Below are 173,588 nucleotides of genomic sequence, written 5' to 3'. Positions count from 1 at the left end.
CCATTAAACTGCCTTTATCACCCCTAAAAGATCTTTAAGTGATGCTCTAACTGTGGGCGGATTTAAAATACACCGACGCTGCCCGAATCATTATTCCTTTGCTTCTTTTATGTTACCTTGAGTCCGTGTTGAACGAGTACTAAAACGAAAAAGATTCCGGTATTGATCTGGCTGCCGTCGCTCTCAGGCTTGCCGTTTTACAACATCAGACAATACACTGGACCTTACCAACACGCACGCCAATTTAGAAGACTACTTACACTTTATCTCAATAGGCAACCTTGGGCGCAAATCAAGAAGGTGTACATGTATGAACGCTTCACCTCCTAAAGCCATTTGCACTCTTTCAGCCTCTGCGGTCAAAAGAGACAACAACTCATCCGCTTTGATCATGCGCTTTTCATCTGGATGTTGCCATTGACGGTCTTTTGAAAGAGTGACTAGCAAAGCTCCAGCTTTACTAAATTCTGCTGCCATATATTTCCTAACAAGCTGATTTTCTATTGTATCTCGCAAGTCTGTCGCTGTCCGTCCATCACCAAGTTTTAGTTCGATCACCGCTTCGTGCTTCGAAAGAACAGATCGCAACCGTATATCAGTTTCCTTTTCGTCAGCTGTAACAGCCTCCTGGTCCACAGTATAAATCGAGTTTGCCGCATAACTCAGCTCGCGAGAAATCTCCCGACGCATGACCCTCTCGTCTGATATCCCTGCCCAAGCTTCTCTTGGTGACGTGTCACGGAGAAGAAGTTCGTTTAGGTCAGACAACCTATCCTTCAAAATGGCGAACATAGCTTCATTCGTTGAGGCAGGTGCTTCCCCACTTCGATCTAGCTTTTCTGCTTGAGCCTGATCAAATACCTCAGCATCAATCTCTTGCGCCCAACTCTCTTCTGCCACAGCCAAAATGCGGTCCTTGAAATGAGTGCACAAAGGATCTGCGGCCATCTCAAGCTTGGCAGCCAAGCCCTCCTCGCCTTTAGCGTTGAATAATGCCGTTACAATGCTATTGCGTGCCTGTTCCGCATGATCCCGAGTGTCCGGTGAATAGGACCCTTCGTGGTAAGCATCGTCTTTTATTCGAACGTGGCGATAGGCCAAACGAAAAAGTTTCAACAGTAGTTGCGGCGTGAACCGTTCGTCGTTCAAATCGACTCCGTCTTGACGATCACCAAAGAGGCAAGCCAGCCAAGTCACAGCTTCTGATAGCTTTGATGGTTCAACTACATCAATCTGCTCTGCTAGCTTTTCGACACCCGTCTGAGGATCAATTCGCATTAAGGCTGACAACCAAATAAGGCGAAGCGAAAACGGTAATTGTTGTTCCAATCTTTGTAGTGCTCGTTCTTGAAGTCTCTTAATTTCAGTCGCATCGCCGCTCTTCAAAATAATCCGTGTTACTTGTCGAACCCTTTCTGTTATTCCGGTAGTGCTATCAGCGTCACTAATCCAGTCTCCACTTTCATCAAACCAGGATTCGAGTCGTGGTAAAAATAAACGGGTAACCCTCTCAGGCGCATACTCAATTCCTTGAAGTAGGCTAGAATGTCCTCGTTCACCTGAAGGCAAGTTTAGCTCCCACGACAATTCATTTCCGAGCGTCTGATCTACAGCGTTTGGATGAGAGTCTACTAGTGCTTCTATCCACTTAGGCAAACCGTTCAGTTCAATCAGAGCGTATCGCGCAGCTAATTCGGCTTCGACATTGTCGAGTTTAGCTGACCAGTCGGGAGACTCCGCTTCGGCGTAGATCGCGGCCAGACCAAACTGCCAACGTACAAGATATGTATTTCGTTCGCCTTCTGGCCTTTCGCTGGGAAACGTTGGGCGATCATCACGCCATATCTTCATCATCACTCTGCGAAGCTTATCGGCCGTTTCTTGATTGAATTGCTCTTCAATGAATCGCCGGTTCCAACCTGACGATCGACTGTCTTCACCGTCATGACTCATGGTGCGCCACAAGTTCCAAGCAGTGTTCCAGCTTTGCTCCTTCGAAAATGCGTTTTCAGGCTGATTAGCAACCTCTCGCCAAAACAGAACCCAGCTCGCTCGGTTCTTGGCCTTTCGTCGCTCTTCCTGCAACTTTCTTTCAGCTTGCTGTTTTTCCCAACGACGAAGCTCTTTGTCATGTTTCGATGGCTTAAGACAGTCGTCAAGTCTTTGCACAAATAAGGGTTCATCCACTATGAGAGATCTAAGTCCTTCAATGTGTTTTTTCCGTGACTCATTTTCTGGTGAAAGACGGATAGCTGCCTCCAAGAGCATTGCGCGTTCCCTCATATTCCGAGTCGAATCACCAAGAGCTTCTTTAACCCATGACAGATCCCTGTCCGGTCTTAGTTGAATCGTTCTATCGTGAATAGTAATCTCTGCGAGCCGTGCCCAGGGATCTTTGATTTCATGGAGAGACTGCAACAAAGCGTCCTGAATCCAGAAAAGACGCTCATTGTCTGCTGCTTTCAGATTAATCAGCCGTTGATGAAGTGATTTGATCGGTTCATCGTCACAATGGTCTCGGTGGTGTAATCGCAATGCAATTACACCTCCATACAGCCACTGTTCGTCCAGGCCTACACCGAGGCCACGCTCACATGTTGCTGCAAGTGCTCCACTAAGGTGAGGACGTTCACTGACAATATGTGGCCACTCTTTTCGCCATTTTAGCCCCTCTGACACTAGCGTGATGAGACCATCACGAAGCTCCTCAAGGAAAGGGAATTCAAGGGGGGCTTCAGCTATCAGGCGTGGTAATTGCCAACTAAGATCGCCTACATTCCGCTTCTCTCGCTTTATCCAGCGAAGGGTTCGACAAAGTTGCTCAACCGACATGAATTTTGGGAAAAGGGTTAGTATGGCACTGCGTGCTACTCTGTCAGACCAGAGATCATTAGCATCAGCTATCGTGGCAGAAATTATTCCTATTCTCTCGTCAGCAAGGGCTACTAAAGCGTCGATAGCCATTATGCGCTCGACCTCAGGTACAGCAATGTCCTGTGTTATATGAAATACGATATCTGCACAAGCTTTTATGCGACCCGCCTCTATAAGGCTGATGAGGACTTGTCGTACATCTGGATTTTCTACTCCACTGTGCCAAATCCTGTCGATTTCTTCTGCCAAGTCGTTCGACGCAAATCGGTGGACTTGAATGTGAGGCACCTGAAGGCCTCTCCAACCACCAGGTCCATAACGCGTAGCATAGGCGCGAAGAGCTTGATTTCGCTGTTTCTGCGATAGCGACTCTGGATCGCCTTCATCCAGAAGAACAGCAGGCTCATTGTCCCGCAAAAGTTCAAATATACCGTCTTCTTGCAAGGCTAGCCAACCTGCCATTGGTCGCTTGGACGGGCGAACGATTGTGTTACCTTTTGTCTCCGCGAATAGAAGACGTTTGAGGGCTCGAAACGGCATGCCTTGCTTTCTAAGAGCTAATAGCCGTTCCGCAGCAAGATACTCGGTAACAGAGCGATGATGGAACCTCACTCGTCCGTAAGAAGCGAAGCCAAATAACGGACGCTCAAGCAGTGCTTTTCGTTCATTAGGCTGCCAATCTGATAGGATAATCGCAGGATCGAGAGCAGCCTCTTTGTCGATGGCGTCGGACGCTGCACTATGACGAATCGTTATACGGCGTGTCATCTGAACAGCAAGAGCGAGTCGGCTAGCACCTTCAATCGCCTTGTCAACAGATAACTCTGCCAGTTCAGGTCTGTCTTCGCGAGGAAGCAACTTCACACGAACATTAGTAGCAACCTGCTCACGATGAGTTCGGATGCGTTTATGCTCACGCCAGTCAGCACATAACTCAATAAGATCCTGAGGTCTACGAGCAAACTCTAGAGCATTGCGACGACGTAAGTCTTCAAAAAGATGATTAGGATCGCTCACTCCCTGATGTCGACAAAATTGGACGATCTGTTCGTCTGAAAAGGGCATTAAAGCTACAGTTTTCCAATCGGGCGATTGATTTTTGTTTCTGTTGTCGTGTTTATTGCGATGCTCACGCATTGCGATTTTAGCGAATACTTCTTCATCGGAATCTGAAGAGGACGCTGTTGGAACAGGTAGTAAATTTCGAACCAACTGTTCGTCGAAGGGGATTGGCCTTGTCGTGATCACAAAACGGGCCCGATGAAGCTGATCTCCGATACATTTTTTCAGTCGTTTGAGCGCCCGCTCAAATGAACCCATAGTCAATTTTAGTTCGTCAATCGAGTCCAGAAAAAATGTCGCCTCTTCAGACTGTGAAACAAGCCACCTATCCAAACGGCTTTCTTCATCTGCATCTAAAAGACTACGAAGGTCTTCTGTTGCCAACGCGGCCAATTCCAAAAAGAATGCTGGCTCTCCCTCAGCCCAGAGGCGCTCCGATTGTTTACGGCATTCGTAGGTTTTTCCTGCACCTGCCTCGGAAATTATCAGTATGCGTTTTGAACTTAATAAATCATTCCACCCATCTCCTCGTGACCAGCCTAGACTTACCAAAAAAGATTGTTGGTCGGCATCATTAACTTTTCCATCTGGAATATCGTTGAAGGTTCTGTCTATCATGATATCAATACCACCTATCAGACTGGCAATACACGGTCGTCTGTAACTTTCCATGTAAAGTTTGAAAGAGATGTGCTGTCACTTGTTTTAATTTGATCCATTAGATTCTCAATTAATTACTTGTATTTATTGCCACATTGGCATTTCAAGCCAATTATCAGGAAAGCCCATTTTTGAGGTATCAATATTGTGGTTATCTATTAAAGTTTTTAGTCTTGCTTTCCAATGATTATCTGGCGCTATTTTATCCATTAAATAGGCTATCATTGTGAAGGTGTTATATAGCTTGCGAAGGCGTCTGTCTCGATCCTCTAAGATATGTAACGAGCCTAAAAGAATATCTGTGCCTCGCCTAGGTAACATCATTGTTTTGGTAAAATCCCGATTCCATAGCCGTGCATGGTGAGCAGCATGGTTTCTTACCAAAGATAGGTGCTCGCAAAATGAGGTCATGACTTTTTCATCTAAACCATAGGTTCTGCTTATTGCCTGTCGATCACTGCGCTGTTTTACATTCGAAAACCATTTCGACAAATGCCCCATAGTCATTAATTCAACTACAGCCCAAATAGGTGGCATTAACTCTTCATATTTAGAAGTTAAATGCTTGATAAATTCTTCTTTGCTATTGCGAACATCGTTGGATAACTTACTAACGCTAATGCCGTAAATCACTGGATTGAAAAACAACTCCGGTTGAAGATGAGGGTGTGCTGTGCCGTAGTTATGACTTAAATGATAAGCAAGTTGAGTACGAAGCGACACCTCAATACGCTCTATTGCGTCAAGTAGAAGCAGCCTTAACTCCCGGTCAAATATATATATATTCAAGACATCATTGAAGGTAACACCGTCTCGAAATGTGTGTGCCGCATGGTCTTGCTCATAAGGCAGGAAATAGGCTGCGAGTCTGTAATAGTTTAATTGAGAAAGGTAAAACTCTGCTTGAGCGGAATCTTCAATAAAAAGTCCACGAGCTTGCAGCTGCTCCACTTGTACAGCGTAAGTCGTTGGGGGCTTATTATAGGGGACTTTGCGCTGACGGCTCATTTTTTAGAGCCCCAGAAACGAGTAACCCCTCGCGGTGCGCTGTTCCAATGTGAAGCGGGAGGGGTGTTGTTGATGCTGATTATAGCGTCTAATTTATTAGATTCAAGATCTAACAAAGCTAAATTTACTCGTTGTAATACATCTGAACATATAAAGCATTGCTCTAAATTAGTCATTTTGGTCTTATCTTCCTTGACTATATTTGTTTAGTATTAAGTCCTGCGGCCTTTAGTCTCGTGGTTAAATTTCGCATTTTACTGAACTCTGTGCCCAGACTTTGCTTTAACCCCATTTCCTCACAAAACTCTTTCGCCGTGATGTGCTTTAACTCATCAGCAAACTTGATCATTTGCAGGTGTAACTCAGCCGTATACTGATTACGAGGTGCATTAGACAAAGCCAGTTTTATTTGCTCAAAAATCGCTTTATTAGACATTAGTAAGGATTAGATTTTGACCGTTTAGCTAAATTAGCTAAATTAGCTAATTTAGCAACAATATGCAAAGACTATCATCAGAGGATCTAACTAGCGGTTATTTTATGATCGCGAATAGCTGAGTTTTTAGCAGCTCAACAACATATATGTTGTATTTTATGAAAAATGCGAAATTTTTTTACCTTTTAACCTACTGAGTTTTTAAGGAAATAAAATTAATTTCAACTAATACATATAGTTAACGACTTTCGCAAGATCCATTTAGATCCTTGTTTTGCTATAATTTGATCACGTAAAAACTGCTAATGATTCAAGGATTGAATCTGGTTTTACAGTTTCCGTTTAAATTTGGAGGTAAAGCGGATGACGAACAACTATGTTCAAAATACAAGGAAGTACCAAAAATGGATTAAAGAAGGTCGTGGGCAAGGTCAAAAAGAGACCTATAAGCCTTGGCTTACGGTTTTTGATGTGCCTTCAGAAGGAAGAAGCCACCGTATCCCATCATTCAAACTCAAGCGAGAAATTACCGCTTTTTCAAATCTTGAAGCCGCTAGAGTTTATCAACTTGAAAATGATTGCTCAGTCATTGATTACAACGAGCAATATCCTCTCAATCGCGATAAAACACTTGCTATTGCGAACCGACCTGAGTTTGCGTTTGCTCATTCCGGAATAAGAGATTTTCCTATTGTAATGACAACGGATTTTGTAGTTCATTAAGCAGACCGTATCGAAGCCGAGCAAATAAAGCCCACATCAAAGCTTGATAACGACAGAGTGTTAGAAAAGCTCAAAATTGAGCAAGCCTATTGGGAAGAGCAAGGCATTAGATTCCTTATTAAAACAGAGAAGGACTTTCCGCTTGATCTGAGAAAGAACCTGCAATGGCTTCATCAACCACAATGGTACCAAACACCTGATCATTTATTGCGTGCGTTTGCAGCAGAGTTTATGGAACTCTTCACGCGATACCCAAATGATCGGCTCGCCGATATTGCCGAGTACTTAGAGTTTAATACAAAACTGGCTAGGTTACAGGAAGGTAATGGCTTGATGCTTTTACGTCAGCTGTTTGCGAAGCACTATCTTACTTTTGATTTAATGGTCTACTTCACTCGACTCAAAGGTCGAGATATATCATTCAATACAGGCAAAGTTATGCAGGGACGAGTTAGCTAATGTTCCAGATTAATGATGTTTTTAAGATGGGTGACACGTTGTATCGAGTACTCGCTTTGCCTATCGATTATGTTGTCTTATTTAATATGGATGACAAAGGAGCAATGCCCGAAATACATAAACGGAATTGCTTGGAAGAAATGGCATATGATGCTGATTTAATTCGTGCTGAAGATCCATTCCTTGAACACATCACTGCGGCAGAGTTTGCTTCAGATAGCGATAAAGCTATTCGCGATCAAAGATTTAGTGTAATTCAGAATATTGTTGAAGATCCTGAGTTTTTTATTTCATCTCGCCGGAAAGAGTTGTTTAAAGACGCTAAGTCTAAATTTAATAAGCAAGCGAAATTCCTATGGCAGATCTGTCGTTTATATTGGCGAAAAGGTCTCGTGCCTAATGCGCTAATCGGTAAATACTGTAACAGCGGAGCAAGTGGTAAGACGAGAAATTGCAATAAACCACGAGTTTGGAGGGGGAAGGAAGGTACTGGTGATGAGAAGCCTATCGCAGCAGTGACACCTCGAACCCGAGAACATTTTGACACAGTTATAAAAAGGCACTATTTGGCGCAGCGGAAAACATTCGAGCAAACGCACTTAAAATTACAAGCGCTATACCAAACGCTTTACCGCGATATTGCTGACGAGGATATTCCTACAATTAATCAGCTTCGCCAGCACTATCAAATGACTTATATTGAAGTCGAAGTGCTCAAACAACGTATTGATAAGCACAAATATGAAAAGGATGTTAAAGCTAAACGTTCGACTGTTAACACTGAAGTTAACGGTCCAGCTGACATATTTGGTACCGATGCAACCAGAGCAAAAATTCACCTCGTTTCAAAAAAGGATCGTTCGTTAATTGTAGGTAAACCCACGCTCATCCTAGTAAAGGATGTTTTTTCTCGAATGGTAATGGGTTGGTATCTCGGATTTGAAAATCCATCTTATTATTCTAATGTGCTGGCGTTTGCATCAGCAATTTCCGATAAAACCAGTGAATATACCGAAGCAGGATTTGAAACGGTACCTGATGGTTTATTGCCTGTGGCCATATGCCAGAAAATTTCCGGTGATAAAGGGGAGCTTTATACTCACCGTGGAGAAACTTTAAGAAAAAATTTTGGAGTTACGTTCACCACGTCGAGAAGTTATGGCTCTGATGCGAATGGCATTATTGAAAGAGCATTACAAAGCGTCGAGAAAAGCTTTGAACATGATCTGCCTGGAATTGCTCAACCGCCAAAGGCTAAGAAACAAGGCGGAAAAGACAGTCGCTTAGTTGCAAACGTGACGATTGAAGAACTCAGAGAATATGTGCTTGAAGAGATCTTGCTTCACAATCAATTAGCGGATTTATCGAATAGCTATGACCGTGATGATGACATGCCAACAGGTTTACCACTTACGCCAATTTCGCTGTGGCGATGGGGTATAAAAAACCGCATGGGGACTGTGAGAACCGTCTCAAAGAAAAATTTCCTGTTGACTATGTTACCCCGTGGAATGGCTACTGCGTCAGTGAAGGGCTTTTGTTTTGAAGGTTTGTACTTTTGGAGCGAGCGTCTTGAAGAATTAGGATTCTTTGAAAAAAACCGCACAATTGCACCATACGACCAACTTGAGTGCATCTTTGATCCTTCCTCTATGAATAACCTTGTGGTGATTCTACCAGGTAAAAAGCCTGAATTTGTTCAGTGCTATTTATCTGATCGAAGTCGATATTATCGTGACTGTTCATTGCAAGAGGTTAAGGTTTTGCAGCGTGCCAACAGGAAAACCGACGAGAAAACCAAAAAGGAACACAATAACGCTCTCATTATTAGAGAAATACGCAAAGATGAATTTATCAAGGAATTGAAGCGGAAAAAACCGCACAGCCACCTTAAATCTGACGCTGAAAGGCTAAGAGACATTCCCGAAAATCGCAAAGCAGAACTCGCTGAAGAGCGTAGCGAAAGAATGCAAGGCGGTAGCATATTTGAGCCAGTTGAGGGCTCAAAACACCAAGAGCATCAGGATGATGCTTTATATAACCCAGAAGTAGCTGAGCTACTTAAAAACAAAAGGAATTGATGTTATGCACCAAACCGATTTAATACCCAATGTGGGCAGTCACTGGCAAGAGCTGCCAAAAGCCCAGTATCAAATGGACTTATTGCAAGTCTATCAAGGCAATGAGTTGATTGAAGCATTGCCTAAACTGACTAGTGTGTCGGACATGTTAGATCGTCTGATAGGTCCTGATAAGGACTATGGCTCATTTGAAAATCTATCAACGCATGAGCGAGCGCAGTATCTTGTGTCGATGTTGCAAGATTTTTTCTATCCAACAGAGCAACACTTTGAACTAGCTTACAAAATCGATTTGATGATTCGCCAAGGTTACCGCACGCGTAATATTTCAGATGTTCCCTGTATGGAGCAACGAAGTGGTAAAGCGAACCTGCTTTTCGTTAAAGGCTATGCTGGTGAGGGAAAAAGTAAAGCGCTGTCTAGGGTATTGCGTTTGTATGACCAAGTCGTCGTACATCAGAAACTTAATAAAGCGCAGGTCGTATATGTGGCCATGGATTGCCCAGTTGACCCTAGCTTGAAGTCGATATGTTATGCATTGTTCGAAAGTTTACAGCGTGTTAGTAAAACTGATGTTATGAGCAATGCATTTCGTAAGAGAAGTGAACCAGAGCTAAAGTTTGCAGCAAAGTCGGCCTTGGATCTCTTCCATGTGGGGTTAATTGTGATCGACAACATCGAGAATCTGTTCTTGTCGAAGAACGACCCACTCAAATTGATAAGCGAGATCATTTCGTTATCTGCAACTACAAGCGGTCCTATTTTACTATGTGGCAGTGCTGAGTCTGAAAACTTATTCAAGAGCCATGCGAAGGTTACCTTTGATGTGCTGGGAGCCGGCGTTATGGACTGGAAACTTTTGCCACTCACACATAGTGGGAGAGAAGGTAATGAAGTTTCATTTGAAAACTGGGACGCATTTGCTTCAGAGCTCTGGAAGTATCAGGTCGTTAATCAGCGAAAACACCAGATCCCCGATGACTTTAAAAACACGTTGTTTGAGCTTTCTCAGGGGATCCCAAAACTAGCAATTAGTTTGTTCATGGCGACACAGTTAACAGCCCTCTACACTCAGAAAGAAGCTGTAACGAAGGCACTTCTTGAACAGGTTGAGAAAAAAGAGTTTGGTTTGATACGGAGCCAAATACAAGCGTTGAAAAACAACGACGAAACAGCGTTGAGGTCTTTTGAAGGGTTACAGCTTCCTTCGGTCGCTTCTTTAATGTTTAAGTTACAGAAAGAAGCAGAAGTGAAAAAGCATAAAAATGATAACTCGAAGCGATCACAGCTATTCAATGCACTGCTAGAACAATCGGTTAAGACGGATATTGCTAGACAAGCTTCAAACGCTATTTTTAAACAGTTTCCTGATATTTCCGTTGGTGAGGCAGTGGAGAAAGCCGTTACTTGGTTGAATGACAATAAAGAGCAAGTCATTGAAGGGCGTGAGCTTAATCGGCAAATCACGAAGCGGAAAGTTGCTGATAATGATCGCAGTGAAATAGAAGCTGCATTGTCCGAAGCATCTAAAGGCCGCAATGATGTTGATGACAGCTGGTTTAACGAGTGGTAGACGGTAATGCTCAACTTCCCCTATCCATACGAAGATGAGCTAGTTTACAGTATCTTAGCGCGCGCAAGTGCGCACTTTTGTAGCTTCAGCCACAAAGGTTGGCTGGAGCTAACATTAAAAAACCGATGTGCAATTGCTACGATTGAATTCCCTTCTCATTTAGATGAATTGGCCAAACTGTTCTTTTTGGGCGAAATATCTACGACTCAGCTTATTTACCAAAACACATTGTTCCCGCTTTATGCCCCATTTATCCCTGAGGTTAAAAGAAATGCTTGTATTGAATGGATGAGGGGAAAAGCTAACGGAGGCCCTCATTTAGCCACTGGATGGGCTGCGAGCAGAATTCCAAAAATAAATACCATTCGGTATTGCCCAATGTGTCTTAACGAACAAAAAGAATCATACTGGCAGCGTAAACATCAAGTCGTTGGTTTATCTACGTGTGAAAAGCACAACTGCCAATTGGAGTCACTAGATCACTTCAATCATAAGCGGCATCGTCACGAGTTTTATCCGGCATCACGCCATCTACAGTCATTTGCAATCACGTTGGACCAAAATGCTATTGATGAGCGACTTGACTCAGTAATTCAAACGCTACTGGATAGACCGGAGTTACCATCCACTTCCTTCCAACAGTGGACTAATTTCTATCATCATCTCATAGAAGATTGTCGCTGCAATAAAGGTAAATATTGCTGCTATGAAGCGCTAAAGGAACGATTATTAGCCAAATGGCCAAAATCCTGGTTACTTGATAATAACTTGTTCGATTTTTCAAATGAGAATAGCTGGTTACATTGTATTTCTAGGAAGCATAGGAAGTCATTTTCATATCTCGAACACATCGTGTTACTGACCTCACTTTATGACCATCCATTGGATATTAACGAGGTGCTGCACGAAGTAAGTGAAGAGAGGGAAATTTCAAATTGCAGCCAGCCATCCCAAGCTGTTTTGCAGCCTTCAGAAGCGATTGATCGAGCCAAAAGTAATTGGTTAACAAGCGTTATTAAAATTGGCGCAAAGCTCTCGAGGAGGCGACTGGGTGGGCTTTATATGTGGCTATATCGCAATCACCACGATTGGCTAGTAAACGTAAATCAAAGGTACAAGCGAGACATAAATAACAAAACACACAGAGTGCGTTGGGATGCACGCGATTTATCAACTGTGAAGCAACTCATTAGCATTAGAAATGAAGCTGAACTCGATATCAATCTACCCCGCCAATCAAAGCTGTGGTTTATCCAGCAGTTAAACAACAAAGCAACCGTAGAGAAGAAACTAGCTAAATTACCGCTTACAAGTATGTTTTTGGAGCGGTACCAAGAAACCGTTGAGGAATACCAGATTCGCCGGCTCACTCGAACACTATTGGAATATAGCCCAAGGAAGCCAGCAGAATGGCGACTGCTTCGTGAATCTGGCTTAAGTGAAGAACGGATTACTGCTCAAGCAAAAGAATTTATTAAACGTATTTTGTGATGGAGTGTTGAACGTGAATGTATTTGAAATTGAATTAAGATTTTGTGTCGGGGAACGCTCAGTATCAATGGATGACATTGACGATAAGTTGTATGAAGCAGGATTCGGGGATGCATTGGTTGGTCATGGTGGCGAGGGGAAGGTAAGTATTACGTTAAGCCGCACGGCTGCTAGTGAAAGAGCATTAATCAGTAGTGTGCAATTGTTAATAAAGGAAATTTTTCCCAAAGCAACTTGGTTGTAGGAAGTACATACATAAACGAACGCTAAATTCATGGTAGGTTAAATATGAAGCATCAAAAAACTCAGCGTGAAAACACATTTAAAACGGCGCAGCTTAAGAATCCTGGTGTAGATAGGGCGACATCAAGATGTATAAGCAATAAAAAGCTACAAAACATCGACCAGATTTCATTGAGTGATGCGGTTGAGAATGACATTAAACACGAGCGGCTAGATGTTGATGCATTAGTGATTGAACCAGCCAATATTGATGTGCAAAGGCTTAGTGGTTTTGTAAATGTTCCTCAAAACAAGGAAGCGCTGCACCCTGCACGATATTTTGAGGGATTGTATTTGTCTAAGATAACAGGAAAGGGGCTGAGTATTCGAGATGTCATAGATAATCTAGATATATCTGATGAACATTTTTATGATTTTTTGAATGAGAAAGTGAGTGTTGATATAAGCTTCGCAAAGCAGCTGGAGCTCGTCACAGGTATGCCATTCGATTTCTGGTTACGCATTCAAAGCAAGTTTGATGATTCGAATAAAGTTCACAGCATAAAGTGAATTAGTTCATAAGCGATCATGCTGCCGACTATTAGTCACCAGTAGTTAAATATTCACAGAACTAATCATTGAATTTATATGACATAATACCCCAGCCTCCATTTTTCGACTGCTCGAATAACCATCATCTGCATGGCTCATAGGTCACCGAGTAAGAACTTGTTCAAAGTTCTTACAAAAAACACTCCGTTGGTAATATAATATTCGATTAAAAATCAGAAGTTTAACGCAAATTAAAAAGGACTGGGTATGAATAATCAGGGCTGGATTCATTATTGGCGTAATTCTCTTGCCGATGCTGATAGCGCGAAAGGTGTATTAAAAAAGCAAGATCTGAAGAATTATGTGCGTGCTACAACCGACGAGTTCAAAGAAGGTAAACTTAAACCTGATTCTACATTGCTAGAAGATCTGTTTCGCAATGAACCAGAAACCCTTACCGCTGTAGAAATTCATCATCGACCGGTTACCTATTATCTTCGGAAAGTTCATGGCAAAGATTACAGCGGTAATATGCCTAGTGTACTGACACCAATTGTCTGCACTTTATGGGTCAATCGTGAAGGTTTGCTATTTCCCCACACCACACCATTCATACCTCGTGATTTACTTAATCCTCAAGGAAATGACACGTTTACTGTCGCTAACGTCGATAAGCTCGATGAATTCCTGACATCAAATGAACTTCTAGCACAGCCTCCTGAAAGTATTCCAGCCAAATTCGAACAAGAAGAACAGTATCAGAGCCATCAAAAAGATTGGCACAACTACTATGGACTCACCCAAAAACTATTTGCCGATTACTGCGATAGAAACCGAATCGAGCAGTTCTATGAAGACATTGAAAGTGGGGGCTTAGTCAACAAAATTAGCGATTTCTTGGGAGCTTCAAGGCATATATTAAAATTGTACGATAACCTGAGTACTTCAAACACAACCTTGCCTCTGATTGATAGTTTCGCGACAAAAACAGTAACCAACCATGATGAATGTATTGATGTCTCTCAGACGGTGAATTCGCGTTTGGGCCACTCAAATAGTCAATTCCCGCTAGCTAAAGCACAATGTGATGCCTTGGCCCATACCTTAGCCATGCAAGAAGGCGACATTCTTGCAGTAAATGGTCCTCCTGGCACAGGTAAAACAACGTTTGTACTATCGGTAGTCGCGTCACTGTGGGTAGAATCTGCGCTAAAAGAGAGTCAGCCGCCGCTAATCATTGCGGCATCGACTAACAATCAAGCAGTCACCAACATAATTGATGCTTTTGGTAAAGACTTCGATGAAGGCGACGATGAACTATCAGGCCGATGGTTACCCGGCATTTTTAGTTATGGTGGCTACCTACCATCGGCGTATGGAGCATTAGAAGCTGCCAAAAATTATCAAACTAATCATTTCTATGAAAACGTCGAGCAGTTGGATTTTCTCGATCAAGCCCAAGCACATTATTTGGATAGAGCAAAGCAGGCATTTCCACAACAAAATTTTGCTGATGTAACACAAGTTAAAGCGTATCTCCTTGCAGAATTACGCCAACATAAAAACCAGTTAGATCACATCAAAAACAATTGGCATATTTACAACTGCCAATTGAATGACATCCATTCTCTGCTAGGGGATAATCCCCAACAAACATTGGCAGATCAACAACAAGCCGTATCCAATGCAGAAGCATTGAAAGATAACGCCCAAAACCACTTAACTGCTTGGCGAAGCTACCTCGGCAATGAATCTATTTGGTTAACTCTATTTAAGTGGTTGCCGCCAATCAAGAATAAACTTGAACTCCAGCGCAGGAGTTTCATGTTAAACCTTATTGAGCACGATGAAGATCAAATTGAGAATCTGTCATCAGACCAGTTTGAGAGCTTACTCAAGCAAGCATTTTCTAATAAAAGAGCGGATTTTGATGATCAGAAAAACCGTTATCAATCTTGGTTAGAGCATTATCAAGAGTTTGAGAGATCACAACTGAATTGGCTTGATGCTATCAGTGACTTTACTGAAGATTTTCCAGAGCAAACCATTCCACAAATGACCGAGATCGATTCGGTTCTAGATATCACGACCCGTTTTCGAATGTTCCGATTGGCTGTCCATTACTGGGAAGCTTGCTGGTTGCTCAGTTGCCGAAATTTGGGCCAAGATCTGAATAAGCAGGCTCAAAAAACAGGTTTAAAAACGGTTCGTCCTCGCTGGCAACGCCGAATGATGCTCACTCCTTGCATTGTATCAACGTTCCATTCTCTGCCTTCTCATATGACTTACCAGTCTCATGTTGGCAATAATGAATTTGAAACTGACTATCTACTCAATGAAATTGACCTGTTGATTGTTGATGAAGCAGGTCAAGTAGCGCCCGAAGTTGCCGCGGCCTCATTCTCACTAGCCAAAAAAGCATTGGTGATTGGCGATATTTATCAAATCCCGCCGATTAGAAATGTATGTTCATCAATTGACAGGGGTAATTTAAAGCAGCATAGAATTATCAGCTCTGATGATGAATACACAGTCATTCAAGAGGAAGGTCGAAGTGTAGTGACTGGCAGTGTTATGCATGTAGCACAACAAGCAAGCCGATATCACTATATGACGAAAGCTGAGCCTGGAATGTTTTTGCAAGAACATAGACGCTGCTACGATGAACTAATCTCATACTGCAATGACCTTTGTTATCAAGGTATCCTTATCCCTAAGCGAGGAAAAGCGACCGAAGATAGCCTCTACTCTCCTTTCAGTCATTTGCACGTCGACGGTATCGCGGAATCATTTAGCGGCAGTCGACGCAATAAGTTAGAAGCAGAAACTATCGCTGCATGGTTACATGCCAATAAGGTTGAAATAGAAAATTACTACGGCGAGCCACTAGCCAAGTGTGTGGGTGTCATTACTCCATTTTCAGCTCAAGTGAATCAGATCAAGGCCGCGTGTGGAGAGTTCGATATCAAAGCTGGCAAAGGGGAAGAGCAATTAACCGTCGGCACCGTTCACTCTCTTCAAGGTGCTGAACGCAAAATCATTATTTTTTCCCAGGTGTACACCAGACACAACGATGGCGGGTTTATCGATATGGATCCGTCAATGCTCAACGTCGCTGTCTCTAGAGCCAAAGATGCATTCTTGGTGTTTGGTGATTTGGATATCATTGAAGCTGCATCATCATCCTCTCCACGTGGATTACTCGCCAAGTATCTTTTCACTGACGAGCGAAATGAGCTTGAGTTTAGTATTGGTCAACGCCCAGATTTATTACAAATATGTGGTCATCCGAAACTGCTAACCAATGCCGAAGAGCACGATGCGTTCTTATCAAAACTGCTGAGTGAAGTACAACGAAAAATAGATATAGTCTCGCCTTGGTTACTGCTAGACAAACTGCAATCAACAGGGCAGTTAGAACTACTAAAAACAGCCCTGCACAAAGGTGTCCAGATAACCATACACACCGACAGACATTTCAATACCACGGTCGCAAATCACCCAGATAGCAATAAAGTAAAAGCGTTTCAACATTGCTGTGCAACCTTGGTACAGCTTGGTATCGTTATTAATGTGATAAATGGTGTTCATAGTAAGAGTGTTTTTGCTGATGATCGGTATATGGCCGTAGGGTCATTCAATTGGTTTAGTGCGAGCAGAAGCGGAAAATACGTCAATATCGAGACATCATTAATTTATGTCGGTGAGTTAGAGAAGGAGATCAAAACTCAACTAGACTTCTTAAATAGCCGAGGTAGTAACACAAACCAGCTGCCCGTGACGTAAACACAAAGTGTCACTCTTTTGTCCCGAAGTTACTCAAAATCATTTTCAGACAGTTAATTGCTAATTATTCTATTTTAATTAGCAATTATGAAGTAAGTGGCTGCCTCTAACATGAATTTTATTGGGGAAATTTGGAACTGGGAGAGCAAACGATTTTATGAGCAAAAAAGACTGAAAAGCAGTTGTTAAGTCGAACTCAGGTGGACGTTAGAACTTATTCGATTGAAGTTGTCTGATGTTGGATATCTCAACAGGGTTTTTGTTTCCAACTTTGATATATAAAAATTAGAGCCATTTTTGCTCACCCAAATGCTAGCGTTATTTTTGTTTCCGACTTTCCTCTAACCGAACTGTTCGTTACGAACCATAACTCAGGGTTCATAGACGATTTTCGTATCCAACTTTATTCAACATCTACATCTAGAAAAGCGTGAGCCTTCAACTCTTAATTTAATTTTTTATAGCTGGGCTCATATGCAAATGATTGAAAAGGCTTGATATCGATAATATGTCGAAATCAGGCCTTTTTGCTTTTCATGCTTAAGTTTGTATACGTCCTTTTAGCTTAGCTTTTTATCCTTTCGTCGCAATCGCTTCCCAATTCAGCTTACTTCACTTATGTAAATGGTTGTAAAGCAGCCGCTGGGTTCATATGTAACTCTTCTAAAGATTTAACACGTTAGCGAGGCACCATGGCTATTCCGTACTCACTGCTAGATTTAGCGCCTATTTCAGAAGGTTTTGGCGTAAAAGACGCATTAAATAACTCAACGCTGATGGCTAAGGAAGCTGAGCGTAGTGGTTATGAACGAGTGTGGTTAGCCGAGCACCACGGTATGCAAGGCGTAGCCAGTTCAGCGACCTCGGTAGTGTTAACGCATATTGCTAATGCTACCTCTACTATCAAAGTGGGTGCCGGTGGCATTATGCTGCCTAACCATGCGCCTTTGGTCATTGCTGAACAATTTGGCACCTTGGCTGAATTATTTCCCAATCGGATAGAGCTTGGACTAGGTCGCGCACCAGGTACTGATATGGCAACCGCACGAGCGCTTCGTCGTAACCTACAGAGCGATGTAGATAGCTATCCAGAAGATATTCGGGAACTTCAGCATTACCTTGGTACCCCGAAAGAAGGGCAGCCAATTGTTGCAGTGCCTGGGGCGAATACCCACGTACCTTTATGGTTACTTGGCTCAAGCTTGTACAGTGCACAGGTGGCGGCAAAAATGGGGCTGCCTTATTCATTTGCTTCCCACTTTGCGCCCGATGCCTTATTTGATGCTCTCCATGTGTACCGCAGTATGTTTCAACCTTCAGCGCAATTATCAACACCAAAAGCGATGGCGGGCGTAATGGTGGTGATTGCTGAAACTGACGAGGAGGCAGAATGGCTATTCACGTCGGTAAAACAGCAATTTATGAACATGCGACGTGGCCTTAACAAGCCGTTTGCCAAACCTATGCATAACTTCAACGAGTACTGCACGGCGACGGATGAAGCTATGCTATCAAGTGTATTGAGATATGCGTTAGTAGGCTCAAAGGAAACGGTAAAAACAAAGCTCAACAAGTTTATAGAAGCGACACAAATTGATGAAATTATTGTGTCTATACCAATTTACGACATAAATGCTCGATTGCTTAGCGTTAAGACTTTTGCGGAGTTAGCTGGCTAGGACGTGATATCACCAGTTCAGAACAATTGGCTATAACTTCTTCTATGCATTGCTGTCGAATAACCTTATGATACTACTTTAGTATTAATTTCTCGGGTAGTTATAGCAGGTCGTAGAGAATGACAAGGATCATAGCTTTCACTTTATATGCTTTTTTTTCATTGTCGCTGAGCACGGGCTTAGTAATGGCAAAAGAAGTTTATAACGTTGTTATAGTTGAGACTTTACCTGTTCCTATTGTTACCGAGTCACGCATTGAGTTTGAAAAAGAGTTGGCCCGTATTATGCCCAACCATGACATTAACGTGACGACCTACGACGCAGAGGGCTCCGAGCTTCGCGCAAGGGCAATACTCGCCGATTTAGCTAAAGAGCCTACCCCCGACTTAATGGTGTCGGTCGCTACGCTCGCTACCCGGGCGCTTAATGCGTCTAGCGAATTTCTTGAAGTACCAAAACTCTTTATGGCGGTTTCTTCACCTGTTGAAGAAGGTATTGTGCCGGCAATTGGCGCAAGCAGCGATCGCAATATAACAGGTGAGTCACACGTACTCGACGCAAAAGTAAAGCTGGATATGCTGGAGGGGGTGCTTAGAGCCTCTGATCAAAATAAGCCTTTAACCATTGGGCTAATTCACTCAATGTATCCATCTTCAAGCAACTTGGTAAATCAACTGCTTGCGCTTAACGGAAACTATAAGCACATTAATTTGGTCGCTGTCAGCACCCCTTATTTAGAGGGCGATGAAGGGCTCGTGGCGATGACCGATAATATTGTTGAAAAATTGCAGCAAAGCGAAGACAAATTAGACGGCTATTGGCTCTCTTCAGGGCCACTCGCTGAAGCAAATGGACTGGTGGCTAAAGTAAAAGAAAGAACAGGTTTATTCCCTTTATTTGCAGAGAGTATTTCATCTGTGAAAGAGGGGGCGCTCATTGGGGTCGTATCCGAGCCAGTTAGTATAGGGAAATCAGCGGCAAGAAAAGCAAAGTTAATACTTGAGAACAGTTCGGCGAAAGATATGCCTGTTGGAAAAATGGATACGTATACGGTGGCAGTAAATGTTTCTACAGCAATAAAACTACAGCTACCGATCCCTTCAAATTACCTCAAACTCGCGAAAAAACATGTATATCAGTAGGGTCAAATAAAAAGTTAATATGCGGATTAAAACGAAACTATTGATGATATACATTCCAATATTGCTAATTGGAATGGCAGTGACAGGCTACTGGGCTTACTTAACAGCCTATGATTCAGTTCGTGAACGAGAGTATCAGCTTCTTACTCAAACACTCACATTGAACGTAATGGAAATCATAAACGAACGACGTGAATTGCTTATTGAGTCAGGTCTTGAAAACGTGCCTGTGTTCAGGGATGCCTATCAAAAAGAGGTATTTGAAGAGCTAAAGTCCTTACAGCAGGCAACCAACCGACACTTTGCGATAAGTGATAGAAGTACCGAAACCCTTGTTTTTAGCACGATGAAGGCCCCTGTATCGCTAAATGTCGAGGGCGCCAGCATGGCCACCATTGCCAATCGCACCGTGGCGTTTGGAGAGTCTAACGTTAATGACATAGATGTACTTTTTGCGTGTTCAGAATTCAATCCGTGGAACTGGAAGGTGACGGTTTTACAGCCAGCTGAACCTTTGCAGTCTTCTTTGTTTACTATAGCGTGGCTCACTGTTCTCGTTACGCTGTTTGCCGTTGTCACTGTAAGCCTTCTTATGGGGCGCGTAACCCAGATTTTAGTTGTATCGCCCATTGAAAAAATTAAGTCGGCCGCTAGCCGAATTGCAGTAGACCATAAAAAGGTCACCATCGATTTACAGCAAAACGATGAACTCGGAGGCCTTGCGCGGGATGTTGAGGCAATGTCTGGTGAAATAGAGCAGTATGTCGCTCAAGCGCAGCAGGCGAATAGAGCAAAAACCGATTTTCTTGCTGTGATGAGTCACGAGATTCGTACTCCACTAAACGGCATTCAGGGGTTAGCAGCATTGCTGTTAGAAACGCCGCTTTCAGATAAGCAACATCAATATGCAAGTGATTTGAAGTCTTCGGCATCTATTCTTGCAACGGTCATAAACGATGTACTGGATTTGTCTAAAATTGAGTCTGGTATGTCGGAAGTGGACGTTACTGAGTTTGACCTCAATGTTATGCTTAACGAACTCATCACGTTACTTGGGACTAATGCCAGCAGTAACAATACCCGTTTGGTATATACAAGTAAGAACCTTGAGTCTGTGGCGGTAACGAGTGATATCACCAAGCTTCGTCAAATTATTATTAATCTTGTAAGTAATGCCATCAAGTTTACGCATAAAGGTACGGTGAGGATTACCGCAAAGCTTAAGCAGCCGTCAACGGAAACTGTGGGTGAGAACCGTTTGGTTATTGCGGTAAAAGATAGTGGTATTGGCATCGAGCCGGATAGGTTAGAACACATTTTTGATAAGTTCACACAATCTGATTCATCGATTACCCGAGAATACGGGGGGACAGGTCTTGGGCTTGCCATAGCAAGACAGCTTGCTCAGCTACTAGGTGGCGACATCAAAGTCGTAAGCAAGGTAGGCGAAGGCTCGTGTTTTACCGTTACAGCCAATGTACAGTCTCGCTTAAAAGTTGAGTCTTCAACTGATTCCGTGTTGGTAAAGAAGGCTCGTGATGCAAGCTTGCCATCGGGATTGAAAATCTTACTGGCAGAAGATAACGCGATCAATGCAGTAGTAGCACAAGCGCTTCTAGAGCAACTCAATTGTATTGTAGAGCACGTTGACAATGGGCTGAAAGCGGCTGCACGGGTTGAAGAAGGTGGCATTGACGTAGTCTTTATGGATATTCACATGCCAGTTATGGATGGGATAGAAGCCACGAAGCGCATTCGCAAATTAAATGGCGACTTGGGCAAAACGCCGGTGATAGGTTTGACTGCAGAAGCGTTCAAAGAGCGCCATATAGTATTTAAGCAGGCAGGAATGGACGATATTGTAACCAAACCTGTTACTGTTGAAGCGTTACAAGAAAGCTTGGTAAAACTGGCGATTAAGCAAGAAGTCACTGATAATAAGTAGAGTTACTGAGTGTCTTTGTAGATTCCATAAGTGAATGAACGCTTAATGAATAGAGCGCTTAGGTCTGCATTCAATCTTGATGCATAGGATGGCGTGTGCGTTTTAATAAACCAAGTGAATTGAGGCGTCTGCGAATTGCGCTCATAATCGGCGCTGTACTCGTGCTCGTCTTCATGGCCGCTGACTTGTTGTTATTGCCAAGCTCCATGTACCAATTGTACATTTTTGACCGTTTACTTATCCAATTTCCAATCATACTTACAGTCATAGCAATATCCTATTGGCGCAAGTTTATTCAACACAGGGCTATTGTCTTTGCAACGTTGCTTGTCGCTCTTTCATACAGCAATTATTGGCTCATTTGGGTATGTTGGACTGAGCATGATTTTATTTTTCCCTACGAGGGGACTATCTTATATGCCTTCTTTTGTGTTTTTGCGCTCGGTATTCCCTTTAAACTGGCGATAACCGTTAACCTCATTAATATCCTGGGTTTCCTTGGCCTAATGTGGGTAGCGCCTGTTTACGGCGATAGAGTGCCAATTTCTGCGGCATTCGTATCGGGGTCGCTATTTATTTGTGTATATGCTCGCTACCGTTTAGACCGAAGTGTGCAAATGCTAAAACAAACGAACGATAGACTGCTCAAGCTAAGTAAATACGACCCGCTCTCTGACTTACTGAATCGACGTGCTTTAAGAGAGCAAAGCGAAAAACTGTTGGCATTAAGTAAACGGCATAAGGTTTCAATGGCAGTATTGATGCTCGACTTGGACGATTTCAAAAAGTACAACGATGCTTTTGGCCATCAGCAGGGTGATGAAGCAATAAAAATACAGGCGCGCATCATGAAGCAGGTATTTAAGCGGGAAACCGATATACTGGGGCGATATGGCGGCGAAGAGTTTATTATCGTGCTAAGCGATATCAAAAAAGACCAAGTGGCGAAGCACTGTCAGGCGCTTTTAAATGAATGGGAAGAAGCAGCGTTGCAACACGCACAAGATGCGAAGCACCCGCTTGTAAGTTGTTCGATTGGTGTGGTGTTTGCGAAGTCTGTTAATAATTGCTCCATCGACTGGCTTATTGATGAAGCGGATAAAGCGCTTTATGACGCTAAGGAAAGAGGTAAAGCCCAGTTCGTGTTAAAAGAGGCCTAGTTTTACAGAATGAGGGGCGAAACGACGTGCGCCACGCCCACCAATTCTATTGCCCGTGCTTACTACAGTTTTACAATCATTTTGCCGGTATTTTTACCTTCAAAAAGCATGTTTAAGCCTTTCTCAGCATTTTCTAAACCTTCTATCGTATGTGCGCGGTACTTAATTTTACCTTGCTGTACGTAGGGCGTGAGCTTTTGTAATAGCTGAGGAATTTCACCCCAGTGATCAGGCATAGCAAACCCGCGAATATTGATACGTTTTTTAATTAATGGGATCCAGTTTGGACCCGGTGAAGGTTCTTCGGACTGATAATCAGCAATCATGCCGCACACAACAATACGGCCATGAGCGTTCATTCTGTTAAAGATGTGATGTTGAATAGGGCCGCCCGTGTTTTCAAAGAAAACATCAATTTTATCAGGAGTCAGTTCGGCTAGCTTTTCTTCCAGATCATCTTTCTTGTAGTTAACCGCGCCGTCAAAGCCTAACTCATTTACAATCCAGTCCGCTTTTTCATCACTACCGACTACACCTATAACACGTAAGCCGTCAGCTTTTGCAAGCTGTCCTACCATCGAACCAACCGAGCCTGCTGCTCCTGTAACTATAAGTGTTTCGCCTTCTTTAGGCTCGCCAAAATTATAAAGCCCTGTGGTGGCAGTTAAACCCGGCAATGCAAACACACATAGCGCCATTTCTTCTGTCACACCATCCTGTAGCTTATTGAATCCAGAACCGTCACTGAGTACATACTCGCTCCAGCCTGTCATACCCATAACTTTATCGCCAACAGAGAAATCAGAGTTTTTCGACTCTACAACTTCACCCACGCCGCTCGAACGCATTACATCGCCAAGTTCTACTGGAGGAATATAGCTTTCTCTGTCTTCGCTCATCCAACCAAGCATTGCGGGGTCTAACGACATGTGCGTTTGCTTTATCAGAATTTGCCCGTCCTTCACAGAAGGAACGTCTAACTCTTTGGTTTCAAAAAGGTGAGGGCCAATCTTCTGGTCGTTGGGACGTTGAACCAGCGTTATTGCTTTGTACGTTGACATTGTATCCTCCAGTAACAATTAAAAAGTGTCTGCCTTCTTGGCATGTTAAGTTACACCGCCGCAGTTTTTTGGCGCTATCACTTACTTAGTAAAAGGTGGGGCTTGCTGGAACTAACTCAACCGATCAAGCCACTTTTCTATGAATTTGAATTAAATATTAGATTAGTTCCAATGGTTGATAGTGATAATTGCAAAAAACTATTAACAATATTGTGATCTTGTATTAACTGTGAGTTTTCAATTTTGTTTATAAATGCGGCGAAAGTGTCGCTATAATTGTAAAAAATGCGATAAAAGTGCGTAAATAACGTTTACTTGCATTGAACAAAACTATCCAGATCCGTAGAATGCCTGCTGCAATTTTCCTCTATTACAATGAGTATCTTATGAAGCAACAGTTTTCTTTACGTGCCTCAGTTTGCCTAGCGCTTGCTACTTTAGCCTCTTCTTCAGCGCTGGCAGCTGGTTTCCAAGTCAATGAACACAGCGCAAACGGTCTAGGCCGCGCAATGGCTGGTCAGGCGGCAAAGCCAGAGAATGCATCGATTTTAGCGACCAACCCTGCGGCAATTGGTGTATTTAAAGAAGCTGAATTCAGTGCATCGGCAAGCTTTATCGACCCGAATGTAGATATCAATGGTGCGGTTACCTATAACCTCGGCGGCAACATCGTCGGCGGCGGTGCAGCGCAAGAAGACAACATCGCTGATACAGCAATTGTTCCTGGTTTCTTCTATGTCTCGCCTATCAACGATAAACTTTCTGCAGGTGTTGGAGTTTTCACTACTTATGGTCTTCGTTCAGATTACTCAGATGACTTCGGAGCCCTTCATTTTGCCGACACAGCAGAAGTGAAAACTGTAACGGTGAACCCAGCTGTTTCATATAAAGTAAACAAGCAACTTATGGTTGGCTTTGGTTTGAATATTACATATGCGGAAGCCGAAATTGGCTCTGGCGTTTCAAACACCCTTGTTGACACCTTGGTTGATTTAGCGCCAAGCGCTGAGGCACTTGGCGTTACCTTGCCACAACTTACGGCTGGTAATTCGTTGTTTAGCATGGAAGGTGATGATATTGGCTTCGGTTGGAACGCCGGTGTTTTCTGGCAGCCAACTGACATGACTAATATCGCGCTTTCATACCGTGCTGAAACAAAATTAGAGCTTGAAGGTGCAGTATCTTCAGAAACGCCTATTTTTCCTATTAATCTTAACCAGCCTGGTAGCCTTGACTTGAATCTTGCTGCTATTACTGAATTAGCGGTTGACCAGAAAATCGATAACCAATGGTCTGTGCAAGCGAGCTTAACGTTTACCGATTGGAGTACGTTCGAAAAGCTTGAAGCCAACCTAGAAGATGACGTTGACTTCTTAATAAAAGAAGAAAACTTCGATGACTCATGGCGCGCAGCGCTTGGTGTTACCTACATTCTAAACGATGAAATTACCCTTCGTGCTGGCTATGCTTACGACGATGGAGTGGTTTCGGTAGAGAACCGCTCGCTGAGTATTCCAGATACTGACCGTCACTGGTTCTCTGGTGGTATGACTTACACCATGAGTGAAGACACTTCAATTGATGTGGCTTACGTATTTATTGATGGCCGTGAAGCAAACATCAATAAAGACAGAACTATTTTGAGCAACGTTCTTCCTGGTACAGACTTCACCACTAACTTCACAGGTACACAGTCTGCGACTGCTCATATTCTTAGTGTTCAGCTTAATACACGTTTCTAATTAGAAACGTTGTTCATAAAAATGGCAGCTTGAACGCTGCCATTTTTGTTTGAGCTATCAGGCTAACCCTTGCAATAGCTTATCGAAGTAATTAAAACTGATGCTTAAATTTGCGCAAACAAGTCTTGTAGACAAGTAATTGCAGCACTGATTTTTGCAGGCATTAAATCTCGCTTTGGCGTTACTGCATACACCGTGTAATCAGGCAGCGTCCAATCAGCAAAGAGTTGTTTCATATCGCCAGATTTCAAAAGATGCCTCACTTCTGGTTCTGGCAGTACTGCATAACCTAATCCATCTTGAGTGAGCTTAATCAGCGTTTGCATCGAGTTTACATCAATACGCTGTGTATCGAGTTCATAGTCGCCATTGTCTTTGTGAACCATCACGTAATCTTCGATATGTCGATGAGCAATATAAGCGTGACTAACGAGTTGCTCAGGGTTTGAAAGATTAGTGTTCGCTAACGGATGCTCTGCAGATACGCATAAAATACGCTTCCACGTAGCTAGCTCTAAACTACTGAAATTAGTGTCAGAAACAGGGGCGAAGCAAAGAACTAGATCGGCGCTTGACGCAATAATATCTTTGGGTTCATCGGTGACGGTAAGCGAGATGGTTATTTTCGGAAATTCTTCGCAAAGCTTCTTCAGCGGCTCACTGAGCAGACCGCCACCAAAACCTTCTGGCGCAATAATATTGATTTTACCAGTAGGGTCGTCTTGAAGGCTTTCTATCTTTTGCTGGGCAAGTTCTGCGGTTTGCAGCATTTTCTTGCTAGTCTCGTAGTAGATGCGCCCCGCTTCGGTTAGGCTCAAACTTCGCGTATTTCTATTGAACAGGCTAAGGCCAATATCATGCTCTAGCTTTCTTAATTGCTGGCTAATTGCAGAGACCGTCATGTGAAGTTCTCGCGCGGCGACACTCATGCTTCCGCTGTCTGTTACTGCGGTAAATACCTGAAGGGAGCGAAGTAATTTAGTATTCATGGCGCAGTTTAATCCTTTCGATTGGCCGTAAACTTATGAGTGAACATTTGTAGCAAATTAACGATATAAGAGGGCGAATTCTATCTTATTTAATGGTTAATGATCGTTTTTACGTAAGTTTTTACTCAAAACTTACGTTTAAAACTTCAGCGCTTCACAGCGAAGTAAGCAATAACACTCCACATAACAAAGAGGCGGGTTCAGACAATAAACCCGCTTATCTGCCCGGCCTTTTACTTATTCTATAATCACCAGTTTTTAATTGTGGGCAGTAATATTATCGAATGGTCCTGACCATGTTAATAGTGTTTGTTGCTAGCTTTACTTCAACGAGGAAAACGATAAGTGCACTGATTAGAAACATCATTGCCAAAATGAACAAAACAATAACGGGTGTTTTAAGATCAACCACCCAAAGCGATCCTGAGAACAAGGCCATGATCACGGTGCACACTAAGAGCGCTGAAGCTACACAAAGGCCAATAGCCCAGTTAATGACTTTCACCCTGCGCCACAGTACTTTAATTTCTTTTTTAGAGCGGTCTACAATGTGTGGGTCTGACAGGGTATGAATTTGTCGCTCTGCCACTCTGACCCGGTCAGATATGCGCCCCAATCGCGAAGACATGACGTTAAGAAAACCCGCAATACCGGTAAGCAAAAACACAGGCGCCACGGCAAATTCGATAAGTTGTGAAAGGCTAGGTATAAGTGTGTCCAACAATTTCTCCAGTCAGCTAGGCAAATTAAAATTGATAAGAGTTAACAAACGTTTTTGCCTCTGCCCAATCGTAAAGTCATATGAAAGTTTCATTTCAATGCACTTGTTGAAGAACAGCTTATGTAGAGGCAAACCAATTATCGAAAATTAAAGTAAAAGCAAAGTGTAAGCCAATGCTTATACCAGATAACGGCTGCTAAACTTAACACTTTGCCTAAGTTTAGTGCTTTTTAACTCACTCACGGCTTGATTCACAGTAGAATAGTGTTTCTGACTTACGACACATCTCTTTTGCATAAGGATTCATAATGCGCGTTTTCCCTCTGTTTTCCCTGTCATTGTTAACTATTTCTCTCTTACCAATGTTAGCAGGGGCGCAGGAGATGTCAGATGTAGAAAGAATAGAAACCACGTCTTCTCGTATTCAAGGAAAAGTGAATGCCTCTGGTTACGCTGTTTCTTCAGTTTCAGAAGAAACATTATCACTGCTCTCTTTTCAGCACATCCAAGAGTCGCTTAACTACATTGCTGGTGCTGGCGTTCAGCGAGGAAATGGGCAAGAGTATTTACCTGCCCTTCGCTCGCCTGTTCTTACGGGTGCTGGCGCCTGCGGAGGAATATTAGCAGCAGAAGACGGAATACCCCTGCGTGCTGCGGGTTTTTGTAATATTAATGAACTGTTTGAAGCCCATGGCGAGATGGCACAGCGTATTGACGTCATCAAAGGGCCAGCTTCTGCGTTATATGGTTCAAATGCAATTCACGGAGTTATTAACGTCATCACCCCAGATACAACACAAGGTGATGGAATACTGGGGTTTGATTATGGCTCATACGGTTTTCATCGAGTTAAGCTTCAGGAAGGAAAGGATTTTGGCGGCAGTGGCGTAGGTATAGCGGCTAGCTTAACCCGTGATACGGGCTACAGAGATGACGAAGGTGTCGACCAGGAAAAAGTGTCTTTACGTCATAGATTAGAGTGGGATAACACCATTATCACCAGCGGGATGACATATACACACTTAGATCTGGAAACGGCGGGCTATATAGAGGGGTTTGAAAGCTATAAAGATACGCAGATAGCACGAAGTAATCCCAACCCCGAAGCGTTTAGAAACGCTCGAAGTTTTAGGCTATGGAGCAAATTCGATACAACGTTTGAGGGAGGTCATGCACTATCAGTGACCCCCTACATACGTAATCAAGATATGCGTTTTCGCATGCACTTTTTACCGGGAAAACCCCTTGAAGAGAACGCCCAAAAGGGCGTGGGCGTGTTGTCACAGTTTAACTATGTGGTAAACGACAGGATATCGTTAGATGTTGGCGTTGATGCTGAATACACAGAGGGGGAATTGACGCAATCTCAACAAGGCCCTACCGAAGGCTCGGCCTTTTTAGTTGAAACCATACCGGCCGGTAAACACTACGATTATGACGTTGATGCAACGTTGCTCGCGCCGTTTTTTGCGTTGAATTGGCAGGATGATAAGTGGGCTATTCAGTTAGGCGGACGCTTTGAAACTATGCGGTACGACTACGCCAATAACATGAACACAGGTCGTGTACGAGAAAATGGAACTGAATGTGGATTTGGTGGCTGCCGCTATTCTCGACCGGCAGACAGTGAAAATGATTATAACAATTTCAGCCCTAAGCTCTCATTGCGCTATCAGCTTAGCCCCCAAATTCAACTTTTCGGTGGGGTAGCCCGCGGCTATCGCGCGCCCCAAGCTACTGAACTCTATCGTTTACAGCGTGCTCAAACGGTGACCGAGCTTGAATCAGTCACGGCTGATAACGTTGAACTAGGTATTACGGGTTCATTACTTTCAGGTGGCTATACGCTGTCGTTTTATAGCTTGGAAAAAGATAATGTAATTTATCGCGATAGCGACTTTTTTAACGTTAGCAACGGAGAGACGTGGCACCGAGGTGTTGAACTCACTTTTGACCAGCAACTGAGTGACGTTTTACGCGTTGATTTTGCAGGCACTTATGCAAGGCATACTTACGAGCACAGTCAACTTTCAGGTGAGCTGGACATTAAGGGCAACGACATTGATACGGCACCTAAAGTTTTATTCAATACCCGTTTAAGCTATGACGTTACAGAGGAAATACAGGCTCAGTTGGAATGGCAACATGTGTCTAGCTACTATACCGACGCTGAAAATCTCAATGAGTATGATGGTCATGACTTGGTTCATGGTCGAATAAGCTGGGATGTAACAAATAGCATTACCCTATATGCGCGCATCAACAATATGCTAGATACTGAGTACGCCGAACGCGCTGACTACACGAGTTTTTCTGGCCCGCGTTACTTCCCTGGCAGACCCCGTAATTTTATGCTTTCCGCATCGTTTATTCTGTAAAGAAAATAAAAACTCCTGATAATTATCTATGCGGACTGGTATAACTATTAATCTTGAAAATACAGGCTATGGACGCGATTTGCTTGTGCATAATGGGCGACGGGCGTAGTCTGTAATAATCAGCATGGGTCGCAGTTACGCCATGTATAGCGCTTTTTCTCTTAACGAAGCAGGCGATATACGTGGAATGATTGTTAATAGGTATACCCATGCAAAAAATAGTAATTGTTGGTGGCGGTGCTGGTGGTCTTGAATTAGCCAGTCGCTTAAGCCGCACCCTCGGGAGAAAAAAGCAAGCCGAAATCACCCTCGTCGACCGAAGTCGAACCCATATTTGGAAGCCGCTACTTCATGAGGTAGCCGCCGGTGTTATAGATAAGCATTCAGACGGTGTGGACTATGCAATCCATGCTGCAGCTCATCATTACCGTTTTCAGCTTGGTGAAATGTGTTCACTTAATGCGAATGAAAAAACCATAACCTTGTTGCCATTGATTGACGAAGAGGGTACGCAGGTCCTACCTGAGCGTGAAATTCATTATGACCAGCTGGTACTGGCCATTGGAAGTGTAAGCAACGATTTTGGTACACCGGGCGTAGCAGACTACTGCTATTTTCTCGACTCTCTAAAGCAAGCCGAGCGCTTTCACCGCGCGCTGCTCAATCAGCTTATTCGCATAAACCAGCAAGAAGACAAAGATGCAAGAATTGATGTTGCCATTGTGGGAGCGGGTGCCACGGGGACTGAACTTGCTGCTCAACTTCACCATGTGGCTAACTTGTCGAAAGCCTATGGAATGCCTGATATGTCTGCATCACGATTGAAAATTACGATCGTAGAGGCCGGCGAGCGTATATTACCTGCATTGCCCGAGCGCATTGCTAATTCAGCCAGAAAAGCGCTACACAAGTTGGGTGTAGATATAAAAGAGCAAACCATGGTGGCTGAGGCAGATTCAAATGGATTAATCACCAAGGACGGCAGCCGTATTGATGCCGATCTAATGGTGTGGGCTGCGGGTGTTAAAGCACCAGACTTCATTACAAAATTAGATCTGTTTGAAACTAATCGCGCCAATCAAATTTTGGTTGATAAGCAACTGCGAAGCTCTACGCACAAAAATATATGGGTGCTAGGCGATTGCTGCGGCTTTCAGCAAGACAATGGTAAATGGGTGCCACCCCGTGCCCAGTCGGCACATCAAATGGCCGATATCGTCGCTCATAACATAACGTCGTTATTTAACCAGAAAGAGGCCAAAGATTTCACGTATCAAGATTATGGCTCGCTGGTTCATTTAAGTAAGTACAGTACGGTAGGAAGCTTAATGGGCTCGCTATCAAATAGTAGTATGTTTATTGAGGGGCGATTAGCCAAGCTAGTTTATGTCTCTTTGTATAACATGCATCAGTTTGCGGTTCACGGAAAAATGAAAGGGGCGCTTAAGCTAATTGTGAAAAAGTTGAGTCAGGCAATAAGCCCGAAACTGAAACTTCACTAGTCTCTATATAACGAAAAGCCCTTCAAATAAGACGCCTCCCAAAGACCGAATAGTTGAGGTCTTAGGGAGGCGCTTTGTAAACGGTTTTTCGTTTACGTCAAAAAATATCTGCACGCTCTATTACTGCTTCACACCTTCAACGTGAAGCTCGAGTTCCACGGTTTGAGACGCTGGCCCTAAGTCGTAATCGATACCATAGTCTTTAAGGGCAATTGTAGTAGTACCCATGAAGCCCGCGCGATAGCCTCCCCATGGATCTTTGCCTTCACCAATTTTCTTGGCTTCAATAGTAATTGGCTTAGTTACACCATGTAATGTGAAATCGCCCATCACATCCATCATGCCATTGCCTTTATCAACAATCTTTGTACTTACAAATTTTGCTTGGGGAAAATCGTCCACATTTAAAAAGTCATCGCTTTTCAGGTGCTTGTCACGTTCTGCATGGTTTGAATCGATACTGTCTGTATCAATGGTTACCATAATTTTTGCTGCACTTGGTGCGCTATCATCGTAGCTAAAGTTGCCTTTGAAATCGTTAAAGCGACCCGTTAGCCATGAGTAACCTAAATGCTGAATTTTAAAATTGATAGATGCATGTGCGCCCTTACTATCAATCACATAATCCGCGGCCTGAGCAGTGCTTAAAGATAGCGCAGCGGCTAGTGCAAGTGTTAACTTCTTCATAATTTCTCCTTTTCCTTAATGTCATCGAAGCCGTAACATCTGCTTCATTGTGTCGTCTTTGTTTATGAAATGGTGCTTTAAGGCTGCAAGCATGTGTATCACTGACATTGTTATCACTGACCATGCAATATAAAAATGTGCATCTCCGGCACGATCTTCTTGGTTGTTAAATAGCTCGCCAACGGCAGGAACTGCAAACCAGTTAAATACATCGATGGCTCTTCCGTCGGCGGTTGAAATCAAATAGCCACTGGCAAACAGCGCAATCATTAACGTGTATAGAAGCGTATGGCCAAGATGACTAAGCTTCTTTTCTGTGGCAGTGCCTAATGAAGGAGGACGTGAAGTAAAAGCCCGAGTAGCTAACCGAAGAACAGTAACCGCTAGCAACAGCAAGCCAACACTTTTATGCCAATGAGGAGCGGTTTTATACCAGTCGCTGTAATAAGTAAGGTCTACCATCCACAAGCCCGATGCAAACATGCCAATAACAGCAAATGCGGTTATCCAATGAAGAAACACAACAAGTCGGGGCCACCTAGATTTCATTTCGTTTCCATATAACGAGTGTTAACGCTAGTGTAATTTCAATTTCTTCGACCAAACATCACTTTTAATGAGAGCATTTGTTCTTTTTTATAGAATAAAGAATGGCGTAAGCGACCACAGCGACGGTTCATAATTTACTAAATTCAGATTATGTGTCGTTTAATGGAGGATAAAATGCGCCAAGTGCCTCTATTAAACGTGCAAAATACACTTATAGTTTAAATAGGGAGCCACAAAGGTGGCTGACCACCCAAAGAATTAGTCTTTACAGTTGAGGTTTCACGCTTTGCGCGTTTCATACGTTTTGTTGGCAGTCATATTGCCAGCGCTATTTTCATCACTGGTTACCGTCTCTGCATTGGGAGAGAGCCGAGGTGTGCAAAATAGTGCCAACGAGCTCAGCAAAACCACAGCACTAGCAACCCTTGCTGAAGAGTGGGAACGGTCAGTTCATGATGTTGATGACGACCTGGATGACGGTTTAGCGTCTCTCCACGTTAATGTTGGTGTAGAAAAGTATATTTTTTGCACTGGCAATATAGCTGAGGCAAAATCTTACGCTAAGCTGCGCGCTAATATCATCAGAGGACCACCTTCTTATACTTAATCACTTTAAAAACCATATTTTTTATTTTTGATTAGGAGAGAAGGTATGCACGCCTTAAATCTATATAAAACCGAAGCTATCGACACGTTGGCATGGCCGGTTGTTGAAAACACCATTACTCTAAACTCGTCTGCAATGGCGGTATTTACGGACTTCAAGCAACACTTGCCGCACGTTATCGATGCGCGTACCCCGGCAACAAAAGTTGAGTCTATTATGCGTCAATCTCATGTGCGAATGATGCTGGTGGTTAACAGTCATAATCGTTTCATTGGTATTGTTACAAGTCATGACGTTAGTGAGCAAAGCATTATCCAGCGTTTAAGTGAGCTTAAAATAAAGCGCGATGAATTGACTGTTTATGACTTTATGCGGCCGAAGACCTCTTTAATGTCTTTTGACTTTACCGAACTGACTCACTCATCGGTGGGTGATGTGATTGAAACGTTGAAAGACTACGGCCAGCATCACTGCCTTGTTATGGACAGAGATAGTCACGAAATCCGCGGCGTCATCAGCGTTAGTGACATTGCTAGAGAGCTGCGCGTTCCGCTTGATATTCAGGGGCGCCCGACCTTTGCAGAACTCATCACTATTCTCGCTGCTTAATTTTTAATTCCGCCAATTTTGAACCATACTTTTACTGCGCATTGTCATAAAGCAATGCGCAGTGAAAAGCTTACACAGGCGTATGCCTATGGATGATCTAAATATCGTTATAGAAGGCTAGATGGTTTTATGCAGTATGCTCACGGCGAATTTATTGTTACTCGATGTGGAAGCGCGATTGTTACGCAGGCTTATGGTCCTTGGAATAGAGAGTGCGTCACACTTTTCGCAAAGGAATATCGCGAGAAAGCTGAGAGCCTATTTGGTCAGACATGGTGTAATATCGTTTGCTTATCTGGGGAGTCCTTACTTGTTCCTGATGCCGAGGCTTCGTTGCGAGAGCGCACGGCTGCTATGCATCCACTCGGCCTTACTCACGTTGCTCTGGTGATGGGAGATTCCAGCGCTAAAGCGACCACCAAAGCTCAACTGAAGCGGGTTTATCGAGACCTTAATATCGACACAATTTTTGTAGATTTTATTGCTCAAGCTGTGGAATGGCTAACAGACAAAGGGTTTTCAATCGAACATGAGAATATGTCTGAACACTTGGAAAAAGTGGCATTAAAATGAAAGAGTAAAAGTGGTACGCATTTCGCAACTAGTTAACACATCAACGTAATATTGTGCATTGAAACGAGGCGATACCATGAACAGATCACTATTTCCAACCAGTGTTGTGACCAAAGCATTTACTTGGGCATACCAAGAACTGGGTTTAAGTATTAAGCAAGCCTCTGAAATATTAGGTATTTCCCCATCTTCTCTTGCTCAAACTACATTACTAGGGTTTGAAAGCGGAACCATAGAGTATCGGAAACAGCTTGCGTTCATTCGTATGTATCATTTACTCATCACGCTGTCAGAAGGGGATACTGACCAAATGCGGGTGTGGTTCACCAGCTACAATGTAAGCCTTGAGATGTCACCATTGAAGATGTGTAAAGAGTATGACGGTGTAGAACGAGTTGCTGACCAACTTCGCAAATTAAAGCAATCTTGTTCAGGACGCCAGAGTGCACTTGCTACCGTTGAATTTGCCCATCAAGAACGAAAAGTTAGAACAGGCGCAAGAGTTCACTAGATTTCCCGATATTTAAATGACATCGTTAGAATCGATATCGCAGATAAAATCTGCACAAGCCTGAACTTGAGTTATTGGGATCATGTGGCCCGCATTAGGAATAATATCGCTTTTAGCATTAGGGATTGCATTTGTAACGGCGTTCATATGGTCAGTAGGCTTTAATATCTCATCATTTTCACCATACAGTACGCCTACTGGGCAAGTGATTTCGCTGTATCTAGACTGTTGTCTGAACAAACTGCCCTGCGCAGATACTGTATCCCTACTACCTTCATAGAAGCTGCGTGAATGAAGCGCCAAAATACCTCCACCTTCTACTGAAAAAGAAGGCGGAACAGCCTCAGGATGGAATATTTGCGCAAGTTGCTTTCGGCCGAATCTTGCTCTTAGCGGGCTAGCGATGGTTTTTGAGACGCTCTTACGCACAAACTCGTTAGGTATGTAAAGCACGGACAATGGGCCTGCACCGCCTTTTAAAGGAGTAGTAAGCGGGCATAAAAGCGATATTGAAGCAATTTTTTCAGGCGCATCGATAGCCATTCGAAGCGCAATCCCTCCACCCATTGAATGTCCGGCAATACTAGCGTTTGTAATGTTTTCTTTCTCCATCCACTCTAAAATCATCTTACTTTGCTGTTCAAAACTTGCAGAGGTGCGTTTGTAACGTGTGGAGAATCCGCTTCCTGGCCGGTCAATAAAGTAAACCGTATAGCGGTGAGCAAGCGTTTTTGCTAACGCATTAAAATTGTTACTATTGCCTAGTAAACCGTGAATAAGTATCAGGGCAGGCCCATTACCTTGTTTTTGCCAATGAATAATTCCACCTGATACAGGAGTAAGTTTTCCCGCCGGTGTGAATGCTGATTCAATATTGTTGTCCATTTTTGAAGTAAACCAAATTAGTCCAACAATGATACAAATCAAGAGTACCAGAACAACAATCATCGAGCGCTTCCTATGTGGAGTGAAATTTAACCTAGCGGTTAACGCAATAATGGTCAAGTAAGCCTTGGTGATAATGATTTATAGCGTAGATGCATACGGTTGCACGTAGCTATATAAAGCGAGCGATAATTAGGAACTAAGATGGAATTACAAATAACGCGAAGTATCACAATAGATGATAGTGAAGCGGATTTACAGGCTATTCGAGCCCAAGGCAGTGGAGGGCAGAATGTCAATAAAGTGAGCAGTGCCATCCATTTACGATTTGATATTTACGGTTCTTCTTTACCTGAAAGATTGAAAGAGAAGTTACTTCAGTTAAACGACAAGCGTGTTACCAATGAGGGTGTGTTTGTATTAAAAGCTCAGAATTACCGCACACAGGAACAAAATAGAGAAGATGCGTTGGCGCGACTTGTCGCTTGGATAAAAGCAGCAACGATTGAGCAAAAGCCGCGTATAAAAACCAAGGTAAGCCGAGCGGCAAAAGCACGTCGGGTTGATGTAAAAAAACAACAGGGCGTTAAAAAATCTATGCGTAAGAAAGTGGAATTTTAATCAAAACTAATCTAAAGTATGAGGCTTATAAAAGGTCATTTCGCAAGACAACGGAAAATTCTTAAAACAACAAATGAATGTGTCTTGTGTTCATGCTAAATATTGGAACTTAGGGAAGCATAAAAAGTGACGCGTTCGAACGTAATTCCTATGGTGCTATTTGCAGCCATAGTGGTTTCGCTTGGGATTAACACACCGCAAGCCGCAAACGAGATCATCGCTCGTTTGTTCAATAAATCAATTTCAAATTCTGAACTTCAGCCATCACAGGCTGACGTCGATCGTTTTCAGTCTATTTTAACTGATAAGTCTGAAAAGGAAGTGCGGTCAATTCTCGCTCAGCGTGCATTGGGTAATAAAATTACAGAGTCTGTACTTTCTGACTTTGCTCATAAAAATGATATAGAGCCTGATGACGGAGAGGTTCAATCCGCTTATTCTGTTATCAAGCAGTGGACCGTTGAACTAGACGATAAAAGCGAGTTTAAAGGTGACGAACTTGAACGCTACCGTCTGGCCATGGCACACGGGATGGCGAAAAGCTGGAAAGTGTCCAAAGCATTGTATGACGCCTATGGCGGCGATGTAGTTTTTCAGCAAGATAACCCACTCACTCCGGTTGGGGCATACCAGCAGTTATTTGAACAGTATCGAGAAAAAGGTGAGTTTGTTATTTACGACCCAGCCTTTAAAGCGGCGTTTTGGAGTTCAGTTAAAATGAAATATGCCAAAACTTATGACCCGGAAAACATAGACTTCTCACTTCCTTGGTGGGAAAAGAGCATGACCGCTTCAGAAAAATAGTCAAAAAAGGCCCTGTTATTACAGGGCTTTTTTATTCTTTGCGAAAAAATAACTCCTCAGCGGAATAAAACCTTTCATCTAATCGTTATCTCAGTGTCCTTTATGAAAAACGGAGATAATCGGATGAAAAAGTTAAATATTGTAATTGCATTGGCTTTAGGTATCGCGTCAACGTCGGTGTTGGCTCAAGAAGCAACCTTTTCGGCTAATACTTCAGCTGATGCTTCAACGTCTACATCAGTTTCTCTAACAAACGGTGCAAACGCCCAAGCTGCAGCTCAATCAAGTATGCAGGCATCGGCACAGGGCGACACAGTCACTCAAAGCCAAATGTCTACCGAAAGTTCTGCTAATGCTAGTGGACAGCTATTGGCAAGCCAAACAGGCAATGACTTATCAAGCGGGCAAGAATTGAATCAAGCCCCTGAAGTCAATACCGAAGCCGATACCGAAGAAAGCACAGATCAAGCAGCGGCAAATGAAGTAGCACAAACGACTACTTTAAACGCTAACCTCTTCGCAAATAGCGCTCAACAGCTGTCTACAAACACAGCATCTTCACTGGTTTCTAATTCGCAGGCTTCCCTTGAAGGCGTTGTTTCAGCGACATCAGACACGGCGAATTCAATGACAGCATCGGTGGCAGGAACGCTTGCGGGTAATGTTTCTGGTTCAACTTCAGTTTTGTCGTCAGCATTAGGATCTGTTGAACCGAATACACAGCCAGAAGGTGAAGTGGAAAATTCTGCAGCAAGCACGGCTTCGGGAGCCGCTCAAAGTGCAGTAGAGGGAACCGTGGCCAACACAGTAACGGGTACGGTGACCAATACTGTAACTGGCACTGTTGCTATCGCCGTCGACGGGGTGATTGCTGCAACGGTAGCAAGCAATGTAGGCAGTACCGTCGAGAGCACGGTAGGAAATACGGTAGAGAGCACCGCGGAGAGCACGGTAGAGGCATCGGTTGCAAACACTGTGGAGAGCACAGTAAACGATAACGTTGCTTCAAATATCTCGGGTGCATTGGGCCTTTAACGTATGGACTTCAACGGTTAGGAGGAGGGAGAGCTCTCCCTCCTAACTTCCTCGCACAACCCATTCATAGTTGAAGACACCGATTTCACTTTCTCTGTAGTAGGTAGCAATAATGAAAACCCCACCATTTAAACGTTCACTCAAGAAAATTATTTTCGTCCAAGAGAGTCGCAAATACCTTGCTTTTGCTGCGGCTACCGCATTATTAGCAAGCAGTACAGCCTATGCAAGCAACAACAGTCAGTCAAAAGTAACTAATGATGCAAGAAGTACAGATGAAGAGAAGCAAGCGATCTCGTTTTCAGGTTCTGGTTACGTTGGCTATCGCCACGATAGTAACGTGAGTGTGAGTGAGCTCGACACAAATTCTAATGTGGACGACAGCGCCGTGCAGGCAGAAGCACAGTTAAGAGTTTCAGTGAAGCCAACGGATAATTGGAAAAACGAGCTCTCGATAAGTCAGGCAAATACTAAATATCAAACCCTCAACGAGTTTGATCTTGGCCTTACCACCTTTTCTGCAAGCACTAAGTATGCGTTAGACTTTGCAAAACTAGGTGCGCATTACTATCACGCCAGCGCTACGCTTGATGGGCGCGATTTTCTTACTTATCAACAATATGGTTTATCTGCGGGGAAACTGGTAGGACAGCGAGCTTATTTGCGCATTAGTAGCGACCTTATCGACAAGAAGTTTGAGAACAGGCCTGAGGACGCGCCAATTCGTGATAGTGAAGCTGTTGCCGTACGCAGTGACCTGTTTTACTTTTTTGAAGGGGAAGATTTTTTTCAAATTGCCCTTAAATACCAAAATGAAGATGCGCAGGGCAATGCGTTCGATTTTACAGGAAAGGGAATTGACCTTGCCTACACTTATCCATTTGCGGTGTTTAGTAAGCCGCTTGAGCTCAAGGTTGCTTACCAGCTAGATATGCGTGATTACGCTTCAGAACAAGATGGAGGTATAGGCAGGGAAGACGACAGGCACCTTGTCGAAATGAGCGTAGACTACGCCGTGTACGACCATGTAGATATAAGATTGTCTACCCAATACGGAGACTTTGCTTCTACAGTCGATGGAGCAAATTACCAAGAAACTATTGCCGAGTTAGGCATTAACGTTCATTTCTAGTGAACGTTAATGCCAATATGAATACGGCTGTATTTTAAGGCAGTACGCCGAAGCCGAACACCTTGTCCCGTCCGGGGCTACCAGCATCTAAAGCTATTTTCTGCATTTTTAATAAGGCGGCGTGTCTTTGCTGCTTTGTGCGGAAAAAGCAGGCGTACAGCGCAGTGGCACGAGGGGAGGCCATTGAGGTTCCTGTTTGCCTAACCGTTTTTCCATTAGGGTGTGCGGCATCAACCGATACGCCAAATGCAGCGAAATCCACATAGTCACCTTGGTTGGCCCACCTGTATATTGCATGTGATTTATCCACTGCGGTTATGCCAAGTGTCTCGGGGTAGGCTGCAGGGTATAAGGGTAAAGATGCTGGCCCTTCGTTACCTACAGCTGCAATGACTTGTATGCCGTTTGTGTCTAACTCTTGTATAACACGCGCTAAAATAGGATTGTCGGGCCCTGCAAGGCTCATGTTTATGGCATCAACCTGCTGTGATGCTAAATAGTTAAGGCCTTCAATTAACGACATCAGTGTTGCACCTTGGCTAACACTATTGCGCGAGTAAAATACACTAGCGTTAAATACCTGGCTTGATTCAGGTAGCGATGCCGCTATTAAGCTTGCTACTGCTGTGCCGTGATCTGAGGAAAAGGCTACGGTATTTTCTTGGGAAGTTGGCTGCCCTATAACTTTTCCATCACCCTCACTGCTCATATTGCTTTCTTGACCATTCTCACTCTTCTGACTTTGACCAACAATAAAAGAGGCTTGTTTTAGGCTAATGTGCGACAGCATCGGGTGAGTATGCACAACATGGGTATCAACCATCCCGATGCGCAAGGGTATCAAACAAGATTCAAATTTTTGCGATGATGCTTTTGACTTATGCTTAGTCTCTGGTTTGCTTGCGTTCGTAGCCACTTCGCTTTGCGATAAGTAAATATGATTACGTCCTAGTTGAGACTGTAGGTTTTTGGGTAAGATGTTGCGAATATGCGACACTTCATCCTTATCCCCCGTTACCTTTACTTTATAAAGCCACTGAGAGAGTGCGGGTAAAAACTGTTCCTCTTGTATTTCCATATTCTTACCATTGAAATATGCTTTATCGGCTTCTTCACCTATAAAAAGCCACTCTTTTTCAACGGCAAGAAAACCATTTTCCACACTAACTTCTTTGATAATTTTCTGACCCGATGCCGATAATATTGTTGTGGCTTTAGGGGCAACAAATTGGGGGGCGGGAACATTGCTAACTACACCTGAAGCCAATGTAGATAGGTCTCTAGCACCTTCGACAGACGTCTTCACCTTTCGTCTTGCCTCCTCTCGAATGCTCTTCAATTCAGAGGGCGCTCTATCAATTATCGGTCGCACCGGTGGGACCACTTGATTTAATGTGCCTGTAAGCTGGGCATGAGAGATAGATGCGGCAAACAAACCTACTATCCCCACAAAGAATGTGTACTTCATTTTACAACCTTACTATTTTTATGGGAGCGGTTCAGTGCCTTGAGAAGGAATGGCATAAATTGTGCCATGGTTATAAATAGAGTCTAAGTCACTGCTGCCATTTTATGTAGTGACGAATAGAAAGAAGAAAAATTCCGCTGAGTGTCGAAGAAGGGCTGCCAACCTAAAAACACAAAGCCCAAAATAAATTTTTTATTCAGCGGAATAAAAATACTCGTGGCTCGTTAATAGAGTATTGATAACGGAAATCTTCACGAAGGTACATGAAAATGAAAGATGAGTTGACCGAACTCGTCCCGTCATTGAGAAAGTTTGCATACTCATTGACGGGTAACATACATGATGCTGATGATTTGCTTCAGAACACGCTAGAACGATTATTGAGTAAACCCATTCCTGAGCAAGTTACACTAATGGCATGGGCATTTAGAGTGTGCCGAAATTGCTGGATAGACGAATACAGGGCGAAGAAAGTGAGAACTAACGCTAGCGATACCCTTTCATATGAAGTTCAATCAGCGAATGACCATGTAGATATGGATGAAACGGTAACCCACTCAATAACATTGAAGCAGGTTTCAAGCGCTATGGATGAACTGCCCTGTGAGCAAAGAGAAACTCTCTCTTTAGTAGCAGTGCAGGGAATGAGTTACGCCGACGCTTCTGAAGTTTTACAGGTGCCAGCAGGGACCATCATGAGCCGTCTTGCCAGAGCCAGAACAAAGATATCCAACTTACTGAACGGGCAAAATGAGGTGCTATCGTGATCTTATCTGACGAAAAACTCTCTGCTTTTTTAGATGGAGAGTTAGATGCTGTAGAAATGGATACGGTTCGCGATGCTATAGCACATGACGTAAATGTTTCTGACCGTCTTGCCGCACTTGCAGATGTAGACAGAGTAGTAAAAGTGGCTGCAGAAAAGGCGACTGCGGTTGCGCTCCCTAAAGAAATCGTCGCGCTTTTGAGTGATGAAAGTCGCTTAAGAGAGAAAAGCGTAGTACAGGATTGTAGTGAGCGTTTAAATGGGGAGAGTTCAGCAAACCCGTTCTCAGCAAATCCGAACTCAGCAAATCAAAACACAGCGGAAAATGTGAGGCCGTTTCCTCAAAAAGTGGATACCGCTGATGGCGAACGCGTTGAAAAAGCAAAGTGGAAAGGAGTTTCTTCAACTGCCGCCATAGCTGCAAGTGTGGCGGTTTTAGCCGGCTTGGTTTTCTTTAATCAACAAGGTGCAGATATCTCACAACCTTCTCATTGGGCTAATGTGTCGTCTGTGCTCGACAGTAATTTGAGTGGAGAGACTACCTCGTTTGAAACTAGCATAACAGTAACGCCTACACTGTCTTTTTTAAATACTGATCTTAACTTTTGCCGACAAGCTGAAGTGAAGTCTCAAGATGAGCTAAATGTGATGATTGCTTGTAAAGACAAGCATGGCGGCTGGCGACTTGCCGCCAGTAAACTGGATGAGTTAGGCGCAAATACAGGTCAATATCAGACTGCTACGAGTGCCAAATTGTTAGAAGATAAGTTAGATGTGATGATGGCGTCTGCGCCATTAAACCGAGAGCAAGAGAAAAACGCAATTGAAGCAACTTGGCTAGCTGAGAAAGCCGAAGGAGTAGATGATGAAAACTAAAATTATGTTAGTACTTGCGGTATTGATTATGGCGGGCTGTGCAAGTCAACCTGATTATAGACAAGCAGATAAAGGCGGTTTCGGTTACAACGAAAGTAAGTTAAGTGATACACAATACCGCGTACATTTTAAGGCAAAAGGAACCGATAAAGGCAAAGCCATGGATTATGCTATGTTGCGCGCTGCTGAGCTTACCCTACTGGAAGGTTATGACTGGTTTGTCGTTACCGACCGCGAAACCTTAGTAGACAAAGAAACGGTGCAGACCACGCCAACTGCCGGCTTTAGCCAGCGTTACGCACGAGTCACTGACTGCGGTGTACTTACTTGCCGTACGTCTTATCACCCCACTAGCCAATTTGAAACCGGAGTGTTCGTCGGGGGCTCTCAAAAAAGCGAAATCGAGAGTATATTAAGCATAGAGCTAGGTAAAGGCCCCCGTCCTACTTCGGCAACCAGTTTTGATTCAAGGGAAGTACGTGAAAATCTACAGCCGAAGGTAGAAGAGTAATGTTTTTCATTGGCTGTTCCTGAAATTCGGGTGATGATTAGGCGAAATTGCTCTCCTAGTACATCAGTGCTATATAGCAATGGGCTTAACCAACAAAAAGGGACGCAACGCAAAGTTTCGTCCCTTTTTAATTTTACATTTAGCAAATGATAACGCTTGCTAGAAAAGTACTCTCGCGTTAAAGCACTGTAGAATACCTAATATATTAATTGAAGTAAGCGTCTACTTCTTTTTCAGCTTCGTCACGGCTTTTGCCGTATTCTTTCTGAATTTTACCGACTAATTCTTCACGGCGACCATCAATTACGTCTAGGTCATCATCGGTAAGTTTACCCCATTTCTGTTGTACCTTACCTTTCATTTCTTTCCAATTACCTTCAATACGATCATTGTTCATGGTGCTCTCCTTAACTAAACAATTGGTTTTCAAACTGGACATAAAAACCGGCCAGTTAATTAAATAGGAGCAAAGGGCGTTCCAATGTGTAGGCTGCTGTAAAATAGAGGGTTATTCAGGTGTTAGTAAATTATGTCATGGGCTTTCATGCAGGATTTACAAGTCGTTGCAAACCCTACATGGGTAATAGTTAGTTTAAGGATTGGGCAAATGCTTCACTATCCTGTCTCTTTTCTATTTTATGCTGATCTTCGCTGCGACCTTTCTTCCAGTAGCTACTAATATAGATATTCTCGTGTGCTACGTTTTTTTCATCTTTCAGCCATGTCCTGATCGCTCGCATATCTGAAAATTCGCACGCTACCCAAACCGCGGGCGTACCCTCTTGCCAATTAAGCTGAGTAAGACGGTGTGGTAAGCTGTTTTCGAATTCCCATATCACCTCAATACCCTCAGGTTTTTTAAGTACCACCGCATCTTTTTCGTCTTCAACCCGGATTACGGCATAGCCCTTGGCATGGAAAGGAAGCTCTGTGAGGTGATTTCTAATGCTGGGTAGAGCAGTCATGTCGCCTGCCATCAGCACCCAATCATAATGTTCATTTAATCCTTTGCTAGAGCCAGGACCCGCAAGCGTAATGATATCACCAGGTTTAGTACTAATTGCCCATGCTGACGCGGGGCCCGTTTTACCGTTGTTGGCATGAATTACCATATCTAGCACTAACTCTGGTTTATGCGCATCGAATTGGGCTACCGTATAGGTGCGCATCGCCACTTGGCTCATGTCAGTGGGTTTTGAAAGCGGATTTCCGTTTTTATCGAACATTAGCTTTACGTAAGAACCGGCAGTTACGGTAGGAAAAGTGCGGAGATCGTCGCCACCTAAATAAACACGTTGCATAGTAGGGGTTATACGAACCGAGCGAGTAACAACGGCATGACGAGGTTGTGGTCTGGACATAAGCTTCTCCTAAAAAATTCGATAATCATCTTATATGATAATGATTCTCATTACTATTAGTTGTTTTGAAATGATCTGTCTTTTAGAATTCTATTTTTTAGGACGAGAAGTAGGGGCTTTAACAGCGTTGAGCAGGCTAGATAGATTTAACAGTCGAGAAAGAAAGAGTTTATATAACGCTGAAAAGTAGCGAGCAAAAGAAAAGGGGCTAAAAGCCCCTTAAAAAACCACAACATAACTTGGAAAACACATTTACACACCACAAAGACGCACACTCAACGACTTCATGTATAAAGTAAGATAGCCTAATTCACAAAAGGTTCCGCTTTTTTTAAAAATAAAACGTAAAAATTTAAATACCTTTTATTTGGCCTTTTTAAATGCCTTACTTCTGCTGTTTTACTCACGTGTTTTGGCCTGATTTTTTTAGCTGGTGAAGCGTTATAAAAATAATGCAGGTGGTGACAGCGAGGAGTGCTGATGCAGTCGCGAAAGGAAGGGCGATATCATATTGATAAATCGACGCGGCGAGCGGTGGCCCCACAATGTAGCCCATCGCTGTTGTTGCCGTGATAAGACCGGTAATAGATGGTTGCTGAGAAGGTGTGCAATAAGTTGTTGCGGCAGCGGCTAGAGAAGGATAAGCCATTCCCATACCTAGCCCCATTAGCGTCATTGCGATATATAACGTAAACAAAGACGCTTGCAGAAATAATAGCAGATAGGCCAACCCTAAGAGTGGTAACGCCATCATGATCATGGTCTCTTTACTAACGCGGCCTTTCTGAACCCATCCAAATTGAGCGGTGAGTGATGCGGCTGCACTCACCATCATTGCAAAGCCAACTTGTCTAGCAGCTTCCACGGGCGTGTAGTTGTAAAAATCAATAAAGAAAAAGCCTAGTGTTTGCTGCATCATCGCCATAGCGCAAAAAACACATATGCAAGCGCCAACAAAGATGTATGGTGATTTTGTTTTTGAATGCTTATCAGTATTCACGGATTGGGCGGCGTGTTGCTGAGCCGAAGGAGCGAGAATCGGCAGCTTTATGTACACCAGTGTTAAGGCCATTAAGGTTAGTATCACAACACTATAAAGCGGCGCGAGTAAGCCGAAGCCTACGAGCAAACCTGCGTAGGCAGGACCAATGATTTGGCCCACATTACTTGCCGATGTTACCTTGCTTATTGCGCTTACTCGTCCCTGCGGCGAACTTATCGCGACGGCATAACCTACCGCAGAAGGAGGTGTTGCTGACATAATCGTGGACTGCATACTGCGGCTAATCAGTAAGGCCAAGAATAAATTAGTTCCGCTAATTATACCGGAAAAGCCGGCCATCCAAGCGCTCGCAAAGGCAAAGGTTCCCACACTATAGCCTGCCAAGCCCACCATAAGAGTGCGTTTGAATCCAGCGTGCTTTGCTACTTTACTCCACACATTGGTACCTATCGCGAATATTAGCGCAGAGCTAGACATAATTGTCGCAATATGGAATTCAGAAAGGTTGGCCTGCCGCCCCATAGAGGGAAGTGTGGTGAGCATAACACTTTGACCAACCGACGTAGCAAGCAAGGCGCAGAAAAGTATTCTAAACACGGTGGTAGAAGCAGAAGACGTAAGCACAAGTTTGGCTCTTAAATGGGCAAAAAAGTCATTGGAATTTTAACACAAGTGGAGATAAAAAAATGCCCGCCAGAGGCGGGCCAAAATCAGAGGTATGTAAAGGCCGGGATGGGCCTTTGAGGGGAGAGGAATGTCGTCGGGTGACAACTCACTAATAACATCGACGACATTACCAGTGTCCTCACTATGGTTCTGTCGAAACGACACACATGTATTTCAACAAATCCAAAAAGGGTCAACAATCCCTTGCTGCACGAGACATCACTGTCAGTGCTTGCGATGTAGGTACTCGGTGCCTGCTTGCAATCCTTATGAAACAAGGCCTTTGCATCCTGCGAGTTTAATTAGGTTGTCTTTTTCCTAACCTCATCATCGACCAGCAATTTAACGAACCTTCTCCAGCTATCCTTCAATCTTAAATACTGATGCTTCCATTCATCCTTGGTGACTGATCCTTGTACATCCTGTGTCGTCACCTTCAGTATATTCAATCTACGCAGTTTGGCCTCTCCGTCGCTAAAGCTATCCTAGCTACAATCTGCGTTCTGGTGTTATCCGTTAGTCTAGATTATGCTTTAAATGTGCCAGTTAAGTTTTTGTTGCGTAATTTTATTTAAAGTATTTGATTTTTATAGATTATTTTTTATTTTTAGACCTAAAGTACGATGTCAGTCTTTTAGTGCTGAGAAATGGCAATGTAGTTTTTTCCCATTGGTATGTAGCAAATTACAAACATTTAAATATTACGGTTTGATCTCTTCCTGATTCCTTCGCTTCATAAAGTGCTTTATCCGCATCTTCCAAACAAGCGGTAGTAGTATGAGGTGAATTTATCTCTTTCAAGCCAGCAGAAAACGTCAAACTAATCTCTTCAGATAGCTGATCACATGCAGCCGTTTTTAGCAGCTTGCGAAAGTCATCGAGCAGTTCAACGCACTGGCGTTCGGTAGATTTATGAAATATGAACAAAAACTCCTCACCACCTAGCCTACCCATGTCAACGTGGTCCGGGAAGATTTGTCGTGCAATATATGAGAAAAGGCGTAGCGCATCATCTCCCATTTTGTGGCCATAGTTATCATTGATAGATTTGAAAAAGTCGATGTCTATCATTGCTATGCAAAATTCATTGGAAGAATTTTCGAAGGTTTCTAATTTCGCATTTAGCGATTCCAGAATTTTGGCTTTTAACAATTTTGCTCGTTGCTGCATTAAACTGCTAGCGTAAACATCATTTATACTGCTCTCTGCGAGCGACAAAGCCTCATCATACTCGCCCCGTTTTTCTTTCCCCAAGGCATAAAGGTATAACCATTCGTGACGTTTGGCCGCTGATTTATTTTCATCGAGCAGCGATTTCAATCTGGCCATTTCTTTTTCAGGAGATCGATGAAGGGCTTTGATGCCCGCTATAACGTCGTCATTTGGCGCTGCATTCAGCTGGTTGGTAGAGGGGAAAACGGGTCTTGATGTTAAAACGGTGGCAACAAAAATCGCGACTATCAATACGAGTTTAGACATTCAACTCTATATCCTTTGCAGAATAACTCCATTAGCAAAACTATAGTCGCTATTTACGAACTTCGACAATATTGAGTTAACTTCCTGCTGATGAAGTGCTCAATTAACAATGTGAGTAGATAAACGTAAAGCTTCGCCTCTTGTTTTACGATATGTTATAACGTGATTATTCAAAAATTTGGTGGGTCATTTTTGTGAAACTTTCTGCTACGCTTTCTAACGTTAAATTCGGTTTAATTGCGGCGCTACTGATTTCGTTTGGCGCGTTAAATCCAATTCTAGCTGCCGATTACGAAGAAATTGACTGGGTCGCGCTTATGCCCGAGGATGATTTGAGCGCGCTTTTAAATAGGCCTGAGTTTTTAAACGATATTGCCGATGGCTCTGCCGCAGACTCTGTCGATGACTTTGCTTCAAAGCAGCTAGAAGATGAACAAGCGCAGCGATACCAACAAGCGTTAGTGTCGACGCGAGTGATAGAGGCGTTTGACGGGAAGGCGATTCGCATCCCTGGATTTATTGTGCCTTTAGAACAAAACGATGAGCAAAAAGCGACGGCTTTTTTCGTCGTTCCTTATTTTGGGGCTTGCTTACACATGCCACCACCGCCGCCAAATCAAATTTTGTATGTTGAATACAAAGAAGGCATTGCAGTTGAGAACTTGTACGACCCTTATTGGTTTGAAGGCACGGTAAAAATAGACAACCACGAAAGCGCACTAGGTACATCTTCCTATTCGTTAGTGCTAGACAGCTTCGCGCTTTACGAGGAGTAACTGATATGAAAAAAACAGTCGTTGCAGCTACCGTTTTATCAAGTCTTATTTCATTTCATAGTACTGCGTGTGAACTACACGCAGGTATGGGAAACATGCAGTTTGGCTTTCAGCACCCCATGATGCAACAGCATTTAGCGGCAGCTAAGGAGCCACTTATTTCGCTCAATATCGACAGAAAGCGAGAAGTGGCTAAGCTTGAGGCGTCAGCCGTTCCGCTGCGATTTACCATTCCTTCGAACTACAAAGAAGTTAGCGTAGATGTGATGGCAAGTGATGGCGTAACGCTACTCTCGCCGCAGCGCTTTTCTCTGCCGTCTACAAAGGGCGAACAAGCCATTAGCTTTCAGGCACAAGAAGAAGGCACGCACGAACTTGTTCTAAAAGTCTATGCGCTTAAAAAGAATGTGCCGGTAACTTACACCCGCAAAGTCAAAATTTTAGCGAGCTAATTGCTAGGGGAAAGTATGAAGCGCAGCCACTTCATTTTACTGGCTTCTGTTATTGCTTTCACTGCATTGGGCGCGCTGGTGGGGCTCGGCCTGAGGGATAAGTTAGGCGGTAAGCTTGATAGCGTAATTGAGCGTTTTTTTGAGAATAACACGGCGATTTATCAAGACAGCCACAGATTAACTAGCGTTCAACAGTTCCAACCCTTATCGTGGGACGCGCTGTTACCCGATGCCGAAAAAGCGCTGTTGGGCAAGACCCAATCGACTCAAAATCCTCAGCAGAATTTACCCCTTCACGAACAGGTATTTCAGTCTATTCAACGCACATTTGACGATGAATACCAGCAAGCGCTAATCTCAGTGAATACGGTTGATACATTTAACGGCAAGTACGTCGAACTCAGCGGGTTTATTGTGCCTGTAGAAGCCAATGCACAGCGTGAAATAACGGCGTTCTTCATTGTGCCTTATTTCGGCGCGTGCATTCATTACCCACCACCGCCACCAAATCAAATTGTGTTTGTTTCGTTGAATAATGCCCACGAGCAAGGCGGTATTAGAGGAATAGACATCCAGCAGGCGTACACGTTCTCGGGTGAGTTTTCTACCGGGTTGTATGAAGACCCTCAGGGCACATCTGCTTACTTACTGGACGTGGTAGAAATAAAGCCCTATTCAGGTCTGGGAAATGGCATTAACAGTGACAACGCTAATTTAACGAACGGCGCGTTCCATATAGAAAGCGACATTCGTTGATTTTACTTTATCAATGGTCTACCAAGAACCGTACATGGGGTTTGGCAGAATAAAAATCTCTGTGCCCACTCGTGGCATGAGCAACTCAACGTTGGCAGATTCTTGGGTTACGCCGCCCACATCTTCGATGTTGTCGCCAATTTGCATGATAATAGTGTGAGGCACAGCCCACGTAGACGTCGCGTCTTTAGACGTATTTGAACATGCGATCTTGCCCTGGGTAAGCTGCATTCTGCGCAAGTCTTTGTCATTAACCATATCTTTCTGGCCTACCGCTTCTTTGTCTTCAGTAGTGCGGCCAACAACACAAGTATTACTCGTGGTAAGCGGCAAACCTTGCGCCAAAAGGTTATTCCACGTGTGACTATCAAGCGCTTTATTGCGATTCGTAATAAGCGCCACCTTGCCATTTCGTGCAACAACTTCATCGAGGAAAGCGGCTACACCAGGCACAAGTGTGGCTTCTTCACGTTTTACCCATTCGGCCCAGCTTTGTGAAGAATATCCCAAGCCAGCACTTTCCCGTTCTTTTTGATAGGTGCTATTGTCTAGCACGGTTTCATCAACATCCATTACTACAACATCGCCGTTAGCAAAACGCGTAGGTAGCGCTGAAATAGCTTGGCCATACACAAAACTTGAAAGAACAGGGTACTCTTTGCTGCTGGTTTGGTATATCACGGCATTTGACAGAGTGTGCGATTTTACACCAGCAAGCGGGGTTGATGGCGCAGACGAGCACGCCGCAATAACTGATACTGCAGCGCCTATGCACGCTGCTTTGCTGATGTAAGAGAGTTTGTTAAGAGATAACAATGTTATTTTCCTTTTAATGTTTCTTCTGCCTACCGGTTTCAACACCCAAATTGTGTCTGAATTTATCGATGAACTGGGCCTGATAATTCAGCAATGGCGTCGTGTGCATGCAGACTTTCTTGATGTTCTACTTTTACACGAAAATAGGTAGCTTGGTAATACGTACTTAACGCTTCATGCAGTCGCCTTACCGAATCTTCTACAAACATTAGGTTTTCAGCATTACGCTTGGCAAACGCCTGTTCATCTTCACGCTTAACTGCGGTTTGAAGTGGTGTGCCTAACGCGTTTTCTACCAAGTCTATAATGCCAACAAAATCGGGGATCTCGTTGTCGCTTAAATCTAGGGTTATATCGGCAAAGGAACGCTGTGCATGCGCCGTGGCGATGCTGGCTTGTTTAGAAGCGAGCCAAGCGCCCATTTCTTCTACAGATAAACCTGTTCCTTCGAATTGCTGCACAAATACTTCTGATAACGCCTTGCGAGAGAGGGAGGCCGAACAAGGACAAGTACTAGAGTACGGTACTCTTAACTTAAGCTGTGCCTCATAACGTTCAGGTGATCGTCTTACGCAAAGTGAAGCAGGGTACGATTGATATCCTGACATCCTACTTATAAGCGCCGGACGCGACACGGTGAGGTCAAAGTGTAAATTAAGCTGGGCGCTGTTGCTCAGCCCATCTTGAGACTCGATAAGCGCGTTCATTAACGACACAAGTGCCGACTTATGTAAGTCTTGGTTGCTCAAATATCGCTGCAGCAAGCTGTACAATCGAGACATGTGAATGCCTTTAGCATTGGGGTGATCTAAACTCACTGTTACATCGACTTTTGCTTGGCTGGCTAATCGCTCACCGCGCTTACCTATCACGTGCAGAGGAATTGCAATGCCCTGCATGCCTACACTATCAATAACAGGAAGTTGCGCAGTGGAATGCTCTGTAGTGACATCGGGAAGTACCGTGTCGGAATGATTGAAACTAGACAAAATAACCTCTGAATGAGACCTCAAAAACGGCTTACATCACTAATATTGCGAGCGTCGCTAGATAAGAATTACCCGCTTTTGAGGTTATGATGAAACTAATAGGGTTGTGATTGGGTGGTCTCGCGCTCTTCGCAAATAGGCTTCTGCACGGTCGACCTAAGCCTGTAGTTGATCAGGTGCGCACCAACGATAATAAACGACGCGATTACCGTGATTATCACTTCACCATGTTCACCTAGCACTTCGTGTCCTAAGCCTATCCACTCAACCAGCAGCGGACTACTTAAAAGCGTTAGTCCAAAAACGCCAGCAAATACTACCCACTTATTTTTGTGATGTAGGTAGCCTAGTGAAAGTGCAAAGACCCCAATGGGCAACACGAAGAACTGCAATATTTGATGGAAGGTTTCATCATTGAGAATTGACACACTTGCCAATGCAGGTATGGAAATTAATAAAATAGGCGTTAATAAACAATGTATTACGCAAAGGGATGAAAGGAGCATAGCGAGCCTGTCTGAAATGAACTGCACTTTTTGCATTGCGCTGCTTCCTTGAGATATCGAATTCATAGTATGTCCGAAAATTGTTATGGCGCACGCATAATAGGTGAAGCTTGCGCCTGAGAGAGTAAAAAATATAACTAGCTGCTTATCAGTAAGGTTGGCTGACTTGGAGTTATCTCTAGTGCGCCTTGTCCTTTGTTGGTTACCCAAATTGCATTAACATGCTGCAGGCTTGGCCAATGGGGAAACCCTGTCATCTCAATACGCTTTACGGGGCCTTGGCAACTAAGCAAATATGCGACACGAAAATCAGAATGCGTGTTGCGATGCGCATGGCCTTCGTGTTCACTTTCATGCTCGTCATGCTCGTCATGCTCGTCATGCTCGTCATGCTCGTCGGCGATCTCCCATGGGCTTTCAAGTGTGGTATCGAGTAATTCACACGTATTGCTTAGGGTAAAAATGTCGTCAAAGCGCTGAAAAACCTTTTGCGTTTCTTCATAACGTTTTTTCTCGCTAGCCGTGAATGGCGCGTATTCAAACCCAAGAACATCAGCAGCAGGCAGCTGCAGCACAAACTGCCACTCACTTCCCGCTTGTAGGATTTGTAGCTTGCCTTCGCCGTGAGTATGAGGCGCAGCATGAACAGCGTTGATACCCATCCCAGCCAAGTTTAGTCCGACAAAAGTACTTACCTTAAGAAAAGTTGAAGAGGCGCGTAGCGCTTTTTGTGAATTCTTCCACGTAATAGAAATGGTTTTCATTTTTACCTCTTGCGTAAGCGTTACAATATAACATACCATAAAAATAGATTTGATACATTATCACATTACACAAATTCAGAGGTTAGAATAATGAAACTGTCTCGATTGGCGTTAAGCTTATCGCTTTCAGCGCCTGCGTTGCTATTAGCATCTCCGTCAGTACTGGCACAAACACTTTCTGGCACGGTAACTAATGCAGCCGGAAAGCCGCTCGCCAATGCCACTGTTGAAATTGAGGCGCTAAAGCGTGTTACCAGCACTAACGAGCTGGGGGAGTTTACTTTCTCTGACGTAAAGGAGGGCGACTATACGCTTCACATATTCGCCTCTGGCTTCGCTCACTTACATGAGCACACGCAAGTTCAATCTGACAACGCGGATGGCGCTAACTTTGTCTTGGCGCGCAGTGCTATCGAGGTCATTGACGTGCACGCCACGCCTATGCATTTATCGGTGATGGAATCGGCCACACCAGTAAGCGTGTTATCTGGCGAAACCTTGCGTCGGCAACAAGCAGCCACGCTGGGCGATACGCTAGAAAAATTACCCGGCGTACAGTCTAACTTCCATGGCAATGTTGCGAGCACGCCAATTATTCGTGGACTTAGTGGGCCACGGGTACTGATTACTCAAAATGGCTTGGATGTGAGCGACGTTTCCCGTGTTGGTCCCGACCACGCAGTAGCAAGTGAAGCCTCAACCGCTAAACAAATTGAAGTGCTGCGTGGGCCAGCAACCCTGTTCTTCGGAAGCGGTGCGATAGGCGGTGTTGTGAACGTAGTGGACCAACGTGTGCCCACGTCCACTGAAACGCGCGGTGAATTTGTATTAGAAACGCAAACCGTTAACGACCAGAAGCTTGGAACGTTTAACGTGACTACTGGCGTGGACAACATGGCCTTCTATGCTGACGGTTTTTATCGCGATTCAAATGATTATGAAACACCTGTTGCCCCTGACATTGACGACTCGGATGGCGCCCATGTGGTTGAAAACAGTAACGAAGAATCGAGTGGGTTTACGTTAGGGACCAGCTACTTATTCGACCAAGGCTATGTTGGCGTAGCGGTTGAGCGGTTTGAGCGAGAGTATGGCGTGCCTGGGCACAGCCACGGCGGAGATACTTCGGTATTCGCTGATCTTGAGCAAACGAAGTATCAGCTTTTAGGTGAGTACAACTTTACCAATGACTTTTTGCAAAGTGTTCACTTTAAAGCGGGTTATACCGATTATGAACATGCTGAAGTTGAGGGCGGTTTAGTAGGTACCACTTTTAGTAATGAAACCGAAGAACTTCGCGTAGAGTTATTGCATAAACCCATGGCTGGCTGGCGCGGTGGTATCAGCCTTCATTACAAAGGGAGCGATGTATTTGCTCAAGGCGAAGAAGCCTTCACACCGCCTTCAAAAATGGAGATGTTTGCTGTAGCACTAATGGAAGAGCGTCACTTTGGTGATTTTCTGGTTCAATTAGGGGCGCGAGCTGAAAGCGTAACATTAGACGCATCAAGTGTGCTGTTGCCTGAGCTTGACGCTCACGAGCACGATGATGAACATGATCATGATGAGCATGCTCACGACGAACATGAACATGAAGGCAGCGAGTTCTTACGACAGTTTGAGGTAGAGCAAGAGTTTACACCTATAACGCTATCAGCGGGTGTGGTTTACACTATCAATGAAAGCTATAACGTAGGCGTTTCACTTTCCCGTTCAGAGCGTGCGCCTTCAGCGTCTGAGCTCCTTTCTTTTGGCCCGCATATTGGCACCCGTACCTATGAAGTTGGCGCGCTGTTTGATTTGTCAGAGGAAGACACATTTGTACTTTCTCAATCGCCTATTGATTTGGAGACTGCCAACAATATCGACCTAACCTTCAGAAAAACACAAGGTGATGTTGGTTTTGTATTTAATGCCTTTTATAACCAAGTAGATAACTATTATTTCCAAGAAGAAACTGGCCTATTCGCTGAAAGCGGTCATGACCATGCTCACGATGAAGAAAGCCATGGTGAGGAAGGGCACGATCATGAAAACCACAGCGAAGAAGGGCATGGCGAGCATAGTGACGAATTACCTGTCTACCTGTTTGGTTCGGCTGACGCCATCCTTCATGGTTTTGAGTTACAAGTTGCGTGGCAAACCACTGACAACCTAAAACTCGATTTCTTCGCCGACTACGTTAAAGCTCGTCTTAAAGACGGCGGCGCACTGCCGCGCACTTCGCCCATGCGATTGGGCTCACACGTTGCATACACGTTAGATAACATTCGCGCAGATTTAGACATCACATATTTTGCAAAACAAGACGATATCTCGACGTTCGAGACTGAAACGGACGGCTACACCCTTGTTGATGCTTCAATCACGTACGACATTTCTTTGGGAGATGTTGACTTATCGGTTTACCTGAGCGGTGAAAACCTAACCGACGAAGAAGCGCGCGTTCACACCTCATTTTTGAAAGATATTGCACCACGTCCGGGTAGAAACTTTGCCTTCGGCGTACGCGCTTATTTTTAAGTTCAGCTTATAAAAAAGAATTACTGAAAGGGATACACACATGAAAAATAGATTAGTACTAAGCGCTATAGCCAGTGCACTTTTGCTAGCGGGCTGTGGTGATGCAGAAACCAATATTGTAGAGCTGGACCCTATTGAAGTGCCAGAGGATGATCACGACGACGACCACGACGATCACGATCACGACTCAGATTATGAAATTGAAAGTGAAGGCAGATTGGTTGTTGCCGATGCTGCTTCAAATACGCTCACTGTCTTTGATCTAGATGATAATTCAGTACTTGATACGTTTGCTGCAACCTTTGATGGAAGTAGTGTAAGCGCCTCTGCAGACTATCGCTTTGCAGTAATCAACAGCCGAGCAAACGGATTAACTGAGTTTCTTGATGGTGGATTATGGCGAGAAGATCACGTAGAGCACCTGCACGACTATGAAGAAGCCCCAAGTCTGTCTGGTTTCACACTTGAAGGTAGTCAACCAACTCACGTAGTAACACATGACGGTCAGCTTGCTGTGTTTTATGACGGAAATGCCGACACCAGCATGCCGGCAGCGGTAAAAGTGGTAACTGATACCCAAATTGCCAGTGAAATTACAGAAGTACCTACTTTAGAATTTACTGTAAATATGCACGGTGTCGCGGAACCGCGTGGAGACATGCTAATTAGTACTGTACGTCGTGATGATGCAGAGTCTCGTTCTGCTAACCCAATCTTGCCAGACAGTGTTGCGGTATATCACTGGCATGATGGCGAGTACGAAGAAGAGCAACGCTTTGATGGTGAGTGTGCTGATTTACATGGCGTCGCTCAAAACGAAATCGCTGTGGCATTTGGCTGTAGCGACGGCGTATTAATTCTCAACGAAGATGATGAGGTATTTACCAGCGCGTTTATTGACAACATTGATGGGCTTGGCGATCTGCGCATTGGCACAATGTACGGACATGAACACGCAGAAGCGTTTATTGGTATTGCTTCACAGCACGGCGGTGGCAGCGCCATCTTGGCCAATGTGTCGCCTGTAACTAGCACAATGAGCGTGATTGACTGGCAGCCAGAGACTGACGCTCATGCAGTGTCATACGGTTTCTCAATGGGCGGTGAATTCTTTGTTATTTTAGATGACAAAGGTTTTGTAACACTGCTAGAAGCGCATGAAGAAGACGGTGACACTCATTGGGAATTTGCGCATAAAATTGATGTGGCCAGTGCCAGCGCCGCAAACCTAGCAGAAGGTCAGTCATTTAGCATGGCTGCATCGCAACACGAAGAAGCCTTGTTTGTTGTTGACCCTGTTGCGCAAGCTATCCTTGCTGTTGATTTGGAAACCGAGACCACGGAAACCTTGCTTGAACTGGATTTTGAGCCTGCAGGTGCAGTTTGGCTAGGTATTGCTGAAGAACACGAGCACGACGGTCACGACCACTAATCAGATGTAGTGCTCTGCAAAATGCTAACAAGCATTTAGATCGTAAATGAAGACTAGGGGCATAGCAATATGCCCCTATTTTTGTGAATCTTTCATACCCATTTTACACTCACTCAATTTTTGTTTAGCTGAACTCTCACTCCTTCTGTACCTTATTTAAGAAATCGTCTGGCCCCATTACCTACTTCCGCTTTTAACTCTGAACTCGTGGATTAAAGAAAATCACGCAAAATCTAACAAGTCAGTACCGAAGAAGTTATCGATGACACAGCGCCATTCTCCACTTGCATCTCTTTGCAGAACATAAACGGCGCGCTTACCCTCGCAGGGTAGGGCGTTGGGTGTGGCTTTGGGCACAAGATAAAGCTTCGCGACGACTAGCGCTACGTCACCGGCTTGTATAACCCGTTCATCTCCGGTTGTAACAAAATGTTCGGGCATGAATTTCTTTTGAAATTTTAGTAAGGCGTCAACACAGTCGCGTTGCGTGGAGCTGTCTTCAGTGGTTTGGTTTCGCGTTGAACTAGACATAGGGGTAGCGACCACTTTTGCATCGCTCGCATAACACTGTGATAAAGCGTCTTGATCGCCGCGGTTTACTGCGTCGTGCAACTGTTGTAATACTTGCGATATTGGGTTGTTCATGGCTGTCGTTCCGTTTTTTATTACCGCAAGACGAGCCAATAAAAAACCCGCCTTTGCGGCGGGTTTAGTGAATTCTATATACGCACTAGCTAACCCGCCCATTCCTTAGAATAGCGAGAATAATAATCAGCGCAGAGGCTGAAAAAGCAGTATGTGTAGTCGTGTTTTTAGGCATAGTGTTTAAAAACAGTGTGCTGCTAGTGAGTATTTAATGACCTGAGTATCCTGTGCACCAAAGAGAAAGTCAATGGGTTTTTTAGGCGAACAAGTTAGCCACATATGGTCTGAAGGGTAAGCGGTGATAATTGCGCTTGTTGCAAGTTTAGGCTTCAAATATGGTTATGCGAATAGTCGAGCCCTGTTTCAAACATTCATAGATGTCTTCATCAGTAAAGCCACTGTTATGGAGAATTTGTCTAGCAACAAGCTTGGCATCTTTTGTACTATTCCTGTCACTTAATATTTGAAGTGCTTTGTTTAAGTAATTAACTGAAGACATGATAAAAGCCCCATGTGCCATACTTTAGTGCTGTTTATTATTTGAACGAATGAAGGTGGGGTTGTGATCACTGAAACGTCGTAAAGGCATCATGAAATATGGTGGAGTTTAAATCTTGAATTTACTTTATAGTTGGTTAACGGCTAATGATGCGTTGTCGATGTCAACGTCCATGGTGCTTGTTGTCACATCATTCTTTACGTCTATGATGACAGCAACATTAGGTATTGGCGGCGGGGTGTTATTACTTGCTGTAATGGCAGGTACTATGCCGGTTAGTGCGTTGATTCCAGTACACGGTCTGGTGCAACTTGGTTCAAACGGCAACCGTGCACTAATGACGGCAAAGCATATCGACTGGAATATGCTGAAGTATTTTTCTGTAGGCGCAATCGTCGGCGCTTTCTTAGCGTCGTTTATTGTGGTTCAGCTGCCGCTCGTTATCATTCAGTTTGCGGTTGCCGCATTTATTTTATTTTTAGTGTGGGGCAGTAAACCCAAGGTACAAGAAATAAGGCCCGAGGGTAGAACATTGGCGGGGTTGGTGACCACATTGGTTTCAATGTTTGTAGGTGCCACGGGGCCTTTGGTGGCGGCATTTGTACACCGAAATAATTACAGCAAAATGCAGATAACCGGCACATTTGCCAGCTGTATGACACTTCAACACGGCCTTAAAGCGTTTGTTTTTACCTTTGTAGGGTTTTCGTTTGCGCAGTGGGCAGGGCTTATCATCATCATGATTGCCAGTGGTGCTCTCGGCACGTTTTTCGGCTTGAAGGTATTAAGGCGTATACCAGCGGAAAAATTTATGCTGACGTTCAAAATTGTGGTGACACTGCTAGCTCTTCGCCTTTTATGGCAAGCTATAGCATCGTTATAAAAAGGCACTCTTTTTACTTCAGAGTGCCTTTCCATTAGGCTTTATTTAGAATTTAGCGCGTAGTTGAATGCCAAAGTATCGATCAGCATCTCGCGGTATTTGATAACGGAAATTATCACCGCTATAGGTAGTAACGAAACTTTCGTCAGTTAAGTTTTTACCTATTAAGCTAATACGATATGCATCATCGCTGAAAGAGAATGCAACACTTGCGTTTATTATGCCGTAGTCGGGCAATACAGCTGGGTCATTTTCAGTAGCAAAGGCTCCGGGGGCACCAACAAACATTTCGTCCGTGTAGACATATGAACCGTTGAAGATCACGTCCATATTGTCGAGCTCCCAAAAGTACTCCCCAGTTACTGAGTACTTAAGGTCAGGTGAAAAAGGTAGGTCTGCGCCAGCTCCACCTACACAATCAACATCTGGACAATTGAATTTGTCTACTTCTGCGTCTACTTTCGATAACCCACCAGTCAGTGAAAAATTATCGTTTACTTGCCACATGAAGTCGAATTCGTAGCCCTCAGTTGTTACCGAGCCTGCGTTTGTTAGTCGTGTAATGGTTACACCATCAAGGAGTTCTGAGTTATTGGCTTGAAACCCATCGATATCAGTTCTAAAAATTGCCGCGTTAAATACAATATTACTGCTAGCGTATTTATAACCAAGTTCGTAGGCGTCTGAAGACTCTTTTCCAATTGGCAGTGTGTCTGTGTCTGACATGTTATAAAACACATTAAATGCGGGACCTTTATAACCTTGAGAAAAGGTAAAATAAGCCATACTGTTGTCGGTTAAATCGTATTGAACCCCAAGTTTTCCAGAGAGGTCAGTTTCACTGGTTTTTCCACTGTAATCTGTTTCAAACCCACGAACACCAACACCTGTTCGTTTGTATTGGTCATTACTGCGACGATCATGAGAATAACTTACTTCGTCATCGGTATAACGAAGTCCGAACAGCAAGCGGAAGTCTTCAGTAAAGTGATACTTACCATCAGCAAACAGAGCCCAGTTATCGAATTGTGTTTCCATGTAAGCGGTTGCGCTAACAATGTCATTTGAGTTACACGACAAACCTTCGTTAGCAATGAACTCATCAACCTGTTCAGAGGTAGGGTTCTCTACCCCAAGCGTATCTGTTAGGTACGCGCTAATTGCAGCTGGAAATTGGCCAGCATTATTTTGGCAACTAGCATCGCGAGTAAAATTACGCTCTGATTTTTGTGTCCACCAGAATGCACCAACCTGATAATCAAAGTCATTGCCAAGAGGTGAGGCTATGCGAAATTCTTGAGATGTCTGCTTCCAATTTTGAGCGCCAATATCATGAAGTTGGAAGGGTTCGCCGAATACTGGGAACGGTCTGGTACCGGCAATTGAAGTGAAGTCACCTTCCCTGAACTCGGTGTTATCCCAACTTCTGTATGCAGTAATAGAGGTGAACTCATGATCGCCTAACATAGTGTCCACTTGCATAGAGAAACCTGTTGTTTCGTCAAGTGTTCGCGTTTCAAAGTCGTGATCTATTAAGCGCTGTTCTAAATCTAAATCACCTGTGCCGGTGCTATCAGGCGCTGCGGCTGAATTTGGATTGCGACCGCTTGGTGAAAGTTCTAAATCGGCACAACAGCTATCATCAGATTTCATGTTCTCGAAAATAAGAAGAATATCAGTGTCGTTGCTTGCTTCGATGTTTAGTTTTGCGCGAACCCCTTCTTTGTCGTAACCGTTAGTATCTTCGTTGGTAAATACATTTTTGATATAACCATCAAACTCAGACTTTAATACGGTAAGACTGCCGCTTACATTATCAGTAAGCCCGCCGGAAACACTCGTTTTTAAGCGATATTCGTTATCTTGAAACAGCGATATTTCAGCTGTACCTTCAAATTCGTCCGATGGTCGTTTTGTGGTGATATTAACTACACCCGCTGATGCATTTTTACCAAATAGCGTGCCTTGTGGACCGCGAAGTACTTCAATTCGTTCAAGATCATAAAGGTCAACGAATGCCTGACCAGAGCGACCCATAACAACGCCATCGACAACCGTAGATACGCTTGGTTCAGCAGCAACACTAAAAGAAATTGTTCCTATACCGCGAACAGTAATGGCTGAGTTCCGTGTTGTGTTCCCTTTACGAAAACTTACAGATGGTACTAAAGCTTGCAAGCTTTCAATATTATTGGCAAAAGCAGAATTTATCTGGTCTTCTCTTAACACTGATACTGCTACAGGTACTTCGTTTAGTCTTTCAACACGCTTTTGTGATGTAACTGTAATTTGTTCAATCAGATTTTTTTCTTTTTTTTCGCTTACTTCCTGAGCATGTACTGCTGCGCTTAGGCCTACGCATGTGGTAAGTGTAAGTGCTTGAATTATACCTTTATGTACGCGGCTATATTTCAATGACATGATGTTCTCCACTGTTGTATTTGTTGTGTTCAAGTCATGTGTAAGTGTGGTAAATCGAGACGGCAAAGCAGGGCGTGTGTCTCTATCTGGTATCTTATATAAGACATCGGACAGTCAAAATTTAACCAGAAAGTAAAATAAATGCAACGCATTTGTTAAATTTGTGGGGCTGGGGAGTTTTTGCTTGGATTTTTTATTATACAAAACAGTTAATTAAGTTACTTTTTTAATTATCTAATTTTCGCAATAACTCAACTTTATAATAGTTGTTAAGACTATGTTATTTGCCTAACAAAGAAAGTAAGTAATATCTTGTTAGGTCTTATATATGACTAATAAGGCGTAATATTATGACGGGAACGGTTCGTTCAAGAAGCGTTGTAGGGTTTATTGTTTGTATTGCCACAGTGCTTTCTGTGAATACTAGTTTTGCCAGAAATGACATTGATACTCAAAGACCAGATGCTCCTGCTTTGTCTGCATATGGAAAGTACGAGGTAGGTGTTAAAACACTTAACCTTTCCTTCGCCGACCAAATTGATATATTGAGTTTGTTAGAAGCTAAAGGTAAACCTTCACCGCTTCCTCATAAAGATCGCAAGTTAACCGTGGAAATATGGTACCCAGCTGAGAATAGACATTCTCAAGAAATTAAGACGGAAGCGCGAGCTCTAAACGCCTACCTTAGAGACGGTAAGACTCAGGTTCAACTTTTTGGTAAAGCTGTGCGTAATGCCACAGCTATAAATACGGAAACGTCGTTCCCTTTTGTGGTGGTCTCCCATGGATATCCAGGTAACCGATATCTTCTAGCGCATTTAGCGGAAAATATCGCATCTAAAGGTTATGTTGTAGCGTCGATAGATCACACAGACTCAACGTACAGAACTAAAGCTGCGTTTGCGTCCACACTCTACAATAGACCGCTTGACCAAATGTTAGTGCTCGATGAATTCGAAAGAATGTCCCACGACAAGGGCTCGTTTTTGCACGGTATAGTTGATACTGATAATACTGCAATTATAGGGTACTCCATGGGAGGTTACGGTGCTGTTATAAATGCAGGGGCCAAGTTGTCAGATCCTGCCATCAAAAGCCCAATAGCTCCACCTTTTGAATTGCTTGAGCTATATGCGAAACAAAGCAGCAGGGTGGTAGATAGTCGTATTAAAACGGTTGTTGCATTCGCGCCTTGGGGAATGAACCACGGGGTATTTGATACAAATACAATGGCTGAGGTGAAAGTGCCTATTTTATTTGTTGCTGGCTCACAAGATGATGTATCTGGTTACGAAAATGGCGTGAGAGCAATGTGGAAGAGTGCTATTCATATTGATAGAGCGCTTTTGACTTATGAAAACGCTAATCATAATGCGGGCGCGGTAATGCCAGCACCTGAAGAAGCGTTTTTTTTCGATGAGGATTTAGGCTTCAATGTGAGCGAGCACTATACCGATGCTGTGTGGGACAATGTGCGCATGAATAATATTGCACAACATTTTTCTTCGGTGTGGTTGGATCAATACCTTAAGGGGCAGGACAGGTCTGCTTATCTTTCACTGATCCCCTCGTCAAATGATGGCGTATGGGCGCTAGATAAAGAGGGAGTAGCGCTAAAAGAACACACGTATTGGAAGGGATTCAAGGAGAGGACTGCCAAGGGACTGCGCTTTGAGAAGCTAAAAGCTTCGGATAATCCACATTAAATGCAGGGAAAAGGGGCTGTAGCGAACCAGCCCCTTTAAGTTTCGGTCTCAATAAATCACTTTTCCAATAACTAGAATTGGTAGCTCAAACCAAGATGCCACTCTCGCCCAGCACCAGGCACGCCTTCACCTACTTCAACATCGGCATTCATTACACGGTTAATGCCGGCTGTGTGCGGGGCATATTGTTTGTCGAACAGGTTATGAATAGTTGCCGTAACCTGAAGATTCGACTGCGCATTATCAAAAAGCGTTAAAAGCCCCGAGATATGAAATAAACCATAGCCTGCTGTGGGTGCCTCATTTTGAAGTGCCGAGATATGGTTTTGTGCACCTGCTAATTCAGATGTAAGCTGCATCTGAAGCGGCGCATTAAATACCTGAGTATTCCATCGAACTGTTGTTGTTAAATGCTCTGGCGCAATGCGGAACAAAGCATCATCAATGTCATCACGGTTACCATGCTGAATGGTTGCTACTGCTCGCACACTCAAGTATTCACTAAGCTGTCCTTGCACCGTTATATCGGCACCTTTAATAATAGCGTCGGTATTCGTCCACTGAAACGGCGCTGTACCAGCCATCATGGTAGACACCATGTTTGCTGCCATATTCGTACTCGGTGAGCCGGTAATGTAATCTTCTATGTCTTGATAGAAAAGGCGGGGCGAGATGGTCCAATTTTTATAGGTGTAATCAACACCCACATCTAATTTACGCGCAGTTTCATTGTCTAACTCGAGATTGCCTATGTAGTTAAAGCCGTCAGCCATGCCCCCCGAGATGCCAAGTGGCAGCCAGGTGTAACGTTCGAAATAGGTAGGAGCGCGATTTTTCTGAGATATACCGAGCACGATATCAAGCGAGTCGCTCGCATGGTATCGGGTGGTAGCGGCGATATCTAACATGTTGTAGTTTTCGTCACGCTCAGCGGTATTAAAATTACTGACTAACGTAGCAACTGCGGGGTTCATCATCACCATGTTAGAACCTGCTTCTCCGGCCTCCATATTAACGCGGGTGTATCGCGCACCATAAGTAGACGAATAGGCTTCCTTGTTTATCGTCCACTGAGCATAAACACTCGCGGTATCTCTTTTAGCATTAGTAAAATTATCTACAAAGAACATACCGTTGTTAGGGTTAGTAATAACGGAGTTATTCCGGGCGTGGTGTAAGTAAGCCCCCAATTCAAGCTCGCCAGTATCTAATGGCATAACGTATTTTGCATCTAGCCCTTGCGCGATAGCGTCAGCGTTGTTTTCTCGCGCCATACCTTCAGACATTATCATGCGCTGGGAAAAGTTATCCATGGCATGTTGGTTACTGTTGCCAAACCAATTCATAGCAAAGTACTCAGCTTCCTCGGCGTTATAGCGATAACCTAGTCGATACCATGCTGCATCGATAAAACCTATATCCATCGCGAGTGCTGGCGTACCGCTTTCATTGGTATTTAGCTGCTGGTAGCTAGCGTCAAATTGGTATTTTCCCCATTCATAGCCAAGTCTAAATTTTGCGCCATTTCGCTGATAATTGCTGTTGGGTATAACAATGTTATCACCAGACTCTCGTTCGTCACGCTGCTGATGCATAAACGCGCCACTAACGAAAGCTTGGTCCGTTTTGTAAAGTACATTGCCCTGATATTGTTGCCCGCTACCTGGGGCAATTAAGCTGGCATTTGCACTGCCAGTAATACCGCTTCCTAAAGCAAAAAGAGATGCCGCATCGGCGTTAATTCGCAGCTTACCGCCTAGCGTTTGTACTCCAGCATTCACCGGTACTATACCGCGATATAAAGTAGCGGTAAGCCCAGGCTCTGGCAGTACGTGGGATAATGGCGAGTCCATGGAGTTAGGGCCAGCGCCAGCGATGTCGACCCCGTCGATGGATACGCCCACTCTATCACCAAACAGCCCTCGGTATTGAATAAGGCCTGTAACCGGGCCGTTTCGGGAAACGGATACGCCTGGCAATTGCGCTAACTGATCGCCAAAGTCCGCGTCTATGTTGGTTGCGGCGGTCACCGCCTCTCGCTCAACTTCTACTGTATTGTCAGTAAGCGAAGAACCAATCACAGTAATCACTTCTGTTGAAGCGCTATCAATGAACTCAGATGTGTTTGCATACACGTGTGCAGATGTGCAGGCAGCTGTTACAGCGAATGCCAATAAAGAATACTTCATAACAATTCCATTAAATAAACGAACGTGTGCACGGTTAAACCATGCGTGTTAAGTGTGTTTTAGGCGTTGTTATGCAAGAGGTGGAGCGCGACCTGGCGGAGCCGCAAAGGCAAACGATGTGTGGGGTGCTGCTGCAAGGCGAGACGCCAAGGCGCGATAGCGCACAAAAGATATCACTACCAATGCATCTACAGGTACGTTGTCCATTTGAGGAAGGTCGGCCAACGTGCCGTTGGTACAATCTACGTGCTCAACAGGTGCTTTTAGTAGTTCTGGGCTTATAAATACAAACTCACCTTCAAGCTCTGTTGCGCTTACCGATATATAGCGCATGGTCTTGCCAGTACAGATAAGTTCAATGTCATCGCCCATTAACCCACGAGCATGCTGCATAGTATGCGAAGCAAGGCCCAGTGCTAATGCATTTTGCAAGAGCATACAAAGGCAGAGTGTTAAGGCTGTCAGGTGTTTAATCGACATTGTTTATCTTTTTACGTTGCGCATTTTTATCATAGCCTGCGATGGATGGGTATTTCCACATGTTAATTAATTTCTTTAACACCGGCTTTTTTCAGTTTTCGGTAAAGCGTGCGGGTACTTACGCCTAGTGCGTCTGCGAGGCTGTTTATATCGCCTCTAAAGGTGCTTGCTACCTGAGCGAGATAAGCATCTTCTACCTCTTCGAGAGTCATAACATCCTTGCCAAGATTAACTCCGTTTGTTGTTAGTGGGTATTTATCACCTATACCCTCCATTAAAGCGTTATCCTCGCCGGTGAAATTGTCTAAGACTGGGAGGTCCGACTCGTAGATCACGGTCTCATCGGCAAGTAATACTGCTTGATCAACGATGTTGCGCAACTCGCGAATATTACCCGGAAAGGCGTAGCTGCTTAATTTTTCGAGGGCTTTTTTATGGAAACGCTTTTTCTCATGGGATTGGGCCAAAAAGTGCGTTGCAATTAGCGCAATATCTGACCTTCTCTCTCGCAAGGACGGAAGGTTGATAGGAAAGCCAGCAATTCGATAGTAAAGGTCACGCCGAAACTCCCCCTTTTCTACCATTTGCTTTAAGTTTTTATGCGATGCACACACCAATCTAAAATTGGCTTTCTTCGAAACTACGCTTCCCACAGGACGGTAAGTCTGGGTTTCAAAAAGCCTGAGTAGTTTAACCTGCATGGCGAGGGGAATATCGCCTACTTCGTCGAAAAATAGAGTGCCACCCTCTGCCGCCTCTACCAGTCCTTTTTTATTGGTGGTCGCGCCGGTGAACGCGCCTTTTTCATAGCCAAATAACTCGCTTTCAAGCAAAGCATCAGACAACCCAGTGCATTCAATTACAACAAAAGGTTTTTCAGCCCGATGGCTACTTGAGTGTAGAGCCTGAGACACCAGTTCTTTACCGGTTCCGGTTTCACCAAACAGTAAAACAGATATGTCTGAGTTTGCAGCGCGGTTGATTTTATTCAGCATCGTTTTAAATGCTTCTGACTCGCCAATCATTTTTCCAGCAGAGGGGCGGTTAGACGCAAAGGCAAGCTTATCTAGAATTTCCAGATAACCTATTAAATCCCCGTGACCGTCGAAGATAGGTCGCATCAGAATGTCGCAGTAGCTTTGGCCCTCGCTGGTGGTATGGATATGCACCACACTAGCTGCTCGGCCCGACTTTTTACTTTCCTGCATAGGGCACTGCTCGCCGCATTGGTCACAGGGCTTATTGTTTCGATGAGATACCTGATAACAGGTGCTATAACCGAGCTTGATATCGACAGGATAAGTATCTCTGTAAGGCGCATTGACCGCCTCAATAATGTAGTTTTGATTGATGAAAATAGCGGGTTTATCTATTGCATCTATCATTGCTTGTACAATTGATATGTTCATTGTCAGCGTATTAGTTAATGCTACTTTTATCTTGCCAACTTAACATATTGGCATAGAGCTTGTTGATTGTTTTAGTTGAATCACAATGCCTGAGTGCAAATACGTCCGTCAATAGGAGAGTTAAACAATGAAAGAACGCATCTTTTTAATTGCGTTGGGGTTAGCCGTAAGCGCCGGGTGCCCTTTCGCTAATGCACAAACCAACGAGCTAGCTGAAAGCGATGAGCACGCAAAAGTGAAGCAGGCAAGAGTTCACGCTAAAGCCCTTGGTGGCGCGCTTAAATCTAGACTAAAACAGGCAATTCAGTCTGGCGGTTTGGAAGCAGGTGTAGAAGAGTGTCAGTTGGCCGCAGAGCCTATCGCCGAAAGTCTTAGCCAAAATGGGTGGGAAGTAGGGCGCACTGCGCTAAAAGTGAGAAACCCGAATAACGCGCCAGAAGAGTGGGAGCGCGAGCAGCTAGCCCTTTTCGCCTCTCTATTAGAAAAGACTGAGCTAGAGGGTAAGCAGCCACCCATGCCCATGGATACCTATAAGTATGACAGCGACAGTGGCGAGTTCCGGTACATGATGGCTATTCAACAAGGCCAAGTTTGTATGGCGTGTCACGGCGCCCAAGTTGCACCTTCAGTAAAGGAAACCATTTTAAAACATTACCCTAAGGATGAGGCCACTGGGTTTAAACTTGGTGAATTGCGCGGCGCGTTTACGCTGACTTATTCTGGGCAGTAACTTAAGTTAATTTTGTATCAGCTAATATAAAAGCTCTTTACTCAACCATTTTAAACAAGGCTACGACGCCCCCTCTTCTTTTTTATATGTGTCAATTTTGTCGCTGATAATGACAAAATTGGCGCAAAATTCATATTAGATCCTTGCGATGGATCAAAGTGCACAACTTTTCGCCATGGAATAATTGACCCGCACAGTACGAATAGACTGTCATTCATCAGTTGCTGATTCAGATTAGCGAGAAAAGTGATGAATGGCACAAACCATGCTCTAGCTGTGATGAATGTTCATGTGACAACCACTGAATAACCAATAAATTTATTTAAGGTCAAGCGCTTATCGCGCAAGAGAGACGAGGGAGATAACCCATGAGCGATACGTTAATAGAACTATCGCGGTGGCAATTTGCATTAACTGCGATGTTCCACTTTATTTTTGTACCCTTAACACTAGGGCTAAGCTTTCTACTTGCTATCATGGAGTCGGTCTATGTGATGACAGGTAAAGAGATATACAAGCAAATGACCCAGTTTTGGGGAAAGCTGTTTGGTATTAACTTTGCCATTGGGGTCGCCACAGGCTTAACCATGGAATTCCAGTTTGGCATGAACTGGTCATATTATTCCCACTATGTCGGCGATATCTTTGGCGCGCCTTTGGCTATTGAAGGGCTTATGGCTTTCTTCTTGGAGTCTACCTTCGTGGGCCTGTTCTTTTTTGGCTGGGACAAAATGTCTAAGGTGAAGCACCTTATGGCTACTTGGTTAGTTGCCATTGGTTCTAACTTCTCAGCACTTTGGATCCTAATCGCTAATGGTTGGATGCAATATCCAGTAGGCGCTGAATTTAACTTTGAAGCGATGCGTATGGAAATGACCAGCTTCGCTGACGTTATTTTTAACCCTGTAGCACAGGTTAAATTCGTTCATACGGTTTCAGCAGGTTACGTGACCGGCGCCATGTTTGTGTTGGCAATTTCTAGCTACTATCTACTAAACCACAAGCATATTGCGTTTGCCCGTCGTTCGTTTGCGATTGCAGCCAGCTTTGGCCTAGCTTCAACTTTGTCAGTAATTGTTTTAGGTGACGAAAGTGGCTATGAACTTGGTGACGTGCAAAAAGTGAAATTAGCTGCTGTTGAGGCTGAATACGAGACGCATCCCGCGCCAGCACCGTTCACTGTTTTTGGTATACCTAACGATGAAAAAGAAGAAACCGAATACGCCCTTCAGATTCCTTGGGCAATGGGCATCATTGCTACTCGCTCTTTAACCGAAGAAGTGAAAGGTATTAAGGATCTTAAAGAAGATAATCGTGAGCGTATTTTAAACGGCATCAAAGCTTATGAAGTGCTTGATGATGTAAGAAATGGTACTGCAACAGCTGAGCAGCGCGCAGCCTTTGAAGCCAACAAAGACAGTCTTGGCTACGCCATGCTGCTTGAGCCCTACACAGACGATGTGTCAAACCCATCAGAAACGGCCATTCAACAAGCCGTTGACTACAGCATTCCACCGGTGGCCCCGCTATTTTGGAGTTTCCGAATCATGGTTGCCGCAGGCTTTATTATGCTTGCTCTGTTCTTGTGTGCATTTTATTACAGCACAAAACATAAAATCACCAAGCCTCGCTGGCTACTAAGAGGCGCTCTCTATGGTTTGCCACTTCCTTGGGTGGCCTGTGAAGCTGGCTGGTTCGTTGCTGAATATGGTCGTCAGCCATGGTCTATTGCAGAAGTACTGCCGGTGCATACCTCGGTGTCTAACTTGGCGATTAGCGATGTGGTAACCACTATTGTTGCCTATACCGTCTTCTACACAGCAATGTTCATCATTGGCTTTTACCTAATGAAAAAATTCGCGAAGAAAGGTCCTGTGCCTCCGGAAGATACAAAGACTGAAACTGAGCTTGATCTTATTGACCTTGATGAGCAAGGAGCAAAAGCATGATTGATTATGAACTGTTACGCGTCATTTGGTGGTGCTTAGTTGGCGTGCTGCTAATTGGGTTCGCCGTAACTGATGGCTTCGACTTAGGGGTGGGCGCATTGCTTACCCTTATAGGGAAAAATGACAAAGAACGTCGTGTGATGATTAACACCGTTGGGCCTCACTGGGACGGAAATCAGGTGTGGTTTATAACGGCAGGTGGTGCCATCTTTGCGGCGTGGCCAATGATTTATGCTACGGCGTTTTCGGGCTTTTACCTTGCTTTAGCGCTAACGTTAATTGCCTTATGGATGCGTCCTATTGGTTTTGATTACCGCAGTAAATTACCTAACCCACAGTGGCGCAAAGCTTGGGACTGGGCGCTATTTGCTGGTGGCATTATTCCGTCGCTCATCTTTGGCGTGGCGTTTGGTAACCTGTTATTAGGTGTGCCTTTCGAGCTAGATAGTACCCTTAAATCAACGTATACAGGTTCGTTCTTTGGTTTGCTAACGCCTTTCGCCCTGGTGAGCGGATTACTGTCAGTAGCTATTTTACTTAACCACGGTGCAACCTGGTTACAAATGAAAACCGATGGATTTATTGAAGTTAGAGCCCGCGCTGTGTCAGTAGTATTGAGCCTTGTAGGCGTAGCCTTGTTTGTTATTGCAGGTTTTTGGGTAGCATTTGGGTTAGATGGCTTTGTGATTACCTCTGCAATAGACACTATTGCTACATCGAACCCGCTTAAGAAAGAGGTAGCGATTGAAGCGGGCGCTTGGATGAGCAATTACAGCAAATATCCTTTCATGGTAATAGCCCCTGTATTAGGTGTAGTAGCTGGTCTTGCCTGCGCGCTCTTCTCTAAGAAAGGCAATCCGGGTATGGCGTTCGTATCAAGTGCACTGTTTATCACTGGCGTAATTTTAACGGCGGGCTTTTCAATGTTCCCGTTCTTAATGCCTAGCATCACAATGCCAGAAGCTAGCCTTACCGTATGGGATGCAACGTCTAGTCACATGACGCTAAACGTTATGTTCATCGTTGCCTGTATCTTTGTGCCAATTGTACTGAGCTACACCGCTTATAGCTTTTACGTGATGCGTGGTCGTATCAAAAATGATGACCTCGACCAATCTCACACTATCTATTAAGGAGATATTTATGTGGTATTTCGCTTGGATATTAGGTGTTTTACTGGCGTGCTCTTTCGGCATTATTAATGCGATGTGGTTGGAAGCAACGGAAAACATGGATAGACCCGAAGACCAAGAGTAGAAGTTGAGATAGGCTGGCCGCAAGAACACGCCGTGAACCCATCCATGGGGGCTTCGCAGCGGCATCCCTGCCGCTGAGAGTTCTTGCAGCCAGCCCACCACCACTTCGAAGAGAAAGTGAAAAAGAAGTGCGGAATTATTGAGCGGTGGAGGAGGGCTTTTTTGCAGCCAGCCTACCACTTCAAAAAAAGTTAAATATAAACGAAACAACAAAAAAGATAGAAACGAACAGTGATTAAAGAAAAGGTTCCCAACAGACAAACACTTACTAAGTGGTGTAAGGAAGTGGATAGCGCGCAATCGCTTGGCTTGCGCCGTTCGCTTATGTCACAGGTAGCGGTTAAGTGTTTGTCGCTTTTTTCTTTAATTATTGGCTTTTATTACTTTTCTAATATTGCTCAAGACTGGGTGGTGAATAAAACACCTGCGACTCGTGGCGATGTAGTAGGGCTTTCTTGCTGCTTAGCATTGTGCTGGTTATTTCAAGGCGCGTTTAACGCCCTTTCTAGTATGGGTAAAGCGAAGGCACTTGATAAACTTGAAGCGCATTTGAAGCAGGTGTTTGTCGCCCGTCAGCATGCGCTTATCCGCCAGCACTCTGTTTATTATTGGCAAACCCTTTGGCTGCAGCATATGCAGGCTTTTACCGATTGGGCCCTAGAATATCGGGTGCAGCAAATGATAGCGGTGATAGTGCCATTGCTGGCTTTAGCCGTTATTTTCTACGTAAACCCTGTAATCGGTTTTGGTCTACTGCTTACATTACCTGTTGTGCCGCTTTTTATGATCATCGTAGGCAAAGGGGCGGCCGCACTGCATCGCAAGCACTTTATTGCGCTTGAACGATTGGGTAGCTTGTTTACTGATCGCTTGGCGGCATTGCCTATGCTGGCTAGCTTTCAGGCTCATCAAAAACAAACTGATTTGTTAAAGCAAGCCAGTGATAATTTAAATACGCGAACTATGAAAGTGGTGAGTGTGGCGTTTCTATCTAACAGCGTGCTGGATTTTTTCGCCACGCTTGCCGTGGCCTTAGTGGCGGTATTTATCGGTTTTTCATTGTTGGGTGAATTAAGTATTGGGCCTGCAATAACACTACAGCAAGGTTTGTGGGTGCTGCTTACCGTACCCTTACTGTTAAGTGAAATGAAAAAATTGGGTCAGGTTTATCATCAAAAAGCACAGGCAGAAGCCGCGCAAGACGAACTTGCTCCTTTGTTCTCTGTGTATATTCAAGCTCAAATTAAAATGCTTTCAGATACAAAAGAAGATAGCCATTCTGAGCATATAAACACACCACGCGAATCTTTGCTTTCAGCCTCTCACTTTAACGTTTTTGAGATGAACGCGTCGCTATTTACGTCGTTATCATCCTCTACAAACGAACTGCCTGCATTGCTTAGCGCAGATAGCCTTAATGTTTTTAAAGGCGATAGAATTTTACTCAGCGGTGCTTCGGGCTCTGGTAAAACGCTGTTGTTAGAAGCACTCGGTGGGCAGCGCCCTGCATCTCACAAATTTAACGAGCCGGTTGTGTGGATCACGCAGCACCCAGTAGTAACACCAGGTTCGGTACGAGAGAACTTATGCCTTGATGACTGCTATACGGATGAAGCGCTTAACGAGGTGCTTCACGCGGTAGAATTAGGGCAGTGGCTAGCCCTATTACCCTATGGACTAGACACGTTAATGACAGATTACCCATTACTTTCTGGGGGCGAGGCGCAGCGTCTATCTCTAGCTCGGGCTTTGTTGCGAGACGCTGGCACATGGTTATTGGATGAACCAACGGCGCATTTACCAGATCCCCAACATCACAGACTGGCTCAGCTTATCAACCGCCTTGGTGACAACAAAACCTTGATTTGGGCTTCACACAAGGCACTGCCTGCCAATTGGTTCACACACTTCTGGAGTATCAAAAACGGTGAAGTGAAAACAGTATCAATTGCTAGCCAAAGCAAAGAGCAGGCGTCGACCAATGAATAGTACTAAACCCGCCTATTTGACTTTATTGCTCGCCCTAGCTCATGGTGTAGCAGGCATCAGTATCTTGGTTATTTCTTCTTGGTTTATTGCCGTCAGCGCAATTGCGCCTGTGGGCTTTAACTATGTCATTCCTGCTGTTGTTATCCGCGCACTTGCGCTACTTCGCATTGCATCAGGCTACGCCAGTATGTGGGTTGGCCACAACGATTTACTTGCTCGGATAGCCAATATTAGATTAGGCGTATTCAGCCAGCTTGAAAACAGCCAGATTAATGAAAAAGCCTTAACGACGGAAGCACTAGCTCATCATACCGAAGAGCTTGCTAGTCGTTGGATAGCGTGGATAGCGCCGCTGTCTAGCATTATGTTTATTTTCACAAGTCTTTGTTTTATAGCCACGTGGTTTGACTTTCCTGGTGCAGGGTTGCTTATTGCCCTTTTTGCGGCGTGGTTGATAGCGGAAGTACTACAAGGGCTAGGGGCGCTTCGTATCGCTGAGCGCGCGACGTGCGCGAATGCCGAGTTTAGACAAGCGTCGAACAACTTTTTAAATAGTAGTGCAATTTGGCATTTAAACTTGGGGCTTGTAGGTCGGCGCGAAGACAATGTTACTAGGGCATACAATAGCCATAGCGCTTCTAATGCCAGCACGCTGGATGTTAAAGAGATAAAAGCATCGAACATAGTCGGAAAAAACGTCAGTGCTAAAGCAGTATGGCAAGAAAAGATCGCACAAAAAAATACAGCTAATCGCACCGCGTGGTGGTTTCAGGGTATAGCGTTTTTGTTGGTTGTGCTTATGATGTCTGGTGCTTTATCCATCGCGCAGATGCTGCTTTTTGCTCCCATCGCTATCGTAGTGCCTATGGTATTGCTAGCGGCGCCCGATTGGGCGGGGAACGCTTTTTCAAGCATATCTAAGTTTGCACAATACAAACAAAGCGTAAAAGCGCTTCGGCAAATGAAAACAACGCCCATCAAGATGCTTTGTGAAAGAGAGATAAATACAGCGATAACCTTAACGGATTTTTCGATAAAAGGCCGTCGTACGAACAAAGTGAATACAAGCATGTTAGCTAAAGGTGTGGTTTGTGTGTCAGGTGCCTCTGGTTGTGGTAAATCATCTTTGCTTCAGGGGCTCGCGGGGCTACTTCCTGCCAACGGGAAACGAGAGATTGATGGCGTAACCATGCCCCCTGGTTTAGTCTCAAACTGGCGCTATGTTGAGCAAGAGCCCATCATATTATCTGGTACGCTTGCTTTAAATTTAGACCCTGCTGGACAGGAAATACCCCACAATCAAATGACGACGCTGCTGCAAGAGCTAGGTTTGGATAAGGGCTTATTATTGACTACTTGGGTAGGCAAAACAGGACGGCCACTATCTGGTGGTGAAAGAAAGCGCGTAGCGCTAGCTCGGGCTATTTTAGCTAATCCACGAGTATTACTTGTAGATGAGCCGTTTGAAGGCTTAGACATTCACACACAACAACGTGTGTGTGACGTGTTAAACCGCTTTGCTACCGATAAGCTAGTGATAATTGCTTCACATGTCACCCCTAAAGCCCTCGCGGTGAAAAAAAACGTACAGTTAGACGAAGCGAGCATGGTTACCGTTAACGGCGAGCATCGCGCTACTTTGTAGCGAACTGCTCGAAGTCTTTTGTAATGTCTTCCAGGCTTCTTCCTTTTGTTTCAGGGAATAGCTTGGCGACCAGTATCAAGCTCACTAAAGCGAAGCCTCCGTATATGGCAAATGTGGCGGCAGCCCCCAAATTGGCTAGCTCCCATGGGAATACCATTTGAACCAAGAAGCTTGTGAGTGAATTCACCATACCCACCAATGAAATAGCCAGTGCCCGAGTTTGGTTAGGAAATATCTCGGCCAGCATGGCCCACATAACAGGGCCCAATGACATAGCGAACGAAGCAACAAAGGCTATGATGCCAAAAAGCACTAACGGCGCATTCATAGTAATACTGCTAGTAAGTAGCGGTTGTTGATAGGTGTCGTATTCACTGCTTGTTAGCACGGCCTTAAGCGCACGTTTAAAGCTTACATCTGAATAATAGGTTTCTTTGATTAACGGAGTTAGCTTGGCAGCGACCGAAGGACTCTCTTGGGAAAGTTCTGTAATCTCAGTTTGCTGTACTTGATACGTTGCCTGCTTAAACCCATAAGTGCAGATAGCCATACTGATCACTACGCCAGTAAGACCTATCAACAACAAAGGCTTTCTGCCCCACTTATCAATGGTTAACATGGCGACTATGGTGAACGCTACATTTACCACGCCAATCAATACCGCTTGCATAAAGGCTGCATTGGTACCTACACCACTTTGTTCAAAAATAGTAGGAGCGTAAAAAAAGATAACGTTGATGCCGGTAATTTGCTGCGCAATGGCAATAATGATTCCCACCATCAAAGGAAAACGCATGGCTTTTGTTTTTAGAAAGCCAAGGCGCTCGCCTAGTGACCAAGATCTTTCTTTCAACGATGACGAAATGTCTTCAACCAGCGCTTTTGCTTGTGCATGGTCGAATAAGCGGTTTATTACCTGCTCTGCCTCTTTCTGACGCCCTTTTAATACCAGCCAACGGGGGCTGCGAGGAATAGTAAAAAGTAAGCTAAACCATAGAAGTGCAGGAATAATTTCTAGGCCCAACATATAGCGCCACAAATGTATATCTAAGCCTATGTCGGTCACCCAAGGCGCTGCGCTGTTACTTAGCTGTAATAAATAATAATTGGTGAAATAAGACAGGGCGAAACCAAACACAATGTTGAGCTGGTTTACCGACACCATCTTTCCCCTATTGCGTGGTGCGCTAATTTCGGAAATATACAGTGGGGCGATAATTAGTGAACAAAATGCGATGCCGCCGATAAACCGAGAAAGCACCAGCAGTTCGAAATTGGGAGCGAGGGCAGAGCCAACGGACGAAAGTAAATATAAGAAAGCCACAAGTATGAGCGCTTTTCGCCTGCCTATAGCGTCACTGATACCGCCAGCAAATAGCATAGCGATGAGCGCTCCAAGGGTAGGTGAACTGACAACAAATCCCTGCTGCCAGTCATTTAAGCCAAATTCAGCGTCTATAAAGCCGTTGGCTCCCGCTATTACACTGGCATCGAAACCGAAAATAAAGCCTCCAAGCGAGACAATCAGAGTGTAATACAGAGATGGAGACAGGGCTTTATTCATTTTATAGGTTGCCTAATGTATCCCTATTTATCACTTCAGGAACAAACAGGTGCTCAATTGGAGTAGGGCTCTTTATGTTATAAACATGTTGAAGCACCCAATAAGCCGCCATTTCTCCCATAGCGTGGATAGGGTTATTTATTGTGGTGAGTTTAGGGTAAAGATAGCGCGAAAATAACACGTTATCGAAGCCAACAATGGAAAGCTGTTCAGGGATATCAAAGCCAGCTTCTCTCGCTGCTGTCATTGCGCCTGAGGCCATTTCGTCGTTGGCACAAACTAGCGCAGTAAAATTTGGATAGTGTTTTTGAAGGTGAAGCATGCCTTCATGGCCTGCCGATTCGTGAAAATCTCCTTCAAACATACTAGTTTCTTCAAACTTAATCCCGGCCTCTTCAAGCGCGCGCTTGTGGCCAGCAAGCCGATCACTGGCATCTTTTTTAAACAGTGGGCCGCTGATATACCCAATATGCTTGTGGCCTGCATTAATTGCTGCCTGTGTGGCCAGATAGCCGCCTTGTTCGTTGTCTACAACAAAGCAGTTGTCATTTAAGTCATCTACCTTGCGGTTAATAACAACAACGGGAACATTACCGTCGACCAGTTGTTTTAGATACTCGTCAGACACTGCTTCAGCGTGCAAAATGAGAGCGTCGCAGCGACGACTTTTTAAAAACTCTATAGCCTCGTGTTCACGTTTTTCATCGACATGCCCGGCGGTAATGATAACGTGCTTGCCGTTTTGCTTTAGCACCTGTTCTACGGTACTCATCAAGTCGCCAAAGTAGGAGCCGTGCAGTTCTGATACGAGTAAACCCACACTGTTCGTGCGGTTTGACGCCAAAGACTGGGCAATAGCGTTGGGTTGATATCCCAATGATGCCATTGCTTCTTCAACTTTCTTGCGCGTGCGCTCACTTACCCGCGCGTTACCATTCATAACACGAGAGACGGTAGCCAGCGATACACCCGCAGCTTCTGAGACTTGATAAATTGTTGCCATACAGTTCGGTACTTATTCTTATTTGATACCGCTAATGTACCCATTTAAACGGCTCTTAACCAGTTTTGAGTAGGCCAAAGCACTTTGTTTCAATGTACGTTTTTGCGTCTCATAGTCTACATAGACAATGCCAAAGCGTTTTGAATAGCCTAGCGCCCATTCAAAGTTATCCATTAGACTCCAGGCAAAATATCCGCGTATATCCACGCCTTGCTTCATCGCCTCATCAACCGCGTTAAGGTGGGTATGGAAATAGGCAGTTCGATCGTCATCTTTTACTTCGCCGCCAATTAGCTCATCGTTCATTGCCGCACCGTTCTCAGTGATGTAGATAGGCGGCAGCGCGTAGCGCTGATTAAGATCGACTAATAATTCTGTAAATGCATCTGGCGTGATTTCCCAACCCATAGCCGTAAGTTCGGTGGTAGCAGGAGGGACAACTTCAAACCAACCTGCGCCGTCACTTTTATAGAGAGTGCGGGTGTAAAAGTTGATACCCAAATAATCGATAGGCTGTGAAATAAGATCCATATCACCATCAAGGATCTCAGGCCTAACTTCTGCGTCTAGTCGCTCGATTACGTCAGGGTACTTACCATCTATGATTGGCTGCAAATACCATTGATTATGATATTCATCGGCAAGTTTTGCGGCTTCAATATCGTTACTGTCACTGCCTATCGTATGGCAGTTGCTAAAGTTAAGCACAATCCCATTTTTGCTGTTTGGGCACAGGCGCTTAAGTACTTTTAGCGCTAGGCCGTGAGCAAGTAGTAGGTGATGAGCTGCTCGACGCCCGTTAGCCATGCCTGTTTTGCCAGGCGCGTGTATCCCTTCTTCGTAACCTAGGTAAGCAGAGCAGAAGGGCTCATTTAACGTGGCGTATGAATAAACTTTTTCGCCTAATGTACTTGCAACAGCTTCGGCATATTTCTCAAATTCAAAGGCGGTGTCGCGGTTGAGCCAGCCTCCGTTGTCCTCTAAGTGTTGAGGAAGGTCCCAGTGATATAGCGTTACGAACACTTTCATGCCACGTTCAATAACCTCGTTCACTAGGTTGACGTAAAACTGCATGCCCACTTCGTTGATGGTGCCATCCTGATTCATTACGCGAGGCCAAGAAATAGATAGGCGATAAGCGTCTAAGCCAAGGGAGTCAATAAGTTCAATATCCTGTTTCCAAAGCTTCACATGATCGCAGGCAATATCTCCGTTTGTGCTGTCGGAAATTGTATTTTCTTCTGCACAAAACGTATCCCAAATACAATCTAACCTTCCCCCTCTATCTCCTTCTATTTGAAAGCTTGATGTAGCCACACCAAATAAAAAATCTTTCGATAACATCGCTGAAGTAGAAGGGAGGTTAATTTCTGGCATCGTGAGAATGTCCTGATTATTACAAAATCTTATATTTACAATGTGCAATACAAAGTAAATAACATCATATTTACATTGAATTCGATAACGCTTCATGTAATTATCTGCTCAATGTAAGCGCTTACAAAGTTATAAAAGGGCTATTTTTGCTGTTGTGTAAGCGCTTTCAATTCTAAATCTATCATTAATTCGAAAAATAGCAACAGAGGTTATTTGTGGACACACCAGTGCAGCCTAATAATTTAAACGCCCAAGAGGGAAATGTGAATGGTAGTTACCGTTTTGCACTTATCTCGCTTACTACGTTGTTTTTCATGTGGGGTTTTATAACGTGCTTGAACGACATTCTCATACCTTATCTAAAAGGGGCTTTTAATTTAAGCTTCACACAAGCAATGCTTATTCAGTTTTGCTTTTTTAGTGCCTATTTTGTCGTATCTTTACCAGCCGGTATGGTGGTGTCGCGCATTGGTTATCAAAAAGGTATTGTTCTAGGTTTGGGCATAGCCTGTGTTGGATGTTTGTTGTTTTTCCCTGCTGCCTCGACCCAAATATACGGTATTTTCTTACTAGCACTTTTTATCCTGGCGTCGGGAATTACCGTTCTTCAAGTCTCTGCTAATCCGTATGTTACCGCTCTTGGTGACCCTAATACTGCGTCTTCACGCCTTACGATGACTCAAGCGTTTAATGCGTTTGGTACCACAGTTGCGCCGTTTTTTGGCTCCTACCTGATTTATGGGGCTACCGGTGAACATGGCGGCGGCACGCCAAGTGCGTCAGATGTCCAGGTGCCTTATCTGATTCTTGCTGCTTCGTTACTTTTATTAGCGCTCGTTTTTATGTATTTGAAGCTACCTAAGCTAAATCATACCAGCGCCAGTACGGGTGTATTTAAAGGCGGCGCGTGGCACCACAAGCATCTTGTTTTAGGCGCAGTAGGCATATTTATGTATGTAGGCGCTGAAGTTGCTATTGGCAGTATGTTAGTGAACTATTTAGCGAGTCCTGCAGTTGGGGGGCTTACCGAGGCAGGTGCTGCAAAACTTCTGGCTTACTACTGGGGTGGTGCCATGGTCGGACGATTCATCGGTGCAGTAGTCATGCAAAAAATATCTGGCGGTTATGTGTTGGCGTTCAACGCCTGTGTTGCGATCGTATTAATTTTGTTATCCCTTTCAAGTACAGGAAGCGTAGCGCTATGGACTATACTCGGTGTGGGCTTATTTAACTCAATTATGTTTCCAACCATTTTTAGTCTTGCCCTTCAGCAGTTGGGGAAAGATACGCCGCAAGGCTCAGGTATTCTATGCTTGGCAATAGTAGGTGGCGCTATCGTGCCCTTGCTTCAAGGAATGCTGGCGGACTCTATTGGCGTCACATTGTCGTTTTTACTTCCAGCTTCTTGCTATCTCTACATCGCCTATTATGGTCTTGTGGGAAGCCGCGTAGCTAAATTTCAATCCACTGAAAAGTAACGAGGATTAATAATGCGAAAAAGTCTAATCGCAAACGTTGTTACAGGTGCACTAGTTAGTGTTTTAGTTAGTGCTTGTACAACCGAGAATAACGCTTCTTCAGTTAACAGTGCCAATGATAAACCGAATAAAGCCAGTGAAATTTGGCCTGCATTAAATATCGAGGTGAAGGCTGACCCAGCGGTAGAAAGCAAGGTTTCAGACATTCTTTCTACCATGACACTTGAGCAAAAAATTGCACAGATGATCCAGCCTGAAATTCGCAATATAACCGTCGAGGATATGCGTCAGTACGGATTTGGTTCTTACCTAAACGGTGGTGGCGCATTCCCTAATAACGACAAGCATGCGACACCTGATGACTGGGTAGCGCTTGCCGAAAAGCTATATCAAGCGTCGGTGGATGACAGCCTTGATGGCTCGACTATTCCGACGATGTGGGGAACGGATGCGGTTCACGGTCATAACAATGTTATTGGTGCGACTTTATTTCCTCATAACATAGGTTTAGGTGCAGCAAACAACCCTGAGCTAGTAGAGGAAATTGCCCATATCACAGCAAAAGAAGTGATGGCGACAGGCATTGATTGGGTATTTGCACCAACGGTTGCTGTTGTACGTGACGACCGCTGGGGTCGTACTTATGAAAGTTATTCTGAAGACCCTGCCATTGTTAGGGAATATGCAGCTTCTGTTGTAAAAGGCCTTCAGGGCGCTGCAGAAAAAGATTTTTTAAGCGACCAGCGCGTTATCAGCACAGTAAAACATTTCGTGGGTGACGGTGGAACGGTTGGTGGTGATGACCAAGGCGACAATATTGCCAGCGAGCAAGACTTGTTCGATATTCATGCCCAAGGTTACGTGGGCGGATTAACGGCGGGTGCTCAGTCGGTTATGGCGTCTTTTAACAGCTGGAATGGTGAAAAGCTTCATGGTCACAAATACTTATTAACTGACGTACTTAAAGATCAAATGGGTTTCGATGGATTCGTAGTCGGCGATTGGAACGGCCACGGTCAAGTAGCCGGCTGTAATAACGAAGACTGCGCTCAAGCCATTAACGCCGGCTTGGATATTTTTATGGTGCCTAGTGACTGGAAGGTGCTTTACGACAACACAATCGCTCAAGTGAAAGATGGCACTATTGCAATGTCGCGTATTGACGATGCGGTTCGCCGAATTCTTCGCGTCAAAGTTCGAGCAGGCCTATTTGACAAGCCAAGTCCGGCTAATCGTCCGCTATCGGCCGACCGCTCATTAATTGGTAAAGCTGAGCACCGTGAAGTAGCCGGTCAAGCGGTTCGTGAATCGCTAGTGTTATTGAAAAATAAAGATAAAACTTTGCCGCTTTCGGCGACTAAACGCATAATGGTAGCAGGTGATGGCGCCGACAATATCGGCAAGCAATCAGGTGGTTGGAGTGTTACGTGGCAAGGCACAAATAATACGAATGATGACTTCCCAGGTGGCAGCTCAATTTATGACGGTATTAAGGCGCATGTAGAAAACGGGGGCGGTGACGTAGAACTTTCGGTTGACGGTAGTTTTGAAACCAAGCCTGACGTGGCGATAGTTGTTTTTGGTGAAGAACCTTATGCTGAAGGCCATGGTGATAGAGAAACCTTAATTTATCAGCACGGCAGCAAAAAAGACTTAGCACTGCTAGAAAAACTGAAATCCCAAGGTATTCCTGTGGTATCGGTGTTTATCAGTGGTCGTCCAATGTGGGTAAATGCTGAACTTAATGCTTCTGACGCGTTTGTTGCTGCTTGGCTTCCGGGCTCTGAAGGTGCAGCGGTAGCCGATGTACTTTTTGGTAAGCATGATTTCAAAGGTAAGCTTTCTTTCTCTTGGCCATCGGAACCTCAGCAAATCGTGAATAAGGGCGATGAGACCTACGAACCATTGCTACCCTATGGATTTGGTCTAACCTTTGATGCCGAAAACGTATTAAGCGATTCGCTAAACACTGAGATAAAAGTAAGCACTGATAACAACGAGGCAATGGAAGTTCTAAACGGTGCCGTTCAGTCTCCATGGGTGTTGTGGTTGTATTCGGGTGATGAGTCGTTAACAGTGAGTGCAAGCACTCATACTGTCGGAGCATTGACGTACCGCACCGTCGATAAGGTGGTTCAAGAAGATGCCCGTAAAGTGACATTTGATGGCTCTGAGTTCGCGGCGATGCGCTTTGCAAGTAAGAGCTTTTTCCGCGAGGATTTAAGTGCGCTATTACTCACGCAAGGTGCGCTTAGCTTTAATGTAAGCCGTCATTCAGATATCACGCAGCCTGTAACTGTGGGAATGAACTGTGAAGGCGAGGGCGACGCGCCAGGAAGTTGCTCAACACAACTTGATATCAGTGAGCAGCTTAAAGCAATGCCTGTTGATACCTGGACGAATGTGAGTATTGACCTACAGTGCTTTGTTGACGAAGGTATCGACTTTACCGGTCTTGTAGTACCGTTTGAATTAGGTAGTGCGGGTAAAGCAAGCTTGAGTGTGGCAGATATTCAGTTTAAGCCAGGTGCGGCAGAGTCAGCGAGTATAAGCTGTCAGGATTAACTAGAAAGCTTAAGTATTAACGCTACTACTTTATGAAAGTCGCCAGCCTAAACGCTGGCGACTTTTTTATTTGTAATCACCCGTTACTACGTAATAATGCCTTAGAGAAAAAAGTGTTTTAAAAACCATTGTTGATGCTTTTTGAGAAAATATGCCAAGTACAGGGTTAGCGTTTTCGGACTCAAGAATTACAATGTTCTCAACTCATTAAGACTTGAATTCACAGATTGTTTTAGTCTTTATGACTGAAAATAAAAATGCTACTTCCGCCAAATTTGTTATCCACATTAAGTTCATCGTTACTTTGTTTAATAAGCTCCTATGTTTCCATATCTTTTGGTACTGAGAAGTACTTGGATAAAAGGTTTGTGCGCTGAATCTTGGGGAAATACGCACTTGCCGATAATTATCAACAATCGAATCTACAATTTTTTTAAGCCTCGAAAACCGGCGTTATTTTTGAAGGGAAAGGTCAGGTGACCTAAAGTGAGTTCCTTTCTACCATAGCGTGCTTAGGCACTTGCTTGTCTAATACTACTCTTACCTCAGTCCCTTTGTTCAGGTTATCAAAATTGAAAAGTACTTAGTTGAAGAGTACTTTGGAAAATTTGAGCGCGCTTAAAACAAAAAAAGGGCCTTAAAAAGGCCCTTAGCGTAATAGCTTGATAACTTAGAAAGAATATCTAGCGCCTAGCGTGTAGCGAGGACCATATTGACGAGCAAATAAGAATTGCTCTTCAAAGCGGCCGTAACCACGCTCGGTTTCGTCGTTGATGTTTACACCTTCTAGGAAGACCGTTAAGTGCTCATTTACATCGTAGTTGATGCTGGCGTCAACCTGACCAAAGGTGTCGAACTGAGTCGCTGGGTTATCCGCCGAGCCCTGCGCTTGACCAATACCAACTAGATAGTCTGAACGCCATGCATAGGTTACTTTAACTGACAAGCCTTCTTTCTCGTAGAACACTTGAAAGTTAGCAGAATCACTGATGCCTACCAGCGGGTTTTGCTGTTCAAGGTCGTACGGGTCATACTTTACGTCACCGTCAACAAGCGTTGCGTTAGCGCCAAAACCGAAGCCTGTTTCACCGAACGTATGTTGAACGGCAAGCTCGATACCTTCTACTGTTCTAGAATCACTAAGGTTACGAGGTTTAACCACGTTCCACTCAATAAGCGGGTCGTCTGAGTTAGGCTCAACAACGCCATCTGCATCAGCGTAGCCTGCTTCTCTGAAGTAGTCGTAAATGTTACTGTTGGTGGCCTGAATGCCTTCTGCCTGAAGTGCAGAAACAGCTTCTTGCCATCTTGGCCCCTGATAGATGTCGTTTAGGCCGTCAAAGGTCTCAAGCCTACCTTGGGTATCGATATAGTTTTTCACTGACTTTCTGAATAGGCCGACAGACGCATAGCTCGCTTCGTCGTAGTACCATTCGAAAGATAAGTCTAAGTTAGTTGACTCATATGGTTTAAGGTCGGTACTGCCTTCAGATACTACCCTCGAGCCAATTTTAGGGCTTCCGCTAAATGAACGTCCGCCTTGCAAGAAACCGATAGGTGCGCGAGTAATTGATTTACCCCAAGAGAAGCGGGCAACAATATCGTCTGTTACATCAACTTTCACGTCGAACATAGGAAGCAGTACATCGTACTTACCGGTAAAGTCCTGCTCTTCAACGCCGTCTTGGAAAACAGTGATCCACTCGCCAGCCGCAACCCAATTAACCTGAATAGGTACGCGAACTTCAGCCGTGCTTGGTACTTCCGTTTCTTCGTAGCGAAGACCTGCGTTAACCTGAACATAGTAATCGCTAACTTCAAAATCCCATTCAGTCTGTACGTAAATTGAGTCTGTTGTCTCTTCTACATTACTTACTGAAGGATCGCCGCTGAAATATGGGTCGATAGAGTACGCATTGCTCTCACCCACAACATCAGCAGTGATGAATTGAAGCTGACGCGCAATGGCTTCATCGAAGTCAAAGGTGTAGTAATAGCCAGGGTTCATGCTTGCGCCACCACCATCAAAGGCGTTTAAGAAGCCTGAGGTGTCGTTGCGAACGAACATGCTGTCTGGGAAAATTTCCGTAAACGACGGGCTAAAGCCAGGTCCGCCGCGTAGTCCGCTCCATGCGGTAAAGCCAGAAAGAGACTGTTCTGTGCGAGCTACACCAAAATCAATTTTAACAAGCGGAATATCCCACGCAGAGTTATACCAAGTACCGTCTAATTGCAGTTGCTCAATGTCAGAGCGTCCTGGTGAATAGATGAACTGACTGAAGTTAGAGTCAATTTCACCCGGCATAATTTCGTTGGTGCCGTTATTCCAGTTTACATAGACTTGTGGGATTTCACCTTCACGGTAGTCATAAACTTTAGACTCTAACTGATTTGAACCAAGAATGATCTGCCCAGCGCTACCCAGCCCTTCGTCATAACCATTGTCGGTTTTGTTGTAAGAATCATGGTAATCCAAACGTAAATGCCAATCGTCATTTACCATCCAGTCTAAGTTTACACCCAGTGAGCGGGCGTCAACGCGAGTGGTATTGCGGCTTGCGGTAAACGAGCCGTCATCGCCACTGATATCTGCATAAACAGCTGTGCCGTTCTCATCAAGCTCATAAGCATTAATGTTAGCACCAAAGTTGTTCCATATACCCCAACCTACAGTATTAGTGCCGGTGGTAGCGCGAGACGCCGTGTAGTCTATGGTTGCAGTAAACGCATCTACAGGGCGGAACTGGAAAGTAACCTGACCATTCGAACGTTCACGTTGAATGTCGTTAATGCTGTAGTTCATGTCTTTCGGGAAGAACGCTACATCGGTAATATTGGTGCGGTTATCAACAACATTACTTGGATCTATATTTTGAGGAAGGTCTTCATTCTCTTGAAGTACCCAACCTTGAATGCTAGCAGCTTGTTGTTGGAAATCACGCTCTTGGTGAGAGAATGAAACGCCGAACCCGAACATGTCGTCCGCGAAGGTATTGGTGTAAACACCTGCAATTTCTGGCGTTACATCGTCACCAGCTTCGTTAGACGTATCGTAAATACCTTTCACTGAAATAGTTGCGTTTTGTCCTGACTGGGCAAGCGGCTTCATAGTAATGATATTTACCGTAGCACCTAAACCACCACTTGGGTTTTCTGCACGGGCTGTTTTTTGAAGCTCTAACGTGCTTACGCCTTCAGATGAAAGGTTGGCAAGGTCAAATGAACGGGTAAAACCAGTACCCGGCATTTGACGACCGTTTAGTGTCACTAGGTTGAATTCTGGACCAAAACCTCGAACGGTAATTTGGCTACCTTCACCGTTATTACGGCTAATGGTTACACCGGTAATGCGTTGCAGTGCTTCTGCTAGGTTTGTATCAGGGAATTTACCTAGCTCTTCAGCTGATATGGCGTCTACTACACCGTTTGAACTGCGCTTTAAGTCCATCGAGCGGATCATACTGCCGCGAATACCGCTAACCTGAATAACTTCTACTTCGCCTTCCGCGGGTGTTGCCGTTTCCGCCTCTTGTGCGTAGGTAGGTAGTGCTAGTGTGGAGCCCATCAACAAAGCCATTGACGTGGCAAGCTGGGTCTTTTTAAAAGTAGTGTGTTTCATAATTGCCCTACTGATTCTTATCAATAAAACACCGCCACCCGTTTTCGAGCGGCGGTGGCTTTGTTATTGCGCCGCTATTTCTACGTTATCTACGCGATATACTGCACCTTCGCCCGTCCCCCATGCTGGGAACATCATGATGACGTTGATAGCACTAATATCTAGGCCAGCGTCAAACAGAGTTTGCAGTGGGAATGTATAGGTCTGCCATTCGCCTTGCACAGGTTCTGCACCTTCAAGACTTGCAGAAAGTGGAAGCTCAACAGCGGTTGATGCGCCTATTGACTCTATTTTAAATAGCCAAGGTGCTGACGAATCATTTGGCATTGAGCTTACTTTCATCTCAAAGCGCACTGCGCCGTTTGTAAGTAGTGAGGATGCATCGTATGAGTGACCGTCATCTGCAATGATGCCCATTACGGTTGGTGCTTCGCCAATTCTAAACTCTGCAACGGTGCCATGCTCAGCGTCATCTATTTCTTCTGTAGGTGTAGAACCGCCACAGCAATCCCAGATTCTCCACTGCTCTGCGGCAGTATCTGCAAACAGGGTAATACCACCAGCTGGCGCTTCAGCACCACTGTCAGGGTGATAAATCTTCACGTTGTCTAAGCGATAGACCGCGCCCTCACCTGTTCCCCAAGCTGGGAATACCATGATCACGTCGATACCACTTACATCTAAGCCACGTGCCTGTAGGTCTGAAATAGGGAAGGTATAAGTTTGCCATTCACCTTCAGATGGCGCTTGACCCTCTACGCTTTCAGCAAGCGGAAGCTCTACAGCAGTGGAGGCATCGTTAGACTCTACTTTGAATAGCCATGATGCCTCGGCGTTGTTAGGTGCATTAACTACACGCATATCAAATTGCAGTAAACCGCCATCTGTTAGCGCTGTTGCATCAAATGGTGTATCACCGCCGCCAGCAGCAGAGCGTGTGATAAAGCCCATTACGGTAGGTTCTGCGCCAATGCGGAACTCCGCTGTTAAACCGTGTTCTTCATCGTCCATTTCTTCCGTTGGTGTTGAACCACCACAGCAGTCCCACATCGGCCAATCCGGATTTTGGCCGTCTTCGAAGATGGTAAGTTCAGGATAGGTAACGCCACCTTCTTGTGAGATTTCAACATTGGCAATGCGATAAACTGTGCCGTTACCAGTATCCCACGCAGGGAAAACCATGATTACATCGATAGCACTCGTATCAAGTCCAGCCTCAGCCAGTGTACTTAGAGGGAACTCATACGATTCCCACACGCCTTGCTCTGGCGTTGCGCCAGCGGTGTCTGACGGCCCTACATAACCATCCATAAGAGGAAGTTCTGCAAAAGTACTACCTTCAGAACTTTCAATTTTAAATAACCAGTTTGTGGTTGCATTGTTTGGGAGCGAGGTTACCTTTAAGTCAAACTTAACGCTGCCGGTCTCTTCTATTGGCGAAGCGTCGAACGGCGATGCCTCACCTTCTGGGTCGGAGATGAATTGCGATCGGCTAATAAAGCCCATTACTGTAGGTGCTTCACCAAATGTGAATTCATACACTTGACCTTGGCTCGCATCTTCAACTAATGCAGGCGTTGAACCACCACAGCAATCCCATGCTGGCCAATTCGGATTTGGTGTTCCATCAAAGATAGTCAGGTTTTGTGGAATACCTGTAGATGGCGGAGTCGGTACAGGTGCTGCACCTTCAACTAATGCGTCATCTAAAGAATCATAACCTGGGCGCACAGTTTCACAGCCTTTGCCAGTATCTGGGTCTGACGCACATTCATATACGCGTACATAATCTACTTCGAAGGTTTGACCTTCTGCGAATGCTTCAGCATCAATACCGGTTTCATTTACATTGGCTGGCCAATCGCCACCTACCGCAAAGTTTAGAATCAGATAAAACTCTTGGTCAAATGGCGCATTATCCCAGTGAGTTGTTAGCTCGCCAGTACCTTGTTCATAGTACTCAGCATACCAACCGCGGTGTGTAAGAGCGGTAGCGTCGCCGTTTGCATTGTAACGCACCTCAGAACGTCGCTGTGTAGCGTACAAATATCCATCCATGTACCAGCGGATTTCTCCTTCCTGCCATTCAATGGCGTAGGTATGAAAGTCATCAGCAGGGTTTGCGCCATCTGGTAATGAATAGGCTTGGCCAGAGCTATCGTTATTTGGCCATTCTTGACCGTAGTGAAGGGTGCCATAGATGTGATTTTCTGGATTACCTTCAGCGTTGGCCGCTTTTAGGTTCACTGCTTCAACAATGTCTATCTCACCAGAGCGTGGCCAACCGCCGTAAACTTCATCAGTTGGCATCATCCAAAATGCTGGCCAGCTACCTTGGCCTTCTGGCATTTTTGCACGCATTTCAATGCGTCCGTATTTAAAGTCGGCTTTGTATCGTGTATTAAGACGGGCTGATGTGTAAGGTTTTGGCGCACCCTCTTCTGCTGGGAGCGCAACAATTTTTAAACTGCCTTCTGAAACAAAGGCGTTGCCTTCACTGTCGGTATAACATTGTGCTTCGTTATTACCTCCACCGTTACAATCTACTTCATGGGTCCAGTTATCGTCATCAATACTAGTACCGTCAAATTCGTCACTCCAAACAAGCTGCCAGTCACTGACTGGAACAGACGCGTCCACAGCTGTGATATTGGTAGAGGTTTCTGCTCCACCACCACAGCCAACTAGGGTTGTGACTGATATCGCAGCAGCTACCTGCGATAGTTGAGTGAATTTTTTATTCATTATTTCAGCCTTGGTCAAAGATTTTGGGTTTTTATGTTGTGGCAAAAGCCACATTTAGCCTTTTGGAAGCGCTTACATTTTTGTTTTAGAGTTTTGTAAGCGCTTACATTTTGCTAACATTAATTCAACGGCAATCAAAGGTCAATGCATCTAGCTTAGTTTTGAACCTTATATTGTTAAATAATTGGTCTAATATATTGCCTCTACAAGTAAGGCGAAAGCGGCGGTGTAATCGATATTTCTTGGGCTGCAAAACGGCAAAGGCAGTCATTTTTTGTAGTTAACAGATTTTTAATGAGAATAGAGATATCAATGTTTATTTCAATCTGTATAGCCGTCAATAGTGTCTAACCACGCGTGTTTTACATCTGTATTGTTAAGTAATGTAGGAGCATGTTTTTTATTTAACAGTTATTAAACACTTGCATTACATTCATCCTGATCGTATTGTTGCATGTAAGCGCTTTCAAGCATTCCGCACTCTTTTGTAAGCGCTTACATAAGGTGCTGAATTTAAGTGCCAAAATAAAGTATCGAATTAAAAATGTGGGGATAGAGTAACGTTTCTACAACTTACCCTTTTCCTACATCCATTAAACAGTAATGCTGGGATACACATGACTACATTTAAGAAAACACGTTTGGCATCAAGCATGTCATTAGTATTGGGAGCACTCATTACCTCTCCAGTACAAGCGCAGGAAAATGATAAAGAAATCGAAGCCGGAAACTTTGAGGTTATTGAAGTAAGCGGTATTAGAGAAAGTTTGACGAAGGCTATGCTGACAAAGAAAGCAGCATCAGGCGTAGTTGACGCAATTTCTGCCGAAGATATTGGTAAGTTTCCCGATACTAACCTAGCAGAATCACTTCAGCGAATTACTGGTGTTTCGATTGATCGCTCTCAAGGAGAAGGTAGTCGAATTACAGTACGTGGTTTTGGACCAGACTATAACTTGGTCACGTTAAACGGTCGTCAAATGCCTGCGGCTAACATTGCTGCTACTTCTGCATCATCGTCACGTTCATACGATTTTGCGAATTTGGCGTCTGAGGGTGTTTCTGCGGTAGAAGTGTATAAAACAAGTCTTGCATCTCAGCCTACAGGTGGCATCGGTTCTACGGTTAACCTAGTTACTGCAAAACCATTGGCAAACCCTGGAAGAAAGGCCACTATCACAGCGAAAGGTATGATGGACGGTTCAACCGAGACCGGTAGCTCTATCACTCCACTGGTGTCTGGTATTTACAGTGAAACGTTCAATGACGATAAGTTTGGTATTCAGATTATCGGTTCTTATCAAGAGCGTGATGGCGGTCAGGCAAGCGCCGAAACAGGTAATGGTTGGTATACTATTAAAGGTGACGGCGGTGACTGGGGCTCGCTACCTCGCGATGGTTCGTTTACCAATGTTCCAGGTCCAAATGATGTTTATTCAACACCTCGTAATCTAGCGTATAACTTTGATGAATTCAGCAGAACAAGAACAAATGGCCAATTGACACTTCAATATGCGCCTAACGACAGAATTACTACATCATTAGATTACACCTACTCTGAGTTGGAAGTTCAAACACAGAGACAGCAACTTTCTACTTGGTTCAATGGGCTTCCTGCCTATGGTGAATATACTCCTGGCACGAATTCAGAAGGCTCTGTAATGGGCCCGGTAATTTACGCTGATTCTACATGCTGTGACATCGGTTTAGGCACTTCAGATACTTCAACTTATAACGAAAACAAATCACTTGGTTTCAATGTTGAATGGGTAGCGACCGACAATCTTACGCTAGAGCTAGATGTCCATTCATCTACTGCTGAAGCGGGCCCTTCTAATGACTTAGGAAGTGATAATGTAGTTAGCGCAGTGTCTTTTGACCGCGTATTAACGGAAGTTGACTACTCACAAGACTTCCCAGTCATGGACATTACTTACGCAGATGGCGTGAACGGGCTAGATCCTGCTCGCATGTCTACATCAGGTACGTCATTCAGAAATAGCTACATGAAGTCTGAAATTGACCAAGTTCAATTCCGTGGTAATTACTTCTTCGACGAAGGAACAATCACGAGTATTGATTTTGGTATTACGGCGATGGAGGCGAAAAACCGTTCTGCTTACTCAGTTGCACAGCGCGATACATGGGGTGGTTATGGAACGGCTGATGATTATCCAGATGATATCTTCATGCAAGAAGACCTTCCAAGTCGCTTCGATGACGTGTTAGGTAGTAATGGTGCTGATTTAGAACCGTTCTACTATGCATCAAATATGCAGGACCTGATTGGAGCGATAAGCGCTATAGCGACAGCAAATGGTGAAACTATCAGTCCATGTGGTACGCGTCTATGTATGGACCCAAATTATCAAGTAGATCGCCGTGTTACTGAAACTCAAATTGCTGCTTACTTGCAAGCAAATATGGAGTTTGAGTTAGCAGGTAAACCAGTGTGGGTAAGTGCAGGTCTGCGCTACGAAGACACTGACGTAGAGTCTACGGCTCTTGTTCCTCAGTTCACGACTATTCAATGGTCAGGAGCAAATGAGTTTAATGCAGTCATTGACGGCGAAACGTTTACGACACTTGACGGTGGATATGACCACTTCTTGCCATCACTTGATTTCAAGATGGAGATGAGTGAAGACTGGTACGTAAGAGCATCTTACAGTGAAACCATCACCCGTCCTGGATACGGAGATATACAAGGTGGCTTAACCGTAAATCAACTTGCACGTTTTAACGGCGGTACAGGTAATGCGGGTAACCCAAATCTATTGCCATTTGAATCAACGAATATCGACTTTTCGACAGAGTATTACTACGGCGAAGGAAGTTATGTGTCTATCGGTTATTTCGATAAAACGGTAGATAACTTTATTGGTTCAGACACGTTTGTAGATACGATTTTCGACTTGCCTACACCATTTGGTGGACCGCGTTACGATGAAGCTGTGGCAGCACTGGGAACAGATGATGCTGGTGCGGTACTTGAGTATTTGCGAGCAAACTTTGGTGACCCTGTACAAGGTATTCCTGGTGAAGATCCGCTGTTACCTATTACGGTAACTCAGGCAGTTAACTCTGATACCTCTCGTTCAGTAGACGGCTTTGAGATGGCGGTTCAGCACATATTCGGTGAAACTGGCTTTGGTGTTATCGTCAACTATACAACGGTAGACGGTGATGTTACTTACGATAACTACAACACGAACAAAGGTGAAGGGGTACAAAACCAGTTCGTGCTTCTTGGTCTAAGCGATACAGCTAACGCCGTACTTTTCTATGAAAAAGACGAGTGGGAAGTACGTGTTGCGTGGAACTGGCGTGATAAGTTCCTGTCAGGAACGATTGACGGAAACGGTGAACGTAACCCGACTTACGTAGAAGCATACGACCAAATTGATGTAAACGTGCGTTATAACGTTAATGAGAACCTTGAACTCTTTGTTGAAGGGATTAACGTAACTGGCGAATATCAAAGAGCGCATGGCAGACACCCGAATATGCTTATGGGTATCTACGATGTTGAGCCTCGCTACAATGTTGGTGTCCGTTACAGCTTCTAAGTATTACTAAGTTGTAACTTAAAGAGCGTTGTGGCTTATGCCGTAACGCTCTATTTTTATCTGCGTTAGAAATAGAGTAGTGTTCACCAAGTCGAAACTCCATCATTGTTGGTAAGTAATATGAAGGAATCACATTTCCAAGCTCCATTAACTTCCATTGTCGTGGCAGGCGGTGGTGCTGCTGGGTGGTTAACAGCTGCAATTCTCGCAGCAGAGCACAACATCAAAAACAATGACCGTGTGTCGGTGACACTTGTAGAATCCCCGGATGTAAAAATATTAGGGGTAGGCGAGGGCACATGGCCCACAATGCGCGATACACTGAGAAAAATAGGGATCAGTGAAGCCGATTTTATCGCATCTTGCGATGCGTCATTCAAGCAGGGCACCCGTTTTGTAAACTGGAAGTCGACAGAGTCGGAGAATGTATACGACCATCCTTTTAGCCTTCCGGCCGGATTTTTCGAAGGTGAAGTTGGGGCATGGTGGCTATCACACGGTCACAAGCATCAAAAATCTACCTTTTCCGAAATGTTTAGTACACAGTCATTACTGTGTAACTTTTCTAAAGCGCCAAAGCAGGTGCAAACACCACCCTATGCCGCCGTGGCTAATTATGGCTATCACCTTGATGCTCACAAATTTGCAGAGCTACTAAAAACACATTGTATCGAAAGATTGGGCGTTAATTATGTTAACGACCATATAGAGCATATTAAAGAAGATGCTGAGGGTTATATAGCAAGTTTGCAGTGTAAGTCCCAAGAAATAAGTGGTGACTTATTCGTCGATTGTACGGGGTTCTCTGCAACCCTGATTGGAAAACATTTTAATTCACCCATCACCGATGTATCACATGGCCTGAAAAATAACAGTGCGATGGCAGTTCAAGCTGGCTACGTAGATGAAAATGTTGATATTGCTTCGGCGACATTATCTACAGCCCATGAGAACGGATGGATTTGGGATATTGGTCTACCGCACAGAAAAGGCGTAGGCTGCGTCTATAGCAGCGAATTTACCAGTGACGAGAAAGCAGCGGAAACGCTAAAAGCCTATCTAACATCATGTAAAAAAACAAAAGATGTATCGGAAAGCGACTTTAGAAAAATCACATTCAGTCCAGGCTATAGAAAAACAGCATGGGTTAAAAACTGTGTTGCGGTAGGGACAAGTGCTGGTTTTGTAGAGCCACTAGAGGCATCGGCTTTAGTAATGGTTGAAATGTCCGCTCGTTTTATTTCGGAGCACTTGCCAAATCATCGTGAAATTATGCCTTCGGTGAGCAAACGTTTTAATAGCAACTTCACGCGTCGCTGGGAGCGTATCGTTGACTTTCTCAAGTTGCATTATGTATTAAGCGTACGAAAGGATTCGCCCTATTGGCGCTTTATGACTAACCTTGATAATGCCTCTGAACAGCTCAAAGACTGGCTGCTTGAGTGGCAGTATAGGCCTATCTCTTTAACAGATTTCTGCTATGCCGACGAACTTTTTCCAGCGGCTAGCTACATGTATGTACTTTACGGAATGAAAGCGCCAGAGCAATTCGCTATTAACTTCTCTCGATACTCTGATAGCGTGATGGGGCAAACGTTAAACGCAGTAAAGGCGAACGAAAAACTGTCTCAGAAGCACATTGCTGCTCTTCCGACTAATCGTGAACTAATTAAGGCAATTCGCGCATAGAATTGCACCTAGGAGAAAATGATGGCAAATCATGTTTTGCTAAACAATGTGGAACATAAAAATCTAAGAGTGATTCAAGACTTTTCACTTTCACCTGACGCTAAGCAAATGTGTGTCGCCGCTTTTCCTGTTGAGGCTAGACATGCACAAGCACATTATCCTCTTGTTTTCGCAAAAGATGGTGAAGGCAACTTTCAAATGGTTGCATTGTTTGGACTAGAACAAGGTGAAAACTTATTTCTAGACGATGACAAGTGGCACGCTTCTTACCGTCCTTTAGTCATTGAAAAAGGGCCATTTTTAATTGGAAGAAGCAACACTGATGACCAAGAGCGCTTGTCTATTCATGTCGATATGGACGACCCGAGAGTAGTAAACGAACCCCACGATAATAGTGTTGATGTGTTTTTGCCTCATGGAGGTAACAGCGAATATATCGACAATGTAGCAAATGTACTCAGCACACTACACGAGTCTCAAGCTAGTCACGAGCAATTTATAGCTGCCCTTGAGGCAAATAACCTTATCGAGTCGTTTGTTGTAGATATTGATCTGGATGGCAACGGAACGAATCGTTTGTCTGGCTTTTATACAATTAACGAAGATGTGCTTAAATCGTTGGATAAAGATGCACTAGGAGATCTGCACGAGAAAGGTCACCTAAACACGATTTACATGATGCTAGCGTCTATGTCTCAACTGAGTACTCTTGTTACGCGTAAAAAAGAACGCGCGTGAGAAATAGACAATTGAGCCGTTGCAAAGATAAGAGAGCGTTTCGCGTCTATGGATAACATGTGGCAGCGTCGCTGCGCCAAACCAGAAACTGTAACAACGTCGACCCTTGAATGCTCGCAAAGTGGACTTGCTAACTATCTTATTGGGCGGGACGAGCCGCTCGTTATAGAGCAGCTTGTTGCAGAGTGGCCACTTGTTCAAGCTGCGAAGGCTAGCAATGAATCTTTGTGTGACTATCTTCTTGAGTTTGATAGAGGTGCAGTCGTTGACGCAATTCGATTGCCAGCGTCTGCCGATGGCCGCATGTTTTATAACGACGATATCACCGGCTTTAATTTCTCGCGGGTTAAAATGCCCTTTAAAACTGCGCTAGGCGCGCTTTTGGCTGAGCAGCATAATTCAACGGCCGAGACCCTTTATGTGGGCTCTACAACAGTAGATTCCTGTCTGCCAGGTTTGCTTGGAAAAAACAAAGTCGCGATTGAGTCGTTAGACCCATTGGGTACGCTATGGATTGGCAATAAAAGTCGCATTGCTGCGCATTACGACGCTCCTGATAATTTAATCTGTGTTGCGTCTGGTAAGCGAAGAGTAACGTTGTTTCCCCCTTCTCAGACGAAAAATTTATATGTTGGGCCGCTGCATTTTACGCCTGCTGGTCAACCGATCAGCATGGTCGATTTCAGTGCCCCAGACCTGAATAAATATCCTCGATTTGAGGAGGCGATGAAGCATGCCTTGGTGGTAGAGTTGCTTCCGGGCGACGCGCTATACATACCGTCTATGTGGTGGCATCACATAGAAGGTACAGAATCAATTAATCTACTTATCAACTATTGGTGGCGAAATGTACCCGCATATATCGGCCGCTCCGAAAATGCTTTATATCACGCGCTACTTACGTTAAAGCAGCTACCTAAGGCACAGCGAAGAGCGTGGCAGGCGCTTTTTGATCATTACGTCTTTGACGACGACGGGATGCGTTTTAATCATATACCGCCGTCAAAGCAAGGCCCTCTTGGCGAGCTAGACGAAAATACCGTCCGCCAGTTTAAAGCGTGGCTGGTTAACAATTTAAAGCATTAAATTAGAGGTAAATATGGCATCTACGCAGACAAAGAAAAAGCAGCGATTGGTCATAGCTGGTGGAGGTACCGCAGGCTGGATGGCAGCAGCGGCATTTACACGGCTGCTAGGTAAAGAAGTTGACGTCACGCTTATTGAAAGTTCTGAAATTGGGACTGTGGGCGTAGGCGAGGCCACTATTCCAACGCTTGTCTTTTTTCATAAGTTGCTCAAGATTAATGAGCAAGAATTTATGGCCCAAACCAACGCAACATTTAAGCTGGGCATTAACTTTGAGAACTGGAAAGATCTTGAACATGCTTATTTACATGCCTTCGGTGTAACGGGAAAAGACTGCTGGGCAGCAGGTTTCCAGCATTTCTGGATGCGAGGTCTGAAAGAGGGGCTCGCAACTGACTTCGGCGATTACTGCCTAGAGCGGAAGGCGGCAGAAGCAAATAAGTTCGCTCATTTGCCAAACAATGGCCTAAATTACGCTTATCATATTGACGCCACACGCTACGCTGGATTTTTACGCAACTTGGCGGAGAAAGAAGGTCTACGTCGCATCGACTCTACAATAAAAGAAGTAACAACAAGAGAGCAGGATGGCTTTATAACGGCGTTAACCTTAGCATCTGGTGAAGTAATTGAAGGTGACTTCTTTGTTGACTGCACAGGCTTCAAAGGTCTATTGATAGAAAAAGCGCTACATACAGGTTATGAAGACTGGTCGCATTGGTTACCTTGCGATAGTGCTGTAGCGGTTCAGACAGAGTCTGTTGGAGAACCTATCCCTTATACTCGTTGTATCGCGCATGAAGCTGGATGGCAATGGCGAATTCCTCTGCAAAATCGAGTTGGTAACGGCATGGTGTTTTGCAGTAACTATTTTTCTGATGATGAAGTCATTGAGAAACTGTTAAACAACGTAGAAGGCAAGCCTCTAAACGACCCTAGAGTTATTCATTTTAGAACGGGAAAAAGGCGCAAACAATGGAATAGGAACTGTTTAGCACTAGGGTTGGCCAGCGGCTTCCTTGAGCCTTTAGAGTCTACGAGTATTCACCTAATTCAGCAGGGCATAGTGCGCTTTCTTCGCATGTTTCCAACTGCAGGAATTGCGCAAGAGGATATTGATGAGTTCAACCGTCAAGCTGATTTCGATATTGAGCACATTCGGGACTTTATTATCCTTCACTATCATGTGACTAACAGGACAGATTCGCCGTTTTGGCGACACTGTCGTCAAATGGATATTCCAGCATCTCTGCGACATCGTATAGATTTATTCAAAAAAACAGGACGTGTGTTTAGAGAAGGTAGCGAATTGTTTGATGATTCTTGGCAGCAAGTCATGATTGGACAGGGATTAATGCCACAAAGCTACCATCCGATTGTGGATACAATGAGTCGACAGGAGTTGGAAACCTTATTAAATAGTATTAAGCAAGGTATTGAAAAAACCGTTGCTAAACTACCTCCTCACCAAGACTACATTACTCGTTTCTGCGGGTAAGGCTTAACAGTTAACTTTCCAGCGTGGTGAGCAATAGGCGCCGCGCTATATCTCAGTTTGTTAACCCTGCTCCAGCGCATTATTTTAATTGCCTCAAAATCGAAAAAAGAAGAAAAAGCTTAAGTAGGTTGGCATAGTATAGTTCGGTACACTTAGCATCGGACACCTACATGCACCATCACCACCACAGTCATCATCATGGTGAACCATCGGCTCATCGCGAAGACTCCGCGCGCATTGGCTGGGCATTCTGGCTCAATTTTATTTTTACTATTATTGAATTTATTGGCGGATGGCTAACTAATAGTGTCGCCATTATGGCTGATGCTGTTCACGACTTAGGTGATTCGCTTTCCATAGGCTTGGCGTGGTATTTAAGTAAACTTGGTCACAAGGCATCAACCGAAAAATACACCTACGGCTTTAAGCGTTTGAGCCTCATGGGGGCGATGATAAATGGTGTGATCCTTGTTATTGGATCAATATGGGTATTGTCTGAAGCCATCCCCCGTTTATACAACCCAGAAATGCCTATGACGGAGGGCATGATAGGGCTCGCTATATTGGGTATTTTGGTAAATGGATTCGCGGCCTACAAGCTCCATGGCGGTCATTCAATGAATGAAAAAGTGCTGAACTGGCACCTAATTGAAGATGCAATGGGGTGGGTCGCAGTACTGGTTGTTGCCATTGTCCTTCACTTTGTAAAGTGGCCTATTCTCGACCCAATATTGTCTATTTGTTTTACGCTCTTCATATTAATAAACGTAGTGAGATACGTTGTGCAGACCATGTCTTTGTTTTTGCAAGGAGTGCCCGACTTGGCAACAAGGAATGCAATCAGTAATGCGTTGTTGGCAATACAGCACGTTGAAGAAATCCACCACGTGCATTTTTGGTCACTTGATGGAGAGCAGCATGTGCTTACCGCACATGTGGTAATTAACTGTGCAATAGACAATGAAAAATTGCGACTACTCAAACAAGAAGTCCACGCGCGTTTATCGCCCTTTGGGCTTGCGCATACCACGATAGAGTTTGAATTACCGGGAGAACCCTGCCGTGATGAAAGTGATCATTTACATGCTCATTCTCATCATCATGAGCACGAAGAACTCTAAGCGGGCTGCGAGGTTAGACGCTCTAAACCTCGCTCATATCTTACACGCCACCATTTAAGGCTTAGTCCAATTACGACAAAACATGTCACCCATAATCCAATAAGTGCCGGAATAAAGGCGCTGCTAACACCACCCACAAAGCCTACAGGAGAGAACATCAGATAGAGCGTAGCGATAAGGCCAACCAGCACAATGGCGCACGGTATCGCATAGCGCCACGGGGTCATATTAACTTCGGCTTTGGGCGTAAAGTGCCATGGTGTCGCCATTGGATAGAGCTTGCCTATCGTTAACATAATGGCCAGTTCGATAGCGAATAAGATGGCATAAATATGAATGAAGTTGATATCGACTTCCCATACGAACTTGAGCAGTCCATAGGCGATTACGTGAAAAATGATGGCTACTTTTGCGGCTAGGGCAGGTACTTTCTTGGTAAACAAACCAACTAATACAATGGTGATTACCGGAATATTGTAGAACCCAGTGAATATGCGAATAATTTGCCATAAGCCCTCAGGTGCAAACATCAGTAGTGGCGCAGTGATAAAAGACAGCACAGCGATAACGATACTGGTGATTTTAGCGACGCGTATTAGCTTTTCGTCACTTACTTTGTCTTTCTTGAAGGGCTTATAAACGTCTAAACAAAATAGGGTGGCTGCACTGTTAAGCAGTGAATTAAAAGAGCTAAATACCGCCCCAAGCAATACGGCTAGGAAGAAGCCCGACAAATACTGTGGCAGCACATCTTTCACCAAGTGGGGGTAGGCTAAATCGATAGTTTGAAGATTTTCGTCTTGATACAGGTGGTATGCGATTACGCCTGGCAGCATCATCATAAAAGGCACTAGCACTTTAAAGTAGCCTGAGAACAATACGCCTTTCTGGCCTTCAACCAGGTTCTTTGCCCCAAGGGTACGCTGAATCACGTATTGGTTTGTACCCCAATAAAACAGGTTAGCTAAGATCATACCGGTAAAAATAGTACCGAAGGGGACAGGATCGTCAGCGCCGCCTATGGCATTGAGCTTTTCGGTTTCCGTTGTCGCAATAGTTGAAAGGCCGTCACTAAAGCTTCCGTCACCTAAAGCAATTAAACCAAGTATAGGGACTAGCAAGCCCACAATTAATAGACCTACACCGTTAATGGTATCTGATACGGCCACTGCCTTTAAACCACCAAAAATAGCGTAAAGCGCGCCTATGGTGCCAACAATCACAATGGTTATAACTAAGCCTACTTCATAACTTACGTTAAAGAGGCCTGGTACATCAAAAAGCCGAAGTACGGCAATAGAGCCAGAGTAAAGTACCGACGGAATAGTTACTAATGAGTAGCCCACCATAAATAGAACAACCGTCATCCTACGTACGCTATCGTCAAATCGGTCGCGCAAAAACTCAGGCAATGTGGAGAAAGCGCCCGCTAAATAACGGGGTAAGAAAACAAGCGCCATGATAATGGTAGAGATGCCGGCAGTGACTTCCCACGCCATTGCGCTAAGGTTGTAGCCGAAGGCAGAGCCGTTTAAGCCAATAAGCTGTTCAGCTGAGAGGTTGGTAAGGATCATGGACCCGGCGATAAAAGTGCCGGTAAGCCCTCTTCCAGCAAGGAAGTAACCGTCTTGCGTGTTTACTTCCCCTTTAGTTTTCATGTAAGAAATAACGGCAACCAATGCCATAAATGCCATGCATGATAGTAGGGTAAGGGTGATATCCATGTACTACTCCTATTCGCTACGCTGGCCAGTGTGTCGTGTTCGACATATCCATATCGGTATGCTGAACATCTGGGCCCATGACAATGCGACTGCCTTTTTGAATGAATACCGCCACATCATTAAGTGTAAGTATCTCTTCCTTATATTGTTCTCCTTGCACGACTTCATCGGTACCCAAACGCACCCATTCACCTTTTGGCAAGTAGTACTTAATTTTTCCGCCAGGCACAACACAAGGTACGACAAGTAAATCATCACCGCACATAAATTGTTGTTCAAAACTGTGAGAAAGCGGCTGGTCAGGAAAGGCTAACGCCATAGCTCGCTGAACCGGCAGGCCCGTAAGAGATGCTTTTTCTGCGGTTTCTTTAAGGTATGGAATAAGCTTGTATCTTAGTTTCAGCGCTTCAAACACTGCATCTGAAGCTTCATCGCCGTAAGACCAGGGTTCACGAGGGCCAATACCGTGCAATCTCATGTGAGCGCTAAATACCGACGCTTGTGCCCATCTGACATATAGCTCTGCATCTCGGGTGTCTTTGTAAAACCCGCCTATATCGGTAGCGAAAAAAGGTCCGCCTGACATTCCCCAGGACAAGCTGCCACGGATACTTGCTGCGAGCCCGTGCCAATCAGCTTGTGGATCGCCGCCCCACTGTGAAGGATAACGCTGGCTTCCCGTCCATGCTGAACGGCTAAATAAGAACGGGCCAGTTTTGCAGTAAGCCTCGGCCGCCTCATAGACACAGCGGTTGTAGAGCATACTGTAAACGTTGTGCAGACGATTGCCAGAATCACCGCTATAAGACAGCATATTGTCGTCTTCTAGCTGCTCGCCAAAGTCGGCCTTGATCATGTCTACGCCAAGGTCAAAAAGAGGTTTATGCGAGGTTTTCCAAAACTCGTAAGCTTCTGGATTGGTAAAGTCTAAAATACCTGAGTCTGGTAGCGGTGTAAGCACTTCACCAAATGGACTCAAATCCCATTCATAGCGATACGCTTCGCCAGTGCGTTTATCTTTTATGAGCCAGCCTTTTTCTGCAGCTTTTTTATAGAGTGGGTTTTTCACTGAAATCATGGGGTATTCCCATACGCAGATTTTGAAACCTAGGGCTTTAAGCTCATCAATAACCGGCTGTGGATCTTCGTAGCGCTTAGGGTCCCACTCAAAAGCAAAGCGGGTATCAGTGTCTTGCCATGCGCGGCCATCGAGTGTTATTACATCGCAAGGCATGTTCTTTTCGCGCACCTCTCGGGCAACGGCGAGTAGTTCATCAGCATCTTTATAATATGCTTTAGAAAGAATGACGCCCAAACTCCACGTAGGCGGCGTTGGCGCAAAGCCTGTTAATTCGCTGTAGGTTTGAAGGTTTTTAGCTGGTGAGTCTTGATGGAACAAGAATATGTCGAGTACTTCATCTTCAACCAAGCACACATACGCTCGCTGTGACCAGAGCGCATATCCCACACCATGAGTAACAGGAGCTGGCGTGTGTACAAAAAGGTTCCAACCTTGTGGGCTCCATGCGTAAGGCGTATTTTTGTATGACTTCTCTGCGTTTACGCCCAAAGCATCATGATTGTACGAGCGAATAAGTTGGCCGCGTTTATCAAGCTTGCCCCATTTCTCGCCAAGTCCATAAACGGCTTCGTCGTAGCTTAGCTCTAAACTTACTAACCAACCCTTGTCAGTTTTAGCAAACGGCGGTAAGCGATGCTGTCGCACAAAGTGGCCGTCAGTGGCGCTTTGCTGAACTAAAACGTCATTTTTATATAGTTTGAAATGAAGAGGAGCGGCAAAAATTTCTAATCGATAGTCACCTGCTGCCAGAGTACTGTGAGACTTGTCACCGGAAAGTACCAATGTTTGTCTATCGGGTGCTTGTGTAAGCATTCCAAAGTCATCAGTTATGTTGGCATCACTTTGAATACGTAAACCAAACTGGCTGATACTTAGGCTCAACTCGCCGTGTTGCGTAGGGACGATAAGTGTTTTATCGTCAGACAAAAAGGGCTGCTCAGTAATGTCAGCGGCTTTAATCTCGTTCCAATCTGGCTCAGTTACACAAAAAGCGTTACTCATTTTTACATTACTCTTGATGTCTTATATAAGACATAAGTTAATGAAATGTAACTTTGGTGTCAATCTGCAATTAGTAAATTATGAAGATTTAGATTCGGGGTGGCTTCGCTGTGATGCGTTTGTAGCTTATTAAGTTCTGTTCCTTATCACTGAAGTTTGGGTTAAAAGGGCTTAAAAGCTTATGTTTTTCACAATTAGCGTAAAGCCACTTAGCGCGAGCATGGTTAACGCCAGTAATCTCACTGAAGATGCTGACACTCGCGCAGCCAGCACGCGGCCTACTCGTGTAAATATAAGAATGACTGGCACTGCGAGTAGTGCAGAAATCACAACGTCTATCGAGGGGAGTGTGCCGAAAGGTACTATGGCAAGACGTATCAATGCGGTTACGCTAAATACGGCCAACAATGTAGTGCGTATTTCATTTATCGGCCATGTTTGACGATAACACTGAAACACCACAGGAGGGCCAAAGGTCGAGAAAAGGCCGCCGAGCAGCCCTCCTAAGGCGCCCGCAATAGAAAAACCATAAGCGCGGCCTGATGGTTGTACTTGTTTTCTCTTTATTAAAAGTAGGCCGCAGCAGCTTAAAATAGCGAAGCCCAGTAACAGGTTTAACCACGTAGCCATACCTATCGATAAGTATTCTAGTAGCGCATAACCAATCGCCATAAAAGGAATGCCGCTAATAAGTATTATTTTAAATGCACGCGAATTAATTTGGTTACGATTTTTGGCAACTAAGCTAACCGAATTAAAAAGGCTTAAAAAGCTCACCATAAATGTTGTCGCGGTAAGCGGCATGATACCGAATAAGGTAAAGCTAGATACCACCATTAACCCAAAGCCAAACCCGCTTAGGGTTTGCAGGAGCGTCGCAAGACCTAGCAGCGCAAACATGGGCAGCATTGTTTCCAAAAGCATTTACGTTATTCCTATGATGTATGTGATTTAAATCAAAAATGCGCTATAACTCTTGTGTATGATATAAAAACAAAAATTAAGCATTTAGGTTAGAGTTCATGTCTTCATCTCAATTCGATCACAAACTCAGCGGTCCAAGTCTTGCCTTTCAGCCTCTATACCAACAAGTAGCTGAATACATCAAGCAGCTTATAGTTGAGCGTCGATGGCAACCCGGTGAAATGCTGCCTAGTGAGTTCAAACTTGCTGATGAATTCAACGTGAGTCAGGGAACGGTTCGCAAAGCGTTAACACTGCTTACTGACACTAAAATTGTAACCCGCAGGCAAGGCGTTGGTACATTCGTTTCTGAACATACCGCTCAAGATGCATTATTTCGTTTCTTTCCATTGCAAGCCGACGGAAAGGGTGCTGACTTACCTAAAGCAGAGCTAATAAGCAAAGAGCTGGTAGAACCCAATGAAACGGTACAGGGGGCCCTTGCTTTAACGGCGAAGGATAAAACCGTGAAGCTTAAACGCAGGCGCATACTAGAAAACGAATTTTGTATGCTAGAGACTATTTTCCTGCCTTCCAAAATGTTTCTTGATATCGAAAAACGTGAAGACATTCCTCACACGTTGTACCATTTTTATCAGACTGACTATAACCAAACTGTTTTTAAAACCCGTGACAGCATCAAGGCTGTTCTTGCGTCAAAAAGTGATGCGAAAAGCTTGGGTATTGAAAAAGGAACACCATTACTTTTGGTCACCCGCGTTACTGAATCTATTGACGGCAAGTTAATTGAGTATCGCGAAAGTAAGTGCAGAACCGACCATTATCATTATCAAGTTGAACTTGATTAATTTGATACACCCTAAGGAACCTTCAGGCTGAGTCATCTAGACGGTGACTTTGCGCTTTTCGCTTACATTATCTTCTGTTTTGCTTCTTCTATCGCTCATTCTTCACGCTAGAAAGCCGCACCCTAGGTTGCTACTACTCTAAGTTAGCCACGGCCTGAATTAAAAAGCTTACGGCAGGTATCCATCAGGTACCTTGATGCTAGCGCTAATCTTTTTATTTAGCTTGTTAACAGTTTGTTGACATAACAATATCTGTGTAATAACTTATGTCTTATACAAGACCAAAGTTTAAAGCTGAATTTATACAAGAGCATATTGATAAAGTAAAACAAATTAGCTTAATGCAACAAATTCTAAGGTGAATGAAACAATGAACAAGATACCAGAGGTAGGTTTTGGCTTTTGGAAAGTAGATACTGCCATTTGTGCCGAAACAACTTATCAAGCCATCAAAGCGGGCTATCGCCATTTAGATTGCGCAGCAGACTATGGTAATGAAAAAGAAGTGGGCGAAGGTATAAAGCGCGCTATTGATGAAGGTTTATGTAGCAGAGAAGAGTTATGGGTAACATCAAAGCTGTGGAATACCTTTCACGCCCCTGAACATGTTGAGCTGGCGCTTGAAAAAACGCTATCTGATTTACAGCTAGACTACCTAGATTTATACCTAATCCATTTCCCTATCGCGCAAAAATTCGTGCCAATCGAAACACGATACCCGCCTGAATGGTTCTACGAACCAGATGCAGCTGAACCTAAAATGGAGCTTGCTCCTATACCGCTTCACAAAACATGGGAAGCCATGGAGGCTCTAGCGGATAAGGGGAAAATTAAACAAATCGGTGTGTGCAACTACAACACAGGCTTGCTTAACGACCTAATGAGTTACGCGCGTATCAAGCCGGTCATGCTGCAAATTGAATCTCACCCATATCTTACTCAAGAACGTTTAATTCGCTTAGCGAAAGACTATGGTTTAAACGTCACTGCGTTCTCTCCTTTAGGTGCGCTTTCATACCTAGAGCTTGAAATGGCTGATCAGACGGAATCAGTGCTTGAGCAAAGCGTGGTAAAAGCTGCGGCAAAAGCCCACGGTAAAACCCCAGCGCAAATTGTATTGCGTTGGGGTATTCAGCGCGGTAACGCCATTATTCCGAAAACGTCAAAAGTGGAACGTATGAAAGAAAACTTGGCGCTTTTCGATTTCTCACTAAGCGACAGTGAAATGCAGGCAATTTCTGCGTTAAACATGAACCGTCGATTTAACGATCCGGGTCACTTCTGTGAAGCTGCCTTTAATCGTTTTCACCCCATTTACGACTAGGAGTTAACTATGAAAAACGTCAATAACAGCTCTGCAGTAGCGTACGCAAGCGTACCTACACAACACAACTATAACGGCGGCGTATTCCCTGAAATAGTCGTGAACAATGAAAACTGTTCCACCGTAGAGGAAACCGTTGCCTTTGTTAAAGCTAATCAAGCAGAACTTGAAGCAAAGCTTGCTAAATCTGGTGCGCTGCTTTTCAGAGGTTTTCCTCTTGATTCAGCAGAGACCTTTGACGTTTTTTCAGCAGGCTTCGGCTATCCTAACTTTACTTACCAAGAGTCGCTGTCTAACGCGGTGCGTATCAATTATACCGAACGGGTGTTTACCGCAAACGAAGCCCCTAAAGATGTAGAAATTTTTCTTCATCACGAAATGGCGCAAACGCCTATTTCTCCCAGTAAGCTTTTTTTCTTCTGTAAAACCGCAGCGGACGAAGGAGGAGCAACGCCTCTGTGTCGCTCAGATAAATTATTTGAAGCGTTGAAAGCTGAAAACCCAGCACTAGCAAACGATTTCAAAGAGAAGGGGCTGAAGTACACGACCACAATGCCAGCAGCAAATGATGCCAATTCTGGTCAAGGGCGCAGTTGGAAGAGTACGCTGAGCGTTGAGACGGTGGAAGAAGGCGAGGCTAAACTTAAAGAATTAGGTTATAGCTGGGAATGGTTGGAAAATGGCAGCTTAAAAGCTATCACTCCCGTACTGCCTGCGGTCATCGAGTTAGATGACGGCTCTGAAGTGTTTTATAACCAACTTATCGCAGCCTATATGGGCTGGAAAGGCGTTCGCGAGAACCCATCCTCAGCAATAACGTTCGGCGACGGTAGCGCTATCCCAAAAGAGGGGTTAGAACGTGTAGCTGCGCTATCAGAAGACTTTACGTTTGACTTAGAGTGGCAAGACGGTGACGTAGCAATTGTTGATAATTATCGCGCAATGCACGGACGTCGTCCTTACTCTGGTGACCGCAAGCGTGTAGTACTTGTGGCCTTGGTTGCGTCAGAGCGATGATGGCATGAATGACATAGCAAAAAAGTGTAAAAACATTTGGCCTGGGCTGGGTATTGCTACCATAACAGGCATGGCGGCGCTGTTTTTAAGTGAGCACTACAATGCCCCTGCTATGTTGTTCGCATTATTGTTAGGCATGGCGGTATCGTTTCTTTATCAAAACGATACGTCATGCGCTTGCGGTATCGACTTTACTGCAAGTACGCTGCTTCGCGCGGGTGTCGTTTTGCTTGGCTTAAGAATAGCCCTAGGTGATTTAGCGGTATTAGGTTGGCAAACAGCACTCATGCTCGCTGGCGCCATATTCACCACTATTGTATTGGGTGTGGGACTGGCAAAAATTTTAGGACTTCAAAAGCGTTTCGGAGCGCTTACCGGCGGCTCCGTTGCTATTTGCGGTGCCTCTGCAGCCCTTGCGATCTCTACTATTCTTCCGAAAGGTGAAAACCACGAGCGAGATACGTTACTTACCGTTATCGGCGTAACGGCTATGTCTACTATCGCCATGGTGCTTTACCCGCTAATTGCGGGGCAGTTAGGTATGACAGATACCGAAGCTGGCATCTTTCTCGGCGGCACAATTCACGATGTAGCACAGGTAGTAGGTGCAGGTTACTCAGTGTCAGAAAGCGCTGGTGATATGGCGACACTGACCAAATTGGTTCGCGTTGCCATGCTCATGCCGGTGGTATTGATCATGATGCTTGTCATCAAGCGTTTCTATAAAACCAATACCCAAGCAGAGGGCGGTGAAGTACCTAAAATGCCGCTGTTTCTCATCGGGTTTATTGCGTTAATGCTGCTCAATAGTTTTGTAACGTTACCTGAATTTGTGATTGAAGCAGGCACGCAGGTTTCTCGTTTCTTTCTGGTGGTTTCCATTACTGCTATCGGCATGAAATCAAACCTGGGCAAGCTTGCCGAAGTGGGTGTGCTCCCCATTGTCATGATAGTCGTTGAAACCCTATGGATTGCGCTGCTTATTCTTGGTTTTCTTTACGCCATTTAAAGGCAGTTCATCATTTTACAGCTGCACGTTCTGCACATAATGCGTTTGTATCGATAAGGTGGTCTAAGTGAAAAAACACGGTCTTCACGAACTTTATGCTAAAGACCCTGTAAAAGCCGACGAACAGGTTTTTCAGCAAACTAGCAACACGCTGACTCGGCGCGGTTTTATTAAAGGCCTGAAGTCCCTGTCTTTGTTGCTTGGCGCTGAAGTCGTTTATGGCCAATTTATGCCGGCAGGTCTTATTCCTGCTGCATTTGCCCAGTCCGAAACACCATTTTCTATAGAAGGCAAAGACGGCTTAACCATACTCAACGACAGACCACTAAACGCAGAAACCCCCGCACACTTGTTAGATGATGCGGTGACACCCGCCTCGCGTTTTTTCGTGAGAAATAACGGTATTCCCCCGCAAAAGCCAGACGCGAGCGCCTGGACTCTCACCATCGAAGGAGAGTCTGCAGAACGGTCGAAGACCTTTACCCTTGAAGAGCTTAAAGCTCAATTTAAGCACTATACCTATCAGCTAACGCTAGAGTGTGGCGGCAACGGGCGTGCCGAGTTCTCTCCGGCAGCCACAGGTAATCAGTGGACAACGGGGGCGGTAGGCTGTCCAAGATGGACTGGGGTAAGGCTCAAAGACGTACTAGAATCAGTGGGAGTAAAGGATGACGCGGTTTACATTGGCTATTATGGCGACGATCAGCACTTGAGTCGAACGCCGGGAAAGGCGGCTATTTCGCGGGGTGTACCTATTGATAAAGCGATGGAAGATGAGTCGTTAATTGCATGGGCTATGAATGATGAACCGCTTCCCTTAATGAACGGCTATCCGCTTCGACTTGTATTTGGCGGCTGGCCTGCATCAACGTCAGGAAAATGGCTTAAGAAAATAGTTATTCGGGATCGCATTCACGACGGTGCGAAAATGCTAGGAAAGGCCTATCGGGTTCCATGTAAACCTGTTGCGCCTGGCGCTAAAGTCGCCGACGAGGACATGTGTATTATTGAAGCCATGCCGGTTAAGTCGCTAATTACGTTCCCTAAGTCTGGCAGCGACCACCCTCTGGCAAAGAAGCTGGACGTTCGCGGTCATGCCTGGAGTGGCGAGGGCAAAATAGCCAAGGTGTTTACCTCTATTGATTTTGGGCAAACATGGCAGCTGGCTCATTTGAGTGCGCCAGCAAACAGGCATGCGTGGCAGCAATTTCGTGCACAGGTCAATTTTCCTCAACAAGGCTATTATGAGGTGTGGGCGAAAGCACAAGACGAACATGGAAAAGCACAGCCTATGGTGTTGCCTGGCTGGAACCCCAAAGGTTACTTAAATAATGCCTGTCATCGAATTGCTATTCGCGTTGTGTGAAAGTAATGATCCCAGTTTTTGAAAGGGCGAGTGCTGCGTGAATAATCTCAAAAGACAACCGTACATCTCTGGCTTACTTGTTTTTATTGGCTTTATTTTATCTTTTGCCGCACTTCATACTAGCTATGCGAGGGCGGGCGAAAAAGGACAGGTAATCAAGGGGACGTCTATGACTGTTGCCAAACCTGAAATAGACGCCCAATCTGGTTTGGTGAAAGCAGAAGGCTTTAATCTAGTACTCGCCCATTGTAGCGCATGCCACTCTCCTTCTCTTATTACACAAAATGCAATGAGTCGAGAGCGCTGGCTGGGCACTATCCGATGGATGCAGGAGACACAAAAGTTGTGGGCTCTAGGAGAAGCTGAACCTGTCATTCTGGATTATTTATCAACCTGGTACGGACCAAAAAAAAGTGCAAGGCGCCCTCAGCTTTCACCTCACTTATTACCTAAACAATGAACTAGAAAGAATTTAGACGAGTTTTTTCTTAAGCTTCTCAATTTTATACCGATATTTAGATAACAACGCTACTTCAGGCTAATAGGTAAACTGCCTGAAAATCTGTTAATGTAAAATTAATTTCATAAATACACTGGTAATCAAAAAATGTTTGTATCTCGCAGTAAATACGAAGAAAAAGAATCTCAAGTGCGGGCGTTAGAGGCAAGAGTTCAAGATGCGTTAGATAAAATTGAGCGACTCGAAGCTGAAAACAGCCAGCTAATTAATACAATAGAAACTGCGAGTAATCAAAGCTCATCGGTCGCTGACTCTACCGTAGTAAGATGCTTGATAGATGCGCTAAGACAATTAGAGGGTGTGAGAGAGACCGTTCTAAGTTCTTATGAACGAATCAATGCAGAAAGCCAATCTATTGTGAATATCAATGATTTATTCAGCGAATCAGCTTCTACACTGAATAAAATTGTTTCAGATATGAGCGGTCTTAATGTACAGATGGGGAGTATGAGCGAGCGTATTTCTGGCTTATCTACTACTGCTGACAACATCAACAAGTTCGTCACCACCATTACAAGCATTTCCGATCAAACTAACCTCCTTGCACTTAATGCGGCGATTGAGGCTGCGCGAGCGGGAGATGCAGGAAGAGGCTTTAGCGTAGTGGCCGATGAGGTTCGCGCACTAGCGACTGAGACAAACAAATCAGCTACGGAAGTATCTGAGCTGGTCAACGGTATCATCCAGTCGACATCTAAAGCTGTTTCTGGTGTGAATCAGCTTCGCGGTAACAACGAACAGTTAGAGAAAGGCATCAATCAACTCAATGGCAGTTATGAAATCATGGTACAGCACTGCGATAGTATGAAATCTACTATCAGCGAAGGTGCCATGGCTACATTTATACAAACTGTTAAGTTAGACCACGTAGTATGGAAAGCTGATGTCTATTCAGTCTTGTGTGGATATAGCACCAAATCGCTTTCTGAATTTAGCGACCACGTAAGCTGTCGATTAGGGCAATGGTATCGTGAAAATGCGAGTAAACCTATTGGGCAGACTGCTGCTTTTAGAGAGATTGATGCACCACATGCAAAAGTGCATAGCAGCGGCGTAGCTGCTATTCAAGCTAAACAAAATGGCAATGATGATGAATCAGATGCTAAGCTTTTAGAAATGGAACAAGCAAGCGAAAGGGTAATGACGCTACTTGATAGGCTACTTGGTTAGCCTATTCAAACTGGTATCAGTTTGATAGGTCAACAAAAATTCTTCGTTAGCAAACACAGCGTTGGGCTTCTCATTGAGTGAATCATCAAAATCCACTGAACAAGAGCGCATTTTAGCGTTAGAAGCCCGCGTTAATTCCCTAGAGCGTCAGTTAAAACGCCAGAAATCGGCGCGAAAAAACGCCGAGTCATTCCTCGAAACCTACTCCCAAGATGCGTATCTCGCGAACCAAGCGTTAAGAAAAGCCCTTAACGACTCAAAGAAGCGGGAACGTGAACTGCTTTATCTTAATCATACCGCGTCCGAACTTACTCAGGCAAAATCTTCGAAAAGTCTCATAATTTCAGCCCTAGAGTCTGCGGTAGAATTTAGCGGTGCATATTGTGGTAAAGCTTTCTCGGTTAAAAATGGAAGATTATGCCTAGGCGATGACGACCGTGTTTTGGTAGATGGACAAGGTTGGATAACGTCTCATGCTTTAGCGGAATTAATGTTAAAAGAGACGCCACTAGATTTAAGGGAAAGCTATTCTCATTGGTGTGTGAGTGTCGTAACGCGGCCAGATACAAATCAAGAAGCTCGCTTGCTACATTTTATGCATGAAATGTCAGAAGGCCAATATACGTGGTTGGTACTACTCACCAAGGATGATCATCTCGAAGAAGAGACACTGTATGTGTTAGACACAACAAAGCACTATTTAAATATCACCTCTCGATATCAAAATAAAAAGAGTGAGCTGAGTATTAGGCAAAACGAATTAAGTCGCATTAAAAAAGACCGCGATTTTTTAGAAGAAAGGCTTGTTAGTGCAGATAAAATGGCGATGCTTGGTCAACTTGCTGCCGGTATTGCTCATGAAATTAACAACCCCATTGGCTATGTGCGCAGTAACACTGTAGTGGCTAAAGATATTTTTAACGAATATCAACGTGCGCTAGACGAAATTGGCGGCCTATGTAAAGTTGCGGGTGGTGAAGTAGAAGAAAAGTTCTTACAGCTTGAGAAACGATTTGCTTTACGTGAAAGCGCCTCAGAAATCACCGAAATGTTTGATGAATCTCAAGAAGGAATAGAGCGAATAATAGACATAGTCAAAGCTCTGCGCAGCTTTTCCTATCCTAGTGGTGGTAAGTATTCTGAAATTAGTGCCATCGAAGCAATGAACACGGCTATCAAGCTAACTAATAACCTGCATAAATATCGTAATAATGTTGTGTTCGACGCGCCAGAAGAAGATGTTTACTTCAATGGAAATTCAGGTCAAATACAACAAGTGCTGGTTAACCTTTTAACAAATGCTATTCACGCCACGCCGCAAGATAATAAAATAGAATTACGAATAGAAAAGAGTGAATACAATTTGTTCCTTATCATCGATGATGAAGGCGAGGGCATGTCGCAAGAGGTTCAGGACAAAATATTTACGCCCTTTTTTACGACTAAACCTGTGGGCGAGGGAACCGGGTTGGGAATGTCAATTTCAATGACCATTATCGAAGAGCATAATGGCAAGATAGATATCGTTAGTGAAGAGGGCAAAGGTACAAAAGTCACGGTCGTTTTGCCTTTCATCTAAAGTTTAATGTCTTACTCTAAGTTGTTGGTAAAATAAATTTTTTTCTAATTTACTTTCCGCACTAGACAGAAGCGTTTTATGATCTAGTCTTATGAGAAAGCATTGCTTCCAATAAAACGGACCCACGCTTTGCGAATTGGAGACAGTAATAGATGAGAAATAACCAGCCAATTACACAAAAAGAATATAAGTTCCCTACTCACCACCGCCTTATTTCTTCCACGGATAAGCGTGGCGTTATACAGCATTGTAACGATGAATTTATAGAAGCAAGTGGCTTCAACAGAGATGAACTAATTGGCAAAAACCATAACATCATAAGACATCCTGACATGCCTTCAGCGGTGTTTAAGGAAATGTGGCGGACTTTGGAGTCTGGGCAAAGTTGGCTAGGGCTGGTTAAAAACCGACGAAAAAACGGTGATCATTACTGGGTGTCAGCGTTTGTTACGCCTGTTTATCAAGGGCAAGCTATAGTTGGGTATGAGTCTGTTAGAGTGCCAGCATTAAATGAAGAGATTCAGCAAGCTTCCGATATTTATGGCAGGTTACAACAAGGAAAGTCTGCGGTATCACCTGTCTCTCGCTTTGCGGATATGTTTAAGCAGTTACTTCCGTCTTTGGCTATTGGTGCGCTTATAATTGCTGTACTTGGTGTTACCCATGGCTTAGGGGCAGGGGCGATAGCGTTGGTCGGAGCGCTAGCACTAATAACTGTTCAACAGCTACAAAACAAGAAAGAATGGAGTGCAATACTCTCACTTAGCCCAGAAAGCTATACCGATGAAACGGTGGCGCAAACTTACTTTTCCGACCCCACGCATATTGCCAAGGTTAAACTTGCTCTCGGGTGTGAGCTTGCCCGCAATCGCACTGCGCTTACACGAATTAAGGATGCGTCGGCGAGCTTAGACAGAATCGCCAAAACAACTCACGAGCAAGCGGAAGGGACCAGCGCAGCGGTTGTACAGCAGAATCAAGCTACACAACAAATTGCCTCTGCTGTTACGCAAATGAGTCAGGCTATTCAAGAAGTCGCGGAGCGTGTAGAAAGCAATGCTAAAAGCGCCCAGTCTGCCGCAGAAAATGTGGCTACAGGCAATAAAAAAGCAGAGCAGGCGATGCAAGCGATTGTCGAATTGCGTGAAGCGGTTCAGTCTATTTCAAAAACAGTTACAGAGCTGGCGCAATCAACGACTGATATCGGCGAAGCGGCAAATATAATTTCTACAATAGCTGAGCAGACTAACTTGCTTGCGCTCAATGCTGCAATTGAAGCGGCAAGAGCAGGCGAGCAAGGACGAGGTTTTGCTGTCGTTGCTGACGAAGTGCGCACATTAGCCTCAAAGACCCGCGAGTCGACAGATAAAATTCATAATATTATTAGTGAGTTGGCTGAGCGTTCAGAGCGTGCGGTGAGGGTTTCTAATGAAGGGCTTGCGTCTGCCGAAAACGGAAGCGCTATTGTAGAAGAAACACGGGGCGCACTATTTGAAATAAACACCGCCGTTAAAGGTATTGCCGACGCCACAGTTGAAATGTCTTCTGCTGTGGAAGAGCAAAGTACTGTAGCAGAACACATCAATCAACAGCTGGTTGAGGTAGCTGACGGTGCGGCAGAGACCCAGCGCTCATCAGAGGCGTCACTAGTTGCAAGTGACGACTTACGTAAAACGGTGACGCAAGTGAACGAGCTTATTATTCGGTTTAGTTCAAATCGCAGAGTAGGAGAATAAAACCGTTGTCACGATAAGCATTATCAATGCTGACTTAAACCTGCATGTAACCCGCGTTTGTAAGCAGCAATAGCGGGGAAAAGAGACACGAGGTAGGTACAGCTTAATATTAACAAAATGATGATGGCACTGCTTTTACCGAACAATGGGCTACTTAAAAATAGCCCATAGGTGCCGCTAAGCCACGGCTTGAGTACATTCATTAACGCTCCCACTAATCCAATACTTAAAACAGCACTTATCACCGTAAGCAACATAGCTTCAATTTGAACAAGTAAAAGCAACGTAAAGGGTCCTGCACCAATGGTTCTTAAAATCGCTATTTCTTGATAGCGCTCGCGCATTGTTGCCAAAAGCATAGTGGCAAGACCTATTAAGGCGCAAATGACAATCAACCCAGATAAACCTAACAGTAAGGCTTCAATATTCCCCATTATTTGCCACAGTTCGGCCAGCGCCATGCCTGGTAAAATAGCCATTAGCGGCTCTTTTTTACTTTGATTGATTTGGTATTGAAGTTGTAGCGCAGTGATACGGCTTTTAAGCCCTAACATTACGACAGATACCGACTGTGGCGTAAAAGCGTCGCTATCGTAATTAACTTGAGTAAGCTCATCATGCTCATGCTCATGCTCATGCTCATGCTCATGCTCATGCTCATGCTCATCAGAAGTCTTGATATGATTGTCGGCCGGATTCCTCACTAGAGAGGCAGTTACCGGCTGCGAACCTGAGTGTGCTTCTTCCAAGCCTTGCAGCGTGACATATACGGCTTTATCTACAGGTGTGCCTGTTTTTTCTAAAACTCCAGAAACGATAAATGGATGTTTGTCGTGGTTATTAAATGAAACATTACCCAAGCCATGAGAAATGACCATCTCATCGCCAACGCCGTAACCTAATTTTGACGCAATATCAGATCCGATAACAGCAGATAAAGGCTGGTTGAATACACCTCCTTCAGATAAGGCCAAATGCTGCATATCACCATACTTAAAATGCTCAAAAAAGCTGTTAGTTGTGCCAACAACTCTAAATCCTTGATGTGTATCGCCCAATGAAAGTGGGATTAACCAAGAAACTTGGTTATTCGTCTTAAGCGATGCAACGCTTTTATAGTCAATGCCTTTTGTTGGAGTACCAATGTTAAATACAGAAGACAATAGCAAATTGAGCTGCCCACTTGGTGCACCCACAATAAGGTCAACGCCGGAAACGGTGCGGGTAAAACTCGTTTTTACCTGATTGCGCACAATATCTACGCAAAGCAACAAACTAATGCTGATAGTTATACTCAAAATCGTAAGTATCGCAGTTGCTTTCCTACGCTTTAAACTTTCTATTGCGATGGTGCTGAGCATCAGACGCACTCCTGCGAAGAATTAGTAATATCTGTACTTGAAGACGAGGCAGAGTTGCCGAGAGAGCCATTTAGTTGAGAGATACTACAATGATGCTCGAAATAACTTTTCATTGCCTCGTCATGACTTACAAATATCATAGTACTGTCGGCCGCAACGTCTTTTAGCAACGACATAAAGCTGTCCCTTGCGTCAGTGTCTAATGCTGATGTTGGCTCATCGATAATCAGTAATTGTGGGTCGTTAATAAGCGCACGGGCTATTGCTACACGCTGTTGTTGACCAATGCTGAGAGCATCGGCTTTGGCGTGTAGCAAACTATCTGATAACTGAAGCCGGTTCAGCAGTTGATAAGTTGCAGCTGTAACCTCTTTAGTATTTTTGACGCTCCCTTCATTAGCAAAATAGACCGCAGCGTTAATGTTTTGCGCAACAGAAAGATAAGGAATGAGATTGAACTGCTGAAATACTACGCCAATATTGCGCGCTCGAAATGTGTCTCTTTGTCGGTTAGATAACGAAGAGAATGGCTGCTCTAATAACGAAATTTTACCCTTTGATGGTGTTAGCGTGCCGCATAGCAGGTTTAGCAGGGTACTTTTACCACTACCGGAAGGGCCAGAGAGAAATATATGCTCTCCTTTCGAGATCTGCCATTTCTTGATATCGAGTATGGGTTTACTCTTTTTAGAATACGCGAACTGTAAGTTAGTTACTTCAATAGCGGTAGTAAACTCAACTTCTCTGTGTTGAACTCTTTGCTTTTGTTCACTTAAATCCACGTTTCGCTCGACCCGTCTACACGTCAAAAAATTAGAATAAGCAGAGATGAAGCAGCAGTTCATCGCAGCCGTAAATAAGTTACCGCTTTATGGTAATGTTATCAAATAACATCATCATAAGCGGTATTAGCTTTTATTATTCGCTTGTATTAAAGACGTAGTAAATCGGAAAGCTTAAATTTACTAGCCGTTAGCCTGAAGCTTTACCACTTCTGCGCTCTCGTCTTCAAGTACGCTTTCAGCTGTGGCGCCTTTGAATATCTTGCTAATTTTATCTTTGTTTTTCGACAGCATAATTGTCAACTCTTCTACGACGCTGTCTTCTAGTTTAATGCCTTTAGCGTAAATATAGCTTGCTAAGTTGTCTGCTGCATCAAGCATTTTATCGTACTGATCGGCTTCTTTTTTGTCGGTAGTTACCAATTTTTCTACCCCTTTGTGCGTAACAACATACTGTGTGGTAATGGCCATGGTAGGTCCCCTATTTATTTAAGACGTAAAAACTGTACAGCATGTTACTGTATAAATAAACAGTAACTGGTAAAATATTTTGCTTAATAATGTTGATAGACTCAAGTATTATACTTTAGTCAAAATAGATTAATTTTTTTGATTACAAGACTACCTTCGTTGGTTCAATCAGTATGGCATTTATTAGTGCCATTGGCTCAAAGGCTCAAACAGGATAGACGGACACGACTTTGTTTTATCCCATTAAAGGAATTAATAAGGCGACTGATATGAGCACGGAAATTCAAAGAGATATTCAGGCGATAGTGTCAATAGATGCCATCCCACACATCATGCAAATATTGGCAAGTAGCTTGCGGCTTCGTTTTATTTGTGTCGCCAGGGTAACCGAGCAAGCATGGACCATGTGCGCTGTCTTAGATAAAGCAGATTTTGGGCTAATGCCGGGCGATCACTTAGAAATAGACACAACATTTTGTCGTACGGTGCGCGCGAGTAAAAAAGAAATCGTGATAAATCACGCATCTGCTGACAAAGAATACCGCGACAATCCAATACCTATAATGTACGGATTCGAAAGTTACTTCTCTTATCCTATCTTTGATGCAAATGGCGAGTTCTTCGGTACCTTGTGCGGTCTAGATCCTGAGCCAAGAGAGCTTCGCAACGAAAAAGTTCATGGCCAAATAAGTGCGTTTGCGAAACTTATCTCAAATCAAATACTGTTGAGTGACCATATCGAGCAAACCTATGCTCAACTTGACGATGCGAAAAAGATGACGCGTCTGCAAGAGCAGTACATCGCTATATTAGGTCATGATATTCGTACGCCTTTGTCTTCAATTCAAATTGGTATTAACTTTTTAGACGATGTTATAAAAGACAGTGAAATAGCTAGCACAATACAAGTCCCAGTATTTAAAGCTGTTTCACGAATGAAAAATAGCGTGCAAAGAATGACGCGCTTGATAGAAGATGCAATGGACTTTACTCATAGTCGGGTAGGTAAGGGGTTGCCGGTTGAACTCGATATTTCACATGACCTGTCAAAGCAGCTGCATTACACAATAGAGGAACTGGCTACAGCAAACCCGCAAGCGAAGATAAATATTCATATTGATATCGCATATGGCTTAGTGTGTGATGAGAAACGAATTTGCCAGTTACTTTCCAATTTGTTGAAAAACGCGTTAGTCCATGGTGATCAGACCCACCCTATTTACGTTAAAGTTATTACCAATAACACTGAGTTTCTATTAAGTGTAACTAATAGCGGATCAGCAATTTCAGATGAATCTAAGTCTAGGCTTTTCCAGCCTTTTTGGCGCAGAGAAGAGAGCGAGAAAAAAGAAGGGTTGGGGCTAGGGCTTTTTATTGCTTCTGAAATTGCGAGCGCTCACGAAGGAGCAATAAAAGTCTCCTCAGATTCTAAAAACACGGAATTTACTTTTACCTTCCCATTGAGCCAGCCTTTATCAAACGTTCGTAAAGACGTGTCTTACTAACCGTAAATACGCTGGGTCTGTTGATTAATGCTTGTGCAACGATGTAAGTATGCGTATAATGCGCGCCCTTACAGCCATCCCAATTCGTTCCTTGTCTCCATACAGTCGGCTGTACTGTCGAGGCTACAACCGTAAGGAGCTATAATGCGTCATTACGAAATCGTATTTATGGTTCACCCTGATCAGAGTGAACAAGTACCTGGTATGATCGAGCGTTATACTACAATTCTTAAGCAAGACGGTGGTCAGATTCATCGTTTAGAAGATTGGGGCCGTCGTCAACTGGCTTACCCAATTGAAAAGCTGCACAAAGCCCACTACGTACTAATCAATGCTGAAGCATCTGCAGAAGCTGTTGACGAATTGGAAAATGCTTTCCGTTTCAACGACGTGATCCTACGTAACATGGTTATGCGCACTAAGACTGCTGTGACTGAGCCTTCTCCAATGATGAAAGAAGAGCCTCGTCGTGAGCGTCGTGACGATTCTGCTCCTCGCCAAGACCGCGCGGAAAAGAAAACTGAAACCACTGAAGACAACGCTTAAGGAGATCACCCATGGCTCGTTTTTTCAGACGTCGTAAGTTCTGCCGTTTCACTGCAGAAGGTGTGACTGAGATTGATTACAAAGATATCGCTACTCTTAAGAACTACATCACTGAGAGCGGTAAAATTGTCCCTAGCCGTATTACTGGTACAAGCGCAAAATATCAGCGTCAGCTGTCTTCTGCGATCAAGCGCGCACGTTTTCTTGCGTTGCTTCCGTACACTGATTCACACAAGTAATTTGGCGAATATAAGGGTTAGCTAAGATGAATATCATCCTACTAGATAAAATCGCCAACCTTGGCGGCCTGGGCGACCAAGTGACTGTTAAGTCTGGTTACGCTCGTAACTTCCTTTTCCCACAGGGTAAAGCGGTTCCTGCAACTAAAGACAACGTTGAAAAGTTCGAAGCACGTCGTGCTGAACTTGAAGCGAAAATTGCTGAGCAACTAGCTGCTGCTAACGCACGCGCTGAAAAAGTTGCTGAGCTTGCTGAAGTTACAATCGCAGCACCTGCTGGTGACGAAGGTAAACTATTTGGCTCTGTTGGTACTCGTGACATCGCTGATGCAATCACTGCAGCTGGCGTTGAAGTACAAAAAGCAGAAGTTAAACTACCTACTGGTACTCTTCGCGAGACTGGTGAGTATGACATCGACTTACAACTTCACTCTGACGTTATCACTTCAATTAAAGTGATCATCATTGCTGAAGCGTAATCGCTGACGTATTCGAAAAGAGCCGCTCCTAGAGCGGCTTTTTTTTGCTCTAAATTTTTGTTCGATACTTAAAGATCAATACCAATCCGCATAGATGATTGCTCACCCAGAAGGCGCTGGCAAGTTTCCTAGCAAAGCGTGGGAATGCAGGAATGGCCGTTGCTTTTTAAATTCCCAGAGCGAAGCTTGCCAGACCTTCCCGAAGGGCGAGTTTAAAATATCCCTACCCTCACTCCACGTCGCGGCGCCTAATTAACGATGGGTGTAAGCAAATATGTCCAGCGCCGACAAACAGCGTATTTTTGAGGTCCACTCATCTGCGATAAATAACGTTTTTTAAATGGTATTTAAACAAAATGTTAATAATCGCTGAAATTCTTAGTGTCATGGCTTTAAACTTTTTCTGTCACTACTGCGACCTATAGTAAACCACACAATAAAAAGCATAAGTGCCATATTATGGACATCACTAAGCAAGCAATAAAAAACGCGACCGGGGTAGGTATAGGAATAACACTGCTGGTATTTTTAGGGCTATATAGCCTGTTTAATTTACCTGTACAGCTGTTTCCTGACATTGAAAGACCGAATATTAACATCCAGACCTCGTGGCGCGCAGCGTCTCCCCAAGAAATTGAGTCGGAGATCATTGAGCCTCAAGAGGAAGTGCTGCAAGGGATCCCTGGCCTTGAGTCGATGAGCGCATGGGCAAACCAAGGCAATGCGTGGATTAATCTAGAGTTTGGTTTAGATACGGACATGCAGAAAACGCTCATTGAAGTGATTAGCCGCATGAACCGCGTACCGCCACTACCTCGCGATGCCCTCTCCCCTAATATTATGCTTGCTGGAAGTGGAGGAGACGCGCCCGCTTTGACCTACTTTTTTCTTCAGCGCCTTCCGGGCAATCCAAACGAAATTAATACCTATGTCACCTTTTTTACCGATGTCATTAAACCTCAGCTTGAATCTATCCCGGGTGTTGCAAGGGCGCGTATGGAAAGCGGGGTTGGCGGTGTTGAAGAGTTTCAAATTGTTTTCGACCCATTTAAAGCGGCGCAGTTAGGCATTGACCTAACGGCAGTCGCCAACGAGTTGGGTCGTGCGAATGATATTTCAGGCGGCTTTGTCGATGTGGGTAGAAGACGCTATACCCTGCGTTTTGACGGTCGTTACGAGCCTACGCAAATGGGTGAAATGATTCTTGAATGGCGAGATGGCAGCCCTATCACTTTAAATGACATTGCCGAAATTAAAATCACCCGCGCTGACGGTGCAAACTACAGTGTGCAAAACGGCAATCCGGCCATATCTATTCGCGTAGACAGACAAAACAACGCCAATGTTCTAGCTACCTTAGAAGCCGTAAAAGAAAAAGTTGCACAAATAAACGAACAGGACTTGGCTCCTGAACAGTTAGTAATGGCGCAAAGCTTCGATGCCTCAGTATTCATCTATAGAGCGGTGCAGTTAGTTACCAGTAATTTGTTTATAGGCGTGCTGCTTGCCATTGCCGTGCTTTGGCTCTTTATGCGCCAGCTGCGGGCTACGCTCATTGTGGCATTGGCCATTCCTATCTCACTACTTAGCACTTTTGTGGTGCTTCAACTTACCGATCGTTCGCTCAACATCATTTCACTGGCAGGACTCGCCTTCGCGGTAGGTATGGTGCTAGATGCCGCTATTGTCGTGCTGGAAAACATTGTAAGAACGCGCAAGAGCGCCGAAGCCGAAATCGAAAATAAAGACCCAAATTCACAAACGCACATGGAGGATTGTGCCCATCGGGGAACGAAAGAAGTGTTTGGTGCCCTCATGGCGTCAACAGCCACCACCGTTGCTATTTTTATTCCCGTCATGTTTTTGGAAGATGTTGAAGGGCAATTGTTTGCTGACCTCGCTCTTACCATTGCCATTGCAGTGTGTATGTCGCTAGTGGTTGCGGTAACGGTATTGCCTGTTGTTGCCGCTAGATACCTTAATGGCAATATGCCAGCTGATAGCTTACAGCGGGTATGGGCAAAAATAACCCGCGCTATTATGTCGCTATCAAGTACGCCGCTTCGCCGCCTCGTATTAGTAATAACGCTTATGGGCGTGCCTATTACAGGTAGTGTTCTGCTTATGCCTTCCATGGACTATTTGCCACCCGTAAAACGCGATGCCGTTGACGCCTTCTTAAGTTTGCCTGCAGGTGCCAGTGAAAACTTTATTAGTGAAGAAGTGATGCCAATTATCGTTGAGCGATTGCAGCCCTATATGGACGGAGAAAAGCAGCCAGCGTTGAAAAACTACTACATTATCACATGGCCAAATGGCGGGAGTTTGGGTGTGCGCGCTAAAGAGCAGTCTAAGGTTAAAGAGTTAGAAGCCATTGTTCGCGATGAAATTTTAAAGGATTTGCCGGATACACAAACCTTTTCACAACAAGGCAATTTGTTCGGCGGCTTTGGAAACGGTCGGTCAATTGACATACATCTTCAAGGTACTGATCAAGCCATGCTCGGCATTGCTGCGCAAGCAGGTTTAGACAAATTGAGAGAAGTTTTCCCTAACGCTAATGCGCGTTCGAATCCTCCACTAGAGCAAGCTGAACCAGAGCTTCGCTTTTACCCCAATGACAGCCGAATGATGGAAGTCGGGTTAAATCGCGGCAGTATGGGGAACCTAGTACGTGCCATGGGTGATGGTATGTATGTGGGGGAGTACTTCGATGGCACCAAACGCATGAATATTATCTTCCGCTCAGCGCCCTGGTTTACACCCGAAGACTTGAACAGTACGCCAGTCATGACGCCATCAGGCGAGGTGGTGCAATTAGGCGAACTGGTAGGTATTGAAAGAGCCGTAGGACCAAGCCGTATTCAGCGCATTGATGGTCGAAGAACCCTTACGCTAAACGTAAATCCGCCAGAGGGTATGAGTTTAGAAGAAGCCATGAAAGTGATTACCTCTGAGGTTGAGCCCGCCATTATGGCCATGATGCCTACCGATGGCGCTATTCATTATGGTGGTAGCGCGGATAGCTTAAAAGGGGCTATTGCCTCGATGGCTGATAACTTTCTTTTTGCCATGGTGTTGCTACTGCTGTTAATGGCGGGTTTGTTTAAGTCGTTAAAAGACAGCGTTCTGGTAGTACTTTCTATTCCGCTAGCCACGGTGGGCGGGGTGATTGCTATTCGTATCATGAACATCTTTACCTTACAGCCCATGGACCTGTTAACCATGATTGGCTTCATTATTTTGCTAGGGCTTGTAGTAAACAATGCCATTTTACTCGTGCATCAGACTCGCCTAGGAGAGCAAGAAGGGCTGACCCGTGATGACGCGGTAGAACAAGCCATCAAACTACGTTTACGGCCTATCTTTATGAGCACGCTGACTTCAATCTTTGGCATGCTGCCCCTGCTGTTGCTACCAGGTGCAGGCAGCGTTATTTATCGAGGTCTTGCGGCTGTAATTGTGGGGGGAATGACGGTGAGTACTATATTCACCTTGCTATTACTGCCTACCTTGCTGCGTATGACGGCTTCAACGTCATCTGTAAATATACTCAAACCCCTGGCCGAGCGCATAGAGAGCACTGGCGCTTCGCCGACTACCTCATCCACCGTAAAACAAAATAAATACAACGATCATGTGTAAGGAAAAGACAACCATGAAAGCAATGACTTCTACTCTCGCCCTTAGTTTGTTTACCTTATTTGCAAGCAGTGTATCGTTGAGCGCACAAGCACAGGATAGCAATCAACCACCGCCGGTGCTGGTTCAAATAGATGAAGCCAGAGAGCAAGCGATTTCACAACTAACCTGGGTTCCTGGAACGGTACTTAGCGTTATCGATGCAAACCTTGCTTCTGAGGTAGATGGTCGCATCACTTGGATGGCAGATGTAGGTGATGTGGTAAAAGCGGGGGAGCCTTTAGTTAAAGTCGACGATACTCGCTTAAGCATTACCCGCAATCAAAATGCCTCAAATATTGCCAGATGGCAGTCGCAGGTTGAACTGTTTACCAAACGTCTCGCGAGGTACAAAAACCTTCAGGCCAGTCAAAACACGTCCAGAGGTGAGTTAGAGGAAGTGGAAGCTGACTTAGAGAATGCTAAGCAGGAGTTAGCGCAAGCCAAATTGGATTTAGAATTCACCGAATATCAGATAGCACAAAGCAGTATTCGTGCTCCCTTTACGGCGTTGGTGGTTGAAAGGCTGCAGTCGCCGGGCGAATACACTGGGGTAGGGCAAACCCTACTTCGCGTGGTAAACCCTGATAGCGTTGAAGTTCAGGTGCGCGCACCGCTCAACGTATTACCCTATATTGCTAACGGCATGAGCGTAAGCGTTCACAATAACGTGAACCAAGTAGAAGAATCTATTCGTGCCATTGTACCGGTAGGCAACAGTACATCGCGCATGATGGAGTTACGAATTGCCATCAACCCCGGTGACTTTCCTATAGGCAGTGCAGTGCGCGTGGCGTTGCCTAGCAGCGATACTCATGATGGTGTCACCATACCCCGCGATGCACTGGTACTAAGAAAGTCGGGCACCTTTATCTATCAGCTCAATGAAAATAATGAAGCGGAGCAGGTTAAGGTGACAACCGGGGTGGGCATGGGTGATAGAATTGAAGTGTTTGGCAATGTGAACCCGAAGCGCTCGGTTGTGGTGAGAGGAGCTGAACGCCTGCGTGCAGGCCAGAAAGTACGTTACAACAATGAGCGTGAGTCTTTGACGGCGAAAAGATAAAAAGGAAGCAAGCCAGCTCTCTACCGATAAAGAGACTGTTAACTTGTTACAAATAAAAGGTGGTGAATTACATACTACTGATTAGACTGTAGGCCAATCTAGTTTATCGTTAGCGAGCGAGACATTAAGGGACCAGAGCAAGTGAAGCAGTATATCGCCACCTTTTTTATAGCAACCTGCATGCTAGCTGGGTGTGCTACACCTAATCAAGTGACGAGAGTAGATGAGAGCAATGCTGTAATCAAGTACACCAATGAGCCTGGGTATGAGGATAGATTCAGCAATATTTATGGCGGTTTTAAAGCATACCCCGTCACGTGCACTAATGATTGCTACCCAGCGTCTGCCGATATTGAATGTGAAAGTGACATGCAAAATTGTCAGTTCGTTGGCCAAAAACCGACAGTGAACTCGCACACCGGCTTTAATGTCACCTGGTTAGGGCACGCCAGCTTTTTACTTAACACCGCAAGTGGTGAGCAAATACTTATTGACCCTGTGTTTGGGCAGTTTGATTGGCCTGTTAATTGGGCTTTTCGATTGGCGGAGGGGTTCAGCCGCAACGAACCTGCTGAGGTAGGTGAAGACAAAGTCGCAGAAACCGACGCTGTGGTTTATTCCCATATTCATTATGACCATTTTAATAAAGCCGATATTGCCGAATTAGGCACAAAGCCCGAATATCTTGTTCCGTTAGGTTTCGCAGAGCACTTCCCTAATAGAGGCTACACCATTAGCGAGATGGCGTGGTATACCAGCAAAAACGTAGGCAAAACCTCTATTCACTTCGTGCCTGCCCATCATTTCAGTAACCGAATTTGGGTGCCGTATTTGTACGAGGACGACAATGCAACACTGTGGGGTGGTTGGGTATTTGAGAGTGAAGGCAAAACATTGTTCTTTGCGGGGGATACGGGATATTCACCACACTTCAAAGATATTAAAGCGCGCTTTGGGGAAATAGATGTTTGCCTGTTACCCATAGCGTCTTATTTCAGCGAAACCTCACCTAAATGGTATCGCAAGGTACATACTACGCCAGAAGATGCCATTGTTGCGGCCCAAGACCTAGGCTGTAAAGCCGTAGTGCCTTGGGGCTATGGAAATGCCAGCTGGATGATGGGTGACAAGACGTCACATTCTGCGCTGTTTCGATTGATGAAAATGAAGAAGCAGCTAAACCCTGCAATGCCTTGGGTTATTTTGAATGAAGGTGAGCAGGCGTCTTTTTAATTTAAGCTACGGATAAATGGCCTATTTATCCGCAATCTTATCTGCAATTTTTTGGCATTTTCCCCGCCATTCATCATCAAGCGGTTCAAGTTTCGCTAGCTTTTGTGCCAGGGCTTTGTCTGCTTTGGTATGGGCGCATTGCATTAGGGTGTGAACATTAACGGTATCGTCCTCACGGTGCAGTAGTGTTACTTCGTCGCCAACGCTAATAGTTCCAGTTTTAATAACCCGGTAATACCAGCCAGTAATACCTCGTTCGCCGACAAATCTGTCTAAATTGGGAATGTTGAAACGCTGAGAGATTTTACTGCAAGGGGCACGGGGTGCACTTACTTGCAGTTCTACCTCGCCGAACTTCCATATGTCGCCGATATAAACAGTGGCATCGTCCATGCCCTCTACACTGATGTTTTCGCCAATGCTGCCTAGCGAAAATTCGCCTTCAGGAAAATGCTTTCTTAATGTTAGATAGTTGGTCGGGTTGAACTGATGCAGCACTTTTTCCGGTCCACCGTGAAGACGTTTATTGGCTTGTTCGTCTTCATCGGTTCTGTCCATATGTACCGTTAACTTGTCGATAGGGCTTTTGACAATACTACTCGGTGCCCCACGAGGGCCTAGCGGCTGAGGTTTTCCAGCAAACAAAGCGTTAACAGTAAATGTGGCAGACATGGAATCTCCAAAAAAATATTTTTGTGCATTTAAACCTTTCTACTATAGGGTACGACTAACCTTATAACACTAACAAGTGCTAATGCTAATCAGCACCACAAATAACAAAGAGAAAAGAATGGAACACACACAACAACGTGTTGTACACGCCAATGTGGTGTTTGGTAACAAAAGCGAAAACGAGCTGATATCTAAAGCGAAGAGGGGCGATAAACAGGCGTTTAGATCCCTTTACGATGAACATATTGGGCGAGTCTACGCGCTTTGTTACCGGCTAACAGGTGAAAAGGGAATGGCGGAAGATGCTTCGCAAGAAGTCTTTATTCAGCTATGGAAAAAATTGGGTAATTTTGATGGGCAAAGCCAATTTTCCACATGGTTACACAGTGTTACGGCAAACATTACCATCTCCTATATGCGCAAGCAGAAAGGGTGGGTGCAGCGGATGTTTAACTTGGAAAACAGCGGTATTAACGAGATGCCGGCTGAAGGTAACAGTACTGATGTGGACTTAGAAGCATTGGTTATTCGTCTTCCTGAGCGAGCCAGAATGGTTTTTGTGCTCCATGCGTTAGAGGGTTACCGACACGAAGACATTGCAAATATGTTGAATATGGCAGTGGGTTCGAGCAAAGCGCAGTTTTTCCGTGCTAAGCAGTTATTAAAAGATTTTATGGGAGTCGATGATGAGTAATTTTGACGACAAGCTTGCTCAGCATATTTCTGAGCTATCAAAAGAGAAGCAGCCCGAGCGAGATCTGTGGCGAGGCATAGAGCTAGGTATAGCATCGGCTCAAGACAACCCTTCAAACGATGACGCTTCATCACCTACGGTTACATCGAGACAGTGGATGGCGATAGCCGCAAGTGTTTGTTTAGTTACTGTATTGTGGTTCGCTGCTCCTTTTGCGTTTAAAGCTGATGAAAGCCGAAGTGATGGCTATGCCCTGATCGACGCAATGAGTATGCAGCAGCAACAACAAGTAAATAGTCTTCTTGCTAGTTATGAAAGTACAACAGCGCTAACTGAAGATTGGCAAGAACAATTAAAAGAATTAGACGATGCTGCTGATGTTATCAAAGCGGCGTTAAAAGACGATCCAGACAACTCAGCATTAATCAAAATGCTGCATCACGTATATCAACAGCAAATTGCCTTAATTGAGCGAGTGCACGCGCCAAAGTGGCAGCAAATTTAATAAGGGTTTAAAGATGAATATGAATACTAAAAACACATTTTTGCACACGTTTAAAACGCCTGTTGCGGCTAAGGTGCTACTTACTACTGCGTTGCTAAGTATCGCTACAGCGGCATTTGCAGGGGAAAAGGTAGATAAGACCATCGATACATCGGCTTCGCCGAAAGTAGACATTGAGCACATTAACGGAAAAGCGGATATTCGAGTTTGGGATAAGTCTCAGGTTCGTGTCACCGGTGAACTGGGCGATCAAACTGAAGAGTTCATCTTTGAAAGACGCGGAGATGTTGTGGTTATACACGTTGAAGTCGAGCGCCATTCAAAGAGCTGGTTCAACAAAGGGAAAGATGGCGACGACCTTGTTATCTACATACCTAAAGCAAGCGACCTGCATTATACCGCGGTCAATGCAGACCTTATTGCGGAAGGTGTTACAAAAGCAGTAGATGTTGAAGTCGTGAATGGCGACGTCACACTTAAAAATATTGGTGAGCGTGTTGAGGTCGAGTCGGTGAATGGAGATATCGTGCTCGAGAACGTAAGAGGCCGATTAGAGGCGGAAACGGTAAACGGCGAAATCGAAGTGACACACTCAGGAAACACGCCAGTAAGTTTTGCGTCAGTAAATGGCAAGCTCGACATTACTTCCGATAGCCCAGACGTATCAGTAGAAACCGTCAACGGTCGAATTGATGTAGCCCTTCAAGCGGTTGATGTTTTACAGATTAATACAGTTAATGGGCGTACTTTCGCGAGTTTAGGCCTTAACAAGAACGGCAGTGTAAAAGCTAACTCTGTGGGCGGCGCGATGGAATTTGTCTTTCAAGATGGGGTATCGGCACAATTTGATATTGAAACGCACGCTGGCGGCAATATTGTGAATAATATCAGCGATGAAAAGTCGCAAAAGCCGAAGTATGGCCCAGGTAGCTGGCTACGCTTTATCCATAACGGTGGGGCTGCAAATGTAGATATCTCTACGGTGCACGGCCGAATCGAAATAGACCAAAAGTGAATAAGCTATAGGCAAGGCAATTGAAACTTTAGGTTGAAAAAAAGAGTTTAGTCCACATTTATTAATCAGACATGTGGTGAGTATTGAAAAGCTGCGAGTTACCGCAGCTTTTTTTGTTTGGTCGCTAAAAATGTGTGATTGAGCGCTTAAAAGTAACAAAACTACATTTTAATCGCTCTTAGGTACACGGTAGGAATACTGCGCGCTACGCCTAAGAAAATTGCGCAGTTAATTGTTTTATGCATGGAGGTCAAATTGAGTATTGTTGGACACGTCAAAAGGTTTTGGCGGTTTCATAGCCTAATTATTGGTGCGTTTGGGATTTGCGCGTTTACCTTAGGTTGTGCTGTTCAAGAGCCCGCTTTCTACGAGGGTACTTGGGTTGTGACTAAGGCCTATAATCCGGGTATTTCCGCCCACTCTGTTTCAGAATCAGAAAAGTTCTTAGGTCGCTCTATAACGTATGCTTCAGACACGGCTAAACTAGATCAGACGCTTTGTGAATTGCCGGTCTATTCAACAAAAAATATCAGCAACCAAGATTTTTACGCTGCTTTTAAAGCATCGCCGTCTTCTCTGGGCTTTAGTGACGACAAGATTACTGAAGTAAATTTGTCTTGCTCAGAAGGCACGGACATCTTAGGTTCTACCCTAATCTTTCAGGAAAACGGTAATACCTATACCTTGGTCGATGGTACGTTTTTAAAGCTGGAGAAAACGCTTTAAACGATGTCGCCTTTTTGCGCTTTCACAACAAAAGTCCTACTTCCTTTGTTGAGAGATGAGCGTTAAAAGCGCATAATATCCTACTGACTTTTGTGCATTGGAATAGGTTTCACTTGTGGCTTCTGCGTCTAAAAACGATAAAAGTGTTGAGAAATTGAAGGTTCCACCTCATAGCATTGAGGCTGAGCAATCTGTTCTAGGCAGCATGCTTATCGACCCTGATAGCTGGGATAAGGTTGCAGAACGGGTCACAGATAGTGATTTTTACAATCGTTCGCATCAAATTATCTTTCGTGCAATCACACGTCTGCTCAATAGTAGCCAGCCCATCGATCTGATTACCGTTTCCGAAGAACTAGAAAAGCACGACGAACTTGAAGATGCCGGTGGTTTTGCTTATTTAGGCGAGCTTGCTAAAAATACACCGAGTTCCGCGAATGTTGTGTCTTATGCGCAAATTATTAGCGAGCGGGCTATCACCCGTGAGCTTATTGGTGTGGCGCACGAAATTGCTGAGGTTGGGTACAATCCAGAAGGACGAGATAGTGCTGATATTCTCGACCTAGCCGAAAGCAAAGTATTCGAAATTGCTGAGCGCAGAACGGGGGAGAACGAGGGCCCTCGCGATGTAGAGTCTGTTCTGGGTAAAACTATCGACCGCCTTGAGGAATTGGTGAAAACCAATAAAGAGGTGACGGGAGTAACGACAGGCTTTACTGACTTGGATAAAATGACCAGCGGTATGCAGCCATCTGACCTAATCATAGTGGCGGCTCGTCCATCGATGGGTAAAACTACCTTTGCTATGAACTTGATTGAAAACGCTATGATGGCAGAAGAAAAGCCGGTGCTGGTTTTCAGTCTTGAGATGCCCTCAGAACAAATCATGATGCGTATGTTGGCTTCATTAAGCCGTGTAGATCAAACTAAAATCCGTACTGCGCAACTCGATGATGAAGACTGGGCACGTATATCTAATACCATGGCCATGTTGAAAGACAAAGATAGCTTATTTGTTGATGACTCTTCAGGCCTTACACCAATGGATGTACGAAGTCGTGCAAGAAAGCTCGCTCGTGAACGCGGTGGGATCAGTCTCATCATGGTGGATTATCTACAGCTAATGCGCGTACCTTCACTCAGTGATAACCGTACCTTAGAAATAGCAGAAATCTCCCGCTCACTTAAAGCACTGGCTAAGGAACTTGAAGTACCTGTTGTTGCACTTTCTCAGCTTAACCGTACGCTAGAACAACGTGCTGATAAACGCCCTGTTAACTCTGACCTTCGTGAGTCTGGGTCAATCGAGCAGGATGCCGACTTGATCATGTTTATTTACCGTGATGAGGTGTATCACGAGAACAGTGAATATAAGGGCATAGCGGAGATTATTATAGGGAAACAGCGTAACGGTCCAATCGGAACCTGTCGCCTTACCTTCCAAGGTCAGTTCTCGCGTTTCGATAACTACGCTGGTCCTGCTATAGCAGACGAATATTAGTCTGCTTTTTTAGCGGCTAAATTATGCGTGTTAGCCAATAAGCCATATACGGTATTAAAGAAAATATTATCGACACAAAAAAGGCGCCGTGCGGCGCCTTTTTCAATTCATAGAAAATAAATTACTTTTCTTCAGCTACTTTTACTGTGTCTTTAACTGTCACTGAAATGCGACGGTTAACACGGTGTGCTTCAGCATCGTTATCAGTATCTAGAAGCTGAGTTTCGCCGTAACCGATAGTCTCTAGACGAGATGAATCGATACCGTACATGTCTACCATTACTTCTTTGAAGTTAGCAGCACGGCGCTTAGAAAGGTCCATGTTATATGCTTCAGTACCTGGAGCAGAAGTGTGACCTTCTACTACTGCAGTTGTTGAAGGATATTGCTTCATAAATTCAGCGAATTCAGAGATTTCTGGATCTTTCGGCATTTTAACAACAGCGCTTTCGTTGTCGAACAGAACGCGTAATGTAATTTCTACGGTCTCTTCGTCAAATACTGTACAACCTTTAGCGTCAACTTTAACGCCAGCAGGTGTATCAGGGCACATATCTTTGCTATCTACTACGCCGTCATTGTCTGCATCTTTGATTGCGCAGCCAGTAGCGTCTACCTTAGTACCTGCTGGTGTGTTAGGGCACTGGTCTACGCTGTTAAGTACGCCGTCGTTATCATTGTCTACACTACAGCCTGTTGCATCAACGCGAACACCTGCTGGAGTCATTGGACACTGATCTTTGCCATCAACAACGCCGTCATTGTCGCTGTCTTTAGGTGCAGATGGAGTAGATTTACCAAACGGAACAGCAATACCTACTTTGATGCTGTAGTCGTTGTAGTCTTCGCCAAAGTCATGGTAAGCCGCGATTTCAGTAACTAGCTTAACGCTTTCATGAAGATCCCAGTGTTTACCAATACCGATGTTACCTAGCGTAGTTGATTCACCTACTGCTTGGCGCTTAATACCACCAAACACGAACCATGCATCGTCAGGCATGAAATAAAGTGCGTCGACACCAACCATCTCGCCGCTATCATCGCCGCCGCCAACATAATCTAGATCTAGCGCTGTAAACTCAACACGAGCCGCCCAGCTTTGAGTGAAGCGGAAGCCGTATTCAAAAGCTACACCACGACCATCGTCGTAAAGCTCACCTTCAGTAAGGTCTAGCGGACGAGAATCATCAGTGTTGTAGTACATGCCAGATAGGCCGAACCAACTTTTATATTCAGGTTCAGAAGAATCTTGTGCAAATGCATTGGTTGAAGATAGTACAGCAAGAGATAGCGCTGCCATTTTAAAGTGTTGTTTCATAGTCACATCCTGTTTAACGTTGAGTGATTATCGATTTTTGATAATTTTGTTTTGTGCTTAGTGAAAATTCCAAGCACAAACTATGCCATTTATAATATGGGTTAGGCTGCGATCCCTTGTAATGTGGCAATAATAGTTCGTCTTCCACCATGATCCCGGTGTTCACCGAGCATGATACCCTGCCATGTGCCAAGTGCAAGCTTGCCTTGTTGGACAGGAATAGTAAGTTGACACCCTAGTATACTCGATTTTAAGTGCGCAGGCATATCATCTTTACCTTCATAAGTATGCCTGAAAAAAGGAAGCTCTTCTCTTACACTATGGTTTAAAAAAGCCTCCATGTCCTGCCGGACAGTAGGATCAGCATTTTCGTTAATCGTTAAACTTGCGCTAGTGTGTTGAAGGAATAAATGTAGTAGGCCTACTTCAACGTGGCGGATACTGGGTAGGGCTGCTTCAACATGAGATGTAATCAGATGAAAGCCCCTTGGGTAACTGTCGAGTGTAATTTTTTCAGACTGCCAGAAATTATTTGTCAAAACAAATTTCCAGGTACGCTAGGCCTTCATCGCACATAAACGGAAGGATAATTTTTGCGCCGTCCACTTGATGGCTTATGGTATGCTGTTTTCCCGATACGACAATCGGCGTTGCCATACCAAATTCATAGCCCCGTTCAGCTAAATCACGCTTTGCATTACCGCAAATCATGTTGGTAACTTCACCAACCATATCACCGACTTCTGCATCAAGCTTCTCTGGACGTTCCCCCACCATTCTTTCCATAATGGTAAGAGCTAGAGGTTCATCGAAAGTAATAGACATTGACCCTCTTACATCCGGACCCACCATTCCAATAAGCCCTGAAACATCACCTTTTGCAATATCATTTTGTTTACGCTTCGGCTTTCCCGGTGTCAATTTTGTCTGTGCCATCGTTTCAAGTACGTTTAGAAGGCCAGCAATAAACGGGTTAACAAAATCAGCATTCATTTACACTCTCCAAGTCAGACTGCGCTTCCGTTTTTTGACAATCGGCACATAATCCATGAGCCTCTATAGTTTGTTTCGATACTTTAAAACCATGTTGCTGAGCCTGACTGTCAAGCGTGTCTTTTAGCCCCTCAGACTGAATCTCAGCGACATCGCCGCAGCTATCGCAAATTAAAAATTGAACGGGATGGTTACAACCAAAGTGATAGCAGGCAACAAACGCGTTTGTAGACTCTAGCCGGTGTATCAATCCAAAATCAAGAAGGAAGTCGAGAGCGCGATAGACGGTTGCCGGCTTGGCGCTCGATTCCGTTTCTTTTAAAGAGTCGAGGAGCTCATACGCACCCATAGGACCGTGCTTTGAAACAAGAATTTCATACACCTTTTCCCGTAGCGGTGTAAATCTAGCGCCGCGCTGCTCGCAATACGCCCGTGCTTTATGAATAAGTGTGGTTTTGTTCATTGATGATAACCGTAAACTCGACTTTCATTGTTATATTAAAGCGTTACTTCTGGATCACGTGGGTTTGAATGTACGTGTGATATCAACTCATCTTCCAACGTAAAACGCTCTTCTAATGTTTCACCGAGCGACGCTAACGCTGAGTCTAAATCAGCGGCCTGCTCAAGCGTTACTGATTGTGCAAACGTATCATTAAATGCGAGAGCTGCGTCAGTAGTTTTTGACAATTTGGGGTAGAGACTGTCTCTTAAATTAAGACCTTCTGTGTCGTTTTCCACCAAAATATCAAAGACCTCAAAGTGTCCTGCAGATAAGTAATCAAGTAATGCACTGCAAAAGTTAGCTATTTCATCAGCGTCGGGTAAGCACTCGCTGTCATTTTTAATGCCTGCTAATTCACAGTAGGAAACGAGCAACGCTTGCCTGTCCATCAACCATCGGTCAATAACATGGCTCTGACCACCCCATTTCGATTTTACGCTTTCCAATTGTTGCAACATATTGATGTGCTACTCATCTAGCGACAATAGGGTCAGTATAACACTGTGCTCTTGCGACACAAATTTTGCTAGAAAAAGTTCCAATTGAAGTCGCAGCGTTAAAATTACTAGAGCTAATTAATAGTGTACTATCTGAAATTAAAAGACAGAGGTGATATTCAATGATGATTAAGCTAGACGAAGCAATGCTCACAACTCAGCAAGCCTTGTGGGTAGTATTCAGCCGAGGAAAATTAGTTGTTCAAGAGTCATCAGAATCTATCCCTGTCGCTTATTTGCACGAGCTTCCATTTTTGACGTCATATATCAGTGATATTCATCAACTACCTCCTTTAAACGAAACCGCGCAGCGAGATTTGCCGGTGTTTGTGGTTGATTTAGGTGCCGAGCATATTGATGAACCAGGTTGGGAGCGCGTGTCATTACGGCAACTTCTTTTTGCTGAATATGATATTGCTTTTTCGGTTATCGGAAGAGCTTGGCAATACATCCATTTTTTGCGCACTCATCAATTTTGTGGCCAATGTGGTTCGAAGACAGAGCGAGTTGATTGGGAAATGGCTACGCATTGCCATCGCTGTCAGCATCGAAGTTATCCGCGAGTCTCACCTTGTATCATCGTTTCCATTCACAATAACGAAAAAGTACTGTTGGCAAAAGGCGTTCGCCATAGAGATGCCAATATGTACTCAACGCTAGCTGGCTTTGTGGAAAGTGGAGAAAGTCTTGAGCAAGCAGTACACCGAGAGGTGTATGAAGAGGTTGGGGTCAAAGTCAAAAATTTACGATATTACAACAGCCAACCTTGGCCGTTTCCTCATTCACTTATGGTGGGATTTATTGCTGAATACGATGAAGGGGAAATACGCTGCCAAGAGAACGAAATAGATGATGCGCAGTGGTTTGATATCGATAACCTTCCAACTATTCCGCCGAAAGTGTCGATTGCAGGGCAGCTTATTGCAGAAACGGTGTCTCTAATTGGCAACAAATAAAAAACCCTGCCGAGGCAGGGTTTCAGTAAGTTTAGCACGGTCCCATTAGTGGGCTTCTTTTCTTTAACCTCTATATTGTTAGCAAACCACTTTTATTAGTGCAAGCTTTTTTTCAAGATTTATCCGTCTTTAATAATCGACAGTGTGGCGTTTTCAAAGAAGTTGTCGCTTAAACGTAGATTTTTTAACTCAGGTTGTAGCGCACCTCATAAAGAATGCTGGTATACTTTCGCGCTCAATTATCTTCTGTTATTTAGGTGAGTTATATGTCGCAAAATTACCCCAGTGTTGATAAACCCGCGTTAAAGAACGATCGTTATTTGCGTGCGTTACTTAAACAGCCGGTAGATGTCACACCTGTCTGGATGATGCGACAAGCTGGGCGTTACTTACCAGAGTATAAAGCGACCCGCGCAGTAGCTGGCGATTTTATGTCACTTTGCAAAAATGCAGAGCTAGCCTGTGAAGTTACGCTTCAACCTTTGCGTCGTTTTCCACTGGATGCGGCTATTTTGTTTTCAGATATTTTGACCATTCCCGACGCAATGGGACTAGGTCTTTATTTCGAGACCGGTGAAGGCCCTCGTTTCAAAAATCCTATCACGTGTAAAGCAGACGTTGACAAAATTGGTCTTCCTGATCCAGAGGGTGAGCTGCAGTATGTCATGAATGCCGTTCGCACAATCAGACGTGAACTTAAAGGTGAAGTTCCGCTAATAGGCTTTTCTGGAAGCCCATGGACCCTTGCTACCTATATGATTGAAGGTGGTTCAAGTAAAGCTTTCACGAAAATAAAGAAAATGGCGTTTTCGGAGCCAGCAATCCTTCATGCACTTTTGGAAAAATTAGCCGACTCTGTAACGGAGTACCTAAATGCACAAATTGCAGCGGGTGCCCAGTCAGTGATGGTGTTTGATACTTGGGGTGGTGTGTTATCACCTCGCGACTACAAAGAATTCTCGTTGCAGTACATGGAACGAATCGTTAGCGGCCTAACTCGTGAAAATGATGGTCGTAAAGTTCCGGTTACTTTGTTCACGAAAAATGGCGGTATGTGGCTAGAATCAATTGCGGCTACTGGCTGTGATGCGGTTGGTTTAGATTGGACTATCGACATCAAAGAAGCGCGAGCACGTATAGGCGATAAAGTGGCACTCCAGGGAAATATGGATCCATCCATGCTCTATGCACAGCCGCAGCGCATCGAACAAGAAGTTGCCACAATTCTGGAAGGTTATGGCGAAGGAAGCGGTCATGTATTTAACCTTGGTCACGGCATTCACTTGGACGTTCCGCCTGAAAATGCTGGCGTATTCGTTGATGCAGTGCATAAATTCAGTAAGCAATATCACAAGTAAGCATACTTCTCTAAGGTATTTTAATGAAAACGTGGCTTGCGGGGCTGATAATATTTGCATTGATAGCAGGTTATAAGGTCTTTAGTTATCAACACCAACTTAGCGAATCAAACGCTGAGAAAGAACGGCTAACCTCTGTGCTAGACCGTTCTCGAGTCACTGAAACAAGCGAGCTTAAAGTCATGAAACCAGCAACAAAGCTTGTTGCTGGCGGCGGACCGGGCGATAAACAACTAAGTGATAATCAGCTGAGTGATAAGCAACTAAGTAATCTGTCGTACGCCGGCTCAAGACAGCATAGCGCGCTCTCAAATGGGAGCGTTAAAAGCTCAAGGCTACCTGCGTCAGATAATTTCTATTCTGAGACTGAGGGTTCGCTTACTTCGTTTTTCTCGCTCCCTCCAAACAACGAGCGCTTTGTCTTAAGTTCTGTTAAATGTGAAAATGGATTGTGCGAGCTAGTGGGTGAATACGACGGCTCTGAAGCAGAGCTTTCTTCGATCATTGAAGCGCTTGAGAGAGAACCTTGGTGGCACTTCGGCAAGCCCATAATAGCAACCGAGTTCGCACAGCGTGGTTTAAAGCTTAACGTTTCTTTTGCAGCTGAACATTTACTGCATAATGATGAGAAGTTTGGCAACGATGTGCAGGCTGAATTAAATCAAAAGGTGGCTTCAGCGGGTTAATCAGGGAAAAGCAATTTTCGCGTAGTTGCGCACTAAGCGTCGCGCGGTAAGCCTTTTTCTATAACCCGTATTAGCCGATGCTGCTGCCTATTTTGCAACTCTAACGCGCTTTTTTTGAGCCCTTGTTGTTGAAGTGCCCAATCAATATGCCTGTCTACCAAATCACTTACTGTGCCTCGCCTCTCGTTTAAAAGCATTGTGATTCCGCTGCTGTATGAAGCGTTTCCAAGTGCCACGGCTATATTACGCTGCCACTTTTCATAGCCAATTCGCCTTATTGGCGAGCCCTCAGTATTAGATAAAAATGTTTCTTCAGACCAGCTAAAGAGAGTATGTAAAGTTTGTCCGTGGAGGGCTTCTCTAGGATGGAAGTCTTCTTCATCCGTGACGTCGGCATAGCGATTCCAAGGGCAAACCAATTGGCAGTCATCGCAGCCATAGATTCGGTTGCCCATCATGGGCCTTAATTCTTCCGGTATGTCTTTGTCCGATTCTATAGTGAGATATGAAATACAGCGGCGAGCATCTACCGTATATGGGGCAACAATCGCATTAGTGGGACATATCGTTAAGCAGGCAGTGCAATTACCGCAGTTTTCTTCAACAGGAGCGTCAACAGGAAGGGGAAGGTTGATAAAAAGCTCGCCTAAAAAGAACCAAGAGCCCGCCTCTTTATTAAGCGTTAAACTATGTTTTCCTGTCCAACCTATGCCTGCTTTTTCAGCGATAGCATGTTCTAATACTGGCGCGGAATCTACAAACGGACGGTACTGAGTATGCTTGAGTGATGCGGTAATTTTGTCACCCAGTTGTTTTAAACGCTTACGCAATACCTTGTGATAGTCGCGCCCTAGCGCGTAGCGACTTATGTATCCTATCTCTCTATTTTTGAGGTGCTTGGCAAATGATGCATCCGGAGGTAAATAGTTCATACGAACACTAATGACGCGCAAGGTGCCAGGTACCAACTCGCTCGGCCGAGCACGCTTCATCCCATGGCTTTCCATATAGGCCATGTCGCCGTGATACCCATTGTCTAACCACTTTTGCAAATGGGACTCGTGCTGATTTAGATCAATATCGCTGATGCCGACTTGTTGAAAGCCTAGCGCTGCACCCCAAGCCTTGATATTGTTTGTTAATTCAACGAGGTCGATAGAACTAATTTCGGACATTTGCTCATGCTAGATACTCAATTAACGTCAAGTTTATCATACAAATTATTTCGGGCCGATCAGGTTAGAGAAAATGAAGCGCAAGCGGCGGCTGAATCAGGTTGCGATATGTTTACCCTGATGCAACGAGCGGGTGACGTTGTGTTCAAGCAATGTTTAGAGCTAATGCCAAACTCTGATGTCTATTTAGTACTCGTTGGTCAGGGGAACAACGCTGGCGACGGTTACATCGCGGCGGTTAACGCTAAGTTAGCGGGTAAGCAAGTTCACTTATGTGCGGTTGAGCCACAAAGAACATTAGAGGGCGATGCAGGAAAGGCGCAGCAGCGTTGGCTTGATTCCGGCGGAAATATCGATGGTTTTGACGCTGCATGGCTGAAAAAAGCTGATGTTGTCATCGATGCCTTGTTGGGAACTGGTATTAACAGTTATATACGAAATGAGTTTGCCGATATTATTGATGCGGTAAATGAATCTTCAACCCCAGTTGTTAGCGTGGATGTACCATCTGGGTTAGACGCCAATACTGGTCAAAGTCTTGGCCGCTGCGTACAGGCCGATATTACGGTGACCTTTGTAGGGATAAAACCTGGCCTTGTGACGGGGGCTGGAAAACAATCCTGTGGCAAGTTGGTTTATGCTGATTTAGGTATTGGGAAAGCCTTTCAGGGGCTTGCGAAAGCTTCTGCTACCATGCTCAATATCGGCCACTTTAAGGGAATGGGCCCTCGCGAAATTAACAGTCATAAGGGGACATATGGTCGACTGTTATGCATCGGAGGAAACCGCGGAACGGCGGGCGCTATTCGTTTAGCGAGCGAAGCGGCGCTTAGAAGTGGTGCAGGTATGGTAAGGGTTTATACTCATGAGTCTTCAGTAATCCAGGTTAGTGCAGGTAGGCCAGAACTAATGGTAACCGACTTCAATTTGGACGATGCGCTAGCGTGGGCAACGTGCGTAGTGATAGGCCCAGGGCTTGGGCAAGATGAATGGGCTGAAGATGTGTTTGAAATCACACTGAAGCATTGTCAACACCAGAACAAGCCCGTGGTCATCGACGCTGATGCGCTAAACTTGCTTTGTAAACAATCAACAGCATTTACCCTTTCAGACAGTATTCTTACTCCTCATTCTGGTGAAGCAGCAAGGTTACTAGGAGTATCCATCGACGACGTAGAAAGCGACCGGTTTAACTACGCAAGACAGTGCTCTCAGCGATATCACGCAGTCTGTGTACTTAAAGGCGCGGGAACGCTAATTGACAATGAGAAGAAAACTTGGGTTTGTCGTCATGGTAATCCAGGTATGGCAACGGCAGGAAGCGGCGACGTTTTAAGTGGAATTTTAGGCGCATTGCTTGCTCAGGGCGTAGAAACTGACATCGCAGCAAAATATGGCGTTGTACTTCACGCAAAGGCCGGAGATGATATTGCCCAACGCTATGGTCAACGTGGTATGATAGCCAGCGATTTGTTTGATGCAGTTCGTGCGCTTATAAACCACTAATTAGCGTGGTTTTGCTCTAATCGGGCAGGCATCTGCTGTGTTACTCGGCCTTAGACTACTGTGGAATATTGTTGATGTCTTACCCGCATACCTCTTTTTTTGCTAATGAATTAGATGATACCGCGCAACTTGCCAAAGACTTGGCGCAAGCCGTTTCAAGTCAGTTACCTACCGATGCTGTTATCTATCTTAACGGTGACTTAGGCGCCGGGAAAACCACCTTCAGTCGTTACTTCATTCAGTCGTTAGGCCATTCAGGTAGCGTTAAAAGTCCAACCTATACATTGGTTGAACCTTATGAGTTGGATAACGTCAATATTTATCACTTTGACCTGTATCGCCTTGCCGACCCTGAAGAGCTCGAATTTATGGGAATCAGGGATTATTTTGGCTCAGGAGCTATCGCGCTCATTGAATGGTCTGAAAAAGGTGGTGAACACTTGGCATCTCCCGACTTAGTGATTAGTATAAATATTACACCGTCGGGTAGACAGTTCAGCCTAGAAGCTAAAAGTTCGCATGGTGCTAAATTGCTTCAACAATGCAAACGTGTTTAACACGCGCTACAAGTGAAAAAATAGAAAGCATAGCCGCTCCGAGGTTTACGAGAGCGGCATAACAACAATACGAAGGCTAAATATGGTGCGCAGTATAGTTTCGGTATTACTTTTGTGTCTTGTGGTGCAGTTTGCCCACGGCGCGCAAAATAACATCGACGGAGTAAGAATATGGCCGTCGCCGGACAATACCCGTGTAGTCTTTGACATGAAAACGGCGCCTGAGTATACCTACTTTACGCTCAAAAACCCGCTTCGCTTAGTTATCGATCTCAACAATACGAACGACACATATAAACTCTCGGATATCGAAAATAGCGGTAACCTAATCAACAAGCTGCGCTATTCAACACCGAAAAACAGATCGTCTGCAAGGATTGTTGTTGAACTAAACAAAAATACGACACCTTCTCTATTTGCTATGGCGCCAGAGGGTGCCTATGGTCATAGGTTGGTGGTAGATTTACCAGACAAAGCAGCTAAAAGTGCGCCAATGCTCACGGCTTCTGCATCAACAGGCTCTGTAGTGCTCGACGACTCGACGAGCTCTCGCGACAGAGACATAATTGTCGCGATAGATGCAGGACACGGTGGGCACGACCCCGGCTCGGTAGGACCTGCGGGCACGTTTGAAAAGCACATAACGCTGAGCATAGCCAAAAAACTTGAAGGCATGATAAACAAAGAGCGCGGAATGCGAGCCATCATGACACGCAGCGATGACTACTATATATCGCCTAACCGCCGACCTGAAATCGCAAGAGAGAAAAAAGCGGACTTGCTGATATCTATTCACGCCGATGCCTTTAGTCAGCCACAGCCACGAGGTGGTTCTGTTTGGGTACTTTCCATGCGAAGGGCTGATACAGAGTTAGGTCGATGGCTAGAAAAATCGGAGCGCCACTCTGAGTTGTTAGGTGGCGCAGCAGAAGTAATTAACGATAAATCAAGCGAGCGTTACTTAACGGAAACCATTCTTGGTCTTTCTATGGATCACAGTATGGCAACCAGTCATGATTTGGGTAACAAAGTTGTTGAGGAATTGAAGCAGGTAACCAGTCTTCACAAGAGGAAACCTCAAGCTGCGAGCTTTGCGGTTTTAACAGCGCCAGATATTCCATCCATTCTGGTTGAAGTTGGTTTCATTTCTAACCCGCAGGAAGAAAAGAACCTAAATTGGTCTAAATATCGCGAACGTTTAGCTGCCGCCATGTTTAATGCAACTAAGCGTTACTTCAAGCAAGTTCCTCCCGATGGTACACTATGGGCTCAAGAAAGAGAGAACAACCGAACCCACAGGGTTAGGAGCGGTGAATCGTTATCGCTGCTGGCTCAACGTTATAATGTTAAAGTGAGCAGTATAAAAGCAGCCAATGATCTCTCAAGCGATGTAGTTCGAGTCGGGCAAGTATTAAATATTCCGAGAACGTAGCATAGCGCACGCTTTATAAGTCTTTATCGGCATCGTTGCCTCGCGTTGCGCTGTATTCGCCTTTTATCCACTAATTATTTCATAGGGTAGCCCTTTGCCTATACAGCTTTTATCTCCACAACTAGCTAACCAAATTGCCGCTGGTGAAGTGGTTGAGCGCCCCGCATCTGTAGTTAAAGAACTGTTAGAAAATAGTCTAGATGCAGGGGCGACAAAAATTGAAGTGGATATTGAAAAGGGCGGCCATAAGCGAATCCGAATAAAAGATAACGGTTTGGGGATCGTCAAAAGTGAATTGCAGCTGGCGTTAAGTCGCCATGCAACCAGCAAAATTACAACCCTCGATGACTTAGAGCAGATTTTATCTCTTGGTTTTCGTGGCGAGGCGCTGGCGAGTATTAGCTCTGTGAGCCGATTAACATTGACCTCGCGAACTGAGTCACAAACCGAAGCATGGCAGGCTTACTGTGAGGGTAGAGAGATGGCAGTGAATATACAGCCAGCAGCTCATCCCGTTGGAACCACTATTGACGTCGCCGACTTGTTCTACAACACGCCCGCAAGGCGTAAATTTTTGCGAACGGAAAAAACAGAGTTTCAGCACATAGAAGACGTTATCAAGCGCATTGCGCTAAGCCATCCTGAGGTGTCTTTCATTCTTAAACACAATGATAAGGTTGCGAGACGATTTATTGCTGACAGAGAAGGGAGCTTAGCAAACCGAATTGCTTCTGTTGTTGGTCAAAAGTTTATTCAAAATGCCGTTCACATTGATACCGAATATGAAGGACTCCACATTGACGCTTGGCTAGGTAATGAAGCTATGCTGCGAAGCAGCAACGATTGCCAGTTTAGTTTTGTTAACGGAAGAGGAATGCGTGACAAACTTATTATGCACGCTATTCGTCAGGCCTATGAAACAGTGTGGGGCGTTATAGAACAGCCGAGTTTTGTCGTCTATCTCACTGTTGATCCAAAAGACGTAGACGTTAATGTTCATCCTGCTAAGCACGAAGTGAGATTCCAGCAAGGTCGCTTAGTACATGATTTTATCTCCAAAGCAGTAGGTGATGCATTACATGCAATAACAGGTGACCAGCCCTTGCTCGGTTCACAAGACCAAACAGCGTCGAGCGGCGGTTTCATGTCTACTAACGTAGAGCACGACTATATAAGGCCACTTCAAGCTCAATCGGAAAATGGCAGTCGAGCTTTTGGTGAATCGAGCCCTTATCCATCCCAACCTTTCTCACAAGATGATTATTCGAATTCACCGTCAATCAGCCATGGCCAGCCAACATTTGGCTCGGCTAAAATGGCAGGGACGAGCAGAGCGAGCGGCGCTACCCCTCGACAAAGTCGAGGGCCAAGCGCAGCATATCAGTCTAGCTATAATGCGCTGATGACGCCAAATAGCGACAACGTTAAAAGAGAAGACAACGCTCAAGGGCCTCTTGAATGTGTAAATCTCTCTTCACTTCAAAGGATGTACCCAAAATCTGAAAAAATTTTTCTGCTTTCGGCGACAAAAGTTGTCAGTATGTGGCTGAGCGAACTATTTTTAAAAGCAGAGCATAGCCAACCGTTACTTATGCCAGTTGCCGTATCACTTGATAACGTAAGCGAACCGCTTCTTACACTTTTGAATTCCTCACACTTTGAAGTTAACAAGGTCGCAGGAAAATATCGATTGCAACAGGTACCGGCAGGAACACGGCATTTACCTTGGCTTATGTGGTTCGAACACTTATTAACTGCTACACCTGACGAAAATTGTGACACATTAGATAAAGTTGTTACGTCGCTGGTATTACCCGCCCACGTACTTGCTGAAGATGTGCATAATCACGTGTGGTACTGGTTGGATGAGCAAAGCGAAGTTAAACAATGGGAAATTATTGAGCAATTTGCTAAAGTGCGCTCGTTAAAACAAGTGCTAGATGTATGGGGAGAATAAAGTGTCCAATGGCATAAATTCTGCATTACCCGTTATAGCTATCATGGGTCCTACGGCGTCAGGTAAAACAGGTTTGGCACTTGAAATTGCTGCGCAAGTAGACAGCGAGATAATAAGCGTCGATTCTGCCTTAGTTTATAAAGGAATGGATATTGGGACGGCAAAGCCAACGCTTGAAGAGAGAGCGGGTGTTGCTCATCATCTCATTGATATTATTGACCCAGTAGAAACGTATTCTGTGTCACAATTCGTGAAGGATACCAACGCACTTATCGGCGAAATATTAGCACGAGGCAAAGTGCCAATTCTGGCTGGTGGCACAATGATGTATTTTAATGCCTTGATAAATGGAATTTCGCCACTACCTAAGTCAGATGAGAACATTCGAGACGAAATAACAAAGCAGGCACAACAGTTGGGTTGGCCTAAATTACACGACGAATTGCGTGGTGTAGACCCAGTTAGTGGTGAGAGAATTCACCCTAATGATCCTCAGCGGATCACGCGTGCATTGGAAGTATTTAGAAGTACGGGCAAAACCTTGACACATTGGCAACAGCAAGAAGGTGAAAAATGCCCTTATGATATTGCACAATTTGCCATAGCGCCCGCAGACCGCGCAGTATTGCACTCGCGTATTGCAACTCGCTTCGACATGATGTTGGAGCAGGGGTTTGAGAAAGAAGTATTAAAACTCTACGAACGTAGTGATCTACATGAAGCATTGCCTTCTATACGTTCAGTAGGATATAGGCAGATGTGGCAGTACTTAGATGGCCAGTTGAGTTATGCCGAAATGCGTGAAAAAGGCATAATTGCTACAAGGCAACTAGCCAAGCGTCAACTAACGTGGTTGAGAGGCTGGGAGCAGGTTACGTGGCTAGACACATTTGCTAACGATAATTTGACTAAAATTACAGCGAAAGTCACACTTTAAACAGTTGAGTGTGGTATACATTAGACGTGCAGTGATAGTGAAATTTCTATCACGAATAATAAAAACTAAGGATATCAAATGGCTAAAGGGCAATCTTTACAAGACCCATTCTTGAACGCTTTGCGTAAGGAACGTATTCCAGTATCAATTTATTTGGTAAATGGTATTAAACTTCAGGGACAGGTTGAATCATTCGACCAATTCGTTATTTTACTGAAGAACACAGTAAGCCAAATGGTTTATAAGCACGCAATTTCTACTGTTGTTCCAGCACGCGCTATAACAATGCCTAGCGCAGGAGATTCTGAAAATACTAAAGGTGAATAATTTAAAAGGTAACGCGCTTGTTTGACCGTTATGAAGCCGGTGAACAGGCTGTACTTGTTCATGTAAATTTTTCCGATGAAGACTCAAAAGAGGACTTAAGTGAGCTTGAATTGCTTGTGTCTTCGGCAGGGGTGAATGCGGCTGAAGTTATTACAACTTCACGTACTGCGCCTCTTGCTAAGTATTTCGTCGGCTCAGGTAAGGTAGAGGAAATAGCAGCAGCGGTTAGGGCACATGACGCCAACGTTGTTATTTTCAATCACGCCCTTTCTCCTTCTCAGGAGCGAAATTTAGAGGCCGTGTGTAAATGCCGGGTGTTAGATAGAACGGGGCTCATTCTTGATATCTTTGCGCAACGCGCGAGAACTCACGAGGGTAAGCTTCAGGTTGAACTAGCTCAGTTGAGACATATCTCAACGCGTCTCATCAGAGGATGGACTCACCTTGAGCGTCAAAAAGGTGGTATTGGTCTTCGCGGTCCGGGTGAAACACAGCTAGAGACTGACCGTCGTTTACTTCGTGGTCGTATTAAAGCCATTCTTCGTCGTTTGGAAAAAGTGCAGAAGCAACGAGAGCAGGGTCGCCGCTCTCGTAAACGCGCAGAAATTCCTACGGTATCCTTAGTTGGCTATACGAACGCGGGTAAATCAACCCTGTTTAACACCATTACCGACTCTCACGTCTATGCTGCTGACCAGCTGTTTGCAACGCTAGATCCCACTTTACGTAAAATCGAGTTGAAAGATGTAGGCCCTGCCATACTCGCAGACACGGTTGGTTTTATTCGTCATCTTCCTCATGACCTTGTTGCTGCGTTTAAAGCAACGCTTCAAGAAACTCAAGAAGCTGATTTACTGCTCCATGTTGTTGACGTTGCTGATGCAAAATACCGTGAAACCATGGATGAAGTTAACAACGTGCTTGAAGAAATAGAAGCGGGAGACATTCAACAATTACTAATCTGTAATAAGATTGATAAACTAGACGACGTAAATCCCCGTATAGAAAGAAACGATGAGGGCGTGCCCGTTCGAGTGTGGCTTTCTGCGCAGACAGGTGAAGGGACGGAATTATTAAGCCAAGCTTTAACCGAGTGTTTGGGTAAAAGCATGGTCAATTACACATTGAAGATTCCCCCTGCACAAAGTCGATTGCGCGGTGTGCTGTATGAGCTAAACTGCATTTCTAGCGAAGAGTACGACAGTCAGGGAGACTGGGTAGTGGACGTAAGAATGCCCGCAGCTGACTGGAACAGATTGGAAAAGCGTCTGGAAAACGGAATATCAGAGTATGTTGTGCGACATTAGTCAGTGCTAGTCACTGGGTTGAGCATAAAGAATTCAAAAATATAACAGTAATCTATGGAGTATCAGCATGGCTTGGAATGAGCCGGGTGGCAATAATAACGACCCGTGGAAAAATCGCGGGGGGAAAGAACAAGGTCCCCCAGATCTAGACGATGTGTTTAAAAACTTATTCGGTAAGTTTGGAAAGTCAGGTGGTAACGGTGGTGGCTCAGGTAAAAGCCTTGGTGGTATCGGTGCGGGTATTCTAGTAGGCCTGCTCGTTGTGATCTGGTTTATCAGCGGCTTTTACACTATCCGTGAAGCAGAGCGCGGTGTAGTGCTGCGTTTTGGTGAGTATTATCAACAGGTTGAGCCGGGTCTTCGCTGGGCGCCAACGTTTATTGATACTGTGATACCTGTAGACGTTCAGTCAATACGCGATCAATCTTCATCTGGCTCTATGCTCACGGAAGATGAGAACGTTGTGAGCGTCCAAATGGAAATGCAATTTCGCGTTGTTGACCCTTTCCGTTGGACCTTCGCGGTGGAAAGCCCAGAGCAAAGCCTTAGTCAATCGCTAGACAGCGCAATTCGTTACGTTGTAGGTCATTCTAAAATGGATGACGTGCTCACCGATGGTCGTGAAGTTACTCGTCAGCGTGTGTGGGAAGAGCTCCAAGCTATTATCGAGCCTTACAATATGGGCGTGTCGATTATCGATATGAACTTCCGTGATGCCCGTCCACCTGAGCAAGTAAAAGATGCGTTTGATGACGCAATAGCCGCGCAAGAGGATGAACAGCGCTTTATTCGTGAAGCAGAGGCGTACGCAAGAGAAATTGAGCCTCGTGCTCGTGGTCAAGTAAACCGCATGAACGAAGAAGCGCAAGCGTACAAAGAGCAGGTGACGCTGGAAGCGCAGGGTGAAGTTGCACGATTTAAAGAGCTTCTTCCACAGTATGAGCGCGCGCCGCAAGTAACACGCGAACGTATTTATTTAGAGACTATGGAAGAAGTGTTGAGCAGCACCAGTAAAATCATGGTAGACAGCAAGGGCGGTAACAACATGATGTACTTGCCACTTGATAAGATTATGGAGCGTCAGCAGTCTACATCTAAAGAACGTTCACGCAGCACATTAGAAGGCTTACAAGCACCGGTAACCGATGCAAATGGTCGCAGCCGTAATAGCTCGCCTACCTCAGGCCTTCGCGGTGACAGCTTTAGAGAGGGGAGATAAGTATAATGAAGAATTTATTAATTGCAGTATTCGTTCTTCTTGTCTTGCTAGCATCAGGCTCTCTGTTTGCAGTTAAGGAAGGCGAGCGTGCTATCGTTATCCAGTTTGGTAAAGTCCAGAGAGATGACGCCACGGGCGACACGAAAGTCTTTGAGCCGGGTCTTCACTTTAAACTCCCGTTTATCGACTCAGTACGCGTACTCGATGCGCGAATTCAAACCCTTGACGGTTCTCCGGATCGCTTCGTAACAAGCGAGAAAAAAGACCTTATCGTTGATTCTTATGTTAAGTGGCGCATTGACGATTTTGCACGCTACTACCTTTCAACAGGTGGTAATAAGCTGCAAGCTGAAGCGTTATTAAAGCAAAAAGTTAATAACGGTCTTCGTTCAGAGTTCGGTACGCGCACCATTGCGCAAATTGTCTCTGGCGAGCGTTCTGCGCTTATGAATCAAGCGATGGAACAAGCTTCAACTTCGTCTGATGAACTGGGTATTGAGATTGTTGATGTACGCGTTAAGCAGATTAACCTGCCTACCGAAGTGAGTAACTCAATCTTCCAACGCATGCGAGCAGAGCGAGCGGCAGTAGCCCGTGAGCACCGTTCAGAAGGTCAGGAGCAGGCTGAAGTCATAAAGGCTAATATTGATGCGAAAGTGACAGTTATGCTTGCTGACGCCGAGCGTAACGCTCGACAGCTTCGTGGTGAAGGTGATGCAATTGCTGCGCAAATTTATGCTGAAGCGTATTCGAAGAATGCAGACTTCTACAGCTTCTTGCGCAGTATGGATGCCTACAGAAACAGCTTCAATAGTAAGCAAGATGTTATGGTCATTGCCCCTGACAGTGATTTCTTTAAGTATATGAATCAGTCTAAAGGCAATTAACCCGTCCTTTATTCCTTTTAAAAAGCCAGTCTTTTCGACTGGCTTTTTTATGCGAGCTTGTATATTAAGTTAATGATTTTCAGACTTAATTTCCTTATTTCAAAAGCTTCGCAAAAAATTTGTACAGGACGTTTACCTTTCATTTTCCCTCTCCACTGCCAAATTTTCACTAAATCGGGTAAAATACCGCCTGACTACAATTAAAACGCGTCACTATTTCTGTATAAAGTTGGTGCCTTCCCAGCACTAATCTTAATGTGGTAGACGTCAATAAACGACAGAGGGAAGATTTTGACAACGGAAAACACAAATTCAGCGTCTGCCGATAAAAATGGCGGACAAGGCGGGTTATTTTCTCGATTTCTCGCTACGGTAGAATGGTTAGGAAACCTTCTCCCCCATCCGGTAACGTTATTTGCGCTACTTTCACTCTTCATCGTAGTGTTAAGTGGAATACTAGGCTTTTTCGATATTGCCGTTGCTGACCCACGCCCAGTTGGCGCAAAAGGTCGCGAAGAAGACGGTATGATTGAAGTGATATCGCTTATGAGCGCAGAAGGGCTTCAGCGTATCGTTACTGGTTTGGTAACAAACTTTACCGGCTTTGCGCCGTTAGGTACCGTACTTGTTGCACTGCTTGGTGTATCTGTCGCTGAACACTCCGGCCTGCTATCTGCGGCGATGCGAGCTCTTGTGATGAATGCATCAAAGCGTGCGGTAACGTTTGCAATCGTTTTTGCTGGGATTATTTCAAACACGGCTTCAGAGCTTGGCTATGTGGTGCTTATTCCTTTAGCGGCTATGATTTTCCATTCCTTAGGCCGTCATCCCCTTGCTGGTCTTGCCGCAGCATTTGCTGGGGTCTCAGCTGGCTACAGTGCCAATCTATTGCTTGGTACCGTTGACCCTCTCCTTTCGGGTATTACTGAAGCGGCTGCTCACATGATTGACCCCGATTATATGGTTGGGCCGGAAGTGAACTGGTATTTCATGTTTATCAGTACGTTTGTTGTAGCGACGATGGGCGCATTGGTCACTGAAAAGGTTGTTGAGCCTAGATTAGGAAAGTATGACCCTAGCGAAGCGTCAATAGATTTAGGCAAACAAACGATGGATGCACCGACTGATCTAGAGAAGAAAGGTTTACGTTGGGCCGGTATTTCCTTTGTTGTTGTATGCGCTATCTTGGCATTGACCGTGGTGCCAGAAAACGGCATTTTGCGCCATCCTGAAACCGGCGAAGTGGCAGGCTCTCCTTTTCTTAAAGGAATTGTTGCCTTCATATTTATTACCTTCGCTATTCCTGGTTTCGTGTACGGCAAAGTTACGAAATCGATGAAAAACGATAAAGATGTCATCGATGCCATGTCTAAAAGCATGGGGGCCATGGGCCTTTACATTACGCTAGTATTTTTTGCAGCGCAGTTTGTCGCTTTCTTTAAGTGGACTAACTTAGGCACAGTTTTAGCGGTTAAAGGCGCTGCGTTGCTGCAAGCGGCAGGACTAGACGGCCCAGCGGTATTTATTCTGTTTATCTTGATGTGTGGTGTGGTTAACCTTTCTCTAGGCAGTGCCTCTGCTCAATGGGCTGTAACCGCTCCTATATTCGTGCCCATGCTTATGCTAATTGGCTACGCGCCGGAAGTTATTCAAGCGGCTTATCGTATAGGTGATTCGGTTACGAATGTTATTGCGCCTATGATGAGTTATTTCGGACTTATCTTGGCCATGGCCGCAAGGTATAAAAAAGACTTAGGTATGGGGACGCTTATCGCAATGATGTTGCCTTATTCCATGGTATTTATCGTAGGTTGGACCATACTCTTCTATATCTGGGTATTCCTGCTAGGTATGCCGGTGGGTCCAGGGGCGGCGACTTATTATCAGCCCTAAGCAAATAGTCTGACTCATCGCTGTACGGTTTACTCGGTGGCGAGCAAAAGCGGCACATGTTTATGAAAAGTTTTTCTGAGCATCTGCCGCTTTTTTAATATCTAAAAACTATCAATCTAATCGCACATTTTTGACGTTATCAAAGATCATAAACTACGTTAATTCAGTATAATACGGATACAGCGCAGTACTTCTCGGAATAAGCATAGATGAAATACAAATCGAATAACGGTTTCACCCACGGGCAAGCTGACAAAATCGGGGTGCTAGTAACAAATTTAGGAACACCGCAAGCACCAACTAAACAGGCGTTACGCCCATATTTGAAAGAGTTTCTTTCTGACCCTCGTGTGGTTGAAGTTCCAAAAGCGATTTGGTGGTTTATTCTTAACGGCATTATTTTAAATATTCGTCCCAAGCGTTCGGCAGAGGCCTATTCAACGGTTTGGACCGAAGAAGGCTCGCCTCTGATGGCAATCACGAAAGCGCAGGCGAGTGCTATAGCAGAACGCTGTAAGGCAAAATACGGCGACGATGTTATTGTCGATTTCGCCATGCGTTATGGCAAGCCAGCGGTATCAGACACAATTGAAGCTATGCTTGCAAAAGGCGTGCGTAAGCTTGTGGTTTTACCCCTCTACCCGCAGTACAGCGCGTCGACAACAGGTTCAACCTTTGATGCTATTGCCAAAGATTTCACCTCGCGCCGTTGGCTTCCTGAGTTTCGTTTTGTAAATCATTATCACGACCGCGATAACTTTATCACAGCGCTTGCCAACAAGGTAAAAGCCCACTGGGAAACGCATGGTAGAGCAGATAAGCTGATTTTGTCTTATCACGGTATTCCTAAACGTTATTTGATGAACGGCGACCCGTATCACTGTGAATGTCATAAAACGTCACGACTACTTGCTGAAAAACTTGGGCTTTCACACGACGAATACATGACAACGTTTCAATCTCGTTTTGGTCGAGAAGAGTGGTTGAAGCCGTATACAGATGAAACCCTGAAATCTTTGCCTGAGAAGGGCGTTAAATCGATTCAGGTTATGTGCCCAGGCTTTTCAGCAGACTGCCTTGAAACTATTGAGGAAATTGGTGAAGAGAACCGCGAGTACTTTATGGAAGCAGGTGGAGAGCGTTATGAATATATTGCCGCACTAAACAGCGACAAAGAACATATCGATGTGCTTTTTGACATAGTGCAAGAAAACCTGCACGGCTGGACAGTAGAATCTGATAATGGTCTGCGTGCTGGATTGGCGAGAGCTTTGGGCGCGGAAAAGTAGCTGCGCATTATTCTCGATTTGGTCTAAATCAGTCGCATTTATTTTCACCGGCCGCTTTTCACTCAGGCTATAGGGTTTAGCAATACGATTAAAGGGAGAGAACAACGTGGACGCAAAAGCACCCAAGGCACTACTTAAAGCACAAAAACTAGCGAATCTGCTAGATACGGCGGTAAAGCTTCCTCTTATTCCAATAAGAATAGGTTTGGATTCCATTATTGGCCTTATCCCTGGCGCGGGTGACGCGCTTATGCTGTTTGTATCGTTGCGCATTGTTTGGCTTGGAAAATCTTTAGGTATGCCGAAAGCGCTTGTTGCGCAGATGGTTAAAAACTCGGCCATCGATTTTGGTTTAGGTTTTGTTCCTTTCATCGGCGATATCGTTGACGTGTTTTATAAAGCGAATCAAAAAAACGTTCGCATTATGGAGCGCTGGTGGATAAGCGAAAACAAAGTGAACGTTGATGCCGCTACCCAAGCTAAGCTAGCGCAGTGGGAAAGTGAAAACCCATAGGTCATAGCGTGATCTTTTAAAGTATCGGTCAAGCCATTAGCCCTCGGTTTGGCTTTGTTACTCATGTCTCAAACCCTCACTACAAACCTATTTATCGCATAACTTATACACTACATGCGATAAGCATGGGGCGGCCCTTATTCTCTTATTAACGAGTGAAATAAGGGGCTGAACATAACAATCGACTCACGTGTCATAAAAAAATATCAATCGTTTTTTATGCTGTTGCCGTAGGAATCAATCACAATCTATTAAAATATACCCTTCTACAAGGAGCGTGCAGCACATGAAAGCGTCCGATTTATTTGTGAAAGCGTTAGAAGCCGAAGGTGTGGAATACGTTTTTGGTATTCCCGGTGAAGAAAACCTCGACTTATTAGAGTCGTTGCGTGAGTCTTCGATTAAGTTGGTGCTAACTCGTCATGAGCAAGGAGCAGGCTTTATGGCTGCTACCTATGGACGACTTACAGGAAAAGTCGGAGTATGTTTATCAACCCTCGGGCCGGGTGCTACCAATTTAGTGACTCCAGCGGCTTATGCTCAGTTAGGTGCTATGCCTATGCTTATGATTACTGGACAAAAGCCCATTAAAACCAGTAAGCAAGGTCGTTTTCAAGTGATTGATATTGTCGACATGATGCGACCGATTACCAAGTTTACCAACCAAGTTGTAAGTGGTGACAGGATCCCTTCTACAGTAAGGGAGGCATTTCGACTCGCCTCTGAAGAGCGTCCGGGTGCAGTTCACATAGAGCTTCCTGAGGATATAGCGGCAGAGCAAACGAGCGCACCGCTGTTAAAGCCTAGCGTAGCTCGTCGTCCTATTGCTGAATATAAAGCAATTTCTTCAGCTATTAGCATGATAGAAAACGCACAATCCCCTTTACTACTTATCGGCGCAGGTGCAAACCGTAAGCTAACAGCCAAAATGTTAAGAGAGTTCGTCGATAAAACCTGTATTCCCTTTGTCACTACGCAAATGGGTAAGGGCGTGCTTAACGAGAGCGATTCTCGATTTGCTGGGAATACGGCGCTGTCTGACGGAGACTTTGTTCACAGAGCGATAGAACGTGCAGATCTCATTATTAATGTGGGCCATGATGTAGTAGAAAAACCACCGTTTTTCATGCACCACAACGACAAAAAAGTGATTCATGTTAATTTTGATTCGGCAGCCGTAGACCCGGTTTACTTTCCTCAACTTGAAGTGGTTGGTGACATTGCTAATAGCATTTGGCAAATAAAAGAAGGAATTACCCCGCAAGATAGTTGGAAACTCGATTTCTATAAAGACGTGCATCAAGCCTATGTCGAACATCGCGCCGAAGCGGAAGATGACAACCGATTCCCTATCTTACCCGAGCGTTTAGTGCGAGATATACGTAAGGTAATGCCAGACAACGGCATTGTTACGTTAGATAACGGCATCTACAAAATTTGGTTTGCCAGAAACTATCCCGCTTATCACCCAAATACACTGCTTTTAGATAATGCACTCGCATCAATGGGTGCTGGTTTGCCTTCCGCCATTGCCGCTAAACTCGTCAATCCAGATGCCCCTGTTTTAAGTGTCTGCGGTGACGGTGGCTTTATGATGAATAGCCAAGAGATTGAGACCGCAGTGAGGCTCAAGCTAGATCTTGTTGTGATCATATTGCGTGACGATGCGTACGGTATGATCAAGTGGAAACAGGCAAACATGCAGTTTGATGAGTTTGGTTTAGACTACGGCAACCCTAATTTTGTCAAATATGCGCAAAGTTATGGCGCGCAGGGCTGGCGGGTAGATGATACCGACGTACTCATTCACATGGTGGATAAGTGTTTGAACACAAAAGGTGTGCACATTATCGATTGTCCCGTTGATTACAGCATGAATGACAAAACACTAAATCATACGATTAAAGAGCTAAGTGCTAAGCTTTAAGCCAACGCAACATAACGTTAAGGAGTCAACGATGTTAAAGGAAAGCTACCCCTATTATCTAGCGAGTGAACCACATTATGCTAATACCGACCTGGATGTAACTAACAAATACACCCAAGAGGTAGCGACCAAGGTTGCGTTAGCAGATGCGGGTGTTATTGACAAAGCTATTGCTGCTGCTGAAAAAGCCCAGCCTGCAATGGCGGCGATGGCACCTTATGAGAGACAAGCCGTATTAGAGCACTGCGTGAAGCGCTTTACTGAGCGCGCAGACGAACTGGCGCAAGCATTGTGCATTGAGGCAGGAAAGCCAATCAAAGATGCGAAAGGCGAAGTAAGTCGCCTTATCGACACGTTTAAAATTGCCGCTGAAGAGTCAGTGCGCATCAATGGCGAGACGGTCAATTTAGAGATATCAGCCCGCGCAAAGGGCTATCAGGGTATGACCAAAAAAGTACCTATTGGCCCATGTTCGTTTATATCGCCGTTTAATTTTCCGCTTAACCTAGCTGCCCACAAAGTAGCGCCAGCTATCGCTGCGGGCTGCACATTTGTTCTTAAGCCAGCGTCGCGCACTCCTATTGGCGCACTTATTATTGGTGAAGTACTAGCGGAAACAGACTTACCAAAAGGCGCATTCTCAATTCTGCCGTGTAGTCGTGATGGCGCTGATTTGTTCACTACAGACGAGCGACTAAAGCTGCTTAGCTTTACTGGTTCACCCGATGTGGGCTGGGCGCTTAAAGCAAAAGCTGGAAAGAAGCCTGTAGTGTTGGAACTTGGCGGTAACGCAGCGTGCGTGGTTGACGAAGATGCCGATATTGAAGACGCCATCGACCGCGTCATTGTGGGCGCTTATTATCAATCTGGACAAAGCTGTATCAGTGTTCAGCGTCTGTTAGTGCACAGCAAAATATATGATGAATTTAAATCTCGCTATGTAGAAAGAGTGAAAGCGCTAGTATCTGGCGATCCATCTGACGAAGATACGTTTATCGGCCCAATGATTTCTGAAGGGGAGGCTGAACGCCTCCATGGCTGGATTGAAGAAGCGAAAGACAAAGGGGCAACTATCCTGTGTGGTGGTACTCGAGACGGTGCCATGCTTCAAGCTACGGTCATGGAAAATGTACCGAAAGATTGCGATGCCAGTGCCGAAGAAGCGTTTGGCCCGCTATCCATCTTAGTGCCGTTCGATGACTACGACGAAGCACTTAACGAAGTGAATAACAGTCGTTATGGGCTCCAAGCCGGTGTGTTTACTCGCGATATTTATAAAGCACACAAAGCATGGGACGTGCTAGAGGTTGGTGGCGTCGTCATTGGCGATGTGCCAAGCTGGCGCGTAGACAATATGCCGTACGGCGGTGTGAAAGACTCAGGTCTTGGACGCGAAGGAATTCGCTACGCCATTGAAGATATGTCTGAAACTCGACTTATGGTAATTCGAACACCACAATAATTTGGTGAGTTTTCAGCTAAGTAAACTTAACTGACGTTACACTGCTAACGCAGTAAAAAAAGGGCATGTTATCCGACATGCCCTTTTCATTACTTCAATTCACTGAATACAACGATGTAGATTGTAAATTATACCGTTTAGCTCATTGCACGTTTCCCAAAGGTGCAGATAAATGCCTAATCGGCTGCATATTCTTCCAATAGTGACAGCGGGATAATATCCAGCGCTTTTTCATGCGTCGCTTCAAGACGAACTTTAGGTGCCACTCCGGCTTCATAAGCTTGTAACCAGCGAGCCGCGCACAAACACCACCTGTCTCCGGCAAGCAGACCGGGAAATGTCATGCTAGGCCAAGGAGTAATAAGATCATTTCCTTGTCGTAATGAAAACTGAAGAAATTCATCGGTTACTATGGCGCAAACGCTGTGGTTGCCCACATCTGCATCTGGGACATAACAAAACCCTTCTCTAGTAAAACCCGCATTCCCGCAACACAGCTGCAGTGGACGACCATAAACATTTTTTGCGTTTGCCAAAATCAGAACCCTCTTTTACAACGTATCTTTATATTGATGTCGCTTTGTCAAAACATAAGAATGTAAATCGCGTCAAGTCTATAACCCTATTCTGCTCACCTTATGGCCCTAAGTATTGAGGGTCAAGTGTGAAGCCATAGTGTAATTACGTTTAAAGGTAAAAAATCGTGCTCGATAAAAGCAAAAAAACAGGTGGAAGTAATTTCTCTGAGGATGAAATCGCGCGCTTTGATGCGCTCGCCGAATCATGGTGGGATCAGAAAGGGAAATATAAAACCGCTTTAGATTTTAATAGGGCGAGATTAGATGTCATTAAAGCGCAGATAGAAAATCATTTCGGAAAGGGTAAATTACCCCCAGACTATTCAACTCTGTCAATGATTGATATTGGCAGTGGTGGGGGCCTTATCAGTGAGCCCTTAGCAAAATTGGGCGCTCATGTAACAGGCATAGACGCCAGCGCGGTCAGCGTAGAAGTTGCCAAGCGGCATGCCGAAAAAAGCGGTGTGGATGTTAATTATAGACATATGCTCTCCAGTGAAGTTGTGGGCGAAGGACTTCAATATGATGTCGTAATTAATGCTGAAGTGGTCGAGCATGTACCAGATCAACAGCAACTGATAAAGGAATGTGCGAGTTTAGTGAAACCAGGCGGACTTCTTATTTTAGCCACATTAAACAGAACGTTTAAAAGCTATATCATTGCAATTGTTGGCGCTGAATATGTTATGCGCTATTTGCCCGTTGGTACTCACGATTGGAGAAAATTCGTGAAACCTAGCGAGTTACAACAGTGGGTCGGGGATGCGTTTTCCTTAAAATATCAAGTAGGAATGAAATTAAACCCGTTAAAAGGTGAGTGGTTAACGACACCAAGTCTTGCCGTAAACTTTATTCAAACCTATTCCAGAGATGAATAGCTGGCTATAAATTATGCTTATGCTCTGTATGAAAGATGGAAATGGTATTATGAGGCATACCCAATAGCTAGCGCTAGCTAACTGAATTCGCAAACTATTGTCTAGACGGCATGGCTAGAAATGACGTGTATTTGCGGGAGCGCTTTATTAAAAGTTGTTAGTAAAGCTTGATCTTTACATTGTGTTTACATAATCATAACAAAGGTCTGACCACAGACCAGGTATTTACCAAAATTATGGGGCACACACTATGACACGAAGCAAATACACACGAATAATCCAAACACGAACCAACCACACGCGACTAAATCAAACGAGAAAAAGCACCTTCGCGGCTATATTGACGTTGCTCTGCTTGTTTGTAGGCTTTTCTGGACAAGCGCATTCAAGCACATACGCAAAAACTAAACACCCAATTGTACTTGTTCACGGATTATTTGGGTTTGAAGATATTTTATTTGTCGATTATTTCTACAAGGTTCCGCATAAACTCAGCCGAAACGGCGCTGTGGTTTATATTGCCGAAGTCTCACCAGCTAATTCTACGGAAGTGCGCGGCGAACAGCTGTTAGAATACATCGATGAAGTTTTAGCATTGTCTGGTGCTGACAAAGTAAATCTAATTGGTCACAGCCATGGGGGACCAACAGCGCGTTACGCTGCCAGTGTCGCGCCTGAAAAAGTTGCCTCGGTAAGTTCGGTAGCAGGTGTAAACTGGGGAAGTAAAGTAGCCGACCAATTGCGAGATGCCTTTTCAGAGGGCTCTGTTGGTGAAGGTGCAACTGGGCTTGTCGTCGATGCATTTGCCAATATTATCGAAATTGCTTCGGGCTCAGACCCAAGAGACAAGCCTACCGATTCAATTGCCGCCCTTAATTCACTCTCAACTGCTGGTTCAGTGGCCTTTAATCAGCAATACCCAGAAGGGATGCCAACGGCATATTGTCGTAACGATGGCAAAATGCTCGCTGAAAACGGTGTTTATTATTTCTCGTGGAGCGGCGGAAAAACTTACACTAATGCGTTAGATGTTGTAGATCCATTTTTGGCGATAACTGGCACTGCGTTTAAAGAGCCAAACGATGGGTTGGTCTCAACCTGCAGTTCACATTTAGGTAAAGTGCTCAAAGATAACTACAAGATGAATCATCTTGATGAGGTCAATCAGAGCTTCGGCATCACACATTGGTTTGAAACCAACCCCGTTGATGTTTTTGTTCGCCAAGCAAACCGTCTCAAAGGCCTAGGCCTTTAATGAGGTATATACCTTGAATTGGCGTTTTATCACCGCAGGAGGGCTGAGTGCTCTCCTTATCGTTGGCGTTCTCTACTATATCAACTCAGACTTTATCGTGTCAGAAACGGGCGCGACTTTGCCGAATGCAAAAGATAACCTTAAAGGTGAAGACGAGTTCGACAAAGAAAGGGCGAGCCAACAAGACGATTCAGGCGTTCACGCGACAAACTATATTTCTGAATATAAGACTGATTCAACTGATACTAGCCTTGAAGTCTTCATCTTAGATTACACAACAAAAGACATCTTCGACCGCTTTATATTCGAGCGAACCTCCGAACTCCCCCATGTGGTTAAACTTGACTATTCGAACCATACTATATCGAAATATACAGAGGAGTCTGCCCATACAGCAGCAGATTTATTTTCTCGCTACGTTGATTATAAGGTGGCGCTATCGTCTGTGGAATTAGAGATAGACCTGTCCGCGCACAATTTACGAGATGTAACCTTTAAGTTAGATGAGCGAGAAAACATACGGCGTAGGTATTTTACCGACAACGAATATCACTACTTATTCAGTCAAGAGGCACAAGTCGACGAAGCGGCATTGGCAAGATTGAGCATTGCTCAGGAAGACACGCTTTCAAAAGAAGAGAGAAAAGCGCTTATAGTAGACGCCCTGAAGGCGGGAAATCCCGCTGAGCGCAACGCCTTTCAACCTACATTGAATATGCACCGCATCAATGAAATTAAAAACACGTATAGTAATGTAAATGATCGCTTCAATGCTGTGGCTGCTGAATTTGGAACACAGGTCGCCCAGCGCTTTGCGAAAACGTGGGAAGAGCGAGCTCATTGGCAGGCAAAAGTAGAAGCATACACACGTTTTAGGGATGGGTTGATGGAGCAAGGGCTTTCACCTGAAACGATGAGTGAGTCGCTTACGGAATACCAAAGGCAGCACTTCACTGCGAACGAGATTAAACGTCTTAAGGTGCTTACAGCGCGATGACAAGGCAAGCAGATACAAAGCACAGTGAGCGTGCAATGATATGGTAAGACCATAAAAACGCTGAATAGTGTCACCGCTATACGAAGTGATTTGAAAGCGTGCAATACTCTTACTAATCTAGATTTTGTTTATTAACTTACACCGTTAATTTCAACGTTATTTCTACCGAAATTTCCATTGTTATTTCGCGAGGCTAGTCATATCACTATGAAAATCTATGAAACGAAGACCGCTCCTAACCCACGCCGAGTACGTATGTTCTTAGCCGAAAAAGGCATTGATGTTGACTATGTTCAAGTCGACATTCAGAAAGGGGAAAATTTAAGTGCAGAAATGCGGGCCAAAAACCCGCTGGGTAAAATTCCTATTTTAGAGCTCGATGACGGCACGTGTATTGCTGAAACCGATGCCATTTGTACTTACTTTGAAGCGCTTCAGCCAGAGCCGCCGTTAATGGGAACAACGCCAATTGAAAAAGCCACGATATCAATGTGGCAGCGGCAGGTAGAGCTTGCGTTTATGATGCAAATTGGTATGTGCTTCCAACATACTACGGGTTATTTCAAAGACCGCATGACGCCGGTACCAGAATATGGCAAAGAGGCGGGTATAAATGCGTCTAAATATCTCAATATTTTAGAGCGCCGACTTGCTGTAAAAGAATACATAGCGGGAGATGCTTTTTCTATTGCCGATATAACGGCGTTATGTGCTATGGATTTTGCCCGAGTTGTAAAAATACGTATGAGTGAAGAGCATGTTAATTTAGCCCGCTGGTACGACGCGGTGAGCAGCAGAGCGAGTGCAAAAGCCTAATGATAGATTTATATACTGCGGCAACGCCCAATGGCTGGAAAGCGTCGGTGGCTTTAGAAGAGATGGGTCTTGAATACACTGCTCATACGGTTAATTTAATGAAAGGCGAGCAGAAAACCCCTGAGTTTTTAGCCATGAACCCGAATGGACGTATACCCGTTATCGTAGATAGAAAAGCCGATGGCCACGTTGTTTTCGAGTCTGGCGCCATTATGATTTATCTCGCTGAAAAGACCGGAATGTTCTTGCCGAGTGATGCTAAGGGTAAAAGCCAGGTTATCCAGTGGCTAATGTTTCAGATGGGTGGAATTGGCCCTATGATGGGGCAGGCGAACGTATTTCATCGGTACTTAGAAGAAAAAATCCCTGTTGCTATCGAGCGATACCAAAACGAAGTTCGACGTCTGTTCACCGTGCTCGATGGCAGGCTAGAGGATCGTGAATACTTAGTAGACAACTACAGTATTGCTGACATGGCTAACTGGTGCTGGGTGCGTACTTACGAATGGTCAGGTGTTAGCATTGAAGGCTTGGATAATCTCATTCGCTGGAAGAACAGCATTGAAGCAAGGCCAGCAGCGCGACGTGGCGTAGAAGTGCCTAATAAGATAGATAAAGAGGCGCTGCTTAAAGGGGCTAAAAACGTCGTGACTAGGTAGGCTCTCTCGCTCCTTGCTTATTTGAAGAGACTAATCATACTGCGGTGCTAGCGCGTTTATTTTTCTACGAACGCGCTTATAGTCTTAATATGCTCGGGCCCAATGCCGCAACACCCTCCCACGATATCCGCGCCTGCCGCTATCCACGTTTGAACATAATCTAAGTAGCGTTCGGGTGTGACGTCGTCACGCAGTTCAGAGAGAAGCGCATTTGCTTCATGGCTACGCTTTCTTTCTGAAAAGCTATTGGCGTAAGCGCCAATGGTAATGGTAGCGTTCATCTGGCGTGTAATAGTGATTGCGCTTTCCATTTCTTCGGGCTGTGAGCAGTTAAAAAGCACGCTGTCGACATGAGATAATAGGTAAGCGATATCTGAAAGGGGCTCGCCAGAGCGAAGTGTTAACGGCTCATCTGATGAAGCGCGATTTTGCAACGAAAACGACAGCCAAACAGGACGGGAAGAAAGGGTTTTGATAAGTGATACCACTGCCTCTGCTTCCTCCACGGAGCTGGCCGTTTCAATTAACCAAATATCGATATAGGGAGCTTGGGCATCGATAAGTGGTGAAAGTATTTCACTTAGTCGACTGGCATCAAACAAATTTGGGCGATAAGAGCCAAACGCCGGTGGAATGCACCCAGCCACGGTTAATTTGCTGGCTTGCTTTGCCTGCTGAGCGGTGACGGCTTCTCTTGCTAGTCTGGCAGCGGTCTCGGCTAGTTTAAATGCTTGCTCGTTAAATGTTTTCTCGCCAATATGAAAGGGCACTAGTGCATATGCATTGGTTGTAATGACGCTGGCACCTGCTTCAAGAAAATGAGCATGAACCTCTCGGACTAATTCTGGCGTTTGCATCAGCGCTAAAGCAGACCATTCGGGTTGTCTAAAAGGCGCACCTATTCTTTTTAACTCGCGCCCCATGCCGCCATCTAGAATTGTAATGTGCTTTTCTCTCACTGGTATACCGCCCCCAACGCTGTCTTGAACTCTTAGATGATTAGTAATAGTTTGCTTGGAGCGCTAAGTTTGCACTGCCTATAGATTGCGCTTTTGCGCCTACAAGGCCAGGACTCACTTGTATCTTTGAAAGCCCCCGCATATCAAGGTGCTCCATCGCCCCTTTGGTTTTTTCAACCAGCGATTCCTTAACGTCATTAGGGATAGCACCATCTATGATTACACCCTCTACATCCAAAAGGCTCATTGCGCATTGAGCTGCAAATGCTAATCCCTTGGCGGTTTCTGAAAGCCAATAGTCAATGACGCCCTCGTCGCATGACCAGTGTGAAGGCGATTCATAAATATGTTTGCCGTTTTGCCCAGCGTCTACGAGTGCCCGTTCTAACAAATAGAGCGAAGATTGAGTAATCAACTGGCGCTGCGACGTGCCGCTAAAAAATGGTAAAGAGCCAATAGCGCCTGCATTGCCCGTTTTTCCGTTTATCAGCTGGTTATTCAAGACAAGACCACCACCTAAAAAGGTGCCGACGAAAATATATAAGAAGCTTTCGTAGCGTTTAGGATTTCCGAAAGACATTTCGGCGCTGCACGCCGCTCCAGCGTCATTTTTAATAAATACCGGTAAGTTGAGGAGGCTTTCAAGGGCGCTTTGAGGATCGAATTCTCTCCACTCTTCCAATTCATTTTTCGGAGCTCCAGCCTCCTCTGCCCAACTCCAAATCTCGAAGGGCATGGCTACGCCTAGACCCCTAACAAGGCGTTGTTGGTCGGTATCAAGATTCTTAATGAGCACGTTGAAGGCACGCTTTGCGAAATTAAGTAAATTGCTAACCGTTGGATAGTCAGACTTCTCGTGAAGTGTTGCTTTTACATTGCCTTTTAAGTCAAGCAGTGTCATGTCGAAGCTACGACGTCCCACTTTGAGGCCGACGCCAAATGCACCATTAGCGTTAATGCCAAAAGGAACCTTTGGCTGACCTACACCACCTTTAATAGGCTTTAAGCGTTTTACTAAACCATCGGCTTCTAGCTTTTTAATGATTACCGTAGCGGATTGCGCGGACAAACCGGTTAATTGAGCGATTTCAGCCTTGGGTAATGCAATACGCTGACGAATGAGCGTAAGGATTTCCCGTTCATTAGTTGAGCGCGCATCAAGTAGTAAAGGCATCCTTTGGGATGGCAGGTGAAAAGCCGTTTCAATATTCAATGTAATTACAATCTGTCCATTAAAAGAGACTAGAGTTTAATAACAAGCTAGCCGTGTATCAAATTTAAGAATTAACGTAGCGCGTGCTTCTGGGTGTCTATTTTAGACTGGTCTAAAATTACGCAAGCTTATCCTACAATTCTTTAGGATGATTTTAAATCAATTGGGTTGATTTAATTGTTTCTTTCGACAATACTATGCCCCAATTATTTAACGATTCGTTAACTTTGTGTTTTTGGCATAAATTTAAACGTCTATTTTGAACTTTGTTGAGCGAGGCTGGTATGAAAATTTTATGTTTAGGTGAAGTGCTTATTGATATGTTAAGCCAAGGTGCGGCGCCCAAAGATGGCAATATACCAGCTATGAAACCTTTTCAACCTTATGCAGGTGGTGCACCTGCAAACGTTGCTGTTGCCGTTGCTCAGCTCGGTGGTAAGAGTGCAATGGTATCAAAAGTTGGCGACGATACTTTTGGCGCATTCCTTAAAGAAATGCTTGAGCACTACAACGTTAATACAGATTTCGTGTGGACAACACAAGAAGGTAATACCGCGTTAGCATTTGTTAATTTAGATGAAAACGGCGAGCGCTCGTTCGACTTTTACGTCGATAATGCAGCACACAAGCACATTTCAGAGCAAGATTTATCGACAATCGATTGCGATAAAAATACTGTACTTCACTTCTGTTCGGGTTCGATTTCAGGCCCTGAGCTTATTCCTGGCACTGAGTTTATTCTAAACAAGGCGAAGGAAAACGGCATGATGGTGTGCTTGGATATCAATTATCGCCCAGCGTTTTGGGATGACACCGCCAACGCGCCAACGCGTATAGACGAAGCGGCGAAGAAAGTGTCTATACTAAAAGCAAGCCGTGAAGAGCTCGCGGAGCTTTATGGCGAAGAAAATGCCGATACAAAAGTGCAGCAGTGGTTAGATAGCGGCGTTAAAGTGGTGCTGGTCACTGATGGCGGCGAGCCAATTCACTATATCACTAAGTCGTTTAGCGGCACGCTAGCATCACCAAAAATGGATGTTAAAGACACCACAGCAGCGGGTGACTCGTTTATTGGTGGTTTCCTGTATTTCCTTTCTACTAAAGTAAAAAATGCCGATGAATTTGATGCATGGGCAGAAAACTTTGAAAACGTAAGTGAAGCCACTGAATTTGCTATTCGCTGCGGTGCTTACACGGTTACTCAGTACGGCGCATTTAGTGCTTTGCCTACACAGGCTAATATAGCTAAATAAGTTATTTGTCAGACTGTTAAAAAAAGAGGGTTCACGTCAAACTGAACCCTCTTTTATTTCTAAGTACTAGCAACAGCGATATTAAAAGTGCCAGGCTATTGAGCTAACTGCATTAATTGAGCCTAGTGCTTATCTGCTCTGCTTTGAAACTTGCGTTCTTCAGTGTTGACCTTAATCCATTCACCGGTGCTGATATATTCAGGTACCTGTACTACCAGACCAGTTGAAAGCGTGGCTGGTTTAGTACGTGATGTTGCCGATGCGCCTTTAATTGAAGGGTCTGTCTCTACCACTTCAAGCTCAACACTCATTGGTAAGTCCAAGGCAACCGGCACTTCGCTAACGATAACAACCTGAATGCCGTCAGTTTCCTCGTTAATGAACAAGGCTTCGTTTTCAATACTTTCTTTGTTCAAGTGATAAGGGGTGTAGTCTTCCTTATCCATAAACACATACTCGTCACCGTCTATATAAGAAAACATTGCCGGGCGACGGGTGAGGTCTGCCATATCCAATGTGTCTGAGTCTTTAAATGTTTCGTCGTATTTAGCACCCGTTACCACGTCATACATACGCATGCGATAAATACTGCCACCAGCACGGCCTTGGGGAACAGATCGTTCGATATCGCGAACAATGCACGTTTTTCCGTCAAATACCACGGTGTTATTCTTTTTAATTTCACTAGCCTTAGGCATGGCGACTTCCTATTGTTTTATTTTATTCAGGCTACAAACCCAATCATTTGTCTCTTGCCATTCTCTGCGATTTTGCATGACGAAGAAAGTGTTTTTGCGGGCTTATACCAATCCGTATAGATAAGTCTCGCTGAGTGGGGAATTATCTATGCGGACTGGTATTAACTCTCTATTAACGCTTTTACGTTAGCCAAGGTATCAGCTTCGTTGGCAGGTTTGTCCCAACGAATTCTATGTATGCGTGGAAAACGAAGTGCAACCCCTGATTTGTGCCTTGATGAAGGGTGTACAGCGTCGAATGCCACTTCTAATACGAGTTCTTTTTTTACTTCCCGCACGGGGCCAAATCGGCCCACTGCGTTTCGTCTTACCCAGTTATCCAGCTTCTTTAGCTCTTCATCGGTGAAGCCTGAGTATGCTTTACCAATGGGGAGCAGTTGATTGTTTTCCCACGTACCAAAAGTGAAATCGGAGTAAAAACTGGAACGCTTGCCGTGCCCGCGCTGGGCGTACATCATGACAGCATCAACAACCAGTGGATCGCGCTTCCATTTAAACCATTTACCCTTCGGCCTGCCGGGAATGTACTTACTATCGAGGCGTTTTATCATTAGCCCCTCGACCGCCCGGTTTTGGCAAACGTCTGTGTGCAGTTGGCGAAGGCTTTCGGGGCTGGTAGCGGTGAGGGTTTGCGATAAAAACAGGCGTTTGTTATCTGTTTTGCTGAACCATCTTTCCAATGCTAGGCGCCGAGTTTTCAGCGTTTGTTCCGTCAGGTCTTTCCCATCTAGCACTAACGCATCGTAAACAATAAGCCCAACCGGTGCAGACGATTGTAGCGCCTTACTTGGTTTCTTTTTATTTAGGCGCTGTTGAAGGGCATTAAAGGTGTCCACATCCGGCTGTACGATGGACGAAGCCTGTAAGTCGCTTTTATCACTCGTTGTATTTCCAGTAGTTATACCTTGAGCGGTTGAGCCTTCAGATAAGTTATTGTCATGTTCCACGTTGTGGATAACCAGCAGTTCTCCATCTAACACCATGTTACCGCTAACAGACTCAAGCAAGTCGGGAAATGAGTGGCTGATGTCATCGCCAGTGCGGGAAAAGAGTGCTTTTTCGGGATCATCCTCATTGGTTGTATCACTGTCAATAGACCTATCATTAAAAGCTTTACTTGACTTAACAACGAGCTGTACACGAATGCCGTCGTACTTGTTTTCAATTTGCCATGTGTTTTCAGTAAATGCCTCAATATCGCTATCTTCAATGGGATGAGAGAGCATGACCGGGTGAAAGGTTACCGCATTTTCGATTTCTGGCTTTTCAGCTTTTCCTTCTAGCCAACGAAGCATATCAACGTAAGGAGGGTGAACCGCATGCCAAAGTGTTTCTATTTCTTTGATGTCTTTGTCGCCATAATCGGCCAGTATTTGTTTTATAGAGCGAGCTGACACGCCTATACGCAAGCCTCTTGTGCCCAGCTTTAGTAACGCCCAGCGTTGGGCAGGTGTCATCACTGTTAGGTAGTTGGCAAGTGTGTCAGAGACTTTTTGCTTACTCACCGACGCGAAGGTTTCAACGACCTCGGTGAGACTAGGAAGGGAATCCGTAGGCTTACTGTATGGCCACAAATGCGCCACTGTCTCACTGACTTCGCCGACATAATCGTAGCTCATAGCAAATAAGGCGGGGTCGCTGTGTTCAGTGATGAGCTTTTTGACTGTATTGCGCTTAAAAAAATCGAATCTCAATGTGCCTGCCATAGCGGCAATGGCCCATCCACGGTCGGGGTCTGGCGTATTGGCAATGTAGTCAGCTATAAGCTGCGCTTTGGCTTTGTTTCCAGACGTGAAATACAGCTGCTCAAGTAAATGACTGAATGCTTCCACTAATCGCCTCCTTGCTCTTCTTCATCGTAACCCACAAGGGAAAGCGCCCTTGCTTTGAACCCCATTTTCTCAGCCTGATACATCAAGGCATCTTCTCTGCCGTGGGTTACCCACACTTCTTTGGGGTTTACTTCTTCAATGGTTTTTAGCAATTCGGGCCAGTCGCAATGATCAGAGATAATAAGTGGCAGTTCGGCATTTTTTTGCTTGGCACGAGCGCGAATTTGCATCCAACCAGACGCCACAACCGGACGCACGGCAGGCAAGCTTCGTGACCACCTGTCGGCGAGTGCCGAAGGGGGCGCAATGACTATCTCACCGGCGAGTGTTTTTTTATCTGCAACCGCAGATACCGGAATTAACGCACCCAAGTCTATTCCCAATTGCTTGTATAAATCGCACAGTTTTAGCTGCGCACCGTGTAAGTAAATTGGCTTGGCGTAACCCGCGTCGCGCAGTGCTAATATCACCCGTTGGCATTTACCTAATGCGTAAGCGCCTACCAGATGACATCGCTCGGGAAAAACCCGTAACGAATGAAGCAGCTTTTCAATTTCCTGTTCAATGGGCGGGTGTTTAAAAACAGGGAGCCCAAAGGTAGCTTCGGTAATCAATATATCGCAAGGGACAACTTTAAATGGCGGGCACGTTGGGTCGTGTCGACGCTTGTAATCGCCAGACACCACAACACGGTAGCCCGCATATTCAATTAGGATCTGTGTAGAGCCAAGAATGTGGCCTGCAGGATAAAACGTGACTTTCACGTCATTAAATTCAATGGTTTTTCCTAACGTTACAGCATGCTGCTGAATCGCCATCTCTTCACCGTAGCGAGTTTTCATTATAGCCAGTGTTTCTGGGCTGGCATACACGCTGTTATGGCCTGCCCGTGCGTGGTCTGCATGCCCGTGGGTGACAAGCGCTGTTGCTACTTCATTCATGGGGTCAATGTAAAACTCACCTGGTTCGCAATACAAGCCGGTATCATCAGTTTTTAGCCACGTTGATGGATGCACTACTTATCATTCCTGCCAAATTAGAGAGTGCTTGTTATTACGTAATCAGTCCCTTAAAACGACCACTTGAAGTGTGTAAGACCAATAATTCAATATGCGTGCTGAACTCATTGGCTTTACTAATTGTCACAAAATATGTCGATATGCTTTCGGATATTGCACTACATGACCTTTTAATTTAATTTCAACGCCCTACTAAAAAAGCTTCTTTGGATACTCATAATAAATAAGGATATTGCTAAATGTTACGTTTAAGCGCTTGTTTACTTGCTATTTCAACCCTTCCTGTTTTTGCCCAATCAACAGATATTCAGCATGAAGTTGCGTTAGGGTTTTCTGATGTACGTGATGCCGACGACAATTTTATTGGAGCAAGCTACCGCTACTATTTCGAATCAGTGAACATTGACCAGCAACCTTGGTCGATTAGCCCTTATCTTCAAAGAACGAACAATGTTTCCGTTGATTATTTTGGTATTGATAATATCGACAGCGTAAATGTACGAGGTGAGTGGTTTTACTCAGACGGGTTAGTTATTCGAGGTCGCTATGGACGTATAACCAACGACAGTAGGTTCTTTGACGAAACGTTAAATCGCTATGCTCTAGAAGTGTCTACCTTCGCGAATCAAAATTGGGAATACGGCATTGGTGTTGAGTATTTTCACCTTAATGAAGAGCTTTTCAGTTCCATCAATGCTGGCGTTAGCGAAAAGCGTTCTGATTCAGAATTCAGCTACAGTGCATTTGCAAGATATACGAGCTTTGGGCAACGTTCTGGTAAGTTTTCTCCAGGGTGGGATACCAAATTGAAAGCAACACAGTTTGATGGTGAGTTCTCCGTTGAGCTAGATACAGATTATTACTTCCGTCCTGATTGGAGCGTGGGAATGACCTACATTCACGAAAGCAATGAAGTAATAGGCTCTGACAACGTTATTGAATTAGGCACCCACTACTGGTTTAACCCGCATTCATCTATCGAATTTGGCTTAGGCTATGATACCGACGAGAATCAGTTGGGCTCGGCTACGTTGTTAGGAACGTTTAGATTCTAATGCGCTACTTAAGTGAGCAAGGGCCTTATTTCTAACAGGCCCTTTTTTATACTTCATCCATATAGTTGAGACAGCTTAAAGTAATAACTCGAGGGCTTGAGTGATGCTGTTGTTCTATTGAAGTAGTGTCGATAATGAATCTGCCGGTGCTGCGTCTAGCGTTGCTTTGGAGAGGTGGGGATTATCGAGTTTGAGTACGGTTCTCTCTGAAAGCTTCAGCGCTTTTTTGACATCGTTAAAATTAATGTACTTTTCAAATAACGCGGCAAAACTACCGTCTTGTCGAGCAATATTTAACCCTCTTTCAATTCGCAGCGCTAATTCAGGTTTCGACTTTGAAACGAAGAAAAACATGTAAGACGGGTAATACAATAAAACGGAAGGCTCTATGATAACGTCTGGATCGTTTAGCGATTCAGCCTCTACTATCGCTTCATGGGCTGCTCGAGGAAAATAATCGGTTTTCTATCATACCTCTTTACCTCAATGGCTTATGAAAAAGCCATTGGACCTGTTAACCTTTAGTACAGAGAAAAGGTTAGCAGGCCTAGTTATTTAGGTTACGTTTACCGTTCAGTATAGACACAATTTTCAAGATGCAAGCGACATAGTGTTAGGTGAGCTACTCTACCTCATCATGTTTCAATTTTTGCTTTTTGTAAAAACTGCGCAAATACATTGTTCGCCATAGGGCTTCAAAGGGACCTTTGTTGAAGTGCTTGGTAATAACGTTCGCTAAAATAACTTGCGCTGCAGAGAGGGCGATAGTGACCAGAAGTAAATCAAGCAACGTTACGCTGTAAATAAAGTTTGGAAAATAGGCCGGCATAATGATGCGGAAGAGCACAGCGAGTACTATTGATTGGGTTATATAGAGCGTGAACGCAACTTTGCCACAGTTTATGAGCGACTGATATAACCATGCCCCAGTATGTTTTATGTTTATCAGTACGTGAGCGTAAACCAAAGCGCAGAAAATGGCTGGAATACTAGTAAACATAGGTACTACATCTAATGTTACCTGTTCGAATAAAAATTGCAGAAGTGCAGTGATGATGGATGTGACGATAGCAACCAACACTAATTTCTTAAAAGTCAGTGACGAAAATCCGTGATTGAAAAAGCCTGTTCTATACAAGTATGCACCAAACATCATAAGCCCCATCGATTGCCACAGCATAGTGAATGGCGCGACAATAACCGTAGACAGCATAAATGACGCTTGAATACCAAGCTGCGTTAAATAGCCGCTTTGCCACAAGGCCACTTCTTCGTTAAACGTTTCACTTGGTCGTGTGGGCAGTTCACCCCCCATGTCGTAAACAAACGCCATGACGAGTCCACCAACTAACATGATTGCGCTTCCTACAATAAGATAGTTAATACTCTTCTTTTTGAGTTCACTTTGAGGAAGTGTGAAATGTTTTAAAATAAAAAATGCGCACAGGCTGTAATATAATAAGATGTCGCCGCTAAAAATAAATACGCCATGCAGTAGACCAAATACAAACAGCCATTTAAGTCTGGCTTGTGAGAAGTCTAGAAAATTGCGCCCGCGCTTTTCACAGGCCTCAAATTGTAATGCCAGACCCGCACCAAACAGCAAGCAGAACAGAGAACGAAATCGTCCATCCAAAAACAGCGTGTTGAAAAGTGAAATAATCGTGTCTGATAACAGCGGCTCCTCAAAAAACGCGTAGTTAACATAACCGTTTTGGTGGAATGTAATGTTCATGAACAGGATGCCGAGGATGGCTAAGCCTCTAACGGCGTCTATTGAATGAATTCGCATATACGGTCCTTGTAAGAAAAATCGCTAATTCGTAAAGTCTAAGAAGATCGAAAACCCTGCGCTGAAGTTTACGCTAAGACATTGCGCAAGAGCGAAGTGAAAAGTGTATCTAAACATTAAACGCGCTTAGGCTGATTATTTCCTGCACCTATCGTAAGGTGTAACAAGTAAACCTAACTAAGGTTTTGCCGTATAAGTGCTAAAAGTATTAACGATAACCATTAATGACCCCACTTCCTTCAGTCTTTGCCCGTTGGTTTGAACAAAAAGGCTGGCAACTTCGCGATTATCAACACACCATGCTGGTGGAGAAAGACCAGCATGACTGTACATTATTGATTGCACCCACTGGAGCAGGCAAAACTCTGTCCGGCTTTTTACCTAGCCTAGTCGAGCTTGCTGAGACATTTGGTATGAGTGAGCTTGCTGAGATGATAGAAGACGAGGCACCAATTGAGACCTCTGAAACGAGACAGTTTTCTAGGTTGAGTGAAACTGACGAACTCGTCGAAACAAAGGCTACAGATAGACAAGCAAAGAAACGAAAAGAAAAGGGTGGTTTCAACGGCCTACATACCCTTTACATCTCGCCGCTAAAAGCGCTCACGCAAGATATCCACCGTAATTTGTTGCAGCCCATTGAAGAAATGGCGCTGCCGATAACGGCCGAGACACGCACTGGCGATACGCCCTCGCACAAGCGCCAGCGCCAGCGTAAAAAGCCTCCAAACATACTGCTTACCACACCAGAATCGCTCATGTTGATGTTGAGCTACGCCGATGCCGATAAGCTTTTTGGCAAGCTAAAGCGTGTCATCATCGACGAAACGCATAGTTTAATGGCCAATAAACGCGGCGATTTTTTATCACTTGCTCTCGCACGGTTAAGCGTGCTTTCTCCAAACTGCAAGCGCATTGGGCTGTCTGCCACTGTAGCATTTCCCGAGACGTTGGGCGCTTGGCTGGCTGGCAGCGACAGTGTAGCTAATATTATAAAAGTGAAAGCGGGTGAAAAACCTAAAGTTGAAATGTTGCACTCTAAAGCGCGCATGCCTTTTGGTGGCTTTATGGCTCGCTACGCTATCGACGATATCTATCAAGCGATTGAGAGTGCTAAGACTACGCTGGTTTTTGTAAACACCCGTGCTCAATCAGAGCTGTTGTTTCAAATGTTGTGGGAGGCAAATAAGGCTGCGCTACCCATTGCACTGTATCACGGTAGTTTGAGTAAAGAGCAGCGCCGGAAAACCGAAGCCATGATGGCAAGCGGCATGCTGCGGGCTATTGTATGTACGTCGGCGCTTGAACTCGGTATTGACTGGGGCGACGTAGACAAAGTCATTCAAGTCGGCGCACCTAAAGGCGTAAGCAGGCTGCTGCAAAGGATAGGGCGAGCGAATCACAGGTTAGATGAGCCGAGTGAAGCGTTACTTGTACCTGCAAATCGTTTTGAGGCACTGGAATGCCAGGCGGCGATCACCGCTATTGAAAAAGGAGAGCTAGACGGCGAAAGCCCACAGCCAGGCGCGTTAGATATTATTCCCCAGTTTATCTTGAACTGTTTGTGCAGCCAGGCTGCTAGCCCTGATACTTTATATCAAGAGATTCTCACTGCTACGCCTTATCAAGGGCTAGATAGAGATGATTTCGATAAACTGTGGCAGTTTACCCAGGACGGCGGTAGCGCATTAAACGCGTATGAGCGTTACCAGCGCCTGACAAGAAACGACGATGGCACTTTTTCGCCAGCTAATCGGCGTGTTATTCAAAGGCACAGACAAAATATCGGCACAATCGTTGAAGCGGGGCGGCTTAAAGTAAAGCGAATCCGTCGAGGAAATCAAGGCAAGATTATCGGAGAGGTGGAAGAGTATTTCGCTCAACAATTAACACCGGGAGATACCTTCTATTTTGGAGGAGAGGTGCTGCGCTTTGAAGCTATTCGCGATATGCAGCTTCACGCCAAACCAGCAAAAGCCAAAGAGCCTAAAATTCCAAGCTACGCAGGTGGGCAAATGCCGCTGTCTACCTATTTAGCGGAAGGTGTTCGCGCTATCTTGGCCAATCAAAACTCATGGAAAGCATTACCTGTGCAGGTACAAGAGTGGCTTAACCTTCAGCAGGCCTTTTCTGAGTTACCTAGTCCTGAGCGGGTTTTGGTGGAGCAATTTCCATTTAGGCAAGCGCACTATACCTTGTATTACACCTTCGATGGACGAAAGGCTAATCAAACTCTAGGTATGTTGCTAACTCGGCGAATGGAGAAAATGGGCATCAAGCCTTTGAGCTTCAGCGTGACCGACTACGGATTATCGGTAGCATCAGTAAACGCCATCACGCAAAGTCAGCTTCAGCAGCTATTTCAGCCAGATATATTAGGGGACGAGCTAGAAGATTGGATGTTACAGGCACCTATGCTTAAGCGTTCGTTTAGACAAGTGGCGGTGGTAAGTGGGCTGACTGAACAGCGCTATCACGCCAGCCAAAAAACTATGAAGCAGGTTACCTTTTCAACTGATCTTATTTACGATACGTTGCGTGAACACGACCGCGACCATATTTTACTCAAAGTAGCCCGGGCTGATGCTGAGCGAGAGTTACTCGACTTGCGTCGCCTGGCAAACTTACTTATTCGCTACGTAGATTCAGCAACTCTGGTGAACCTTGAAAAACCTTCGCCCATGGCTATTCCTATAGTACTTGATGTGCGCAGTGAACAAGTAAAAGGCGCTGGTGCGCAAGCTATTATTGAGCAAGCTAATTTATACGCCGAAGCCGAAACCATGCTAGACGAAGTTCGAGCGTTGCTTTCAGGGGCTAGCGTTGAATAGGGTGAAACTTAATAGAATATTCAAACTTCGCTTTCCCATATTGACGATTTACTTCACGCCTGATGCTTTACTTAACAAACATTTGCGGTAAGTCCGTCGAACAGGAAAGCTTAATAGTATTTCGCTAAATAAACGCGCAGCTTTACCCCGGTAATAAAAACTCACAAACGAAAAATAAAGAGGATAATTTGGCAATAACCGACGCGTGGCTGACTGAAAAAGTCAGTCAGCGCCAAATCACAATTACGAAATATGCAGATTACCTGTGGTTGTTAGACGCACGCGGTGTGGCGTATTTACCCGCATGCGATTGGCTGATTGTGTCTGATCTTCACTTAGAAAAAGGCAGCTATTTACGCAGCTATGCCAACCCCTTACCCAGTTTAGATTCCACTGCCACGCTTAAGCGTCTAGAAGGCATTATTGATGATTACCAGCCTAAGCGAGTAATAAGCTTAGGCGATAGTTTTCACGATAAGCACAGTATGTTGCGCATGACCGTTGAAGACCGTCAGCACTTATGTAGGCTTGTTGATAAAGTCGATGAGTGGATGTGGGTGGAAGGTAACCACGATCCTGATTTACCCGACGGCATTCCGGGTACGCCATGTTTTGAAATAGTGCTAGATAACATGGTGTTCAGGCATGAACCAGAAATGTGCGAAACTCGTGCTCAGGTTATCGGTCACTACCATCCTAAGAATCGCACCACAATTTCTCGCCGTCGTTACTCGGGCAAATGCTTTACTAACAACGAAAATGTATTTGTGATGCCAGCCTTCGGCCAGTTCACCGGCGGGTTAGACATAGACGAAGACGTCATGCTAGCGCTTCTTCCCAAGCCGACCCGTCAGGTTTTCACGCTTTACGACAACATTATTTTTAAAGTGTGAACCACCCAAATAGGGTTAGAGTACATTTCTACCGCGGCAGAATTAAAAAAGGGGTCAGAGTCTGAG

Annotated in this window: 144 protein-coding genes; 94 read left to right on the top strand and 50 right to left on the bottom strand. The window is 44.6% G+C overall.

The window, feature by feature from the left end:
* Positions 1-252: 252 nt before the first annotated feature.
* From GVO62_RS14505 to GVO62_RS14495, 3 genes are all read right to left on the bottom strand, one after another.
* Complete coding sequence (locus GVO62_RS14505; RefSeq protein ID WP_159119828.1) at positions 253-4,554, bottom strand: NACHT domain-containing protein; 4,302 nt, start codon at positions 4,552-4,554, stop codon at positions 253-255.
* 126 nt (positions 4,555-4,680) lie between these two features.
* Positions 4,681-5,604, bottom strand: a complete 924-nt coding sequence (locus GVO62_RS14500) for an Abi family protein (RefSeq protein ID WP_159119827.1) — start codon at positions 5,602-5,604, stop codon at positions 4,681-4,683.
* A 196-nt stretch (positions 5,605-5,800) separates the two neighbouring features.
* Positions 5,801-6,040: an HTH-like domain-containing protein gene (locus GVO62_RS14495; protein WP_159119826.1), complete on the bottom strand. Its 240-nt coding sequence runs from the start codon at positions 6,038-6,040 to the stop codon at positions 5,801-5,803.
* A 363-nt stretch (positions 6,041-6,403) separates the two neighbouring features.
* On the opposite strand from GVO62_RS14495, the gene GVO62_RS14490 reads away from it, so the two are divergent.
* The 12 genes from GVO62_RS14490 to GVO62_RS14435 all read left to right on the top strand — a co-directional run bounded on the left by GVO62_RS14490 (position 6,404) and on the right by GVO62_RS14435 (position 22,853).
* The gene (locus GVO62_RS14490) at positions 6,404-6,763 is read left to right on the top strand and encodes a TnsA endonuclease N-terminal domain-containing protein (RefSeq protein WP_159119825.1); all 360 of its coding nucleotides are present in this window, start codon (positions 6,404-6,406) and stop codon (positions 6,761-6,763) included.
* Positions 6,764-6,772: 9 nt separating this feature from the next.
* The gene (locus tag GVO62_RS14485) at positions 6,773-7,222 is read left to right on the top strand and encodes a TnsA endonuclease N-terminal domain-containing protein (RefSeq protein WP_308469241.1); all 450 of its coding nucleotides are present in this window, start codon (positions 6,773-6,775) and stop codon (positions 7,220-7,222) included.
* Positions 7,222-9,303, top strand: a complete 2,082-nt coding sequence (locus GVO62_RS14480) for a DDE-type integrase/transposase/recombinase (protein WP_159119823.1) — start codon at positions 7,222-7,224, stop codon at positions 9,301-9,303. Before GVO62_RS14485 ends, GVO62_RS14480 begins: the two co-directional genes overlap by 1 nt.
* Before the next feature lie 4 nt (positions 9,304-9,307).
* On the top strand, positions 9,308-10,876 hold the full coding sequence (locus tag GVO62_RS14475) for an ATP-binding protein (protein ID WP_159119822.1): 1,569 nt from the start codon (positions 9,308-9,310) through the stop codon (positions 10,874-10,876).
* Positions 10,877-10,882: 6 nt separating this feature from the next.
* A complete protein-coding gene (locus tag GVO62_RS14470) occupies positions 10,883-12,367 on the top strand; it encodes a TnsD family Tn7-like transposition protein (RefSeq protein ID WP_159119821.1) in 1,485 nt (494 codons plus the stop codon).
* 13 nt (positions 12,368-12,380) lie between these two features.
* Positions 12,381-12,611 carry a hypothetical protein gene (locus GVO62_RS14465; RefSeq protein ID WP_159119820.1) on the top strand — a complete coding sequence of 77 codons (231 nt, stop codon included), beginning with the start codon at positions 12,381-12,383 and terminating at the stop codon, positions 12,609-12,611.
* 44 nt (positions 12,612-12,655) lie between these two features.
* Entirely contained in the window at positions 12,656-13,159 is a 504-nt protein-coding gene (locus GVO62_RS14460) for a helix-turn-helix transcriptional regulator (protein WP_159119819.1), read from the top strand.
* A gap of 249 nt (positions 13,160-13,408) precedes the next feature.
* Complete coding sequence (locus GVO62_RS14455; protein ID WP_159119818.1) at positions 13,409-16,927, top strand: AAA domain-containing protein; 3,519 nt, start codon at positions 13,409-13,411, stop codon at positions 16,925-16,927.
* A gap of 692 nt (positions 16,928-17,619) precedes the next feature.
* Positions 17,620-18,606, top strand: coding sequence for an LLM class flavin-dependent oxidoreductase (locus GVO62_RS14450; protein WP_159119817.1), 987 nt, complete (start codon positions 17,620-17,622; stop codon positions 18,604-18,606).
* Between the two features lie 185 nt (positions 18,607-18,791).
* Positions 18,792-19,748: an ABC transporter substrate-binding protein gene (locus tag GVO62_RS14445; protein WP_236547168.1), complete on the top strand. Its 957-nt coding sequence runs from the start codon at positions 18,792-18,794 to the stop codon at positions 19,746-19,748.
* Positions 19,749-19,767: 19 nt separating this feature from the next.
* A complete protein-coding gene (locus GVO62_RS14440; RefSeq protein WP_159119815.1) occupies positions 19,768-21,693 on the top strand; it encodes an ATP-binding protein in 1,926 nt (641 codons plus the stop codon).
* A 95-nt stretch (positions 21,694-21,788) separates the two neighbouring features.
* Positions 21,789-22,853: a sensor domain-containing diguanylate cyclase gene (locus tag GVO62_RS14435; protein ID WP_159119814.1), complete on the top strand. Its 1,065-nt coding sequence runs from the start codon at positions 21,789-21,791 to the stop codon at positions 22,851-22,853.
* 62 nt (positions 22,854-22,915) lie between these two features.
* Here GVO62_RS14435 and GVO62_RS14430 read toward each other — a convergent pair whose 3' ends face one another.
* Positions 22,916-23,914: an NADP-dependent oxidoreductase gene (locus GVO62_RS14430; protein WP_159119813.1), complete on the bottom strand. Its 999-nt coding sequence runs from the start codon at positions 23,912-23,914 to the stop codon at positions 22,916-22,918.
* Positions 23,915-24,300: 386 nt separating this feature from the next.
* Between GVO62_RS14430 and GVO62_RS14425 the strand changes: the two genes are divergently transcribed.
* Positions 24,301-25,656 carry an OmpP1/FadL family transporter gene (locus GVO62_RS14425; RefSeq protein ID WP_159119812.1) on the top strand — a complete coding sequence of 452 codons (1,356 nt, stop codon included), beginning with the start codon at positions 24,301-24,303 and terminating at the stop codon, positions 25,654-25,656.
* A gap of 104 nt (positions 25,657-25,760) precedes the next feature.
* Here the strand turns inward: GVO62_RS14425 and GVO62_RS14420 are convergent, their stop codons facing one another.
* Both GVO62_RS14420 and GVO62_RS14415 read right to left on the bottom strand, forming a co-directional pair.
* The gene (locus GVO62_RS14420; RefSeq protein ID WP_159119811.1) at positions 25,761-26,645 is read right to left on the bottom strand and encodes a LysR family transcriptional regulator; all 885 of its coding nucleotides are present in this window, start codon (positions 26,643-26,645) and stop codon (positions 25,761-25,763) included.
* Positions 26,646-26,922: 277 nt separating this feature from the next.
* Positions 26,923-27,366, bottom strand: coding sequence for a DUF2721 domain-containing protein (locus GVO62_RS14415; RefSeq protein WP_159119810.1), 444 nt, complete (start codon positions 27,364-27,366; stop codon positions 26,923-26,925).
* Positions 27,367-27,674: 308 nt separating this feature from the next.
* Here GVO62_RS14415 and GVO62_RS14410 point away from each other — a divergent pair, with 308 nt between their 5' ends.
* Both GVO62_RS14410 and GVO62_RS14405 read left to right on the top strand, forming a co-directional pair.
* Positions 27,675-29,744: a TonB-dependent receptor gene (locus GVO62_RS14410; RefSeq protein WP_159119809.1), complete on the top strand. Its 2,070-nt coding sequence runs from the start codon at positions 27,675-27,677 to the stop codon at positions 29,742-29,744.
* A 209-nt stretch (positions 29,745-29,953) separates the two neighbouring features.
* Positions 29,954-31,246: an NAD(P)/FAD-dependent oxidoreductase gene (locus GVO62_RS14405; protein ID WP_159119808.1), complete on the top strand. Its 1,293-nt coding sequence runs from the start codon at positions 29,954-29,956 to the stop codon at positions 31,244-31,246.
* A gap of 120 nt (positions 31,247-31,366) precedes the next feature.
* Here the strand turns inward: GVO62_RS14405 and GVO62_RS14400 are convergent, their stop codons facing one another.
* Both GVO62_RS14400 and GVO62_RS14395 read right to left on the bottom strand, forming a co-directional pair.
* Positions 31,367-31,933, bottom strand: a complete 567-nt coding sequence (locus GVO62_RS14400) for a YceI family protein (protein WP_105932575.1) — start codon at positions 31,931-31,933, stop codon at positions 31,367-31,369.
* 21 nt (positions 31,934-31,954) lie between these two features.
* Entirely contained in the window at positions 31,955-32,482 is a 528-nt protein-coding gene (locus tag GVO62_RS14395) for a cytochrome b (protein ID WP_159119807.1), read from the bottom strand.
* Positions 32,483-32,768: 286 nt separating this feature from the next.
* On the opposite strand from GVO62_RS14395, the gene GVO62_RS14390 reads away from it, so the two are divergent.
* The 4 genes from GVO62_RS14390 to GVO62_RS14375 all read left to right on the top strand — a co-directional run bounded on the left by GVO62_RS14390 (position 32,769) and on the right by GVO62_RS14375 (position 34,782).
* Positions 32,769-33,089 carry a hypothetical protein gene (locus tag GVO62_RS14390; protein ID WP_201282663.1) on the top strand — a complete coding sequence of 107 codons (321 nt, stop codon included), beginning with the start codon at positions 32,769-32,771 and terminating at the stop codon, positions 33,087-33,089.
* 45 nt (positions 33,090-33,134) lie between these two features.
* Positions 33,135-33,698, top strand: a complete 564-nt coding sequence (locus tag GVO62_RS14385; RefSeq protein WP_120962556.1) for a CBS domain-containing protein — start codon at positions 33,135-33,137, stop codon at positions 33,696-33,698.
* Positions 33,699-33,827: 129 nt separating this feature from the next.
* A complete protein-coding gene (locus tag GVO62_RS14380) occupies positions 33,828-34,271 on the top strand; it encodes a hypothetical protein (protein ID WP_159119806.1) in 444 nt (147 codons plus the stop codon).
* Positions 34,272-34,347: 76 nt separating this feature from the next.
* Positions 34,348-34,782: a hypothetical protein gene (locus GVO62_RS14375; RefSeq protein WP_159119805.1), complete on the top strand. Its 435-nt coding sequence runs from the start codon at positions 34,348-34,350 to the stop codon at positions 34,780-34,782.
* A gap of 12 nt (positions 34,783-34,794) precedes the next feature.
* Here GVO62_RS14375 and GVO62_RS14370 read toward each other — a convergent pair whose 3' ends face one another.
* Positions 34,795-35,730 carry an alpha/beta fold hydrolase gene (locus GVO62_RS14370; protein WP_159119804.1) on the bottom strand — a complete coding sequence of 312 codons (936 nt, stop codon included), beginning with the start codon at positions 35,728-35,730 and terminating at the stop codon, positions 34,795-34,797.
* A 141-nt stretch (positions 35,731-35,871) separates the two neighbouring features.
* Here GVO62_RS14370 and arfB point away from each other — a divergent pair, with 141 nt between their 5' ends.
* The 4 genes from arfB (at position 35,872) to GVO62_RS14350 (ending at position 39,259) form a co-directional block, all read left to right on the top strand.
* Positions 35,872-36,288: an alternative ribosome rescue aminoacyl-tRNA hydrolase ArfB gene (gene arfB, locus GVO62_RS14365; RefSeq protein WP_159119803.1), complete on the top strand. Its 417-nt coding sequence runs from the start codon at positions 35,872-35,874 to the stop codon at positions 36,286-36,288.
* Positions 36,289-36,414: 126 nt separating this feature from the next.
* A complete protein-coding gene (locus GVO62_RS14360; RefSeq protein WP_159119802.1) occupies positions 36,415-37,092 on the top strand; it encodes a hypothetical protein in 678 nt (225 codons plus the stop codon).
* 123 nt (positions 37,093-37,215) lie between these two features.
* Positions 37,216-38,127, top strand: a complete 912-nt coding sequence (locus tag GVO62_RS14355) for a hypothetical protein (RefSeq protein ID WP_159119801.1) — start codon at positions 37,216-37,218, stop codon at positions 38,125-38,127.
* A 112-nt stretch (positions 38,128-38,239) separates the two neighbouring features.
* On the top strand, positions 38,240-39,259 hold the full coding sequence (locus GVO62_RS14350) for a hypothetical protein (RefSeq protein WP_159119800.1): 1,020 nt from the start codon (positions 38,240-38,242) through the stop codon (positions 39,257-39,259).
* Positions 39,260-39,293: 34 nt separating this feature from the next.
* Here the strand turns inward: GVO62_RS14350 and GVO62_RS14345 are convergent, their stop codons facing one another.
* Positions 39,294-40,727 (bottom strand): S8 family serine peptidase, encoded by a 1,434-nt coding sequence (locus GVO62_RS14345; protein WP_159119799.1) that lies wholly within the window; start codon positions 40,725-40,727, stop codon positions 39,294-39,296.
* A 269-nt stretch (positions 40,728-40,996) separates the two neighbouring features.
* Between GVO62_RS14345 and GVO62_RS14340 the strand changes: the two genes are divergently transcribed.
* Genes GVO62_RS14340 through GVO62_RS14330 form a run of 3 tightly spaced genes read left to right on the top strand, consistent with a single transcriptional unit; the run spans position 40,997 to position 42,880 of the window.
* Positions 40,997-41,494 (top strand): RNA polymerase sigma factor, encoded by a 498-nt coding sequence (locus tag GVO62_RS14340; protein ID WP_159119798.1) that lies wholly within the window; start codon positions 40,997-40,999, stop codon positions 41,492-41,494.
* Positions 41,491-42,369, top strand: coding sequence for an anti-sigma factor (locus GVO62_RS14335; protein WP_159119797.1), 879 nt, complete (start codon positions 41,491-41,493; stop codon positions 42,367-42,369). Before GVO62_RS14340 ends, GVO62_RS14335 begins: the two co-directional genes overlap by 4 nt.
* Positions 42,359-42,880 (top strand): CC0125/CC1285 family lipoprotein, encoded by a 522-nt coding sequence (locus tag GVO62_RS14330; protein ID WP_159119796.1) that lies wholly within the window; start codon positions 42,359-42,361, stop codon positions 42,878-42,880. Before GVO62_RS14335 ends, GVO62_RS14330 begins: the two co-directional genes overlap by 11 nt.
* 205 nt (positions 42,881-43,085) lie before the next feature.
* On the opposite strand, the gene GVO62_RS14325 is transcribed toward GVO62_RS14330, so the two are convergent.
* The 4 genes from GVO62_RS14325 to GVO62_RS14310 form a co-directional block, all read right to left on the bottom strand.
* Entirely contained in the window at positions 43,086-43,277 is a 192-nt protein-coding gene (locus GVO62_RS14325) for a CsbD family protein (RefSeq protein WP_105932589.1), read from the bottom strand.
* 190 nt (positions 43,278-43,467) lie between these two features.
* Positions 43,468-44,241, bottom strand: a complete 774-nt coding sequence (locus tag GVO62_RS14320) for a siderophore-interacting protein (protein ID WP_159119795.1) — start codon at positions 44,239-44,241, stop codon at positions 43,468-43,470.
* Positions 44,242-44,644: 403 nt separating this feature from the next.
* The gene (locus GVO62_RS14315; RefSeq protein ID WP_159119794.1) at positions 44,645-45,868 is read right to left on the bottom strand and encodes an MFS transporter; all 1,224 of its coding nucleotides are present in this window, start codon (positions 45,866-45,868) and stop codon (positions 44,645-44,647) included.
* 726 nt (positions 45,869-46,594) lie between these two features.
* Positions 46,595-47,389 (bottom strand): GGDEF domain-containing protein, encoded by a 795-nt coding sequence (locus GVO62_RS14310; protein ID WP_159119793.1) that lies wholly within the window; start codon positions 47,387-47,389, stop codon positions 46,595-46,597.
* A 194-nt stretch (positions 47,390-47,583) separates the two neighbouring features.
* Between GVO62_RS14310 and GVO62_RS14305 the strand changes: the two genes are divergently transcribed.
* From GVO62_RS14305 to GVO62_RS14295, 3 genes are read left to right on the top strand one after another with little or no spacing between them, the layout of a single operon-like run.
* Positions 47,584-48,165: a DUF3299 domain-containing protein gene (locus GVO62_RS14305; RefSeq protein WP_159119792.1), complete on the top strand. Its 582-nt coding sequence runs from the start codon at positions 47,584-47,586 to the stop codon at positions 48,163-48,165.
* A 5-nt stretch (positions 48,166-48,170) separates the two neighbouring features.
* Complete coding sequence (locus GVO62_RS14300; protein WP_159119791.1) at positions 48,171-48,617, top strand: hypothetical protein; 447 nt, start codon at positions 48,171-48,173, stop codon at positions 48,615-48,617.
* 15 nt (positions 48,618-48,632) lie between these two features.
* Positions 48,633-49,373 carry a DUF3299 domain-containing protein gene (locus GVO62_RS14295; protein ID WP_159119790.1) on the top strand — a complete coding sequence of 247 codons (741 nt, stop codon included), beginning with the start codon at positions 48,633-48,635 and terminating at the stop codon, positions 49,371-49,373.
* Between the two features lie 18 nt (positions 49,374-49,391).
* Here GVO62_RS14295 and GVO62_RS14290 read toward each other — a convergent pair whose 3' ends face one another.
* From GVO62_RS14290 to GVO62_RS14275, 4 genes are all read right to left on the bottom strand, one after another.
* Entirely contained in the window at positions 49,392-50,189 is a 798-nt protein-coding gene (locus GVO62_RS14290; RefSeq protein WP_159119789.1) for a 5'-nucleotidase, lipoprotein e(P4) family, read from the bottom strand.
* 62 nt (positions 50,190-50,251) lie between these two features.
* On the bottom strand, positions 50,252-51,178 hold the full coding sequence (folE2, locus tag GVO62_RS14285) for a GTP cyclohydrolase FolE2 (protein ID WP_159119788.1): 927 nt from the start codon (positions 51,176-51,178) through the stop codon (positions 50,252-50,254).
* A 95-nt stretch (positions 51,179-51,273) separates the two neighbouring features.
* Positions 51,274-51,750, bottom strand: a complete 477-nt coding sequence (locus GVO62_RS14280; RefSeq protein ID WP_236547166.1) for a MerC domain-containing protein — start codon at positions 51,748-51,750, stop codon at positions 51,274-51,276.
* A gap of 71 nt (positions 51,751-51,821) precedes the next feature.
* On the bottom strand, positions 51,822-52,448 hold the full coding sequence (locus GVO62_RS14275) for a ZrgA family zinc uptake protein (protein WP_236547165.1): 627 nt from the start codon (positions 52,446-52,448) through the stop codon (positions 51,822-51,824).
* Between the two features lie 90 nt (positions 52,449-52,538).
* Between GVO62_RS14275 and GVO62_RS14270 the strand changes: the two genes are divergently transcribed.
* Entirely contained in the window at positions 52,539-54,971 is a 2,433-nt protein-coding gene (locus GVO62_RS14270; RefSeq protein ID WP_236547164.1) for a TonB-dependent receptor, read from the top strand.
* Positions 54,972-55,011: 40 nt separating this feature from the next.
* Entirely contained in the window at positions 55,012-56,403 is a 1,392-nt protein-coding gene (locus GVO62_RS14265; protein ID WP_159119786.1) for a 5-methyltetrahydrofolate--homocysteine methyltransferase, read from the top strand.
* 222 nt (positions 56,404-56,625) lie between these two features.
* Here the strand turns inward: GVO62_RS14265 and GVO62_RS14260 are convergent, their stop codons facing one another.
* Positions 56,626-57,048, bottom strand: a complete 423-nt coding sequence (locus GVO62_RS14260; RefSeq protein WP_159119785.1) for a YybH family protein — start codon at positions 57,046-57,048, stop codon at positions 56,626-56,628.
* A 322-nt stretch (positions 57,049-57,370) separates the two neighbouring features.
* Positions 57,371-57,547: a hypothetical protein gene (locus GVO62_RS19365; RefSeq protein WP_201282662.1), complete on the bottom strand. Its 177-nt coding sequence runs from the start codon at positions 57,545-57,547 to the stop codon at positions 57,371-57,373.
* Between the two features lie 115 nt (positions 57,548-57,662).
* Here GVO62_RS19365 and GVO62_RS14255 point away from each other — a divergent pair, with 115 nt between their 5' ends.
* Positions 57,663-58,430 (top strand): sulfite exporter TauE/SafE family protein, encoded by a 768-nt coding sequence (locus GVO62_RS14255; protein WP_159119784.1) that lies wholly within the window; start codon positions 57,663-57,665, stop codon positions 58,428-58,430.
* A 45-nt stretch (positions 58,431-58,475) separates the two neighbouring features.
* On the opposite strand, the gene GVO62_RS14250 is transcribed toward GVO62_RS14255, so the two are convergent.
* Entirely contained in the window at positions 58,476-60,851 is a 2,376-nt protein-coding gene (locus GVO62_RS14250) for a TonB-dependent receptor (RefSeq protein ID WP_159119783.1), read from the bottom strand.
* 350 nt (positions 60,852-61,201) lie between these two features.
* On the opposite strand from GVO62_RS14250, the gene GVO62_RS14245 reads away from it, so the two are divergent.
* Positions 61,202-62,557, top strand: a complete 1,356-nt coding sequence (locus GVO62_RS14245; protein WP_159119782.1) for an alpha/beta hydrolase family protein — start codon at positions 61,202-61,204, stop codon at positions 62,555-62,557.
* A 71-nt stretch (positions 62,558-62,628) separates the two neighbouring features.
* Here GVO62_RS14245 and GVO62_RS14240 read toward each other — a convergent pair whose 3' ends face one another.
* The 3 genes from GVO62_RS14240 to GVO62_RS14230 form a co-directional block, all read right to left on the bottom strand.
* Positions 62,629-64,746, bottom strand: coding sequence for a TonB-dependent receptor (locus GVO62_RS14240; protein WP_159119781.1), 2,118 nt, complete (start codon positions 64,744-64,746; stop codon positions 62,629-62,631).
* Between the two features lie 69 nt (positions 64,747-64,815).
* Positions 64,816-65,226 (bottom strand): hypothetical protein, encoded by a 411-nt coding sequence (locus GVO62_RS14235; RefSeq protein ID WP_159119780.1) that lies wholly within the window; start codon positions 65,224-65,226, stop codon positions 64,816-64,818.
* A gap of 62 nt (positions 65,227-65,288) precedes the next feature.
* Complete coding sequence (locus tag GVO62_RS14230) at positions 65,289-66,611, bottom strand: sigma-54 interaction domain-containing protein (protein WP_159119835.1); 1,323 nt, start codon at positions 66,609-66,611, stop codon at positions 65,289-65,291.
* Between the two features lie 151 nt (positions 66,612-66,762).
* On the opposite strand from GVO62_RS14230, the gene GVO62_RS14225 reads away from it, so the two are divergent.
* From GVO62_RS14225 to GVO62_RS14200, 6 genes are all read left to right on the top strand, one after another.
* Positions 66,763-67,365, top strand: coding sequence for a Tll0287-like domain-containing protein (locus GVO62_RS14225; RefSeq protein WP_159119779.1), 603 nt, complete (start codon positions 66,763-66,765; stop codon positions 67,363-67,365).
* A 368-nt stretch (positions 67,366-67,733) separates the two neighbouring features.
* Entirely contained in the window at positions 67,734-69,314 is a 1,581-nt protein-coding gene (locus GVO62_RS14220; RefSeq protein WP_105932601.1) for a cytochrome ubiquinol oxidase subunit I, read from the top strand.
* Positions 69,311-70,447 carry a cytochrome d ubiquinol oxidase subunit II gene (cydB, locus tag GVO62_RS14215; RefSeq protein ID WP_159119778.1) on the top strand — a complete coding sequence of 379 codons (1,137 nt, stop codon included), beginning with the start codon at positions 69,311-69,313 and terminating at the stop codon, positions 70,445-70,447. The genes GVO62_RS14220 and cydB overlap by 4 nt, the downstream gene beginning before the upstream one ends.
* A gap of 10 nt (positions 70,448-70,457) precedes the next feature.
* Positions 70,458-70,571 (top strand): cytochrome bd-I oxidase subunit CydX, encoded by a 114-nt coding sequence (cydX, locus tag GVO62_RS14210; RefSeq protein WP_012519975.1) that lies wholly within the window; start codon positions 70,458-70,460, stop codon positions 70,569-70,571.
* 230 nt (positions 70,572-70,801) lie between these two features.
* Complete coding sequence (locus GVO62_RS14205; RefSeq protein ID WP_236547163.1) at positions 70,802-72,559, top strand: ABC transporter transmembrane domain-containing protein; 1,758 nt, start codon at positions 70,802-70,804, stop codon at positions 72,557-72,559.
* Complete coding sequence (locus GVO62_RS14200; RefSeq protein WP_159119777.1) at positions 72,552-74,204, top strand: ATP-binding cassette domain-containing protein; 1,653 nt, start codon at positions 72,552-72,554, stop codon at positions 74,202-74,204. The genes GVO62_RS14205 and GVO62_RS14200 overlap by 8 nt, the downstream gene beginning before the upstream one ends.
* On the opposite strand, the gene GVO62_RS14195 is transcribed toward GVO62_RS14200, so the two are convergent.
* Genes GVO62_RS14195 through GVO62_RS14185 form a run of 3 tightly spaced genes read right to left on the bottom strand, consistent with a single transcriptional unit; the run spans position 74,194 to position 78,148 of the window.
* Complete coding sequence (locus tag GVO62_RS14195; protein ID WP_159119776.1) at positions 74,194-75,768, bottom strand: sugar porter family MFS transporter; 1,575 nt, start codon at positions 75,766-75,768, stop codon at positions 74,194-74,196. The genes GVO62_RS14200 and GVO62_RS14195 overlap by 11 nt on opposite strands.
* Before the next feature lies 1 nt (position 75,769).
* Entirely contained in the window at positions 75,770-76,771 is a 1,002-nt protein-coding gene (locus GVO62_RS14190; protein ID WP_159119775.1) for a LacI family DNA-binding transcriptional regulator, read from the bottom strand.
* A gap of 18 nt (positions 76,772-76,789) precedes the next feature.
* Positions 76,790-78,148: a GH1 family beta-glucosidase gene (locus GVO62_RS14185; protein ID WP_159119774.1), complete on the bottom strand. Its 1,359-nt coding sequence runs from the start codon at positions 78,146-78,148 to the stop codon at positions 76,790-76,792.
* 215 nt (positions 78,149-78,363) lie between these two features.
* On the opposite strand from GVO62_RS14185, the gene GVO62_RS14180 reads away from it, so the two are divergent.
* Both GVO62_RS14180 and GVO62_RS14175 read left to right on the top strand, forming a co-directional pair.
* Positions 78,364-79,626, top strand: coding sequence for a sugar MFS transporter (locus GVO62_RS14180; protein WP_105932607.1), 1,263 nt, complete (start codon positions 78,364-78,366; stop codon positions 79,624-79,626).
* 12 nt (positions 79,627-79,638) lie between these two features.
* The gene (locus GVO62_RS14175) at positions 79,639-82,191 is read left to right on the top strand and encodes a glycoside hydrolase family 3 protein (protein ID WP_159119773.1); all 2,553 of its coding nucleotides are present in this window, start codon (positions 79,639-79,641) and stop codon (positions 82,189-82,191) included.
* Between the two features lie 670 nt (positions 82,192-82,861).
* On the opposite strand, the gene GVO62_RS14170 is transcribed toward GVO62_RS14175, so the two are convergent.
* On the bottom strand, positions 82,862-85,810 hold the full coding sequence (locus GVO62_RS14170; protein WP_159119772.1) for a TonB-dependent receptor: 2,949 nt from the start codon (positions 85,808-85,810) through the stop codon (positions 82,862-82,864).
* Positions 85,811-85,873: 63 nt separating this feature from the next.
* The gene (locus GVO62_RS14165; protein ID WP_159119771.1) at positions 85,874-88,555 is read right to left on the bottom strand and encodes a glycoside hydrolase family 16 protein; all 2,682 of its coding nucleotides are present in this window, start codon (positions 88,553-88,555) and stop codon (positions 85,874-85,876) included.
* 617 nt (positions 88,556-89,172) lie between these two features.
* Here GVO62_RS14165 and GVO62_RS14160 point away from each other — a divergent pair.
* The 6 genes from GVO62_RS14160 (at position 89,173) to GVO62_RS14135 (ending at position 98,256) form a co-directional block, all read left to right on the top strand.
* Positions 89,173-92,124, top strand: a complete 2,952-nt coding sequence (locus tag GVO62_RS14160; RefSeq protein ID WP_236547162.1) for a TonB-dependent receptor — start codon at positions 89,173-89,175, stop codon at positions 92,122-92,124.
* A gap of 120 nt (positions 92,125-92,244) precedes the next feature.
* Positions 92,245-93,813 carry a tryptophan halogenase family protein gene (locus GVO62_RS14155; protein WP_159119770.1) on the top strand — a complete coding sequence of 523 codons (1,569 nt, stop codon included), beginning with the start codon at positions 92,245-92,247 and terminating at the stop codon, positions 93,811-93,813.
* 21 nt (positions 93,814-93,834) lie between these two features.
* The gene (locus GVO62_RS14150) at positions 93,835-94,551 is read left to right on the top strand and encodes a SapC family protein (protein ID WP_159119769.1); all 717 of its coding nucleotides are present in this window, start codon (positions 93,835-93,837) and stop codon (positions 94,549-94,551) included.
* 48 nt (positions 94,552-94,599) lie between these two features.
* Positions 94,600-95,637, top strand: a complete 1,038-nt coding sequence (locus GVO62_RS14145) for a cupin-like domain-containing protein (RefSeq protein WP_236547161.1) — start codon at positions 94,600-94,602, stop codon at positions 95,635-95,637.
* 13 nt (positions 95,638-95,650) lie between these two features.
* Positions 95,651-97,135, top strand: coding sequence for a tryptophan halogenase family protein (locus tag GVO62_RS14140; protein WP_159119768.1), 1,485 nt, complete (start codon positions 95,651-95,653; stop codon positions 97,133-97,135).
* A gap of 170 nt (positions 97,136-97,305) precedes the next feature.
* A complete protein-coding gene (locus GVO62_RS14135; protein ID WP_159119767.1) occupies positions 97,306-98,256 on the top strand; it encodes a cation diffusion facilitator family transporter in 951 nt (316 codons plus the stop codon).
* Here GVO62_RS14135 and GVO62_RS14130 read toward each other — a convergent pair.
* From GVO62_RS14130 to GVO62_RS14120, 3 genes are all read right to left on the bottom strand, one after another.
* Positions 98,253-99,980: a solute:sodium symporter family transporter gene (locus GVO62_RS14130; RefSeq protein WP_159119766.1), complete on the bottom strand. Its 1,728-nt coding sequence runs from the start codon at positions 99,978-99,980 to the stop codon at positions 98,253-98,255. The two genes, GVO62_RS14135 and GVO62_RS14130, sit on opposite strands and share 4 nt — an antisense overlap.
* Positions 99,981-99,996: 16 nt before the next feature.
* Positions 99,997-102,063, bottom strand: coding sequence for a glycoside hydrolase family 31 protein (locus GVO62_RS14125; RefSeq protein ID WP_159119765.1), 2,067 nt, complete (start codon positions 102,061-102,063; stop codon positions 99,997-99,999).
* Between the two features lie 171 nt (positions 102,064-102,234).
* Positions 102,235-102,987: a sulfite exporter TauE/SafE family protein gene (locus tag GVO62_RS14120; RefSeq protein ID WP_159119764.1), complete on the bottom strand. Its 753-nt coding sequence runs from the start codon at positions 102,985-102,987 to the stop codon at positions 102,235-102,237.
* 98 nt (positions 102,988-103,085) lie between these two features.
* On the opposite strand from GVO62_RS14120, the gene GVO62_RS14115 reads away from it, so the two are divergent.
* The 9 genes from GVO62_RS14115 to GVO62_RS14075 all read left to right on the top strand — a co-directional run bounded on the left by GVO62_RS14115 (position 103,086) and on the right by GVO62_RS14075 (position 113,556).
* The gene (locus GVO62_RS14115; RefSeq protein WP_105932620.1) at positions 103,086-103,835 is read left to right on the top strand and encodes a GntR family transcriptional regulator; all 750 of its coding nucleotides are present in this window, start codon (positions 103,086-103,088) and stop codon (positions 103,833-103,835) included.
* 370 nt (positions 103,836-104,205) lie between these two features.
* Complete coding sequence (locus GVO62_RS14110; protein WP_159119763.1) at positions 104,206-105,159, top strand: aldo/keto reductase; 954 nt, start codon at positions 104,206-104,208, stop codon at positions 105,157-105,159.
* A 9-nt stretch (positions 105,160-105,168) separates the two neighbouring features.
* Positions 105,169-106,176: a TauD/TfdA family dioxygenase gene (locus GVO62_RS14105; protein WP_159119762.1), complete on the top strand. Its 1,008-nt coding sequence runs from the start codon at positions 105,169-105,171 to the stop codon at positions 106,174-106,176.
* 4 nt (positions 106,177-106,180) lie between these two features.
* Entirely contained in the window at positions 106,181-107,185 is a 1,005-nt protein-coding gene (locus GVO62_RS14100; RefSeq protein WP_159119761.1) for a YeiH family protein, read from the top strand.
* Between the two features lie 67 nt (positions 107,186-107,252).
* The gene (locus GVO62_RS14095; RefSeq protein ID WP_201282661.1) at positions 107,253-108,551 is read left to right on the top strand and encodes a sulfite oxidase; all 1,299 of its coding nucleotides are present in this window, start codon (positions 107,253-107,255) and stop codon (positions 108,549-108,551) included.
* Between the two features lie 169 nt (positions 108,552-108,720).
* Complete coding sequence (locus GVO62_RS14090) at positions 108,721-109,011, top strand: hypothetical protein (protein WP_236547171.1); 291 nt, start codon at positions 108,721-108,723, stop codon at positions 109,009-109,011.
* A gap of 147 nt (positions 109,012-109,158) precedes the next feature.
* Positions 109,159-110,241: a methyl-accepting chemotaxis protein gene (locus GVO62_RS14085; RefSeq protein WP_159119760.1), complete on the top strand. Its 1,083-nt coding sequence runs from the start codon at positions 109,159-109,161 to the stop codon at positions 110,239-110,241.
* Positions 110,242-110,314: 73 nt separating this feature from the next.
* Positions 110,315-111,820 carry a sensor histidine kinase gene (locus GVO62_RS14080; protein ID WP_159119759.1) on the top strand — a complete coding sequence of 502 codons (1,506 nt, stop codon included), beginning with the start codon at positions 110,315-110,317 and terminating at the stop codon, positions 111,818-111,820.
* A 152-nt stretch (positions 111,821-111,972) separates the two neighbouring features.
* Positions 111,973-113,556, top strand: coding sequence for a methyl-accepting chemotaxis protein (locus tag GVO62_RS14075; protein ID WP_159119758.1), 1,584 nt, complete (start codon positions 111,973-111,975; stop codon positions 113,554-113,556).
* 23 nt (positions 113,557-113,579) lie between these two features.
* Here the strand turns inward: GVO62_RS14075 and GVO62_RS14070 are convergent, their stop codons facing one another.
* From GVO62_RS14070 to GVO62_RS14060, 3 genes are all read right to left on the bottom strand, one after another.
* The gene (locus GVO62_RS14070; RefSeq protein WP_159119757.1) at positions 113,580-114,917 is read right to left on the bottom strand and encodes an ABC transporter permease; all 1,338 of its coding nucleotides are present in this window, start codon (positions 114,915-114,917) and stop codon (positions 113,580-113,582) included.
* The gene (locus GVO62_RS14065; protein ID WP_236547160.1) at positions 114,917-115,699 is read right to left on the bottom strand and encodes an ABC transporter ATP-binding protein; all 783 of its coding nucleotides are present in this window, start codon (positions 115,697-115,699) and stop codon (positions 114,917-114,919) included. Before GVO62_RS14065 ends, GVO62_RS14070 begins: the two co-directional genes overlap by 1 nt.
* 183 nt (positions 115,700-115,882) lie before the next feature.
* The gene (locus GVO62_RS14060) at positions 115,883-116,170 is read right to left on the bottom strand and encodes a YebG family protein (protein WP_159119755.1); all 288 of its coding nucleotides are present in this window, start codon (positions 116,168-116,170) and stop codon (positions 115,883-115,885) included.
* A gap of 269 nt (positions 116,171-116,439) precedes the next feature.
* Here GVO62_RS14060 and GVO62_RS14055 point away from each other — a divergent pair, with 269 nt between their 5' ends.
* From GVO62_RS14055 to GVO62_RS14025, 7 genes are all read left to right on the top strand, one after another.
* The gene (locus GVO62_RS14055) at positions 116,440-117,675 is read left to right on the top strand and encodes a GAF domain-containing sensor histidine kinase (protein ID WP_159119754.1); all 1,236 of its coding nucleotides are present in this window, start codon (positions 116,440-116,442) and stop codon (positions 117,673-117,675) included.
* A 144-nt stretch (positions 117,676-117,819) separates the two neighbouring features.
* On the top strand, positions 117,820-118,221 hold the full coding sequence (gene rpsF / locus GVO62_RS14050; protein WP_014951120.1) for a 30S ribosomal protein S6: 402 nt from the start codon (positions 117,820-117,822) through the stop codon (positions 118,219-118,221).
* Between the two features lie 11 nt (positions 118,222-118,232).
* Positions 118,233-118,460, top strand: coding sequence for a 30S ribosomal protein S18 (rpsR, locus tag GVO62_RS14045; RefSeq protein ID WP_012519954.1), 228 nt, complete (start codon positions 118,233-118,235; stop codon positions 118,458-118,460).
* A 26-nt stretch (positions 118,461-118,486) separates the two neighbouring features.
* Complete coding sequence (rplI, locus tag GVO62_RS14040) at positions 118,487-118,939, top strand: 50S ribosomal protein L9 (RefSeq protein WP_012519953.1); 453 nt, start codon at positions 118,487-118,489, stop codon at positions 118,937-118,939.
* Between the two features lie 459 nt (positions 118,940-119,398).
* Positions 119,399-122,584: an efflux RND transporter permease subunit gene (locus GVO62_RS14035; RefSeq protein WP_159119753.1), complete on the top strand. Its 3,186-nt coding sequence runs from the start codon at positions 119,399-119,401 to the stop codon at positions 122,582-122,584.
* A gap of 13 nt (positions 122,585-122,597) precedes the next feature.
* Entirely contained in the window at positions 122,598-123,686 is a 1,089-nt protein-coding gene (locus GVO62_RS14030) for an efflux RND transporter periplasmic adaptor subunit (protein ID WP_159119752.1), read from the top strand.
* A 180-nt stretch (positions 123,687-123,866) separates the two neighbouring features.
* Positions 123,867-124,919, top strand: coding sequence for an MBL fold metallo-hydrolase (locus GVO62_RS14025; protein ID WP_159119830.1), 1,053 nt, complete (start codon positions 123,867-123,869; stop codon positions 124,917-124,919).
* A 21-nt stretch (positions 124,920-124,940) separates the two neighbouring features.
* Here the strand turns inward: GVO62_RS14025 and GVO62_RS14020 are convergent, their stop codons facing one another.
* Positions 124,941-125,591: an MOSC domain-containing protein gene (locus tag GVO62_RS14020; protein ID WP_159119751.1), complete on the bottom strand. Its 651-nt coding sequence runs from the start codon at positions 125,589-125,591 to the stop codon at positions 124,941-124,943.
* 118 nt (positions 125,592-125,709) lie between these two features.
* On the opposite strand from GVO62_RS14020, the gene GVO62_RS14015 reads away from it, so the two are divergent.
* The 5 genes from GVO62_RS14015 to dnaB all read left to right on the top strand — a co-directional run bounded on the left by GVO62_RS14015 (position 125,710) and on the right by dnaB (position 130,032).
* Positions 125,710-126,285: an RNA polymerase sigma factor gene (locus GVO62_RS14015; protein ID WP_014999874.1), complete on the top strand. Its 576-nt coding sequence runs from the start codon at positions 125,710-125,712 to the stop codon at positions 126,283-126,285.
* Positions 126,278-126,790: a hypothetical protein gene (locus GVO62_RS14010; RefSeq protein WP_014999873.1), complete on the top strand. Its 513-nt coding sequence runs from the start codon at positions 126,278-126,280 to the stop codon at positions 126,788-126,790. Before GVO62_RS14015 ends, GVO62_RS14010 begins: the two co-directional genes overlap by 8 nt.
* A gap of 13 nt (positions 126,791-126,803) precedes the next feature.
* Positions 126,804-127,805: a DUF4097 family beta strand repeat-containing protein gene (locus GVO62_RS14005; protein ID WP_159119750.1), complete on the top strand. Its 1,002-nt coding sequence runs from the start codon at positions 126,804-126,806 to the stop codon at positions 127,803-127,805.
* Positions 127,806-128,060: 255 nt separating this feature from the next.
* Complete coding sequence (locus tag GVO62_RS14000; protein ID WP_159119749.1) at positions 128,061-128,531, top strand: hypothetical protein; 471 nt, start codon at positions 128,061-128,063, stop codon at positions 128,529-128,531.
* Positions 128,532-128,646: 115 nt separating this feature from the next.
* Entirely contained in the window at positions 128,647-130,032 is a 1,386-nt protein-coding gene (gene dnaB, locus GVO62_RS13995; RefSeq protein WP_105932633.1) for a replicative DNA helicase, read from the top strand.
* A gap of 121 nt (positions 130,033-130,153) precedes the next feature.
* Here the strand turns inward: dnaB and GVO62_RS13990 are convergent, their stop codons facing one another.
* From GVO62_RS13990 to rsd, 5 genes are all read right to left on the bottom strand, one after another.
* Entirely contained in the window at positions 130,154-131,350 is a 1,197-nt protein-coding gene (locus tag GVO62_RS13990; protein WP_120962642.1) for an OmpA family protein, read from the bottom strand.
* A gap of 101 nt (positions 131,351-131,451) precedes the next feature.
* Complete coding sequence (locus GVO62_RS13985; protein ID WP_159119748.1) at positions 131,452-131,889, bottom strand: secondary thiamine-phosphate synthase enzyme YjbQ; 438 nt, start codon at positions 131,887-131,889, stop codon at positions 131,452-131,454.
* The gene (locus GVO62_RS13980) at positions 131,879-132,343 is read right to left on the bottom strand and encodes a chemotaxis protein CheX (RefSeq protein ID WP_105932636.1); all 465 of its coding nucleotides are present in this window, start codon (positions 132,341-132,343) and stop codon (positions 131,879-131,881) included. Before GVO62_RS13980 ends, GVO62_RS13985 begins: the two co-directional genes overlap by 11 nt.
* Positions 132,333-132,806, bottom strand: a complete 474-nt coding sequence (locus GVO62_RS13975; RefSeq protein ID WP_105932637.1) for a transcriptional repressor — start codon at positions 132,804-132,806, stop codon at positions 132,333-132,335. Before GVO62_RS13975 ends, GVO62_RS13980 begins: the two co-directional genes overlap by 11 nt.
* Before the next feature lie 35 nt (positions 132,807-132,841).
* Complete coding sequence (gene rsd, locus GVO62_RS13970; protein ID WP_159119747.1) at positions 132,842-133,306, bottom strand: sigma D regulator; 465 nt, start codon at positions 133,304-133,306, stop codon at positions 132,842-132,844.
* Between the two features lie 161 nt (positions 133,307-133,467).
* Here rsd and nudC point away from each other — a divergent pair, with 161 nt between their 5' ends.
* The 3 genes from nudC (at position 133,468) to GVO62_RS13955 (ending at position 136,345) form a co-directional block, all read left to right on the top strand.
* On the top strand, positions 133,468-134,301 hold the full coding sequence (nudC, locus tag GVO62_RS13965; protein ID WP_159119746.1) for an NAD(+) diphosphatase: 834 nt from the start codon (positions 133,468-133,470) through the stop codon (positions 134,299-134,301).
* A gap of 266 nt (positions 134,302-134,567) precedes the next feature.
* Positions 134,568-135,659: a uroporphyrinogen decarboxylase gene (gene hemE, locus GVO62_RS13960; protein ID WP_159119745.1), complete on the top strand. Its 1,092-nt coding sequence runs from the start codon at positions 134,568-134,570 to the stop codon at positions 135,657-135,659.
* A 23-nt stretch (positions 135,660-135,682) separates the two neighbouring features.
* Positions 135,683-136,345 (top strand): hypothetical protein, encoded by a 663-nt coding sequence (locus GVO62_RS13955; protein WP_159119744.1) that lies wholly within the window; start codon positions 135,683-135,685, stop codon positions 136,343-136,345.
* Between the two features lie 32 nt (positions 136,346-136,377).
* Here GVO62_RS13955 and queG read toward each other — a convergent pair whose 3' ends face one another.
* Positions 136,378-137,520: a tRNA epoxyqueuosine(34) reductase QueG gene (gene queG, locus GVO62_RS13950; protein WP_159119743.1), complete on the bottom strand. Its 1,143-nt coding sequence runs from the start codon at positions 137,518-137,520 to the stop codon at positions 136,378-136,380.
* A 6-nt stretch (positions 137,521-137,526) separates the two neighbouring features.
* Here queG and GVO62_RS13945 point away from each other — a divergent pair, with 6 nt between their 5' ends.
* The 14 genes from GVO62_RS13945 (at position 137,527) to GVO62_RS13880 (ending at position 154,734) form a co-directional block, all read left to right on the top strand.
* Positions 137,527-139,026 carry an NAD(P)H-hydrate dehydratase gene (locus GVO62_RS13945; protein ID WP_159119742.1) on the top strand — a complete coding sequence of 500 codons (1,500 nt, stop codon included), beginning with the start codon at positions 137,527-137,529 and terminating at the stop codon, positions 139,024-139,026.
* 74 nt (positions 139,027-139,100) lie between these two features.
* On the top strand, positions 139,101-139,583 hold the full coding sequence (tsaE, locus tag GVO62_RS13940; protein ID WP_105932644.1) for a tRNA (adenosine(37)-N6)-threonylcarbamoyltransferase complex ATPase subunit type 1 TsaE: 483 nt from the start codon (positions 139,101-139,103) through the stop codon (positions 139,581-139,583).
* An 82-nt stretch (positions 139,584-139,665) separates the two neighbouring features.
* Positions 139,666-141,015 carry an N-acetylmuramoyl-L-alanine amidase gene (locus tag GVO62_RS13935; protein ID WP_159119741.1) on the top strand — a complete coding sequence of 450 codons (1,350 nt, stop codon included), beginning with the start codon at positions 139,666-139,668 and terminating at the stop codon, positions 141,013-141,015.
* A 94-nt stretch (positions 141,016-141,109) separates the two neighbouring features.
* Entirely contained in the window at positions 141,110-142,972 is a 1,863-nt protein-coding gene (gene mutL, locus GVO62_RS13930) for a DNA mismatch repair endonuclease MutL (protein ID WP_159119740.1), read from the top strand.
* Between the two features lie 43 nt (positions 142,973-143,015).
* Positions 143,016-143,909, top strand: a complete 894-nt coding sequence (miaA, locus tag GVO62_RS13925; protein WP_236547170.1) for a tRNA (adenosine(37)-N6)-dimethylallyltransferase MiaA — start codon at positions 143,016-143,018, stop codon at positions 143,907-143,909.
* Between the two features lie 78 nt (positions 143,910-143,987).
* Positions 143,988-144,236: an RNA chaperone Hfq gene (hfq, locus tag GVO62_RS13920; RefSeq protein WP_014951092.1), complete on the top strand. Its 249-nt coding sequence runs from the start codon at positions 143,988-143,990 to the stop codon at positions 144,234-144,236.
* Positions 144,237-144,253: 17 nt separating this feature from the next.
* Positions 144,254-145,543, top strand: coding sequence for a ribosome rescue GTPase HflX (hflX, locus tag GVO62_RS13915; RefSeq protein WP_105932647.1), 1,290 nt, complete (start codon positions 144,254-144,256; stop codon positions 145,541-145,543).
* A gap of 67 nt (positions 145,544-145,610) precedes the next feature.
* Positions 145,611-146,762 carry an FtsH protease activity modulator HflK gene (gene hflK, locus GVO62_RS13910; RefSeq protein WP_105932648.1) on the top strand — a complete coding sequence of 384 codons (1,152 nt, stop codon included), beginning with the start codon at positions 145,611-145,613 and terminating at the stop codon, positions 146,760-146,762.
* A 5-nt stretch (positions 146,763-146,767) separates the two neighbouring features.
* A complete protein-coding gene (hflC, locus tag GVO62_RS13905; protein WP_105932649.1) occupies positions 146,768-147,649 on the top strand; it encodes a protease modulator HflC in 882 nt (293 codons plus the stop codon).
* Positions 147,650-147,940: 291 nt separating this feature from the next.
* Complete coding sequence (locus tag GVO62_RS13900; RefSeq protein WP_159119738.1) at positions 147,941-149,542, top strand: AbgT family transporter; 1,602 nt, start codon at positions 147,941-147,943, stop codon at positions 149,540-149,542.
* A gap of 209 nt (positions 149,543-149,751) precedes the next feature.
* Positions 149,752-150,831, top strand: a complete 1,080-nt coding sequence (gene hemH, locus GVO62_RS13895; protein WP_105932651.1) for a ferrochelatase — start codon at positions 149,752-149,754, stop codon at positions 150,829-150,831.
* Positions 150,832-150,937: 106 nt separating this feature from the next.
* The gene (locus GVO62_RS13890) at positions 150,938-151,345 is read left to right on the top strand and encodes a DUF4112 domain-containing protein (protein ID WP_159119737.1); all 408 of its coding nucleotides are present in this window, start codon (positions 150,938-150,940) and stop codon (positions 151,343-151,345) included.
* Between the two features lie 286 nt (positions 151,346-151,631).
* Positions 151,632-153,272, top strand: coding sequence for an acetolactate synthase large subunit (locus GVO62_RS13885; RefSeq protein ID WP_105932653.1), 1,641 nt, complete (start codon positions 151,632-151,634; stop codon positions 153,270-153,272).
* A gap of 31 nt (positions 153,273-153,303) precedes the next feature.
* The gene (locus GVO62_RS13880) at positions 153,304-154,734 is read left to right on the top strand and encodes an aldehyde dehydrogenase family protein (RefSeq protein ID WP_159119736.1); all 1,431 of its coding nucleotides are present in this window, start codon (positions 153,304-153,306) and stop codon (positions 154,732-154,734) included.
* Between the two features lie 176 nt (positions 154,735-154,910).
* On the opposite strand, the gene GVO62_RS13875 is transcribed toward GVO62_RS13880, so the two are convergent.
* Positions 154,911-155,270, bottom strand: a complete 360-nt coding sequence (locus GVO62_RS13875) for a DUF2237 family protein (protein WP_120962661.1) — start codon at positions 155,268-155,270, stop codon at positions 154,911-154,913.
* Positions 155,271-155,437: 167 nt separating this feature from the next.
* Here GVO62_RS13875 and ubiG point away from each other — a divergent pair, with 167 nt between their 5' ends.
* The 5 genes from ubiG (at position 155,438) to GVO62_RS13850 (ending at position 159,917) form a co-directional block, all read left to right on the top strand.
* Positions 155,438-156,190: a bifunctional 2-polyprenyl-6-hydroxyphenol methylase/3-demethylubiquinol 3-O-methyltransferase UbiG gene (gene ubiG / locus GVO62_RS13870; protein ID WP_159119735.1), complete on the top strand. Its 753-nt coding sequence runs from the start codon at positions 155,438-155,440 to the stop codon at positions 156,188-156,190.
* 250 nt (positions 156,191-156,440) lie between these two features.
* Positions 156,441-157,445: an esterase/lipase family protein gene (locus tag GVO62_RS13865; protein ID WP_159119734.1), complete on the top strand. Its 1,005-nt coding sequence runs from the start codon at positions 156,441-156,443 to the stop codon at positions 157,443-157,445.
* 13 nt (positions 157,446-157,458) lie between these two features.
* Complete coding sequence (locus GVO62_RS13860; protein ID WP_159119733.1) at positions 157,459-158,442, top strand: lipase secretion chaperone; 984 nt, start codon at positions 157,459-157,461, stop codon at positions 158,440-158,442.
* A 207-nt stretch (positions 158,443-158,649) separates the two neighbouring features.
* Positions 158,650-159,258 carry a glutathione S-transferase family protein gene (locus GVO62_RS13855; RefSeq protein WP_159119732.1) on the top strand — a complete coding sequence of 203 codons (609 nt, stop codon included), beginning with the start codon at positions 158,650-158,652 and terminating at the stop codon, positions 159,256-159,258.
* On the top strand, positions 159,258-159,917 hold the full coding sequence (locus tag GVO62_RS13850) for a glutathione S-transferase family protein (RefSeq protein WP_159119731.1): 660 nt from the start codon (positions 159,258-159,260) through the stop codon (positions 159,915-159,917). The genes GVO62_RS13855 and GVO62_RS13850 overlap by 1 nt, the downstream gene beginning before the upstream one ends.
* A 56-nt stretch (positions 159,918-159,973) precedes the next feature.
* On the opposite strand, the gene GVO62_RS13845 is transcribed toward GVO62_RS13850, so the two are convergent.
* Positions 159,974-160,876: a homocysteine S-methyltransferase family protein gene (locus tag GVO62_RS13845; protein WP_373996021.1), complete on the bottom strand. Its 903-nt coding sequence runs from the start codon at positions 160,874-160,876 to the stop codon at positions 159,974-159,976.
* A 40-nt stretch (positions 160,877-160,916) separates the two neighbouring features.
* A complete protein-coding gene (locus GVO62_RS13840; RefSeq protein ID WP_159119730.1) occupies positions 160,917-162,089 on the bottom strand; it encodes an ROK family transcriptional regulator in 1,173 nt (390 codons plus the stop codon).
* Between the two features lie 284 nt (positions 162,090-162,373).
* Here GVO62_RS13840 and GVO62_RS13835 point away from each other — a divergent pair, with 284 nt between their 5' ends.
* Positions 162,374-163,342 carry a carbohydrate kinase family protein gene (locus tag GVO62_RS13835; protein ID WP_159119729.1) on the top strand — a complete coding sequence of 323 codons (969 nt, stop codon included), beginning with the start codon at positions 162,374-162,376 and terminating at the stop codon, positions 163,340-163,342.
* A gap of 122 nt (positions 163,343-163,464) precedes the next feature.
* On the opposite strand, the gene efpL is transcribed toward GVO62_RS13835, so the two are convergent.
* The 3 genes from efpL to GVO62_RS13820 form a co-directional block, all read right to left on the bottom strand.
* Complete coding sequence (efpL, locus tag GVO62_RS13830; RefSeq protein WP_105932661.1) at positions 163,465-164,040, bottom strand: elongation factor P-like protein EfpL; 576 nt, start codon at positions 164,038-164,040, stop codon at positions 163,465-163,467.
* Between the two features lie 161 nt (positions 164,041-164,201).
* Positions 164,202-165,932, bottom strand: a complete 1,731-nt coding sequence (locus tag GVO62_RS13825; RefSeq protein WP_159119728.1) for a cisplatin damage response ATP-dependent DNA ligase — start codon at positions 165,930-165,932, stop codon at positions 164,202-164,204.
* The gene (locus GVO62_RS13820; protein WP_159119727.1) at positions 165,932-166,948 is read right to left on the bottom strand and encodes a ligase-associated DNA damage response exonuclease; all 1,017 of its coding nucleotides are present in this window, start codon (positions 166,946-166,948) and stop codon (positions 165,932-165,934) included. Before GVO62_RS13820 ends, GVO62_RS13825 begins: the two co-directional genes overlap by 1 nt.
* Positions 166,949-167,190: 242 nt before the next feature.
* Here GVO62_RS13820 and GVO62_RS13815 point away from each other — a divergent pair, with 242 nt between their 5' ends.
* Positions 167,191-168,006: a putative porin gene (locus tag GVO62_RS13815; protein WP_159119726.1), complete on the top strand. Its 816-nt coding sequence runs from the start codon at positions 167,191-167,193 to the stop codon at positions 168,004-168,006.
* A 114-nt stretch (positions 168,007-168,120) separates the two neighbouring features.
* Here the strand turns inward: GVO62_RS13815 and GVO62_RS13810 are convergent, their stop codons facing one another.
* Positions 168,121-168,360 (bottom strand): hypothetical protein, encoded by a 240-nt coding sequence (locus GVO62_RS13810; RefSeq protein ID WP_236547159.1) that lies wholly within the window; start codon positions 168,358-168,360, stop codon positions 168,121-168,123.
* 268 nt (positions 168,361-168,628) lie between these two features.
* The gene (locus tag GVO62_RS13805; RefSeq protein WP_159119725.1) at positions 168,629-169,798 is read right to left on the bottom strand and encodes a DUF418 domain-containing protein; all 1,170 of its coding nucleotides are present in this window, start codon (positions 169,796-169,798) and stop codon (positions 168,629-168,631) included.
* A gap of 224 nt (positions 169,799-170,022) precedes the next feature.
* Between GVO62_RS13805 and GVO62_RS13800 the strand changes: the two genes are divergently transcribed.
* Complete coding sequence (locus tag GVO62_RS13800; RefSeq protein ID WP_159119724.1) at positions 170,023-172,629, top strand: ligase-associated DNA damage response DEXH box helicase; 2,607 nt, start codon at positions 170,023-170,025, stop codon at positions 172,627-172,629.
* Between the two features lie 188 nt (positions 172,630-172,817).
* Positions 172,818-173,522: a ligase-associated DNA damage response endonuclease PdeM gene (pdeM, locus tag GVO62_RS13795; RefSeq protein WP_159119723.1), complete on the top strand. Its 705-nt coding sequence runs from the start codon at positions 172,818-172,820 to the stop codon at positions 173,520-173,522.
* Positions 173,523-173,588 lie beyond the last annotated feature (66 nt).

The organism is Alteromonas sp. KUL150, from assembly GCF_009811475.1.
Lineage (GTDB): Bacteria > Pseudomonadota > Gammaproteobacteria > Enterobacterales > Alteromonadaceae > Alteromonas > Alteromonas gracilis.
This window is presented reverse-complemented; position numbering and strand designations above follow the sequence as displayed.

Bases quoted from the DNA above. Each gene is read 5' to 3' on its own strand.
- GVO62_RS14220 (WP_105932601.1), top strand. From the start codon at position 67,734: ATGAGCGATACGTTAATAGAACTATCGCGGTGGCAATTTGCATTAACT.
- GVO62_RS14155 (WP_159119770.1), top strand. From the start codon at position 92,245: ATGAAGGAATCACATTTCCAAGCTCCATTAACTTCCATTGTCGTGGCA.
- GVO62_RS13955 (WP_159119744.1), top strand. From the start codon at position 135,683: ATGAAAACGTGGCTTGCGGGGCTGATAATATTTGCATTGATAGCAGGT.
- hemE (WP_159119745.1), top strand. From the start codon at position 134,568: ATGTCGCAAAATTACCCCAGTGTTGATAAACCCGCGTTAAAGAACGAT.
- GVO62_RS14480 (WP_159119823.1), top strand. From the start codon at position 7,222: ATGTTCCAGATTAATGATGTTTTTAAGATGGGTGACACGTTGTATCGA.
- GVO62_RS14135 (WP_159119767.1), top strand. From the start codon at position 97,306: ATGCACCATCACCACCACAGTCATCATCATGGTGAACCATCGGCTCAT.
- GVO62_RS13815 (WP_159119726.1), top strand. From the start codon at position 167,191: ATGTTACGTTTAAGCGCTTGTTTACTTGCTATTTCAACCCTTCCTGTT.
- GVO62_RS13810 (WP_236547159.1), bottom strand. From the start codon at position 168,360: ATGTTTTTCTTCGTTTCAAAGTCGAAACCTGAATTAGCGCTGCGAATT.
- queG (WP_159119743.1), bottom strand. From the start codon at position 137,520: ATGTCCGAAATTAGTTCTATCGACCTCGTTGAATTAACAAACAATATC.
- rpsR (WP_012519954.1), top strand. From the start codon at position 118,233: ATGGCTCGTTTTTTCAGACGTCGTAAGTTCTGCCGTTTCACTGCAGAA.
- GVO62_RS13835 (WP_159119729.1), top strand. From the start codon at position 162,374: ATGAAAATTTTATGTTTAGGTGAAGTGCTTATTGATATGTTAAGCCAA.
- GVO62_RS14375 (WP_159119805.1), top strand. From the start codon at position 34,348: ATGAACAGATCACTATTTCCAACCAGTGTTGTGACCAAAGCATTTACT.
- GVO62_RS14035 (WP_159119753.1), top strand. From the start codon at position 119,399: ATGGACATCACTAAGCAAGCAATAAAAAACGCGACCGGGGTAGGTATA.
- hflC (WP_105932649.1), top strand. From the start codon at position 146,768: ATGAAGAATTTATTAATTGCAGTATTCGTTCTTCTTGTCTTGCTAGCA.
- GVO62_RS13980 (WP_105932636.1), bottom strand. From the start codon at position 132,343: ATGAATGCTGATTTTGTTAACCCGTTTATTGCTGGCCTTCTAAACGTA.
- GVO62_RS14070 (WP_159119757.1), bottom strand. From the start codon at position 114,917: ATGCTCAGCACCATCGCAATAGAAAGTTTAAAGCGTAGGAAAGCAACT.
- GVO62_RS14475 (WP_159119822.1), top strand. From the start codon at position 9,308: ATGCACCAAACCGATTTAATACCCAATGTGGGCAGTCACTGGCAAGAG.
- GVO62_RS14490 (WP_159119825.1), top strand. From the start codon at position 6,404: ATGACGAACAACTATGTTCAAAATACAAGGAAGTACCAAAAATGGATT.
- GVO62_RS14120 (WP_159119764.1), bottom strand. From the start codon at position 102,987: ATGCTTTTGGAAACAATGCTGCCCATGTTTGCGCTGCTAGGTCTTGCG.
- arfB (WP_159119803.1), top strand. From the start codon at position 35,872: ATGGAATTACAAATAACGCGAAGTATCACAATAGATGATAGTGAAGCG.
- rplI (WP_012519953.1), top strand. From the start codon at position 118,487: ATGAATATCATCCTACTAGATAAAATCGCCAACCTTGGCGGCCTGGGC.
- GVO62_RS13850 (WP_159119731.1), top strand. From the start codon at position 159,258: ATGATAGATTTATATACTGCGGCAACGCCCAATGGCTGGAAAGCGTCG.
- GVO62_RS13880 (WP_159119736.1), top strand. From the start codon at position 153,304: ATGTTAAAGGAAAGCTACCCCTATTATCTAGCGAGTGAACCACATTAT.
- GVO62_RS14015 (WP_014999874.1), top strand. From the start codon at position 125,710: ATGGAACACACACAACAACGTGTTGTACACGCCAATGTGGTGTTTGGT.
- GVO62_RS14445 (WP_236547168.1), top strand. From the start codon at position 18,792: ATGGCAAAAGAAGTTTATAACGTTGTTATAGTTGAGACTTTACCTGTT.
- GVO62_RS14440 (WP_159119815.1), top strand. From the start codon at position 19,768: ATGCGGATTAAAACGAAACTATTGATGATATACATTCCAATATTGCTA.
- GVO62_RS14150 (WP_159119769.1), top strand. From the start codon at position 93,835: ATGGCAAATCATGTTTTGCTAAACAATGTGGAACATAAAAATCTAAGA.
- GVO62_RS14005 (WP_159119750.1), top strand. From the start codon at position 126,804: ATGAATATGAATACTAAAAACACATTTTTGCACACGTTTAAAACGCCT.
- GVO62_RS14505 (WP_159119828.1), bottom strand. From the start codon at position 4,554: ATGATAGACAGAACCTTCAACGATATTCCAGATGGAAAAGTTAATGAT.
- GVO62_RS14270 (WP_236547164.1), top strand. From the start codon at position 52,539: ATGAAACTGTCTCGATTGGCGTTAAGCTTATCGCTTTCAGCGCCTGCG.
- rpsF (WP_014951120.1), top strand. From the start codon at position 117,820: ATGCGTCATTACGAAATCGTATTTATGGTTCACCCTGATCAGAGTGAA.
- nudC (WP_159119746.1), top strand. From the start codon at position 133,468: ATGATGATTAAGCTAGACGAAGCAATGCTCACAACTCAGCAAGCCTTG.
- GVO62_RS14400 (WP_105932575.1), bottom strand. From the start codon at position 31,933: ATGAAGAAGTTAACACTTGCACTAGCCGCTGCGCTATCTTTAAGCACT.
- GVO62_RS14160 (WP_236547162.1), top strand. From the start codon at position 89,173: ATGACTACATTTAAGAAAACACGTTTGGCATCAAGCATGTCATTAGTA.
- cydX (WP_012519975.1), top strand. From the start codon at position 70,458: ATGTGGTATTTCGCTTGGATATTAGGTGTTTTACTGGCGTGCTCTTTC.
- GVO62_RS14430 (WP_159119813.1), bottom strand. From the start codon at position 23,914: ATGTCAACGTACAAAGCAATAACGCTGGTTCAACGTCCCAACGACCAG.
- GVO62_RS14370 (WP_159119804.1), bottom strand. From the start codon at position 35,730: ATGATTGTTGTTCTGGTACTCTTGATTTGTATCATTGTTGGACTAATT.
- hfq (WP_014951092.1), top strand. From the start codon at position 143,988: ATGGCTAAAGGGCAATCTTTACAAGACCCATTCTTGAACGCTTTGCGT.
- GVO62_RS14495 (WP_159119826.1), bottom strand. From the start codon at position 6,040: ATGTCTAATAAAGCGATTTTTGAGCAAATAAAACTGGCTTTGTCTAAT.
- GVO62_RS14500 (WP_159119827.1), bottom strand. From the start codon at position 5,604: ATGAGCCGTCAGCGCAAAGTCCCCTATAATAAGCCCCCAACGACTTAC.
- hflK (WP_105932648.1), top strand. From the start codon at position 145,611: ATGGCTTGGAATGAGCCGGGTGGCAATAATAACGACCCGTGGAAAAAT.
- GVO62_RS14110 (WP_159119763.1), top strand. From the start codon at position 104,206: ATGAACAAGATACCAGAGGTAGGTTTTGGCTTTTGGAAAGTAGATACT.
- GVO62_RS14405 (WP_159119808.1), top strand. From the start codon at position 29,954: ATGCAAAAAATAGTAATTGTTGGTGGCGGTGCTGGTGGTCTTGAATTA.
- GVO62_RS14310 (WP_159119793.1), bottom strand. From the start codon at position 47,389: ATGTCTAAACTCGTATTGATAGTCGCGATTTTTGTTGCCACCGTTTTA.
- GVO62_RS14165 (WP_159119771.1), bottom strand. From the start codon at position 88,555: ATGAATAAAAAATTCACTCAACTATCGCAGGTAGCTGCTGCGATATCA.
- miaA (WP_236547170.1), top strand. From the start codon at position 143,016: ATGGGTCCTACGGCGTCAGGTAAAACAGGTTTGGCACTTGAAATTGCT.
- GVO62_RS13945 (WP_159119742.1), top strand. From the start codon at position 137,527: ATGCTAGATACTCAATTAACGTCAAGTTTATCATACAAATTATTTCGG.
- GVO62_RS14325 (WP_105932589.1), bottom strand. From the start codon at position 43,277: ATGAACAATGATCGTATTGAAGGTAATTGGAAAGAAATGAAAGGTAAG.
- GVO62_RS19365 (WP_201282662.1), bottom strand. From the start codon at position 57,547: ATGTCTTCAGTTAATTACTTAAACAAAGCACTTCAAATATTAAGTGAC.
- GVO62_RS14280 (WP_236547166.1), bottom strand. From the start codon at position 51,750: ATGAATTCGATATCTCAAGGAAGCAGCGCAATGCAAAAAGTGCAGTTC.
- GVO62_RS14230 (WP_159119835.1), bottom strand. From the start codon at position 66,611: ATGATAGATGCAATAGATAAACCCGCTATTTTCATCAATCAAAACTAC.
- hemH (WP_105932651.1), top strand. From the start codon at position 149,752: ATGAAATACAAATCGAATAACGGTTTCACCCACGGGCAAGCTGACAAA.
- GVO62_RS14275 (WP_236547165.1), bottom strand. From the start codon at position 52,448: ATGAAAACCATTTCTATTACGTGGAAGAATTCACAAAAAGCGCTACGC.
- GVO62_RS14185 (WP_159119774.1), bottom strand. From the start codon at position 78,148: ATGCCAGAAATTAACCTCCCTTCTACTTCAGCGATGTTATCGAAAGAT.
- GVO62_RS13855 (WP_159119732.1), top strand. From the start codon at position 158,650: ATGAAAATCTATGAAACGAAGACCGCTCCTAACCCACGCCGAGTACGT.
- GVO62_RS14175 (WP_159119773.1), top strand. From the start codon at position 79,639: ATGCGAAAAAGTCTAATCGCAAACGTTGTTACAGGTGCACTAGTTAGT.
- GVO62_RS14395 (WP_159119807.1), bottom strand. From the start codon at position 32,482: ATGAAATCTAGGTGGCCCCGACTTGTTGTGTTTCTTCATTGGATAACC.
- GVO62_RS13800 (WP_159119724.1), top strand. From the start codon at position 170,023: ATGACCCCACTTCCTTCAGTCTTTGCCCGTTGGTTTGAACAAAAAGGC.
- GVO62_RS13975 (WP_105932637.1), bottom strand. From the start codon at position 132,806: ATGAACAAAACCACACTTATTCATAAAGCACGGGCGTATTGCGAGCAG.
- GVO62_RS14105 (WP_159119762.1), top strand. From the start codon at position 105,169: ATGAAAAACGTCAATAACAGCTCTGCAGTAGCGTACGCAAGCGTACCT.
- GVO62_RS14195 (WP_159119776.1), bottom strand. From the start codon at position 75,768: ATGAATAAAGCCCTGTCTCCATCTCTGTATTACACTCTGATTGTCTCG.
- GVO62_RS14235 (WP_159119780.1), bottom strand. From the start codon at position 65,226: ATGTCGATTAAACACCTGACAGCCTTAACACTCTGCCTTTGTATGCTC.
- GVO62_RS14345 (WP_159119799.1), bottom strand. From the start codon at position 40,727: ATGAAGTACACATTCTTTGTGGGGATAGTAGGTTTGTTTGCCGCATCT.
- GVO62_RS14425 (WP_159119812.1), top strand. From the start codon at position 24,301: ATGAAGCAACAGTTTTCTTTACGTGCCTCAGTTTGCCTAGCGCTTGCT.
- GVO62_RS14245 (WP_159119782.1), top strand. From the start codon at position 61,202: ATGACGGGAACGGTTCGTTCAAGAAGCGTTGTAGGGTTTATTGTTTGT.
- GVO62_RS14145 (WP_236547161.1), top strand. From the start codon at position 94,600: ATGGATAACATGTGGCAGCGTCGCTGCGCCAAACCAGAAACTGTAACA.
- GVO62_RS14020 (WP_159119751.1), bottom strand. From the start codon at position 125,591: ATGTCTGCCACATTTACTGTTAACGCTTTGTTTGCTGGAAAACCTCAG.
- cydB (WP_159119778.1), top strand. From the start codon at position 69,311: ATGATTGATTATGAACTGTTACGCGTCATTTGGTGGTGCTTAGTTGGC.
- GVO62_RS14455 (WP_159119818.1), top strand. From the start codon at position 13,409: ATGAATAATCAGGGCTGGATTCATTATTGGCGTAATTCTCTTGCCGAT.
- GVO62_RS14300 (WP_159119791.1), top strand. From the start codon at position 48,171: ATGAAAAAAACAGTCGTTGCAGCTACCGTTTTATCAAGTCTTATTTCA.
- efpL (WP_105932661.1), bottom strand. From the start codon at position 164,040: ATGCCTAAGGCTAGTGAAATTAAAAAGAATAACACCGTGGTATTTGAC.
- GVO62_RS14295 (WP_159119790.1), top strand. From the start codon at position 48,633: ATGAAGCGCAGCCACTTCATTTTACTGGCTTCTGTTATTGCTTTCACT.
- GVO62_RS14355 (WP_159119801.1), top strand. From the start codon at position 37,216: ATGAAAAAGTTAAATATTGTAATTGCATTGGCTTTAGGTATCGCGTCA.
- GVO62_RS14115 (WP_105932620.1), top strand. From the start codon at position 103,086: ATGTCTTCATCTCAATTCGATCACAAACTCAGCGGTCCAAGTCTTGCC.
- GVO62_RS14130 (WP_159119766.1), bottom strand. From the start codon at position 99,980: ATGGATATCACCCTTACCCTACTATCATGCATGGCATTTATGGCATTG.
- GVO62_RS14085 (WP_159119760.1), top strand. From the start codon at position 109,159: ATGTTTGTATCTCGCAGTAAATACGAAGAAAAAGAATCTCAAGTGCGG.
- GVO62_RS14225 (WP_159119779.1), top strand. From the start codon at position 66,763: ATGAAAGAACGCATCTTTTTAATTGCGTTGGGGTTAGCCGTAAGCGCC.
- GVO62_RS14055 (WP_159119754.1), top strand. From the start codon at position 116,440: ATGAGCACGGAAATTCAAAGAGATATTCAGGCGATAGTGTCAATAGAT.
- GVO62_RS14100 (WP_159119761.1), top strand. From the start codon at position 106,181: ATGAATGACATAGCAAAAAAGTGTAAAAACATTTGGCCTGGGCTGGGT.
- GVO62_RS14190 (WP_159119775.1), bottom strand. From the start codon at position 76,771: ATGGCAACAATTTATCAAGTCTCAGAAGCTGCGGGTGTATCGCTGGCT.
- GVO62_RS14410 (WP_159119809.1), top strand. From the start codon at position 27,675: ATGCGCGTTTTCCCTCTGTTTTCCCTGTCATTGTTAACTATTTCTCTC.
- tsaE (WP_105932644.1), top strand. From the start codon at position 139,101: ATGTCTTACCCGCATACCTCTTTTTTTGCTAATGAATTAGATGATACC.
- GVO62_RS14420 (WP_159119811.1), bottom strand. From the start codon at position 26,645: ATGAATACTAAATTACTTCGCTCCCTTCAGGTATTTACCGCAGTAACA.
- GVO62_RS14090 (WP_236547171.1), top strand. From the start codon at position 108,721: ATGACTGTTGCCAAACCTGAAATAGACGCCCAATCTGGTTTGGTGAAA.
- GVO62_RS14170 (WP_159119772.1), bottom strand. From the start codon at position 85,810: ATGAAACACACTACTTTTAAAAAGACCCAGCTTGCCACGTCAATGGCT.
- GVO62_RS14125 (WP_159119765.1), bottom strand. From the start codon at position 102,063: ATGAGTAACGCTTTTTGTGTAACTGAGCCAGATTGGAACGAGATTAAA.
- GVO62_RS13935 (WP_159119741.1), top strand. From the start codon at position 139,666: ATGGTGCGCAGTATAGTTTCGGTATTACTTTTGTGTCTTGTGGTGCAG.
- GVO62_RS14010 (WP_014999873.1), top strand. From the start codon at position 126,278: ATGAGTAATTTTGACGACAAGCTTGCTCAGCATATTTCTGAGCTATCA.
- GVO62_RS14470 (WP_159119821.1), top strand. From the start codon at position 10,883: ATGCTCAACTTCCCCTATCCATACGAAGATGAGCTAGTTTACAGTATC.
- GVO62_RS13990 (WP_120962642.1), bottom strand. From the start codon at position 131,350: ATGAAACAACACTTTAAAATGGCAGCGCTATCTCTTGCTGTACTATCT.
- GVO62_RS13805 (WP_159119725.1), bottom strand. From the start codon at position 169,798: ATGCGAATTCATTCAATAGACGCCGTTAGAGGCTTAGCCATCCTCGGC.
- GVO62_RS14330 (WP_159119796.1), top strand. From the start codon at position 42,359: ATGAAAACTAAAATTATGTTAGTACTTGCGGTATTGATTATGGCGGGC.
- GVO62_RS14140 (WP_159119768.1), top strand. From the start codon at position 95,651: ATGGCATCTACGCAGACAAAGAAAAAGCAGCGATTGGTCATAGCTGGT.
- GVO62_RS14320 (WP_159119795.1), bottom strand. From the start codon at position 44,241: ATGTCCAGACCACAACCTCGTCATGCCGTTGTTACTCGCTCGGTTCGT.
- GVO62_RS14260 (WP_159119785.1), bottom strand. From the start codon at position 57,048: ATGAACAACCCAATATCGCAAGTATTACAACAGTTGCACGACGCAGTA.
- GVO62_RS14340 (WP_159119798.1), top strand. From the start codon at position 40,997: ATGAAAGATGAGTTGACCGAACTCGTCCCGTCATTGAGAAAGTTTGCA.
- GVO62_RS13865 (WP_159119734.1), top strand. From the start codon at position 156,441: ATGACACGAAGCAAATACACACGAATAATCCAAACACGAACCAACCAC.
- GVO62_RS14240 (WP_159119781.1), bottom strand. From the start codon at position 64,746: ATGAAGTATTCTTTATTGGCATTCGCTGTAACAGCTGCCTGCACATCT.
- GVO62_RS14380 (WP_159119806.1), top strand. From the start codon at position 33,828: ATGCAGTATGCTCACGGCGAATTTATTGTTACTCGATGTGGAAGCGCG.
- GVO62_RS14460 (WP_159119819.1), top strand. From the start codon at position 12,656: ATGAAGCATCAAAAAACTCAGCGTGAAAACACATTTAAAACGGCGCAG.
- GVO62_RS14075 (WP_159119758.1), top strand. From the start codon at position 111,973: ATGAGAAATAACCAGCCAATTACACAAAAAGAATATAAGTTCCCTACT.
- GVO62_RS14265 (WP_159119786.1), top strand. From the start codon at position 55,012: ATGAAAAATAGATTAGTACTAAGCGCTATAGCCAGTGCACTTTTGCTA.
- GVO62_RS14200 (WP_159119777.1), top strand. From the start codon at position 72,552: ATGAATAGTACTAAACCCGCCTATTTGACTTTATTGCTCGCCCTAGCT.
- GVO62_RS14060 (WP_159119755.1), bottom strand. From the start codon at position 116,170: ATGGCCATTACCACACAGTATGTTGTTACGCACAAAGGGGTAGAAAAA.
- GVO62_RS14450 (WP_159119817.1), top strand. From the start codon at position 17,620: ATGGCTATTCCGTACTCACTGCTAGATTTAGCGCCTATTTCAGAAGGT.
- GVO62_RS14250 (WP_159119783.1), bottom strand. From the start codon at position 60,851: ATGTCATTGAAATATAGCCGCGTACATAAAGGTATAATTCAAGCACTT.
- GVO62_RS14385 (WP_120962556.1), top strand. From the start codon at position 33,135: ATGCACGCCTTAAATCTATATAAAACCGAAGCTATCGACACGTTGGCA.
- rsd (WP_159119747.1), bottom strand. From the start codon at position 133,306: ATGTTGCAACAATTGGAAAGCGTAAAATCGAAATGGGGTGGTCAGAGC.
- GVO62_RS14030 (WP_159119752.1), top strand. From the start codon at position 122,598: ATGAAAGCAATGACTTCTACTCTCGCCCTTAGTTTGTTTACCTTATTT.
- GVO62_RS13885 (WP_105932653.1), top strand. From the start codon at position 151,632: ATGAAAGCGTCCGATTTATTTGTGAAAGCGTTAGAAGCCGAAGGTGTG.
- GVO62_RS14025 (WP_159119830.1), top strand. From the start codon at position 123,867: ATGCTAGCTGGGTGTGCTACACCTAATCAAGTGACGAGAGTAGATGAG.
- GVO62_RS14350 (WP_159119800.1), top strand. From the start codon at position 38,240: ATGAAAACCCCACCATTTAAACGTTCACTCAAGAAAATTATTTTCGTC.